This window comes from Devosia sp. Root436, from assembly GCF_001426345.1.
Lineage (GTDB): Bacteria > Pseudomonadota > Alphaproteobacteria > Rhizobiales > Devosiaceae > Devosia.
Genome location: NZ_LMEM01000001.1, coordinates 35,700 through 258,092, shown reverse-complemented (window position 1 = coordinate 258,092; position 222,393 = coordinate 35,700). Strand labels below are relative to the sequence as shown.

The 222,393-nt window shown below is 63.4% G+C and carries 228 protein-coding genes and 5 tRNA genes (1 of these 233 cut by a window edge); 86 read left to right on the top strand and 147 right to left on the bottom strand.

The window, feature by feature from the left end; all coding sequences use genetic code 11:
• On the bottom strand, window positions 1-318 hold the beginning of the coding sequence (gene tpiA / locus ASD04_RS01365; RefSeq protein ID WP_082530962.1) for a triose-phosphate isomerase. The gene continues 438 nt to the left of window position 1, outside the view; only the first 318 of its 756 coding nucleotides appear in the window; its start codon is at window positions 316-318; the stop codon falls past the left edge of the window.
• Between the two features lie 124 nt (window positions 319-442).
• Here tpiA and ASD04_RS01360 point away from each other — a divergent pair, with 124 nt between their 5' ends.
• The 9 genes from ASD04_RS01360 to ASD04_RS01320 all read left to right on the top strand — a co-directional run bounded on the left by ASD04_RS01360 (window position 443) and on the right by ASD04_RS01320 (window position 9,855).
• Window positions 443-2,314, top strand: coding sequence for a peptidylprolyl isomerase (locus tag ASD04_RS01360; RefSeq protein ID WP_056251432.1), 1,872 nt, complete (start codon window positions 443-445; stop codon window positions 2,312-2,314).
• 39 nt (window positions 2,315-2,353) lie between these two features.
• Window positions 2,354-3,862 carry an anthranilate synthase component I gene (gene trpE / locus ASD04_RS01355; RefSeq protein ID WP_056251429.1) on the top strand — a complete coding sequence of 503 codons (1,509 nt, stop codon included), beginning with the start codon at window positions 2,354-2,356 and terminating at the stop codon, window positions 3,860-3,862.
• A 134-nt stretch (window positions 3,863-3,996) separates the two neighbouring features.
• Complete coding sequence (locus tag ASD04_RS01350; RefSeq protein ID WP_056251428.1) at window positions 3,997-4,596, top strand: aminodeoxychorismate/anthranilate synthase component II; 600 nt, start codon at window positions 3,997-3,999, stop codon at window positions 4,594-4,596.
• A complete protein-coding gene (trpD, locus tag ASD04_RS01345) occupies window positions 4,593-5,615 on the top strand; it encodes an anthranilate phosphoribosyltransferase (protein WP_056251425.1) in 1,023 nt (340 codons plus the stop codon). The genes ASD04_RS01350 and trpD overlap by 4 nt, the downstream gene beginning before the upstream one ends.
• On the top strand, window positions 5,612-6,424 hold the full coding sequence (gene trpC / locus ASD04_RS01340) for an indole-3-glycerol phosphate synthase TrpC (RefSeq protein ID WP_056251422.1): 813 nt from the start codon (window positions 5,612-5,614) through the stop codon (window positions 6,422-6,424). Before trpD ends, trpC begins: the two co-directional genes overlap by 4 nt.
• On the top strand, window positions 6,424-6,897 hold the full coding sequence (moaC, locus tag ASD04_RS01335; protein ID WP_056251419.1) for a cyclic pyranopterin monophosphate synthase MoaC: 474 nt from the start codon (window positions 6,424-6,426) through the stop codon (window positions 6,895-6,897). The genes trpC and moaC overlap by 1 nt, the downstream gene beginning before the upstream one ends.
• The gene (glp, locus tag ASD04_RS01330) at window positions 6,894-8,096 is read left to right on the top strand and encodes a gephyrin-like molybdotransferase Glp (RefSeq protein ID WP_056251416.1); all 1,203 of its coding nucleotides are present in this window, start codon (window positions 6,894-6,896) and stop codon (window positions 8,094-8,096) included. Before moaC ends, glp begins: the two co-directional genes overlap by 4 nt.
• Before the next feature lie 107 nt (window positions 8,097-8,203).
• Window positions 8,204-8,917: a transcriptional repressor LexA gene (lexA, locus tag ASD04_RS01325; RefSeq protein ID WP_056251413.1), complete on the top strand. Its 714-nt coding sequence runs from the start codon at window positions 8,204-8,206 to the stop codon at window positions 8,915-8,917.
• Between the two features lie 725 nt (window positions 8,918-9,642).
• On the top strand, window positions 9,643-9,855 hold the full coding sequence (locus ASD04_RS01320; RefSeq protein ID WP_056230464.1) for a cold-shock protein: 213 nt from the start codon (window positions 9,643-9,645) through the stop codon (window positions 9,853-9,855).
• Between the two features lie 244 nt (window positions 9,856-10,099).
• On the opposite strand, the gene ASD04_RS01315 is transcribed toward ASD04_RS01320, so the two are convergent.
• Window positions 10,100-11,911 carry an IlvD/Edd family dehydratase gene (locus tag ASD04_RS01315; protein ID WP_056251410.1) on the bottom strand — a complete coding sequence of 604 codons (1,812 nt, stop codon included), beginning with the start codon at window positions 11,909-11,911 and terminating at the stop codon, window positions 10,100-10,102.
• Window positions 11,912-12,184: 273 nt separating this feature from the next.
• On the opposite strand from ASD04_RS01315, the gene ASD04_RS01310 reads away from it, so the two are divergent.
• From ASD04_RS01310 to ASD04_RS01295, 4 genes are read left to right on the top strand one after another with little or no spacing between them, the layout of a single operon-like run.
• The gene (locus ASD04_RS01310; protein WP_082530903.1) at window positions 12,185-13,111 is read left to right on the top strand and encodes a 2-dehydro-3-deoxygalactonokinase; all 927 of its coding nucleotides are present in this window, start codon (window positions 12,185-12,187) and stop codon (window positions 13,109-13,111) included.
• A 7-nt stretch (window positions 13,112-13,118) separates the two neighbouring features.
• A complete protein-coding gene (locus ASD04_RS01305; protein WP_082530961.1) occupies window positions 13,119-13,730 on the top strand; it encodes a 2-dehydro-3-deoxy-6-phosphogalactonate aldolase in 612 nt (203 codons plus the stop codon).
• Entirely contained in the window at window positions 13,727-14,605 is an 879-nt protein-coding gene (locus ASD04_RS01300) for an SMP-30/gluconolactonase/LRE family protein (RefSeq protein WP_056251402.1), read from the top strand. The genes ASD04_RS01305 and ASD04_RS01300 overlap by 4 nt, the downstream gene beginning before the upstream one ends.
• A 10-nt stretch (window positions 14,606-14,615) precedes the next feature.
• A complete protein-coding gene (locus tag ASD04_RS01295) occupies window positions 14,616-16,577 on the top strand; it encodes a beta-galactosidase (protein ID WP_056251400.1) in 1,962 nt (653 codons plus the stop codon).
• Here ASD04_RS01295 and ASD04_RS01290 read toward each other — a convergent pair.
• The gene (locus tag ASD04_RS01290; RefSeq protein ID WP_056251397.1) at window positions 16,546-18,654 is read right to left on the bottom strand and encodes a ComEC/Rec2 family competence protein; all 2,109 of its coding nucleotides are present in this window, start codon (window positions 18,652-18,654) and stop codon (window positions 16,546-16,548) included. The genes ASD04_RS01295 and ASD04_RS01290 overlap by 32 nt on opposite strands.
• A gap of 35 nt (window positions 18,655-18,689) precedes the next feature.
• Here ASD04_RS01290 and gltX point away from each other — a divergent pair, with 35 nt between their 5' ends.
• Together gltX and gltA are read left to right on the top strand one after the other, a co-directional pair.
• Window positions 18,690-20,150, top strand: coding sequence for a glutamate--tRNA ligase (gene gltX, locus ASD04_RS01285; RefSeq protein ID WP_156461090.1), 1,461 nt, complete (start codon window positions 18,690-18,692; stop codon window positions 20,148-20,150).
• Window positions 20,151-20,297: 147 nt separating this feature from the next.
• Complete coding sequence (gene gltA / locus ASD04_RS01280; RefSeq protein WP_056251393.1) at window positions 20,298-21,587, top strand: citrate synthase; 1,290 nt, start codon at window positions 20,298-20,300, stop codon at window positions 21,585-21,587.
• Here the strand turns inward: gltA and ASD04_RS01275 are convergent.
• The 14 genes from ASD04_RS01275 to dnaE form a co-directional block, all read right to left on the bottom strand.
• Window positions 21,563-22,741: a hypothetical protein gene (locus ASD04_RS01275; protein WP_056251391.1), complete on the bottom strand. Its 1,179-nt coding sequence runs from the start codon at window positions 22,739-22,741 to the stop codon at window positions 21,563-21,565. The genes gltA and ASD04_RS01275 overlap by 25 nt on opposite strands.
• The gene (lpxA, locus tag ASD04_RS01270) at window positions 22,742-23,551 is read right to left on the bottom strand and encodes an acyl-ACP--UDP-N-acetylglucosamine O-acyltransferase (RefSeq protein ID WP_056251389.1); all 810 of its coding nucleotides are present in this window, start codon (window positions 23,549-23,551) and stop codon (window positions 22,742-22,744) included.
• Entirely contained in the window at window positions 23,548-24,024 is a 477-nt protein-coding gene (gene fabZ / locus ASD04_RS01265; protein ID WP_056251386.1) for a 3-hydroxyacyl-ACP dehydratase FabZ, read from the bottom strand. Before fabZ ends, lpxA begins: the two co-directional genes overlap by 4 nt.
• The gene (gene lpxD / locus ASD04_RS01260) at window positions 24,021-25,049 is read right to left on the bottom strand and encodes a UDP-3-O-(3-hydroxymyristoyl)glucosamine N-acyltransferase (RefSeq protein WP_056251384.1); all 1,029 of its coding nucleotides are present in this window, start codon (window positions 25,047-25,049) and stop codon (window positions 24,021-24,023) included. Before lpxD ends, fabZ begins: the two co-directional genes overlap by 4 nt.
• A gap of 72 nt (window positions 25,050-25,121) precedes the next feature.
• Window positions 25,122-27,287 (bottom strand): outer membrane protein assembly factor BamA, encoded by a 2,166-nt coding sequence (bamA, locus tag ASD04_RS01255; RefSeq protein ID WP_056251382.1) that lies wholly within the window; start codon window positions 27,285-27,287, stop codon window positions 25,122-25,124.
• Window positions 27,288-27,426: 139 nt separating this feature from the next.
• The gene (gene rseP, locus ASD04_RS01250) at window positions 27,427-28,563 is read right to left on the bottom strand and encodes an RIP metalloprotease RseP (RefSeq protein ID WP_056251380.1); all 1,137 of its coding nucleotides are present in this window, start codon (window positions 28,561-28,563) and stop codon (window positions 27,427-27,429) included.
• 42 nt (window positions 28,564-28,605) lie between these two features.
• Window positions 28,606-29,466, bottom strand: coding sequence for a phosphatidate cytidylyltransferase (locus ASD04_RS01245; protein ID WP_056251377.1), 861 nt, complete (start codon window positions 29,464-29,466; stop codon window positions 28,606-28,608).
• Window positions 29,463-30,224 (bottom strand): isoprenyl transferase, encoded by a 762-nt coding sequence (locus ASD04_RS01240; protein WP_056251374.1) that lies wholly within the window; start codon window positions 30,222-30,224, stop codon window positions 29,463-29,465. Before ASD04_RS01240 ends, ASD04_RS01245 begins: the two co-directional genes overlap by 4 nt.
• Before the next feature lie 29 nt (window positions 30,225-30,253).
• Window positions 30,254-30,808 carry a ribosome recycling factor gene (frr, locus tag ASD04_RS01235; protein ID WP_056230420.1) on the bottom strand — a complete coding sequence of 185 codons (555 nt, stop codon included), beginning with the start codon at window positions 30,806-30,808 and terminating at the stop codon, window positions 30,254-30,256.
• 19 nt (window positions 30,809-30,827) lie between these two features.
• On the bottom strand, window positions 30,828-31,547 hold the full coding sequence (pyrH, locus tag ASD04_RS01230; protein ID WP_056251371.1) for a UMP kinase: 720 nt from the start codon (window positions 31,545-31,547) through the stop codon (window positions 30,828-30,830).
• 198 nt (window positions 31,548-31,745) lie between these two features.
• Complete coding sequence (gene tsf, locus ASD04_RS01225) at window positions 31,746-32,687, bottom strand: translation elongation factor Ts (protein WP_056251367.1); 942 nt, start codon at window positions 32,685-32,687, stop codon at window positions 31,746-31,748.
• Window positions 32,688-32,759: 72 nt separating this feature from the next.
• Window positions 32,760-33,554 (bottom strand): 30S ribosomal protein S2, encoded by a 795-nt coding sequence (rpsB, locus tag ASD04_RS01220; RefSeq protein WP_056251365.1) that lies wholly within the window; start codon window positions 33,552-33,554, stop codon window positions 32,760-32,762.
• Between the two features lie 191 nt (window positions 33,555-33,745).
• Window positions 33,746-34,258, bottom strand: a complete 513-nt coding sequence (locus tag ASD04_RS01215) for a hypothetical protein (protein WP_156461089.1) — start codon at window positions 34,256-34,258, stop codon at window positions 33,746-33,748.
• A gap of 28 nt (window positions 34,259-34,286) precedes the next feature.
• A complete protein-coding gene (gene dnaE, locus ASD04_RS01210) occupies window positions 34,287-37,745 on the bottom strand; it encodes a DNA polymerase III subunit alpha (RefSeq protein WP_056251362.1) in 3,459 nt (1,152 codons plus the stop codon).
• Window positions 37,746-38,095: 350 nt separating this feature from the next.
• Between dnaE and ASD04_RS01205 the strand changes: the two genes are divergently transcribed.
• Window positions 38,096-38,749, top strand: coding sequence for a DUF1275 family protein (locus tag ASD04_RS01205; protein WP_056251360.1), 654 nt, complete (start codon window positions 38,096-38,098; stop codon window positions 38,747-38,749).
• Window position 38,750: 1 nt separating this feature from the next.
• Here the strand turns inward: ASD04_RS01205 and ASD04_RS01200 are convergent, their stop codons facing one another.
• Window positions 38,751-39,434: a L,D-transpeptidase gene (locus ASD04_RS01200; RefSeq protein ID WP_156461088.1), complete on the bottom strand. Its 684-nt coding sequence runs from the start codon at window positions 39,432-39,434 to the stop codon at window positions 38,751-38,753.
• Between the two features lie 149 nt (window positions 39,435-39,583).
• Here ASD04_RS01200 and ASD04_RS01195 point away from each other — a divergent pair, with 149 nt between their 5' ends.
• Both ASD04_RS01195 and ASD04_RS01190 read left to right on the top strand, forming a co-directional pair.
• Entirely contained in the window at window positions 39,584-39,937 is a 354-nt protein-coding gene (locus tag ASD04_RS01195) for a metalloregulator ArsR/SmtB family transcription factor (RefSeq protein WP_056251354.1), read from the top strand.
• A complete protein-coding gene (locus ASD04_RS01190) occupies window positions 39,927-40,424 on the top strand; it encodes an SRPBCC family protein (protein WP_056251352.1) in 498 nt (165 codons plus the stop codon). Before ASD04_RS01195 ends, ASD04_RS01190 begins: the two co-directional genes overlap by 11 nt.
• Window positions 40,425-40,480: 56 nt before the next feature.
• On the opposite strand, the gene clpA is transcribed toward ASD04_RS01190, so the two are convergent.
• A complete protein-coding gene (gene clpA / locus ASD04_RS01185) occupies window positions 40,481-42,820 on the bottom strand; it encodes an ATP-dependent Clp protease ATP-binding subunit ClpA (RefSeq protein ID WP_056251342.1) in 2,340 nt (779 codons plus the stop codon).
• A 9-nt stretch (window positions 42,821-42,829) separates the two neighbouring features.
• On the bottom strand, window positions 42,830-43,246 hold the full coding sequence (gene clpS / locus ASD04_RS01180; RefSeq protein ID WP_082530900.1) for an ATP-dependent Clp protease adapter ClpS: 417 nt from the start codon (window positions 43,244-43,246) through the stop codon (window positions 42,830-42,832).
• Between the two features lie 445 nt (window positions 43,247-43,691).
• Between clpS and ASD04_RS01175 the strand changes: the two genes are divergently transcribed.
• Entirely contained in the window at window positions 43,692-45,296 is a 1,605-nt protein-coding gene (locus ASD04_RS01175) for a serine hydrolase (protein ID WP_056251339.1), read from the top strand.
• An 83-nt stretch (window positions 45,297-45,379) separates the two neighbouring features.
• Window positions 45,380-45,655 (top strand): hypothetical protein, encoded by a 276-nt coding sequence (locus ASD04_RS01170; protein WP_056251336.1) that lies wholly within the window; start codon window positions 45,380-45,382, stop codon window positions 45,653-45,655.
• Here the strand turns inward: ASD04_RS01170 and ASD04_RS01165 are convergent.
• The 7 genes from ASD04_RS01165 to mgtE form a co-directional block, all read right to left on the bottom strand.
• Window positions 45,652-46,551, bottom strand: coding sequence for a division plane positioning ATPase MipZ (locus ASD04_RS01165; RefSeq protein WP_056251332.1), 900 nt, complete (start codon window positions 46,549-46,551; stop codon window positions 45,652-45,654). The two genes, ASD04_RS01170 and ASD04_RS01165, sit on opposite strands and share 4 nt — an antisense overlap.
• Window positions 46,552-46,667: 116 nt before the next feature.
• Window positions 46,668-47,507: a division plane positioning ATPase MipZ gene (locus tag ASD04_RS01160; RefSeq protein ID WP_056251329.1), complete on the bottom strand. Its 840-nt coding sequence runs from the start codon at window positions 47,505-47,507 to the stop codon at window positions 46,668-46,670.
• A 108-nt stretch (window positions 47,508-47,615) separates the two neighbouring features.
• On the bottom strand, window positions 47,616-48,314 hold the full coding sequence (locus ASD04_RS01155) for a DnaJ domain-containing protein (protein ID WP_056251327.1): 699 nt from the start codon (window positions 48,312-48,314) through the stop codon (window positions 47,616-47,618).
• Window positions 48,311-49,030 (bottom strand): hypothetical protein, encoded by a 720-nt coding sequence (locus tag ASD04_RS01150; protein ID WP_056251324.1) that lies wholly within the window; start codon window positions 49,028-49,030, stop codon window positions 48,311-48,313. Before ASD04_RS01150 ends, ASD04_RS01155 begins: the two co-directional genes overlap by 4 nt.
• Window positions 49,031-49,107: 77 nt before the next feature.
• Window positions 49,108-49,533, bottom strand: a complete 426-nt coding sequence (locus tag ASD04_RS01145; RefSeq protein ID WP_244488218.1) for a DUF1489 domain-containing protein — start codon at window positions 49,531-49,533, stop codon at window positions 49,108-49,110.
• Window positions 49,530-50,207: a glutathione S-transferase family protein gene (locus tag ASD04_RS01140; RefSeq protein ID WP_056251321.1), complete on the bottom strand. Its 678-nt coding sequence runs from the start codon at window positions 50,205-50,207 to the stop codon at window positions 49,530-49,532. Before ASD04_RS01140 ends, ASD04_RS01145 begins: the two co-directional genes overlap by 4 nt.
• Window positions 50,208-50,652: 445 nt before the next feature.
• Window positions 50,653-52,068, bottom strand: coding sequence for a magnesium transporter (mgtE, locus tag ASD04_RS01135; protein ID WP_056251318.1), 1,416 nt, complete (start codon window positions 52,066-52,068; stop codon window positions 50,653-50,655).
• A 106-nt stretch (window positions 52,069-52,174) separates the two neighbouring features.
• On the opposite strand from mgtE, the gene ASD04_RS01130 reads away from it, so the two are divergent.
• Window positions 52,175-52,546: an MmcQ/YjbR family DNA-binding protein gene (locus ASD04_RS01130; RefSeq protein ID WP_056251314.1), complete on the top strand. Its 372-nt coding sequence runs from the start codon at window positions 52,175-52,177 to the stop codon at window positions 52,544-52,546.
• A gap of 85 nt (window positions 52,547-52,631) precedes the next feature.
• On the top strand, window positions 52,632-52,787 hold the full coding sequence (locus ASD04_RS19290; protein ID WP_156461087.1) for a hypothetical protein: 156 nt from the start codon (window positions 52,632-52,634) through the stop codon (window positions 52,785-52,787).
• 58 nt (window positions 52,788-52,845) lie between these two features.
• Here the strand turns inward: ASD04_RS19290 and ASD04_RS01125 are convergent.
• Both ASD04_RS01125 and ASD04_RS01120 read right to left on the bottom strand, forming a co-directional pair.
• Window positions 52,846-52,930, bottom strand: a tRNA-Leu gene (locus ASD04_RS01125).
• Window positions 52,931-53,039: 109 nt separating this feature from the next.
• The gene (locus ASD04_RS01120) at window positions 53,040-53,273 is read right to left on the bottom strand and encodes a FliM/FliN family flagellar motor switch protein (RefSeq protein WP_056232721.1); all 234 of its coding nucleotides are present in this window, start codon (window positions 53,271-53,273) and stop codon (window positions 53,040-53,042) included.
• A gap of 80 nt (window positions 53,274-53,353) precedes the next feature.
• On the opposite strand from ASD04_RS01120, the gene lipB reads away from it, so the two are divergent.
• The gene (gene lipB / locus ASD04_RS01115; protein WP_056251311.1) at window positions 53,354-54,112 is read left to right on the top strand and encodes a lipoyl(octanoyl) transferase LipB; all 759 of its coding nucleotides are present in this window, start codon (window positions 53,354-53,356) and stop codon (window positions 54,110-54,112) included.
• A gap of 27 nt (window positions 54,113-54,139) precedes the next feature.
• Window positions 54,140-54,676 carry a DUF4282 domain-containing protein gene (locus ASD04_RS01110; protein WP_056251308.1) on the top strand — a complete coding sequence of 179 codons (537 nt, stop codon included), beginning with the start codon at window positions 54,140-54,142 and terminating at the stop codon, window positions 54,674-54,676.
• Window positions 54,677-54,687: 11 nt separating this feature from the next.
• Here the strand turns inward: ASD04_RS01110 and ASD04_RS01105 are convergent, their stop codons facing one another.
• A complete protein-coding gene (locus ASD04_RS01105) occupies window positions 54,688-55,065 on the bottom strand; it encodes a DoxX family protein (protein WP_056251306.1) in 378 nt (125 codons plus the stop codon).
• Between the two features lie 253 nt (window positions 55,066-55,318).
• Here ASD04_RS01105 and rimO point away from each other — a divergent pair, with 253 nt between their 5' ends.
• From rimO to cysW, 5 genes are all read left to right on the top strand, one after another.
• Window positions 55,319-56,650, top strand: coding sequence for a 30S ribosomal protein S12 methylthiotransferase RimO (gene rimO / locus ASD04_RS01100; protein WP_056251304.1), 1,332 nt, complete (start codon window positions 55,319-55,321; stop codon window positions 56,648-56,650).
• A 204-nt stretch (window positions 56,651-56,854) separates the two neighbouring features.
• Complete coding sequence (locus ASD04_RS01095; RefSeq protein ID WP_056251301.1) at window positions 56,855-57,106, top strand: GlsB/YeaQ/YmgE family stress response membrane protein; 252 nt, start codon at window positions 56,855-56,857, stop codon at window positions 57,104-57,106.
• Between the two features lie 204 nt (window positions 57,107-57,310).
• Window positions 57,311-58,294: a sulfate ABC transporter substrate-binding protein gene (locus tag ASD04_RS01090; protein ID WP_056251298.1), complete on the top strand. Its 984-nt coding sequence runs from the start codon at window positions 57,311-57,313 to the stop codon at window positions 58,292-58,294.
• Window positions 58,295-58,452: 158 nt separating this feature from the next.
• The gene (gene cysT / locus ASD04_RS01085) at window positions 58,453-59,289 is read left to right on the top strand and encodes a sulfate ABC transporter permease subunit CysT (protein ID WP_056251294.1); all 837 of its coding nucleotides are present in this window, start codon (window positions 58,453-58,455) and stop codon (window positions 59,287-59,289) included.
• 166 nt (window positions 59,290-59,455) lie between these two features.
• Window positions 59,456-60,274 carry a sulfate ABC transporter permease subunit CysW gene (gene cysW, locus ASD04_RS01080; RefSeq protein ID WP_082530897.1) on the top strand — a complete coding sequence of 273 codons (819 nt, stop codon included), beginning with the start codon at window positions 59,456-59,458 and terminating at the stop codon, window positions 60,272-60,274.
• Here cysW and ASD04_RS01075 read toward each other — a convergent pair.
• Window positions 60,271-61,185, bottom strand: coding sequence for an esterase (locus tag ASD04_RS01075; protein ID WP_056251292.1), 915 nt, complete (start codon window positions 61,183-61,185; stop codon window positions 60,271-60,273). The two genes, cysW and ASD04_RS01075, sit on opposite strands and share 4 nt — an antisense overlap.
• Window positions 61,186-61,304: 119 nt before the next feature.
• Between ASD04_RS01075 and ASD04_RS01070 the strand changes: the two genes are divergently transcribed.
• Genes ASD04_RS01070 through folK form a run of 4 tightly spaced genes read left to right on the top strand, consistent with a single transcriptional unit; the run spans window position 61,305 to window position 64,747 of the window.
• Window positions 61,305-63,074 (top strand): SLC13 family permease, encoded by a 1,770-nt coding sequence (locus ASD04_RS01070; RefSeq protein WP_056251289.1) that lies wholly within the window; start codon window positions 61,305-61,307, stop codon window positions 63,072-63,074.
• The gene (gene folP / locus ASD04_RS01065; RefSeq protein WP_056251287.1) at window positions 63,075-63,926 is read left to right on the top strand and encodes a dihydropteroate synthase; all 852 of its coding nucleotides are present in this window, start codon (window positions 63,075-63,077) and stop codon (window positions 63,924-63,926) included.
• A gap of 3 nt (window positions 63,927-63,929) precedes the next feature.
• Window positions 63,930-64,310 (top strand): dihydroneopterin aldolase, encoded by a 381-nt coding sequence (gene folB / locus ASD04_RS01060; RefSeq protein WP_056251285.1) that lies wholly within the window; start codon window positions 63,930-63,932, stop codon window positions 64,308-64,310.
• Window positions 64,307-64,747: a 2-amino-4-hydroxy-6-hydroxymethyldihydropteridine diphosphokinase gene (folK, locus tag ASD04_RS01055; protein WP_056251281.1), complete on the top strand. Its 441-nt coding sequence runs from the start codon at window positions 64,307-64,309 to the stop codon at window positions 64,745-64,747. The genes folB and folK overlap by 4 nt, the downstream gene beginning before the upstream one ends.
• Before the next feature lie 9 nt (window positions 64,748-64,756).
• Here folK and ASD04_RS01050 read toward each other — a convergent pair whose 3' ends face one another.
• From ASD04_RS01050 to ASD04_RS01025, 6 genes are all read right to left on the bottom strand, one after another.
• Window positions 64,757-65,536: an ATP12 family protein gene (locus ASD04_RS01050; RefSeq protein WP_056251278.1), complete on the bottom strand. Its 780-nt coding sequence runs from the start codon at window positions 65,534-65,536 to the stop codon at window positions 64,757-64,759.
• Window positions 65,537-65,540: 4 nt separating this feature from the next.
• Window positions 65,541-66,203: an HAD-IA family hydrolase gene (locus ASD04_RS01045; RefSeq protein WP_056251276.1), complete on the bottom strand. Its 663-nt coding sequence runs from the start codon at window positions 66,201-66,203 to the stop codon at window positions 65,541-65,543.
• Complete coding sequence (locus tag ASD04_RS01040) at window positions 66,200-67,186, bottom strand: RluA family pseudouridine synthase (protein WP_056251274.1); 987 nt, start codon at window positions 67,184-67,186, stop codon at window positions 66,200-66,202. The genes ASD04_RS01045 and ASD04_RS01040 overlap by 4 nt, the downstream gene beginning before the upstream one ends.
• Entirely contained in the window at window positions 67,183-67,563 is a 381-nt protein-coding gene (gene crcB / locus ASD04_RS01035; RefSeq protein ID WP_056251271.1) for a fluoride efflux transporter CrcB, read from the bottom strand. The genes ASD04_RS01040 and crcB overlap by 4 nt, the downstream gene beginning before the upstream one ends.
• A gap of 171 nt (window positions 67,564-67,734) precedes the next feature.
• Window positions 67,735-69,048: a replication-associated recombination protein A gene (locus ASD04_RS01030; protein WP_056251269.1), complete on the bottom strand. Its 1,314-nt coding sequence runs from the start codon at window positions 69,046-69,048 to the stop codon at window positions 67,735-67,737.
• A 163-nt stretch (window positions 69,049-69,211) separates the two neighbouring features.
• On the bottom strand, window positions 69,212-70,666 hold the full coding sequence (locus ASD04_RS01025; RefSeq protein ID WP_244488217.1) for a Do family serine endopeptidase: 1,455 nt from the start codon (window positions 70,664-70,666) through the stop codon (window positions 69,212-69,214).
• 177 nt (window positions 70,667-70,843) lie between these two features.
• Here ASD04_RS01025 and ASD04_RS01020 point away from each other — a divergent pair, with 177 nt between their 5' ends.
• Both ASD04_RS01020 and ASD04_RS01015 read left to right on the top strand, forming a co-directional pair.
• Window positions 70,844-72,025 carry a hypothetical protein gene (locus tag ASD04_RS01020; protein WP_056251266.1) on the top strand — a complete coding sequence of 394 codons (1,182 nt, stop codon included), beginning with the start codon at window positions 70,844-70,846 and terminating at the stop codon, window positions 72,023-72,025.
• Between the two features lie 225 nt (window positions 72,026-72,250).
• Window positions 72,251-72,814 carry an AAA family ATPase gene (locus ASD04_RS01015; RefSeq protein ID WP_244488216.1) on the top strand — a complete coding sequence of 188 codons (564 nt, stop codon included), beginning with the start codon at window positions 72,251-72,253 and terminating at the stop codon, window positions 72,812-72,814.
• Window positions 72,815-72,843: 29 nt separating this feature from the next.
• Here the strand turns inward: ASD04_RS01015 and ASD04_RS19000 are convergent, their stop codons facing one another.
• The 32 genes from ASD04_RS19000 to rpsL all read right to left on the bottom strand — a co-directional run bounded on the left by ASD04_RS19000 (window position 72,844) and on the right by rpsL (window position 91,921).
• Window positions 72,844-73,377, bottom strand: coding sequence for a hypothetical protein (locus tag ASD04_RS19000; protein ID WP_156461086.1), 534 nt, complete (start codon window positions 73,375-73,377; stop codon window positions 72,844-72,846).
• A gap of 124 nt (window positions 73,378-73,501) precedes the next feature.
• Window positions 73,502-73,927, bottom strand: coding sequence for a 50S ribosomal protein L17 (gene rplQ / locus ASD04_RS01010; RefSeq protein ID WP_056232674.1), 426 nt, complete (start codon window positions 73,925-73,927; stop codon window positions 73,502-73,504).
• A 30-nt stretch (window positions 73,928-73,957) separates the two neighbouring features.
• A complete protein-coding gene (locus tag ASD04_RS01005; protein ID WP_244488239.1) occupies window positions 73,958-74,983 on the bottom strand; it encodes a DNA-directed RNA polymerase subunit alpha in 1,026 nt (341 codons plus the stop codon).
• Between the two features lie 102 nt (window positions 74,984-75,085).
• On the bottom strand, window positions 75,086-75,478 hold the full coding sequence (gene rpsK, locus ASD04_RS01000) for a 30S ribosomal protein S11 (RefSeq protein WP_035102656.1): 393 nt from the start codon (window positions 75,476-75,478) through the stop codon (window positions 75,086-75,088).
• A gap of 79 nt (window positions 75,479-75,557) precedes the next feature.
• Window positions 75,558-75,926 (bottom strand): 30S ribosomal protein S13, encoded by a 369-nt coding sequence (gene rpsM, locus ASD04_RS00995; protein WP_056232669.1) that lies wholly within the window; start codon window positions 75,924-75,926, stop codon window positions 75,558-75,560.
• 177 nt (window positions 75,927-76,103) lie between these two features.
• Window positions 76,104-76,673, bottom strand: coding sequence for an adenylate kinase (locus ASD04_RS00990; protein WP_056251260.1), 570 nt, complete (start codon window positions 76,671-76,673; stop codon window positions 76,104-76,106).
• Window positions 76,670-78,010 carry a preprotein translocase subunit SecY gene (secY, locus tag ASD04_RS00985; protein WP_056251257.1) on the bottom strand — a complete coding sequence of 447 codons (1,341 nt, stop codon included), beginning with the start codon at window positions 78,008-78,010 and terminating at the stop codon, window positions 76,670-76,672. Before secY ends, ASD04_RS00990 begins: the two co-directional genes overlap by 4 nt.
• Before the next feature lie 126 nt (window positions 78,011-78,136).
• Window positions 78,137-78,637: a 50S ribosomal protein L15 gene (gene rplO / locus ASD04_RS00980; protein ID WP_056251254.1), complete on the bottom strand. Its 501-nt coding sequence runs from the start codon at window positions 78,635-78,637 to the stop codon at window positions 78,137-78,139.
• A gap of 16 nt (window positions 78,638-78,653) precedes the next feature.
• Entirely contained in the window at window positions 78,654-78,845 is a 192-nt protein-coding gene (gene rpmD, locus ASD04_RS00975) for a 50S ribosomal protein L30 (protein ID WP_056251250.1), read from the bottom strand.
• 24 nt (window positions 78,846-78,869) lie between these two features.
• Complete coding sequence (rpsE, locus tag ASD04_RS00970; RefSeq protein ID WP_056232660.1) at window positions 78,870-79,403, bottom strand: 30S ribosomal protein S5; 534 nt, start codon at window positions 79,401-79,403, stop codon at window positions 78,870-78,872.
• A gap of 23 nt (window positions 79,404-79,426) precedes the next feature.
• Complete coding sequence (rplR, locus tag ASD04_RS00965) at window positions 79,427-79,789, bottom strand: 50S ribosomal protein L18 (protein WP_056251248.1); 363 nt, start codon at window positions 79,787-79,789, stop codon at window positions 79,427-79,429.
• 12 nt (window positions 79,790-79,801) lie between these two features.
• On the bottom strand, window positions 79,802-80,335 hold the full coding sequence (rplF, locus tag ASD04_RS00960; RefSeq protein ID WP_056251245.1) for a 50S ribosomal protein L6: 534 nt from the start codon (window positions 80,333-80,335) through the stop codon (window positions 79,802-79,804).
• 54 nt (window positions 80,336-80,389) lie between these two features.
• Window positions 80,390-80,788 (bottom strand): 30S ribosomal protein S8, encoded by a 399-nt coding sequence (gene rpsH / locus ASD04_RS00955; RefSeq protein WP_056232655.1) that lies wholly within the window; start codon window positions 80,786-80,788, stop codon window positions 80,390-80,392.
• A gap of 12 nt (window positions 80,789-80,800) precedes the next feature.
• Entirely contained in the window at window positions 80,801-81,106 is a 306-nt protein-coding gene (gene rpsN, locus ASD04_RS00950) for a 30S ribosomal protein S14 (RefSeq protein WP_056251241.1), read from the bottom strand.
• Window positions 81,107-81,136: 30 nt separating this feature from the next.
• Complete coding sequence (gene rplE, locus ASD04_RS00945; protein ID WP_056251238.1) at window positions 81,137-81,694, bottom strand: 50S ribosomal protein L5; 558 nt, start codon at window positions 81,692-81,694, stop codon at window positions 81,137-81,139.
• Window positions 81,687-81,998: a 50S ribosomal protein L24 gene (gene rplX, locus ASD04_RS00940; protein ID WP_035102637.1), complete on the bottom strand. Its 312-nt coding sequence runs from the start codon at window positions 81,996-81,998 to the stop codon at window positions 81,687-81,689. Before rplX ends, rplE begins: the two co-directional genes overlap by 8 nt.
• On the bottom strand, window positions 81,998-82,366 hold the full coding sequence (gene rplN / locus ASD04_RS00935) for a 50S ribosomal protein L14 (RefSeq protein ID WP_056251235.1): 369 nt from the start codon (window positions 82,364-82,366) through the stop codon (window positions 81,998-82,000). The genes rplX and rplN overlap by 1 nt, the downstream gene beginning before the upstream one ends.
• A gap of 67 nt (window positions 82,367-82,433) precedes the next feature.
• The gene (rpsQ, locus tag ASD04_RS00930) at window positions 82,434-82,682 is read right to left on the bottom strand and encodes a 30S ribosomal protein S17 (RefSeq protein ID WP_056251234.1); all 249 of its coding nucleotides are present in this window, start codon (window positions 82,680-82,682) and stop codon (window positions 82,434-82,436) included.
• A 12-nt stretch (window positions 82,683-82,694) separates the two neighbouring features.
• Window positions 82,695-82,889, bottom strand: coding sequence for a 50S ribosomal protein L29 (rpmC, locus tag ASD04_RS00925; protein WP_046172875.1), 195 nt, complete (start codon window positions 82,887-82,889; stop codon window positions 82,695-82,697).
• 11 nt (window positions 82,890-82,900) lie between these two features.
• Window positions 82,901-83,314: a 50S ribosomal protein L16 gene (rplP, locus tag ASD04_RS00920; protein ID WP_056251231.1), complete on the bottom strand. Its 414-nt coding sequence runs from the start codon at window positions 83,312-83,314 to the stop codon at window positions 82,901-82,903.
• Window positions 83,315-83,329: 15 nt separating this feature from the next.
• Window positions 83,330-84,070, bottom strand: a complete 741-nt coding sequence (gene rpsC, locus ASD04_RS00915) for a 30S ribosomal protein S3 (RefSeq protein ID WP_056251227.1) — start codon at window positions 84,068-84,070, stop codon at window positions 83,330-83,332.
• Window positions 84,070-84,450 (bottom strand): 50S ribosomal protein L22, encoded by a 381-nt coding sequence (rplV, locus tag ASD04_RS00910; RefSeq protein WP_056232639.1) that lies wholly within the window; start codon window positions 84,448-84,450, stop codon window positions 84,070-84,072. Before rplV ends, rpsC begins: the two co-directional genes overlap by 1 nt.
• A gap of 1 nt (window position 84,451) precedes the next feature.
• Window positions 84,452-84,730 carry a 30S ribosomal protein S19 gene (rpsS, locus tag ASD04_RS00905; protein WP_056232637.1) on the bottom strand — a complete coding sequence of 93 codons (279 nt, stop codon included), beginning with the start codon at window positions 84,728-84,730 and terminating at the stop codon, window positions 84,452-84,454.
• 3 nt (window positions 84,731-84,733) lie between these two features.
• Window positions 84,734-85,573, bottom strand: a complete 840-nt coding sequence (rplB, locus tag ASD04_RS00900) for a 50S ribosomal protein L2 (RefSeq protein ID WP_056251224.1) — start codon at window positions 85,571-85,573, stop codon at window positions 84,734-84,736.
• Between the two features lie 18 nt (window positions 85,574-85,591).
• A complete protein-coding gene (locus ASD04_RS00895; protein WP_056232633.1) occupies window positions 85,592-85,885 on the bottom strand; it encodes a 50S ribosomal protein L23 in 294 nt (97 codons plus the stop codon).
• On the bottom strand, window positions 85,882-86,502 hold the full coding sequence (rplD, locus tag ASD04_RS00890; RefSeq protein ID WP_056251221.1) for a 50S ribosomal protein L4: 621 nt from the start codon (window positions 86,500-86,502) through the stop codon (window positions 85,882-85,884). Before rplD ends, ASD04_RS00895 begins: the two co-directional genes overlap by 4 nt.
• Entirely contained in the window at window positions 86,503-87,204 is a 702-nt protein-coding gene (gene rplC / locus ASD04_RS00885; protein ID WP_056232629.1) for a 50S ribosomal protein L3, read from the bottom strand.
• Window positions 87,205-87,340: 136 nt separating this feature from the next.
• Complete coding sequence (rpsJ, locus tag ASD04_RS00880; RefSeq protein WP_035102617.1) at window positions 87,341-87,649, bottom strand: 30S ribosomal protein S10; 309 nt, start codon at window positions 87,647-87,649, stop codon at window positions 87,341-87,343.
• A gap of 69 nt (window positions 87,650-87,718) precedes the next feature.
• Complete coding sequence (gene tuf, locus ASD04_RS00875; RefSeq protein ID WP_056251217.1) at window positions 87,719-88,909, bottom strand: elongation factor Tu; 1,191 nt, start codon at window positions 88,907-88,909, stop codon at window positions 87,719-87,721.
• A 54-nt stretch (window positions 88,910-88,963) separates the two neighbouring features.
• Entirely contained in the window at window positions 88,964-91,054 is a 2,091-nt protein-coding gene (gene fusA / locus ASD04_RS00870) for an elongation factor G (RefSeq protein ID WP_056251214.1), read from the bottom strand.
• 12 nt (window positions 91,055-91,066) lie between these two features.
• Window positions 91,067-91,537, bottom strand: coding sequence for a 30S ribosomal protein S7 (gene rpsG, locus ASD04_RS00865; protein ID WP_056232623.1), 471 nt, complete (start codon window positions 91,535-91,537; stop codon window positions 91,067-91,069).
• A gap of 12 nt (window positions 91,538-91,549) precedes the next feature.
• Window positions 91,550-91,921, bottom strand: a complete 372-nt coding sequence (rpsL, locus tag ASD04_RS00860; RefSeq protein ID WP_046136734.1) for a 30S ribosomal protein S12 — start codon at window positions 91,919-91,921, stop codon at window positions 91,550-91,552.
• A 448-nt stretch (window positions 91,922-92,369) separates the two neighbouring features.
• On the opposite strand from rpsL, the gene ASD04_RS00855 reads away from it, so the two are divergent.
• Complete coding sequence (locus ASD04_RS00855; RefSeq protein ID WP_056251211.1) at window positions 92,370-92,837, top strand: YbjN domain-containing protein; 468 nt, start codon at window positions 92,370-92,372, stop codon at window positions 92,835-92,837.
• Window positions 92,838-92,957: 120 nt separating this feature from the next.
• Here ASD04_RS00855 and ASD04_RS00850 read toward each other — a convergent pair whose 3' ends face one another.
• The 9 genes from ASD04_RS00850 to secE form a co-directional block, all read right to left on the bottom strand.
• Window positions 92,958-93,401: a YdeI/OmpD-associated family protein gene (locus ASD04_RS00850; protein ID WP_056251208.1), complete on the bottom strand. Its 444-nt coding sequence runs from the start codon at window positions 93,399-93,401 to the stop codon at window positions 92,958-92,960.
• Between the two features lie 115 nt (window positions 93,402-93,516).
• Window positions 93,517-97,701, bottom strand: coding sequence for a DNA-directed RNA polymerase subunit beta' (gene rpoC, locus ASD04_RS00845; RefSeq protein WP_056251205.1), 4,185 nt, complete (start codon window positions 97,699-97,701; stop codon window positions 93,517-93,519).
• Between the two features lie 78 nt (window positions 97,702-97,779).
• Complete coding sequence (gene rpoB, locus ASD04_RS00840) at window positions 97,780-101,922, bottom strand: DNA-directed RNA polymerase subunit beta (protein ID WP_056251201.1); 4,143 nt, start codon at window positions 101,920-101,922, stop codon at window positions 97,780-97,782.
• Between the two features lie 416 nt (window positions 101,923-102,338).
• Complete coding sequence (gene rplL, locus ASD04_RS00835) at window positions 102,339-102,716, bottom strand: 50S ribosomal protein L7/L12 (RefSeq protein ID WP_056251199.1); 378 nt, start codon at window positions 102,714-102,716, stop codon at window positions 102,339-102,341.
• Between the two features lie 58 nt (window positions 102,717-102,774).
• Window positions 102,775-103,296: a 50S ribosomal protein L10 gene (rplJ, locus tag ASD04_RS00830; protein WP_056251195.1), complete on the bottom strand. Its 522-nt coding sequence runs from the start codon at window positions 103,294-103,296 to the stop codon at window positions 102,775-102,777.
• A gap of 307 nt (window positions 103,297-103,603) precedes the next feature.
• Window positions 103,604-104,296, bottom strand: a complete 693-nt coding sequence (gene rplA / locus ASD04_RS00825; protein WP_056251194.1) for a 50S ribosomal protein L1 — start codon at window positions 104,294-104,296, stop codon at window positions 103,604-103,606.
• Window positions 104,297-104,300: 4 nt separating this feature from the next.
• Entirely contained in the window at window positions 104,301-104,729 is a 429-nt protein-coding gene (rplK, locus tag ASD04_RS00820) for a 50S ribosomal protein L11 (RefSeq protein WP_056232601.1), read from the bottom strand.
• Between the two features lie 139 nt (window positions 104,730-104,868).
• On the bottom strand, window positions 104,869-105,399 hold the full coding sequence (nusG, locus tag ASD04_RS00815) for a transcription termination/antitermination protein NusG (protein WP_056251191.1): 531 nt from the start codon (window positions 105,397-105,399) through the stop codon (window positions 104,869-104,871).
• Window positions 105,400-105,439: 40 nt separating this feature from the next.
• Window positions 105,440-105,637 (bottom strand): preprotein translocase subunit SecE, encoded by a 198-nt coding sequence (secE, locus tag ASD04_RS00810; RefSeq protein ID WP_056232597.1) that lies wholly within the window; start codon window positions 105,635-105,637, stop codon window positions 105,440-105,442.
• A gap of 259 nt (window positions 105,638-105,896) precedes the next feature.
• On the opposite strand from secE, the gene ASD04_RS00805 reads away from it, so the two are divergent.
• Both ASD04_RS00805 and ASD04_RS00800 read left to right on the top strand, forming a co-directional pair.
• Window positions 105,897-106,178 carry a hypothetical protein gene (locus ASD04_RS00805; protein WP_056251188.1) on the top strand — a complete coding sequence of 94 codons (282 nt, stop codon included), beginning with the start codon at window positions 105,897-105,899 and terminating at the stop codon, window positions 106,176-106,178.
• Between the two features lie 50 nt (window positions 106,179-106,228).
• Window positions 106,229-107,083: an NAD(P)-dependent oxidoreductase gene (locus ASD04_RS00800; protein ID WP_056251184.1), complete on the top strand. Its 855-nt coding sequence runs from the start codon at window positions 106,229-106,231 to the stop codon at window positions 107,081-107,083.
• 59 nt (window positions 107,084-107,142) lie between these two features.
• Here the strand turns inward: ASD04_RS00800 and ASD04_RS00795 are convergent.
• Window positions 107,143-107,218: transfer RNA gene (locus ASD04_RS00795), tRNA-Trp, on the bottom strand.
• Window positions 107,219-107,367: 149 nt separating this feature from the next.
• Window positions 107,368-107,760 carry an MAPEG family protein gene (locus ASD04_RS00790; protein WP_056251182.1) on the bottom strand — a complete coding sequence of 131 codons (393 nt, stop codon included), beginning with the start codon at window positions 107,758-107,760 and terminating at the stop codon, window positions 107,368-107,370.
• Between the two features lie 182 nt (window positions 107,761-107,942).
• Between ASD04_RS00790 and ASD04_RS00785 the strand changes: the two genes are divergently transcribed.
• Window positions 107,943-108,530, top strand: a complete 588-nt coding sequence (locus tag ASD04_RS00785) for a HupE/UreJ family protein (RefSeq protein ID WP_156461085.1) — start codon at window positions 107,943-107,945, stop codon at window positions 108,528-108,530.
• A 118-nt stretch (window positions 108,531-108,648) separates the two neighbouring features.
• On the opposite strand, the gene ASD04_RS00780 is transcribed toward ASD04_RS00785, so the two are convergent.
• Window positions 108,649-109,353, bottom strand: a complete 705-nt coding sequence (locus tag ASD04_RS00780) for a GntR family transcriptional regulator (protein WP_056251175.1) — start codon at window positions 109,351-109,353, stop codon at window positions 108,649-108,651.
• A gap of 93 nt (window positions 109,354-109,446) precedes the next feature.
• Here ASD04_RS00780 and ASD04_RS00775 point away from each other — a divergent pair, with 93 nt between their 5' ends.
• From ASD04_RS00775 to ASD04_RS00750, 6 genes are all read left to right on the top strand, one after another.
• Window positions 109,447-110,427 (top strand): C4-dicarboxylate TRAP transporter substrate-binding protein, encoded by a 981-nt coding sequence (locus ASD04_RS00775; RefSeq protein WP_056251172.1) that lies wholly within the window; start codon window positions 109,447-109,449, stop codon window positions 110,425-110,427.
• A 57-nt stretch (window positions 110,428-110,484) separates the two neighbouring features.
• Window positions 110,485-111,006, top strand: a complete 522-nt coding sequence (locus ASD04_RS00770) for a TRAP transporter small permease (protein WP_056251170.1) — start codon at window positions 110,485-110,487, stop codon at window positions 111,004-111,006.
• Window positions 111,007-111,008: 2 nt separating this feature from the next.
• Window positions 111,009-112,292, top strand: coding sequence for a TRAP transporter large permease (locus ASD04_RS00765; protein WP_056251168.1), 1,284 nt, complete (start codon window positions 111,009-111,011; stop codon window positions 112,290-112,292).
• 61 nt (window positions 112,293-112,353) lie between these two features.
• Window positions 112,354-113,574: a mannonate dehydratase gene (uxuA, locus tag ASD04_RS00760; RefSeq protein WP_056251165.1), complete on the top strand. Its 1,221-nt coding sequence runs from the start codon at window positions 112,354-112,356 to the stop codon at window positions 113,572-113,574.
• A gap of 84 nt (window positions 113,575-113,658) precedes the next feature.
• A tRNA-Gly gene (locus ASD04_RS00755) sits at window positions 113,659-113,732 on the top strand.
• 193 nt (window positions 113,733-113,925) lie between these two features.
• Window positions 113,926-114,010 (top strand) — tRNA-Tyr (locus ASD04_RS00750).
• Window positions 114,011-114,163: 153 nt separating this feature from the next.
• Here the strand turns inward: ASD04_RS00750 and ASD04_RS00745 are convergent.
• From ASD04_RS00745 to ASD04_RS00710, 8 genes are read right to left on the bottom strand one after another with little or no spacing between them, the layout of a single operon-like run.
• A complete protein-coding gene (locus tag ASD04_RS00745; protein WP_056251162.1) occupies window positions 114,164-115,624 on the bottom strand; it encodes an aldehyde dehydrogenase family protein in 1,461 nt (486 codons plus the stop codon).
• A gap of 37 nt (window positions 115,625-115,661) precedes the next feature.
• Window positions 115,662-116,390: a GntR family transcriptional regulator gene (locus tag ASD04_RS00740; RefSeq protein WP_056251159.1), complete on the bottom strand. Its 729-nt coding sequence runs from the start codon at window positions 116,388-116,390 to the stop codon at window positions 115,662-115,664.
• Window positions 116,387-118,330, bottom strand: coding sequence for a TRAP transporter fused permease subunit (locus ASD04_RS00735; RefSeq protein WP_056251155.1), 1,944 nt, complete (start codon window positions 118,328-118,330; stop codon window positions 116,387-116,389). The genes ASD04_RS00740 and ASD04_RS00735 overlap by 4 nt, the downstream gene beginning before the upstream one ends.
• Before the next feature lie 3 nt (window positions 118,331-118,333).
• Window positions 118,334-119,353: a TAXI family TRAP transporter solute-binding subunit gene (locus ASD04_RS00730; protein ID WP_162245089.1), complete on the bottom strand. Its 1,020-nt coding sequence runs from the start codon at window positions 119,351-119,353 to the stop codon at window positions 118,334-118,336.
• 55 nt (window positions 119,354-119,408) lie between these two features.
• Window positions 119,409-120,341 carry an NAD(P)-dependent oxidoreductase gene (locus ASD04_RS00725; protein ID WP_056251149.1) on the bottom strand — a complete coding sequence of 311 codons (933 nt, stop codon included), beginning with the start codon at window positions 120,339-120,341 and terminating at the stop codon, window positions 119,409-119,411.
• Complete coding sequence (locus ASD04_RS00720; protein WP_056251146.1) at window positions 120,338-120,676, bottom strand: carboxymuconolactone decarboxylase family protein; 339 nt, start codon at window positions 120,674-120,676, stop codon at window positions 120,338-120,340. The genes ASD04_RS00725 and ASD04_RS00720 overlap by 4 nt, the downstream gene beginning before the upstream one ends.
• A gap of 7 nt (window positions 120,677-120,683) precedes the next feature.
• A complete protein-coding gene (locus ASD04_RS00715) occupies window positions 120,684-122,399 on the bottom strand; it encodes a hydantoinase B/oxoprolinase family protein (protein ID WP_056251143.1) in 1,716 nt (571 codons plus the stop codon).
• Window positions 122,396-124,414 carry a hydantoinase/oxoprolinase family protein gene (locus ASD04_RS00710; protein ID WP_056251139.1) on the bottom strand — a complete coding sequence of 673 codons (2,019 nt, stop codon included), beginning with the start codon at window positions 124,412-124,414 and terminating at the stop codon, window positions 122,396-122,398. The genes ASD04_RS00715 and ASD04_RS00710 overlap by 4 nt, the downstream gene beginning before the upstream one ends.
• Before the next feature lie 126 nt (window positions 124,415-124,540).
• Between ASD04_RS00710 and ASD04_RS00705 the strand changes: the two genes are divergently transcribed.
• The 7 genes from ASD04_RS00705 to ASD04_RS00675 all read left to right on the top strand — a co-directional run bounded on the left by ASD04_RS00705 (window position 124,541) and on the right by ASD04_RS00675 (window position 134,473).
• Entirely contained in the window at window positions 124,541-125,755 is a 1,215-nt protein-coding gene (locus ASD04_RS00705) for a MaoC family dehydratase N-terminal domain-containing protein (protein ID WP_056251135.1), read from the top strand.
• An 11-nt stretch (window positions 125,756-125,766) separates the two neighbouring features.
• Window positions 125,767-126,972 (top strand): CoA transferase, encoded by a 1,206-nt coding sequence (locus ASD04_RS00700; RefSeq protein ID WP_056251133.1) that lies wholly within the window; start codon window positions 125,767-125,769, stop codon window positions 126,970-126,972.
• Window positions 126,972-129,089 (top strand): acetate--CoA ligase family protein, encoded by a 2,118-nt coding sequence (locus tag ASD04_RS00695; protein ID WP_056251126.1) that lies wholly within the window; start codon window positions 126,972-126,974, stop codon window positions 129,087-129,089. The genes ASD04_RS00700 and ASD04_RS00695 overlap by 1 nt, the downstream gene beginning before the upstream one ends.
• 68 nt (window positions 129,090-129,157) lie before the next feature.
• Window positions 129,158-130,765, top strand: coding sequence for a carboxyl transferase domain-containing protein (locus ASD04_RS00690; RefSeq protein WP_056251123.1), 1,608 nt, complete (start codon window positions 129,158-129,160; stop codon window positions 130,763-130,765).
• Between the two features lie 14 nt (window positions 130,766-130,779).
• Window positions 130,780-131,565 (top strand): enoyl-CoA hydratase-related protein, encoded by a 786-nt coding sequence (locus ASD04_RS00685; RefSeq protein ID WP_244488215.1) that lies wholly within the window; start codon window positions 130,780-130,782, stop codon window positions 131,563-131,565.
• Window positions 131,562-133,574: an acetyl-CoA carboxylase biotin carboxylase subunit gene (locus ASD04_RS00680; protein ID WP_056251119.1), complete on the top strand. Its 2,013-nt coding sequence runs from the start codon at window positions 131,562-131,564 to the stop codon at window positions 133,572-133,574. Before ASD04_RS00685 ends, ASD04_RS00680 begins: the two co-directional genes overlap by 4 nt.
• The gene (locus tag ASD04_RS00675; protein ID WP_056251118.1) at window positions 133,571-134,473 is read left to right on the top strand and encodes a hydroxymethylglutaryl-CoA lyase; all 903 of its coding nucleotides are present in this window, start codon (window positions 133,571-133,573) and stop codon (window positions 134,471-134,473) included. The genes ASD04_RS00680 and ASD04_RS00675 overlap by 4 nt, the downstream gene beginning before the upstream one ends.
• 139 nt (window positions 134,474-134,612) lie before the next feature.
• On the opposite strand, the gene ASD04_RS00670 is transcribed toward ASD04_RS00675, so the two are convergent.
• From ASD04_RS00670 to ASD04_RS00630, 9 genes are all read right to left on the bottom strand, one after another.
• Window positions 134,613-135,443, bottom strand: a complete 831-nt coding sequence (locus tag ASD04_RS00670; RefSeq protein ID WP_056251115.1) for an aldolase/citrate lyase family protein — start codon at window positions 135,441-135,443, stop codon at window positions 134,613-134,615.
• Window positions 135,440-136,645: a CoA transferase gene (locus ASD04_RS00665; RefSeq protein WP_056252768.1), complete on the bottom strand. Its 1,206-nt coding sequence runs from the start codon at window positions 136,643-136,645 to the stop codon at window positions 135,440-135,442. The genes ASD04_RS00670 and ASD04_RS00665 overlap by 4 nt, the downstream gene beginning before the upstream one ends.
• Before the next feature lie 151 nt (window positions 136,646-136,796).
• The gene (ugpC, locus tag ASD04_RS00660; protein WP_056251110.1) at window positions 136,797-137,855 is read right to left on the bottom strand and encodes a sn-glycerol-3-phosphate ABC transporter ATP-binding protein UgpC; all 1,059 of its coding nucleotides are present in this window, start codon (window positions 137,853-137,855) and stop codon (window positions 136,797-136,799) included.
• A gap of 18 nt (window positions 137,856-137,873) precedes the next feature.
• Window positions 137,874-139,973 (bottom strand): ADP-ribosylglycohydrolase family protein, encoded by a 2,100-nt coding sequence (locus ASD04_RS00655; protein WP_056251107.1) that lies wholly within the window; start codon window positions 139,971-139,973, stop codon window positions 137,874-137,876.
• A 24-nt stretch (window positions 139,974-139,997) separates the two neighbouring features.
• On the bottom strand, window positions 139,998-141,167 hold the full coding sequence (locus ASD04_RS00650) for an ADP-ribosylglycohydrolase family protein (protein ID WP_056251104.1): 1,170 nt from the start codon (window positions 141,165-141,167) through the stop codon (window positions 139,998-140,000).
• Between the two features lie 183 nt (window positions 141,168-141,350).
• Window positions 141,351-142,775, bottom strand: a complete 1,425-nt coding sequence (locus tag ASD04_RS00645; RefSeq protein WP_056251101.1) for an extracellular solute-binding protein — start codon at window positions 142,773-142,775, stop codon at window positions 141,351-141,353.
• Between the two features lie 256 nt (window positions 142,776-143,031).
• A complete protein-coding gene (locus tag ASD04_RS00640) occupies window positions 143,032-143,931 on the bottom strand; it encodes a carbohydrate ABC transporter permease (protein WP_056252765.1) in 900 nt (299 codons plus the stop codon).
• On the bottom strand, window positions 143,931-144,818 hold the full coding sequence (locus ASD04_RS00635; RefSeq protein WP_056251098.1) for an ABC transporter permease subunit: 888 nt from the start codon (window positions 144,816-144,818) through the stop codon (window positions 143,931-143,933). The genes ASD04_RS00640 and ASD04_RS00635 overlap by 1 nt, the downstream gene beginning before the upstream one ends.
• 146 nt (window positions 144,819-144,964) lie before the next feature.
• The gene (locus ASD04_RS00630) at window positions 144,965-146,020 is read right to left on the bottom strand and encodes a LacI family DNA-binding transcriptional regulator (RefSeq protein WP_056251095.1); all 1,056 of its coding nucleotides are present in this window, start codon (window positions 146,018-146,020) and stop codon (window positions 144,965-144,967) included.
• A 153-nt stretch (window positions 146,021-146,173) separates the two neighbouring features.
• Here ASD04_RS00630 and rlmB point away from each other — a divergent pair, with 153 nt between their 5' ends.
• Both rlmB and ASD04_RS00620 read left to right on the top strand, forming a co-directional pair.
• On the top strand, window positions 146,174-146,971 hold the full coding sequence (gene rlmB, locus ASD04_RS00625) for a 23S rRNA (guanosine(2251)-2'-O)-methyltransferase RlmB (RefSeq protein ID WP_244488214.1): 798 nt from the start codon (window positions 146,174-146,176) through the stop codon (window positions 146,969-146,971).
• Entirely contained in the window at window positions 146,971-147,363 is a 393-nt protein-coding gene (locus ASD04_RS00620; protein WP_056251091.1) for a hypothetical protein, read from the top strand. Before rlmB ends, ASD04_RS00620 begins: the two co-directional genes overlap by 1 nt.
• A 13-nt stretch (window positions 147,364-147,376) precedes the next feature.
• Here ASD04_RS00620 and ASD04_RS00615 read toward each other — a convergent pair whose 3' ends face one another.
• The 3 genes from ASD04_RS00615 to ASD04_RS00605 all read right to left on the bottom strand — a co-directional run bounded on the left by ASD04_RS00615 (window position 147,377) and on the right by ASD04_RS00605 (window position 149,342).
• On the bottom strand, window positions 147,377-148,234 hold the full coding sequence (locus ASD04_RS00615; RefSeq protein WP_082530890.1) for a polysaccharide deacetylase family protein: 858 nt from the start codon (window positions 148,232-148,234) through the stop codon (window positions 147,377-147,379).
• Between the two features lie 99 nt (window positions 148,235-148,333).
• A complete protein-coding gene (locus ASD04_RS00610) occupies window positions 148,334-148,798 on the bottom strand; it encodes a YaiI/YqxD family protein (protein ID WP_056251088.1) in 465 nt (154 codons plus the stop codon).
• The gene (locus tag ASD04_RS00605; protein ID WP_056251085.1) at window positions 148,791-149,342 is read right to left on the bottom strand and encodes an AAA family ATPase; all 552 of its coding nucleotides are present in this window, start codon (window positions 149,340-149,342) and stop codon (window positions 148,791-148,793) included. Before ASD04_RS00605 ends, ASD04_RS00610 begins: the two co-directional genes overlap by 8 nt.
• Before the next feature lie 44 nt (window positions 149,343-149,386).
• Between ASD04_RS00605 and ASD04_RS00600 the strand changes: the two genes are divergently transcribed.
• On the top strand, window positions 149,387-149,731 hold the full coding sequence (locus ASD04_RS00600; RefSeq protein WP_244488213.1) for a cupin domain-containing protein: 345 nt from the start codon (window positions 149,387-149,389) through the stop codon (window positions 149,729-149,731).
• Between the two features lie 8 nt (window positions 149,732-149,739).
• Here ASD04_RS00600 and ASD04_RS00595 read toward each other — a convergent pair whose 3' ends face one another.
• The 7 genes from ASD04_RS00595 to xylF all read right to left on the bottom strand — a co-directional run bounded on the left by ASD04_RS00595 (window position 149,740) and on the right by xylF (window position 156,038).
• The gene (locus tag ASD04_RS00595; protein ID WP_056251079.1) at window positions 149,740-150,249 is read right to left on the bottom strand and encodes an RES domain-containing protein; all 510 of its coding nucleotides are present in this window, start codon (window positions 150,247-150,249) and stop codon (window positions 149,740-149,742) included.
• The gene (locus ASD04_RS00590) at window positions 150,246-150,698 is read right to left on the bottom strand and encodes an antitoxin Xre/MbcA/ParS toxin-binding domain-containing protein (RefSeq protein WP_244488212.1); all 453 of its coding nucleotides are present in this window, start codon (window positions 150,696-150,698) and stop codon (window positions 150,246-150,248) included. Before ASD04_RS00590 ends, ASD04_RS00595 begins: the two co-directional genes overlap by 4 nt.
• A gap of 80 nt (window positions 150,699-150,778) precedes the next feature.
• Window positions 150,779-151,906, bottom strand: coding sequence for an S-(hydroxymethyl)glutathione dehydrogenase/class III alcohol dehydrogenase (locus tag ASD04_RS00585; protein WP_056251072.1), 1,128 nt, complete (start codon window positions 151,904-151,906; stop codon window positions 150,779-150,781).
• A 64-nt stretch (window positions 151,907-151,970) separates the two neighbouring features.
• Window positions 151,971-152,714, bottom strand: coding sequence for a DUF1345 domain-containing protein (locus ASD04_RS00580; RefSeq protein WP_056251069.1), 744 nt, complete (start codon window positions 152,712-152,714; stop codon window positions 151,971-151,973).
• 49 nt (window positions 152,715-152,763) lie between these two features.
• On the bottom strand, window positions 152,764-153,546 hold the full coding sequence (locus tag ASD04_RS00575) for an ATP-binding cassette domain-containing protein (RefSeq protein WP_056251066.1): 783 nt from the start codon (window positions 153,544-153,546) through the stop codon (window positions 152,764-152,766).
• 12 nt (window positions 153,547-153,558) lie between these two features.
• On the bottom strand, window positions 153,559-154,860 hold the full coding sequence (locus tag ASD04_RS00570; RefSeq protein ID WP_244488238.1) for a sugar ABC transporter permease: 1,302 nt from the start codon (window positions 154,858-154,860) through the stop codon (window positions 153,559-153,561).
• Between the two features lie 131 nt (window positions 154,861-154,991).
• Window positions 154,992-156,038 carry a D-xylose ABC transporter substrate-binding protein gene (gene xylF / locus ASD04_RS00565; RefSeq protein WP_056251061.1) on the bottom strand — a complete coding sequence of 349 codons (1,047 nt, stop codon included), beginning with the start codon at window positions 156,036-156,038 and terminating at the stop codon, window positions 154,992-154,994.
• A 223-nt stretch (window positions 156,039-156,261) separates the two neighbouring features.
• Between xylF and ASD04_RS00560 the strand changes: the two genes are divergently transcribed.
• Window positions 156,262-157,479, top strand: a complete 1,218-nt coding sequence (locus ASD04_RS00560; protein WP_056251059.1) for an ROK family protein — start codon at window positions 156,262-156,264, stop codon at window positions 157,477-157,479.
• Between the two features lie 185 nt (window positions 157,480-157,664).
• On the top strand, window positions 157,665-159,092 hold the full coding sequence (locus ASD04_RS00555; RefSeq protein WP_056251055.1) for a mannose-1-phosphate guanylyltransferase/mannose-6-phosphate isomerase: 1,428 nt from the start codon (window positions 157,665-157,667) through the stop codon (window positions 159,090-159,092).
• 39 nt (window positions 159,093-159,131) lie between these two features.
• Here ASD04_RS00555 and cysN read toward each other — a convergent pair whose 3' ends face one another.
• Window positions 159,132-161,018 carry a sulfate adenylyltransferase subunit CysN gene (gene cysN / locus ASD04_RS00550; RefSeq protein ID WP_056251052.1) on the bottom strand — a complete coding sequence of 629 codons (1,887 nt, stop codon included), beginning with the start codon at window positions 161,016-161,018 and terminating at the stop codon, window positions 159,132-159,134.
• Entirely contained in the window at window positions 161,018-161,926 is a 909-nt protein-coding gene (gene cysD, locus ASD04_RS00545) for a sulfate adenylyltransferase subunit CysD (protein ID WP_244488211.1), read from the bottom strand. Before cysD ends, cysN begins: the two co-directional genes overlap by 1 nt.
• Window positions 161,927-162,263: 337 nt before the next feature.
• Here cysD and ASD04_RS00540 point away from each other — a divergent pair.
• The 5 genes from ASD04_RS00540 (at window position 162,264) to ASD04_RS00520 (ending at window position 167,689) form a co-directional block, all read left to right on the top strand.
• Window positions 162,264-162,339, top strand: a tRNA-Thr gene (locus ASD04_RS00540).
• A gap of 259 nt (window positions 162,340-162,598) precedes the next feature.
• Entirely contained in the window at window positions 162,599-163,294 is a 696-nt protein-coding gene (locus tag ASD04_RS00535; RefSeq protein WP_056251047.1) for a hypothetical protein, read from the top strand.
• The gene (locus tag ASD04_RS00530; protein WP_056251044.1) at window positions 163,291-164,712 is read left to right on the top strand and encodes an O-antigen ligase family protein; all 1,422 of its coding nucleotides are present in this window, start codon (window positions 163,291-163,293) and stop codon (window positions 164,710-164,712) included. Before ASD04_RS00535 ends, ASD04_RS00530 begins: the two co-directional genes overlap by 4 nt.
• A complete protein-coding gene (locus tag ASD04_RS00525; protein ID WP_156461083.1) occupies window positions 164,712-165,476 on the top strand; it encodes a metallophosphoesterase family protein in 765 nt (254 codons plus the stop codon). The genes ASD04_RS00530 and ASD04_RS00525 overlap by 1 nt, the downstream gene beginning before the upstream one ends.
• A gap of 80 nt (window positions 165,477-165,556) precedes the next feature.
• The gene (locus tag ASD04_RS00520; protein WP_056251040.1) at window positions 165,557-167,689 is read left to right on the top strand and encodes a Wzz/FepE/Etk N-terminal domain-containing protein; all 2,133 of its coding nucleotides are present in this window, start codon (window positions 165,557-165,559) and stop codon (window positions 167,687-167,689) included.
• 7 nt (window positions 167,690-167,696) lie between these two features.
• Here ASD04_RS00520 and ASD04_RS00515 read toward each other — a convergent pair whose 3' ends face one another.
• On the bottom strand, window positions 167,697-168,083 hold the full coding sequence (locus tag ASD04_RS00515) for a hypothetical protein (protein WP_156461082.1): 387 nt from the start codon (window positions 168,081-168,083) through the stop codon (window positions 167,697-167,699).
• 164 nt (window positions 168,084-168,247) lie between these two features.
• On the opposite strand from ASD04_RS00515, the gene ASD04_RS00510 reads away from it, so the two are divergent.
• The 3 genes from ASD04_RS00510 (at window position 168,248) to ASD04_RS00500 (ending at window position 170,148) form a co-directional block, all read left to right on the top strand.
• Window positions 168,248-169,057 (top strand): hypothetical protein, encoded by an 810-nt coding sequence (locus ASD04_RS00510; RefSeq protein WP_056251035.1) that lies wholly within the window; start codon window positions 168,248-168,250, stop codon window positions 169,055-169,057.
• A 63-nt stretch (window positions 169,058-169,120) separates the two neighbouring features.
• On the top strand, window positions 169,121-169,381 hold the full coding sequence (locus ASD04_RS00505) for a hypothetical protein (RefSeq protein WP_056251032.1): 261 nt from the start codon (window positions 169,121-169,123) through the stop codon (window positions 169,379-169,381).
• Window positions 169,381-170,148 carry a hypothetical protein gene (locus ASD04_RS00500; protein ID WP_056251029.1) on the top strand — a complete coding sequence of 256 codons (768 nt, stop codon included), beginning with the start codon at window positions 169,381-169,383 and terminating at the stop codon, window positions 170,146-170,148. Before ASD04_RS00505 ends, ASD04_RS00500 begins: the two co-directional genes overlap by 1 nt.
• Here ASD04_RS00500 and ASD04_RS00495 read toward each other — a convergent pair.
• From ASD04_RS00495 to ASD04_RS00440, 12 genes are all read right to left on the bottom strand, one after another.
• Window positions 170,145-170,729 carry a putative colanic acid biosynthesis acetyltransferase gene (locus ASD04_RS00495; RefSeq protein ID WP_082530889.1) on the bottom strand — a complete coding sequence of 195 codons (585 nt, stop codon included), beginning with the start codon at window positions 170,727-170,729 and terminating at the stop codon, window positions 170,145-170,147. The two genes, ASD04_RS00500 and ASD04_RS00495, sit on opposite strands and share 4 nt — an antisense overlap.
• Before the next feature lies 1 nt (window position 170,730).
• The gene (locus tag ASD04_RS00490) at window positions 170,731-171,885 is read right to left on the bottom strand and encodes a glycosyltransferase (RefSeq protein ID WP_156461081.1); all 1,155 of its coding nucleotides are present in this window, start codon (window positions 171,883-171,885) and stop codon (window positions 170,731-170,733) included.
• Window positions 171,882-173,138, bottom strand: a complete 1,257-nt coding sequence (locus tag ASD04_RS00485; RefSeq protein WP_056251024.1) for a polysaccharide pyruvyl transferase family protein — start codon at window positions 173,136-173,138, stop codon at window positions 171,882-171,884. Before ASD04_RS00485 ends, ASD04_RS00490 begins: the two co-directional genes overlap by 4 nt.
• 8 nt (window positions 173,139-173,146) lie before the next feature.
• Window positions 173,147-174,442 (bottom strand): O-antigen polymerase, encoded by a 1,296-nt coding sequence (locus tag ASD04_RS00480; protein WP_056251021.1) that lies wholly within the window; start codon window positions 174,440-174,442, stop codon window positions 173,147-173,149.
• The gene (locus ASD04_RS00475) at window positions 174,439-175,689 is read right to left on the bottom strand and encodes an oligosaccharide flippase family protein (protein WP_056251017.1); all 1,251 of its coding nucleotides are present in this window, start codon (window positions 175,687-175,689) and stop codon (window positions 174,439-174,441) included. The genes ASD04_RS00480 and ASD04_RS00475 overlap by 4 nt, the downstream gene beginning before the upstream one ends.
• 4 nt (window positions 175,690-175,693) lie before the next feature.
• Window positions 175,694-176,959 (bottom strand): glycosyltransferase family 4 protein, encoded by a 1,266-nt coding sequence (locus tag ASD04_RS00470; RefSeq protein WP_056251014.1) that lies wholly within the window; start codon window positions 176,957-176,959, stop codon window positions 175,694-175,696.
• Window positions 176,956-177,918 carry an NAD-dependent epimerase/dehydratase family protein gene (locus ASD04_RS00465; RefSeq protein WP_056251012.1) on the bottom strand — a complete coding sequence of 321 codons (963 nt, stop codon included), beginning with the start codon at window positions 177,916-177,918 and terminating at the stop codon, window positions 176,956-176,958. The genes ASD04_RS00470 and ASD04_RS00465 overlap by 4 nt, the downstream gene beginning before the upstream one ends.
• Window positions 177,915-178,856: a GDP-L-fucose synthase gene (locus ASD04_RS00460; RefSeq protein WP_056251009.1), complete on the bottom strand. Its 942-nt coding sequence runs from the start codon at window positions 178,854-178,856 to the stop codon at window positions 177,915-177,917. The genes ASD04_RS00465 and ASD04_RS00460 overlap by 4 nt, the downstream gene beginning before the upstream one ends.
• Window positions 178,856-179,917 (bottom strand): GDP-mannose 4,6-dehydratase, encoded by a 1,062-nt coding sequence (gmd, locus tag ASD04_RS00455; RefSeq protein WP_056251006.1) that lies wholly within the window; start codon window positions 179,915-179,917, stop codon window positions 178,856-178,858. Before gmd ends, ASD04_RS00460 begins: the two co-directional genes overlap by 1 nt.
• 303 nt (window positions 179,918-180,220) lie before the next feature.
• Window positions 180,221-180,964, bottom strand: coding sequence for a sugar transferase (locus ASD04_RS00450; RefSeq protein ID WP_082530886.1), 744 nt, complete (start codon window positions 180,962-180,964; stop codon window positions 180,221-180,223).
• Window positions 180,965-181,378: 414 nt separating this feature from the next.
• A complete protein-coding gene (locus ASD04_RS00445; RefSeq protein ID WP_056250998.1) occupies window positions 181,379-181,771 on the bottom strand; it encodes a hypothetical protein in 393 nt (130 codons plus the stop codon).
• A 318-nt stretch (window positions 181,772-182,089) separates the two neighbouring features.
• Window positions 182,090-182,656, bottom strand: coding sequence for a transglutaminase-like cysteine peptidase (locus tag ASD04_RS00440; RefSeq protein ID WP_056250995.1), 567 nt, complete (start codon window positions 182,654-182,656; stop codon window positions 182,090-182,092).
• 288 nt (window positions 182,657-182,944) lie between these two features.
• On the opposite strand from ASD04_RS00440, the gene ASD04_RS00435 reads away from it, so the two are divergent.
• Window positions 182,945-183,721: an NAD kinase gene (locus ASD04_RS00435; RefSeq protein ID WP_056250992.1), complete on the top strand. Its 777-nt coding sequence runs from the start codon at window positions 182,945-182,947 to the stop codon at window positions 183,719-183,721.
• A gap of 132 nt (window positions 183,722-183,853) precedes the next feature.
• Here the strand turns inward: ASD04_RS00435 and ASD04_RS00430 are convergent, their stop codons facing one another.
• The 4 genes from ASD04_RS00430 to ASD04_RS00420 form a co-directional block, all read right to left on the bottom strand.
• A complete protein-coding gene (locus tag ASD04_RS00430; RefSeq protein ID WP_056250987.1) occupies window positions 183,854-185,053 on the bottom strand; it encodes a DUF2336 domain-containing protein in 1,200 nt (399 codons plus the stop codon).
• Between the two features lie 98 nt (window positions 185,054-185,151).
• The gene (locus ASD04_RS19285) at window positions 185,152-185,304 is read right to left on the bottom strand and encodes a hypothetical protein (protein WP_156461080.1); all 153 of its coding nucleotides are present in this window, start codon (window positions 185,302-185,304) and stop codon (window positions 185,152-185,154) included.
• A 174-nt stretch (window positions 185,305-185,478) separates the two neighbouring features.
• Window positions 185,479-186,282 carry a transglycosylase SLT domain-containing protein gene (locus ASD04_RS00425; protein ID WP_056250986.1) on the bottom strand — a complete coding sequence of 268 codons (804 nt, stop codon included), beginning with the start codon at window positions 186,280-186,282 and terminating at the stop codon, window positions 185,479-185,481.
• A gap of 97 nt (window positions 186,283-186,379) precedes the next feature.
• Window positions 186,380-186,952 (bottom strand): nitroreductase, encoded by a 573-nt coding sequence (locus ASD04_RS00420; RefSeq protein WP_056250982.1) that lies wholly within the window; start codon window positions 186,950-186,952, stop codon window positions 186,380-186,382.
• A gap of 192 nt (window positions 186,953-187,144) precedes the next feature.
• Here ASD04_RS00420 and ASD04_RS00415 point away from each other — a divergent pair, with 192 nt between their 5' ends.
• On the top strand, window positions 187,145-188,128 hold the full coding sequence (locus ASD04_RS00415; RefSeq protein ID WP_056250981.1) for a hypothetical protein: 984 nt from the start codon (window positions 187,145-187,147) through the stop codon (window positions 188,126-188,128).
• Between the two features lie 80 nt (window positions 188,129-188,208).
• Here ASD04_RS00415 and ASD04_RS00410 read toward each other — a convergent pair whose 3' ends face one another.
• Window positions 188,209-189,018, bottom strand: a complete 810-nt coding sequence (locus ASD04_RS00410) for an LCCL domain-containing protein (RefSeq protein ID WP_056250978.1) — start codon at window positions 189,016-189,018, stop codon at window positions 188,209-188,211.
• A 93-nt stretch (window positions 189,019-189,111) separates the two neighbouring features.
• Between ASD04_RS00410 and ASD04_RS00405 the strand changes: the two genes are divergently transcribed.
• Window positions 189,112-190,914 (top strand): hypothetical protein, encoded by a 1,803-nt coding sequence (locus tag ASD04_RS00405; RefSeq protein ID WP_056250975.1) that lies wholly within the window; start codon window positions 189,112-189,114, stop codon window positions 190,912-190,914.
• 288 nt (window positions 190,915-191,202) lie between these two features.
• On the opposite strand, the gene ASD04_RS00400 is transcribed toward ASD04_RS00405, so the two are convergent.
• From ASD04_RS00400 to ASD04_RS00365, 8 genes are all read right to left on the bottom strand, one after another.
• Window positions 191,203-192,606, bottom strand: coding sequence for a hypothetical protein (locus ASD04_RS00400; RefSeq protein WP_056250972.1), 1,404 nt, complete (start codon window positions 192,604-192,606; stop codon window positions 191,203-191,205).
• A gap of 19 nt (window positions 192,607-192,625) precedes the next feature.
• Entirely contained in the window at window positions 192,626-193,627 is a 1,002-nt protein-coding gene (locus ASD04_RS00395; RefSeq protein ID WP_056250970.1) for an NAD-dependent epimerase/dehydratase family protein, read from the bottom strand.
• Between the two features lie 63 nt (window positions 193,628-193,690).
• Window positions 193,691-195,034, bottom strand: coding sequence for a UDP-glucose/GDP-mannose dehydrogenase family protein (locus tag ASD04_RS00390; protein ID WP_056250967.1), 1,344 nt, complete (start codon window positions 195,032-195,034; stop codon window positions 193,691-193,693).
• 137 nt (window positions 195,035-195,171) lie between these two features.
• Window positions 195,172-195,603 (bottom strand): alternative ribosome rescue aminoacyl-tRNA hydrolase ArfB, encoded by a 432-nt coding sequence (arfB, locus tag ASD04_RS00385; protein WP_056250964.1) that lies wholly within the window; start codon window positions 195,601-195,603, stop codon window positions 195,172-195,174.
• 34 nt (window positions 195,604-195,637) lie between these two features.
• The gene (locus ASD04_RS00380; protein WP_056232468.1) at window positions 195,638-195,868 is read right to left on the bottom strand and encodes a hypothetical protein; all 231 of its coding nucleotides are present in this window, start codon (window positions 195,866-195,868) and stop codon (window positions 195,638-195,640) included.
• A complete protein-coding gene (gene thrS, locus ASD04_RS00375) occupies window positions 195,868-197,847 on the bottom strand; it encodes a threonine--tRNA ligase (protein WP_056250962.1) in 1,980 nt (659 codons plus the stop codon). Before thrS ends, ASD04_RS00380 begins: the two co-directional genes overlap by 1 nt.
• 158 nt (window positions 197,848-198,005) lie before the next feature.
• Window positions 198,006-198,317 carry a membrane protein insertion efficiency factor YidD gene (gene yidD / locus ASD04_RS00370; RefSeq protein WP_056250961.1) on the bottom strand — a complete coding sequence of 104 codons (312 nt, stop codon included), beginning with the start codon at window positions 198,315-198,317 and terminating at the stop codon, window positions 198,006-198,008.
• Entirely contained in the window at window positions 198,317-198,769 is a 453-nt protein-coding gene (locus ASD04_RS00365) for an iron-sulfur cluster assembly scaffold protein (protein WP_056250957.1), read from the bottom strand. Before ASD04_RS00365 ends, yidD begins: the two co-directional genes overlap by 1 nt.
• A 146-nt stretch (window positions 198,770-198,915) precedes the next feature.
• Between ASD04_RS00365 and folE the strand changes: the two genes are divergently transcribed.
• From folE to hisI, 3 genes are all read left to right on the top strand, one after another.
• Window positions 198,916-199,536 (top strand): GTP cyclohydrolase I FolE, encoded by a 621-nt coding sequence (gene folE / locus ASD04_RS00360; RefSeq protein ID WP_056250954.1) that lies wholly within the window; start codon window positions 198,916-198,918, stop codon window positions 199,534-199,536.
• 149 nt (window positions 199,537-199,685) lie between these two features.
• Window positions 199,686-200,519 carry an AraC family transcriptional regulator gene (locus ASD04_RS00355; protein WP_056250951.1) on the top strand — a complete coding sequence of 278 codons (834 nt, stop codon included), beginning with the start codon at window positions 199,686-199,688 and terminating at the stop codon, window positions 200,517-200,519.
• Between the two features lie 54 nt (window positions 200,520-200,573).
• Window positions 200,574-201,026, top strand: coding sequence for a phosphoribosyl-AMP cyclohydrolase (gene hisI, locus ASD04_RS00350; protein ID WP_056250949.1), 453 nt, complete (start codon window positions 200,574-200,576; stop codon window positions 201,024-201,026).
• Between the two features lie 209 nt (window positions 201,027-201,235).
• Here hisI and ASD04_RS00345 read toward each other — a convergent pair whose 3' ends face one another.
• On the bottom strand, window positions 201,236-201,973 hold the full coding sequence (locus tag ASD04_RS00345; protein WP_056250946.1) for a rhomboid family intramembrane serine protease: 738 nt from the start codon (window positions 201,971-201,973) through the stop codon (window positions 201,236-201,238).
• 184 nt (window positions 201,974-202,157) lie between these two features.
• On the opposite strand from ASD04_RS00345, the gene ASD04_RS00340 reads away from it, so the two are divergent.
• From ASD04_RS00340 to ASD04_RS00325, 4 genes are all read left to right on the top strand, one after another.
• Window positions 202,158-202,811 carry a PAS domain-containing protein gene (locus ASD04_RS00340; RefSeq protein ID WP_056250943.1) on the top strand — a complete coding sequence of 218 codons (654 nt, stop codon included), beginning with the start codon at window positions 202,158-202,160 and terminating at the stop codon, window positions 202,809-202,811.
• A gap of 129 nt (window positions 202,812-202,940) precedes the next feature.
• A complete protein-coding gene (locus ASD04_RS00335) occupies window positions 202,941-203,573 on the top strand; it encodes a PilZ domain-containing protein (RefSeq protein WP_056250940.1) in 633 nt (210 codons plus the stop codon).
• Between the two features lie 66 nt (window positions 203,574-203,639).
• Window positions 203,640-204,164: a hypothetical protein gene (locus tag ASD04_RS00330; RefSeq protein ID WP_156461079.1), complete on the top strand. Its 525-nt coding sequence runs from the start codon at window positions 203,640-203,642 to the stop codon at window positions 204,162-204,164.
• 189 nt (window positions 204,165-204,353) lie between these two features.
• Window positions 204,354-204,935, top strand: a complete 582-nt coding sequence (locus tag ASD04_RS00325; protein ID WP_200940210.1) for a transglutaminase-like cysteine peptidase — start codon at window positions 204,354-204,356, stop codon at window positions 204,933-204,935.
• A 144-nt stretch (window positions 204,936-205,079) separates the two neighbouring features.
• Here ASD04_RS00325 and ASD04_RS00320 read toward each other — a convergent pair whose 3' ends face one another.
• Window positions 205,080-205,400: a hypothetical protein gene (locus ASD04_RS00320; RefSeq protein ID WP_056250925.1), complete on the bottom strand. Its 321-nt coding sequence runs from the start codon at window positions 205,398-205,400 to the stop codon at window positions 205,080-205,082.
• 92 nt (window positions 205,401-205,492) lie between these two features.
• Here ASD04_RS00320 and ASD04_RS00315 point away from each other — a divergent pair, with 92 nt between their 5' ends.
• Window positions 205,493-206,179 carry a hypothetical protein gene (locus ASD04_RS00315; RefSeq protein ID WP_056250922.1) on the top strand — a complete coding sequence of 229 codons (687 nt, stop codon included), beginning with the start codon at window positions 205,493-205,495 and terminating at the stop codon, window positions 206,177-206,179.
• A 208-nt stretch (window positions 206,180-206,387) separates the two neighbouring features.
• On the opposite strand, the gene ASD04_RS00310 is transcribed toward ASD04_RS00315, so the two are convergent.
• From ASD04_RS00310 to ASD04_RS00300, 3 genes are all read right to left on the bottom strand, one after another.
• Window positions 206,388-206,606 carry a DUF3126 family protein gene (locus ASD04_RS00310; RefSeq protein ID WP_156461078.1) on the bottom strand — a complete coding sequence of 73 codons (219 nt, stop codon included), beginning with the start codon at window positions 206,604-206,606 and terminating at the stop codon, window positions 206,388-206,390.
• Window positions 206,607-206,840: 234 nt separating this feature from the next.
• Entirely contained in the window at window positions 206,841-207,677 is an 837-nt protein-coding gene (cysE, locus tag ASD04_RS00305) for a serine O-acetyltransferase (protein WP_056250916.1), read from the bottom strand.
• 95 nt (window positions 207,678-207,772) lie between these two features.
• Window positions 207,773-208,528, bottom strand: coding sequence for an alpha/beta hydrolase (locus tag ASD04_RS00300; protein WP_056250914.1), 756 nt, complete (start codon window positions 208,526-208,528; stop codon window positions 207,773-207,775).
• On the opposite strand from ASD04_RS00300, the gene ASD04_RS20025 reads away from it, so the two are divergent.
• The 3 genes from ASD04_RS20025 (at window position 208,519) to ASD04_RS00290 (ending at window position 210,884) form a co-directional block, all read left to right on the top strand.
• Window positions 208,519-208,746: a DUF6471 domain-containing protein gene (locus ASD04_RS20025; RefSeq protein WP_348271011.1), complete on the top strand. Its 228-nt coding sequence runs from the start codon at window positions 208,519-208,521 to the stop codon at window positions 208,744-208,746. The genes ASD04_RS00300 and ASD04_RS20025 overlap by 10 nt on opposite strands.
• Before the next feature lie 713 nt (window positions 208,747-209,459).
• A complete protein-coding gene (locus tag ASD04_RS00295) occupies window positions 209,460-209,705 on the top strand; it encodes a zinc-finger domain-containing protein (RefSeq protein WP_056250911.1) in 246 nt (81 codons plus the stop codon).
• A 9-nt stretch (window positions 209,706-209,714) separates the two neighbouring features.
• Entirely contained in the window at window positions 209,715-210,884 is a 1,170-nt protein-coding gene (locus ASD04_RS00290) for an FAD-dependent monooxygenase (RefSeq protein WP_056250908.1), read from the top strand.
• Here the strand turns inward: ASD04_RS00290 and ASD04_RS00285 are convergent.
• Entirely contained in the window at window positions 210,872-211,510 is a 639-nt protein-coding gene (locus ASD04_RS00285; protein ID WP_056250905.1) for a TetR/AcrR family transcriptional regulator, read from the bottom strand. The genes ASD04_RS00290 and ASD04_RS00285 overlap by 13 nt on opposite strands.
• A gap of 98 nt (window positions 211,511-211,608) precedes the next feature.
• Between ASD04_RS00285 and ASD04_RS00280 the strand changes: the two genes are divergently transcribed.
• Window positions 211,609-211,926: a hypothetical protein gene (locus tag ASD04_RS00280; RefSeq protein WP_056250902.1), complete on the top strand. Its 318-nt coding sequence runs from the start codon at window positions 211,609-211,611 to the stop codon at window positions 211,924-211,926.
• 10 nt (window positions 211,927-211,936) lie between these two features.
• Here the strand turns inward: ASD04_RS00280 and ASD04_RS00275 are convergent, their stop codons facing one another.
• On the bottom strand, window positions 211,937-212,500 hold the full coding sequence (locus tag ASD04_RS00275) for an LOG family protein (RefSeq protein ID WP_056250899.1): 564 nt from the start codon (window positions 212,498-212,500) through the stop codon (window positions 211,937-211,939).
• Window positions 212,497-213,984, bottom strand: a complete 1,488-nt coding sequence (locus ASD04_RS00270) for a helicase HerA-like domain-containing protein (RefSeq protein ID WP_056250897.1) — start codon at window positions 213,982-213,984, stop codon at window positions 212,497-212,499. Before ASD04_RS00270 ends, ASD04_RS00275 begins: the two co-directional genes overlap by 4 nt.
• 130 nt (window positions 213,985-214,114) lie before the next feature.
• Between ASD04_RS00270 and ASD04_RS00265 the strand changes: the two genes are divergently transcribed.
• On the top strand, window positions 214,115-215,395 hold the full coding sequence (locus ASD04_RS00265) for a TIGR03808 family TAT-translocated repetitive protein (protein WP_162245088.1): 1,281 nt from the start codon (window positions 214,115-214,117) through the stop codon (window positions 215,393-215,395).
• 3 nt (window positions 215,396-215,398) lie between these two features.
• Here the strand turns inward: ASD04_RS00265 and ASD04_RS00260 are convergent, their stop codons facing one another.
• The 3 genes from ASD04_RS00260 to ASD04_RS19560 form a co-directional block, all read right to left on the bottom strand.
• Window positions 215,399-216,397: an asparaginase gene (locus tag ASD04_RS00260; RefSeq protein WP_056250891.1), complete on the bottom strand. Its 999-nt coding sequence runs from the start codon at window positions 216,395-216,397 to the stop codon at window positions 215,399-215,401.
• 218 nt (window positions 216,398-216,615) lie between these two features.
• On the bottom strand, window positions 216,616-216,954 hold the full coding sequence (locus ASD04_RS19565) for an SH3 domain-containing protein (RefSeq protein WP_056250889.1): 339 nt from the start codon (window positions 216,952-216,954) through the stop codon (window positions 216,616-216,618).
• Window positions 216,955-217,070: 116 nt separating this feature from the next.
• Window positions 217,071-217,490, bottom strand: coding sequence for a hypothetical protein (locus ASD04_RS19560; RefSeq protein WP_056250886.1), 420 nt, complete (start codon window positions 217,488-217,490; stop codon window positions 217,071-217,073).
• Between the two features lie 214 nt (window positions 217,491-217,704).
• On the opposite strand from ASD04_RS19560, the gene ASD04_RS00245 reads away from it, so the two are divergent.
• From ASD04_RS00245 to ASD04_RS00225, 5 genes are all read left to right on the top strand, one after another.
• Window positions 217,705-218,574 (top strand): NAD(P)-dependent oxidoreductase, encoded by an 870-nt coding sequence (locus ASD04_RS00245; RefSeq protein ID WP_056250885.1) that lies wholly within the window; start codon window positions 217,705-217,707, stop codon window positions 218,572-218,574.
• 74 nt (window positions 218,575-218,648) lie between these two features.
• Window positions 218,649-219,239, top strand: coding sequence for an ANTAR domain-containing protein (locus ASD04_RS00240; protein ID WP_056252753.1), 591 nt, complete (start codon window positions 218,649-218,651; stop codon window positions 219,237-219,239).
• A 10-nt stretch (window positions 219,240-219,249) separates the two neighbouring features.
• A complete protein-coding gene (locus tag ASD04_RS00235; protein ID WP_056250882.1) occupies window positions 219,250-220,464 on the top strand; it encodes a CmpA/NrtA family ABC transporter substrate-binding protein in 1,215 nt (404 codons plus the stop codon).
• A gap of 114 nt (window positions 220,465-220,578) precedes the next feature.
• Window positions 220,579-221,922: a TCR/Tet family MFS transporter gene (locus ASD04_RS00230; RefSeq protein ID WP_056250879.1), complete on the top strand. Its 1,344-nt coding sequence runs from the start codon at window positions 220,579-220,581 to the stop codon at window positions 221,920-221,922.
• Window positions 221,900-222,382: an N-acetyltransferase gene (locus tag ASD04_RS00225; RefSeq protein ID WP_056250876.1), complete on the top strand. Its 483-nt coding sequence runs from the start codon at window positions 221,900-221,902 to the stop codon at window positions 222,380-222,382. The genes ASD04_RS00230 and ASD04_RS00225 overlap by 23 nt, the downstream gene beginning before the upstream one ends.
• Window positions 222,383-222,393 lie beyond the last annotated feature (11 nt).

Below are 222,393 nucleotides of genomic sequence, written 5' to 3'. Positions count from 1 at the left end.
ATAGCTCGCCCGCCGCTCGGAGTGGCCGACGATCACATATTGGGCACCGGCATCGGCCAGCATGCCGGCAGCAATATCGCCGGTATGGGCGCCAGAGGCGGCCGGGTGGCAATCCTGCCCGCCGGCCAGGATGCCCGATGTGGCGCCCTGCCGGGCAACGGCAGCCAGGATGGTCGCCGGCGGGCAGATCACGACCATGGCACGCGGCGCGTCGCCCGTCGTCATCATGCCGGCAAGGGCCGTCAGCTCGTCCAGCGACGCCCGCAGGCCGTTCATTTTCCAGTTCCCTGCGATCAGCGGCGTTATTGTCGTTGTCACTCTTTGCTCCTGCTGCCTCTTGCACCGGGGCAAGGTTTGCCCTAACCCCGGCTGTCAAAATGGATTACTAGTGCCCTCCCGCTGCTGCGGTAAAGCCTGGTGTTGCCCAACTGGAACGTCTCAGATGCTCGATAGTTTGCGTGTTTTTGCAAAATCCTGGCCCGGCAAGGTCATGGGGGGGCTGCTGCTGGTCGGCCTGGCCGGCTTCGGCATCAACAATGTCATCGCCGACCTGGGCAGCAATACTGTGGCCAAGGTGGGCGGCGAGGACATTACGTCGCGCCAGTTCCTGCGTGCCTACCAGAACCAGGTCAACCAGGTCGCCCAGCAGCTCGGCTCGGTCCCGACGGCGCAGGATGCCATCAATCTGGGCATTCCCTCCATGGTGTTGCAGAACCTGGCCCAGGACGCAGCGCTCGACCAGATGGCGGAAGGCTTCGGGCTTGGCGTGTCGCAGAGCAAGCTGAGCCAGATGCTGCGCGAGGATCCGTCGTTCCAGAATGCGCTGGGCGCCTTCAATCCGCAGAGCTTCAGCCAGGTGCTGCAGATGAGCGGGTTGACCGAGGCCGAATATTTCGAGGACCAGAGCGATGCGGCACGCCGCCAGCAGCTCATCCTGAGCCTGTTTGGCGACACCAAACTGCCCGAGACGGCGTCGAACCTGGTCAACCGCTATGCGGCGGACCAGCGCACGATCGAATATTTCGCACTGGCCGAAACCAATGTCGAAACCCCGGCCGCGCCGACGGAAGAAGAGCTCGCCGCCTATCTGAGCGAGCACCAGGCCGAGTTCCGCACGGTCGAAACCCGCAATGTGCAGATGCTGCGCCTGTCGACGGCGGACCTGGCGGCTACCAAGACCATTTCGGATGACGCGATCGCCGCAGAATACGAGCGCACCAAGGCAACGCTGAGCAAGGCGGAGCGGCGCACGCTCCAGCAGGTGGTGCTCAATGCCGACCAGGTTGCCGCTTTCGAGGCCGGCAAGGTTGCCGGTACGCCGTTCGAGACGCTGGTGAGCGAAGCCGGCCTGACCCCGACCGAGTTGGGCACGCTGGCGCAGGCCGATATTCTCGATGCGGGCCTCGCCTCGGCAGCCTTCGGGCTGGCGGATGGCGGTTTTGCGGTGATCGACGGCGTTGCCGGCAAGCGCGCCGTGCATGTTTCGGCCATCGAGGCCGGTGGCGTGCCTGAGCTGGCCGAAGTGCGCGACCAGGTCGCCAACAATCTGGCGCTGGCCGAGGCCCGCAACGAAGTTGCCGACGTGCAGGACCAGATCGAGGAACTGCGTGCCGCGTTCCGGCCGCTGCCTGAGATCGCCGAGCGCTTCGGGCTCGACCTCTACGAGGCCGACGTAACCTCGGGCGGTGCGGAACTGAACGTGATCTCCGATCGCGCCGCCGAGGACGTGCCGCGCGTCAGCCAGGCCATCTTCAAGGCCGAACAGGGCGCGCTGACCGCAGGCATCCCGCTGGCCGGCAATGGCACGCTGTGGTTCGACCTCAATGCAGTCGAACCGGCCCGCGACCAGACGCTGGACGAAGTGCGCGATCAACTGACCGAGACCATGACCACCGAGCGCGTCAACAACGCGCTCATGGCCGCCCAGAAGGATGCCGTGACCCGCCTCGACAATGGCGAGGCGCTGGCCGACGTGGCGGCGTCCTACAGCGTCTTCCCGCAGATCAGCGCGCCCTTCACCCGCTTCGGCTCGGAGGACGGCACCATCGATGCGACGGTCGCTTCGGCTGCCTTTGCCGGCGACGCAAGCCATCATGGCTCGGCGGTAAGCCAGTCGGGCGAATTCATCGTCTTCCAGGTGACCGACCTCACCCCGGCCGAAGGCCCGCTGGAAGAGGCCGCCAATGCCAGCCTCGAAAACGAGGCCCGCATCGGCGTCTATGGCGACTTCGTAACCGCCATCCGCGATGACGCCCGCATGGTCATCAACCAGCAGGCCCTGCAGCAGGTGCTGGAACTCAATACCGGCCTGTAACCGGCAGGCCGGGCCTTACCCCAACTGGACACGACAACGATGGGCGACGACTTCTATCAGCGCTTCTCCGAGCAATACGATGCTGGAAAGTCGCAGATCGTCTGGCGTCGCATTGTGGCGGATCTGGAAACGCCTGTCGGCACCTATCTCAAGCTCGCGCAGGGCCGGAAGAATACCTTCCTGCTTGAATCGGTGCAGGATGGGACGACGCGGGGCCGCTATTCCATCATCGGCAGCCAGCCCGACGTGATGCTCAAGGTCGAAGCCGGCACGGCGAGGATCAACCTGAAGGCGCAGATCGACGAGACGGCGTTCGAGCCCCTGCCCGACCTGCCGCTCGATGCGCTGCGCAACCTGGTGGCGGACAGCAAGATCGAGGTGCCCGAGGGGCTGCCGCCGCAATCGGCCGGCATCTACGGGTTCCTGGGCTATGAAATGGTCCGCTATATGGAAAAGCTGCCCGACAGCAACCCGGACCATCTGCAGACGCCTGAAGCCATGCTGATGCGGCCCTCGCTGCTGGCGATTTTCGATACGCTCAAGGACGAACTCTATTTCACCGCGCCGGTCTATGTTCGGGCGGGCGTATCGGCAAGACAGGCCTATGAGGCAGCCGAAGCCCGGATCGACGACGCCATTGCGCGGCTGACGCAAGCCATGCCGACTGCCCCTGCCCTGCCCGATCTCGAATCCATGGCCGTCACCAGCAACACCTCGAAAGACGAATATTTCGGCATGGTGGCCAAGGCCAAGGACTACATCACCGCCGGGGACATTTTCCAGGTGGTGCTGAGCCAGCGCTTCGAGGCCGACTTCACTCTGCCCCCGACCGCGCTCTATCGGGCTTTGCGGCGGACCAATCCCAGCCCCTATATGTATTTCCTCGACTTCGGCGACTTCGCCGTGGCCGGATCGAGCCCGGAAATCCTGGTGCGGGTGCAGGATGGGGAAGTGACCATCCGCCCCATCGCCGGCACGCGCAAGCGCGGCGCCACGCCGACGCGGGACCACGAGCTGGCGGCAGAACTGCTGGCCGATCCGAAGGAACTGGCCGAGCACCTGATGCTGCTCGACCTGGGCCGCAACGATGTGGGTCGCGTGGCCAAGACCGGCACGGTCAAGGTCACCGACAAGTTCTTCCTCGAATATTATTCCCACGTCATGCACATCGTCTCCAACGTCGTGGGCGTGCTGGACCCGAAATATGACTTCGTCGATGCACTGTCCGCGGGGTTTCCGGCGGGCACTGTTTCGGGCGCGCCAAAAGTGCGGGCGATGGAGATCATCGACGAGCTGGAAAAGTCGCGGCGCGGCATCTATGGCGGCTGCGTGGGCTATTTCGGCGCCGATGGCACCATGGACACCTGTATCGTGCTGCGCACGGCTATCCTCAAGGACGGCAAGCTCTATGTGCAGTCGGGCGCCGGCATCGTCGCCGACAGCAAGCCGGAACTCGAACAGCTCGAATGCGAAAACAAGGCCCGCGCCCTTTTCAGCGCCGCCGAGGAAGCGCTACGCTATGCCGGCGAGGCGAGGATCGGGCAATGATGGGTTTTGTTCACAACGTCAGTCCCGCGAAAGCGGGAATCTTCCTGTTGCGATGGCGGAGCTGGTTCTGACGGGAGATTCCCGCTTTCGCGGGAATGACCTCGTGGTTAGAAACAGCCTGCTGAGGAACAGAAATGACCAAAACCCTCGTCATCGATAACTACGACAGTTTTACCTACAACCTCGTCCATTTCCTGGGCGAGCTGGGTGCCGATATTACCGTCGTGCGCAACGACAAGATCACGCTGGATGAAATCGCCGCCATGGCGCCCGAGGCCATCGTGCTGTCGCCCGGTCCGTGCACGCCCAATGAGGCCGGCATCTGCCTCGCGCTGATCGACCGCTTCAAGGCCGACATGCCTATCCTGGGCGTCTGCCTGGGGCACCAGGCCATCGGCCAGGCCATGGGCGGCGACGTGATCCGCGCGCCGCACCTGGTGCATGGCAAGACATCCAAGATCCACCACAATGGCAAGGGCCTGTTCCGTGGGCTCAACAACGACTTCGAGGCGACGCGCTATCATTCGCTGATCGTCAAGCAGGACACCCTGCCGGACGTGCTTGAAGTGACCGCGACGACCGATGATGGGCTGATCATGGGGATGCAGCACAAAAGCCTGCCGGTGCATGGCGTGCAGTTTCACCCCGAAAGCATTGCCAGCGAGAATGGCCACGCGCTGCTGCAGAATTTTTTGAACCTCGCCCGCGACTTCAACCAGAAGCGAGCCGCGTGATGGATATCAAGGCAGCCCTCCACAAGATCGCCGACCGCAAGGACCTGACCGGCGAGGAAATGCGCGGCGTGATGCGCATCATCATGGCCGGCGAAGCCACGCCGAGCCAGATCGGCGCCTTCCTGATGGGCATGCGCATCAAGGGAGAGACGGTGGGCGAAATTGCCGCTGCGGTCTCCATTCTGCGCGAGCAGATGATCCCGGTGGAAGCGCCCGAAAATGCCATCGACATCGTCGGCACCGGCGGGGACGGCGGCGGCACGCTCAATATTTCCACGGCCAGCGCCATCGTCGTGGCGGCCGCGGGGATTCCGGTCGCCAAGCACGGCAATCGGGCTTTGTCGTCCAAATCGGGCTCGTCGCAGGCGCTCGAGGCGCTGGGGGTGAAGCTGGACCTGACGCCGGCGGAAATCGCGCACACCATCAGGCAGACCGGCATCGGCTTCATGTTCGCGCCGAGCCACCACCCGGCCATGCGCCATGTCGGGCCGTCGCGCGCCGAAATGGGCGTGCGCACCATGTTCAACCTGCTGGGGCCGCAATCCAACCCGGCCGGGGTGCGCCGCTATATGCTGGGCGTCTATGCGCAGGAATGGGTGGAGCCGGTGGCCGCCGCCCTGCTCGCCAATCGGGCCATCAAGGCCTGGGTGGTGCATGGCAGCGACGGGCTGGACGAAATCACCGTGACCGGCCCGAGCTTCGTGGCGCAGATCGCCAATGGCGACCTGCGGAGCTTTGAAGTGTCGCCCGAAGATGCGGGGCTCAAGACCCACGATGCCAAAGACCTGGCTGGCGCCGATCCGGACTATAATGCGGCCGCCATCCATGCGCTGTTCGATGGCGCGCCGGGGGCTTATCGCGATGTGGTGCTGCTCAATTCAGCAGCCGCGCTCATCGTGGCCGACAAGGTGGCCGACCTGCGCGAAGGCGCCGAAGCGGCAGCCGGCATCATCGACAGCGGCAAGGCCAAGGAAAAACTCGCCCGCCTCGTGGCGGTTTCGAACGGACGAGAGCGATGAGCGATATTCTCCAGCAGATCGAGGCCTATAAGCGCGAGGAAATCGCAGCCGCCAAAAGCATGCGGCCCTGGGCCGAAGTGGTGGCGCAGGCGCATGACCAGCCCCCGCCGCGGGGCTTTATCAGGGCCATCAAGGCCAAGCGGGCGGCGGGGCATTATGCACTGATCGCCGAGGTGAAGAAGGCCAGCCCGTCCAAGGGGCTGATCCGCGCCGATTTCAACCCAGCCGAGATCGCCCGCTCCTATGAAATGGCGGGGGCGGCGTGCCTGTCGGTGCTGACCGACCGGCCGAGCTTCCAGGGCTCGCCGAGCTACCTGATCGAGGCGCGGGCGGCGACCAACCTGCCGGTCCTGCGCAAGGACTTTTTGTTCGAGACCTATCAGGTGGCCGAAGCCCGTGCCTGGGGCGCCGACTGCATCCTCATCATTCTCGCCGCCGTGGGCGACGACGTGGCGCGCTACCTGCTGGACGCGGCCGAGGAGTGGAAGATGGATGCGCTGGTGGAGGTGCATGACCAGCTCGAGCTGGACCGCGCGCTGGCTTTGGGCGCCGAATTCATCGGCATCAACAACCGCAACCTGCGCACCTTCGAGACCACGCTCGACACCTCGGTCAACCTGGCTGCGGGCGTGCCCAAGGGGACGCTGCTGGTCAGCGAAAGCGGCATCGTCAACCACGAGCATATCGTCAAGCTCGACCACGAAGCCGGCATCGGCACCTTCCTCGTCGGCGAAAGCCTGATGCGGCAGGAGGACGTGGCGGCCGCCACAAGAGCCCTCCTGATGGGCGCGCCGCAGGCCGTGCGCTGATGGCCGGGGGCCTGACCCACCTCAACGAAAAGGGCGAGGCCCATATCGTCGATATCGGCGACAAGGCGGTGACGCGCCGTCGCGCCGTGGCGCAGGCGCGGCTATTGGCCCAGCCGGAGACGATTGCGGCCATCATGGGCGGGGGGCTCAAAAAGGGCGACGCGCTGGCAGTGGCGCGTGTCGCCGGCATCATGGCGGCCAAGAAAACATCCGATCTCATCCCGCTCTGCCATCCGATTCCGCTGACCAAGGTCGAGGTTGAGATTGAGGCGGATGGCGAGGGGGCAATCCTTATCCACGCCACGGCGGAGACTACCGGGCAGACCGGGGTGGAAATGGAAGCGCTGCTGGCGGCGTCCACAGCGGCGCTGACGCTTTACGACATGGCCAAGGCCATCGACCGCGCCATGGTCATCAGCGAACTGTGTCTGCTGGAAAAATCCGGCGGCAAATCGGGCGATTTTACCCGGTGAGCCTGCTTCCGGTCGACGACGCCATTGCCGCCATTCTCAAACGGGTGCCCGAACCGGTGGTCGAAAGCGTGAGCCTGGGCGACGCTGCGGGGCGGGTGCTGCTGGCGCCCGTGGTTGCCACGCACGACCAGCCGCCATTCCATGCCAGCGCCATGGACGGCTATGCCATGCGCGCCGCCGACGTGGTGGCGGGCCATAGGCTGGCTATCGTCGGCACGTCGCAGGCCGGGGCCGGCTTTGCCGGGACGCTAGGGGCAGGCGAAGCGGTGCGGATATTCACCGGCGCGCCGGTGCCCGCCGGAGCGGACACCGTGATCATGCAGGAACAGGCCGTGGCGGATGGCGGCTTCGTCTCCTTCACCGCCCCTGCCCGGCCAAGCCACAGCGTGCGGGCGCTAGGCAATGACTTTGCGCGCGGGCAGACACTGGTCGAGGCCGGGACGCGGCTGGCGGCGATGCAACTGGCGGTTGCTGCAGCGGCCAATGCGGCAACGCTGACGGTGGCGAAACGCCCCCGCATCGCCCTGCTGGCCACCGGCGATGAACTGGCATTGCCCGGCGCGGCTCTGGGGCCGGACCAGATCGTTGCCTCCAACAGCTTCGGCCTCCAGCCGCTGCTGGCGCCCTATGCCGCCGAGGTGACCGACCACGGCATCGCCCGCGACGACCGCGACGCACTGCGCGGCAAGCTGGAAGCGGTGTTTGCCGGCGAGCCAGATGTGGTGGTCACCACCGGCGGGGCCAGCGTGGGCGACCACGATATCGTCCAGGACATCCTCGTCGAACTGGGGGTGACGCTGGATTTCTGGCGCATCAATATGCGGCCGGGCAAGCCGCTGATGTTCGGCACGCGCGGCAAGACGCTGATTTTCGGGCTGCCGGGCAATCCGGTCTCCGCCATGGTGACCGCACTGGTCTTCATACGGCCGGCTTTGCGGCAGTGGCTGGGCTATGCACAACCGCCGAGCTGGCGGCTGCCCCTGCTGGCAGCGACCCCGCCCAACACAGCCCGCCGCCACTTCATGCGGGCACAGTTGCTCCACACGGCGGGCGGACCGGCCCTGCTGCCGATCGCCCAGACCGACAGCGGGCATACATCCTCGCTTGCCGCCGCCGACATGCTGATCGTGCAGCCGGAAAACGATCCGGGCCAGCCAGCCGGCTCAATTGTCGAAGCCTTGCCCATCGACGTCTTCTGACAGTCGAGCGCAGGCCAAGACTACTTCGCGCAGAGAGATATTGCAGAACATAAATGGAACACGTATAGTCGTTCTGTCTATGTTCCGATTCTTTCCCCGAGGGGCCCATGCTCACGCGCAAACAACACGAGCTGCTGATGTTCATCCACGAACGGATGAAGGAAAGCGGCATCCCCCCATCATTCGATGAGATGAAGGATGCGCTCGATCTGGCGTCCAAATCGGGCATTCACCGCCTGATCACGGCGCTGGAGGAACGCGGCTTCATCCGCCGGCTGCCCAACCGGGCGCGGGCGCTGGAAGTGGTGAAGCTGCCGGATTCGATGAACCCGTCGCTTGGCGGCCGCAAGGTGCGCTTCGAGCCGTCAGTCATCGAGGGCAATCTGGGCAAGGTGGCCTCGCCGCCTTCGCGTATCTCGGCCGCCGAGGATTATGTGCGCCCCATCGCCATCCCGGTCATGGGCCGCATCGCTGCCGGTACGCCCATCGAAGCGATCCAGACCCATTCCCATACCATCATGGTGCCTCCCGAAATGCTGGGCGCCGGCGAACATTATGCGCTCGAAGTGCGCGGCGACTCGATGATCGATGCGGGCATCTTCGATGGCGATACCGTGCTCATCAAGAAGCAGGAAGCCGCCAGCACCGGCGAGATCATCGTGGCTCTCGTGGATGATGAAGAAGCTACCCTCAAGCGCCTGCGTCGCAAGGGAAACACCGTGGCACTCGAAGCCGCCAACCCAGCTTACGAGACCCGCATCTTCCCGCCCGACCGGGTGAAGGTCCAGGGGCGCCTGGTCGGCCTGTTGCGGAAATACTGATGCGCCCCGCCCTGCTTCTGGCATCGGGACTGGTTGCTTTTCCGTGCGGCCCGACATTTGCCCGGGAGGCGAGCGTGAAGGAAACCCGAGGCTGAGTCGGGGATGTCACCTTCTCGGCGGGCGCGGGCATCAATGCCGGCAATTCGACCGCGGTCTGCGAAGCCGGCCGTGGCTGGAAGAGAAGCTGGGGCCGGAGCGGCGGTCATTGATTGCCTGCTCGAAGGCGAATTGTCCTCAGTCGGCGCCGTGGTCGGTATCCGCAACAATGACAGCCTGATGCTGCGGTGCCAGCGGCCGCTGGACGATATTGGCGGCCAAAAGCGAGGGCTGATCGAGAGCGTTGGCTTTCGGCGGCCGACGAGATCGGTTGCATGGTCGGGTGGTGGTCCGCTGGTCCGCCGCTTGTCATTTCTCACCCTTTCGAGCGGATGATGGCACGCACGGGCAGAAGCGAGGCGGGCCGACTCCGGCAAGTTGTCGTGACCTTGACAGTACTTGCGGGTACGGCTGTAACGGCAAAATCGAAGTATCGGCAAACTCTTACGGGCACACATCTTGCGGAATGACCGTTTCCGTGCCACATAGAGCTCATACGTTTTCAGCCTAAGTCGGCTGCCTGACGCCGGTGCGCCGGTCCGTGGCTTCCTTCTCGATCATGCGAACGTTATGTCCCCTTGGCATGTTGCCATCGGATAACCGCTCGGTACGAGCAAAAGGAAACTATCATGGCCCTTATCACCGGCACCGTGAAATTCTTCAACACCACCAAGGGCTTCGGCTTCATTTCGCCTGAAAATGGCGGTAAGGATGCCTTCGTCCACATCTCCGCCGTTCAGCGTTCGGGCCTGCAGGGCCTCTACGAGAATGACAAGGTGACCTATGAGCTCGAGACCGGCCGTGACGGCAAGGAATCGGCGACCAACCTGACCCTGCTCTAGGTTCAGCGATATCTGGCGAGCGCGCTTCGGCGCCGCTCGCATCAGGGCCACCGCGTTGAAAAACGTGGTGGTCTTTTTTTGGCCGGTCGCTGGCACCACGCGTCTAATGGGAGACGGTCGGCGCCACATTGGCGGCAATGAGCGGCGCTCATGGACATGCTGACCTGAGTGGCCAAGCCGGTTGGAGCCGCCCGGGTCCCGGCATGAAGGCACAAGGCCCGCACAGTGCGGGCCTTGTGGTCGGTCAGTGGTTATCGCGCGGAACGCCGTTGGTCTGGGCGATGCGCTGGTATTTCTCGGCCGGCTTGAGGATGGCGCCCTCGCCGAGCTGGCCGACGATGCCGCGCTGGATTTCCTGCCACGGCGTCTGGTGCCCGGGATATTTATAGCCGCCCGCCGCTTCGAGATCGGCACGCCGCTGGGCGATTTCCTCGCCCGGGATCAGGATATCGGCCTCGCCCTTGTTGAGGTCGATGCGCACGCGATCCCCGGTCTTGAGGATGGCGAGATTGCCGCCGGCTGCCGCCTCAGGCGAGGCATTGAGTATCGAGGGCGAACCCGAAGTGCCCGACTGGCGGCCGTCGCCGATACAGGCCAGCGAATGGATGCCCTTCTTGATGAGATAGGCCGGCGGCCGCATGTTGACCACTTCGGCCGCGCCCGGATAGCCGATGGGGCCGGCGCCGCGCATGAACAGCAGCGTGTTCTCGTCGATATCGAGCGCCGGATCGTCGATGCGGTGGTGGTAATCCTCCGGCCCGTCGAACACCACCGCCTTGCCCTCGAACATGCCAGGATGGTCAGGATTGTTGAGGTAGCGATCACGAAATTCGGACGAGATCACGCTGGTCTTCATGATGGCGTTGTCGAAGAGATTGCCACGCAAAACCAGGAACCCGGCCTCCGCCTTGAGCGGGTTGTCGAAATGACGGATGACCTTGTCGTCCTGGATGGGCGTGGCGCGGCAATTCTCGCCGATGGCCTTGCCGTTGACGGTGGGCGCGCCCTCGCGGATCAGCCCCTGCCCCATCAGTTCGTTGACCACGGCGGGCACGCCGCCGGCATGGTAGAAATCCTCGCCCAGATATTCGCCGGCCGGCTGCAGATTGACCAGCAGCGGCACCTTGTGGCCATGCTTCTGCCAGTCGTCGATATCGAGCGGCACGCCGATATGCTTGGCAATGGCATTGATGTGGATCGGTGCATTGGTCGAGCCGCCGATGGCCGAATTGACCACGATGGCGTTGAGGAAATTGTCCTTGGTCAGGATGTCGGAGGGCTTGAGGTCCTCATGCACCATGTCGACGATACGCTTGCCGGTGCGATAGGCCATTTCCTGGCGGTCGCGATAGGGCGCGGGAATGGCGGCCGAGCCGGGTAGCTGCATGCCCAGCGCTTCGGCCAGCGAATTCATGGTCGAGGCGGTGCCCATCGTGTTGCAGAAGCCGGTCGAGGGGGCGGACGAGGCCACCAGCTCGATGAATTGCGGATAGTCGATTTCGCCGGCCGCCATCATCTGGCGGGCCTTCCAGACGATGGTGCCCGAGCCGGTGCGTTCGCCCTTGTGCCAGCCATTGAGCATGGGGCCGACCGACAGCGCGATGGCCGGGATATTGACCGTGGCCGCACCCATCAGCATGGCGGGCGTGGTCTTGTCGCAGCCGATGGTGAGCACGACGCCATCAAGCGGATAGCCATAAAGCACTTCGACGAGGCCGAGATAGGCCAGGTTGCGGTCGAGACCGGCGGTGGGGCGCTTGCCGGTTTCCTGGATCGGATGCACCGGGAATTCAATTGCGATGCCGCCGGCTTCGCGAATGCCTTCGCGCACGCGTTCGGCCAGCACGATGTGATGGCGGTTGCAGGGGCTGAGGTCCGAGCCGGTCTGGGCGATGCCGATAATCGGCTTGTCCGACTGCAGTTCCTCGCGCGACACGCCGAAATTCATGTAGCGCTCGAGATAGAGCGCCGTCATGTCGGGATTGTCCGGATTGTCGAACCAGGCACGCGAACGCAATTTCTTGGGCGCATCGCCGTGGCCATTGCCTGCAGTCATGTCATTTTCCTCTTGGACCCGAGGGGCGCGAAATGCCCGCCGTTTGGAGCCGTTCTAGCACGGCTTACGCCAGAGTGAACGCGATTCCGAGGAAAAAATCATACAAATGAGAAGCGGCCTTGCCGATATTTCCCAACGCTCTGAAAATCTTACCAAACGAGGGGACCAGGCCAGGTAATCCGGGCTGTTGTTCCGCTCAGAATCGGGCTGGCTGAAACAGGACACAGCCGCTAGGGTCGCGCCGCGCCGGGCGAGCCGCGATGAGGGATATGAGTGACTGAAATTGTAGACTGGGTTGCCGTGGATTGGGGCACCTCCAACCTCCGCGCCTGGGGCATCGACCCCAACGGCGCGGTGACGTTCGAGAAGACCTCGCCCAAGGGCATGGGCAAGCTCGCACGCGAGGAATTCCCCGACGCATTGGCCCAATTGCTGGACGGGGTGGCCCCTGCCCGCCCCGGTCCGCTCGACGTGCTGATCTGCGGCATGGCCGGCGCGCGCCAGGGATGGCTCGAAGCCCCCTATCTCGAAGCCCCCACCGACCTGCGCGGCCTGCTCGACGGCGCCGTGCGCCCGACAATGCCCGACGGGCGGATCGCCCCGGCCATCCTGCCCGGCGTGTGCCAGAAGGCCGGCGCCGACAATGTGATGCGCGGCGAGGAAACCCAATTGCTGGGGCTGGCGGCACTGACACCCGGATTTTCCGGTATCGTCTGTATGCCCGGCACGCATTCGAAATGGGCGCAGCTATCGGGCACGCGCATCGAGCACTTTTCGACGGCGATGACCGGCGAACTGTTCGAGGTGCTGCGCACCCATTCGGTGCTGCGCCACTCGCTCAACGGCGATCTCGACGGCCCCGAGCGCGCCGATGGCTTTGCGGCGGGCGCCGAGGCCGGATTGGAGCATCCCGAACGGCTGCTGGGCATGCTGTTCCAGGTGCGGGCGGGCTCGCTGCTCTCGGGCCGCCAGCCTGATTGGTGCGCCGGCTACCTCTCGGGCCTGCTGATTGGTACCGAAATCGGCAGCAACCGTCATCTGATCGGCCAGCAGGCCGTGCCATTGATCGGCTCGCCCATCCTCTGCGCGCTCTATGCGCAGGTGCTGGGCATGACCGGCGCCCGCGGCGAAACCCGCGACGCCACCGAAATCGTGCTCGCCGGCCTCAAGGCCGCGCGCAGCTTCGTCGCCTGGGAGTAAAATGAGCATGGACCATCGCCACATCATCGCCATCCTGCGCGGCATCACGCCGGGCGAGACGGTGGACGTCTGCCAGGCGCTAATTGCGGCCGGCATCACCATGATCGAAGTGCCGCTCAATTCGCCCGAGGCGCTGACATCGATCGCGCTGGCCTCCAACGCGCTGGGCGAACAGGCGGCCATCGGCGCTGGAACCGTGCTGAGCAAGAAACAGGTCTGGGCGGTTTCGGACGCCGGAGGCACCTTCATCGTTTCGCCCGACACCAACAAGCAGGTGATCGAGGAGACCGTGCGGCTGCAGATGCTGTCCTACCCCGGCGTGTTCACCCCTACCGATGCGTTCCGCGCCATCAAGGCCGGTGCCACCGGGCTCAAATTCTTCCCCGCCGAAGTGCTGGGCCCCAAGGGCATCAAGGCCATGAAGGCGGTGCTACCGCCCGAATTGCCGGTCTATGCGGTGGGCGGAGCCAATCCCGATAATTTCGGCGAATATTTCGCCGCCGGCTGCACCGGCTTCGGGCTGGGCACCTATATCTACAAGCCCGGCATGGACGCCGCCCAGGTGGCCGAGCGCGCCGCTGCGGCCGTCGCCGCCTACGATGCGGGGAAAGCCCGATGAACGCCACCGCAAGCCTGTTGTTCGACAGCCAGTGCCAACTGGGCGAAGGCCCGATCTGGCATGCCGGCCGCCAGCAATTGTTCTTCTTCGATATCAACGAGCAGACACTGTTCGCGGTAACGATGGATGGCGAAGTGGCCGATAGCTGGCTGTTCAATGAAACGGTGGCTGCAGCGGCGATCGTGGATGACCACATGCTGGTACTCGCGACGGAAACCGGGCTCAAGGAATTCGACCTGGCGACGGGCGGCATGAACCGGATCAACGAGATCGAAGCCGACAATCCCCTCACCCGCACCAATGACAGCCGCATCCATCCCTCCGGGGCGTTCTGGATCGGCACCATGACCAAGAGCGAGGCGGAGGCGCCGATCGGCTCTGTCTACCATTATCGCGCGGGTGTGCTGACCACGCTCAAATCGGGCATAAGCATCCCCAACGCCACCTGCTTCTCGCCCGATGGCCGCATCGCCTATTGGACCGACACCCCGACCAAGAAGATCCTGCAATGCGCCACCGACCCGGCCACTGGCCTGCCGGTGGGCGAATGGACGCTGTTTGCCGACGTGGCCGGGCATCGTGGCTGGCCCGATGGCGCCGTGGTGGATAGCGAGGGCTATCTGTGGAACGCCCGCTGGGGCGGCTCCTGCGTGGTGCGCCACGCCCCGGATGGCTCGGTGGACCGGATCGTGGAAGTGCCGGTGAGCCAGGTCACCTGCCCCGCCTTTGGCGGGCCGGACCTCAAGACCATGTTCATCACCACGGCCGCCAAGAATCTGAGTGCCGAGCAGCTTGCCGCCGAAAAGCATGCCGGGAGCCTCTTTGCCATCGCGGTCGACGTCGCCGGCCAGCCCGAAGCCCCTATCGTTCTCTGAGACTTTTGCCATGACCGCTCCCGCCCTCGGCGTCTGCTACTATCCCGAACACTGGCCCGAGGATGTTTGGGAAAGCGACGCCGCGGGCATGGCCGAGGCCGGCATCGCCTGGGTGCGTATCGGCGAATTCGCCTGGTCCAAACTGGAACCCGAACCGGGCAAGCTGACCTTCGACTGGATCATTCGCGCCATGGACGTGCTGGGGCGGCATGGGCTCAGGATCGTGTTCGGCACGCCCACGGCCACACCGCCGCGCTGGATGGTGGACAAGCATCCCGACATGCTGGCGGTCGATGCGCAGGGCCGCCGCAAGGGTTTCGGCTCGCGCCGGCACTATGATTTCAGCCATCTCGGCTATCGCGAGGAAGCCGGCCGCATCACGCGCCTGCTGGCCGATGCAGTTGGCGATCATCCGGCGCTGGGGGCCTGGCAGACCGATAACGAATATGGCTGCCACGGCACCACCTATTCCTATTCGCCCGCCGCGCGGGAAGGCTTCCAGCGCTGGCTGGCCGAAAAGTACGGCACGGTCGATGCCCTGAACGAGGCCTGGGGCAATGTGTTCTGGTCGATGGAATATAACCGCTTCGACCAGGTGGACCTGCCCAACCTGCTGGTCTGCGAAGCGGCACCGGCGCATGACCTCGATTTCCGCCGCTACTCATCCGACCAGGTTGCCGCCTTCAACAAAGTGCAGTTCGACATTCTCAAGGCCCGGCGCCCGGACCTGCCTGTCATCCACAATTTCATGTCGCGCTATACCGAGTTCGACCACTACGACCTGGCCGAAACGCTCGATATCGCCAGTTGGGACAGCTATCCCATCGGCCATCTTGCCGTCAGCGACGAGCCGGAGGAGATCAAGCGCCTCTATATGCGCCAGGGCGATCCTGATAATGCGGCGTTCCACCACGATCTCTATCGCGCCGTGGGGCATGGCCGCTGGTGGGTCATGGAACAGCAGCCCGGCCCGGTGAACTGGGCCCAGTTCAATCCCGACCCGCTGTCCGGCATGGCCCGCCTCTGGGCCTGGGAGGCCTTCTCCCACGGTGCCGAAGTGGTGACCTATTTCCGCTGGCGGCAGGCGCCGTTCGCGCAGGAGCAGATGCATGCCGGCCTGCTGCGGCCCGACAGCGAGCCGGCGCCGGCCTATCACGAGGCCATCCAGGTCGCCCAGGAGCTGAAGACGGTCGGCATCAGCGGCAATGCCGCCAAGGGGCGCGTGGCCATCGTCTTCGACTACCAGAGCGAATGGGCCTGGGAAATCCAGCCGCAGGCCAAGGGCTTTTCGCATGGCGCGCATGTGCGGGCGCTCTATGCCGCCTTCCGCAAGCACGGCATCGACATCGACATCCTGCCGCCGAGCACCAGGAGCTTTGCCGGCTATGACATCGTCGCCATTCCGGCGCTGTTCGCCTGGAACGACGCGCTGCGGCACGCCATCACCGAATTCGACGGCCGCCTGCTGATCGGGCCGCGCTCGGGCTCCAAGACCGAAAATTTCGCCATCCCGGCCGCGCTCGCGCCGCACCTGCCGACCAACCTGCTCGACGTGAAAGTGGCGCGGATCGACAGCATCGATCCGGCAGTGGAAGTCGAGGTCAGGGGCGGCGGCGGGGCGGTGCGCCACTGGCGCGAGCGCATCGAAACCGGGGCCGACGTGGTTATCGAGGACAATGAAGGCTGGCCGGTGCTGGTATCGCAAGGCAAGCTGTTTTATCTCGGCGCCAGCGGCACCAAGGCACTGGTGCAGCGCGTGGCGGACTACCTGATCGCCGAAGCCGATGTGCCCACGCTGGCTTTGCCCGCGGGCGTGCGCTGCCGCACCCGCGACGGCTTCCGCGTCTATGTGAACTACGGTTCGCGCCCCGCGACGCTCAGCACGAGCAAGGACGAAGCCGGCTATGTGCTCGGATCGGCCGACATGCCGGCGGCCGGTGTCACCGTGGCACGACTCGCCACGGCCGGGTGAGATTGGGAATGGCGGTGCGGATATCGAACCGCCCCGCCGCCGCGTTCCAGCGCAGCCAGTGGACGCCGCCCGCGGCCAGCGCGTCGGCATCGATCACCTGACTGCCGGTGCAATTCGCCGGCGCCCGGATGCGGGCGATGACGAGTTGATTGAGGCCGCAATCCTCGGCGAAGGCCGCCGCATTGCGCACCACCGCGACCGAGAAACGGTCTGATGTCGCGATACAGCCCAGGCTGTCGCAGCGTACCCCTTCCGCCATGGCCGCGATGGACTCCTGATAGTGTTCGCTCCAGACATCGGTGGCAAAGCTGCCGGTGCGGCCGGTGATGAGCCCCAGGCCGGCTTCCGTGCGCAAGGCCACCGCCTGCGTGGTATCGGCGACAAGCAGGTCCGGTCGCTGATCGACACCCACCAGCAGGATCAGCGGCAGCGCCAGCGCCGGCCCGAGCAGCCGCCACCAGCTGTTGAGGAAGGCGAACCAGGCCAAGGCCACGAGGCCGATGATCAAGGCAAGACCGGTCAGCAATGGGTTACCGGTCAGCCCCGCGCTCCAGCCGGCCACCAGAACGGCGCCGTCGATCATGCGGTCTATGCCCCAGCCCATCGCCATGATGAACGGCGCCTCGACCCCGAACGGCATGGCGAGGACCGACAGCACGGCAAAGGGCATGATGACCAGGCTGACCACCGGCAGCACCAGCACATTGCCCACCACGCCCAGCGGCGCCGTCTGCTGGAAGTGGTAGGCCGAAAACAGCAATGTCGCGGTGCCGGCGATAAGGCTGGTAATCGCGGTGGCCCAGATGGTGGCCCACAGGCGCTGGCCCCAGTTGCGCTCCCCAGCCGGTGGCGGACGCGGCATCTCGTAGATGCCGATCAGCGCCACCACGGCGGCAAAGGAAAGCTGGAAGCTGGCGCGGAAGACGCTGGCCGGATCGATGACGATGATGGCCAAAGCCGCGATGGCGACGTTGCGCATGGTCAAGGCCCGCCGTCCGGCCAGCACCGCGCCGAAGATCAGGCCCAGCATGATGGTGGAGCGCAGGGCCGGCACATTGGCCAGCCCGCCCGCCAGCAGCAGGTAGCCGGCCGCCGCGACAATGCCGCCGACAGCCGCGATCTTCTTGACCGGCCAGCGCGTGGCCGTTGCCGGAATCGCGGCCAGCAGCAACCGCAGCAGGAAGAACATGCCGCCCGCCACGATGGACAGATGCAGGCCCGATATCGAATAGACATGGGCCAGCCCCGCGGCGGCCATGACCTTGCGAGTTGCGTCATCGATGGCGCTCTGGTCGCCCACCACCATTGCCCGGCCAATCGCGGCCGACGGGCCCGTCAGCACCGCGTCGATGCGGCTGCCGATAGCCATGCGCAGGCCTTCCACGGCGCGCGTCGGATCAGGCCCGCCGGTGCTCACCAGGGCGAAATCGCTGGTGACGTTGCCATAGGCGCCGATACCGGCGAAATAGGCGTGGAACTGGCCGTCGAACGCGCCCGGCAGGATCGGACCGGGCACCGGCGCCAGCCGCATGTTGGCGCGGATGATATCGCCCGGCGCCAGCGGCGGCTGCGGCGGCACCACCAGCCGCGCGCGGGCAATATCGACAGGCCGGTCATCGGACAGGGGGACGAGGCCCGAAACGATGATGCGTCGGCTTTCATCGGTGGCCGACACGATCTCGTCCACCCGGCCCTGATAGAGCCCGTAGGCGGGGCGCGTCAGCATGGTGGTGCCGAACCACAGCCCATGCAGCGGCAGCAGGCAGAACCCGGCCCAGGCCGCCAGCAGCAGGCCGGCAAGTGGCAGGCCGGGCGAACGCCACAGCAGCACGGCCGGCAGCAGCGCAGCAGCAGCCAGCATGGCCAGCGCCTGCGGCGCCGGCTCGAAGGGCAGCGCCGCATAGGCAATAAGTCCGGCGATCATGGCGAAGGGCAGCAGCACGAAAAGACGCCGCGCCACCGCAGCATCGGCAAGGCCCTTGTCCACCGCCGACGCGGGGCGCAGGCGCCGCAATGGCGCGCGCACCGGCACAGGCGCGGTGCCGGTTTCGCGCTCGCGTGTTTCGGCCTCCAGCACCCGCTTCGCCCCCGCCCTTGCGCTCGTGCCGCTCTATGCTACACACGGCCCACAAATCCTCCAAGCATTCCGGTCTCATGTCCCAGGTCGTCACCCGCTTCGCCCCTTCGCCCACCGGCTACCTGCATATCGGTGGCGCCCGCACGGCCCTGTTCAGTTGGGCCTATGCCCAGAACAAGGGCGGCAAGATGCTGCTGCGCATCGAGGATACCGACCGCGAACGCTCGACCGAAGCGGCGGTGGTGGCGCTGGTCGACGGGCTCAAATGGCTGGGTCTCGACTGGGAGGGCGAGCCGATCAGCCAGTTCGGCCGGGCGGCCCGCCATGCCGAGATCGCTCATGAACTCGTGAAAATGGGTCACGCCTATTACTGCTATTGCTCGCCGGCCGAGCTGGACCAGATGCGTGAGGAGGCCCGCGCCGCCGGCAAGCCCCCCCGCTACAACGGCTATTGGCGCGACCGCGACCAGGGCGAGGCGCCTGCCGGGGTCGCGCCGGTGATCCGTATCAAGGCGCCGCTGTCGGGGGATATCGTGGTCGACGACCATGTGCAGGGCAAGGTGGTGTTCAAGACCGAGAACCTCGATGACTTCATCATCCTGCGCTCGGATGGCACCCCGACCTACATGCACGCCGTGGTGGTCGACGACCACGACATGGGCGTGACCCACATTATCCGCGGCGACGACCACCTGACCAATGCCGCCCGCCAGATCGTCATCTACAATGCCATGGGCTGGACCGTGCCCGAGATGGCCCATATCCCGCTGATCCACGGCCCGGACGGCGCCAAGCTCTCCAAGCGCCACGGTGCGCTGGGCGTGGAGGCCTATCGGCAGATGGGCTATCTGCCCGAAGCCCTGCGCAACTATCTCGCCCGCCTCGGCTGGAGCCATGGTGACGACGAGATTTTCTCGACCCAGCAGATGGTGGAATGGTTCAGCCTCGAAGGGCTCAACAAGGGCGCGGCGCGCTTCGATTTCGTCAAGCTGGAGAATATCAACGGCCACTATATCCGCGAAGCGGCACCGGCCTATCTCTATGACGTGATGCTGGCCACGGCCGCCGAGCTGGGCCGGCAGGTGGACGTGGATGGTCTTTCGGCCAATAGGGACACGGTGTTGACCGCCTTGCCCGAGCTGCAGCCGCGCGCCAAGACGGTGCTGGAGCTGATCGACCTGGCGCAGTTCATCTACGCGTCACGCCCACTTGCTATCGATGCGGCGGCGGCGGCCCTGCTGACCACGGACACGCGGACGGTGCTCAAGGACATGGCGGAGACGCTGCGCGGCCTCAACGACTGGTCGGTGCCGGCTATCGACGCAGCGATGCGGGCGCTGGCCGAGGCCAAGGGATTGAAGCTCGGCAAGCTGGCCCAGCCACTGCGCGCGGCGCTGACCGGGCGCACTGTTTCGCCGGGTATTTTCGAAGTCATGGTGCTGATCGGACGAGCCGAAAGTATGGCTCGCCTTGAGGATCAAATCGGCGCTGTCTAGTGCTAATCGGAGGGTAAGCCTTGCTTACCCATCGGTTGCGTCCGAAGGGGTAAAACTGATACCCCTGCGAAGCAGCCATGACTGCCCAGTTTACGGCTTCGAGCGACCGGAACAATTGCGGACGCGGAGGCCTTCGAGGAGAGCTCAATGACCGAAAAAGTCGCCAAACTCGTCATCGGGGACCAGACCCACGAATTTCCGGTTCTGTCCGGCTCGGTGGGTCCGGATGTGATCGACATAAGATCGCTTTACGCCAAGACCGGGATGTTTACTTACGACCCTGGTTTTACCTCGACGGCAGCCTGCGACAGCGCCATCACCTATATCGACGGCGACAAGGGCCAACTGCTCTATCGCGGCTACCCGATCGAACAGCTCTCCGACAAGAGCAACTATCTCGAAGTCTGCTACCTGCTGCTTTATGGCGAGTTGCCCAGCAAGGCCCAGATGGTCGAATTCGACGAACTGGTGACCCGCCATACGATGGTGCATGAGCAGATGCACTACTTCTTCCGCGGCTTCCGCCGTGATGCCCATCCGATGGCTGTCATGACCGGCGTGGTCGGCGCCATGGCCGCCTTCTACCACGACTCCACCGATATCGCCGATCCGCGCCAGCGTGAGATCGCCTCGATCCGCATGATCGCCAAGATGCCGACGATCGCGGCGATGGCCTATAAATATTCGGTAGGCCAGCCCTTCGTTTACCCGCGCAACGACCTCGATTACGCGTCGAACTTCCTGCATATGTGCTTCTCGGTGCCGGCCGAGGAATACAAGGTCAATCCCACCATCGCCAAGGCGATGGACCTGATCTTCACCCTGCATGCCGATCACGAGCAGAATGCCTCGACCTCGACCGTGCGCCTGGCCGGCTCGTCCGACGCCAATCCGTTTGCCTGCATCGCGGCCGGCGTAGCCTGCCTCTGGGGCCCGGCCCATGGCGGCGCCAACGAAGCGGCGCTCAACATGCTCAAGGAAATCGGCACCGTCGACCGCATTCCCGAATTCATCGAACGCGCCAAGGACAAGTCGGACAGCTTCAAGCTGATGGGCTTCGGCCACCGGGTCTACAAGAACTTCGACCCGCGCGCGACCGTGATGCAGAAGACCGCCAAGGAAGTGCTCGACCTGCTGGGCGTGCACAATAACCCGACGCTGCAGGTGGCCCAGGCGCTTGAAAAGATCGCGCTCGAAGACCCCTACTTCATCGACCGCAAGCTCTATCCCAATGTCGATTTCTATTCGGGCATCATCCTGGAAGCCATCGGCTTCCCGACCTCGATGTTCACCGTGCTGTTCTCGGTGGCCCGCACCGTGGGCTGGATCAGCCAGTGGAAGGAAATGATCGCCGATCCGCAGAAGAAGATCGGCCGTCCGCGCCAGCTCTACAACGGCGCCCCGGCACGCGATTATTCCGCGCTCAACGCCCGCTGATGCCAGTGGGCCAGGATCCGGTCCGCCGGATCCTGCCGCGGGAATTCGGCTTCGCCGGTTTCCATGAGATTTGAAAGCTCGCCAAAGGCCTCGATCTGGTCCTGGCGGGCTTTTTTGTCGTCCAGCAAGGTGCGGACTTCCCTCGCCATCGCGGCGGCGTCCCCCGCCGCCTGCACCAGTTCGGGCACGGCGGGCCGGCCCAGCACGATATTGGGCAACGATACGGGCGGGCGGCCATGTTGCTCGTAAATCCGCGCCTGATGCGGATCGAGCACATAGGTCACGACCATTGGCACTCGCGCCAAAGCCAGTTCCAGCGTCACCGTGCCCGACACCGCCAGGGCCAGCACCGCCTGGCGGTAGATTTCGGCGCGTGCCGCCCGTTCGGAAACGATCCGCACCGGCACGGGCCAATCGGCCACCTCGCGTACCAGCCGATCATGCAGCGATGGCAGCGTGGGAACGACGATGCCATCCACGGCGGGATGGGTGCCGGCCTGCTCGGCAACCTGCCGGAACAGGGCCAGGTGGCGCCGCAGCTCGCCATCGCGGCTGCCCGGCAGCAGCACCAGCGGGCCGCGCCCGACAGCATCGCGCGCCAGCCGTTCGCCCAGCGCCGGATGGCCGACATAGCTGGTGGGCGGACCATCGAGCCGCTGCATGACGGCGGGCTCGAACGGCAGCACGGCCAGCACTTCCTCGAATAAAGGCCTGAGCTTGGCAGCGCGCTGCGGCGCCCGCGCCCACACCGATGGCGCCACATAGAGGACGAGCTTGCCGCCATAGCCAAGCTGCTTCAGCCGGCGCGCCAGGAGCCTCGAAAAGTCCTGGGAATCGACCAGCACGACGATATCGGGCTTCGCCCTCCGTATCGCGCGGGCGGTCTGTTCGATGCGCCACAGCAGGAGTGGCAGGCGCAGCACCACGTCGCTGACGCCCATCACCGCCAGGTCGCTCATGGGAAACAGCGGGCGCAGGCCCAGCGCTTCCAGTTCCTGCCCGCCGACGCCGCTGAAAGCCAGCTTCACGCGCTGCTGCAGACGCGCCACGAGGTCCGCGGCGATGCGGTCGCCCGAAGGCTCGCCGGCAAGAATGAACAGCCTGAGCCATTCGGCCCCGCCTGCTGGATCGGCAGCACGCGCCGGCCCGCTCATCTAGTCTGGATCATGGCCGTTGCGCGGCATCAGGATCGGCCGATCCGACGCGGCGGCGATGAAGGCGACGACGTCCTGCACCAGCGGGTCGTTCTTGAACAGTTCGGCAGCATCCTCGACGCGCTCGCGCAACGTGCCTTCGCTGGCAAAGATCATCCGATAGGCGGCGCGCAGCTGGTGGATGACTTCGCGGTCGAACTTGCGGCGCTTGAGCCCGATCAGGTTCAGCCCGGTGAGCGCGGCGCGATTGCCCACCGCCATGCCATAGGGGATCACGTCGCCATCGACCATCGAGGAGGCACCGATGAAGGCATGCGCCCCTATACGGGTGAATTGATGGATGACGCAGGTGCCGCCGAAGATCACATTGTCGCCGATCTGGCAGTGTCCGGCGATGCCGACATAATTGGCCATGATGACATTGTTGCCGACGATCGCGTCATGCGCCACATGGGCGCTGGCCATGATCAGGCAATCATTGCCGATCCGGGTCAGCATGCCACCGCCTTCCGTACCCGGATTGATGGTCACGGATTCGCGGATGGTGCAGCGCTCGCCGATGACCAGCCGCGACGCCTCGCCATGATATTTGAGATCCTGCGGCTTGTGGCCGATGGAGGCGAACGGATAAATCTGCGTGGCCGCGCCGATTTCGGTATGGCCGTCTATCGAGACGTGGGAAATCAGTTCCACATCGTCATGCAGCACGACATTATCACCGACAATGCAATAGGGCCCGATCTTCACGCCCTTGCCCAGCCGGGCCCCCGAACCGACGATTGCCGTCGGGTGAACGACAGGCTCGCTCACGAAGCCGCCTCGACGATCATCGCCGTGATCTCCGCTTCCGCGATGATTGTCCCGTCCACCATGGCCTTGGCCTCGTAGCGGCCGACATTGCGTCGGCGCTGGATCTTGGCGATGTGGAACTCGATCGTGTCGCCCGGCCCCGCCGGCTTGCGGAACTTGGCCTTGTCCACGCCCAGCATGAGCACGATGTTCTTCTTGCCGCTGCCTGAATCGTGCTTGATGACGATAGCGCCGGCCGTCTGTGCCATGCCCTCGATGATCAGCACGCCCGGAAAGATCGGGTTCTCCGGGAAGTGCCCCTGGAAGATCGGCTCGTTGAAGGTCACGTTCTTGATGCCGACAGCCGTCTCGTCACGGTCGATGCGGACAATCCGATCGATCATCAGGAACGGATAGCGATGGGGCAGGCTCTTCAAAATCTCGGCAATATGCATTGCGCCGAGTTCCGTGCTCGCTGGTGCGCTGTCGATCATCCCCGCTTGTCCCCCTTGGAAAGTTTCCGCATCGTGGCGATCTCCCGCCAGAAATCTCTTATATCCTGCGCCGGCGCACCGGCAAGTTTGCTGCCCGCGGGCCAGTTCTTGGTGACCGCGGCGCGACCGTGAACCACGCTGCCCGCCCCGATGGTGAGGTGGCCCGAAGTGCCGACGCCCCCACCCATCAGCACGCCATCCTCAACGACTGTCGAGCCCGAAAGCCCGCTCATCGCGGCGATGAGGCAGGCCCGGCCGATCTTGCAGTTATGGCCGATCTGCACGAGGTTATCGATCTTGGTGCCTTCCCCGATCATCGTGTCGCCGAGCGCGCCGCGATCGATGGTGGAATTGGCCCCGATCTCCACCCGGTCCTGGATAAGCACCCGCCCCAGTTGCGGCACCTTGCGATTGGACTGCCCGAAATCGAGCCAGCCGAAGCCTTCGGTGCCAACGCGCACGCCGGAATGGATCACCACGTCATTGCCGATATGGGCGCAATCGATGGTGCAATTGGCGGCAATGGTGCAGTTGCGGCCGATGGTGACGCCGGCACCGATGACCGTATTGGCGCCGATGATGGTGCCCCGCCCGATCTCGACGCCCGGGCCGACCACGACGTTGGAGCCGATGAATACATCCCGCTCGAAGACCGGGGCACCCAGATCGTCCCGCCCCGCCGCGATGACCGCGCGGGTGTTGGATGGATAGAGGTGGTCGAGGATATCGGCGAACAACTGGTGCGGCTTGTCGACCGCGATGGCCAGGCTATGCGCCGGCACCGTGTCGCGCAGGGCCGGCAGCACCACGACGACGCCCGCCGCGGTGGCCCGCAATTCCTCGATGTAATTGGTGTGGGCGGCCAGTGCCACATCGCCCGGACCGGCAAGGTCGAGCTCGGCCACCCCCAGGACGGAGAGCCCCCCATTGCCAAGCCCGGAAAGCAGGTGGGCGCGGCCAAGCGCGGTCAGGATATCGCCAATCGTGGACGGGCCGGCAAAGCGATGAAAACGGGTGTCGACCATGATGTCACTTAAAAGAATTGAGCCGCGGTGCTTGCCGCCCGCGGCTCAATGAACTGTCTCATGCCACAACGGCTAGAACAAGGTGGACATCGTCAGCTGGAAGACCTGGGTACGATCCGAGGTCGACTTGTTCAGCACGTGAGCGAAGTCGCCACGCAGCGGGCCGAACGGGCTGTCCCAGATCAGCGACGCACCAACCGAGGTGCGCCACGGCACGTCGATGCTGCCATTGTCAACCGTGTTGCCATTGAGGAACGGCGTATTCACACCATCAATCCAGGCCGCGTCGGCCCAGAGAGCCGCAGAAAGGCCGTAGCTCTCCGGCACACCGGGGATCGGGAACTGCACTTCGGCAGAAAGCCCAGCATAGGCGACGGCACCGAGATATTCACCAGTGGTCAGACGCGGACCAAGACCACGGCCCTCGAAGCCGCGGATCAGCTGGGCACCGGGCATAAAGGCCTCGACCGCGTGAACGCCATTGCCGCTCAGGTCATTGATGATACCGGCCTGGCCACGCACGCTGGCGATGATGCCACTATCCTCGACCACGGGGATGAAGTAGCGCGCCTTTGCTTCCGAGCGCACCAGGCTGTGATCCCAGCCGATATACTGCTGGGTGAACGTCGCCAGCAGACCTTCGGTCGGCTTCTTGGTATCGTCGAGGTTGTTCCAGGTGAGGGTATAGCCCACGAAGCCCTTGTAGAACTCGTCGCCGTCATTGACGAGCAACGAAGCAGGAGCGTCGGCGTCGGTGATGATCTTGCGTTCCATGCCCGCAAACACGGTGCCCGACAGATCGCCGGTCAGCGGAATACCGACGCGGAACTGTCCGCCGGTCGCCTGCGAGCCATAGAAGCCGGCAGTCGTTTCCTCATTGATGCGATGGTAGACATCGACACCGGCCGAGACCTTGAGGCCCATGAAACGCGGCTCGGTGAACGAGAAGTCGAAGGTACGGCCGGCCTGCGAGGCGCCGATGGCTGCCCGCAGATACTGGCCACGACCCAGGAAGTTGCGTTCGGTCAGCGACACTTCGCCCAGCACGCCATCGGTGGTGGAATAGCCGGCAGTGGCACCGTATTCGCCCGTCGAGGTTTCAGTCACGGCGATGTTTATCACCACCTTGTCGGGCGCCGAGCCCGGACCTGTAGTGACATTGACGGCCGAGAAAAAGCCCAGCGCGTCGATATGCTGACGGCCACGAAGCACCAGAGAACGGTTGAAGGGGTCGCCTTCGGCAAACTCCAGTTCGCGACGGATGACGAAGTCACGCGTCTTGGTATTGCCGGTGATGTTGATGCGCTCGACATAGAGCCGCGCACCCTCATCCACCAGATATGTCACCTTGAACGTGCCGGTCGCCACATCGCGGTCGAGACGCGCCCGGACATCGGCAAAGGAATAGCCCTGGACAGCGGCTTCATAAGCCATGTCCTCGATGCTCTTCTGCAGGTCGCCAGCGGAATACGTGCTGCCCTGCCCCGTCTGCACCGTGCCCTTGAGGGCATCGGTGTTGAGGCCGGCAATGCTGGTCTCGATGCCGACATTGGAGAACTCGTACTTCTGGCCTTCATTGATGGTGAAGTTGATGAAGTAGGCGTTCTTGCTGGCGTCGTACTCGCCGACCGAGGTCACCTGGACGTCGGGATAGCCGCGGTTGGCATAATACAGCCGGATGCGCTCACGATCGACGGCGAGCTTCTGCTCGTCATAGCCGTCATCCTTGAACAGCCAGCTCAGGATGCTGGTTTCCTTGGTGAGCATGGCGCTCTTGAGGCTGTTGCCGCCAAAGGCGTTGTTGCCGGTGAAGTTGATCGCCGCGATTCCCGCGCGATTGCCTTCGTTGATGGTGAACAGCACTCGAACGCGGCCATCGGTGGTCGCCTCGGTGCGCGCCGTCACGGAAACGGAAAGGAACCCGTCACGATCATAGGCCTGGCGGATGCTTTCGACATCGGCGGCAAGACGCTGCTGGGTAAAAATGCCGGAGGCCGACACGTCGACCATGGCCAGAAGCTGGCTGTCGGAGAAGCGCCGGTTGCCGTCGAACAGCACCGCGCCGACCAGTTGTTCCTGAGCCTGAACAGTCGCATAGCCAAGAAGCGGAATACTGGGCCCGGCGAGCGGTGCTGCACCCAGTATCGCAAGCGCCAGAAGAGCGCCGCGCATCAGCTTGGTGGGATGGATCATATTGTTATTGCCTTCTGCGACCACGCCCGGAGAATCGCCATGCATAGCGCTCCCCCAAGCTAACTCCATTGCACCGTTTTACCGTCTTTTTAACCAAGGACAAGGCGGAAGCCTCGACGCGGTTAGCAAATGATTGGTGCTCTTGTATTCCTGCAACACCTCACAAACCTAGGTTAACCGGGTGTTAACGCAAGATTCCGAAATAGGCGAACAGTGTGTCGTTGAACAGCGTGAACACCATGAGTGCGAGGACCAGGGCAAATCCGAACCGGAAGCCCATTTCCTGCACCCTCATGCTCAGCGGACGCCCCCTGACAGCTTCAACCAGATAGTACAGAAGGTGGCCGCCGTCGAGCATGGGAACCGGTAAAAGATTGAAAATACCGATATTTAGCGACAGCAAAGCGGTGAGGTTGATCAGCGCCACGATGCCCAGCGTCGCCACTTCCCCGGAAACCTTGGCCACCTTGACCGGCCCGCCCAACTGCTCGACATCGCCGCGCCCGACGAAGAAATCGCCGAGGAACGCGGCGGTCCGCTGGACGATGAAGCGAATTTCCTCGACGGTCATGCCGATCGCCTCGACCGGTCCCGGCCGGTAGAGCGTCACATCGGTCTCCGCCACGTCGCGGCTCGCCCCGATTCGACCGATGCGCTGGCTGTTGCCGAAACGGTCTTCCACATCGACCGCCTCGGGCACGAGGACCAGAGTCTTGCTGACGCTGCCACGATCCAGTTCCACGGTCACGGGCCGTTCCGGGCTGGTCGCCACCAGGCGTTGAAAATCTTCGAAGCCGCGCACGGCATAGCCATCGACCGATATGATGATGTCGCCCGGCTCGATGCCGGCCGCCTCGGCCACCGAACCGGCGATGACGTCGCCGACAACAGGCGGAATCGTGTAGCGGCCATAGCCCAGCAGCAGGGCATAGAGAATGAGGAAGGTCAGGATGACATTGGCCAGCGGCCCGGCCGCGACGACGGCAATGCGCTGCCACACATTTTTGTTGGCGAACAGGCGCGGCGCCAGTTCGGGATCGACATTGGCCAGGGCCTCGGGGTCGGGAACGCTGGCGGCGTTCATGTCGCCGGTAAAGCGCACATAGCCGCCCAGCGGAATCGCCGAGATACGCCAGCGCGTGCCGTGCTTGTCGTTCCAGCCGATCAGCTCGCGGCCGAAGCCGACCGAAAAGGCATCGATCGCCACGCCATTCCACCTGGCCACCAGATAGTGCCCCATTTCGTGCACGAACACGATCACCGTCAGTACCGCCAGGAACGGCACGACATAGGACAAGAGCCAATAGAGAAATTCGAACATGGGTATCCTTGCGTCAGCGAATGCAGTGCCCGCGCACCGCCGCTACCAGTAGAGCAGGCCTTCGGCGACCGCGCCGTAGCCGGCATGCAGCGCCCCCACCAGCAATACCAGCAAGACGCCAAATGTGAGGCTGTCCAGCCGGTCCATCAACCCGCCATGGCCGGGAATGATGTCGCCGCTGTCCTTGATGCGGAAATGCCGCTTGATCGCACTTTCGCTGAGATCGCCCAACTGGCCAAGCACGCTGATCGCCGCAGACAGCACAAACCCGATCCACCAGGGGGAATCGGTTGCCACGATCCAGACCAGCAGCCCTGCCCCGGTGCCCAGTGCCAATCCGCCAAGCGCCCCCGACCAGGTCTTGGAGGGCGAAATCTCGGGCGCCAGCTTCTCGCCGCCAATCTGCCTGCCGGTAAAGAAGGCCGCCGAATCCGTCATCCAGACCACGGTGCCGAGATAGACCCCGGCCCAGACCCCGGTCAGCGTATCGCCCCGCATGGCCAGCGCCGCCACGATGATGGCGCCGTAGATCACGAGGCCCAGGATGCGCCACAGCACGCCCTCGCCCCGCATGGCCACGGCGACCAGGCAGGCCAGGGCGATCACGGCGATCGTGCCCAGCGGCCCGAACAGCGGATAGACCAGCCCCGATACGGCCACCAGGCCAATCAGCGCCATGCCTGCCGGCGTCAGCGGGGCACGGGACACCATGGTTTCCCATTCGCGATAGGCCCCGGCAAAGACGGCACCAACCACGGCAGCGAACACATAGGTTCCGATATAGAGCGCTGTCGCCGTCAGCGCGATCAGCACCAGGGCCGAGACGAGGCGAGGCCCCAGATCGGACCAGGTACGGCGGCGACTGACGACAGGATCTGACGCGGGATCGCCTGGATTGCTCAAGATCGCTCCGCCTCGATACCGCCAAAACGCCGGTCGCGCCGCGCGAAGGTTTCGAGCACGCGAATGAAGCTGGCTTCCCCGAAATCGGGCCAGTTTTCATCGACGAAAACGAACTCGGCATAGGCGGCCTGCCACAGCAGGAAATTGGAAATGCGCTGTTCGCCGCTGGTGCGGATGATGAGGTCCGGATCGGGCAGCCCGGCCGTGTACAGCGCCGCCGCGATCGTGGCCTCGGTAATGGCCTCGGGCACCAGGCGGCCGGCGGCCACCTCGGCGGCAATCCGGCGCGTCGCATCGGCGATTTCGGCCTTGCCGCCATAGTTGAAGGCGACGATGAGCACGAGGCCCGTATTGGACGCGGTCTTGGCTTCGACATCGTCGATCAGGCGGACCAGGCTGGGCTCCAGCCCGGTGCGGCTACCGATGATGCGGACCTGCACGTTGTTGCGGATCAACCTTTGCAGGTCCGATGCAACAAAGCGGCGCAGCAGATTGAATATGAACGATATCTCGTCCTTTGGCCGCGTCCAGTTTTCGGATGAGAAGCTGAATACGGTGAGGTGCCCGACGCCGTAATTGATGCAGAGCTCGACGAGGTTCCGCAGCGCCTTGACGCCCTCGATATGACCCTCGGTGCGGCGCTTGCCGCGCGCCTCGGCCCAGCGGCCATTGCCATCCATGATCACGCCAAGATGCGTGGGAATGCGCAGGCGGGGGCGCTCCGCAATATCATTGGCTATGGCTGGATCGATGGACATCTACGCCCTCCCGGCGCAGTTCAGCCGACTTAGACCTGCATGATTTCCGCTTCTTTGGCCGCGACCACCTGGTCGATTTCGGCCACGGCAGCGTCGGTTGCCTTCTGCACGAGATCGGACTGGACGCGGCTGTCGTCCTGGCTCAGGTCGCCATCCTTCTCGGCCTTCTTGAGCGCATCCATGCCATCGCGGCGAATATGGCGCACTGCAACGCGGGCGGCCTCGGCATAATTGTGCGCGACCTTGGCCAGTTCCTTGCGGCGCTGCTCATTGAGCTCGGGCAGCGGCACGCGGATGATCTGTCCTTCGCCCATGGGATTGAGGCCGAGGCCGCTGTCGCGGATGGCCTTTTCGACCGCATTGGCCATCTGCCGGTCCCACACCTGCACGCTCAGCATGCGCGGCTCCGGCACGGTCACGGTGGCCACCTGGTTCAGCGGCATGCGCGTACCATAGGCGTCCACGGTCACCGGCTCGAGCAGGCTGGCGCTGGCACGCCCGGTCCTGAGACCCGTCAACTCGTCGCGCAGCGAAGAAATCGACTTCTGCATGCGGTTCTTCAGGTCAGGGAGGTCATAGGCCATTATTGTCGTCCTTCAGATTCTAGAGCGGCGTGCCCACGCGGGTCGAGCGGGTGGTCCCCGCCAATACACCCGCCAGGCCCGCCGTGTCGTCGAGAGCATATACGATTATCGGCATGGCGTTGTCGCGGGCAAGAGCGAAGGCCGCAGTATCCATAACACGCAGATTCTTGCCGATAACTTCATCATAGCTGACGGTTTCGTAGCGCGTCGCATTCGGATTCTTCATCGGGTCCTCCGAATAGACCCCATCGACCTTGGTGCCCTTGAGCACCACGTCGCAATCGAGCTCGATGGCGCGCAGGGTGGAAGCCGTATCGGTAGTGAAAAATGGATTGCCGATGCCGCCGCCCATCACGACCACGAACCCGTCCTCGAGCGACAGCTTCGCGTCGCGCGCGGTGAACGTATCGGCTACCGAGGGCATGGACACGGCGCTATAGGGCTTGGACTTTGCCCCCTGGCGCGAAATGGCGTTGCTCAGGGCCAGGGCGTTGATCATGGTGCCCAGCATGCCCATCATGTCGGCGGTAACGCGGTCCGTGCCGTCGGCCGCGCCGGCCATACCGCGGAAGATATTGCCGCCGCCGACCACGATGGCGATCTCGACACCGCTATTGGCGACATCGGCGATCTGCTTGGCCACGGCCTGCAGGAATGGCGGTTCGATCCCGAAGGAGTTGTCCCCTGCCAGCGCCTCGCCCGAAACCTTGAGGAGAATGCGTTTATAGGCAGGCGCCATCGGCAAACCCCTTTGACTTGGAACATGAATGGGGCACCGAATCCGGCAGCACCCGGCAGACCCTATGGCAAAATCGCCTTCAAAAGAAGGCGTGCTACCATGGAACTGGAATAACGGCTGGGTATTTGCGCTCGATCCCGGCCAAATCATGACTGCCGGGAGAGCAATGGGCAGGCCCGCGGGCCCGCCCATCAACTATCAGTTGGAATTGGCAGGCTTGGTGCCTGCCGTAGCGGCGACTTCGGCGGCGAAGTCGGTCTCGGCCTTCTCAATGCCCTCGCCCAGCGCATAGCGCACGAACCTGGTCAGCTTGATCGGGGCGCCCACGTCCTTCTCGGCATTCTTGATCGCATCGCGGACCTTGGTTTCGCCGTCGATCACGAAAGTCTGCGCCAGGAGCGTGACTTCCTCGAAATACTTGCGCATGCGGCCATCGACCATCTTTTCGGCGATCTCGGCCGACTTGCCCGATTCCTTGACCTGCTCGAGGATGATGGCGCGCTCGCGGGCGACAACGTCCTGATCCAGTTCCTCGGGCGAAATCGCCTGCGGCTGGGCGGCAGCGATATGCATGGCAAGCTGCTTGCCGAGGGTGCCGAGCGCAGCCTTGTCGCCGGTCGATTCGAGCGCCACCAGAATGCCGATACGGCCGAGGCCGCCCTTGACGGCATTGTGGATATAGCTCTCGACCACGCCATCGCTGACCGAAACAACCTCGGTGCGGCGCAGGTTCATGTTCTCGCCGATCTTGGCGATAGCCTCGGTCAGCTCGGCCGAAACCGAGTGGCCCGAACCGGGGAACGGCATTTCGCCGAGCTTGACCACGTCGCCATCGGCGTCGAGCGCCAGCTTGGCGACATTGCCGACGATGCCCTGGAACTGCTCGTTGCGGGCAACGAAGTCGGTTTCCGAGTTCACTTCGACGACGGCAGCCTTGGTGCCTGCTGTGGCAACACCGACCAGGCCTTCGGCGGCCACGCGGTCAGCCTTCTTGGCCGCCTTGGCCAGGCCGCGGGTGCGCAGCCAATCGACCGCGGCTTCCATGTCGCCATTGGTTTCGGCGAGGGCCTTCTTGCAGTCCATCATCCCGACGCCCGTCGAGTCGCGGAGCTGCTTGACCATTCCTGCAGTGATTTCCATGGGTTCACCTCTTGGCGACCCCATTCAAGGGGCCGCATGGTTCAAATCAGTACGAAAATACGCGATGCGTGCTTAGTTGGCGGCAGCCGGAGCTTCGGCAGCGGCCGGAGCGTCTTCGCCCGGCAGATCTTCGGCCGGTGCGCGGTCCGAAGCGCCCAGATCGGCACCCAGGCCCGAAGCCGAACGGCCGATGCCGTCGATGGCAGCCTTGGAGATCAGCGAGACATAGAGCTCAAGCGCGCGCGAGGCGTCGTCATTGCCCGGAATGGCGTAATCGACCGTATCGGGATCGCAGTTGGTATCGACGATGGCGACGACCGGAATACCCAGGCGACGGGCTTCCTTGATCGCGTTGGCTTCCTTGTTGGTGTCGATGACGAACAGCAGGCTGGGCAGGTTGCCCATGTCCTTGATGCCGCCCAGGTCACGCTCAAGGCGTTCCTGCTCGCGGCTCATCATCAGGCGCTCCTTCTTGGTGCGCAAAGCGAGCGTGTCTTCGCTCATCGATTCGAGTTCGCGCAGGCGCGCGATCGAGTTCGAGATGGTCTGCCAGTTGGTCAGCGTGCCGCCGAGCCAGCGGGAATTGACATAATACTGCGCCGACTGCTTGGCGGCGTCAGCCACCAACGGAGCCGCCTGGCGCTTGGTGCCGACGAACAGCACACGGCCACCATCGGCAACGGTGTCGGAGACAAGCTGCAGGGCGCGGCTGAGGGCCGGCACGGTCTGGCTCAGGTCGAGAATGTGGATGTCGTTGCGAACGCCAAAAATGTAGCGCTCCATCTTGGGGTTCCAGCGGTGCTTCTGGTGACCGAAGTGGACGCCTGCTTCGAGCAGTTGACGCATAGAAAAATCGGGCAGTGCCATGATGGCTGCTCCTTGTTTACCGGTTGATGCCTCCACGAAGCCTTGCGACGGTTGCCCGCCACCGGATGGATTCTCGGTTGCCCGATAGCCCTGCCTCGTGTGTGAAATCGCGCTGACACGCAGTCAAACGCAGGGGCGATATAGGGGAAGCGCGGGGAAAGCGCAAGGGCGTACGGGGGTGTCGGGCGGGATCAGAGCCAGAGCAGCAGGACCGGTGCGGCGATCGCCAGCAGGCCGGCAACGATCCACCGGGCTCGTCCGCCCATGGCCTGTACGTCACCCACCAACCAGCGCTTCACGGCAAAATAGCCGGCCGCGACGAGCAGGCTGTAGATGATGGCCCACATCAACACGTACCAGTTGCTGCCGAAGATACCGATGGCAAGGCCAAAGCCGGTCAGCGCTCCGAGCACGCCGTAACCGATGTCAAACAGCAGCGCCGTAGCGATCCAGAGCAAGCCCCAGAGCCTCGGGGCGACGATGGCGAGCGCCGCCGTAAACAGCCAGATGGCCATGATGGCCTGCAGCGTCGAGGAACTGCTGAGCGAGGTGATGATCGCCGTCAGCCGCTCCTGGGTCGACAGTCCCACGACCGAGGCCAGATAGTTCAGGACGGCTGCAAGCACGAAGAGAAAGAACGCGCAGGCCGCCATGACGGCGAAGCTGCCGGCAATGCGCTTCCACTGAATCTGCTGCTCGGGCAATTGGCCCTCCTGTTCCACGGAACCAGCCTCAGTGTAGCCTTACATCCGTCACGCCATCCAGCGCCTTGATGCCGCCGGCGACCTCGGCCGTGATGCGGTACGCGCCCGGGAGCTCGATCTCGTATTCGCGCGCGCCGCCGTCGCGGATGACGACGAAGTTCACCCTGCCCTCCCCGCCCCGCTTGAGCTGGGCGTTGATGGGGCCGAGCGCCCTGGCGTCGGCGGCAAAGACCGTGAGGCGGCGCTCGATCGTGTCTTCGATGCCGTCGATGGCCTGGGCCGAGAGCAGACGCAGACTGATGCCTTCGGCGCGTTCATCGGCGCCCACCTGCAGGATCACCGACTTGCCCGGCTGCAGGAGCGCGCCGAACTCGTTGATCTGCTCGGAAAAGGCGATGACTTCGTAGCTGCCGGTCTGGTCCGACAGTGTCAGGATCATCATCGGCGTGCCCTTGCGGGTGCGCCGGTCCTGCCTGCCGCTGATCGTGCCGGCCAGCCGCCCGGCCGAGGCGCCATCCTTGACGGCGCGCTCGAAATCGCCCCAGCGCTGCACGCGGAGCTTCTCGAACAGGTCGGCATAGGCATCGAGCGGATGGGCCGAAAGGTGGAAGCCGATGGCCGAGAGTTCCCGGTCAGCCCGCTCGGTGGTGCTCCAGTCAGGAACGCCCATAGGCAACCGAACCGTCTCGGGTTCGCCAAGGTCGAACATGTTCCCCTGCCCGACACTGCGCTCGTCGGTCAGCGATTGCGCCATGCCCATCACCGCCTCGATGGCGGCGAAGGCCACTTCGCGCCGCGGCACGATGGCGTCGAAGGCGCCCGCATTGGCCAGCGTTTCCAGCGTCCGCTTGGAGAGGATGCGCGGGTCGACCCGGCGGGCGAAATCGCCCAGATCCTTGAAGGGGGTATTGCCACGGGCTTCGACAATATGCTCGGCAACCTGGCGGCCGACGCCCTTGACGGCGCAGAGGCCATAGAGAATGCGCTTGTCCTTGACCGAAAACACCACCTGGGAGGTGTTCACGCAGGGCGCCACCAGCTCGATATTGTGGCGCTTGGCCTCGCTGCGGAATTCCGCCAGCTTGTCGGTATTGCCCATGTCGAGCGTCATCGATGCCGCGAGGAATTCGTGCGGGTGATGCGCCTTGAGCCAGGCGGTCTGGTACGAAACCAGCGCATAGGTCGCTGCGTGGCTCTTGTTGAAGCCGTAATTGGCGAACTTGGCCAGGAGGTCGAAAATCGTATCGGCCTGACCCTGTTTGAGGCCATGCTTGATCGCGCCATCGCGGAAGCGCTCGCGCTGCGCATCCATCTCGGACTTGATCTTCTTGCCCATGGCGCGGCGCAGCATGTCGGCTTCGCCCAGCGAATAGCCACTCAGCAGTTGGGCGATCTGCATCACCTGCTCCTGGTAGACGATGATGCCATAGGTTTCGTCGAGCACCTGCGACAGGTCGGGGTGGGGATATTCCACCTCTTCGCGGCCATGCTTGCGATCGTTGAACAGCGGGATATTGTCCATCGGACCGGGCCGATAGAGCGCCACCAGCGCGATGATATCCTCGAAGCGGTCGGGCTTCATGTCGACCAGCGCCCGGCGCATGCCCTGGCCTTCCACCTGGAACACGCCGAACGTGTCGCCCCTGGCGTAAAGGTCATAGGTCGGCTTGTCGTCGATCGGGATATCCTCGATGCGTAGGCTCCCCCCATCGAGGTTCACCATCTCGACCGCATATTCCACCGTGGTCAGCGTCTTGAGGCCGAGGAAGTCGAACTTGACCAGCCCTGCAGCCTCGCTCCACTTCATGTTGTACTGGCAGACCGGCATATCCGAGCGCGGGTCGCGGTAAAGCGGCGCCAGGTCCTGCAGCGGCCGGTCACCGATGATGATGCCGGCGGCATGGGTCGAGGCGTGGCGGAACAGGCCTTCCAGGTTGCGGGCAATGGCGATCAGGTCGGCCACCGTCTCGTCTTCGTCGGCCATGGCCTTGAAGGCCGGAACCTCGTTGAGCGTCCGCTCGATGGACCATGGGTCGGCGGGGTTGGCCGGCACCAGCTTGCAGATGCGGTCCACCTGCCCATAGGGCATCTGCAGCACGCGGCCCACGTCGCGCAAAACGGCGCGCGCCTGCAGCGTTCCGAAAGTGATGATCTGCGCCACCTGGTCCGTGCCGTATTTCTGCTGGACGTAGCGGATCACCTCTTCCCGGCGATCCTGGCAGAAGTCGATATCGAAGTCCGGCATCGACACGCGTTCCGGATTGAGGAAGCGCTCGAACAGCAGGTTATAGGCCAGCGGGTCGAGATCGGTAATGGTCGTGGCATAGGCCACCAGCGAGCCCGCGCCCGAGCCACGGCCCGGCCCCACCGGAATGCCCTGCGATTTCGACCAGCGGATAAAATCAGCCACGATAAGGAAATAGCCGGGGAACTTCATCGACTGGATGATACCCAGCTCGAATTCCAGCCGTTCCCAATAGTCCTGCTCGGTCTTGCCCGGCGCCGGGCCGGGGCTGGCGAGGCGGGCCCGCAGCCCCTCCTCCGCCATGGCGCGCAAGGCCGCGGCCTCTGCAGCCACGGCATCGGCTTCGCTGAGATCGGGCGCGGCGGCGAATTTGGGCAGGATCGGATTGCGGGTGCGCGGCCGGTAGGAGACGCGGCGGGCGATTTCCACCGTCGAGTCCAGCGCCTCGGGGATATCCGAGAACAGCTCGGCCATCTCGGCGCGGGTCTTGAAATAATACTGGTCGTTGAGCTTGCGCCGCTCGGTCTGGGCCAACACGGTGCCGCCGGCAATGGCCAAGAGCGCATCATGCGCCTCGAATTCCTTGGCGGACTTGAAGAACGGCTCGTTGGTAGCAACCAGCGGCACGCCCTTGCGATAGGCATAGTCGATAAGGCGCGGCTCGACGGCAGCCTCCTGAACCCGGCCGTGGCGCTGCAATTCGATATAGAAGCGGTCGCCGAACAGCTCGGCAAGGCGATCGAGCCGGCGGACGGCATTGGCGTCCTGCCCATGGGCAAAGGGCATGTCGATGGCCCCTTCCGGCCCGCCGCTGAGGCAGACGAGACCGTCGAGCCGATCGCGCGTCAGCCAGTCGAGCTTTGCCCGCGCCGTGCCGGAGCCATCGCCTTCAAGATAGGATTGCGACACCAGCCGCGACAGATTGGCAAAGCCCGCCTCGGTCTGTGCCAGCAGCACCACGCTGGATTTGCCGGCCCAGGCGACATGGCCGCGCTCGCTGATGCGCTCCTCGGCCGCGGCGAAGTCGATTGCCAGTTCCACCCCGACCAGCGGCTGGATGCCCTTCTTGCTGGCCTTTTCGGAAAATTCCAGCGCCCCGAACAGATTGCCGGTATCGGCAATGCCCAGAGCCGGCTGGCTGTCATCCTTGGCGAGCTTGAGGATCGTCTCGAGCTGGAGGGCACCCTCCAGCAGAGAATAGGCAGAATGGACGTGAAGATGGATAAAGCCGGGACCGCTCATGACAAGCCTTTATGACCGGCCCGGCGCGGTTCTGATACCGCCACCCGGCCGCAATCCACAAGGGAGTGTCATCACACGAGTCGGGCCAGCACATCCATCCAGGTGAGCGAGCCGATGGTGAAGGCGCCGAGCGTGACGAATGCGGCGAAGTCCTTGATGAAAGTGAGCATCTGCATCTCCCGTGTTGCTATAATGTTCTTATACGTTCGTCTTTTGTTCATGTCTACTGTGACAAGCGGGAACAGCGGGGATTGGGCGGAACTGGTTAGCAAAGCGTTAGGAAACGTTCACGGACTGTTAGCATCGACGCGGCGCTTGCGAGAATCCGGGCGACTCGCCAAACTCGCCTCATGACCCCCACGCCCCAGCTCAGCCTCGGCCTGCTCCTCACCGCCGCGGCGGGCTTTGCCGACGTCATCGGCTTCATCGAGCTGAACGGACATTTCACCTCGTTCATGAGTGGCAACACCACCCAGCTCGGCGATGCGCTGGCGACCGGCGCCTGGCCGGTGACGCTGCTCGCAGCATCGCTGGTGGCCCTGTTCTTCCTGGGCAGCGTCGCCGGTTCGCTGCTGGCCATCATGGCCGGCCCGCGTTGGGGCGCCAGCGCGGTGACCGGGCTGGTGCTGGTCTGCTTCGCCGCCACGATGGTTCTGGCCTTCGCAGGATTTGTGCCGAGCCAGTTCATGCTGATCCTCGCCGCCGGCGCCGGCGCGCAAAACGCCATCCTGCCTTCGACCGGCTCGGTGCGGCTGGGCACGACCTTCGTCACCGGCACGCTGTTCATGGCTGGGCATGACCTGGCGCGCGCCCTGCGCGGCCTTGCCCCGCCCTGGCGCTGGGCCCAGCATGCCCTTGTCTGGGCATCATTGCTGCTGGGCGGATTGCTGGGGGCGTGGGGCTATGGCCTGGCGGGCGTCAATGCGCTGCTGGTGCCGGGTGCGGTGTATCTGGGGTTCCTGGTGGCCTTTGTCCTGCGGCGGCCGGCGCGCATCATTCCCTGAACTATGCCGGCAGGACGATGACCTTGGTATCGACCGGCGTCTTTTCGTAGAGGTCGAGCATATCCTGGGTGAGCAGGCCGACGCAGCCGCTGGAAACGCCCCGGCCGATCGTCTCGGGCTTGATCGTGCTGTAGATGGTGTAGAGCGTGTATTTGCCGTTCTGATAGAGATAGAGCGTGCGCGCGCCGAGCGGGTTGTCGAGCCCCGGCGCCATGCCACCGGCATAGGGCGCTGCCTCGGGCTGGCGCAGGATCATTTCCCTGGGCGGCGTCCAGATCGGCCATTCGGCCTTGCGGCCGATATAGGCATCGCCGCTCCACAGGAACCCGGCGCGGCCGACATTGGCGCCATAGCGCGTAGCCTGCCCGCCCCCTTCGATACGGTAGACATAATAGTGGCGCGGATCGATGATGATCGTGCCGACGGCTTCGTCGGAGGCGTAGCGCACCGTCCGCCGCAGATATTTCGGATCGACCTTGTTGAGATTGACCGCGGGAATGGCGAAACGCTCGTCAGGAACCGGCCCATAGACCCGCTCCGCCTCGGCAAAGCTCATGCCCCCGGTGGAGCAACCGGCAAGCCCGACCGCGCCGGCAATGGCGGCGGTGCCGGCGAGGAACGTACGGCGGTTCATGGCGCTCGCATTGGTCCCGGCGGCCATCGTGGTCTCTCTGTCTTTGGACATATCCCGCCCGAGCCCCAAATGTCTGATCATGGCAGATTGGCCTGACAGGGCGCGATTGGCAAGTTTGCTGAACGACGATCCTAGTTGTGAAAGCCCAGAGCTGGCGCCCACCCCTTGCCTATTGCTGTTCATCCTCTATACTGAACTATATGGTTCAGTTTCAGCAAACCCACTTCGATACCTCGTTTGCCGCGCTTTCGGATGCCACGAGGCGTGGTGTGCTCGAGCAGCTCGGGCGCTCCGACGCCTCGATCACCCACCTTGCCGAGACGTTCCGCATGACCCTCACGGGCATGAAGAAGCATATCAGCGTCCTGGAACAGGCGGGGCTGGTCACCACCGAGAAGGTCGGGCGCGTGCGCACCTGCCGGCTGGGCGTCAGCCGCCTCGAGCAGGAAATGGAATGGATCGAGCGGTACCGCCAGTTGTGGGATGCCCGGTTCAACGAGCTGGACAAGATTGTCGAAGAACTCAAACACAGGGAGAAAAGTGATGGACAATAGGCAAGACAAGGGGCCGGCCCCGGCAGCCGGCAACACCACGGTAAAGCGGGTATCCGAACTCGAACTGGCGGTGACGCGCATCTTCGATGCTCCGGCCCGGATCGTGTTCGAGGCGTGGACCAATCCCGAACTGTTCATCCGCTGGTGGGCGCCCAAATCCATGGGCGTACCGCTCCGCTCCTGCCAGATGGATGTGCGCCCCGGCGGCACCTATCGCCTCGAATTCGGCACGGACGCTGCAAGCACCTTTGCCTTTTTCGGCAAATATATCGAAGTGGTGCCGCCGACGCGGCTGGCCTGGACCAATGATGAAGGCGAGGACGGCGGCATCTCCACGGTGACTTTCGTGGAAGACGGCGGCAAGACGCTGCTGACCTTCAGCGAAGTCTACCCCACCAAAGAGGCGCTGGAAGCATCGCAGGGCGGGCTCGACGGGACGCCCGAACAGTTCGCACAGCTGGACGAACTGCTCGCCACCCTCACCTAAGTCAGCAAAAAGGCCCGGATCGCTCCGGGCCTTTTTCATTTCGGATCGACTGATCCTCAGTTTTTGTCCGCCGTTGCCTTGGGCTTTTTCGGCTTGGGCAGGGCCTTGGGCTTGGCCGGCCGTGGCGGCACCGCCACCAGTTCCAGCTTGGCTTCGGAGCCTTCGCCGACCACGGCCACGGTGACCGTGCCGCCATTGACCAGTTCGCCGAACAGCACCTGGTCGGCCAGGGGCTTCTTGATGTGCTCCTGGATCACGCGGCCCAGCGGGCGGGCGCCCATGCGCTCGTCATAACCACGCTCGGCCAGCCAGTCGGCGGCTTCGGGCAGCAAGTTGATCGTAACGCCACGCTCGGCCAGTTGGCCTTCAAGCTGCAGCACGAATTTTTCCACCACGCGACGGACAACCTCGCGCGGCAGCGGCGCGAAAGAGATGATCGCGTCGAGACGGTTGCGGAATTCCGGGGTGAACAGGCGGTTGATCGCCTCCTCGTCGTCGCCCTGCTCGCGCTTGCGCCCGAAGCCGATCGGGCTCCTGGCCAGCTCCATGGCGCCCACATTGGACGTCATGATGAGGATGACATTGCGGAAATCCACCGACTTGCCGTTGTGGTCGGTCAGCTTGCCGTGGTCCATCACCTGCAACAGGATGTTGTAGAGGTCCGGATGGGCCTTCTCGATTTCGTCGAGCAGCACGACGCAATGGGGATGCTGGTCGACGCCATCGGTGAGCAGCCCCCCCTGGTCGAAGCCGACATAGCCCGGCGGGGCACCGATCAGGCGGCTGACCGTGTGGCGCTCCATATATTCGGACATGTCGAAGCGCAAAAGCTCGACGCCGAGCGTGTCGGCGAGCTGCTTGGCCACTTCGGTCTTGCCGACACCGGTCGGGCCGGTGAACAGATAGGAGCCGATCGGCTTTTCCGGTTCCCGCAGCCCGGCACGGGCCAGCTTGATGGCCGACGTCAGCGCCACGATGGCCGCATCCTGGCCGAACACCACCGATTTGAGGCTGCGGTCGAGGCCGGAAAGCAGTTCGGCATCAGACTTGGAGACCGACTTTGGCGGAATACGCGCGATGGTGGCGATGGTCGCCTCGATGTCTTCCACATCGATGATCTTCTTGCGCTTGTCCTCGGTCAGCAGCATCTGGCTGGCGCCGGTCTCGTCGATCACGTCGATCGCCTTGTCGGGGAGCTTCCTGTCGCTGATATAGCGCGCGCTCAGTTCCACGGCGGCCTTGAGGGCATCGTCGGTGAACTTGATCTTGTGGAACTCTTCGTAATAGGGGCGCAGGCCCTTGATGATCTCGATGGCGTCCGGAATGGACGGCTCATTGACGTCGATCTTCTGGAACCGGCGCACCAGTGCCCGGTCCTTCTCGAAGAACTGGCGATATTCCTTGTAGGTGGTCGAGCCGATGCAGCGGATCGCCCCGCTCGCGAGAGCGGGCTTCAGCAGGTTGGACGCATCGAGCGCGCCGCCCGAGGTGGCGCCCGCGCCGATCATGGTGTGGATCTCGTCGATGAACAGCACCGAATTGGGGAGCTTTTCCAGCTCCTTCATCACCGCCTTGAGGCGTTCCTCGAAATCCCCGCGATAGCGGGTGCCGGCCAGCAGCGAACCCATGTCGAGCGCATAGATCACCGCTTCCTTGAGCACTTCGGGCACTTCGCCCTCGACGATCTTGCGGGCCAGGCCCTCGGCAATGGCGGTCTTGCCCACGCCGGCATCGCCGACATAGATCGGATTGTTCTTGGAGCGGCGGCACAGCACCTGGATGGTGCGGCGCAATTCGGCGTCACGGCCGATCAGCGGATCGATCTTGCCGGCGCGGGCCTTGTCGTTGAGGTTGACGCAGAAGTCGGCCAGGGCCGAGCTCTTCTTGGCCTCGGCGCCGCCTTCGCCATGGTTCTCGCCGTCCTCGGCACCACGCACCTTGCGCTCCTCGCTGGGACCGGACTTGGTGATCCCGTGGCTGATGAAATTGACCGCGTCCAGCCGGCTCATATCCTGCTGTTCGAGGAAATAGGCGGCATGGCTCTCGCGCTCGGCAAAGATGGCGACGAGCACATTGGCGCCGGTCACTTCCTCGCGGCCCGATGACTGGACATGGATCACGGCGCGCTGGATCACGCGCTGGAAGGCGGCGGTCGGCCGCGCATCCTGGCCGGAAGCCACGATCAGGCTGTCCAGTTCTTCATTGATGAAATCTTCGAGGTCGCTCTTGAGCGCGTCGATATCGACGTCGCAGCCGGTGAGCACGGCGATCGTTTCACGGTCGTCGGTCAAAGCCAGCAGCAGGTGCTCGAGCGTAGCGAACTCATGGTTGCGCTCGCGCGCCAGGTTCATCGCCTGATGCAGAGCCTTTTCAAGTCCGCGGGAAAATGAGGGCATATGATGTTCCTATTGCTTTTCCATCACGCATTGCAGCGGATGCTGGTTCTTGCGTGCCGTATCCATGACGCGCGTGACCTTGGTCTCGGCCACTTCGTATGGATAGACGCCACATTCACCCACCCCCTTTTGGTGAACGTGCCACATGACCTGCTCGGCGTCTTCGCGCGATTTGTTGAACACGTCCTGGAGCACCAGGATGACGAATTCCATCGGCGTATAGTCGTCGTTGAGCAGGAGCACCCGATAGAGGTTCGGGCGCTTGGTCTTGGAACGGGTCTTGGTGATCGTCCCGGTTTCGGTGCCGCCCTTGCCGCCGCCGGTGTCGGAATCGTCCTCCTTGGGCCCCGCAAGGGCGGGTACGGGCACCAGACGCAGGGCGCCCGGAGCCTCGTCGGTGAAAGCGAGGAGGTCATTGATATTCATGGCAGGACATCTGTCGTGAGGAAACGAAGCAGCATGGTGAGGACTATTATGTAGGCAAAAGATGGCCGGTGTTAAGGGGCATGATGTCTCGATTTTGTGAAGGTCGGAAACGGTGCCACGCCCTCGTGGTTCGAGGGTCGTTTCGCTCCCGCCTCACCATGAGGGCTACTGATATACTGCGCTCAAAGCAGCCCTCATGGTGAGGTGCGCGTTCTTCAGCGCCTCGAACCACGAGGGCGTGGCACCTTTTAGCCCCCTTCACCTATCCGTGACCCGCTTTCCACACCGCCGCCAGATTCGTTCGCATTTTACGGAATGGTAACGGCAGGGAGCTATCTTCCTCCAATAATGGACTTTTCGGGCGCGTGGGGCTCACCCGGGATCATCCAGCCAGTTGTGTTGCGTACGGGCGCAGAAGCGTCCGAGAGTAAAGTTGGAGTACCGGGTGGCTTCCCAGGCGAAAACCCCATGGCGCGTCGTGTTCGTTCGCGCCTTTGCCGCAGTCCTTGTCGCCCTGGTGGTCAGCGCCCATACGGTGGCGCCGGCCCAGGCCATTGAAAACCTTCGCAAATATGCCGGCATCGTGGTCGACGCCAAGTCGGGCCAGGTGCTCTATGAGGAAGCCGCCGACAGCAAGCGCTATCCGGCCTCCGTCTCCAAGGTGATGACGCTCTATATTCTGTTCCAGGAGTTGAGCGCGGGCAATCTCAAGCTCTCCACCAAGATGACCGTATCGGCCCATGCCGCGGCCGCCGTGCCCACCAAGCTGGGCCTGCGCGCCGGCGCCACCATTACGGTGGAGGACGCGATCAAGTCGATCGTGACCCTGTCGGCCAACGACATGGCCCGCGTCATCGCCGAGCATATCTCGGGCACCGAGTCCAAGTTCGCCGAGCGCATGACCGCCACGGCCCGGGCCCTGGGCATGCGCAACACCACCTATCGCAACGCCTCGGGCCTGCCCGATGGCGCCCAGGTGACCACGGTGCGCGACCAGGCCATCCTGGGCATCGCCATCTACCAGCATTATCCCAGCTATTACGAATTCTTCCAGACCCGCAGCTTCAGCTATGGCAAATCCACCTATGGCAACCACAACCGGCTGCTTGGCTATATGGGCGCCGTCGATGGTATCAAGACCGGCTATATCAACGCCGCCGGCTCCAACCTGCTGACCGCTGCCCGCAAGGACGGCCGCCACATAGTCGTCGTCGCCTTCGGCTTCAACACTGCCGGCGCGCGTGACGAGAAGGTCCGCCAGCTCGTCGCCACCTACCTGCCCAAGGGCCGCCGCGGCGACTATCTGCAGACCGCGCTGATCCCGATGCCGGGCCGCCAGGGCAATGGTAACGTGCAGGTTGCGGTTGCCCAGCCCAGCCAGCCGGTCTTCGTCATGCCCATGCCCCTGCCCGGCTTCCGCCTGGCGCAGCTTGTCGCCGCCAATGGCGCCCAGCCGCAGGCGCCGGCGATGCAGCCCATGCCCGACGTGGTGGTTGCCAGTGTGGCGCCGGTGCCCGCTCCCATGCCGGCCGATCTCGGCCTGCAGCCGGCTGTGCAGGCCGCCAATACGCTGGCCGCGCCGTCGCAGGCGCCGCAGCCCGCCTATCCGAGCCAGGACATTATCGGCGCCTGGCTCAGCGAAAGCTACAATCTGGGCGCGCCACCGGCAGCCCTTGGCCAGACCGTACCTTCCGCCCCGCTCGGCTTCCAGCCGCCGCCGGCCAATGTCGGCACGCAGCAGAGTGGCCAGCCGGTCGACCTCCTGACCTCCGGCTCGGTAACCACGGCCGATACCGGCACCGCCCCCGGCGGCTGGGTGGTGCAGATCGGCGCCGGCCCGTCCGAGGACAGCGCCCGCTCCATGCTCGCCGACGCTGCCGGCAAGGTCGGCACGCTGGGCGATTTCCGCTCCTATGTGGAGCGCTTCGAAAAGAACGGCCAGATCTTCTTCCGCGCCCGCTTCATCGGCTTTGGCGGACGCGACGATGCCACGGCCATGTGCAACCAGCTCAAGCAGCAGGATATGAGCTGCCTGGCGATGCAGAGCTAGACAACCGACAACAAACGAGCCGGCGCCAGTGAGTGCCGGCCACCCTGGGGAAGCAAATTGGTGCCTGTGTTTGGAGTAGCCCAATGAGCGAAAATACTGCCCTTACCGAGCTGGCCAATTTCGTCGGCCGCTCCAGCCTTGCCTCGGAAGACATGGCGGTGCGCAACCGCGCGCTGTCAGGCATCACCCAGCGCATGCTGCCCCGCAAGCGCGGCGTCGGCGATCTGCTGGGCGTGGTGCTGGCGCTGTCTGCCCGCACCCGGCGCATGGTGCAGGAGCCGGTGAACATCGACCTCGACGTCTTCGCCCCCGGCGGCGCCCGCGCCGTGGACCTGATCTTCGGACAGCGTGACGCCTAGTTGTCCGTCTGCATCATGTGAATGAACTTGTGGACGGGATCGCTGTCCGCCGGCGCCTGCGCTTTGTGCGCCGCCGTTATTTCTGCCGTCGGCAGGTGCAGCGCCGATACCAGGTTCCGGTATTCCTGCCGCGCGCTCATATGCGACATCGAGGGCAGGCCACCCAGCAAATCCTCGTCCAGCGGATCGAACACCGTCATGCCGGTGGGAAACAGCGAGCGGAAGATCACCCGCTCGGCAATGCCGTCGGCCACCCGGCAGCCCAGCCGCAGCGCGATCCGCTCCAGCATGGTCTGCACCTGCCGCATATTGCGCGACGACAGCATGGAGATGCGGTTGCGAACCAGCACCCAGTCGATGGTCTTGCCATCGATAGCGAGCCGCTCCGAGCGGGCGCGCTGCACCAGCCGGGAATAGTGGCTCATCTCGCGCGGCTCGCCGGTGACCGGATCGATCTGCGCCATGACGTTGAGATCGATCAGGCTATCATTGACCGGCGTCACCAGCGTATCGGCCAGCGAATGGGCCAGCCGCGTCAGGTTGGTATCGAAGCCGGGCGTGTCGATGACCAGGAAATCGGCATCGTGCTCCACCTCCGCCACCGCCTGGCGGAACAGGTCGAAATCGGCGCGGTGGTTTTCCCGTACGGAATCGCCACGCGCCAGCGGCAGGTGGAAATGGGTGGTGTGTGGAATACGCAAGCCGCGGTTGCGCGCCCAGTCACGGCGGTTGCGGACATACCAGGTCAGTGTCTGCTGCCGGCTGTCCACGTCGATGGAGGCAACCTTGAAGCCTTCGTAGAGCAGGTAAATGGCCAGATGGAAGGCCGTGGTCGATTTGCCCGACCCGCCCTTCTCATTGCCGACCACAATGACATGCACGCCCCGCCGAGCCATCGCCCCACCCGTTTACGCCTGCGCGGGACTGTCGTGGCTGCGAGCCGCACTGGCAAGAGTGCAGAGGGTGAATAATTCGTTAAAGGCTTAACGCGAAATACTGCCTTCCGTCCCGCCTAGGCCGAGAGGCGCACCGGCTCGGCGGCACCGCGCAACGGCAGGTTCAGCGCGGCGACCAGGTTGCGATACTCCTGGCGGGCGCTGACATGGGACACGGTCGAGGCTTCGCCATCCTCGTCCAGCGGATCGAAAACGGTGGTGCCGCTGGGAAACAGCGAGCGGAAGATGACGCGCTCGGCAATGCCATCGGCCACGCGGCAGCCGAAGCGGGTGGCTATGCCCTCGAGCGTGGACTGCACCTGCCTTGCATTGCGCGACGCCAGCATGGAGATGCGGTTGCGCACCAGTACCCAGTCGATCGAGGCGCCATCGACGGCCATGCGCTCGGAGCGGGCGCGCTGCACCAGCCGGGCATAATGGCTGGTCTCGACCGGCAGCCCGGTTTCCGGGTCGACCCGCGCCAGCACATTGAGATCGATCAGGCTGTCATTGACCGGCGTGAGCAGCGTATCGGCCAGCGAATGAGCCAGCCGCGTCAGGTTGGTATCGAAGCCGGGCGTATCGATGACCAGGAAATCGACGCTGTCCTCGACCTCGCCCACGGCGCGGGTGAACACATCGAACTCGGCCTGCTGGTTTTCCTTGACGGAATCGCCCCAGGCCGCCGGCAGGTGGAAATGCAGCGGATTTGGCAGGCGGCGCCCGGTTTCCTGGCTATGCGCGCGCCGGTTGCGCAGGTAGTGCGTCAACGTCTGCTGGCGGCTGTCCACATCGATGGTGGCGACGCGGTGGCCGGCATAAAGCAGGTACACCGCCAGGTGAAAGGCCGTGGTGGACTTGCCCGACCCGCCCTTCTCGTTGCCCACCACAATGACATGCGCCCCATCACGCGCCATCGCCGCCCCCAAATCAGTGCACCATCAGGCTGCTAACAAGGGCCGCTATGGTTAACGGGTGGTTAATATCAAATCCGAGGGCGGTCCCCATATGCGGGTGTGACCCTGCTATTGCTTCAGCAACAAGTCTCGTGCCGCGTTGATCTTGGAGGCGAGGTAGCTCGAGCCGCCGTGATCGGGGTGAACGCCCTTCATCAGCTCGCGATGGGCGGAGCGGATATCCTCGTCGCTGGCGCCGGGCTTCAACCCCAGCACGGCATAGGCTTCGGCCAGGGGATCGCCCGCCGGCGCGGCCGGTGGCGCTTCGCCTGCATCCTGGGCCGCGAAATATTCGCGCCAGCCGGATCTGTTGGCATCGAGCCAGCTTTCGAGCAGGCTCATGCTGTCGGCATCGCCCTCCACCTCGGCCAGCAGCAGCCGCGTCTCGACCTCCCCCAGATCCATCAGATCGGCGCCGGCATATTGCCCTGCCACCACATTGCCGGTGACCGCGCCGGTATCGTGGTCGAGCTCCATGGAGAAATAATAGCTGCGCACCGCCGAGACATTGCCCTTGTCGGCCGCAGCCGCATCGAAGGAAAACGGCCCCAGCCGCCCCATGCGAAAGACCTGGGCGGCGCCGGCCGCGGCAAACAGGGCGATGTCGAAGCGCCGCACCAGCAGCAGCAAAACAGCGACCAGCGCCAGCCCGCCTCCGACCAGCCAGCGCAAGCCGCGCATCAGCCGGCGGCGATCCATCTTGCCGAGATATTGGTAGAGCGCCAGCGCACCGAGCAGCACGAAGCCGCCGAGAAAGACCCAGCTCATCGCGGCAGCTGCGCCAGCAGGGCCTGTGCCTGCCCGCTGCCCTGGAGCTTCAATAGGTCGCGCCCGCCGCTGGCATAGGCCGCCACCGCCTTGAGCAAGGCCGCCAGCTCCTGCGGCGCAGAGGCATCGAAGCGGGCATAGGCGCCCTTGGTGAGGCGCGCAAATTCGCGGAAACCCGCTTCGACCCTGCTATCCTGTCCTTCCTGGAACACGAATATCGGACAGTTCAGCAGGCCCAGTTGCCCGGCTTTCTCGCAGAGATCGTCGACATTCTCCTCGATGGCATCGCCGACATAGACCACCGCATTGATCCGCCGCTTGGCGTGCTCGGTCCTGCCATGGGCAAATACCTTGCCGATCTGCGTATTGCCGCCGCGGCAATCAATGCCGGTCATCAGCCGCGCCAGCGCAGAGGCGTCGAGCACCCATTTGGAGGCCCGACATTCGCCAAAGCCGCGGAAATACAGCAGTTGCACCTGCAAGGCGCTGTCTTTCGGAATGGATTTGAACATCTCGGCCTGCAGCGAACAGGCCAGGTCCCAGGTGGGCTGCCGGCTCATCGTGGCATCGAGCGCGAACAGCAGGCGCCCATCCTGCGCCGCATTGGGCCGCGCCATGGCGCCAACCTTGCTGACGAAAGCGGCAATGTCGCCGCTGACCTTGCCCTGTCCGGGCAGGCCTGTCGGTCTTCGGGCAATCGGGTCCTTGTCCACCATGGATGCAATATGTGGGCGGGCGGGCCGTTGGGCAAGGGCGTCTCTTACCTCTCCCTTCGGGGGAGAGGTAAGAGATCTCAGATCAGCCCCAGCTTGGCCAGGTCGGCCGCCAAAGCCAGCGATTCGGCATTCTCGTTGGCGCCGAGATCGGGCGGGGCGTCCTCGGGGCGCAGGTAGCGCCAGCCCTGGAAGGGGCGCTTTGGATAGGGAATGGTGCGGACCATGTCCGGCGCCATGATGATATCGCAATAGTCGATGCCCTCGGCATTGGTGAAGCGCGCCAGCCGCAGAATCGGCTGCCGGCACACCACCTGCCCCGCTATCACCCAGTAGATCGAGGCCTGGCCCTCCATCTCGGCAGCGCGCTTGGGCATCATGCGGGTGCGGTGCACATGCACATCCTCGCCATAGTCGGCATCCCACCAATGGGCCCGCTCATTGCGATAGGATTCGAGTTCCGCCAGGCTGGAGACGCCGACGCAGAGCTTGATCATGTGGATCATGCCAGTGTCCCCGGCTTGACGCGGCCCTGGATGACGTCGATCTCATCCTCATCGACGATCCAGGGTTCATGCAATGCCAGAGCCAGCCATTCCTGGAAGGCCGGCAGGCCGTAGATGGCTTCCACATAGGCGGCGGCAATGTCGGAAACCGGCAGGGCATAGGTGCGGATGCGCGTGGCGACGGGCGCGAACATGGCGTCGGCCGCGGTGAAGGCGCCGAACAGGAATGGCCCGCCCGAGCGCGCCAGCAGCCCGCCCCACAGCGTTTCGAGCCGGTGCAGGTCGCGCGCCACGACATCGGTGCTGACCTTGCCCGGATGCGAGGCGCGCAGGTTCATCGGCGCATGGCTGCGCAGAGCGGTGAAGGCCGAGTGCATTTCGGCAGCAGCAGCCCGCGCCAGCGCCCGATCGCCGATATCGGCGGGCCAGATGGCCCGGTCGGGAAAGCGGTCGGCCAGATATTCGATGATGGCGATGGTTTCCACCACGGCGAGGTCGCCGTCCTGCAAAACCGGCACCTTGCCGGTGGGCGAACGCTGCGCCAGCACATCGCGAAACCCTTCGCCCTGCAATTGCAGCACTTCATCCTCGAACGGAATGTCGAAATGCTTGAGCACGAGCCAGGGGCGCAGCGACCAGGTCGAATAGTTACGATTGCCGATCAGCAGCTTCATCGGATGCCTCCAGGAAGAACGAAGGGCGCCCCAGTGGCCCGGGCGCCCTTCCGAATTGCTGTTAGTGAAGAACTCTAGCGTTTCAAACTAAACGCCAGCAACGACGGAGAAAACCAGTCCCATTGAGAGCAGGCAGACCAGGGTCCAGGTCGCTGCTCGCCACATCGTGGCGGTGGTCTTCGGTTGACTTCGCATGATCGCTCCTTGTCAGCCGTTCACTCCGGGGCTTGAGCGTTGCACGCAGGCAGCACCCGGTAGCAAATCGTTAACTGCGTCATAAATGCTTTGCAAGCGGCGAAGTTGCCACAGTCCACAGGCGCGCGGATGGGCTGGCTGGTTAAGGGGGGCGGAATGGTGAGTGGGGGTATTTTAGGCTTGTTGCCGCGCCCTCGTGGTTCGAGGCTCACAAGAGCTCGCACCTCACCCTGAGGGCGTGCCCCTGAAGCTAAAACAGCCCGAACCACAGCCCCGCTATCCCGAGAAACGCGAAAAACCCCACCATGTCGGTGATCGTGGTCACGAAGACTGCCGAGGCTATGGCCGGGTCGGCCTTGAATTTGTCCAGCATGACCGGGATCAGGATGCCCGCCGTGCCGGCGACGATCAGGTTGATGATCATGGCGAGCGAAATGACGATTCCGAGCTGCAAATCGTTGAACCGCGCCCAGGTGACCAGTCCGATCAGGATGGCGAAGATCACGCCATTGGCCAGGCCCACCACCATTTCGCGGCCGACCAGCCGGCGCAGGCGCCGCCCGTCCAGCTCACGCATGGCCAGCGCCCGCACGGTCACCGTCATGGTCTGCGTGCCCGCATTGCCGCCCATCGAGGCGACGATGGGCATCAGCACCGCCAGCGCCACCATCTGGTCGATGGTCGCGCCGAACAGGCCGATGACGAAGGATACCGCCACCGCGGTCACCAGGTTGATCACCAGCCAGGGCACACGGCTGCGCACCGTGTCGACGGTGGAATCGGAAATATCCTCGTCGCCCACGCCGGCCAGCAGCTTGATATCCTCGTCGGCTTCCTCGTGGATCACGTCCACGATGTCGTCGATGGTCAGCACACCGACCAGCCGCCCGCTTTCGTCGATGACGCCGACTTCGACAAGGTCATAGCGCTCGAAGTCGCGGGCGGCCTCTTCCTGGTCCTCGTTGGCATCGACCAGCACCAGGTTGGTGTTCATCAGCGCCTCGATGGAGGTCACGCGCGGCGCCCGCAGGAACTTGTCGAGCGGCAGAGTGCCGAGCACCTGATAGGACGCATCGACCACGTAGATCTGGTAGAATTCATCGGGCAGGTCGGGCTCGCTGCGCAGGTAGTCGATGGTCTGGCCCACCGTCCAGAAGGGCGGAATGGCGATGAAATCGGTCTGCATCCGCCGGCCGGCGGAATCTTCGGGAAAATCGAGGCTGCGCTTGAGGCTCAGCCGCTCGAAGGTCGGCAGCTTGGCCAGCACCTCTTCGCGGTCTTCGTGGTCCAGGTCCTCGAGGATGGCCACCGCGTCATCGCTGTCGAGACCGCTGACGCCGCGGGCGATTTCCGCATTGGGCAGCTCTTCCATCAGCTCGACGCGAACGCTCTCGTCGACCTCTGTCAGCGCCGAATAGTCGAAGCGGTCGCCCAGCAGCCGCACCAGGTGCAGGCGTTCCTCGGCATCGAGCGATTCGAGCACGTCGCCCAGGTCGGCGGCATGCAGCGGCTCCACCACCGTCGCAACATCGCCATCCCGGCCGGCAGCCAAATAGGCGCGCAGGCGTTCAAGCCACAGCGGACTGATACGGTCCTCGGCGTCGCGGAACACGCTGGCAGCAATCCCGGCCTCGGGGCCGGGCACGATTTCGGGATCTGTGCTCATAGGGAGCCCTTTGTGTGTCCGCAGTTTCGGGGGCAGGCCAAGCTGTAGCCAATCAGGCTGCGATGCGCCAGACTAAGAAGAGGGATTTGAGATGGTTAGGCACAAAATGACCAATGATCTCGACCAGATTTTCACCCGTATCGAGCAACTGGCCGGCGCCCGCGGCCTGCCGGGCGTGGCGCGATCCACCAGCTATGGCACGCCGGCGCTCAAGGTGCGCGACAAGAGCTTCGTGCGGCTCAAGGATTCGGCCACGCTGGTTCTGCTCTGCCCGTCCGAGCAGAAGACGCTGCTGATGGAAATCTCGCCCGACATCTATTTCGAGACCGACCATTATGTCGGCTATCCGGCGGTGCTGATCCGGCTCGACGCCATCGCCGACGAGGAGCTGTCGCTGCGCCTGGAAGATGCATGGCGCTTCAAGGCGCCGAAGAAACTGGCATCGGCGCGGCCGACCACCGCGCCGATGGGCGGCTAGTCAGCCCCATCTTTGCCCCAATGGGGCAATTAGCTCACGGGTGTTTGAAGACCAAGATCAATCAAGGTTCACCCAAGGAGATCCCATGTCCCGAAAACTGCTCGCGCCGCTGGCCGTCGTGCTGGCGCTCGCTCTGGCTGCCTGTGGCGACGCCCCGGACAACAGCACGGCTCCTCCCGCCGATGCCGCCCCGACCGACACCATGGCGCCCGCCGATCCGGCAGCTCCGCCCGCCACCTAAGACAAAAGGCCGTCCCGAAGGACGGCCTTTTTTGTTTCTCATCCCCGGAGGGGATGATTGGTGCGGTCGAGAAGACTCGAACTTCCACGTCTTGCGACACAGCGACCTCAACGCTGCGCGTCTACCAATTCCGCCACGACCGCACGCTTTGGTAGAGCCTCGCCCAGGGGGCGAAGCGAGTGGGGATGTAGCAAAGGTCTCTGCCAACCTCAAGCGCTTAAATCGCGATTTGCCGAAGGCTGTGGAGAGCGGTCAGCCCCGGCGGAAAATCTTCTCGGAGATCAGCACGCGCAGGTGGCCGTCCTCGACGCTCACTTCGCCATGGGCAATGAGCGTGCTGTTGGCGTAGATATTGAGCGGATCGTTCTCGGTGGCATCCAGTTCGATCACCGCGCCACGGCCCATGCGCAGCAGATGGTGAATCGGCATCACCGTCGCGCCAAGCTCGACCGTGATGTCCACTTCAATATTGTCTAATGTGCTCATAGATAGATAGCGAACCCCGACCCGGCCGGCATGATGCGGCCGCTGAATCTCTTACAGGTAACTCTCTGGCAAGCATGGTTATGGAAGCGTTAACGAGCGATACCGATGCGTGCGAAATCAGTAGCAAACTGGCACGCAGCGACGCGCGGCCGGTAGAATGGATCATTTCGGCCGCCCCCGTGCCCTATCCCCTGGCGCTCAAGACCATGCGCGCCCGCGCCGTTGCCATAGCCGCGGGCGAGGCCGAGGAAGCCATCTGGCTGCTGGAGCATCCCCCGCTCTATACCGCGGGCACCTCCGCCCTGCCCGAAGACCTGCTGAGCGACCGCTTTCCGGTCTATGACGCCGGGCGCGGCGGGCAATATACCTATCACGGCCCCGGCCAGCGCGTGGCCTATGTCATGCTCGACCTGACCCGGCGCGGCCGCGATATCCGCTGCCTGGTCAAGGGTCTGGAAGGCTGGGTGATCGATACGCTGGCCGCCCACAATATCGTGGGCGAGCGCCGCGAGGGCCGCATCGGCGTCTGGGTGCAGCGGCCGGACAAGGGCCCGCGCAAGGAAGACAAGATCGCCGCCATCGGCGTGCGCGTCTCCAAATGGGTGACCTTCCACGGCATTTCGCTCAACATCATGCCCGATCTGGGCCATTATGACGGCATCGTGCCCTGCGGCATCACCGACCAGGGCGTCACCAGCTTCGAGGATCTCGGCCAGCTCGTTTCCATGCCAGAGGTCGATTCCGTGCTGCGCGCCGCCTTCGAGAGCCGCTTCGGCCCAACCATAGCCATGCCCGAGGAAAGCCTTGTCAGCGCGGGCCAGCCTAGCCAAGTTGCATAATTATCGAATCGGGCCCTGGAGGACGCGATGACCTTGGACGACCTGAAACGCCTGTTCACCCGCCAGACCCTGTTCCGGCTCGACGCCATCCTGTCGCCGCGGCTGGTGCCCATCCTCTACGCGCTGGGCCTTGCCGGCATCCTGCTCTGGGCGGTCGGCCACCTGTTCTGGACCTTCGGCTTCGGTTTCGGCAACGGACTCTGGGGCCTGCTGGAAATCGCCGTATTCGGCCTGCTGGCGCTGGTGGGCCTGCGCATCGGCTGCGAGGCGCTGCTGGTGTGGTTCAAGGCGCATGAATCGAGCGGCGACACCGTCAACCGCTCGCGCTATTCGGCCAGCCTGCTCGATGAAGTGCGCGACGCCATCCGCGACCTTGCCGAGGAAGGTGCGGATATCGACTACGCCGAGGCGGACGAATACATCACCCCGGCCACCGAACCGGCGCCCTATGTGCCGCCGGCAACGCCGGAAGCACCGCGCGGCCCGGCCACCACTTCAGGCGAGACGCACAAGGCGCCCCGCCGCACGGCCAAGCGCACGCCGCCGCCCCAGAATGTGAGCTGATCGCTCCGGCCTTAGTGCTTGTTGATACTCCAGGCGCCGGGGCCGGAGAAAACCAGATAGAGGAAGACGAAGCAGAACAGGATTGCCGCATCGCCCCCATTCATGGCCGGGAACAGGTTGGCCGGGGCATGGGCCATCCAATAGGCGACGGCCATTTCGCCGGCGGCGATGAAAGCAGCCGGACGGGTGAAGAAGCCGACCAGCACCAGGATGCCGGCCACGATTTCGATAATGCCGGCCGCACCGAACAGGCTGAACAGCGGCGGCGTCATGTCGGAGGCCGGAAAGCCGATGACTTTCTGCGTGCCATGCAGAATGAACAGCAGGGCGGTGACGATGCGCAGCACGGCGAGGGCCTGCGGCGCATAGGCGGAGAGACGGTCGAACATGTTGTGGCTCCTTTGAGCATCGGAATGCTGCGCCACTCCGGCGCATCTAGCAAAAGCCGGTTAGAGCAATCGGCTGCATCGCAGAACCGGCCCCGTCGCGGACGCACTGTTCGCTAAAACGCGCGTTCAAGGTCATGTGACCGCCATAATGGGAAGCCCTGCCCCGCGTGGCGCGGGAGACAGTCACATTGCGTAACCGTCAAACTTTCTGTATGACGCGCGCAACAATTCCCACACCGGACATTCCGCTCACATGAGCCAAGCGCCAAAAATTGGCCTCGTCAGCCTCGGCTGCCCCAAAGCCCTCGTCGATAGCGAACGCATCATGTCGACGCTTCGTTCGCAGGGCTATTCGTTCAGCCGCGACTATGCCGGGGCCGATATCGTGCTGGTCAACACCTGCGGGTTCCTCGATTCCGCCAAGCAGGAATCGCTCGAAGCCATCGGGGAAGCCCTCAACGAGAACGGCCGTGTCATCGTCACCGGGTGCCTGGGCGTCGAGGAAGAGCTGATCCGCAAGACCCACCCGTCGGTGCTGGCCATTTCCGGCCCGCATCAATACGAGAATGTCGTCTCGGCCGTGCATGAACATCTGCCGCCGGTGCCCAACAAGTTCGTCGACCTGGTGCCCGAACAGGGCCTCAAGCTGACGCCGCGCCATTACGCCTATCTCAAGATTTCCGAAGGCTGCAACAACCGCTGCTCCTTCTGCATCATCCCCCAGATTCGTGGCGACCTGGCCTCGCGCCCGGCTGCCGGCATTCTCGGCGAGGCCGAGGGGCTGATCCGCTCGGGCGTCAAGGAACTGCTGGTGATCAGCCAGGATACCAGCGCCTATGGCGTCGATATCAAATATGCCGAAAGCAATTATCGCGGCCGGCCGGTCAAGGCGAAGTTCTATGATCTCGCCAAGGAACTGGGCCAGCTCGGCGCCTGGGTGCGGCTGCACTATGTCTACCCCTACCCCCATGTCGATGCTGTGATGGAGCTGATGGCCGAAGGCCTGGTGCTGCCCTATCTCGACATTCCCTTCCAGCACGCTTCCCCCAAGGTGCTCAAGGCCATGCGCCGCCCGGCGCATCAGGAAAAGACGCTCAACCGCATTCTCGACTGGAAGCGCCAGGTGCCCGACCTGACCGTGCGTTCCAACTTCATCGTCGGCTTCCCCGGCGAGACCGAGGACGATTTCGAGATGATGCTCGACTTCATCGAGGAAGCCGAAATCGACCGCGCCGGCTGCTTCAAATATGAGCCCGTCACCGGCGCCCCGGCCAATGAGCTGGACGGCATCGTGCCCGACGAAGTGATGCAGGACCGTTTCGAGCGCCTGATGGAAGTGGCGCAGAACGTCTCTACGGGGCAACTCGCCAAGAAGGTCGGCCGCACCATCGAGGTGCTGGTGGACGACGTACAGCCCGAAGCCAACAAGGCCATCGCCCGTTCCAAGTGGGACGCGCCCGAGATCGACGGCAATGTCATCATCGCCAATGCCGATGGCATCAAGCCGGGCGACATGGTCGAGGTGCTGGTCACCGACAGCGACGAATACGACCTGTTCGCCGAGCCGGTGAAGGCGCTGAACTAGAGCTGGCTGCGCCCGCCTTCCGCCCACCGCTTGTCACCCTCGGGCTTGCCCGAGGGTGACAAGCGGTGAGTATTCAAACACTTGCGAGCAATACCGGACTCTTCTTGCCAAGGTGCCTTTTGTCTGCCGGCTTCGCCATTTTGCATTCTCACAGACCTGTGACAGGCTTGTCATGTTGCGAGTCCATTTTCAGGAGAGAGGCGAATGGCTTTTGACGGCGTAGGTTGGCTGGCAGCCATCATCATCGGCGGCTTAGCCGGGTGGTTGGCCAGCATGTTCATGAATGCCGGCGGCGGCGTGCTCAAGAATGTCATTCTGGGTATCGTCGGCGCCATTCTGGCGAGTCTGGTCTTCGGTCTGCTGGGCATTTCGTTCGGTGGCTGGATCGGCTACCTGGTCGCCGGATTCATCGGCGCCTGTATCATCATTTTGATCGGACGCGCCGTAGCACGATGAATTGCCGGGCGGCTGCCGCAGGGTCGCCGCCCGTCTCCAGAAACGAAATCGCGCCGAGGCGTCACTTTCGGCAACGGCGTTTCGGCAATCCCACCTGCCCGTAAATTAGTCATCCGAAACAGTGCTTTACCGCTGGACCTCTGGAGCAGCGCCATTGCATCTGGCCACCAACGAATTCTCTCAATCGTTGGAAAATCGCGCCAGATGAACAAGCTTCTCGCCACCGCCGCCGCAATCGTCGCCATCGGCAGCACCCCGGCTTTCGCCCAGCCCACCGATATCCTCAACGCCTCCTATGACATCGGCCGCGAGCTGTTCGAGGCCGAGAATGCGGCCTATGCCGCTTCGGGAGCGACGCTGACGATCAACCAGTCCCATGCCGGTTCCTCGACCCAGGCTCGCGCCGTACTCGAGGGCCTGCCCGCCGACGTCGTCACCCTCAACCAGGTCACCGACATCGCCAAGCTGGTGGAAGGCGGTTTCGTCGCCGCGGACTGGGCCACCCAGTTCCCCAACAATGCCTCGCCCTTCTATTCCTTCCCCTCGTTCCTGGTGCGCGCAGGCAATCCCAAGGACATCAATGACTGGGGCGACCTGGCCGAAGACGGCGTGCAGGTGATCTTCCCCAACCCCAAGACCTCGGGCAATGGCCGCTATACCTACCTGGCCGCCCGCGCCTGGGCGGTGGAAGAATATGCCGGCGACGACGCGAAAATCGAGGAATTCCTCACCAAGCTCTTCAACAATGTGCCGGTGTTCGAGACCGGTGGCCGCGCCGCCACCACCGCCTTCACCGAGCGCCAGCTGGGCGACGTGCTCATCACCTTCGAGGCCGAAACGCTGGCCGTTGCCAACCAGCTGGGCACCGACAAGTACCTGCCGGTCACCCCTTCGGTGAGCTTCCTCTCCGAATTCCCGGTCGCCATCATCGATAAGGTCGTGGACAATCGCGGCAGCCGCGACGCGGCCAAGGCCTATCTCGACTTCCTCTACTCGCCCGAAGGCCAGGAAGTGGCAGCCGCCAACTTCCACCGCCCCAATGACGAGGCCGTCGCCGCCGCCCATGCCGCAACCTTCCCCGAAATCCGTCTGGTGACGGCCGAGGAAGCCTTCGGTGGCTGGGATGCCATCGCCGCCGAGCACTTCGCCGATGGCGGCCTGCTCGACACGGTGTTCCTCAATCAGTGATCGATCCGCTCATGGTCTCCCCACGACTGGGGAGACCCAACCTTCAGTGCGTCATTCCCGCGAAAGCAGGAATCTCCCTTCGTCCAGCAGGGGGATTCCCGCTTTTGCGGGAATGACGTCGCGGTAAGGACCACAGGATCAAGGGACGGCACGTATCGATGGCCAAGAAACGCAGCAAGCACCTGTTGCCCGGTTTCGGGCTGACGCTTGGCGTCTCCATGCTCTATCTCACCGTGATCGTCGTGCTGCCGCTGCTGGCCATGCTGCTCAAGGTGGGGGGCATGGGCTGGGCGGATTTCTGGCGCATCGTGGCGTCCAACCGCTCGCTGGCCGCTTATCGCATCACCTTCAGCTCGGCGCTGGTTGCCACCCTGTTCAATGGCGTCTTCGGCCTGCTGCTGGCCTGGGTGCTGACCCGCTACAGCTTTCCCGGCAAGCGCATGCTCGACGCGCTGGTCGACCTGCCCTTCGCTTTGCCCACCGCCGTCGCCGGCCTCGTGCTGGTAACTTTGTTCGCCGATACCGGGTGGTACGGCCAGTTCCTCGAGCCCAACGGCTTCAAGGTCAACTACACACAGGCCGGCATTATCGTCGCCATGACCTTCACCTCGATCCCCTTCGTAGTGCGCACGGTGCAGCCGGTGCTGGAGGAGTTGCAGACCGATCTCGAAGAGGTGGCCCGCACGCTCGGCGCCACCCGCTGGCAAATCTTTGCCCGCGTCATCTGGCCCACCATCCTGCCCGCCTTCATGGCCGGGTGCGTCCTGTCCTTCGCCCGCTCGCTCGGCGAATTCGGCGCCGTGGTGTTCATTGCCGGCAACCTGCCGGGCCTCACCGAAATCGTCTCGCTGCTGATCTTCATCCGGCTCGACGAGTACAATTATGAGGGCGCCGCGGCTCTGGCCTTCGTGCTGCTGCTGGCCGCCTTCCTGACGCTGCTGCTGACCAATGCCCTGCAGGCCTGGCAGGTGCGCTATGCGGAGCGGAGCCGGTGATGGCGTGGCTGAGAAGGGCATTGCCCGAAACAAACTCGGTGTCATCCCGGCGCAGGCCGGGATCCATCCTGAGGTCCATCCACGGTCACCTCTGGTTCAGTCATCTCAAGATGGATTCCGGCCTCCGCCGGAATGACATCGTGGTTGTGATTGGTTCGTGCCCATCATGACCACCAAAGCCACCACCCGCTCTCCGGCCGAAATCGCGCTGATCGCCTTCGCCTTCCTGTTTGCGGCGGCATTGCTGCTGGTTCCGCTGACCCTCATCTTCAGCTTTGCGCTGCGCGAGGGGCTGGGCGTCTATCTCGCCAATATCGCCGAGCCGACGACGCTGCATTCCATCGGCCTGACGGTGCTGACGGCTGTCGTCGTGGTGCCGGTCAATATCGTTATCGGCGTCTGCGTCGCCTGGCTGGTGAGCCGCTTCAACTTCCGCGGAAGGCAATTGCTGATCACCATTGTCGAACTGCCCGCCGCCGTCAGCCCCATCGTGGCCGGCACGGTGTATCTGTTCCTCTATGGCGGCCAGGGGCTGCTTGGCCCGGCTTTGCAGGGCGCCGGCATCCAGTTGATGTTCACCGTCACCGCCATAATCCTGGTGAGCCTTTTCGTCACCGCGCCCTTTGTCGCTCGGGAACTCATTCCGCTGATGCAGCAGCAGGGTTCCGAGGACGAGGAAGCCGCGCTCTCGCTCGGTGCCAGCGGCTGGCAGATGTTCTGGTTCGTCACGCTGCCCAATATCCGCTGGGCCATCCTCTATGGCGCCATCCTCACCAATGCCCGCGTCATGGGCGAGTTCGGGGCGGTGTCGGTGGTCTCGGGCTCGATCCGCGGCCAGACCAATACCCTGCCGCTGCAGATCAGCCAATTGTTCAACGACTTCAACGTCACAGGCGCCTTCGCCGCGTCCTCGACGCTGGCTTTCATGGCCGTGCTGACCCTGGTGCTGAAATCGGCGCTCGAAGCCAAAGGCGGCTGGCGCTAACGCGCAAATGCCTCGAAAGGATTGATCTCGGTCAGTTGGACGATCGTGGCCTCATCCACCCCGGCTGCCTGCAGCTTGGGCAGCACGCTGTCGACGAGATGCGTATAGGGCCGCGGAACGCCGCCGCCGGGCTGTGCGGGATCGAACCAGCCCATATCGTGGCTGAGCAGGAGCTGGCCAGCCAGGCCGGCCTCCAGCGCCCGCAGGATGCGGGCAACCGTCTCCTCGTCCGGCACATACCCGATATTGTCGTATTCGATCCAGGCGCCACGCGCCGCCACCGCCTTGTGCATGGCGAAATCCGGCTCGGCCTGGGTGTGGATGGAAATGAAGCGCCTGGCCGTATAGCCCTCGGCCTCGATGATATCGAGTTGATCCATCACCACGCGTCCCTTGATCGTATGGGAGCCGATGACCGCGTTGGCCGCCCGCGCCGCGCGAGCGGCCGCCCGCAGGATGCGCGCTTCGAGCGGGGTGATGCCGTCGTCGCCGGCGCTGAGCTTGATCCAGCCGGCCCGGACGCCGGTATCGTCGATCCCCTCGGTCAGTTCCTTCAGCATCCAGGCTTCGAGCTCGGCCTCGCTCGCCCGGGCGACCCAGGCGGGTATCCACGGCTCGCGATAATTGCCCGTGGGCACGACGATGGGGAAATCGGTCGCCCGCGACACGGCCAGGTCCAAATCGGCCCGCCGGCCGACGCCGCCGGTGGAACATTCGACCAGCGCGGTGACACCCTGCGCCTTGATGGCCTCGATCTGCGGCGCCATCAGCGCCACCACCTCGCGCGCATCGGCCTGGGCATAGCCCGGCTGGTCGGGCGTCCGCAGGTCGACGAAGACATGCTCATGCGGCAGGATAAGACCAAGCTGATCCTTGCACAGCGGCCCCAGCGTCGTGATCAGGTGTTTCATCGCGTCTCCCCTCGCTGCAAAGTTCCCTCGTTATACACGGCCGCGTGACGATTTTGTCTCTTGTCTCATGGCGCCGCATCGGTTGAGTTGGGATCGATGCTGGTGACCATGGAACCGCGATGACTCTTCCCCAGGCTCTTGCCTTCCTCATCATCGGCGGCATGGTGGCGGCTTTCGTCTGGGGCCGCTGGCGCTATGACGTGGTGGCCGTCGGCGCCCTGCTCATCGCCATGGCTTTCGGGGTCGTGTCGCCTGCCGCCGCCTTCAGCGGCTTTTCCGACGATATCGTCATCATCGTGGGCAGCGCGCTGGTGGTGAGTGCGGCGGTGTCGCGCTCCGGCATCATGGAAATCGCGGTGCGGCGGTTCGCGCCCAATATCAGCACCCCGCGCGCGCAACTGGTGCTGCTGGTGCTGATCGTCACAGTACTCAGCGCCTTCATCAAGAATATCGGCGCCCTGGCCATCATGATGCCCATCGCCTTCCAGATGGCACGGCGCTCCGGGGTCTCGCCCTCGATGTTCCTGATGCCGATGTCGTTCGGTGCCCTGCTGGGCGGGCTGATGACCCAGATCGGCACCTCACCCAACATCATCGTCTCCCGCGTCCGCATGGACATGACCGGCCAGGCGTTCGGCATGTTCGACTATACCCCGGTCGGGCTGGCGCTGGCCGTGGCCGGAGTTATCTACCTGGCCTTCTGCTATCGCCTGCTGCCCGAGCGCCAGCGCGAGCGCGGCGGGCTGGACAGCGCCATCGACATCAAGAACTACACCACCGAAGCTCGCGTTACCGACGAGTCCACTGCCATCGGGCTCACTGTTTCCGAATTGCAGGCTTTGGGCGATCGCCGCGCCATGGTGACGCGCATCGTCGGCGCCAATGGCCATCCGCGCACGCCCCTGCCCGATGCCAAGCTGCGGGCCGGCGACATCCTGCTGGTTTCCGGAGAGCCGGTGGCGCTCGACCAGATGGTGTCGCAGGCCGGGCTGGTCTTTTCCGAGCGCCGTGGCCCCGCCACGCGGGACGCCGCTGATTTCGGCATTATCGAAGCCGTGATCGGGGAAACCTCCGGCCTCATCGGCGCCACCGCGCAGGAGCTGACCCTGTTCGACCGTACCGGGCTCAACCTGCTGGCCGTCAGCCGCCGCGACCAGCGCTTCACCGAACGGCTCGGACAAATCCGTTTCCAGAACGGCGACGTGATCCTGTTGCAGGGCCATATCCAGCGCCTGCCCGAACTGCTGCGCGAATGGGACTGCCTGCCCCTGGTCGAGCGCGGTTTGCGGCTGGGTAGCGTCCGCAATTCCATCCTGCCGCTGGTCATCCTGCTGATCGCCATGGCGGCCACCGCGATCGGCCTCGTGCCGGTAGCTCCGGCCTTCTTTGCCGCGGCCGTCGCCATGGTCGTCAGCCGCTCCGTGCCGATCCGCGAGGTCTATGGGCATCTCGACGCGCCCATCCTGGTCATGCTGGCCTGCCTGATCCCGGTATCGGATTCTTTGCGCACCACCGGCGGCACCGACCTGATCGCCGGCTTCCTGTCGATGACGGCCGCCACCTTGCCCGGCTGGGGCGCGCTGGCGCTCATCATGGTCGTGGCCATGGCGGTGACGCCCTTCCTCAACAATGCCGCCACCGTGCTGGTCATGGCGCCCATCGCCGCCACCTTCGCCACCGAGCTGGGCTACGCGCCCGAAGCCTTCCTGCTGGCAGTGGCCATCGGGGCCGGCTGCGATTTCCTGACGCCGATCGGGCATCAATGCAACACGCTGGTCATGGGTCCGGGCGGCTACAAATTCGGCGATTACTGGCGATTGGGCGCGCCGCTTTCGATCCTGGTCGTCCTCGTCGCCGTCCCCATGCTCATGCTTGTCTGGCCATTCTAGATGCACGCGACCCACACCATCTCCCTGCCCGGCCGCCCGCCGCTGCTTCTCGGCCAGAGGCCGCTGGTTATGGGTATTCTCAATGTCACGCCGGACAGTTTTTCCGATGGCGGCCAGCATAACCGCGTCGCTGGCGCCCTCGCCCATGTCCGCCAGATGCTGGCCGAGGGTGCCGATATCATCGATATCGGCGGCGAAAGCACCCGGCCCGGCGCCGCGCCGGTGGGCGTGCAGGAGGAACTGGACCGCGTCATGCCTGTTATCGATGCGCTGATCGCCGAAGGCATCACCGCGCCCATTTCCATCGACACCTACAAGCCCCTGGTCGCCGACCAGGCCATCCAGGCAGGCGCCAGCATCATCAACGACGTGCATGGCCTGCAAGGTGCGCCGGAAATGGCCGAGGTCGCGGCCCTGCATGGCGCCCCGGTCATCGTCATGCACTGGGACAATGCGCGCGACCCGGCCGCGCCGTTTATCGGCGCGGTGATGGACTACCTGGCGCGCAGCATCGCCATCGCCGAACGCGCGGGGCTGCATCGCGACCGCCTCATCCTCGATCCCGGCTTCGGCTTCGGCAAGTCCCTGGCCGAGAACTACCAGCTGCTCGACAGGCTGGCGGAACTGCAAGCGCTGGGCTTGCCCCTGCTGGTGGGCACCTCGCGCAAATCGATGATCGGCAAGCTGCTCGACAACCAGCCGGAGGAGCGCCTGGCCGGCACCATCGCCACCACGGTCCTGGGCTATATCAAGGGCGGCCACATTTTCCGGGTCCACGACGTCCGCGCCGCCAGCGATGCTCTTCGCGTGGCGCAGGCAACACTGTATGGTCCGCCCGAAAACCGGGGGTAGCAGATGACCGAATCCTTTTCAGGCGACCGTATCATCTTGAGAGACCTGGGCTTTTACGGCTATCACGGCGTCTTTGCCGAGGAAGCCCGGCTCGGCCAGCGATTCTTCATCGACCTTGAAATCGGGCTCGACCTCTCCGCGCCGGCCAAGACCGACCGGCTCAGCACCGGCACCTCCTATGGCGATGTCTACGATGTGGTGAAGACCGCTTTCGAGGGCAAGCGCACCAAGCTGCTGGAAGCACTCGGCCAGAACATCATCGACGCGATCTTCGCGGCGTTCCAGAGCGTCGACTGGGTCATCATCCGCATCCGCAAGCCCGAGGCGCCGATTGCCATGGTGCGCGGCGAGGCGGCGGTGGAGCTGCACCGGCGGCGGCAATGAAGGCCTGGCTGAGCCTCGGCGCCAATATCGGCGATCCCCCGGCCCAGCTCGCCGAGGCGATCCGGCGCATCGGGGCGCATGAAGCCATCAGCGTCACCAGGCAGTCCGCGGTGCTGGCCACCAAGCCCTGGGGCAAGACCGACCAACCCGATTTCGCCAACCAGGCGTTGGAGGTGGAGACCCGCCTCGAACCCATTGCGCTGCTCGATGTCATTCTGGGCATCGAGCTGGATATGGGGCGGGTGCGCGAGGAGGTCTGGGGCCCGCGGATCATCGATATCGACATGATCGCCTATGACCGCGTCGAAATGCAGACACCCCGCCTGACCCTGCCCCATCCCTATGCGCATGAACGCGACTTCGTGCTGGTGCCACTGCGGGAGATCGATGCGGATGTGGCGAACTGGATCGTGGGGCGGAAGCCACCTCTCCCCTGAGGGAACAGATCACGCCCGAAACGCGTCCAGCACGGCCACCGCAATATCGAACTCGACCCGGCGGCGGGAACGCCGTTCGGCGGCTTCCTCGTCCTCGCCCCATTGCGCGATCTGGTAATCCTCGTCGACATGGGCGGCCTTCCACACCTGGTCGGGCGAAAAAAGCTTGTTCCACAATCCAATAGCGAGAAGTCCTGAACCGGTGAGACCGGTAATGGACACCAGCGCCGTCATGGTCAGCAGGTTTTCGCCAACCAGCGAATCCGCCAGCCTGTCGAGCGTGGCCTTGGGCTGGGATTGGTGGAGGATACCCATGGTCGGCTGGAAGCTGACGCCGAAATGGCGGGCCAGGGCGGTGAGCGCATTGTCCCAGGCCAGTTCCTGCTCGGACACCAGTTCCTGCGGGCTTTCGGCGCGATAGAGCATCAGGTCAGTGCCGGCGAACTTGATGACCTCCTCGCGGAAGGCCGGGATCATGTCTTCGCCGCTTTCGATGGCCGAATTGACCAGGCGCACCATTGGCATGGTGGCCGGATCGATGAATTCGCCCTGCCCCGTCCATTCCGCCGCCATGGCCGTGGCAATCGAGGCAGCCGGCACCACGACCGGCAGCTTCCGGCCCGGCGTGCGCACCGGGCGGCCATCCAGCGTAACGACGAAGCCACCATCGACCGGGCCAGCCGCGACATCCTTATAGAACCGCTTGGGCAGCTCGACCCTGTTGAGATGCTGGGCCCGGCCATAGCCGTCATCAAGGTGTTTCTGGATATCGTCGAGCTGGTCGCGCATGGCTTCAGTCCAGGAGTTGTCGCACCGCGCCGGCAAGCTGGTCGTAGCGGTCGATCATGGTGGTGGCGCCGGCGGCGATGAGTTCGCGCGGCTCGTGATAGCCCCAGGTGACGCCGACGGTCTTGCAGCCGGCCGCGACGCCCATCTCGATATCGAATGTGGTGTCGCCGATCATCACCGTCTCGGCCGGCGTGGCGCCGGTTTCCCGCATGGCGGTTTCCAGCATGCCCGGATGGGGCTTGGAGGGATTGTGGTCGGGCGTCTGCAGGGTGACGAAATGACCGGACAGGTCATGGTGCATCAGAATGCGATGAACGCCGGTCAGGGGCTTGCCGGTGGCAATCCCCAGCACCGTATCGGGCCGCGCATGCAGGGCATGGAGAGCCTCAAGCGCGCCCGGAAACAGCCCTTCGCGATTACCGTGGGTAAGCAGCGAGGCGCGGTAATGCACGCGATACCCCTCGACAAGCTGGTCGATCAGCACCTGATCGTCCGTATGCGCCAGCCTGGCCATGGCCAGCGGCAGCGAAAGGCCGATGACACGGCGCGACTGGGCGGGACTGGGCGCATCCAGCCCGCGGCCGGCGAAAGTGGCCGCCATATGCTCGGAAATCAGCGCCTGGGTGTCGATCAGCGTGCCGTCCATGTCGAAGACGACCAGCTTCATGCCCCATCCTCCGGGTCGCCGCTGACATCGTAGCGGTCGGGGTCGAAACCCAGGGCCTCGAAGCTGGCGCGCATATGCGGCGGCAGCGGCGCGGAAATATCGAGCTTCTTGCCGCTGCGCAGCGGGATGGCGATGCGCCGGGCATGGAGGTGCAGCCCCTCGCTGAGGCCCGGCGCGCCCTGCCAGTTCTCGATGTTGAAATAGCGCGGATCGCCGATAATGGGCGTACCGAGCTGGGCCATGTGCACGCGGAGCTGGTGCGTGCGGCCGGTGACCGGCTTCAGGGTGACCCAGGCGAAACGCCGGCTGGCCGTGTCGGTGGTCGAATAATAGCTCATCGAATGCTGCGCGCCGGGCGTGCCGTTCTTGACCACCACCATCTGCTCGCCATCGGCCGTGCTCTGGCGGGCGAGGAAGCACGAGATTTCGCCCTGTTGCGGATGCGGATTGCCGGCGACGATGGCCCAATAGATCTTGCGGGCCGAGCGCGAGCGGAAGACCGTGCCGAAATGGCTGGCGGCAGCCTTGGTCTTGGCGACGACCAAGCACCCGGACGTGTCGCGGTCGAGCCGATGCACCAGGCGCGGCGGCTCGCCCTTCTTGTTGGGCAGGCTCTTGAGCAGGCCATCCATGTGCCGCTTGGTGCCGCTGCCGCCCTGCACGGCCAGTCCATGCGGCTTGTTGAACACGTAGATATCGTCGTCCTCATAGAGGATCAGGTCGCGCAGGAACTGCGCGTCGGCCTCGTTGAGCTTGACCGGCTTGACCGCGTCGGCATCGTCGATGGGCGGAATACGCACCGTCTGCCCGGCGGAAACGCGCGTGCTGGTGGTCACCTTGGCCTTGTCGACCTTGACCTCGCCATTGCGGATCAGCTTCTGCAGGCGGCCGAAGCCGAGCTGGGGGAAGTGATGGGCAAACCAGCGATCGAGACGCATCCCGTCTTCATCGCCATCCACCTGCCGCTGTTGAACGCCACTCATGCCACGCCTCGGGTCACCAAAAGCCCGAGATAAAGCCCAATGAGGCAGAGCACAACCGACAACAGCACATAGCCGGCAGCCTGCCACAGCTCACCGCGCTCGATCAGCACGATCGCATCGAGCGAAAAGGAAGAAAACGTCGTGAAGCCACCGAGAATGCCTACGGCAACGAAGAGACGGGCATCGGCCTGCCAGGCAGGCAGCAGGCGGGCCATGAGGCCGACGAACAGGCCCATGGCGAGCGAGCCCAGGATGTTGATGAGCAGCGTGGCCAACGGAAAGCTCATGGGCCAGAGACGGCCGATGACGAGGGAGAAGCCATAGCGCGACATGGCGCCCAGGGCGCCGCCGGCGCCGACGAGGAGGAAGGGGTACATGGGTGACACTATAGCTGATCTGATTTGGGCATTGAAGCAGGGGCCTTTCTCCTTCTCCCCTTGAGGGAGAAGGGCCCCGAAGGGCGGATGAGGGTCCTGCGCCATCCCCGGACATTGAAGCATGGGGCGGCGCAGCACCCCTCACCCTGGCCTTCCGCTGAACGCGCCAGGCTATCCCTCGCCACGCTTGGCCGCTCGCAATCGCTCGAAATAGTCCACGCGCTTCTTCAAATCGCGCTCGAAACCCCGTTCCACCGGCTCGTAGAATTTCTGCCGGCCGATCTTTTCCGGGAAATATTCCTGCCCGGAAAACGCCTCGGGCGTGTCGTGGTCGTAGATATAACCCTCGCCATAGCCGCTCCCCTTCATCAGCTTGGTGGGTGCGTTGAGGATGACCATCGGCGGCATGGGTGAGCCAGTGGATTTGGCGAGGCTCACGGCACCCTTGTAGGCGGTGTAGACGGCGTTCGACTTGGGGGCGAGCGCCAGGTAGACCACCACCTGCGCCAGCGACAGCTCGCCCTCGGGGGAGCCCAGCATCTGGTAGGCGTCGCGTGCCGCGACCGCCATCTGCAAAGCCTGCGGATCGGCGAGGCCGATATCCTCGGAGGCCATGCGGATGAGGCGCCGGGCGAGGAAAAGCGGGTCCTCGCCCGCATCGAGCATGCGGGCGAAATAGTAGAGCGCGGCATCGGGGTCGGAGCCGCGGATGGTCTTGTGCAGGGCCGAAATGAGATTGTAGTGGCCGTCCTGCGCCTTGTCGTAAATGGGGGCCCTGCGCTGCACTACGGTTAGCAGACTGTTAGCATCGAGTGTCTCATCTGACCGCGCCGAGGCGAGAATTTCCTCCACCAGGCCAAGCAAAGCCCGGCCGTCGCCATCGGCGAGGCCCAGCAAAGTATCGCGTGCTTCCGGCGTGAGCGGGAGGTTTGAACCGACCAGGGTCTCGGCGCGCTGCAGCAGCAATTCGAGATCTTCGCGCTTCAGCGACTCGAACCGCAGCACCTGGCTGCGCGACAGCAGCGCCGCATTGAGCTCGAAGGAGGGATTCTCCGTGGTCGCGCCGACCAGGATGATAGTCCCGTCTTCCATGACGGGGAGAAAACTATCCTGCTGGGCCCGGTTGAAGCGGTGGATTTCATCGACGAAGAGCAGCGTGCGATGCCCGGACAGGCGCTCGAAGCGCGCCTTCTCGAACACCTTCTTGAGATCGGCAACACCCGAGAAGATGGCCGATATCTGCTCGAACCGCACATCGATCTGCTCGGCCAGCAGCCGCGCCACCGTGGTCTTGCCGGTGCCGGGCGGCCCCCACAGGATCAGCGAGCCAAGCCGGCCCGACGCAATCATGCGGCGCAGCGTGCCGTCAGGGCCGAGCAGGTGGCCCTGGCCGATGACCTCATCGAGCGAGCGCGGCCGCAACTGGTCGGCCAGCGGGCGGGCGCGGTCGGTTTCGGATGAATCGGCGGGGAAGAGATCGGACATGGGTGGGTTTTAGCCCATTGGGGGCGGCCGTGCCACGCCCTCGTGGTTCGAGGCTCGCGAAGGGCTCGCACCTCACCATGAGGGCTGCTATGAGCCCGGTGTATCAGCCCCTCATGGTGAGGCGGGAGCGCAGCCACCCTCGAACCACGAGGGCGTGGCACCGTCACCCGCTCACAATGCTCCGGCTCACCCGTCCATCCCGCTGCAGGATGATCTGCCAGGTGCGCACGCTCTTGCTGGCCGTGTCGGCAAAGGCACCGGCGGTGTCCATCGGAATGTCGTTGAGGGCGAGGATGATGTCATCGACGCGCAGACCCATGGCCTCGGCGGGCGAGCCGGGCTCGATGGCGGTGACGATGACCCCCTTGGCGTCATAGGGCAGGTCCTTGGCCTCGGCGAGGGCCGCATCGAGCTGGCGAACGCTGGCGCCGGCGAAGCGTGACCTGCCGGTAATGGTGGCCAGCATGTCGTCCCCCGCCACCGGAGCCGGCTCCACGGTGAAGGAAATCACCTCCGTCGCGCCGCTGCGCAGCCGCTCCAGGTTGGTGGACTGGCCAATGGGCTTGGTGGCGAGGCGGAAGTTGAAGGCGCTGGGGTCGTCCACCGCCACGCCATCGACGCTGAGGATCACGTCGCCTGCCGCAAAGCCGGCGCGGGCGGCCGGACCGTCGGGGGCCACTTCGGCGATGAGCGCGCCATGCGGCGCAACCATGCCGAGACTGGCGGCGATATCGGAATTGACCGCCTGCATCTTGGCGCCGAACCACGGGCGGACGATTTCGCCGCCACTGACGCCCGCATCTGCCACCAGCCGCGCCATGTTGGCGGGAATGGCAAAGCCGATGCCGACAGAGCCGCCGCTCTGCGAATAGATGGCGGTATTGATGCCGACCAGGTGCCCGTCGAGATCGACCAGCGCGCCCCCCGAATTGCCTGGATTGATCGCCGCGTCGGTCTGGATGAAGAATTCGTAGTCGCTGCTTTCGACGCCGGTACGGGCCAGGGCCGAGACGATGCCCGACGTCACCGTCTGCCCGACGCCGAAGGGATTGCCGATGGCCAGCACCAGGTCGCCCACCAGCAGCGCATCGGAATCGGCGAAGGTGATGGCAGGGAAGTTCACATCGCCCGGCTGGCGCACACGCAGCACGGCCAGGTCGGTCTGCGCATCCTCGATGACCACATCGACGGCAAATTCCCGGCCATCGGACAGGGCAATGCGAACGTCGGTGGCGCCTTCGATGACGTGGCGGTTCGTGAGGATCACCCCGCCGGCATCGACGATGACGCCCGAGCCCAGCGCATGGGATTCCTGCGGCCGGCTCTGGAACTGGCCTTCTCCGAAAAAGCGCGAAAAGAACGGGTCGCTGGCAAAAGGCGACACCGCCTGCTGCTCGATGCGGGTGGCATAGACATTGACCACCGAGGGCGCTACGGCGCGCACCACCGGCGCGAAGCTGAGCTTGATCTGGGCATCGCTCTCGGGGATCTGGCGGGGCTCGGCGGGCGCGGCCACCTGGGCCACGCTGGGGGCATTGAAGGGAGAGAATGCCAGCGTGCCGCCGATGGCCAGAACCATCACCGCACCACTCGCCAGCCAAAGTGTACGCATCGTCATCGAACCAACCTCGCCCCAGCTTCGTTCAGGTCAGCCAAACGCCCGGATTCTGTCATGAAAATGGCATGGAGGGGCCGCAACAAATTGAGACCAAATTATCGTTTGCGCCTGAGGGTGCATGGTCCTATATGCAGCGCTCATTTTCCTGAATTTCCAGCCCCGAAAGGCCAGTCGTCGATGACCACCGAGCCGAAACACGTTTACCCGAACACCTCTGCGCTGATCGCGGCGGAAGCCCCAGATTTTCCGGCTTTCCTGTTCTCCGAACGTGAGTTCCACAGGGCGGTCAAGGTGTTCAAGAAGGGCTTCGACGGGCTGCTGACCTATGCAGTCAAGTGCAACCCCTCCCCGCACATCATCGCGCAGCTGCATCAAGAAGGTTTGAAGGCCTTCGACGTGGCCTCCAATACCGAAATGGAACTGGTGCGCGACCATGCGCCCGGCGCGGTGATGCACTACAACAACCCGATCAAGAACAAGCGCGAGATCGAGCGGGCCTATGAGGAATTCGGCGTCCGCAGCTTCACCATCGACCACCCCCAGCAGCTCGACCAGCTCGCCGCTGTCGTGTCGCCCAGCCGCGACGTGGAAGTGACCACCCGCTTCAAGGCCGGCAAGGCGCTCAAATCCTATGATTTCGGCATCAAATTCGGCGTGATGGAACAGGGCGCGGCCGAGATCGTCACCATGGTCGACCAGATGGGCTATACGCCCAGCCTGTGCTTCCATGTCGGCAGCCAGTGCGAAGACGCCTATGCCTATGAGCGCCATATCGCGGCCGCCGCGCGCATCGTCGAAGAAAGCAATATCGAGTTGAAGCGCCTCAATATCGGTGGCGGCTACCCGGCCCCCTACCCGACTAGCGAAGCGCCGCCGATGGACTATTATTTCGAGACCATCGCGACAGCCGTCAACGACCACTTCGGCGAAAAGCGCAAGCCCGAGCTGATCATCGAGCCCGGCCGCGCCCTCGTCACCTCCTCGACCTCGCTGCTGCTGCGCGTCAAACACCAGCGCGGCGGCCAGTCGGTCTATGTCAATGACGGCGCCTATGGCAGCCTGATGGAAGTGAAATTCATGCACTTCACCCCGCCGGTTCGGGTGTGGCGCGGCGCGCGCGTGCATGACAACGATGCCCAATTCTCCGAATTCACCATCTGGGGCCCCACCTGCGACAGCTATGACGTGCTGCCCCAGGTGTTCACCCTGCCCTCCGATATCGACGAGGACGACTGGATCGAGTTCGGCCTGATGGGCGCCTATACCCAGGCCTCGCTGACCCCGTTCAACGGCTTCGACCGCCGCGACCAGTTCTGGGTCGAGGAAGTCTATACCGGCAAGGACCAGCAGCCGGAATAAGGCAGTGTTGGCCCCCTCTCCCCTTGTGGGAGAGGGGGGAAATCCGCGTTCAGCGGATTTCCGGGTGAGGGGGCTGCGCTCTCCTATGCTTCAATGCTGGTGGATGGCTCCAGCCCCCTCATCCGCCCTTCGGGCACCTTCTCCCACGAGGGGAGAAGGGGAAGAAGCCGCGGCCATCAAGAATGCAAAATGAACACCCTTGATAGGGGAGCCCGGGGGGTAGCCATGACCGACATTCCGCCGCTGGCTGCGCTGGGCCGACGCATTATGGTCCTTGGTCTGACCAATTCCGGAAAATCGACCCTGGCCGTGGCCCTGTCGGGCAAGCTGGGCATTCCTGCTGTTCACCTCGACCAGTTGCAACACCGGCCCAACACCAATTGGGAGCAGCGCCCCGAGGCCGAATTTGCCGCCCTGCACGACGCCGCTATCCTCGAGCCAGAATGGATCATCGATGGGGCCTATTCGCGGGTCATGCCACAGCGTCTGGCGCTGGCAACCGGCATCATCGTGGTGACCGACAGCCTGGCCACGCGCTATCGGCGTTATGTCGCCAGGACGCTGTTCCAGAAGGTGCGGGCCGGTGCGCTCGAGGGCGGGCAGGATCACCTCAACTGGAAGATGCTGAACTGGCTCTGGAAGACGCGCAACTCGATCGGGAAATACCAGGAACTGGCGCTCAGCTCCGGATTGCCGCATGTCTTCGCCAGCAGCAAGCAGGAGCTCGATGCGCTCTATTCCGAATGGGGCCTCACGCGGCCTTCTGCGTCGGCAGCCCGGACCGGATAACCTTAAGCCATATAAAGCGGCGACAGGCCTTAGTCGCCAGTAGCTATAGGATCGTTCTGCGCGAGCCCCAACAAATTCCATGCACCCAGATATCGATCCAGCCAACCTTTTGGATACGGTGTAGGATTGGGACGGTAAACATTGCTGTAATCAGGCACGAGGCGACGAACGTTGCTGTCCTTTCGCTGGCGACCTGATTTGCCGGGAGTAGACAGCCAAGACGCATGCGAGGTACGCAGCACCTCGGCCACAACCGCGCTAGGAACGACGTGTACGGACGGCCAAGCCTCAGGCGATTTGCCGAAATCGACAAAACAATAAAACAATCGGTCGCCAACTAACGTCTCGTGCTTTGGCCCCATATGCCAGCCACCATCCGAGCCCACTTCTCTGCGCGATTTAACCTGAATGGTGCAGAGCCTGGCGCCCGTTAAATCCGTGACGACAATATCCGTATTGGGAACCCCCTGCGGAGCCAACGCTGCGATGTACCCCCGCCGCAATAACTCGCACATGATAAAGTGCTCCCCGGCCGCACCGAGTAAACTGGTATCTGACGCCACCTTGCTCCCCCAATCTGACTGAATGTAGAAAGTCGATCCAATCCTAGGCGGGCCCTGCGCGCAAACGAAAAGGGCGGTTGCGAAGCTCGCAACCGCCCTCGAAATCATCTTGCGAAACCTTCGCTTACGCGGCTTCGAACTCGTCTTCGTCGCGGGCCTGCACCGGGCCGCTGTCGAGGCCCTTGGCGTTGACGTCGCGGTCGACGAACTCGATCACGGCCATCGGGGCATTGTCGCCATAGCGGAAGCCGGCCTTGAGGATGCGGATGTAACCGCCCTGGCGTTCCTTGTAGCGCGGGCCAAGCACGGCGAAGAGCTTGGCAACCTGGCCTTCGTCGCGGATCTGGGCGATGGCCTGGCGGCGGGCATGCAGATCCCCGCGCTTGCCCAGCGTGATCAGCTTCTCGACGATCGGACGCAGGTCCTTCGCCTTGGGCAGGGTGGTGACGATCTGCTCGTGCTTGATCAGCGCGGCGGACATGTTGGCGAACATAGCCTTGCGGTGGCTGGCGGTTCGGCTGAGCTTGCGGCCGGAATTACCGTGGCGCATGGTTATCTCCTAAAGTGCTTGGCAGCGCGATCAGTAGTGATCTTCGTAGCGCTTGGCGAGGTCATCGATATTCTCGGGTGGCCAGTTGGCAACGTCCATTCCGAGATGAAGCCCCATCTGTGCCAGGACTTCCTTGATTTCATTGAGCGACTTGCGGCCGAAGTTCGGCGTCCGCAGCATCTCGGCTTCCGTCTTCTGGATGAGGTCGCCGATATAGACGATGTTGTCGTTCTTGAGGCAGTTGGCCGAGCGGACCGAAAGTTCGAGCTCGTCGACCTTCTTGAGCAGGGCCGGATTGAAGGCCAGCTCGGGCACGGCATCCTGTGCCTTTTCCTTGCTGGGCTCCTCGAAGTTCACGAACACCGACAGCTGGTCCTGGAGGATGCGCGCGGCATAGGCCACGGCATCTTCCGGCGACACGGCGCCGTTGGTCTCGACCTGCAGGGTCAGCTTGTCCTTGTCGAGGCTTTCGCCCGCACGTGTCGCATCGACCTTGTAGCTGACGCGACGAACCGGGGAGAACAGCGCATCGACCGGGATATAGCCGATCGGGGCATCTTCGGGACGGTTCTTGTCGGCAGCGACATAGCCCTTGCCGGTATCGACGGTGAATTCGATGTTGATCTCGGCGCCGTCATCGAGATGGCAGATGACCAGCTCGGGATTCAGCACTTCGATATCGCCGGTGACCTTGATGTCGCCGGCAGTCACGGCACCCGGACCCTGGCGGCTGAGGGCGAGGCGCTTGGGGCCTTCGCCACCCATCTTCAACGCGATTTCCTTCACGTTGAGGACCAGGTCGGTGATGTCTTCCCGCACGCCCGGAAGCGAGGAGAATTCATGCAGGATGCCGTCAATCTGGATTGCGGTAACTGCCGCGCCCTGGAGCGACGACAGCAGCACGCGACGCAGGGCGTTACCCAGGGTAAGCCCGTAACCGCGCTCAAGCGGCTCGGCAACCACCGAGGCCACGCGCGCGTTGTCGCTGCCCGAAACAATCTCCAGCTTGGTCGGCTTGATCAGTTCTTGCCAGTTCCTCTGGATCGTCACGGTTATGTCCTTTCAAAATCGCGGCCCCAGCCCCGGAGCCGCACCGCCGCAAACGCAATAAGACTCCCGGCCCATTCTATCGGCCGGGAGCTCTTCAATCGGTCTAGATTAGACGCGGCGCCGCTTGCGCGGGCGGCAGCCATTGTGCGGGATCGAGGTCACGTCGCGGATCGAGGTGACGTTGAAACCGGCAGCCTGCAGCGCGCGAAGCGCCGATTCACGGCCCGAACCGGGACCACGAACCTCGACTTCGAGGGTCTTCATGCCGTGTTCCTGCGCCTTCTTGGCAGCATCTTCGGCAGCAACCTGGGCCGCATAGGGGGTCGACTTGCGCGAGCCCTTGAAGCCCATCACGCCCGAGGAGGACCACGAAATCGTGTTGCCCTGCATGTCGGCGATGGTGATCATGGTGTTGTTGAACGAGGCGTTCACGTGGGCAACGCCCGAAGTAATATTCTTGCGTTCCTTGCGCTTGACGCGCGTGGTTTCAGTCTTAGCCATCTAATTCCTCTGATCGATATCAGCGCTGCCGTTAGCGAAAGTGCCCCGGCAGCTACATCGAAGAACCCGAAGCGGGTTCTTACTTCTTCTTGCCGGCGATCGGCTTGGCCGGACCCTTGCGGGTGCGGGCGTTGGTGTGGGTGCGCTGGCCGCGAACCGGCAGGCCGCGACGGTGGCGCAGGCCACGATAGTTGCCCAGGTCCATCAGGCGCTTGATGTTCATCGCCACATTGCGGCGAAGGTCACCCTCCACGACATAGTCGCGGTCGATAGCTTCACGGATCTGGATGACTTCGGCGTCGGTGAGCTCGTTCACACGGCGCTCCGCCGGAATGCCAACCTTGGTGCAGATATCCTCGGCGAACTTGTCGCCGATCCCGTGGATATACTGCAGCGCGATGACAACGCGCTTATTCGTCGGGATATTGACGCCAGCAATACGAGCCACGTCTGCTCTCCTTCATTCAGCGCGAACCATCACGGCTGGCGCCCATATAACAACAAGGGACCGGACTTCGACCCCCAACGATGTGGAGAACCGAATCCAGCCCAATAATCCATGAGACTGACGCGGTTCTTTAAGGGCTCGATTCCGCAGAGTCAACTGCCAAACCCAGCCCGGTAATCAGTGGGCGATCGCAGCCTTGATGGCTGCAGTCACCTGGTCGACCGGCTCCATGCCATTGACGGTCTTGAGCAGACCCCCTTCGGCATAATAGGCCACCAGCGGAGCAGTCTGCTCCTGGTAGACGCCGAGGCGCTTGCGCAGCACCTCCTCGTTATCGTCGGCACGCGCGCCGCCCGATTCCTTGGCGCGCTGGATCACCCGGCGCACCAGTTCATCGGCATCGGCCTTGATTTCGATGACCGCATCGAGCTTGACGCCCTTGTCGACGAGCATCTGGTCGAGCGCTTCGGCCTGCGCGATGGTGCGCGGGAAGCCGTCGAGGATGAAGCCCGGCTTGCAGTCCTCGGCGTCGAGGCGCTCGGAGACGATGCCGTTGACGATGGCGTCGGAGACGAGGTCGCCGCGATCCACGATGGCCTTGGCTTCGAGCCCCAGCGGGGTCTTGGCGGCGATTGCAGAGCGCAGGATGTCACCCGTCGAGAGCTGGGGGATGCCGTAGGTATCGACGAGAATCTTGGCCTGCGTCCCCTTCCCCGCTCCCGGCGGTCCGAGCAGTATCAACCTCATCGACGCTTGCCTCCTCCAAGACGGGACTTCTTGACCAGCCCCTCATATTGCTGGGCGATCAGATGGCTCTGGATCTGGCTGATCGTATCCAGGGTCACCGTCACCATGATCAGCAGCGAGGTGCCGCCGATGAACTGGCTGATGGCCATCTGGCTGAACAGCACTTCGGGGATCAGCGCCACGACGGTCAGGTAGAGAGCGCCAATCACCGTGATGCGCGTCAGCACGTAGTCGATATGGGCCGCGGTGCGTTCGCCCGGACGGATGCCCGGAATAAAGCCGCCGGAGCGCTTGAGGTTATCGGCCGTCTCGGACGGGTTGAACACGATCGCCGTATAGAAGAAGGCGAAGAAGATGGTCAGGCCGCCATAGACGAAGAGGTAGAGCGGCTGGCCGCGCCCCAGCAGCGCCGTGATCGTCTGCAACCAGCCAATGCCGGTGCCCTGGGCGGTGAACGAGGCCACCGTCGCCGGCAGCAACAGCAGCGACGAGGCAAAGATCACCGGGATGACGCCCGAGGTGTTGAGCTTGAGCGGCAGATGCGAGCTGTCGCCCTGGAACATCTTGTTGCCGACCTGGCGCTTCGGATACTGGATCAGCAGCCGCCGCTGGGCCCGCTCGAAGAACACGATGCCGGCGATGACCACCAGGGCCAGAACCAGCATGCCGGCCGCTGCGATGCCCGGAATGGCGCCGGTGCGGCTCAGTTCCAGGGTCTGCGCGATGGTCGTGGGCAGGTTGGCCACGATACCGGCAAAGATGATCAGCGAAATGCCGTTGCCGACGCCGCGCGAGGTGATCTGTTCGCCCAGCCACATCAGCAGCATAGTGCCGCCGACCAGGGTGACCACGGTCGAGATGCGGAAGAACCAGCCCGGATTGAGCACGACGCCCTGGCTCGCTTCGAGGCCCACGGCGATGCCATAGGCCTGCACGGCGCAGAACACCACGGCCAGGTAGCGGGTATACTGGTTCATCTTGCGACGGCCGGCCTCGCCACCTTCCTTCTTCATCGCCTCGAGGCGCGGAGAAGCGGTCGCCACCACCTGCACCACGATGGAGGCGGTGATGTACGGAATGAGGTTGAGGGCAAAGATCGCCATGCGCTCGACGGCACCGCCGGCGAACATGTTGAACATGCCGATAATGCCCTGCTGGCTCTGTTCGAACGTCGCACGGAAGGCATCCGGATCGATGCCCGGAACCGGAATGAACGTTCCCAGACGATAGACGAGCAGCGCGCCCAGTGTGAACCAGATGCGCTGCTGCAGAGCCTTCGCCTTGGAAAAGGTCGAGAAATTGAGATTACGTGCCAGCTGTTCGGCTGCGGACGCCATATATCGCTCCTATGGCTTCAAGGCCAGGTGCGCTCGGAGCGCTTCGGGAGCATATGGATCTACGTCCCTAACGCAACAAACCAAAACAGCGCACCCGGCCGGAGCCGGATGCGCGATGCTGACAGATCAGCCAGCGTAAGGGGTCTTCTTCCACGGCGCCTTGGCCGGGATGAGCTCGACCTTGCCACCGGCCGCCTCGATGGCAGCGGCAGCGCCGGCAGTCGCGTAGTTGACCTTGAAGGTGACCTTCTTGGCCGTGAAGCCGGCGGCGCCGATCAGGCGGACACCGTCCTTGGCGCGGCGGATCACGCGGGCGGCGATCAGCGCTTCAGCGTCGATCACACCCTTGATGTCCAGCTTGCCGGAGTCGATATAGGCCTGGATGCGGTCGATGCGGACTTCGTTCCAATCCTTGGGATTGAGCGCGTTGAAGCCACGCTTCGGCATACGCATGTGAAGGGGCATCTGGCCGCCTTCGAAGCCGTTGATCGCAACACCCGAGCGTGCGGTCTGGCCCTTGCCGCCGCGGCCGCCGGTCTTGCCCTTGCCGGAACCGATACCGCGACCGACGCGGATGCGGAGCTTGTTGGCGCCGGGATTGTCACGAAGTTCGTTCAAACGGGTCATGGAAACGTGCTCCCTCTTACTCGCCGACGACGCGGACGAGGTGCGGAAGCTTGTTGATCATGCCGCGAACTTCGGGCGTATCGATCAGCTCGCGCTGCTTGTTCATCTTGTTGAGCCCGAGACCGATCAGGGTCGCGCGCTGCACCTTGTCGCGGCGGATCGGCGAGCCGATCTGCTGCACGGTGATCATCTTCTTTTTCTCAGCCATGATTTATCTCCTGACCTCGGGCAATCAAGCTTCGACTGCAGTCTCGCCGCGGCGAGCCTGGAGTTCCGAAACCTTGAGGCCGCGGCGGGAAGCAACCGAGCGAGGGCTGTCGACGCGCTTCAGCGCATCGAAGGTGGCCCGCACCATGTTGTAGGGGTTGGCAGTGCCCTGCGACTTGGCAACGATATCGTTGATGCCAAGCGTCTCGAACACGGCGCGCATCGGACCGCCGGCGATGATGCCGGTACCCGGAACGGCGGCACGCAGAATGACCTTGCCGGCGCCGTGGCGGCCCTGCACGTCATGGTGCAGCGTACGCGCATCGCGCAGCGGAACGCGGATCATCTGGCGCTTGGCCTGCTCGGTGGCCTTGCGGATCGCTTCCGGCACTTCACGGGCCTTGCCGTGACCGAAGCCGACGCGGCCCTTCTGGTCGCCGACAACGACGAGTGCGGCGAAGCCGAAGCGACGGCCGCCCTTGACCACCTTGGCCACGCGGTTGATGTGGACCAGGCGATCGACGAATTCGCTTTCGCGTTCTTGAACGTCTCTGCTCATAATGTTTCTTTCCTTGTCCGTGCCTAGAACTGCAGGCCGCCCTCACGGGCAGCGTCTGCAAGGGCCTTTACACGGCCATGATAGATATATGCCCCGCGATCGAAGATCACTTCGGCGACGCCGGCCTTGGTGCCGCGCTCCGCGATCAGCTTGCCGATCGTTGCAGCGGCTTCCGAAGTTGCGCCATTCTTGACCTTGGACTTGATGTCCTTGTCGAGCGTCGAAGCAGCAGCCAGCGTACGGCCGGTCGCGTCGTCGATGATCTGGGCGTAGATATTCTTGTCCGAACGGAAAACTGACAGACGCGGACGACCGAAGGCACGAGCCTTGAGCGCCTTGCGGACACGAGCCTTGCGGCGGTCCGCACCTTTTGCACTGATAGCCATTGCAGGCGCTCCTTACTTCTTCTTGCCTTCTTTGCGGAAGACCTGTTCGCCCAGGTACCGCACACCCTTGCCCTTGTAGGGCTCAGGCTTGCGCCATGCACGAATGTTCGCCGCAACCTGGCCAACCTGCTGCTTGTCGATACCAGTGATGACGATTTCCGTCGGCGCCGGCACGGCAAGCGTAATGCCCTTGGGGGCCTCATAGATCACTTCGTGGCTGAAACCAAGCGACAGCTTGATATCCTTGCCCTGCATGGCGGCGCGATAGCCAACGCCCTGGATCGCCAGCTTCTTTTCGAAGCCGGTGGAAACACCGGTGACCATGTTCTGGATCAGTGCACGGGTCGTGCCCCAGGCGGCACGGGCAAACTTGGTGTCGTTTGCCGGAGAAATGGAAACGCCGTCGTCCCCCTGCTCCGCATTCACGACATCCATCAGCTCGATGCTCAGTTCACCCTTCGGGCCCTTGGCGGTGACGGTACGACCATTGATCGTGACCGTGACGCCGCTTACCGGTGCGACCGGTTTCTTGCCAGTACGTGACATTCTAGTTCAATCCTTGAGTAATCGTCTTACCCCGGATTCCAAGGCTCGAAAGCCTTAGAATACGCGGCAGAGTACCTCGCCACCAACGTTGGCAGCCTTGGCTTCGTGGTCGGCCATCACACCCTTGGGGGTGGAGAGGATCGAAACACCGAGGCCATTGGCAACCTGCGGAATATTCTTGACGGAGGCATAGACCCGGCGGCCGGGACGCGAAACGCGCTCGATCGTGCGGATGACGCCTTCGTTATCCGAGTACTTGAGTTCGATTTCGTACTCGGAAGCGCCGTTCTCGAACTTGGTCTCCGAGTAGCCGCGGATGAAACCCTCGGACTGGAGAACATCCAGCACGCGACCACGCAGGGTCGATGCCGGAGTCGAAACGGAATTCTTGCGACGCTCCTGGGCGTTGCGGATGCGGGTCAGCATATCGCCGATTGGATCGGAAAAGCTCATCTTCGGTTCTCCTTACCAGCTCGACTTCACGAGACCCGGGATCTGTCCCAGGTTGCCCAGCTGACGCAGAGCGATACGGCTCAGCTTCAGCTTGCGATAGTAGCCGCGGGGACGACCCGAGACTTCGCAGCGGTTGCGCACGCGGACCTTGGCGGAATTGCGCGGCAGCTCGGCCAGCTTGAGCTGGGCGGCAAAGCGCTCGTCCATCGGAATGGACGGATCCTTGGTCTGCTTCTTGAGAGCGGCGCGCTTGGCAGCATACTGCTTGGCCAGCGCAGCGCGCTTGTTGTTCTTAATGATGGAGCTGGTCTTTGCCATGTCCTGATCCTTTTTCCCTTCCCTGTCCGCTTACTGGCGGAAGGGGAAGTTGAATGCCTTGAGCAGCGCGCGAGCTTCATCATCGGACTTCGCGGTCGTGGTGATCACGATGTCCATGCCCCAAACCTGATCGATCTGATCATAGTTGATTTCGGGGAAAATGATGTGTTCCTTGATACCCATGGCGTAATTGCCACGGCCATCGAAAGAGTTCGGGTTCAGCCCGCGGAAGTCGCGAACGCGCGGCAGCGCGACATTCACCAGGCGGTCAAGAAACTCGTACATGCGGGTGGAGCGAAGGGTGACCTTCACGCCGAGCGGCATGTTCTCGCGCACCTTGAAGCCGGCGATCGACTTGCGAGCGTAAGTGATGACCGGCTTCTGGCCGGCAATCTTCTCGAGCTCGGCCGCAGCGGACTTCACCTTCTTGGTGTCGTTCACCGCTTCGCCAACGCCGATGTTCAGCACGATCTTCTCGAGCTTGGGCAACTGCATGACGTTCTTGTAGGAGAACTGCTCCTGCAAGGCCTTGCGAATATTGCCTTCGTACTCGGTACGAAGACGCGGAACGTAAGCTGTCTCAGCCATCGATCGAATCTCCGGTCGACTTGGCGACGCGCGTCTTCACGCCGTCCTTGATCTGGAAACCGACGCGGCTGGGCTTGCCATCCTTGTCGGCGATCGCGAGGTTCGACAGGTGGATCGGCGCTTCCTTGGTGAAGATGCCGGCATCGGTCGACGCGGTCTGCTTGGTGTGGCGACGGACCAGGTTGATACCCTGGACGAGTGCCTTGGTTTCGGTCGGGATGACCGACAGGACCTGGCCGGTTTTGCCTTTGTCCTTGCCAGCCAGGACGACGACCTTATCGCCCTTTTTGATCTTGGCAGCCATTACAGCACCTCGGGTGCGAGCGAAATGATCTTCATGTGGTTCTTGGCGCGGAGCTCGCGCGGAACCGGCCCGAAGATACGAGTGCCGATCGGCTCTTTCTGATTGTTGATCAGAACCGCGGCGTTCTTGTCGAAACGGATGACGGTGCCATCGGGGCGGCGAATGTCGTAGGCGGTGCGAACCACCACGGCCTTCATAACCTGTCCCTTCTTAACGCGGCCACGCGGAATAGCGTCCTTGACCGAGACGACGATGATGTCGCCGATCGAAGCGTATTTACGATGCGAACCGCCCAGCACCTTGATGCACATGACGCGACGCGCGCCGGAATTATCCGCGACGTCGAGATTGGACTGCATCTGGATCATGACTGGATGCCTTCTTGTTGAACCGGCTTGACCGTCATCCGGTTCGCCGACCTAAAACTAAATTCTCTTACGCGGACGGAGCCGAAGCATCCTGAACGAGCGTCCAGCGCTTGTTCTTGGAGATCGGCGCGCACTCTTCGATCCAGACCACCTGGCCCACCTTGGCCACATTGGCCTCGTCGTGAGCATGGTACTTCTTGGACCGGCGCACGGTCTTCTTCATCACCGGATGCGTGAAGCGGCGCTCGACGCGCACCACGACCGTCTTATCATTGGCGTCGGAGACCACAGTCCCCTGCAAAACGCGCTTTGGCATGGTCGCGGCTCCTTACTTCGCTGCGTTCTTTTCGCCGAGGATCGTCTTGATCCGCGCGATATCGCGGCGGACAGACTTCACCTGGGCGGGCTTTTCCAACTGCTGGGTAGCGCGCTGGAAACGCAGGTTGAACTGTTCTTTCTTGAGGTCGACGAGCTGGTCCTTCAGTTCGTCTGCGGTCTTGCTCCGCACATCACTGGCTTTCATGCTCGCGGTCCTTAGTCGGCAATGCGGGTGACAACCCGCGTCATGATCGGAAGCTTCATGGCGCCGAGGCGCAGGGCTTCCTTGGCAACGTCCTCGGGGACGCCGTCGATTTCGAATACGATGCGGCCGGGCTTCACGCGGGCCGCCCAGTATTCCACCGAGCCCTTACCCTTACCCATACGCACTTCGGTCGGCTTCTTGGAAACCGGCACGTCCGGGAACACACGGATCCACACACGGCCCTGGCGCTTCATCTCGCGGGTGATCGCGCGGCGGGCCGCTTCGATCTGGCGGGCGGTGACGCGCTCGGGTTCGGTTGCCTTGAGGGCATACTGGCCGAAAGCGAGGTCCGTGCCACCCTTGGCAACGCCATGGATGCGGCCCTTGTGCGCCTTGCGGAACTTGGTCTTCTTAGGTTGCAGCATAATGAACTAACCTTCTTATGCGCGTTCGCGGTCACGGTCGCCGCGCTCACGGCGCGGTTCGCGTTCAGCGCGCTGGCCACCCTGATCGGCGCCTTCGGTGGCGCGACGCTCATGGGCAGTGGGATCGTGCTCGAGGACTTCACCCTTGAAGACCCAGACCTTGATGCCGATGATGCCATACGTGGTCTTGGCTTCGGCAGTGCCGTAGTCGATATCGGCACGCAGCGTATGCAGCGGCACGCGACCTTCGCGGTACCATTCGGTACGGGCGATGTCGGCGCCACCGAGGCGGCCACCAACGTTGACGCGGATACCACCGGCGCCCATGCGGATCGCCGTCTGCACGGCGCGCTTCATGGCGCGACGGAAAGCCACGCGGCGTTCCAGCTGCTGGGCAATGCCCTGGGCAACCAGCGTCGCATCGGTTTCGGGCTTGCGCACTTCAACGATGTTGATGTGCACTTCGCTGTCGGTGAACTTCTTCACCTTGGCGCGGATCTTGTCGATGTCAGCGCCCTTCTTGCCGATCACGATGCCCGGACGGGCAGTGTGGATCGACACGCGGCACTTGCGGTGCGGACGCTCGATGACGATCTTCGACACTGCGGCGGCCTTGAGGTCTTCCAGCAGCATGGTGCGGATCTTCAGGTCTTCCTGCAGCAGCGTGCCGTATTCGCCCTTGTTGGCGAACCAGCGGCTGTCCCACGTACGGTTGATGCCGAGGCGGAAGCCGATTGGATTGATCTTCTGGCCCATTATGCGGCCTCCTCAACTTGCCGGACGATGATCGTCAGATGCGCAAACGGCTTTTCGATGCGCGACGAGCGGCCACGGCCACGAGCGGTGAAGCGCTTCATTACAAGCGAATTACCAACAAAGGCTTCCGCAACGACGAGAGCGTCGGTGTCGAGGCCATGGTTGTTCTCGGCATTGGCAATGGCGCTCTCGAGCACCTTCTTGACCTGGCCGGAAATGCGCTTGTGGCTGAATTCGAGTTCGGCCAGAGCCTTCTCGACCTTCTTTCCGCGGATCAGCTGGGCCAGAAGGTTGAGCTTCTGCGGGCTGATGCGCAGCATGCGCAGCACAGCCTTGGCCTCGTTGTCCTTGAGCGCGCGCTGGGTTTTTGGCTTGCCCATCTTACTTCCTCTTGGCCTTCTTGTCGGCCGCGTGACCGTAATAGGTACGGGTCGGGGCGAACTCGCCGAACTTGTGGCCGATCATGTCTTCGGTGACGTTGACCGGAACGTGCTTCTGGCCGTTGTGAACACCGAAGGTGATACCGACGAACTGCGGCAGGATGGTCGAACGGCGGCTCCAGATCTTGACCACGTCGCTGCGGCCGGATGCGAGGGCCTTCTCGGCCTTCTTGAGCATGTAGCCGTCGACGAACGGCCCCTTCCAGATTGAACGGGTCATGGCTTACCTGCCCTTCTTCACGTGACGGCTGCGAACGATGAACTTGTCCGTCGCCTTGTTGCTGCGGGTCTTCTTACCCTTGGTCGGCTTGCCCCACGGGGTCACCGGATGACGGCCACCCGAGGTACGGCCTTCACCACCACCATGCGGGTGGTCGATCGGGTTCATGGTCACGCCGCGGTTGACGGGCTTGCGGCCCAGCCAACGGCTACGACCGGCCTTGCCAAGCGAGGTATTGGAGTGATCCTGGTTCGACACGGCACCAACGGTAGCCAGGCACGAACCATGCACGCGGCGCTGCTCCCCCGAGTTGAGGCGAAGGATCGCCCAGCCCTGGTCACGACCGACATACTGGGCATAGGCACCAGCCGAACGGGCGACCTGGCCGCCCTTGCGGGGCTTCAGCTCGATATTGTGGACGATCGTACCGACCGGCATGCGCTCCAGCGGCATCGCATTGCCGGGCTTCACGTCGACGGCGTTCGTCGAGGAGATGACCTTGTCGCCGGCACTGAGACGCTGGGGAGCCACGATATAGGCGAGTTCGCCGTCTTCGTACTTCACCAGGGCGATCCAGGCCGTGCGGTTCGGATCATATTCCAGGCGCTCGACCGTGCCGACGACGTCGAACTTGACGCGCTTGAAGTCGATCAGGCGATAGGTGCGCTTGTGACCGCCACCACGATGGAACGTGGTGATGCGACCGCGATTGTTGCGCCCACCGGACTTGCTGAGGCCTTCGGTCAGGGTCTTGACCGGCTTGCCCTTCCACAGTTCCGAACGATCGGTCGTCACGAGCTGACGGCGGCCTTCGGAGGTGGGATTGTAATATTTCAGAGCCATTTTGTTCTGTCTCTTCCCTTAGAGGCCGGTCGAAATATCGATCGACTGGCCGTCGACGAGGGTCACGATCGCCTTCTTGACGTCGTTGCGCGTGCCAATCTTGCCACGGAAGCGCTTCACCTTGCCCTTGCGGACCAGGGTGTTCACTGCCTTGACCTTGACCGAGAAGAGCTGCTCGACGGCAGTCTTGATATCGGTCTTGTTGGCATCGATCGCCACGTCGAAAACGACCTGGTTTGCTTCCGACGCCATCGTCGACTTTTCAGTCACGACGGGGTTGCGGATGATGTCGTAAGCGCTGAGCTTGTTCATGCGAACCTCGCTTCCAGCGCTTCGAGCGCTGCCTTGGTCAGGACGAGCTTGTCGCGCTTGAGGATCGACACAACGTTGATCCCCTGCACCGGCAGCACGTCGATATGCGGGATGTTGCGCGCGGACAGAGCAAAGTTCTGGTCCACGGCATTGCCGTCGATGATCAGCGCGTTGGTCCAGCTGAGCTTGCCGAAGGTAGCCAGCAGACCGGCGGTCTTGGCTTCCTTCTGCGACACGCTGTCGACAACGATCAGCGAGCCCGACTTGGCCTTGGACGACAAAGCATGCTTCAGCGCCAGGGCGCGGACCTTCTTGGGAAGGTCGATGGCATGGCTGCGCGGGGTCGGGCCGAATGCACGACCGCCACCACGGAACTGCGGAGCCTTGCGATCGCCATGGCGAGCGCCGCCCGAGCCCTTCTGCTTCACGAACTTCTTGCCCGTGCGCGTGCCTTCCGAACGATGCTTCACATCGTGCGTGCCGGCCATTGCCTTGAGCTGCTGGTAGCGAACCATGCGGTGCAGGATGTCCTGGCGGACTTCCAGACCGAAGACGTCGTCAGCGAGCTGGATCGAACCAGCGGCCTTGCCGTCGAGGGTTGTGACCTTGAGTTCCATTTAGTTACCTTCCCCCGCGACTTCGGCGGCGGCCTTGAACGAGCCCGGGAAGGCAGCGCCCTTGGGGGCCGGCTTCTTCACCGCGTCCTTGATCATGATCCAGGCGCCCTTGGCGCCGGGAACCGAACCCTGGATCATGATCAGGCCACGTTCCACGTCGGTCTTGACGACCTTGACGTTCTGCGTGGTGATGCGACGATCGCCCATATGGCCCGGCATCTTCTTGTTCTTGAAGGTCTTGCCGGGGTCCTGACGACCACCGGTAGAACCGATCGAGCGGTGCGACACCGACACGCCGTGCGTTGCACGCAGGCCGCCGAAGTTCCAGCGCTTCATGCCGCCGGCAAAGCCCTTGCCGATCGAAGTGCCGGTGACGTCCACCAGCTGGCCTTCGAGGAAATGGTCAGCCTGAAGCTGCGCGCCGACCTCGATGAGGTTGGCTTCATCGACGCGGAATTCCGCGACGTGGCGCTTCGGCTCGACCTTGGCCACGGCGAACTGGCCGCGCTCGGCCTTGGTCGTGTTCTTCGCCTTGGCCTGGCCAGCGCCAAGCTGCAGGGCGACGTAGCCATCCTTGTCAGCGGTCCGCTGGCCCACCACCTGGCAGTTCTGCAGGCCCAGCACCGTCACCGGGACGTGCGAGCCGTCCTCAGCGAAAATGCGGGTCATGCCCAGCTTCTGTGCGATCAATCCAGAACGCATCGGTTATTACCTTCTCTCTTGGCGCAGTACCGGGTCATGGTTTCAGAGGACCCTCTTGTCTGGTACGCGCGGAAAACTCGTTGTCTAGGCCGCGAGATCTATCCGAAAACCGCGTGGCACTTTTCGGATCTCGCCTTTAGAGCTTGATTTCGACGTCGACGCCGGCGGCGAGATCGAGCTTCATCAGTGCGTCGACCGTCTGGGGAGTCGGGTCCACAATGTCGAGGAGACGCTTGTGGGTCCGGATCTCGAACTGCTCACGCGCCTTCTTGTCGATATGGGGCGAGCGGTTGACGGTAAACTTGTCGATTCGCGTCGGCAGCGGGATGGGCCCACGAACCTGCGCGCCCGTACGCTTGGCCGTCGACACGATCTCGCGCGTCGAAGCGTCGAGAACGCGATGGTCAAACGCCTTGAGGCGGATGCGAATATTCTGACCGTTCATCTTTGTAAATCCTGACGAAAATGGATCGCGGCGCGCGTCTATCCGCGCGCCGCGAATGTCTCTTGAGGCTTACTTCAGGATCGTCGCGACGACGCCCGAACCGACGGTACGGCCGCCTTCACGGATAGCGAAGCGGAGCTTCTCTTCCATGGCGATCGGCACGATCAGCTGAACGTTGATGTTCAGGTTGTCGCCCGGCATGACCATTTCGGTGCCTTCCGGCAGCGTCACGATGCCCGTCACGTCCGTCGTGCGGAAGTAGAACTGGGGACGATAGTTGCCGAAGAACGGAGTGTGGCGGCCGCCTTCTTCCTTGGTCAGGATATAGACTTCAGCGGTGAAGTCGGTGTGCGGGGTCACGGAGCCGGGCTTGCAGAGAACCTGGCCGCGCTCAACCTGCGTGCGGTCGATACCACGGATCAGCGCGCCGATATTGTCGCCGGCCTGGCCCGAGTCGAGCAGCTTGCGGAACATTTCGACACCGGTAACGGTAGTCTTCTGGGTTGCCTTGATGCCGACGATTTCGACTTCTTCGCCAACCTTGACGATACCGCGCTCGACGCGGCCGGTGACCACGGTGCCGCGGCCCGAGATCGAGAACACGTCTTCGATCGGGAGCAGGAACGGCTGGTCAACCGGGCGTTCCGGCTGCGGGATGTAGGCGTCGACGGCAGCCATCAGCTCGAGAACGGCGTCGTGGCCGAGCTTCTTGTCGCTGTCTTCGAGGGCGGCCAGAGCCGAGCCCTTGATGATCGGAACGTCGTCGCCCGGGAATTCGTAGGACGAGAGCAGTTCGCGGACTTCGAGCTCGACGAGTTCGAGCAGTTCCGGATCGTCGACCATGTCGCACTTGTTCAGGAACACGACCAGGGCGGGCACGCCAACCTGGCGGGCGAGCAGGATGTGCTCGCGGGTCTGGGGCATCGGGCCGTCGGCAGCCGACACGACCAGGATCGCGCCGTCCATCTGGGCGGCACCGGTGATCATGTTCTTCACATAGTCGGCGTGGCCGGGGCAATCAACGTGCGCGTAGTGACGGTTGGCCGTCTCGTACTCGACATGCGAGGTGTTGATGGTGATCCCGCGAGCCTTTTCTTCCGGCGCGCTGTCGATCGACGCATAATCCTTGAACTGTGCGCCGCCGGCTTCAGCCAGGACCTTGGTGATCGCTGCAGTCAGCGAGGTCTTACCATGGTCAACGTGACCGATGGTGCCGATGTTGCAGTGAGGCTTAGAGCGGGAAAACTTTTCCTTAGCCATCGCTTTTCTCCGTATTCGTTAGCCTGGAGGCCAACCTTGCGTTGCAGTTTATAGTTAGGCGTACTTGGCCTGGACTTCGTCGGCGACGGCCTGCGGCACCTGCTCGTAATGATCGAACGTCATCGAATACTGTGCACGACCCTGGCTCATCGAGCGCAGGGAGTTCACGTAGCCGAACATGTTCGCGAGCGGCACATAGGCATTCACGACCTGGAGGACACCACGACCTTCGGTGCCGTGGATCTGACCACGACGGGAGTTCAGGTCGCCGATGACGTCGCCCATGTAATCTTCGGGCGTGACAACTTCAACCTTCATGATCGGCTCGAGGATCTTCGGAGCCGCCTTGCGCAGGGCTTCGTTGAAGCCCGCACGACCGGCGATTTCGAAGGCCAGAACCGAGGAGTCCACGTCATGGTAGGCGCCTTCGGTCAGCGTCACCTTGACGTCCACGATCGGGAACCCGATCAGCGGACCGGCCGACATGACCGACTTCACGCCCTTTTCGACACCGGGGATATATTCCTTCGGCACCGAGCCGCCAACGACGGCATTGACGAATTCGAGACCCTTGCCGACTTCCGACGGCTCCACGGTCAGCTTGACGCGGGCGAACTGGCCCGAACCGCCCGACTGCTTCTTGTGGGTATAGTCCACATCGGCCTTGCGGGTGATGGTTTCGCGATAGGCCACCTGCGGCTGGCCGATATTGGCTTCCACCTTGAACTCGCGACGCATGCGGTCGACGAGAATGTCGAGGTGAAGCTCGCCCATGCCCGAAATGATGGTCTGGCCGGATTCTTCGTCGGTCTTGACGCGGAAGGACGGGTCTTCGGCAGCAAGGCGATTGAGCGCGAGGCCCATCTTTTCCTGGTCGGCCTTGGACTTGGGTTCCACCGAGATATCGATGACCGGCTCGGGGAAGATCATGCGTTCAAGGATGACCTGGGCATTCTGCACGCAGAGCGTGTCACCCGTGGTGGTGTCCTTGAGGCCCACGATGGCGACGATGTCGCCGGCATAGGCTTCCGTGATCTGCTCGCGGCTATTGGCATGCATCTGGAACAGACGACCAACGCGCTCGCGCTTTTCCTTGACGGTATTCTCGAGCATCATGCCCTGCTCGAGCTTGCCCGAGTAGATGCGGCAGAACGTCAGCGTACCCATATGCGGGTCGTTGGCGATCTTGAAAGCCAGCATGGCCAGCGGCTCGTTGTCATCCGCATGACGCTCGATCGGCGCTTCAGTGCGGGCATCGATGCCCTGGATGGCCGGAACGTCGCCCGGAGCCGGCAGGAAGTCGATCACGCCGTCCAGCAGCGGCTGCACGCCCTTGTTCTTGAAGGCCGAGCCGGCGAACACCAGGAAAAACTTGGCGTCGATGACGCCGCGGCGCAGCAGGCGACGGATGGTGTCGTTGTTCGGCAGGTCGCCGTTCAGATACGCTTCCATCGCATCGTCGTCGAGCTCGACGGCGGCTTCGATCATCTGCTCGCGGTACTTCGCGGCCGAGGCCTTGAGGTCTTCCGGAATCTCGACGACGTCCCACTGGGCGCCCAGCTCTTCGTTGCGCCAGACCAGAGCGTTCATCTCGATCAGGTCGACGACGCCCTTGAACTCGGTCTCGGCGCCGATCGGCAGCTGCACCGGAACGGCCTTGGCGCCAAGGCGCGAGCCGATCATTTCGACGCAGCGATAGAAGTCGGCACCGATCTTGTCCATCTTGTTGACGAAGATCAGGCGCGGCACGTGGTACTTGTCGGCCTGGCGCCAGACGGTCTCGGTCTGCGGCTCGACGCCGGCATTGGCATCGAGCAGCGCCACGGCACCGTCGAGCACGCGCAGCGAACGTTCGACTTCAATGGTGAAGTCCACGTGGCCGGGGGTGTCGATGATGTTGAAGCGGTGCATCACGCCTTCGCGTGACTTCCAGAACGTGGTCGTGGCAGCCGAGGTGATCGTGATGCCGCGTTCCTGCTCCTGCTCCATCCAGTCCATGGTCGCGGCGCCGTCGTGGACTTCGCCGATCTTGTGGGACTTGCCGGTGTAGTAGAGGATGCGTTCGGTCGTGGTCGTCTTGCCAGCATCGATGTGAGCCATGATGCCGAAGTTACGATAGAGATTGATCGGATATTCGCGTGCCATTGGGCGCTCCTACTACCAGCGGTAGTGCGAGAAGGCACGGTTGGCGTCAGCCATACGGTGCGTGTCTTCGCGTTTCTTGACGGCCTGGCCACGGCCATTGAGCGCATCCATGAGCTCGCCGGAAAGGCGCTCGCGCATGGTGTTCTCGCCGCGCTTGCGGGCGGATTCGATCAGCCAGCGAATGGCCAGGGCCTGCTGACGATCGGCACGGACTTCAACCGGAACCTGGTACGTGGCACCGCCAACGCGGCGCGAACGCACTTCAACCGACGGGCGGATGTTTTCCAGGGCCGTGTGGAACACCTCGACGGGGTTCTGCTTGACCTTGGCCTCGACGATATCGAAGGCACCATAGACGATGCTTTCGGCGGCCGACTTCTTGCCGTCCTTCATCAGGGAGTTCATGAACTTGGTAAGGACGAGATCGCCGAACTTTGCGTCCGGGATAACGTCACGCTTCTCTGCGCGGTGGCGACGGGACATGACTCTATCTCCTTACTTCGGACGCTTCGCGCCGTACTTCGAACGGCGCTGCTTGCGGTCCTTGACGCTCTGCGTGTCGAGAACGCCGCGGAGCACGTGGTAGCGAACGCCCGGAAGGTCGCGAACGCGGCCGCCACGGATCAGGACCACGGAGTGCTCCTGCAGGTTGTGGCCTTCACCCGGAATATACGAGATGACTTCGCGCGAGTTCGTCAGGCGAACCTTGGCAACCTTGCGAAGGGCCGAGTTCGGCTTCTTCGGGGTCGTCGTATAAACGCGGGAGCAAACACCGCGCTTCTGCGGATTTGCTTCCATGGCCGGAACCTTGTTCCGCTTTGGCTTGCTGGCGCGTGGTTTGCGGATCAGCTGATTAATGGTGGGCATTGCGCTCTTTCCATCGTCCAAAATTCGTTGCGGTCTAGAAAAACCAAACCAAAACGGCGCTCGCCCGACCCAGCTAAGGGGAACGGCGGCGCCTTAATTGCAGCGGACCACCCGTAAAATGGGCAGTCATGCGCACAAGGATTTGCTTCGTCTAGTTACCCGACAGTGTGTTTGAGTGTCCTGGATGCCCGCACAAGATGGCAGGAACCCGGTGTGACATTCACGACCGACCGCTTAGGTAGGCGCTGTTTAGAGCCGACTCTCCCGCGCGTCAAGGATTCTTTCGTGAAAAAACCGCGATGGAGCCATGCGTGGCCTTGCAATGCTTTTGCAGCGGCGAACAGGAAAACGGCGCCCTGGCCCACCAACGGCCAATCCCCGAACTAGCCGCTTCTCGCCGGCAGCGAATTGTGTAGGATCGGCGCTTCATATCCAAGAGGAGAATGCGATGAAGCTTAGTTCCATATTTGCCGGCGGCGCCATCGCGCTCCTGCTGACCTCGTCCGCCTTTGCCCAGACCCTGCTGACCGGCGCCGACACCAGCGAAATCCTCAATGCGGCGCGGGGCTATGGGGCCGCGACGCTGACCACCCAGAGCAATGGCGATCCCCAGATAACCGGCAAGATCGGGGGCATCGCCTACCAGGTCTATTTCCGCAACTGCACCAACAATGCCGATTGCGAGGATCTCAACTTCTATCTCGGCTTCCTCGATCTCAAGCCGACGCTCGAAGTGATCAACGACTGGAACTACAATAAGCGTTTCAGCCGCGCCTATATCGACCAGGACAATGACGCCTGCATCGAGATGGACCTCGACATGGTCAAGGGAGTGACGGCCGAATACCTCGATTCCCAGTTTGGCCTCTGGGCCATGGTGGTCGGCCAGTTCGCCGAGCATGTCGGCTATAATTGACGTTGATTCAATGACCTGATGCTAGCCCTCATGGCGAGCCCGGCGAACCACGAGGGCGTGGCACCCAAGCCTCCACGCGCTCTAAGTCATGGTTCGACAAGCTCACCATGAGGGAAAGTTTTACTTCTTTCCCGCCCGCAGCATGTCCATAGCCTTGTCGATCCGCTTCTGCCGCGTTTCCGGCGTCTTGGCGTCGGTGATCGACAGCACGTGGCGCAGCTTGTTGCTGTAGGACAGCGTCTCGAAGAACGCCCTGGCCGCGGCGTCCCGCGCCATTGCGGCATCAAGTTCCGCCGGCACCACGACTTCGCGCGGCACCGTATCGAGCACCAGTTCCACCTCGACCGCATCGCCGCCCTTGATCCCGGATGCGGCGCGGCGCTCGGCGCTGAGCGGGATCAGGAATTTGCCACCCATCATCGCAATCGATGAGCGGTAGCTGTAGCTGCCGACGGTCACCGCCACGGCCGGCTTCTTGCCGCCACCCAGCCCCTCGACCACTTCGGCCGGCACCTCGATACCGGTGTTGTTGCCCGTCTGCAAGATTGTCGTATTGAACTTCATGGCCGGTCTCCTCGTGTCTTTCTAGGAGAACGACGAGCAGGGCCGCAAGCGTTCGACGCCAGACAAAAGAAAAGGGGCCCGAAGGCCCCTTCCCCATTCACATGTCTGACGGCGCTTATTCGGCAGCCGGCGCCGGGATCTGCACGGTCGACGCCTGGCGGCGGCGTTCGTCCAGGATCAGGTCGTCGCGCTTGGACGCGATCAGCTTGGCCGAGGAAATGCCGGCGCCGGTACCAGCCGGGATCAGGCGGCCGACGATGACGTTTTCCTTGAGGCCTTCGAGCAGGTCGGCCTTGCCGGAAACAGCCGCCTCGGTGAGGACGCGGGTGGTTTCCTGGAAGGACGCAGCCGAGATGAACGAGCGCGTCTGCAGCGATGCCTTGGTGATGCCGAGCAGCACCGGATTGGCGGTCGCCGGCTTCTTGCCGTCGGCAACCAGGCTGTCATTGAGCTCGTCGAAGTCCAGCTTGTCGAGCTGCTCGTCCTTGAGCAGGCCGGTATCGCCTGGATCGACGATCTCGACCTTCTGCAGCATCTGGCGAACGATCACCTCGATATGCTTGTCATTGATCAGCACGCCCTGCAGGCGATAGACCTCCTGGATTTCATTGACGAGGTAGCGAGCAAGCTCCTCCACGCCCTTGATGGCCAGGATGTCATGCGGCGCCGGGTTGCCGTCGAGGATGTATTCGCCCTTCTCGATGGCATCGCCTTCCTGCAGATGGAACGGCTTGCCCTTCGGGATCAGGTACTCGACCGGATCGGCACCCTCTTCGCTCGGCTCGATGATGACGCGACGCTTGTTCTTGTAGTCGCGGCCGAAGCGGATGGTGCCATCGATCTCGGCGATGATGGCGTGATCCTTCGGACGACGGGCTTCGAACAGCTCGGCCACACGCGGCAGACCGCCGGTGATGTCCTTGGTCTTGGCGCTTTCCAGCGGAATACGCGCCAGCACGTCACCCGGCGAGACCTTCTCGCCCGGCTCGATCGCGATGACCGCATCGACCGAGAGCAGGTAACGGGCGTCGCCGCCACGATCCACCTTCTGCACCACGCCGCCACGAGCGATGGCCAGGGCCGGCTTGAGGCCCTCGCCACGCTGGTTGCCGCGCCAGTCGATCACCACGCGCTTGGTGAAGCCGGTCGCTTCGTCGGTGTTCTCGGCAACCGAAGCGCCATCGACCATGTCCTCGAATACGACCTCGCCCTCGACTTCGGCGAGAACCGGACGGGTGTAGGGGTCCCATTCGGCCAGGCGCTGGCCACGACGGACAGCATCGCCTTCCTTGACCAGCAGCTTGGAACCATAGGTCACCTTGTGGGTGGCGCGTTCCTTGCCGTCGGCATCGAGAATGGCGAGCGACACGTTACGGGCCATGACGACCAGCTTGCCGCCCTCGACCTTGACCACGTTCGGATTGCGGATGGCAATCTTGCCTTCCGCGCCGGCTTCCAGGAACGAGCTGTCGACCACCTGTGCCGTGCCACCGATATGGAACGTGCGCATGGTGAGCTGAGTGCCCGGTTCACCGATCGACTGTGCGGCGATGACGCCCACGGCTTCACCCATGTTCACGGGCGTACCGCGCGCTAGGTCACGGCCATAGCAGGCCGCGCAGGTGCCCTGGCGCATGTCGCAGGTCAGCGGCGAACGGATGCGGATCGACTGGATCCGGGCGTCCTCGATGACATCGACATGCTTTTCTTCCAGCAGCGTTCCCTTGGCGGCGATCAGGTCGCCGGTCAGCGGATGGAAGATGTCGTCGGCAGCCGTACGGCCCAGCACGCGCTGGCCGATGGAGGCCACGATCTGGCCGGCATCGACGATCGGCTCCATGGTCAGGCCACGATCGGTCCCGCAATCGGTCGAGACGATGATCGCATCCTGCGCCACGTCGACGAGACGACGGGTCAGGTAGCCCGAGTTCGCGGTCTTCAACGCCGTATCCGCCAGACCCTTGCGGGCGCCGTGGGTGGAGTTGAAGTATTCGAGAACGTTGAGGCCTTCCTTGAAGTTGGCCGTGATCGGGGTCTCGATGATCGAGCCGTCAGGACGGGCCATCAGGCCGCGCATGCCGGCAAGCTGCTTCATCTGGGCCGGCGAACCGCGGGCGCCGGAATGGCTCATCATGTAGACGGAGTTGATCGGCTTTTGACGGCCGGTCTCCTTGTCGATCTGCACCTTGCGGATCGCGTCCATCATCTCTTCGGCGACCTTGTCGCCGCACTTGGCCCAGGCGTCGACCACCTTGTTGTACTTTTCGCCCTGGGTGATCAGGCCGTCATTGTACTGCTGCTCGAACTCTTCGACCTGCTTACGCGCAGCTTCCACGATCGTATACTTGGAAGCCGGGATAACCATGTCGTCCTTGCCGAACGAAATGCCGGCGTCGCACGCATTCTTGAAGCCGAGCTGCATGACACGGTCACAGAAAATGACCGTCTCCTTCTGGCCGCAACCGCGATACACGGTGTCGATCATCTTGGAGATCATCTTCTTGGTCATCAGCTGGTTCGCCGTCGCATACGGCACGGCCGGATGCTTGGGCAGGATCTGGCCGATAAGCATGCGGCCCGGCGTGGTCTCCACGATTTCCGTGGTTTCCTTGCCGTTTTCGTCCCAGGAGACGACACGGCCTTTGATCTTGGTGTGGAGCGTGACGATCTTGTTGTCGAGCGCGTGTTCCAGTTCCGCATAGGAACCAAACGCCATGCCCTCGCCGGGCTCCTTCTCGTTCATGAGCGAGAGGTAGTAGAGGCCCAGCACGATGTCCTGGCTCGGCACGATGATCGGCTGGCCGTTGGCGGGGTGCAGGATGTTGTTGGTCGACATCATCAGCACGCGCGCTTCCAGCTGCGCTTCGAGCGACAGCGGAACGTGCACGGCCATCTGGTCGCCGTCGAAGTCGGCGTTGAAGGCCGAGCAGACGAGCGGGTGCAGACGGATGGCCTTGCCTTCGATCAGGATCGGCTCGAAGGCCTGGATGCCCAGGCGGTGCAGCGTCGGCGCGCGGTTCAGCAGCACCGGATGCTCGCGGATCACCTCGTCCAGGATATCCCAGACTTCGGGCTTTTCCTTTTCCACCAGCTTCTTGGCCTGCTTGACGGTCGAAGAGAAACCCTTCGCCTCAAGACGGCTGTAGATGAACGGCTTGAACAGCTCGAGCGCCATCTTCTTGGGCAGGCCGCACTGGTGCAGCTTGAGGTTCGGACCCACGGTAATGACCGAACGGCCCGAATAGTCGACGCGCTTGCCGAGCAGGTTCTGGCGGAACCGGCCCTGCTTGCCCTTGAGCATGTCGCTGAGCGACTTCAGCGGACGCTTGTTGGCACCGGTAATGGTGCGGCCGCGGCGGCCGTTGTCGAACAGCGCGTCCACGGCTTCCTGCAGCATGCGCTTTTCGTTGCGGATGATGATGTCCGGGGCACGCAGCTCGATCAGGCGCTTCAACCGGTTGTTGCGGTTGATGACGCGGCGATAGAGATCGTTGAGATCGGACGTGGCGAAGCGGCCGCCATCCAGCGGCACCAGCGGGCGCAACTCGGGCGGAATGACCGGGATGACGGTCATGATCATCCATTCGGGCTTGTTGCCCGAGACGATGAACTGCTCGACGATCTTCAAGCGCTTGGCGAGCTTCTTGGGCTTCAGCTCGGTGGTCGACTCGGCGATTTCCACGCGCAGGTCGGCCGCGATCTTTTCCAGATCGAGCGCCAGCAGGATGTCACGGATGGCCTCAGCGCCGATCTTGGCGGTGAAGGTGTCGGCACCATATTCGTCCTGGGCGTCGAGATACTGCTCTTCGGTCAGCAGTTCATGCGTGGTGAACGGGGTCAGGCCCGCGTCGAGCACGACATAGTTCTCGAAATAGAGGATCCGCTCGATGTCCTTGAGCGTCATATCGAGCAGCAGCGCGATACGGGACGGCAGGGACTTGAGGAACCAGATGTGGGCGACCGGCGCGGCCAGCTCGATATGGCCCATGCGCTCGCGGCGAACGCGGCTCAGGGTAACTTCCACACCGCACTTTTCGCAGATGACGCCCTTGAACTTCATGCGCTTGTACTTGCCGCACAGGCACTCATAGTCCTTCACGGGGCCAAAGATGCGCGCGCAGAACAGACCGTCACGCTCGGGCTTGAACGTGCGGTAGTTGATGGTTTCGGGCTTCTTGATCTCGCCGTAGGACCAGGAAAGGATCTTTTCCGGGCTCGCAATGGAGATCTTCATCTGGTCGAAGGTCTGCACCGGAACGGCCGGGTTGAACGGGTCCATGACGTGGGAATGATGATTCATCAATTCTCTCCTCTTTCCGTCGGGAGGGGCCACGAGGCCCGCTCCTTCAGGAAGTGAATGGGGGTAGGAAGTGCCGGATTATTCCGCCGCTTCCTGAGGAGGTGCGAGCTCCGCTTCGGCCTTTTCGGAGCCGTCCTCGATGTCCCGCATGTCGAGTTCGACATTGAGACCGAGCGAACGGATTTCCTTGACCAGAACGTTGAAGCTCTCGGGGATGCCCGCTTCGAACGTGTCGTCGCCGCGCACGATGGCTTCGTAGACCTTGGTACGGCCGGCCACGTCGTCCGACTTGATGGTGAGCATTTCCTGGAGCGTATAGGCCGCGCCATAGGCTTCGAGAGCCCACACTTCCATCTCGCCGAAGCGCTGACCGCCGAACTGGGCCTTGCCGCCCAGCGGCTGCTGGGTGACCAGCGAGTACGGGCCGATCGAACGGGCGTGGATCTTGTTGTCCACGAGGTGATCGAGCTTGAGCATATAGATATACCCAACCGTCACCTGGCGATCGAACTGCTCGCCCGAACGCCCGTCATAGACGGTCGACTGGCCAGAGCCCTTGAGACCCGCGCGTTCCAGCATCTCGACGATATCGGCTTCCTTGGCGCCGTCGAACACCGGGGTCGCGATCGACACGCCCTTGGACAGGTGCTCGCCGAGGCGGACAAGGCCGTCATCGTCGAGATCGGTAACCGTGTCGTCACCCTCGAACAGCTCGCCGATCTCCTTGCGGAGCGGCTTGAGGTCGCCCTTCTGCTGGTAGATGCGGACCATCTCGTCGATCTTCTTGCCCATGCCGGCACAAGCCCAGCCCAGGTGCGTCTCGAGAATCTGGCCCACATTCATGCGCGAAGGCACGCCCAGCGGGTTCAGCACGATATCGACCGACGTACCATCTTCCAGATACGGCATGTCTTCGACGGGCACGATACGCGACACCACGCCCTTGTTGCCGTGACGCCCGGCCATCTTGTCGCCCGGCTGGATCTTGCGCTTGGTGGCGATGAAGACCTTGACCATCTTCATCACGCCCGGCGGAAGTTCGTCACCGCGCTGCAGCTTGTCGACCTTGTCAATGAACCTCTGTTCAAGGAGTCGGCGGCTTTCCTCGTATTGGGCGTGGAGGGCTTCCATCTCGGTCATGACCTTGTCGTCATCGACCGCAAACTGCCACCACTTGGAACGGGGCTGGGCCTCGAACATCTGGTCGTTGAGCTTGGTGCCCACGACATAGCCCTTGGGGCCAGCCGTAGCGGCCTTGCCGAACAGCATTTCCTTGAGGCGGGCATAGACGTTACGGTCCAGGATCGACTGTTCGTCGTCACGGTCCTTGGCGAGACGCTCGATTTCCTCGCGCTCGATGGCCATGGCGCGCTCGTCCTTGTCGATGCCGTGGCGATTGAACACGCGCACTTCAACAACAGTACCGGCATCGCCCGGCGGCACGCGCAGGGAGGTGTCGCGAACGTCCGAAGCCTTCTCGCCGAAGATGGCGCGGAGGAGCTTTTCTTCCGGCGTCATCGGCGATTCACCCTTGGGGGTGATCTTGCCGACCAGGATATCGCCCGGAGCCACTTCGGCGCCGATATGCACGATGCCGGCTTCGTCGAGGTTCTTCAGCGCTTCTTCCGAAACGTTCGGAATATCGCGGGTGATTTCCTCGGGACCGAGCTTGGTATCGCGGGCCATCACTTCATATTCCTCGATATGGATCGAGGTGAAGACGTCCTGCATGGCGATCTTCTCGCTGAGCAGGATGGAGTCTTCGAAGTTGTAGCCATTCCATGGCATGAACGCGACGAGCACGTTGCGGCCGAGAGCCAGGTCGCCCAGCTCGGTCGACGGACCGTCGGCGATGATATCGCCCTGGTTCACATGGTCGCCGACAACGACCAGCGGACGCTGGTTGATGCAGGTCGACTGGTTCGAACGCTGGAACTTCATCAGGTTGTAGATGTCCACGCCCGACTTCGACGCATCGGTTTCTTCCGTTGCGCGAATGACGATACGGGTGGCGTCCACCTGGTCAACGATGCCCTTGCGCTTGGCGACGATGGCGGCGCCGGAGTCACGGGCCACCACGGCTTCCATGCCGGTGCCGACAAACGGGGCATGCGCACGCAGCAGCGGCACGGCCTGCTTCTGCATGTTGGAACCCATCAGCGCGCGGTTGGCGTCGTCGTTCTCGAGGAACGGGATCAGCGAAGCGGCAACCGACACCATCTGCTTGGGCGAAACGTCCATCAGGTCGACGTTTTCCTTGGGCGTCAGGCCGTTGTCGCCGGCATGGCGGGCCACGACCAGATCGTCCTTGAGGGTGCCGTCCTTGTTGAACTGCGCATCGGCCTGGGCGACGTAGTGCTTGGCCTCTTCCATGGCGGAGAGGTAGACCACTTCATTGGTCAGCACGCCGTCCACGATCTTGCGGTACGGGGTCTCGATGAAACCGTACTTGTTGACGCGGGCATAGGTGGCCAGGTTGTTGATCAGACCGATATTGGGGCCTTCCGGCGTCTCGATCGGGCAGATGCGGCCATAATGGGTCGGATGCACGTCGCGGACTTCGAAGCCGGCGCGCTCACGGGTGAGACCACCCGGCCCAAGCGCCGACAGGCGACGCTTGTGGGTGATTTCCGAGAGCGGATTGGTCTGGTCCATGAACTGGCTGAGCTGGCTGGACCCAAAGAACTCGCGCACGGCGGCAGCCGCCGGCTTGGCGTTGATCAGGTCCTGCGGCATGACCGTGTCGATTTCGACCGAGCTCATGCGTTCCTTGATGGCGCGTTCCATGCGGAGCAGGCCAAGCCGATAGGAATTCTCCATCAGCTCGCCCACCGAGCGAACGCGACGGTTGCCGAGATTGTCGATGTCGTCGATCTCGCCGCGGCCATCGCGCAGGTCGACCAGCGTGCGTACGACTTCCACGATATCTTCCTTGCGCAGGGTGCGCATCGTGTCGGGCGCATCGAGCTCGAGGCGCATGTTCATCTTGACGCGGCCGACCGCGCTGAGGTCATAGCGCTCGCTATCGAAGAACAGCGACTGGAACATGGCTTCGGCGGTATCGACGGTCGGCGGCTCGCCGGGGCGCATGACGCGGTAGATGTCGAACAGTGCGTCTTCACGCGACTCGTTCTTGTCCACGGCCAGCGTGTTGCGCAGATAGGCGCCGATGGTGATGTGGTCGATATCGAGGATCGGCAGCTCGTCGAAACCGAGATCGAGCATCTTGGTCAGGGTCTTCTCGTCGATCTCGTCGCCTGCCTCCATGTAGACCTCGCCGGTCTTCATGTTGATCAGGTCCTCGGCGACATACATGCCGTAGAGGTCTTCGTTGACCGCCAGCAGATGCGTCAGGCCGTTTTCAGCCAGCTTCTTGGCCTGGCGGGCCGACAGCTTCTTGCCGCCCTCATGCATGACGTCGCCGGTCTTGGCGTCGATCAGGTCGTGGCTCGGCTTGGCGCCCTTCCACTTCTCGGCGTCATAGGGAACGCGCCAGCCCTTGTCGGTCTTTTCGTACTGCAGGGTGTTGTAATAGGTACGCAGGATTTCCTCGGCATCCATGCCGAGCGCCTTGAGCAGGCTCGTTACCGGAATCTTGCGGCGACGGTCGATACGGGCAAACACCACGTCCTTGGCGTCGAACTCGATATCGAGCCACGAACCGCGGTAGGGAATGATGCGGCCGGCAAACAGCAGCTTGCCCGACGAATGGGTCTTGCCCTTGTCGTGATCGAAGAACACGCCGGGCGACCGGTGCATCTGCGAAACGATGACGCGCTCGGTGCCGTTGACGATGAAGGTGCCGTTCGACGTCATGAAGGGCATGTCGCCCATATAGACGTCCTGCTCCTTGATGTCCTTGACCGAACGGGCGCCGGTTTCCTCGTCCACCTCGAACACGATCAGCCGCAGCGTCACCTTGAGCGGGGCAGCGAAGGTAATGTCGCGCGCACGGCACTCATCGATGTCATACTTGGGCTGCTCGAACTCGTACTTCACGAATTCGAGAGAAGCGGTATTGGAGAAGTCGGTGATCGGGAAGACCGAACGGAAGACGGATTGAAGCCCTTCGTCGGGACGGCCACCCTTGGGCTCGTCCACGAGGAGGAACTGATCATAGGAGGCCTTCTGGACCTCGATCAGATTGGGCAATTCCGTGACTTCGCGAATGGAACCGAAGGACTTGCGAACCTTGCGGCGGCCGTTGAACGTGGTAGCCATGAAAGCTCCTGTTTGTGCGCTTTTTGGCGGTCGCGCTTTCGAACCGAAAAAGTGACGAACACTTTTTCTGAAAGCGCTCCGGTGCGATTTGTCTCGGTGGCAGATATCCAAAGATCCGACCATCAGCCGTCGGGTCTCGGGATATATGCCCTTGATAGGCAGTCGTTTCGGGCTCAGCGACGCCTGGAAACCTTTCCGAGCCAAGAAAAGGACGGCAGAAAACGCCAAACACCCCATGGTCGAAGAACCATAGGGCAACGTGGACGTCAGCGTGCCTCAGACATCGAAATCGTCATATATTCCGCAAATTGGCGCCAGGGACCCATCCAATCGGTCCGGCGAATCATCCCGTGAAAACGAGAATGCGAAATGGCACATAGAGCGCCATTTCGCAGATTTCAAGGCAAAAGTCGAAATTACTTGAATTCGACCTTGGCGCCGGCGTCTTCCAGCTTCTTCTTGATGTCTTCGGCTTCAGCCTTGTTGACACCTTCCTTGACGGCCTTCGGAGCGGCCTCGACCAGGGCCTTGGCTTCGCCGAGACCCAGGCCGGTGATGGCGCGGACTTCCTTGATGACGTTGATCTTGTTCTCGCCGAACGAGGCAAGGATCACGTCGAATTCGGTCTTTTCTTCAGCGGCAGCAGCCGGGGCGCCAGCGCCGCCAGCGGCAGCAACGGCAACCGGAGCGGCGGCGGAAACGCCCCACTTTTCTTCGAGGAGCTTCGACAGTTCGGAAGCTTCCAGAACGGTCAGGGCAGACAGGTCGTCAACGAGTTTGGCGAGATCGGCCATTTGATAAATCTCTCTTTTTCAGGTGTTCAGTTCAAACCGGCCCATAGGGGCCATGGGGTTACGCTGCTTTGTTGCTCTGTTCCGCATGAGCGGCCAACACGCGCGCGATACCACCAGCCGGCGCCACGATGACCGACGCGATACGGGTCGCGGGCTGCTTGAGCATCCCGGCGAGCGTGGCGCGCAGTTCGTTGAGCGACGGCATGGTCGCCAGCGCCTTGACGTTATTCGCGTCAAGAGCGGTCTTGCCCATCACGCCACCAAGAACGACGTATTTCGCGTTCTTGTCAGCAAACTTCGCCGCAATCTTCGGCGCAGTCATGGGGTCTTCCGCATAAGCGATGACGATCGGGCCGCTAAACAGGCCCGAAATGTCGGCGTGGTCGGTGTCTTTCAGAGCAAGCTTGGCAAGACGGTTCTTCGCGACCTTCACATGGCCACCGGCACCCTTCACCTCACGGCGAAGCGATTCCAGATTGGCCACGGTCAGACCGGTGTTCTGCGCGAGGACGATCGACCCAGCGCCCGCGAGGGCTGACTGAAGCGATGCGACAAGCTCACGCTTTTCCGCTCTTTCCACTGCTAGTCTCCACATTGAGCCCGGCGATAGTCGGCCGGGCCATTGCCAATTGCTGCCCCCTACCCTCCACAGAAAGGAGAGGAGCAACGGTTACATGCCTGTCAACCGTGCTGCCCGAGGGCAACTGGCCTGGTTCGAACCGCTCTTCACCTGCCCTCGCGGGCAGGAAAATTTCGGTCTTCACCCCATCTATGCTGGCGTCGGTGGACATTAAGCTGACCCAGATCGATCAGCACCGGCAGTCTCGGACAGGACTTTACCCTCCTTGCGGAAGGCAAACCGGGCGACCGAAGCCGCCCGGAATTTCTTACAGAGCCGAAGCCGGCTCCACATGCACGCCCGGGCCCATGGTGGACGACACGGCGACCTTCTTGACGTAGGTGCCCTTGGCGCCGGCCGGCTTGGACTTCTGCACGGCGTCGGTGAACGCCTTGATATTCTGCAGCAGAGCTTCTTCCGAGAAGGAGACCTTGCCGACGCCGGCATGCAGGATACCCGCCTTTTCGACGCGGTATTCCACGGCGCCGCCTTTGGCAGCCTTGACGGCGCCGGCAACGTCGGGGGTAACCGTGCCGACCTTGGGGTTCGGCATCAGGTTGCGCGGGCCGAGGATTTTACCCAGGCGGCCGACCAGTGGCATCATGTCCGGAGTGGCGATGCAACGATCGAAATCGATCTTGCCGCCCTGGATGGCTTCCATCAGGTCTTCGGCGCCGACGATATCGGCACCAGCCTTGCGGGCCTCGTCAGCCTTGGCATCCTTGGCGAACACCGCCACGCGCACGGTCTTGCCGGTGCCGTTGGGCAGGTTCACCACGCCACGGACCATCTGGTCGGCGTGACGCGGATCGACGCCGAGATTGATGGCGATTTCGATGGTTTCGTCGAACTTGGCCGACGCGCGCGACTTCACCATCTTGATGGCTTCATCGAGCTTGTAGAGCTTGTTGCGGTCAATGCCCTCGCGGGCCTTGGCGATTTTCTTACCGACATGTGCCATCTGATCAGCCCTCGACCTGAATGCCCATGGAACGGGCAGAGCCGGCGATCATCGACACGGCAGCGTCGATATTGTCGGCGTTGAGATCCTTCATCTTCTTGGCGGCGATATCACGGAGCTGGGCAACCGTGATCGTGCCGGCCGATTCCTTGCCCGGCAGCTTGCTGCCCGACTTGAGGTTGACGGCCTTCTTGATGAAGTAGGTGACCGGCGGCTGCTTCATCTCGAAGGTGAAGCTCTTGTCGGCATAGGCGGTGATCACGACCGGAATGGGCGAACCCTTTTCCATTTCCTGCGTGGCGGCGTTGAAGGCCTTGCAGAATTCCATGATGTTCAGGCCGCGCTGGCCGAGAGCCGGCCCGATCGGCGGGGACGGCGTTGCGGAGCCCGCGGGCACCTGCAGCTTTACGTAGCCAACGATTTTCTTTGCCAATTTTGTCTCCTTGGCCACGATCGGCCGGTTAGGCGCCAGCTAGTTAAAGCTGGCTAGACACCGTGGTCTGAGGTGTAGCTGGCGCTGGCAGTGCGCCATCCTCTTCCACAGTCCTTCACCCGGTTCCCCGGATGTTTGGTCAGACCTTTTCGACCTGACCGTATTCGAGCTCGACCGGAGTCGGCCGCCCGAAAATCGAAACTTCCACCTTGAGGCGGGCGCGTTCCTCGTCGACCTCTTCCACCACGCCGTTGAAGCTGGCGAAGGGACCGTCCGACACGCGCACATTCTCGCCCACTTCGAACGAGACGGAAGGCTTGGGATGCTCCACGCCTTCCTGCACCTGCTGCAGGATGGCCTGGGCTTCCTTCTCGGAAATCGGCATCGGCTTGTTGTCCGAGCCGAGGAAGCCGGTAACCTTGGGCGTGTTCTTGATCAGATGGAACGCCTCGTCGGTCATGTCCATCTTCACCAGCACATAGCCCGGGAAGAACTTGCGTTCGGCGTCGACCTTGCGCCCGCGGCGGACTTCCACGACCTTCTCGGTCGGCACGATCACGTCCTCAAACAGGTGCTCGAGCTTCTTCTGCGCAACCTTCTGGCGGATATCCTCCGCCACCTTGCGCTCGAAATTGCTGTAAGCCTGAACGATGTACCAGCGCTTGGCCATAAAGCGTCGCCGCTCCTAGAATATAGTGTTCGTTACCCGCTTATGCGCGGATCGAAAGCATCAGCCCGACAGCCCAGGAAATGACCTGGTCGGCCAGCAGGAAGAACAGGCTCGCCAGAATAACCAGCACGAGGACCATGACCGTCGAGATCAGGACTTCGTTACGGCCCGGCCAGGTGACCTTGGCGGTTTCCTGCCGGACTTGCTGCAGGAACTGGATCGGGTTCGGGCGGGCCATAGGCGAATCTACTCTTTGGGTTTTTGGTGCAAAACCAAAGGCCGCGCAGGAATCCCGCACGGCTGGAATGTGGCTATCTAGAGAAACTCGCCGCCAATTGCAACAGGCCGTCGCCAACAATGATCGAAGCCGCCGGCGACTCGGCCGCCGATCACATTATTAACGATTAGTGAAGAAGGCTCTGAATCCGGCTTGCACGCCCGCCTGCAATGGCATTTGATCCAATTGCGACGGAAAAGCGGCGGCGGGAGGCTGTAGCATGTCTTCTGATAGTTCTAGTTTCGAGGTCACGGGCTGCGAAGTCCGCTATTTCGGACCGCACAAGACCATTTCCGGCCGTGTCACCGGCGTCGTGCGCGTGCTGATCGAAGAACGCTTCATGGGCAACGTGTCGCGCTACCCCCTCGATCTCAAGGTCAAGGCCGATGTCGGCAGCGTCTCGGCCGACGAGGTGCGCACCGCCCTGCTCACCCACGCCGCCCACCAGGTCAACCGCCTCAAGGCCCGCCACGGCGACAAGCTGCCGGTCGCCGCCGAGTAGCCTTTTCGCCGCGCGCCGCGTTTGCTAGCCTCCTCCCCGAGGAGAGCCGCATGAAGATCGTGATCACGGGAGCCGGGGGCAATCTCGGCGGCAAGCTCACCCGCCACCTGCAGGCCGCGCCCTGGTGCTCCGCCATCATAGGTATCGACCCCAAGCCCATGGCCGACAACGGCAAGTTCCGCGCCGTGGCGGGCGACCTGCGCGATCCGCATGACCGGCTCTGGATCGAGCCGGTGGAGCAGGCCGATGCGGTGGTCCATTTCGCCGCGCAGAACGCCCAGCCCGATTCCGGCTGGCAGGAGGCAGCGCAAAGCGTCGACATGACCTTCAACCTGCTCCAGCATGTCGGTCACGCACCCTGCCGCTTCGTCTTCGCCTCCTCCAACCATGTCATGGGCGGCTACAAGGACGATCCCCTGCCGCCAGGCGACACCCTGCGCGCCGCCACCCCACCCAGCCCCGGCACCCGTTTCTTTGACGGCAATGCCTTTCACCGGCCCACCGCCTATGGCAGTTCCAAGCTGCTGAGCGAACGGGCGGTCATGGCGCGCGCCGCCAATTCGCTGCTGACCGGGGTCAATGTCCGCATCGGCTGGGTGCAGCCGGGCGACAACAGGCCCGAAACGGTCAACCCGCATGGTGGCGGCCGCCGCATTGGCCCCGGCGAGGCCGACGCTGCCGAACTGGCCCGCGCCACCGCCTGGTATCGCGGCATGTGGCTGTCCAACCGCGATTTCCTTCAGATCATGGAAAAGGCCCTGACCGCACCATCCGAGCCCTGGCCCCATAACGCCATCGTGGTCAGCGGCGTCAGCAACAATGCCAATACCCCCTGGAACCTCGACGAAGCCCGCCACTGGCTCGGCTATCAGCCCGTCGACAACCTCTGGGCCGAGCTGGGTTGATCGGCGCTCGCTGCGCTGCATCGACCGACGGCAGAACCAGCAATGTCAATGATTGTGCCTGGCAGGGGCTGGGGGACTCGAACCCACGACCCTCGGTTTTGGAGACCGATGCTCTACCAACTGAGCTAAACCCCTTCAGGCGAGGGTGTGTCTAATGGCAATGGGCGCGTTTCGCAAGACCCTTTGGTGCCTTGGGACCAGTCGAAATTCAGCCGATTTGCCCTTTCATCACCGGGTCATTCCCGCGAAAGCGGGAATCTCCTTTTCGCTTACGGCATGGCTGCCTAGCCCCAGAGATGGGGCAGCAGCGGCAGCGCCAGCAGCACATTGCCGGCCAGGCTGGCGAGGAAGCTCAGCGAGCGCCACGGGGTAAGGCCCTTCATGTAGCAATAGGCATGCAGCGCCCGCGCCACGAAATAGATGCCGCCGCCGACCAGCGACAGCCAGCCTTGCTCGCCGAAGACGATGGAGAGAATGGCCAGCGTCAGGAAGATCGGCAGCGTCTCCTGCAGGTTTGCCAGCGCCCGGCGCGAGCGGGCCAGTTCGCGAGTGGGCTCCGGCAGGTCGTCGCGGGGGCCCATCTGGCCCTCGGTTCCCACCTGCGCCGTGAGGTAGCGGCCCGGCAGCCCGACCTGCACCAGCAGCAGGAGGAGCACGAGAAAGACGATCAACAGCATAATGAAAATTCCTTTGTCCACCAGCGGACGTAAACGACGCTTCCTGCGCTAACGCGCGGAGGCGGCAACAGGATCACCATTTACAACAGCCGGGCGCATGGTCGATAAATGCCGTGCGAGTTTTACGGAAGTTTTTCGGCGGCGCCCGATCACCAGGGGTGAAACATCCCGGAAGGATGACGATGCGTCTTTTGCTGGCTCTGGCCATTCTGGCCCTCTCCCCCACAATCGCCTTTGCCCATGCCGGCATCGGCGATACGGCCGGATTCCTGCACGGTTTCGAACACCCGGTCGGCGGCATCGATCATGTGCTGGCCATGGTCGCCGTGGGCGTATTTGCCTTTGTGCTCGGCGGCCGAGCGCTGTGGCTGGTGCCGCTCAGCTTCGTCGGCATGATGGTGGTCGGCTTCGCGCTGGGCATTGCCCGGTTCGACCCGCCCTTCGTCGAACTCGGCATTGCCCTGTCCAGCATCGTCATCGGCGCCGCCGCCGCCCTTGGCCGGCCGATGCCGGTCGCATTGGCCATGGGCCTGGTCGGCATCTTCGCCGTGTTCCATGGCTATGCCCATGGCGCCGAAATGCCGGAAACCGCCGCCGGCCTGACCTACGCACTCGGCTTCGCCGCCGCCACCGCCCTGCTCCACCTCGCCGGCATTGCCGCGGCCCTTGGTGTCGCAAAGCTGGTCAGTCGCCATGGCAAGATCGCCGCTCAACTCGCCGGCGGTGTGTTTGCCCTCGGCGGCCTCGGCGTGCTGGCAGGCTGGCTGTAGGCCGCGCAAGCCAGGCAATGCGTGCGCGCTGTTTTCCACCGCGTGCACGCTATTTTCCACCGCGTCATTCCGCTTTCGCGGGAATGGCCCCAAGCAAATCGGCCAAACGGGCCCAGCCTTATGCCGTGAACCAGTCCGAATGCGCCGCCGCGACCTTGGGCAGCGAGGTCAGTATTTCGCTCAGGTGCTGGCGGATGCCCATCTCGGCGGCATCCGCGTCGCGCCGGCGAATACTGTCGGCAATAACGGCATGTTGCTCGATCAGCGTTTCGAGCGGCGTGGCGTCCGCCAGCGACAGGTAGCGCACCCGGTCCATCTGCGCCTTGAGGTTTTCCAGCAATCGCCAGGCCCGTTCGCAGTCGGCCGCCTGGGCGATGGCCTGGTGGAAGGCTTCGTCGAGCCGCAGGAACTCGGCGAGGTCCCCCGCCCGGTTGGCCAGGCGTTGCCGCTCGATCAGTGCATCGAGAATGCCGTGATGGCTCGAATCGGCCTCCGCCGCCGCCTTGCGCGCCACCGCGACCTCGATGGCCTCGCGGATGAAGCGGGCATTTTCCACCTCGCGCCGGGAAATCATCACCACCGAGGTTCCCCGCTGTGGCCGGATTTCCACCAGCCCCACTTCCGCCAGCTTGATGAAGGCTTCGCGCACCGGTTGGCGCGATACGCCGAACTGGCGTGCCATCTCGGCTTCCGACAGCGGATCGCCCGGCCGCAACTGCAACTGGATGATCGCCTGGCGCATGGCCTCGAACACCTTGTTACCCACGGTAGCGGGCCGCGCGAGCGGACTGATGCTGTCAGACAGTGGCGAAATCATCGTCATATTGACTCCCGTATACTACCATACTACCATTTCTTCATAGCCGTTGCATAGATGCCCGGCTCGTAGCGGCCCCGGCCGCAAGGGAGGAACCACATGAAATTCACACCGCTCGCCGTGGCTTTTGCTGCTGGCCTGATCATCTCTTATGCCGCCCCGGCTCTGTCGGCTGACTATACCCTGAGCGTCAATACCGCGCTTGCCACCTCTGACCCGCTCTACAAGGGCCTCGAAGCCTTCCGCGACAATGTCGCCACGGCATCCAACGGCGCCATCGAAGTCAAGCTGTTCCCCAATTCCCAGCTCGGCCCCGATGAGGACGTGCTGGAACAGGCCCGCGCCGGTGCACCGGTTGCCGTGGTGGTCGATGGCGGACGTCTCGCTGCCTTTGTCAACGAGTTCGGCGTGCTGGGCGCACCCTATCTGGCTTCGGGCTATGACGGCATCCGCAAGGTCGTGGTGTCCGACAAGTTCGAGGAATGGGTGAAGAAGCTGCACGACACGTCGGGCCACCAGGTCCTGTCGTTCAACTGGTGGCAGGGTGAACGTCACCTCTGGACCAAGATGCCGGTCAACACCCCCGCCGATCTCGCCGGCTCGCGCATGCGTACCCCCGGCGCTCCGGTCTGGACCGAAACGGTGTCCGCCATGGGCGCGGTGCCGACCCCGATGCCCTTCGCCGAAGTCTATTCGGCTCTGGAACAGAACGTCATCGACTCGGTGGAAGCCCAGCTTCCCGCCGGCCTCGGCGCCAATCTCCAGGAAGTGACCTCGGTGCTGACCAAGACCGGCCATATCAACCTGATCACCGGCCTCGTCACCTCCGGCCCCTGGTTCGACAGCCTGCCTGCCGAGCTGCAGAAAGTGCTGCGCGACGAAGCGCTCAAGGCGGGCGATATCGCCTCCTACGGCACCCAGGATGCCCTGGCCCAGATCGAGGCCGACCTGGTCGCCGCCGGCATGACCGTCAACGAAATCGACGTCACGCCCTTCAAGGAGGCCACGGCCGGCGTCTACGCCAAGCTCGGCTACGGCGCGCTGCGCGATGAGCTCCAGGCGATTGCCAACGCTCCGTAATGCATCTCCAGCGGGCTCCCACGGGAGCCCGCAACCTCTTACCTATCGGAACGCATCATGCTCAAGCGCTTGGCTCAACTCGAGCTGGCGATCTGCTTCGCCCTGCTCGCCGGCATTACCGGCCTGGTTTTCACCGCCGCGGTTCTGCGGTTTTTCGGTCATCCGCTGATCTGGTCGGTGGACATGGCGCAACTGCTCTTCATCTGGCTGTGCTTCTTCGGTTCCAACAAGGCCATGCGCGAAAAATCGCATCTGGGCATGGAAGTGCTGGTGTCCCGCCTCGGCTACCAGCGCCGCTTCTGGCTCGAAGTCGTCTGCTCGATCGTCATTCTCGCCTTCCTGGCGGTGCTGGCCGTCGAAGGCTGGAAGCTGACCCTGCTCAACCACGAGCGCACATTCGGCGACAGCAGCATCTCCTATTCCTGGGTCACGGTGGCCGTGCCCGTCGGCTGCGTGCTGCTGGGCGCCACACTGGTCTACAACATGGTCCGCGCCTTCCGCGGCCGCCAGCAGGAACTGCTCATCTATAACCGCACGCAGGCCGAGATCGACGCCAGCGCACCCACGCTGGAGCTCTAACCATGGCCTTGATCGGTATCGCCTTCGTTGTTCTGATGATCCTCGGCATGCCCGTCGCCTTTGCGACCGGCATTTCCGGCTTCATCTTCTTCATGACCACCCAGGGCATGCCCATGTCCATCGGCGTGCAGAAGATCGCCTCGATGAGCCAGAGCTTCCCGCTCCTGGCCGTGCCCTTCTTCGTGCTCGCCGGCCACCTGATGAATGAAAGCGGCATCACCGCGCGCCTGCTCAAGGTGGCGCTGATTTCGGTGGGCTGGATGTCGGGCGGGCTGGCACAGGTCGCCATCGTGCTGTCCACCCTCATGGGCGGCGTCTCCGGCTCCGCCGTGGCCGACGCTGCCATGGAAGCCCGCATCCTCGGGCCGACAATGGTGGCCAAGGGCTACGGCAAGGGCTTTTCGGCCGCCGCCATCGCCGTGGGCTCGCTCATCACCGCCACCATCCCGCCCTCCATCGGGCTGATCCTCTACGGCTTTGTCGGCAATGTCTCGATCGGCCGGCTGTTCCTGGCCGGCATCATCCCCGGCGTCCTGATGATGCTGGTGCTGATGCTGACCACCTACATCATCGCCAAGCGCCGCAAATATGTGGTCGCCGACAGCGAGCGCCCCACCTTCAAGGCGTTTGCGGCGGCCTGCTGGGATGCCAAATGGGCCCTGCTCTTTCCGGTGGCGCTGGTGCTGGCCATCCGCGGCGGCCTGTTCACCCCCTCCGAAGTCGGCGCGGCCGCCGTGGTCTACGCGCTGGTAATCGGCTTTTTCGCCCATCGCGAACTGACCCTGGAAAAGGTGTGGCAGAGCTTCGGCCAGGCCACCTCCGACGTCGGCCTCATAATGCTCATCATCCTGATGAGCGGCATGGTGGGCTATGCCACCATCTATATGCAGGTGCCCCAGGAACTGGCCGGCTGGATGCTGGCAGGCATTACCGATCCCAACATGATCGTGCTGGTCATCCTGTTCTTCCTGCTGGTGGCGGGCCTGGCGCTCGATAGTACCGTCATGGTGCTGCTGCTCACGCCCATCTTCGTGCCGATCATCACCCAGATCGGCATGGATCCGGTGCATTTCGGCATCCTGATGATGTCGATCGTCACCCTGGGCGGCATGACCTGGCCCAGCGGCTCGGCCATGTTCGCGGTCTGCTCGCTGATGAATGTGTCGATCGAGGAATATTCCATCGAATCGATCCCCTTCATCACCGCCGTCGTCGCACTGATCGCCGTGCTGCTGTTTGTGCCCGATCTGGTGCTGTGGCTGCCGCGTCTGGCGTTCGGAAGCTGATCTCCCACTGCGGGTCGCGTTCTTCCCGGCGCGACCCGTTTTTTTCTTTCCGGAGTCTACCATGAGACAGACCTGGCGCTGGTTCGGCCCGCAGGATCTCACCAGCATCGACGACATCATCCAGAGCGGCGCCGAAGGCGTGGTCTCGGCGCTGCATCACGTCCCCAATGGCGCGGTCTGGACGCCCGATGAAATCGTCCGCCGCCAGCATCAGGTCGCCACCCGCAAGGATGGCTCACCGTCTGGCCTGGGCTGGGACGTGGTCGAGAGCCTGCCCATCTCCGAGGACATCAAGAAGCAGACCGGCGACTGGCGCGCCCACATCGCCAACTATCGCACCAGCATGGAGCATGTCGCCGCCGCCGGCATCGAGGTGATCTGCTACAATTTCATGCCGGTGCTCGACTGGACCCGCACCGCCTTGCGTTGGCGCCTGCCCCATGGCGGCACCTGCATGCGCTTCGATATCAACGACTTCGCCGCCTTCGACATCCACATCCTGGCCCGCTCGGGCGCCGCTGCCGACTATACCCCCGCCATCGTCGAGGCGGCCGCCGGGCGCTTCGCCCTGCTCGACGACGCCGGCAGGGCCACCCTGGCGCGCAGCGTCACCATGGGCCTGCCCGGCTCGACCGATTCCATGTCGCTCGACGACATGCGCGCCCATCTCGACCAGTATGGTGCCATCTCCGCCGATCGCCTGCGCCGCCATTTCATCGCCTTCCTCGAACAGGTGGTGCCGCTGGCCGAAGACCTCGGCCTGCGTCTCTGCTGCCACCCCGACGATCCGCCGTTCCCCCTGCTCGGCCTGCCCCGCATCATGTCGACCCGTGCCGATTTCCGGACCATCCTCGACGCCGTCGACAGCCCCGCCAATGGCATGACCCTGTGCTCGGGCTCACTCGGCGCCCGCCCCGACAACGACCTGCCGTCGATCATGGCAGAGCTCGGCCATCGCGTGCACTTCCTGCACCTGCGCAACGTCAAGCGCGAGAGCGCTGCCCTCAAGGGCTCGTTCCACGAAGCCGAGCATCTGGAGGGCGATACCGACATGGTGTCGCTGATCGCGGCCATCCTCGCCGAAGAACGCCGCCGCAAGGCCACCGGCCGCGCCGATTGGCAGATTCCCATGCGCCCCGATCACGGCCAGGACATCCTCGACGATCTCGGCCGCACCACCGCCCAGCCCGGCTATCCCACAATCGGCCGCATGAAGGGCCTCGCCGAACTGCGCGGCATCACCCGCACGCTCGATCATGCGGAGGTGCGGTACGGCGCGTAGGCACCCACGCATTTCAATCCTCGCTTAGGACTTGTCAGCCGCTGCCATGCCGGGCTATTGGCTAGCGCGTCGGTCACCGACCTTGCGGGTATAGCTCAGTGGTAGAGCAGCAGCCTTCCAAGCTGAATATGCGGGTTCGATTCCCGCTACCCGCTCCAAAACCCCCAATCGCTGGCCATTTTGTCCCGCAGGGAACGCGGTTTCACCCGCCCATTCACCACAACCGCGCTGCCTCGCCGGTTTTTTGCTGGGCTTTGCCGAAGGGGTGTTGACACACTGTCATCGGACCACCATAAACCGCCCGACGGCGCGCCCCGGCGCTTCGTTTTCCTACCCAGGCGACGTTGTTGTGGAGGGGTGGGAGAGTGGTTAAATCCATCAGACTGTAAATCTGACCGCTTAGCGTACACTGGTTCGAATCCAGTCCCCTCCACCATCGCCCCGTCCGCATACGCCCAAGGGCCAGCGTTTTCCGGCTATTCCCCAAATCTGACGTTACTCAGCTTGTTACTCAGCTTCCGGCGTTGGTTCGCGCTCAGGATATGGATAACTTAACTGGAAGGAAGCTCGTCCACAGCAGCCGCCGCGGTCACCCCTGGGCGATGATTGTTTTGGTCTGGAGATAAGAGCGCAGCCCTTCCAGGCCCTTTTCTCGTCCGAGGCCGCTGTGCTTATACCCCCCGAACGGAGCTTCGAGACCCACGCCGCGATAATTGTTGATGAATACCTGGCCACATTCCAGCGCGTTGGCGAAGCGCCGGGCTCGTGGGAAGTCACGAGTCCAGATTCCGGCTACGAGGCCAAATTCACTGTCATTCGCCATGTGCAGGGCCTCGGCGTCGTCGTCGAATGGAATGATGACGCCGACCGGTCCGAAAATCTCTTCGCGCGCGATTTTCATGTCGTTTCGCGCGTTGGTAAACAGGGTCGGTTCCATGAAGTAACCACCCGATAGCTCACCCCCAAGCCGCGCGCCGCCCATTGCCAGCGTCGCCCCTTCGCTGCGGCCGGCTTCTACATAATGCAACGCCATGGCGAGTTGCTGTTCGGAGGCCAGTGGCCCCATCATCCGATCCTCCTTGCCCGGACCAACCGTTACCGTGGCGCGCGTTTCCGCGATGAATCGCGCCGTGAACTCTTCCACTATGCTGCGCTGGACGAGAAACCGCGTACCCGCAGAACAGGTTTGTCCAGATAGGGTGAACAGCGCCGGCACGGCTGCCTTGGCCGCAACGGCCAGGTCGGCATCATCGCAAACGATGAAAGGCGACTTGCCGCCCAATTCAGTGGTAACGGGGATAATCCTGCGGGCAGCGATGGCCATGATCGCCCTGCCTGTTTCCACCGAGCCGGTGAAGGTTATCTGGCGCACCGCATCATGTTCGCAAAGTGGCTGGCCGACCTCCGCGCCAAATCCGGTAACGACGTTCAGCAGTCCGGGCGGCATGCCCGCATCGATAATGAGCCTGGCCAGTTCGAGCGCCGTGCCCGATGTCAGTTCGGATGGCTTGGCGACGACCGCATTGCCGGCGGCCAGGCTGGGCGCGACACCCCGGGCCAATTGATGCAGCGGGGCGTTCCAGGGTACAATCTGAGCCGTTACGCCGAAGGGTTCACGCTGCGTATAGGTCAGGTAATCAAGATCGGCCGGGATAACCTCGCCGTGTATCTTGTCGGCGATACCTGCATAGAATTCGAAATAGCGGGCCGATGTTTCGATGTCCCGCCTTGAGCGCGTGATCGGATGGCCCGTATCCAGCGTTTCGATCTGCGCCAGTCGTTCGGCATGCTCCCGCAGCAAGAACGCCACCCGGGTCAGGGCCTGTCCGCGCCGGTAGGGCTTTACTGCTTGCCAAGCCTTGAAGCCTTCCGCGGCCGACGCGACCGCATGCTCCACGTCGAGCGATCCGCCACGCGCGATGCGCATGACCACCTGGCCGTTTGCGGGGTCCAGGCAGTCGATATATGCGCCCGACGCCGGCGTCACGAAGCGGCCATCAATGAAATGGCCGGCACCGGGCGATGGCGCCCAACTGTAGAGTTCATTCATCGCTAGATTCCATAGAAGCCCGGCAGCAGGCTCGCGCTCAGTCCAGATCATCGGGATCGTGATCGGCCAACACCTGAAGGTGTTCGTGCAACCTGCCCCATGCGCTGCGGATATGGCCGCGCAATATGGCTTCGCTGCTGGCCGCATCGTGGTCGGCCAGTGCCTCGATCAGCGCGATATGTTCCTTATAGGCCTCCGGACCACGGGTCGGCAGGTAGCCCTCGACCCGGCGCTTGAGGATGACCCGGTCGAAAATGCTGGCCAGCGTGTCCACGACCCGGCCATTGCCCGCAAGACGGGCCAGCCCCAGGTGGAAGTCGCGGTCGGTGAGCATGCGGTCCCGCGTACCGAGACTGTCGATCGCAACGCGATACTGCCCGTTCAGAGCCCGAATATGCTCCATGGGCCATGTCTCGGTGGTCTCAAACACCTTGCGGAGGGCGAATACTTCGAGCGCTTCGCGCAATTCGTAGAGTTCGCGGGCCTCCGTCTCGTCAATTTCCGCCACGAAGAAGCCGCGCCGGAGAATGTGGACGATATAGCCCTCGGAATAGAGGCGCTCCAGGGCCTCCCGCACGGGTGTACGGGAGACGCGCAGTTCGTTTGCCAGTTGTTCGTGCACCAGCTTGGTGCCGGGGCGCAGCCGATTGGAAAGGATGCGCTGCTTGATGGCGTTGTAGATCTTTGTGTTGAGGCTGCCGGACTTGAGCTCTTCCGGCGCACTGATCGCCGCGCCTTCAACCGGGACTTTCGTCGCTGACGTCATGCCGCTGACACTCCACCGCCTGGGCGCGTACGCCATTGCAGAATAGCTATTGCCATGATTGCAACCAGTGCTGCCACCCCGATGGAACGCTCGGGAAGCAACATTGCAAGGCCGGCCACCAAAAGCACGATACGCTGCCACCCGGCCAGGGTGCCGATAAAGAAGCCGGCATTGGCCGCGGCGAAACTCGAAATGCCTATCGTCGCGAATGCTGCGGAAATGATGATCTCCATCGGCGAGCCCATCAGCAATAGTGCCGGATTGTACACGAAAGCAAACGGGATGATGAAGATCGGCAATCCGATACGCATGGTGACGAGGCATGTCTTCCAGAAATTGCCCCCCGCAATAGCCGACGCGGTCAGCGGCGCCAATGCGGTGGGCGGCGTCAGGTCGGAAGTGACGCCATAGAAGAAGACGAAGAAATGCGCGACCACGAGCGGCAGGCCCAGGCTGACCAGCGTGGGCGCGACCATGATGACCAGCAGCAGATAGGCGGCGATGGTGGGCAGGGCCGTGCCAAGGACGATCGAGGCCAGCGTGGTCACGATCAGTGCCAGCAGCAGGGAGCTTTGCGACAGGCCGATCACCATGCCGCTGATCAGGTTTGCGACGCCGGTCAATCCTACGGCCGCGACGATCATGCCGATCACCGCGGTGGCGGTCCACAGTGGGATAGAGTTGATGCTGCCGATGCGGATGATCTCGACCAGTTTTGCCGGGCCGATCCGAGTCTTGGGAGAGAATGCGCTGAGCACGAGAAGCGCGGCGATGGCCCACATCGCCGCCCGTGCCGGGCTGGACCCGGTTACCAGCAAGACGATCAGCAAGCCCAGCGGGGCCAGGGCCAGGGCGGCATTGAACCAGGATACGCGCGCATCGGGATTATCATTTCCGGCGCTGAGGCCCAATCGACCGGCCTGGAAATGAACGGCCGCCGCGACGGAAACGAAATAGAGCAGCGCTGGGATGATCGCCATGAGCGCAATTTGTGCATAGGGCGTGCCGGTAAGCTCGGCAATGATGAAGGCGGATGATCCCATGACCGGCGGCAGGACCTGCGCCCCTATTGACGACAACGCCTGGACGCTGGCGGCAAAGTCGGGCTTGTAGCCGGCCCGCTTCATCGCCGGGATATTGGCCGGTCCGATAGCGGCGACATCGGCCACGCCGCTGCCCGAGGCAGTGCCGAACAATGCCGACCCGACCACCGTGGTCAGGCCCGGGCCCGAGCGGGCGCCGCCCGTGATGACACGAGCCAGTTGCAGCAACGCCTGCCCTGCCCCGGTATGCTCCATCAGCGCGGCAAGTTGCATATAGACGAAGACCACGCTGACCATGACGCCAAAGGCAATGCCGAATACGCCATCACTACCAATCCAGCCGGCCAGTGCGACACGACCGGCCGAAAAGCCACGGTGGTTGAATGGCGCGGGGAAATAGGCGCCGAATATGGCGTAGAGGGCCAGCGCCAGTGCTATGCTGGGCAGTAGAATGCCTATGGTTCGGCGCGCGATCTCGAACAACACCAGCAGGCCGATACTGCAGGCTATGACGTCCGGAAGCAGAAGCCGACCGATCCGCGAGGCCATGTCCCCGCCAAAGACGGCAACATACCCGATGGCATAGATCGCGCCGGCAGCCACGACCAGATCGATCAGGCGAAGCCAGGTGGCACCGGGCACGATCGGCTTGCGAGCCAGAATGAGCAGCGCAACCAGCGCAAACGGAATACCACGCTGAATATCGGCGGATAGCTGGCCGAACAGGGTGGTGTACAGCAGGAACGCCACCAATGCGATGGAGAGTACCGTGGTCGCCACCTCGACCCAGCTCGGGTGTTTGAGGATGATCTCGGAGGCCGCGGCATCGGGCGAAGCTGCATAGAGGGCGGCTTCTTCATCGGATAGCGTCGTGTTGTGCTGGCTTGCGCTGCTCATTGGTCAGTTTCCTGCGGGTGGAAGCAGGTTTTCAGGGATTTCCACGCCCTTTGCCTGGAAGTATTTCACAGCGCCGGGGTGAAGTGGAATGGAAATGCCGTTGAGCGCCGTTTCGAGGCTCAGCAACTTGGCTCCTGGATGCACCGCCCCGAACTCGGCGATATTTTCCATCACCGCGTAGGTCATGGCATAGGCCGTCTCCTCGTCCATATCCGCCGTGGTGGCGGCGATCATGGTCTGCTGCACCGTCGGCAGGTCGCCCTCAGTCGCTTCCATGTTGGAATAAATGTCCTGCGGTACGGTGGCCGACTGCCAGCTCGGCAGCGAAGCAGAAATATCGCTCAGGACATCGGCGGGGATCGGTATCAGACGGAACGGCGTCGTCGCACCGAATTCGGCGATGACGGGCGCAGGGGCATTGCCGGTCGCCCAGACGGCGTCGACGGTGCCTTCCTTGAGGGCCTGCATGGCTTCCGATGGCCCGAGCGGTTCCTGCGAGTAGCCGTTGGGATCGATGCCCACGGCGCCCAGCACGTCGGTCACATAGTCCCAGCCACCCGAACCACGGCCAAAGCCGGAGATCTTCTTGCCGGCGAGGTCGGAAAGCTGATGGATGGACGAGGTTTGCGGCACGACGATGTGGTTGGCTCCGGCGGGGAGCGAGAACAGGGCGCGGAACTTGGGCAGCTCGTCCTGGGTAAGGATTTTGTCGTCACCCAGCGCAGTCTGGTCGAACGTCCGGCCGGCGACCCAGCCGAATTCTATCGAACCCTGGGCCAGCAGCTGGGCATTCTCGACGAAGCCCGAAGTAGCGACGGGCGTGGCCTGATAGCCGGGCACATGCGCAACGGCATTGGCCCAACCCGTCGCGGTGAAGTAACCGAACTGGCCGACACCGGCGCCACCGATCTGCACCGATACCGGATTGGCAGGCGCCGGCGGCGCTTCCTGTGCAAAAGCACCGGTTGCGACGAGGCACAGCCCTAGGGCCAGGGCAGACCGTCTGTTGAATGTAAGTGTCATCTTCGTCTCCTCCTTGTAAAGCATTGCGCCACTCCTCCGTCGGCGGCGTTAGTGCTCAGTCGTCGGCCCGTTGCAACTCCCTTGCGATCAGGTCGGCACCGAGTGCGATGCGGACGCCTGCCTGTTCGAGCAGCAGGGCCATGGGTGCGCGGGAGTCCCGGTCGCCCCAGCCTCGCGCGATGGCGTCGTCCATATTTTCGAGAACAAGATCAGCGATCTTCATGGTGACCCCCGCGTCGCGTCCCATGTCCCGGGCCAGGGCAATATCCTTTCGGGCCAGGGCCAGCGAAAATGCGGGGGGAACGTAATTGGCTGAAAGGAAATGATCGCCCAGCGCGTCGAAGGTTCGGCGGCGTCCGACCGCGCCGCGGCGCAGGGCGTGCCAGAGCATCGACGGCTCGGCACCCGCCTTGATGCTGGCGGAGAAGATTTCGGCGACGAGGCGGTTAATGCCATAGGCGCAATAATTGTGCGCCAGCTTGGCGATCGTGGCCTGGCCGACCTCACCCAGATGCATCAGCTGGTCGGCAATGGTATCCAGCAGAGGGCGGGCGGGTTCCAGTGCAGCCTCGTCGCCGCTGACCCAGATGGTGAGCTTGCCACTCGCTGCGCCCCCGGGGCCCCCGCTGACCGGCGCGTCCAGCATGGTCACCCCGCGTGCTGCCGCGAGGGCATGCACCTGACGCACCATGGCCGGCGAACTGGTGGTGAAATCGAACCAGGCGCTGCCGGGGCGCAAGGTCGAGAGAATGCCATCTGGCGCTACTGCAAGAGCATTGCTCTCCGTCGGGCCGGGCAGTGAACTGAAAACGATATCGGCCCCGGCGGCGGCGAGAGCGGGCGTATCGGCCCAACTGGCGCCTGCCGAAAGCAGGGGGGTGGCGCGCGCCGCATCGAGGTCATTGACGACCAGGCTGCACGCCCCGCTCAGCCGTGTGGCCATCGGCGCGCCCATACGGCCCAGTCCGATGAAGGCCACACGCATCATTGGGCCGGTCCGCCTTGTTCGGGGGGAAGCACGCCGGCCGCGACCTGCGCCGCCGAGGTGGCTGAGGGCCAACCGGCATAGAAGGCGAGGTGGGTGATCAATTCACTGATTTCCACACGCGTCACGCCGTTGTCGAGCCCGCGCGCCAGATGCACGCCGAACTGGTCCCAACGTCCCGTGGACATCAGACAGGCCAGCGTGATCAGGCTGCGATCGCGCTTGCTCAGTCCCGGCCGCTCCCAGACTTGCCCGAACAGCACCGTTTCGGTGATGCGGGCCAGCTCGGGGGCGACGGACTGCACCGTTCTGCGTCGTTCAAGGCCCGGATCGCTCATTGTAATGTCATCCTCGATCCGAGTGGCTCTTGCCGTAGTGCTTTTCGGCGAATTCGGGAGTGATCCGTCCAAGACTCAGATCGCGTGCCACCAGGTCCGGGTCGCGGGTGGCCGGGTCGCCGATACCACCACCCCCGCCGGTTTCGACACGCAGGCGATCGCCACGATTGAGCGAGGCGGAGCCGCCATTCGCCGGCAGTTGCAGGGTCTTGCCTTTGCTGATGACCTTGACCGAGCCGATTGTGCCCGGCGCACCGCCCATGATGCCCCAGGGCTTGTTGTTGGCGCGGTCGGACGAGAACACGACCTGGACTCCGTCACGAACGATCTCGAATTCCCGAACGCAGCCAAGGCCGCCCTGGAATTCGCCGGCCCCGCCGCTATCGGGCCGCAGCTCGTAGCGTACGATGCGGAAATAGTCGTAGTCGGACTCGGCCGATTCCACCGGTGTATTCGCCGAATTGCTCAGCAGTTGGCTGATGGCGTCGGCTCCGTCGCGCCCATGCGCCCCGCCCAGGCCGCCCCGCAGGGGCTCCATGTAGATGCGATAGCCTGCCTCAGTGAGAATGCCGAGATTCACGCAGGTTGTCGTATCGAAGCCCGATGCCGCGGCCCGGCTGGGGACGGCCTTGCCGAGGGCCTGCAATACGGCACCATAGGCTCGCCCAGACGAGTTCATGCGCAGCCGCACAGGGGCGGGATAGTTTGGATTGAGCAGCGTGCCCTTGGGGGCATTGATAGTGATCGGGCGGAACGTTCCGCCATTGGTCTGCATTTCAGGCTCACCCAGCACGGCCCGAATTGCGGTAAGGGTAGCCGAGATCGTTGAGGCCATGGGCGAATTCACATAGCCGCGCGCCTGGGCATCAGTGCCGGTGAAATCGACATCGATGGTCGAGCTGCTGACTGTCACCGTGACGGCGATGCGCATGGGAACCGTATCGAAGCCGTCGCCGTCGAGAAAATCCTCGCCGGTATATATGCCAGCGGGCACCTGCTCGATGGCCTGCCGCATCTTTTGCTCGCCCAGGTCCTGGGCCATTGCCATGCAGGCCAGTACGGTTTCCAGGCCATACTTGTCCATCAATTCGACCAGCCGTTCCTGGCCGGTGCGATTGGCCGCAACCTGGGCATTGAGATCACCAATCAGGTTTGCCGGCAGGCGGCTATTAGCGCTGAGCAGTCCGTGCACCGGACCACCGAGCAGGTCGTCGGGAACGCGAATCTTGATCGGCGGTATGCGCAGGCCTTCCTGGAACACGTCCGTCGCAGTGGGATTCAGGGAACCGAGTCCGCCGCTGATATCGGTGTGATGCGCGAGGTTGCCGAGATAGGCCACGAGCTTGCCGCGATAGAATACCGGCGCGAAGACCTGGATGTCGGGCAGGTGCTGTCCCCCGTGATAGGGGTCGTTGACCAGCATCATGTCGTCGGCCGCCAGCGAATCCGCCGGTATGGCGCTCAGGCAATGGCCGAGTGCATAGCCCAGGGAGTTGAGATGCAGTGGAATGGCTTCCGACTGTGCTGCCAGGTTGCCCTGGGTATCGAGAATCGCCGTCGAGAAATCCTGTGTCTCGCGGATCATCGTCGAATAGGCCGAGCGGCGCAGGATCAACGCCATGGCCCGGGTCGCGGCGATCAGCGCGCCATTGACGATCTGGAAGGTCACCGGGTCGACGGCGTGCCCGTTCTGCTGTCCGGCATTCATGGAAACGGCGCTCATGCTGCGACCTGCCTTTCGATATTCATCCCGCCATGTTCGTCAATGCGCAGGCGCCAGCCTGCAGGGACGAAGGTCGAGGCGGAATCCTCTTCGACCACCACGGGCCCCGCGGCCGTGACGCCCGCGGCCAGTGTTTCGCGCAACAGGAATGTGCAGGGCTGCTTGGTGCCATCGATCCAGATATCGCCCTGCTGGTCCTGGCGATCAGGGCGATTGCGGGCGACACGAAGGGCATCCGTCGGCAGGGGCCGCGCGACCACCAGCCGCAGGCGGTAGTTGACCAGGCGCACCCGGGCATTTGGGTAGGAATGGCCGAACCGGAGCTGGTGCAATTCGTGGAACGCATCGACCATCGTGCGCGCCGGGTCTTCGTCGCTGAGCCGGATCGGCACCGACAATTCATAGCCCTGGCCCGCATAGCGGAGGTCGGCAGAGAAATGGAAACGAGCGTCACCCTCCGGACGCATCCGTTCAATATCGGTGCGCGCTTCCGCCTCGAGCCCGGCCAACGCCGCCCTGATCGCCCCGGCACTCAGCATGGCGGCATCGGACATACCCGTCGCCACATAGTCGCGCCGGAAATCCGAGAGCAGCAGGCCCAGCGCAGACATGACACCGGGATTGGAAGGCACGAAGACCGTGTTCGCCCCCAATTCATCGGCGAGCACCGTGGCCGCCAGCGGGCCGGCGCCACCAAAGGCGGCAACCACGTAGTCGCGCGGATCATATCCGCGCTCGATGGACACTTCGCGCGTCGCATGCAGCATGTTCGCTACCGCCACCCGGAGAATGCTCGCGGCGGCGCGCTGCAACCCCAGGCCAAGCCGGGCGCCCAAGCTGCCAACCGCACGCTCTGCCGCCGCCACATCCAGCGCCATGCGCCCGCCCAGGAAGCGATTGGGGCGAAGGATTCCCATGACCACGAACGCATCGGTTAAAGTGGGCTCGGTCCCGCCGCGTCCATAGCAAGCCGGGCCTGGCTGCGCGCCTGCGCTGCGCGGGCCGACATTGAGCATGCCGGTATCATCGATCCAGGCGATGCTGCCGCCTCCTGCCCCGATGGTGGCAATGTCCAGCATGGGCGTCAGGATGGGCAACCTGTCGATCAGCTTGCTGGTCGTGTCGGTTGGCGTGGCATCGTCGATCAGGCTGATGTCGGTGCTGGTGCCGCCCATGTCGAGCGTGATGATGCTGTTGTGGCCCGAGAGCGCAGCCATGCGAACCGCCCCCATGACCCCGGCCGCAGGCCCGGACAAGACGGTGCGGACGGCATGGCTGCCGCTGCGCTCGGCCGGCAACATGCCGCCATTGGACTGCATGATGTAGAAACGGCCACCAAAAGCGCGACGGCGCAGGTGTTCGTCCAGCCGGTTGAGATAGCCCTCCACCACGGGCGCCAGATAGGCATTCATCGTCGTGGTGCTGGCGCGCTCATACTCGCGGAATTCCGGCATCACGTCCGATGAAAGCGACACCAGCAGGTCCGGCCGCAGGTCGAGCGCAATATCGCGCACCCAGCGTTCATGGGTGGCATTTCGGTAGGAATGCAGCAGGCAGACGGCCAGCGTTGCCTCGGGATTCTGGTTCAGCATCGCTTCGAGCGACTCACGCACGGCGGCCTTGTCGAATGGCTCGACCTCCACCCCTTCGGCATCGATCCGGCCGCCGATTTCGACCACACGGTTGCGCGGGACGAGCGGTTCAGTGCGCCGATAGCGAAGATCGTAGTTGCGCGTCTTTACCTCGCGCTGCAGCTCCAGCAGATCGCGGAAGCCCTCGGTCACGACGAGGATAGTCGGCGCTCCGCGGCGCTCCAGTAGCGCATTGGTTGCCACCGTCGAGCCATGGACGATCGTGTCGGCCCCGGCTTCGCCACCACCAAGCGCATCCAGCGCATCCAGCACGCCCTGCTCGGGCATTGCCGGGGTCGAGCTGACCTTGAGGGAACGCAATCCCTCCGGGGACAAGGCCACCAGGTCGGTGAACGTACCGCCCACCTCTACTCCGATCCGCATCAATTTCCTCCTCATCGACGCCAGGCGTTGACATGAGTGAAACTTTGCATGCTATTCTGCATGCTGTCAATCGCGACCGGCATATTGGTCCCGGTTCGATCACCAAGCGCGCTGATGGGAGGAATCATGGCTCACAAATCTGGAACTGAACCTGAGGGGCCGGAGAGCCAACTTCCCAAACCGCGCCTGCTGGACCGTTCGGCCCAGGCTCCGGGACTGTCCGATGAGCAGGTCGCCGAGGCCCGCAAGCTCATTGGCGTGTGGATGCGCCGCGACGTGCACACGCCGGCAATCTACGAACCGGCCAGCCTGCATGACATCCGCCGTTGGGCGCAGTACAGCGTCGGCGACGACAACCCCCTGTGGTCCTCGCAGGACTACGGCAAGTCCAGCATCTGGGGTTCGGTGATCGCCCCACCGACATTTCTCTACACCGTCGACAGCGGCATCGTGGCTCCCGGCCTGCGGGGCGTGCAGTGGATATTTGCGGGCGGGCGCTGGGAGCACTTCCAGCCGGTACGCCCCGGAGACACCATTTCGGCCCGCGCCCGTTTGATCGCGGTCGAGGAAAAGTCGGGGCGGAGCGTCGAGCGATTCGTAAGCCAGACCGGCGAGGTCCTCTATACCAACCAGAATGGCACGCTGGTAACCCGTTACGAGGGCGACATCTTCCGCATCCCTCGCGCGCGCAGTGGCCAGGGCTTGCGCTACAAGGACGAAGGCAAGGCAAACGGTCCACAGTTTTATACGGACGAGCAGATCGAGGAAATCGCTGAGGCCTACCGCACGGAAGTACGGCGCGGCAACAATGCGATGTACTACGAAGATGTATCGATCGGCGACGCGTTGCCCGTTCTTTTCAAGGGTCCGCTGACACTGGTCGACATCGTCGGGTTCTATTCTGGGCGCCGCACGGTCTACAACGTATTGAAGCTCGCCTTCCTCGAACGCGACCGGCATCCTCACAACGTCTACTATTCACCCAGCTCCAACATTCCCTCCCATCCCGCGGCCGGACATTTCGATGTCGAGATCGCCCGGGAGGTCGGCATGCCCGCGGCCTATGACCAAGGCTGGCAACGCATCGGCTGGGCCGGGCATCTGCTGACCAACTGGGCGGGTGACATGGGATTTGTTCGCAAGCTCGATGGCCGCGTCACCCGCCCCAATCTCGTCGGCGACCTCACCAAGCTGACGGGCAAGGTCACGGGCAAGTCAATCGAAGGCGGCGAAGCGCTCATTGACATTGAATGGTGGGGCACCAATCAGCGCGATCAGCGCAATTGCAATGGCACGGCACGCGTAAGGCTGCCGTCGCGCGATGTTTCCGTGAAAGTCTGAGGGAATTCTAGATGGGCCCGCTTGAGGGATTGAAGGTGCTGGATTTCACGCATGGCGTGGCTGGTCCGTATTGCACGATGGTACTTGCCGACCTCGGTTGCGAGGTCATCAAGATCGAAAAACCCGATCGGGGCGACCCGACCCGCTACATGAATGTCAGCGACCGGTTCAACTCCGAAATTCCGCGCGTGGGCGGCGACTACTTCCTTTCGATCAACCGCAACAAGAAAAGCCTCGGCGTCGATATGAAGACACCGGAGGGAGTGGAAATCTGCCGAGACCTGGCAAAATGGGCCGATATCGCCATTCAGAACTTCCGCCCCGGCGTCATGCCGAGGCTCGGCCTGGGCTATGCGGAACTGAGCGCAATCAATCCGACGCTGCTGTATGCAAACATTTCGGCCTATAGCCCTGGTCCCCTCGAGGACAAGCCCGGCATGGATGTCGCGGTTCAGGCGCGCTCCGGCGTCATGCGCATCACCGGCGCGCCCGGTTCAACTGATCCCCTGCGTCCGGGCGCCTCGCTGGCCGATTTCGGCGGTGGTATCTACCTCGCCACGGCAATCATGGCAGGCCTTTTCGAGCGCGAACGGTCCGGCAAGGGCCAGGAAATCTCCGTGTCCCTGCTCGACGCCACCATGAGCATGCTCATCAACTACAGCGTGGCGGTCAAGGACGGTGGCGCAGAGCTCGGACCGATGGGCTCCGGCCATCCGCAACTCGTCCCCTATCAGGCATTTCCCTCGAGAGATGGCCACATCGTCATCAGTGCCGGCACCAACAAAATCTATCGCGACCTCTGCGCCGTGCTTGGCAGGCCCGAACTCGGAACGGACGAGCGCTTTCGCACCAATCAGAATCGCGTCAAGAACCGCGACATCCTCGTGGCGGCGATCTCCGAGCTGACGGCAAGCAAGACGACTGCCGAATGGCTCGACATTCTTGAGGCCCACGAAGTGCCCTGTGCGCCGGTGAACAACCTGGTCGAAGCCTATGACCAGCTTGAGCAGACCACGCCCGGCATGGTTCGCCGTATGATGCATCCCGCCGTGGGCGAACTGACCCAGTTCGGCATTCCATTCCGGTTTAGCAGGACGCCCGGCGATCTGGTGCTCCCGCCACCCATGCTGGGTGAACACACTGAAGAGGTGCTGGGCGGGATTCTAGGCCGCAGCAGCGAACAGGTTGCCGCCTTGCGCGCGGCGGGAGCGATCTGATGTCCCCTGCCCCGAATCTGGCCGCAGCGTCCCAAGGCGACATGGTCGCGGACCCTCTGGATGCCTTGTTTTTCGCTCGCTCGGTGGCTCTCGTAGGGGTGTCGGCGGATCCGAAGAAACTCAATGGCATTCCGCTTCGCCACCTGCAGCGCGGCGGGTTCAAGGGCGCCATCTATCCGGTCAATGCCAAATACGACGAGATCGACGGGCTGCGATGCTATCCCTCACTTACCAGCCTGCCAGAGGCGCCCGACGTCGTGCTGGTGATGGTTCAGGCATCGGATACGGCCGCCGTCGTCGATGAGGCGGGGCGCCGAGGTGCGCGGGCGATCGTGGTCATGAGCTCCGGCTTCGAAGAGACCGAAGGCGGCAAGGCGTTTGCCGCCGAGACCCGGCGCGTTGCCGCCCAATACAATATGCCGCTGCTGGGGCCGAATTGCGAAGGCCTCTGGTCGGTCCGTTCGGGACTGGTGTTGACCTTCGGCTCGGCCGCGAACCGCGATGTGTTCCATCACGCCCCCATCTCGATCGTTTCCCAATCCGGCGCGGTCGCCGGCGCCCTGGCCCGCCAGTTGCAAAATTCCGGTCATGGTTGCGCCTATGTGGCCAGCATGGGCAACGAAACCTGCCTGGACGCTCTCGACGTACTGGCCTGGATGATCCGGCAGGACGATGTTCGCGTCGTCCTGCTGTTCATAGAAGGTCTGCGTGACGGGGCCCGCCTGCTGGAGCTTGCACAGGAAGCCCGCCGCAATGGCATCAGCATCGTTGCGCTGAAATCGGGAAACTCTGCTCTGGGCAAGGAGGCCGCCAGCTCGCATACAGGCAAGATTGCCAGCGCCTATGCCGTCTACAACGACGTCTTTGAGCAATGCGGTATCATTCAGGTTGGCAGTATCGCCGAACTGGTCGAGGCCGGGGAAATTCTGGCGACCATGCCACGCCCCCGCCGCCGGCCGAACGGGGGCATCGCCATCTTCAGCATCTCCGGCGGCACCCGCGCCCTGACGGCCGACCTATGCGACACCTACGGACTGCACATGTCGCAATTCGAGCCCGAAACGGTTGCGGCGCTGGAGGCAATCCTGCCGGCCTTCGCACATGCCCAGAATCCGACAGATCTGACTGGCCAGGTCCTGTCACGCCCCGAACTGTTCGAACAGGCGCTCGAAATCGTCGCTCGCGAGCCCAATACCGAAGCCCTTGTCCTGCAGTTCGCCAATCGCGGACCCAGCGATATCCGCAGCCGCGCCGACATGGTGGCGAACCTGGCGCAGACGCTGGACATCCCCATCATCGTCTCATTCCTCGCCGACATCCTGCCGGCCCAGGAAAGGCGGGAAATGGCTCGGCGTGGTATGGTTGCCGCCCGCGATCCGGCCGACGCCGTGCGATATCTGAGCTGGCTCTATCGCGCCGCTATGGACCCTGTCCCCGACGCTGCCGCGCCGCCCGCAAGCCGCCCGGTCGCGCCGCCCGCAAGCACGGGCTGGCTGGATTCCGCCCGATATCTCGATCGCCTCTCCATCGACAGCGTTGCCAGCGTCGTCGTCGGGCACGGGCAGTCGCTGCCCGAGTTGCTCTCCGGCATGGCCGGCCCCTTCGTGGTCAAGGCACTTCCCGAACAGGTCGAACACAAGACCGAACTTGGTCTGGTCGAAGTCGGGCTGCGCGATCTGGCGGCCGTCGGCGAAGCGGTGGAGCGCATCCGCGCGAAGCTGGGCGACGCCCATGCCGGCGTCCTGGTGCAACAGATGATTTTCGGCGTCGAAACCGTGCTGTCGGTGATACGCGATCCCGATTTCGGGCCGGTGCTGGTCATCGGCACGGGCGGGCGGGCCGTCGAGCTCTGGAACGATGTGGGCTATCTGGCATTGCCGACCAATGAAGACCAGGTTCGGGGTCTCATCGGCCGCCTCAAGCTGTCCAGGCTGCTGGCAGGGTTTCGCGGCGCGCCAAGGGCCAGCGAAGATGCCTTCGTCAAGGCGGCCCTCGCCCTGGCGAACGCGGCCGGTGCGGAAACATCCATCCGCGAGATCGAGCTCAATCCCTTCATCGTGCTGCCCGAAGGTCAGGGTGCCGCGGCCGTCGATATACTCATCCAGCTCAACGCGTAGCGGCGGCCGGGAAGCAACGGCGCCGGACGCGCCGCCCGGCCCGGATTCTCGACTTTCCTGGAGATGACATGCCTGTCCTGCCTAGTGAAATAGACAATCGATCCGCCGAATTTGCCGCCAACGTCGCGGCCATGCGGACTTTGGTGGATGACCTGCGGGAAAAGCTCGCCGTGGCGGCTGTTGGCGGATCGCCCGAGGCTCGCGCACGGCATATGGCCCGGAACAAGCTCCTGGCGCGCGAGCGGATTGACCTGCTCCTCGATCCAGGTACGGCGTTCCTGGAAATCGCACCGCTGGCCGCTCACGGCCTCTATGGCGGCGACGTCCATTCGGCCGGCGTCGTCGCCGGAGTCGGGAGGATCAGCGGCAGGGATTGCATGGTTGTTGCAAATGACGCCACCATCAAGGGCGGCACCTACCACCCAATGACCGTCAAGAAGCATCTGCGGGCCCAGGACATCGCCCGCGAGAACAATCTGCCCTGCATATACATGGTGGATTCCGGCGGCGCCTTCCTGCCCCAGCAGGACGAAATCTTCCCCGATGAACGCAACTTCGGCCGCATCTTCTACAATCAGGCGCGAATGTCCGCTGCTGGCATTCCGCAGATCGCCATCGTCATGGGTTCTTGCACGGCGGGCGGCGCCTACGTCCCTGCCATGTCGGACGAGAGCATCATCGTGCGCAACCAGGGCACGATCTTTCTTGGTGGCCCTCCCCTGGTCAAGGCGGCGACCGGAGAAGTGGTGACCGCCGAGGACCTGGGCGGCGCCGAGGTCCATAGCCGGCAATCGGGCGTCGTCGACCACTACGCCAATGACGACCACCACGCCATCGGCATTGCCCGCAGCATCGTGGCCTCGACCAACCTGCCGGCGCCATCGCCGCGCAACGTGATTGCGCCCCGCGATCCGCTCTACCCTGCCGAGGATCTTTACGGCATCGTCCCGAGCGACCTGCGCAAGCCCTATGACGTGCACGAGGTGATCGCGCGGATCGTCGATGGATCGGAATTCGACGAGTTCAAGCAGCTTTTTGGCAAGACGCTGGTCTGCGGCACCGCCCATATCTGGGGCCACCCGGTGGGGATCATCGCCAATAATGGCGTGCTGTTCAGCGAAAGCGCCCAGAAAGGCGCACACTTCATCGAATTGTGCAGCCAGCGCCAGACTCCCCTGGTGTTCCTGCAGAACATCACCGGCTTCATGGTTGGTCAGAAATACGAAGCCGGCGGCATCGCAAAGGACGGTGCGAAACTGGTGACCGCCGTCGCGACAACCAGCGTACCGAAATACACGGTGGTAATTGGCGGCAGCTACGGGGCTGGCAATTACGGCATGTGCGGGCGCGCCTATTCCCCCCGCTTCATGTGGATGTGGCCCAATGCCCGTATCGCCGTGATGGGCGGGGAGAGCGCGGCCACCGTGCTCGGCATCATCAAGCGCGAGGGCATCGAAAAGGCGGGAGGCACCTGGTCGGAGGACGAGGAGGAGAGCTTCAAGGCCCCGATCCGCGCGCAGTACGAGGTGCAGGGCAACCCCTATTACGCGACGGCCCGGTTGTGGGACGACGGCATCATCGATCCGGCAGACACGCGCCGCGTCCTCGGGCTGGCGCTCTCCGCAGGCACCAATGCGCCCATCGAGCCAACGCGCTTCGGCGTATTCAGGATGTGACGATGACAGATCTCTTGTTGCAATATCGCGCGCCAGGGGTGGCATGGATCGTGCTCAACCGCCCCGACCGGCATAACGCATTCGATGATCACCTTATTGCCGACCTGACCGCGATGATCGAGACGGTTGAGGCCGACAAGACCATCCACACGATCATACTGACCGGCAATGGCCCCAGTTTCAGTGCGGGCGCGGACCTGGGCTGGATGAAGCGCGCGGCACAGGCGAGCCTTGAAGCCAACATGGCAGACGCAGAGGCCCTGGCCAGATTGTTGCACACGCTGAATGCGGCCACCAAGACCACCATTGCCCTGGTCCAGGGCGCGGCCTTTGGCGGCGGCGTGGGCCTCATCGCCTGTTGTGATATCGCCATAGGTTCGGCCGACACCAAGTTCGCACTCTCGGAAGTCAGGCTGGGCCTCATCCCAGCGGCCATCAGCCCTTTCGTCATAGCGGCGATAGGGTCGCGGGCCGCCCGCCGCTATTTCCAGACGGCCGAGACCTTCGGCTCGGACGAGGCTTTGCGCATCGGGTTGCTGCACGAAGTGGTGCCCGCGGGTGAGCTGGAAAATCGAGCCGACGCGTTGCTTGCCGCGCTCGACAAGACGGCACCCATGGCCCGCAAAGACGCCAAGCAGTTGATCCACGACGTCGCGGGCAAGCCCATCGACGGTGAACTCGCCGCATTCACGGCGGGTCGTATTGCCAGCATTCGGGCCGGAGACGAAGCCAGGGAGGGCCTCGCGGCTTTCTTCGCGAAGCGTCCCGCAAACTGGATCTCCGGGGGGAGCAAGAAATGACGCCGTCTCACAAGACCGCCCCCTACCGATTTGACAGTGTGCTCATCGCCAACCGCGGCGAGATCGCCTGCCGCATCATTCGCACCGCGCGTTCGATGGGCCTGCGGACCCTCGCCGTTTATTCCGAGGCGGATCAGCACGCCCAACACGTCTCGCTGGCCGACGAAGCGCTGATGATCGGCCCGGCGGCGGCGCGGGACAGTTACCTTCGGATCGACCGCGTGATAGCGGCCGCGATCGAAAGCGGCGCACAAGCCATCCATCCCGGCTACGGATTCCTGTCGGAAAACGTCGCCTTTGCCCAGGCCTGCGACGAAGCGGGCATCGTCTTCATCGGGCCGCCCGTCGCCGCGATCGAGGCCATGGGGTCCAAATCCGCCGCCAAGGCGCTGATGGCATCGTCCGGTGTACCGCTGGTTCCCGGATATCATGGCGCCGGCCAGGACATCGAGACTCTCGGTCGGGCGGCCGAGGAATGCCAATACCCCGTCCTGATAAAGGCGTCTGCGGGCGGCGGCGGCAAGGGAATGCGCATCGCCAACAGCGCCGAAGACCTGCCCGAGGCGGTTGCGGCGGCCAGGCGCGAGGCCAAGGCCAGCTTCGGCAATGACCATGTCCTGGTTGAAAAGTTTATCCAGCGTCCGCGCCACATCGAGGTGCAGATTTTCGGCGATCATCATGGCAACGTCGTTTCGTTGTTCGATCGGGAATGCACGTTGCAGCGGCGACACCAGAAGGTGCTCGAGGAGGCCCCCTCCTCCAGCCTCGATGAAAGCCAGCGCGACGCCATCTGCGAGGCGGCGCGTTCGGCAGGCCGGGCCGTGGGCTATACCGGTGCGGGAACGGTGGAATTCGTGGCCAATGATGATGGCTTCTATTTCATCGAGATGAACACCCGGCTGCAGGTCGAGCATCCCGTTACCGAGATGATCACCGGGCTGGACCTGGTGGAGTGGCAATTGCGCGTCGCCTTCGGCGAGCCCTTGCCGCTAGCCCAGGACCAGATCAGCCGCAGGGGCCACAGCTTCGAAGCCCGCATTTATGCCGAAGACCCGGAAAGCGGGTTCCTGCCCGCAACCGGCACCATTGCCGAATGGCGGCAACCAGAACCGGCGGAGTGGCTGCGGATCGACAGCGGTTTCCGCACCGGCGACGCGATCACGGCCAATTACGATCCGATGATCGCCAAGCTCATCGTCCACGGTGACGACAGGCGGCAGGCGCTGCACCGGCTCAACCGGGCCCTGGACGGATTCAGGATCACCGGCGTCAAGACGAATGTCGCCTTTCTGAAAACCCTGGCGTCTCGTCCCGAAGTTGCCGCCGGCGACATGGACACGGGATTTATCGAGCGAGAACTGACCACGCTGGTAACGCCCCAGTTGGACATCAGCCCTGCCGATCTGGCTGCCGCCGTCGCCGCCGTTCTGATGCGGGAACGGGCCACGCTCACGCCCGGCCAGGCCTCGCCGTGGACCATGGGAGACGGCTGGATGCTGGCCGGTTCACGCCGCCGCCGCTTCGATTTCGAGAATGCCGGCGGGCTTCATCGGGCCTTTCTGCATTACCGCCGGTCGGGGACGGAACTCGAAGTCGAGAGCGTCGTCCATCCCCTCGATTTCGCCCGGCGCGATGATGACCGGATCGACGTATTCTTCCGCGGGCGCAAGGAAGTTGTCGATGCACTCTGGTCGGGACGAACACTGGACTTCGTCACCCCGCGAGGGCGGCGCCGCGTGCACCATGTCGATATTCTGAGCAAGGCATTCGAGGCCGCAGGGCCGGATCCGAGCTTCCGGGCACCGATGCCCGGTGTCATCCAGCAGATACTGGCCGAACCGGGTGCGCATCTGCTGCGTGGAACGCCTGTGCTTGTCATGGAGGCCATGAAGATGGAGCACACTATCCGCGCCCCGGTCGACGGCCGTCTCGTCACGTTGAACTGTCGGGTGGGCGACCTGGTTGAAGAGGGGGAAAACCTCGCGGCATTCGAGGCGGACGCACCATGAACAATTCGGTTCGCATCGTCGAAGTCGGCCCGCGCGACGGCCTGCAGAACGAGGCTGCGCATTTGCCTGCGGCGACGCGGGTTGCCTTCGTCGAGCGCCTGATAGACGCCGGGCTAAGCACGATTGAAGTCGGCAGTTTCGTGTCGCCACGGTGGGTGCCGCAGATGGCCGGCACCGACACCGTTTTGCGCAGCCTGGGCAGCCGGCCAGGCAAGGCCTTTCCGGTGCTGGTTGCCAATGAAAAGGGCCTGGACGCCGCGATCGCTGCAGGAGCCGAAGAAGTGGCCATCTTTGCCGCCGCGACCGAGGCCTTTTCCAAGAAGAATATCAACTGCTCCATCGCGGAGTCGATCGAACGCTTTCGTCCGGTCGCAGAAAAGACGCTGGCATCGGGCCTGCGCTTGCGCGGCTATGTCTCCTGTGTGCTTGGTTGCCCCTATGAAGGCGAGGTTCACCCCGATCAGGTGGTCTGGGTGGCTATCGCACTCAGGGAGTTGGGCTGCTACGAGGTCTCGCTTGGCGACACGATTGGCGTTGGGACGCCGACCAGGGCCGTGGCGCTGATCGACCAAGTCGCGGATGCCATTGGCGTGGAGCGTATCGCCGTCCATTTCCACGACACCTATGGCCAGTCGCTCGCGAACATATTTGCCTCGTTACAGCGCGGCGTACGCGTCGTGGATGCTGCGGTCGGAGGGCTCGGAGGGTGCCCCTATGCTGTCGGCGCAAGCGGCAATGTCGCTACCGAAGACGTTGCCTACATGCTTGGCGGCATGGGTATCGAGACCGGAATTAATATGCAAAAACTGCTGAACGCTGCGGAATATATTACATCTGCTCTCGGAAGAGTTCCAACATCGCGCGTTTACAGCGCTATTCGGCCCCTTTCACGCCTTTAGTCAACTGCCTTGCGGTCCAGCGGGCCAGCGTCTGCTATGGAAGGTCCGGGACCAAAAACCGATAGTCCGCTCACGGCCCCAAAGCCGATATGCTCGGTGCGGTGTAACACCATGCTTTAGGTTCGAGCGGGTCAAGTAATTATCTGGGACCTGCCGCAAGGATCGCTCTGGCCCGTGCGATGACCGGCGCGTCGACCATGGCGCCATCCACCGAGAATGCCCCCTCCCCGCCGGCGGCAGCCGCCACCACCCGCTCCGCCCAGGCGCGTTCTTCGGCGCTCGGGGCAAAGCCGGCATTGAGCAGCGGCACCAGTGAGGGGTGCACGCAACTGGCGCCATCGAAGCCATGCTCCCGCGCCTCGCGGGCCGCGGCGGCCACCGCGTCGGCATCGCCATAGTCCGCGGTCGAGCGCAGCAGTCCGTACGATTGCAGCCCCTCGGCCTTGGCCGCGTAGTGGACCATGAGCTTGGGCACGCGCAATGCCTCCGGCGTGGGCCGGCCGCCCAGCGCCAGGGCCAGGTCCTCGCCGCCGGTGCTGAGCGCCACCACGCGCGGCGCGCGGGCGATGCTCCTGGCATCCAGCACCGCACCGGGGTCCTCGATCAGCGCCACGAAATCCAGCGCCTGCCGCCCCAGTTCAGCCTCCACGCCGACCAGCAGCGCCGCCAGCGCTGCCAGCGCCGCCGGGTCGCGCGCCTTGGGAATGAACAGCCCCTGCGCGCCGGCCCGGCAGGCGGCCAGTGCATCCTGCTGCTGGCTTTCCCAGTCGGCATTGACGCGGACAAGGACCCTGGCGCCGCGCTGGCCCACCGAGGCGACGCTCTGCCTCAGCCCATCGCGCGCCGCTGCCTTGTGCGAGGCCGGCACCGCGTCTTCGAGGTCGAGAATGATGGCGTCGGCCCCGCGCTCATGCGCCTTGGCGATGAACCGCGCCGAATGCGCCGGCACATAGAGCAGCGAGCGGATCATGGCGCCACCGCCGCGGCAATCTCCGCCGCGCTCAGTCCGGCTTCCCGCAACACATCCCTGCTATGCTGTCCCAGCTCCGGCGCCGGCAATCGCCACACGCCCGGCGTGGCCGACATTTTCGGCACGATGTCATGCATCGGCAACTGGCCGAATGTGTCATCCTCCGCCGCGACGATAATCTCGCGCTCGGCGAAATGCGGATCGCCCATGGCATCGGCAATATTATAGATCGGCCCCACCGTCGCCCCGGCCCGCCGCATCGTCTCCAGCGCTTCATGGCTGTCGCGCGTGGCAAACCACGCCCCGATCGCCTCATCCACCAGCGCCCGATGCTTCACCCGGTCCGAATTGCTGGCAAAGCGCGGATCGTTATTCATCTCGGCCCGCCCAATAGTCTCGAAAATCCGCCGCGCCACCGCCGGGGTCGAGCCCGATAGCGCCAGGTATTTCCCATCCCGGCACTTATAGACATTGCGCGGCGAGGCCGTGTTGGACGCGCTGCCCATCCGCTGCTTGACCTTGCCGGTCACCGCATGGATCGCGGCTTCCGGCCCCAGCACCGAGAACATCGGCTCCAGCAGGCTCAGGTCGATCACCTGCCCCCGCGCCGTGCCAGCCTGCCGCGCATAGAGCGCCATCATGGTGGAAGAAGCGCCATAGATGCCGGCCACCATGTCGGCCAGCGCCAGCGGCGGCAGCACTGGTTCGCGGTCGGGAAAGCCCGTGCGGTCGGCAAAGCCGCTCATCGCCTCGATCAGGGTGCCGAAGCCGGGATATTGCGCATAGGGCCCGGTCTGGCCGAAGCCGGAAATGCGCACCACGATCAGGTCGGGATTGCGCGCCAGCAATGCCTCGGGCGCCAACCCCATCTTTTCCAGCGTCCCCGGCCGGTAATTCTCGATGAACACGTCGGCACTCTCGATCAGCTTCCACAAAGCCGCCATGGCCGGCGCCTGTCGCAGGTTCAGCATCACCGAGCGCTTGTTGCGCCCATAGGTCTTCCAGAACAGGCTATGCCCATCATCCTTCCACGCCCGTAACGGGTCGCCTTCCGGCGGTTCCACCTTGACCACATCGGCGCCAAAATCTGCCAGCTGCAGGCTGAGCATGTTCCCCGCCATCAGCCGGGAAAGGTCGAGTACGCGAATGCCCCGGAGCGGGCCGGTGGCGGTGGGATCGAAATGCTTGCTGGTGAAGGTCATGGCCAACCACCCAAGCCGGAGAGCCCCAATCGGATTCCTCCCCCTTGACGGGGGAGGTTGGGTGGGGGTGTTGACAGCCCGGATATCGTGGCTCTCGCCCCCCACCCCGGCCCTCCCCGCGAGGGGGAGGGAGTTGCATCGTGGCTCGCCATCACCGCAGCCTGAGCCCCGTTGCCTTGTCGAAGACGAACAGCTTGGCCGGGTCGATCACCAGATGGATGGTCTCATCCGGGCTCAGCAAGCCATGGTCGCGCACCACGACCGAGATGTCCTCCTCGCCCACCCGCGCCAGTACTTCCTGCGCGTCGCCGGTCGGCTCGACTACCAGCACCCTGGCCTTCACGCCTGTCTCGCCCAGCACGATATGCTGCGGCCGCACGCCGTAGACGATCTCGGTACCCTCGGGCACCTCCAGCGCCGTGCCCAGCGGCAGCACGGCGCCCCCCTTGAGCGCGATGTCCGTGCCGCCCCCATAACGCGCCTCGAACAGGTTGATCTCCGGCGAGCCGATGAAGCCGGCAACAAACAGGTTGGCCGGATTGTTATAGAGCTCCAGCGGTGCCCCCGCCTGCTCGATCCGCCCGCCATTCAGCACCACGATCTTGTCGGCCATGGTCATGGCCTCGGTCTGGTCGTGGGTCACATAGACCATGGTCTTGCCCAGCCGCTGATGCAGCCGCTTGATCTCGCCGCGCATCTTGACGCGCAGCTTGGCATCGAGGTTGCTCAGCGGCTCATCGAACAAAAACGCCCGCGGATTGCGCACGATGGCCCGGCCCATGGCCACGCGCTGCCGCTGCCCGCCCGAGAGTTCGCGCGGCAGCCGGTCGAGCAGGTTTTCGAGCCCCAGGATTTCCGCCGCCTCGGCCACCCGCTGCCGGATTTCGGCCTTGGAGGTCCCCGCCAGCCGCAGCGAAAAGCTCATATTGTCGGCGACCTTCATATGCGGATAGAGCGCGTAGCTCTGGAACACCATGGCGATGTCCCGCTCCTTGGCCGGCATGTTGTTGACGATCCTGCCGCCGATGGTGATCTGCCCGGCGGTAATATCCTCCAGCCCCGCGATCATTCGCAGCAGGGTCGATTTCCCACAGCCGGAAGGCCCGACCAGCACGACGAATTCGCCATCGGCCATTTCAAGCGAAATGTCGCTGAGCACGGTGACGTCGCCGTAGCGCTTGCCGACATGCTTGAGTTCGATTTCCGACATGCTGGTCCTCCTTGCGGCTTACGCCGTCTCGACGATCTCGATCCGTCCCACGCTCATCCGCCCCGCCGAAGCCAGCCGGATGCCCGCCATGCCATAGTCATAGGCGCCATCCGTGGCGGCGATCAGTTCCTTGCCATCGACGGCAAAGCTCAATTTGTCGTCCCGAACGCTGAACGCGAACTGGTAGCTCCTGCCCGTCTCCGCCTTGAACGGCGCGCGGGCCAATATGGTGGTGCCGAAATCCTCCTTGAGGATCACCACCTCGTCGCCCTCGAACCCGGCTGCATAGAACCGCCCGGTGCCCTGCACCCGCGCCGTCACCAGTTGCGACACACCCGATAGCCGCTGGATATCGGCCTTCACCACCACGTCCCGCGCATAATAATGCCCGGTCCACATATCGGCATCGCCCGAGGTATGGCCATGGATGCGGCCATCCTGTTTCGTCCAGTGCCCGCGATTATAGGTGAACCGCGTGATGGCGCCCCATTCCTGCGTCTCGGTCGCCGGCTCGATCACCGTATGTCCGGCGCCTTCAACCCGGAAATCGGCCAGGAACAGCCGCCCCAGGAATTTGAGCCGCCCGAAATATTCGATGGAAATGCCGATCTCATCGATGGCCTCAGCCCCCTCGGGCACCACGAAACAATAGTCCTGCCACCCCTCGGCCGACGGCACATCCCACGCCCCCGTCTCCTCGATGGCCCCGCTCATCGTCCTGCGCAGATAAGGCGCCACGCGCAGGTTGCCGTCGCCATTCCACGGATCGAGCCACAGCTTGAAGCTGACCACCTGCCCGCCATCCACCACCGGGGTAAACATCGGCCGATAGCGCTCGTCGTCGAAATCCGTCCGCCGATAGAACGGCTTCCAGAACACCCGTCCGCCCTGCCCGCGCTCCAGCCGGTCGAGCTGGATTTCCAGCGACCCGCGCGAACCCTCCACATGCCGCTCATCCGAGTGCCGCAGCGAAATCTGGTTGAACCCCTCGGTGCGGAAACCATGCGTCGAACCCGGCAGGTCGAAATCGAACCGCAACCCGCGTCGGGTGAAATCCTCCAGCCACAGCTTGGGCACGTCCCGCCCAGCCAGCTGCAACGCCAGCACCGTCAGCTCCCGCGCAAAGCTCGGAATGTCGACGATATTGATCGACCCCACGATGCCCGAGGCGACCAGGAAATCGTTGATCGGCTTGCGATACTTGTCCCACCCCTCACTGAGCCCCTGGAACGTCGCGACAATCGCCGCCGCATTGCCCGCATTGCAGTCGGTATCCCAGCCCGCCATGGTGGCGATTTCCGCCGTGCGCGGCAGGTCGCCCTTGCCATAGAGAATGGCCATGATGGTCACCCCGGCATTGGGGATGATGTGGCAGACGCCCGGATAGCGGTCATAGCCCCAGTCCGCGGTGAGCATGTCGCGGCAGGCCCGCCAGTCGTCGGGATTGGCCTTGAAGAAATCGATCACCGCCCGGCAGACCTTCGCATAGGTCGAATTGGCATCCACCGTCGCCAGAGCCGTCTCGACGATCTCGTCGATCGACTTGGCCTCGAAGGCCGCGGCAATCGCCGCCGCACAGAAGCGTGCGCCATTGAGCCCGTCGCCATCATGCGCCACCGATGCCGCCATGGCCGACATCTCCGCCGCCCGCTGCGGATTGCCCGGATTGACCCAGCCCCAGCTGTCGATGAAGATTTGCCCGCCGATCTGCTCGGCCACCGTGGTTCCGTTCTGCGCAATCGAGCCCGATTGCGGCGCCTCGATCCCGGCCCGCAGGTTGCGATAGGCCGTGTGCTCGGTCGACACGCCGAACCCGCCCCACCAATACATGCCATGCTCCTCGGCGGCATAATTGAGCCACGTCCTGCCCACATCCGCCGCCGTCGCCTTCAGCCCGTAATCGCGCAAGGCGCGGATGAAATAGACCGGCCCGTTGGTGTCGTCATCGGCGGCGAAATTCTTGAAATCGCGCAGATATTGCGTCACCTCGCCATAGGTCTTCTGGATGCGCTCATAGCTCCAGATGGTCGGCTCCACCGGGGCGCCCAGGCGCACGCCGATAGCCTTGCCGATAAAGCCGGCATAGATTTTTTCGAGGATTTGGATTTCCGAGAGCATCAAAGGTCTTTCGTTCTAGTCGTTTCAGGCAATGCCGAGGGCGTCGAGCGCAGTCCGGCGCGCATCGGCCGCCGCGCGGTCGGCGGCAAGAATCCCGGTGATGGTAGCGGTAAAGGCATCGGCCGACCCCACCAGATCGAGCCGGTTGGCGCTGTCGAGCAAAGCGCGATCCTCCGCCGCTATGACAGCCTCGCCATGCAGCGCCCCCAGGATTGCCCCGGCCATCACCCCGATGGAATCGGTGTCGCGCCCCGAATTGATCCCGTCCTCGATGGAGCGGCGGAAATCGCCCCCGTTGAAGACGCAGAAGCCCAAAGCCAGCGGCAATTCCTCGATGGCCTGCAACCGGCTCGGCCGGTAGGCATCGGTCAGCCGTCCGACCTTGTCATTGCTGTGATTGACGTCGTCACCCATCACCGAATAGCGGGCAATGGCCTGGTGGAACGCCTCGCACACCTGGGCATGGTCCGTCTCCGTGCCGCGCAGCTGCCTTGCGATCCCGGCAATATCGGCAATGGCCGCCCGCGTGCCGTCCTTGGCCAGACCAAGCACCACCTCGACAACACTGTCGATGCTGGCGCCCGGCACAAAGGCAGCGGCCACCGCGGCGGCCATCACGCCTGCCGCTTCCAGCCCATAGCTTTCCTGATGGCCCGAGGCGAAGGCAATCGCCTCGTCATAGGCGGCCTTGGGGTTAGCGGCATTCACCGCGCCGATGGGCGCGATATACATGGCCGCGCCACAGTTCACCATATTGCCGATGCCGCCCTGCCGCGGGTCGCAATTGGCCAGCTGGTGGCGCTGGAAAATCCACTTTTCCGGATAGAACAGCCGGTCGATCAGCATGGCCTCCCGCTGCAATTCCGGCACCCAGCGCGCCTTCCAGGCGATTTCGCGCACCATGCCATCGGCCATGTCCCAGGCGTCGAGATGACGCTTGGTGTCGCCATAGATATCCATCAGCGCCAGCGTCATCAGCGTATCGTCGGTCACGATGCCATTGCCCCGCACCCGCCCGTTCCGCGCCCCCGCATCGAGGCTCATCTTGTGCCATTCCGTATTGAGCGAAGTTACCCGCCCATAGCGCTGGCGAATTTCGGCCGCCGAGAGCTTCTCCACCGGCGCGCCCAGCGCATCGCCCAGGGCAATGCCATGCAACATGGCGCGGACACGGGATCGCAGGGATTGGGTCATTTCACTCTCATATTCGTCTGAATTCTCAGTCGTCTCCCTCCCTTGCGGGGAGGGATCAAGGGTGGGGGGTGTTTGGCCCGAATATCGGGGCAAACACCCCCTCCCAACCTCCCCCGTCGAGGGGGAGGAGCCGCCCGGTGGGCGCGGCCAGATGGTGCTCCACCCGACCACGTATCAAATGTCTTACTTCAGCACCGTCGCCGCATATTCGGCCATGCGCGAACCGCCGGCAGCGTTGTACTCGCTGACGAACTGGTCCCACTGGTCGAAGCTGGCTTCGCCGGTGATGAACTTGGCCACCCACGAGCGATAAACCTGCTCGGTGGCGTCCACATCAGCGGCATAATCGGCCGGCCAGACGAAGGCATTGTCGGGCGTGAAGTCGCTCTTGAGGTTGTCCAGCGCCTGCTGCGCGGTGGGCGACAGCAGCGGGGTCGGTGAAGTCCAATTGGCGGCGTTGAAGAAGCGGGCATACCAGGTCGAGATCTGGTCGGTATAGGTCACCGCCCCGCTGGCATCGGTGGTGTGATGCACGCCCTCAAAGCCCATGCGGTCGATATCCTGGCCTTCCTTGGAGGCCATGAAGTCGAGCACGGCAAAGGCCGCTTCCTTGTTTTCCGACAGCGAGGAGATGGCCCAGCCGCGCGATTCCTTGGAAACGTCGACCGCCGCCAATCCCTGTCCGCCCGGGCCCGAAGGCGCCGGCAGCAAGGCCAGGTCGATCTCCTCGCCCGGATGGGCCTGGCGCATCTTGCCGGTATAGATGTCGATCACCTCAGGCGACGACCCGAAGATCACCCCGGCCTTGCCGGTATAGAACTTGTCTTCCTTGACGTCCCAGGTGTTGGTCACGAATTCCTTGTCGAACAGGTCCTTGGCGGCCAGTTCTGCATAGAATTCGAGCTTGGCCTTTTCCGCGTCGGTGACGCGCGAACTGACCCAGGCGCCATCGGCATTCTTCATCCACGTGCCGGTCACCCCGAATGCCTGGTTGAACACCGAGTCGAGCTCGGCCGTGGTGCCATAGCCGGTCAGGCCCAGCGTATTGCCCGTGGTGCCGTCGCCGTCCAGATCGGCGTCGTGAATTGCCTGGAACAGGGCTTCATACTCTTCCACCGTCTGGGGCGGCTCGAGGCCAAGCTGGTCCAGCCAGTCCTTCCGCATCACCGGCTGCGGCGCGCGTGGCGGGTAGACGTAGAGCAGGTAGGGATAGTTGGCGAGGCGGTCCACATTGTGCGGCCACAGCGCATCCTTGATATGGGCCGATTTCTCGATCCACGGAGTGAGGTCTTCCAGGATCCCCTGTTCGGCCATCTTCTGGTCGCCGCCCTGGAAATACATGATGTCTGGAATGTCGCCCGACAGCAGCATCACCCCCAGCGCATCGGCATAGCCCGAGCCGGGCAGGTCGACGATCTGGATATCGACATCGGTGCCCTGTGCCTTGAGTGCGGCCTCGATGGCCTCGATTTCCTTGACGTCATCGGGGTTGGTGGTCAGCAGGTCTTTGCTGACCAGCCGCAACGTGGTCTGGGCCATGGCCGGCATGGCCATGGCGCCCAGCGCGGCAATGGCGGTCGTCGCCAGCAGCAGTTTCTTCAAAGTCATTGGTCGTTCCTCCTTGGTTTTTGGTTGTGCTTCGCACCGCTTGCGCGGAATTGGTTGAATCTGTGCAGCCCCCTCATCCGCCCTTCGGGCACCTTCTCCCACAAGGGGAGAAGGGGATGGAGCCGAGAGCTCTCAGTCGGTTCCCTTCTCCCCTCGTGGGAGAAGGTGGATCGGCCGCAGGCCGAGACGGATGAGGGGGTCTTGGCCAGGCCTGCGATTGCCGGGCCACTGCCCACGGAATGTTCGACCTTCGTCATCATCCCTTCAGCGCTCCCGACATCGTCCCCTTGGTGAAGAACTTCAGGATCAGCGGATAGATCGCCAGGATCGGCAGGATGGTGATGAGGATCATGCCGGCCTTGAGTGCGCGGATGTTGATCTGCGCCAGGCCCAGATTGTTGTTGACGTTGTTGGCGCCCACGATGGCGATCTTGTCGCCCTCGATGACGAATTGCCGGAGCACCACCTGCAAGGGCCACTTGCTCTGGTCGTTGAGGTAGATCATCGCCCGGAAGAACTCGTTCCAGTGCAGCACCAGGTAGAACAGCGCGATAGTGGCCAGTGCCGGCCTGGCCAGCGGCAGCACCACCATGAAGAAGGTCTGGAATGGGTTGGCGCCGTCTAGCTCGGCCGCCTCCAGCAGCTCCTTGGGAATTTCCTCGAAGAAGCGGATCAGGATGATCAGGTACCAGGCGCTGATCGCCTTATACATGATGACCGACCAGGGCGTGTTGAGCAGGCCCATGCGCTTCATCAGGAAATAGTCGGGAATGATGCCCGGTTCGAAGACGATGGTCACCAGCACCAGGATGAAGATCAGCCGTCGCCCCGGCAGGCCCGGCCGCGACATGCCCCAGGCCATCAGCGCCGTGCCGAATACGCCGATGCAGACGCTGGTCGCCGTCATCCACACCGAATTGAAGATGCCGCGCTGCACATTGGGATGCTGCAGCAGCAGCAACCAGACATCGGGCGAAAACCCGTCGGGAAAGATCGACAACCCCGAAAAGCCGGCGACCTTGCTGGCATCGGACAGCGACAAAGCCAGCAGGTTCAGCAGCGGCTGCAGCGTGAACACCACCAGCAGCAGGAGCGTCGAGACGATCAGCACATATTCGACCCGCTCCAGCGGGGTCCGGCGCGATTGGCTGGCCATCACCACACCCCCTTGCCGGTCAGCCGTTTGCTGACGAAGTGGGACACCAGCACCAAAGCCATGCCGATCACCGCCTTGAACAGGCCGGCCGCCGTGGCCAGCGCATATTCCCCGGTCGAAAGGCCCATGCGGTAGACATAGGTGTCGATGATATCGATGGTCGACGCATTGACCGCGTTCTGCATGTTGATGATCTGGTTGAGGTCGGCGCTGAGGAACATCCCCATATTGAGGATGAACAACGTCGCGATGGTCGGCACGATGCCCGGAATGGTGACGTGCCGGATTTTCTGCCAGCGATTGGCGCCATCCATTTCGGCGGCCTCGTAGAGCTCGGGGGCGATGGCGAAGATGGCGGCCAGATAGAGCAGGCTGTCCCAGCCGGCCGAGCGCCAGATTTCCGACACCACCAGCACCCAGCGGATGGTGCCGGTATTGGTCATGTAGTTGACCGGCTCGAACCCCATCGCCGTCTGGACTTGGTTCACCGCCCCATCGGTCGGCGACAGCAGCGCGATGAACACGCCCGCGATCACCACCCAGGAGAGGAAATGCGGCAGGTAGATCGCCGACTGCACCGCCCCGCGCAGCTTGCCGCTGCGCACCTCGTTCAGCAGCAAGGCCACGATGATCGGCACCGGGAACACGAAGAGGATTTTCATGCCCGAAATGATCAGCGTATTGGCCAGCACCTGGTAGAAGATCGGCGAGGAGAACAGCACCTCGAAATTCTTCCACCCCACCCAGATATTGGGCGGGATGATGCGCACATTCTCGAAGGCCATCTTGGCCTCCCAGATCGGCACATAGTGCCAGATGAAGAAGAACAGCAGCCCCGGCGCCATCATCGCGTAATAGGGCCACCACTGCCGCACCTTTTCACGCATGCCCGTTCTCGATGCTAACAGTGTGCTAGCCAACTCGCTCTCTGTGCTAGTCGGTTCCGAACCCATACCGGACCCCGAGCCGTGTGCGGGAACGTTCCCATGCTTAAGGGCAATGGCGATCCGTTGCTTGTCCTTGGCAACCATGGTCAGACACCCCCTCCCCTGGCAACGCGCCTGGGATTTTGTGCCGACAGGTCGGCGAGTGAGCCTCGCTCTATCAGGCGGCATGGCAAGTAAATTCGCCGATGTTCCGGCTTGTGTTCGATCTCGCTGAACAGGCCCTCGACGGCGCGGGCGCCCATGTCGCGCCCCGGCTTGGCCACCGTCGTCAGCCCCGGCCAGGCGAATTCGCCAGACGGAATGCCGTCGAACCCGATGACCGAAACGTCCTCGGGGCAGCGCAAACCCGCCTCGCGCACCGCCATGATGGCGCCGATCGCCATCATGTCATTGGCCGCGAAGACGCAGACATGCCCCACATGGTCGCGCGCCAGCAACCGCCGCATCGCCTGCTTGCCGCCCTCGACCGTATACTCGCCCTCCTCCATCGCCAGGATGGCCGGGTCGATATCCCGCTCGATGCAGTGCTGGTGCACCGCGCGCAGGAAACGCACCCGCGCCAGCCGGTTTTTGGGGCCGACGATCAGGCTGGGGGCGCCATGCCCCTTGGAAACCAGGTGATCCATGCCCAACCGCACGCCCTGCGTGATGTCGGAACCCACGCTGGACGTCTCGACGAAGCGTTCGGCGCTGGAGCCGATCAGCACGAAGGGCAGCCCAAACCGGTCGAGGTCGTCGAAATTGTCGGCCACCGGATTGATGATCGCGCCATCGACCCGCGCCCGGCGCAAGGCCCGCAGATGCGCGGCTTCCTTTTCCACATCCCAGTCCGACGAGAAGACCAGCAGCGAAGCGCCGGCTTCGGCCGCCTGGTCCTGCGCGCCCCGCGCCACCTCGGCCCAGAACGGATTGGTGATATCGGGAATGACCAGCCCCAGCATGCCCGAACGCCCCGAGCGCATGCCGACCGCCAGGTGATTGCGCTCATAGCCCACGGCCGCCGCCGCCAGGACCACCCGCTCCCGCGTCTCTTCGGTGATGTTGGACGAGCCCGTCAGCGCCCGCGCCGCAGTGCTCTTGGACACTCCCGCGCGTTCAGCGACATCGATGATCGTCGGCCGACGACCGCGGCTCTTGCTCATGACTCATCCCTTCGACGCAGCCTCTTGCCGGGCTCGCATCGTCATGGGAACGTTACCGCGCCTAACTCAATTGTCAATCGCCAATCGCTGACACCGGGGATAATCCGTCCAAGCCCTTGAACGCGCGGGCGGTTTTGCGGGCATAACTATATCATGCTGCTGCTTGCTGCACCGGCACAAAGGCGCTACGCCTCCGCCATGAGCTTCAACAAATTCCCGCCCAAGCCGAAATACGACCCCGATACCGGGCCGGTCTATCTCTATGGCCTGCATACCGTGCGCGCCGCATTGGACAACCGGAACCGCATCAAGAAGGTGCTGCTGGCCACGCCTAACGCCCTGATGCGGCTCAAGGAAACCGGCGAGATCGGCAAGGTTGCCGTCAAGGAAACCACCCCCAGGGAGCTCGACAAGCTGCTCGGCGACGATGCCGTACACCAGGGCGCCGCGCTCGAAGTCGATCCGGTGAGCCGCTTCGGCCTCGACGACATAAAGCCGCTCAGGCTCGTCGTGGTGCTCGACCAGATCACCGACCCGCACAATGTCGGCGCCATCCTGCGCACCGCCTGCGCCTTTGGCGCCGATGCGGTCATCACTACCGCCCGCCACTCGCCGCGCGAGACCGGCGTCATGGCCAAATCCGCCTCGGGCGCGCTCGACCTGGTGCCGATGATCGAGGTCCGCAATTTGGGCGACGCGCTGGAAAAACTCAAGGCGCGCGGCATGTTAGTGCTCGGCTTTGATTCTGAATCGGAACATCAGCTCAAGCCCCGCACCGGCGATCAGGCCCTGGCCATCGTCATGGGCGCCGAGGGCAAGGGTTTGCGCCAGCGCACCCGAGAGCTCTGCGACGAAATGGTCAAGCTCGACATGCCCGGCCCGATCAAGTCGCTCAACGTCTCCAACGCCGCCGCCATCGCCCTGTTCGCGGCCACCGCCGGGCGGTCCTGATGAGCCAGTTCGCGCCCTTTGCCGTGGCCCTGCGCCTCTCGGGCGTCACCATCGACCAATACGCGCTCGACGCGAGCCTGAAGCAGCTCACCAGCCGCTACGAGCCAGAAGACGCCGAGGCGAGCTTCTATGCCCAGGTGGATGTACCCACAAACAATCCGGTGCGGGCCCTTCTGGAACTGGCCGAACGCTCCGGACCGGCGATAGCGGCCATGCTGGAAGACCGCCGTATCGGCAAGGCGGTGCTCGATCTGGCCTTCGACTATCCCGAGCATGGCGAGGCCATGTCGGCCCGCCTCCCCGCCCATGTGGCCGCGGCCATTGCCGGGCATGGCATCGATATCGAGATTTCGGTCTACCTGACCGATGTTGAGGAAGACGAAGAGGGCTGAGAGTCCTCTCCTTCTAGAGCGTTCCCCGCAGCAGCGGCGCATCGGCCGTGATCAGGTCACGACCGAAGATGGAACTGTCCTTGGGCACCAGCCGCACCACCGAATAGCCACGCTCCTCGAGTTGCGCCAGGAACAATGGCAGCGTCTCCACCGTGCGCTGGTGGATATCGTGGAACAGGATGATGCCGCTGCCGCGCGCTTCGAGCCGCTCCATCGTGCGTGCAGCGACCACTTCGGGCGTGTCCTTGTAATAGTCCTTGCTGTCGATATTGACGTCGAGGATGACCATGCTGCCCTGCATCAGGTTGGTGCGGAGGAACCCCGTCTGCGACAGATAAGGGAAGCGAAAGAACGGCGACAGATTCTGCCCGCCCCCGGCCAAAGCCAGTTGCACCGCCCGCTCGCCCCTCGCAATCTCATCCAGTGCCGCCTGCCGGCTGAGCTTACTCAAATCGACATGATCGAAGGTGTGGCTGCCCACCGTGTGCCCGCTGGCAGCCACCTGCTGCGCCAGCCCCGGATGGACCTGCGCCGCCGCGCCCAGCATCAGGAATGTCGCCTTGACGCCGAAATCGTTCAGCGTGGCGAGAATTTGGGGGGTCTTGCCCGGTCGCGGGCCATCATCGAATGTCAGGATGACTTCGCCGGGGCGCAGGACGATGTCGGCGGTGGACGCCACGGCAAGCGTGCGTCCACCGAGATTGCCGCTGGCAAAGATGCGCTCGGGCATCGGCTGCTGCGTGATGGGTTGCGAGGCCGGCAGGATGCTGTTGGTAATCAGCGCCGCATTCGTCGCTCGCGCCGATATCGCATGCGGGTTAGGCGGCTTGGCGCAGCCTGCAAGCGCCAGGCCCGCGATCACAAGACCCATAACAAAACGCGAAAGCGACACGGCCTGAACTCAGCACGATCAAAACTGAGCTCACCTTTCGCGATTATGGTTAACATTCCCCTCGCGAAATCTTAAGGACTACTTACCCGCCAATGATTTAGCCCTGCGCCCGAGCGTATCCAGCGCGCTAAGAAAGGCCGATCGGTCGGCGGGGCGGAAACCGGCATTGTAACCCTTGCTCTCACCGGTCTCGCGCAGATGCTGCTTGAGATCGCGCATGGCCAGCGCCATGCCGATGGAGGCCGGGGTGAATGGCCTGCCGGTAAAGCCCAATACGTGGCAGCCCTTGTCGATGGCGCGGCTGGCCAGCGGAATATCGGCGGTGAGCACGATGTCATTGGCCTGCGCGGCGTCCACGATCCAGTCATCGGCCGCGTCGGTGCCGGCCGGCACCACCACCACGCGGATCATCGGATCGCGCGACGGCCGCACCCCGCCATTGCTGACCAGCGTGACGACCAGCCCCAGCCGCTCGGCCACGCGTATGGCCTCATCCTTGACCGGACAGGCATCGGCATCGACGAATATTGTCGGCTCAGCCATGGGCGATGACGCCTTTCACGAAAGCCAGCCGCTCGGCAACCGGCGCCTTAGGAAGTTCCACCACGCGATAGCCCAGTTCCGCATAGACGTCACGCATCGGCTCGTAGATGCGCTGGGCATGCTGCCATCCTTCGGTGCGCTCCGCGTCATTGACAAATATCTCGGCCCAGGGTGGCGCGAAGAATACGATGGGGTTGTAGCGGTAGAGCATGGCGGCGCGGTGGAAATGCCCCGTATCGGGCAGCGCCAGCATGCGGCCAAAGGCAACAAGGTCCGGAATACCGCGATCACACAGTGCCGGCCTAGCATTGTCCCGCAGGGCCTGCCAGCTCTGAACGTCCCGGTCGAGCATCAGTTCGGCGAACATGGCAGGGTTGCGCCATTGCACGGCGGGACCGTCGATGGCCGCCTGCGACTGGATGACAGCGCGGGCAGCCTCCCAGCCAACCCTGAATCCGTCTTCGCTGGCTGCGTTCAACAGCGTTGTCTTTCCGGCGCCGGGCGCGCCGGTAACGATGAAGAGATTGTCGGCAGAATGAGTCATGATGGGTCCTCGTGACAGAGGGGAGACCGGAAATGGCGGGAAAGGTGATCGACAAGGCCGCGTGGGCGGATGCCACGGCGGGTATCGGCAACTGGCGGGGAGAATTCGAAGGCGGCGCCCATGGCGCCGGCATCAGCGTGATCTTCGTCTTCACCGAAAAGATCGGCGGAGGGCCGCACCTGCACCAACATCCCTATCCCGAAACCTTCATTATCCGCAACGGCCACGTACGGTTCACCGTGGGGAACGAGACAATCGAAGCCTCGGGTGGACAGATCGTCGTCTGCCCGCCCAATGTGCCGCATAAATTCGAAAACCTGGGGCCTGGACCATTGGAACAGATTGATATTCACGAAGCCGGGGCCTTCGAAACCCTATGGCTGGAATAGGCCGGACTCTATTCGGCCGGCGGGTGCAGCCTGGTATCCAGCGCAAAGCCTTCCTGCGACCGCAAGGCATAGCGACCTTCGGCCATGGCCGCGACAAAGACCAAGTTCCAGCTATTGGGCGAGACGACACTGGGCACCAGCACGAATTTGTGCACACGCAACAGCGCATCCCCAAACGCCTGCTGCCCCGCGCTCGGCAGGCCGGAGCGCAACCAGTTCGGATTGGGCAGGGACGACGCCGCCACGATATGCACATCCGAAGGGTCGGCAATATGCAGCGACGTCAGGATGTGGGGGATCGTATCCATGCGCTTGAAACCGCGATGCACGGCGACTTCGAGGATGGTCGTCGAGGCATCGAGCGCACAATAGACCGCGCGAACGCCGGCGCTGCTCCACCGGCCACCAAACCGGTAGGCGCCCTCCCCGCTATCCCAGGTCGCAGCAAATTGCCTGGCATCCAGGCGCCAGGCGACGAGTTCGGTTCCACCCAGGGCGCTGGGCAGAGGTGCGGTCACACATAGACCCCATACTCGATCTGGCCGAGAAAGGTCTCGACCAGTTCCGCGCCCGCCGACGTGGTCAGCAGGTCGAGAGGCTTGTGGCCATTGAGCCCGATTGCCGGCTCATTGAGCCATTCCTCGGCATCGCGCTGGCTGCCCATGATTTCCGTGGCCTTGGCCAGTATTTCAGCAAACTTCCACACCCGCCCGCTCTGCTCGACGCTGAGGGGCTGGCCCGGATCGGCGCGGCGGCGTTGCAACGTACGCAAGCTCATGCCGATGGCCTTCTCAAAGGCAATGGCATCGAGCACGGTCAACTGCCCCTCAAGATAGCTCAACGCCTCACCGGGCAGCCCGGCCGCGATAAGCCGATGAGCATCGAGCCCGTCATGCACCGCTTGCTTGAGCAGCCGCTTGCCGCCCAGCAGGCTGGACGCGCGCACCGGCTCTTTCACAAAGGGCATTTGGGCAGCTTCGGCCAGACCATGCATGGCAACCTCCGTCATATGTCGCAATATTTACGCCACATGTCGCAAATTGTCAATCAGTACACCACCACACTTCTGATGCTCTCGCCGGAATGCATCATCTCGAATCCCTTGTTGATGTCTTCGAGCCGCAGCGTATGGGTGATCATCGGATCGATCTCGATCTTGCCGTCGAGATACCAGTCGACGATCTTGGGCACGTCGGTACGGCCCTTGGCGCCGCCAAAGGCAGTCCCCATCCATGTCCGGCCGGTGACGAGCTGGAACGGGCGGGTGGAGATTTCCTTGCCGGCACCGGCCACGCCGATCACCACCGACTTGCCCCAGCCACGATGGCTGCATTCCAGGGCCTGACGCATAACCGTGGTGTTACCGGTGCAGTCGAACGTATAGTCGGCCCCGCCGATCAGGTCGCCCCGGCGTTTAGTGAGATTGACCAGATAGGGCACCACATCGCCTTCGATTTCCTTCGGATTGACGAAATGCGTCATGCCGAAGCGCTCGCCCCAGGCTTTCTTGTCATTGTTGATATCGACGCCGATGATCATGTCGGCCCCGGCCAGCCGCAGCCCCTGGATGACGTTGAGCCCGATGCCACCCAACCCGAAGACGACAGCCGTCGCGCCGATTTCCACCTTGGCCGTGTTGATCACCGCACCAATGCCGGTGGTGACGCCGCAGCCGACATAACAGACCTTGTCGAAAGCCGCCGAAGCATCGATTTTCGCCACCGCGATGTCGGGCAGCACGGTGAAGTTCGAAAAGGTGGAGCAGCCCATATAGTGGTGGATCGGCTTGCCTTCGAACGAGAAGCGCGACGTGCCGTCCGGCATCAGCCCCTGCCCCTGCGTGGCGCGGATAGCCGTGCAGAGATTGGTCCTGCCCGAACGGCAGGAATAGCATTCGCGGCATTCAGGCGTGTAGAGCGGAATGACGTGGTCGCCCTTTTTCAGGCTGCTCACGCCCGGCCCGACGTCAACCACCACGCCGGCGCCCTCATGCCCCAGAATGGCCGGAAATAGCCCCTCGGGATCCGCGCCCGACAGGGTAAAATCGTCGGTGTGGCAGATGCCGGTCGCCTTGATCTCGATCATCACCTCACCCGCCTTGGGCCCGTCGAGATCAACCTCCACGATTTCAAGCGGCTTGCCGGATTGGAAGGCAACGGCGGCGCGGGTCTTCATGGCGGATTCTCCTTGGCATGGTCTTTCCCCAAGGTGTGGCATGCGTTCCAGCCCGCAGCAACCGTCAGATGCCGCCCACCGCCACCGCGACATTGACCGTCGCCGCAACGATCAATGTGTTGAAGAAATACGAGAAGGTGGAGTGCAGCAGCACGATCTTGCGCATCTTGTTGGAGGTGATGCGGATATCGGACACGGCGAAGGCCGTACCGATGACATAGGCGAAATAGAGGAAGGCCACGCCATCCGGATTGTCGCCCTCGGGAAAGTCGAGCCCGCCAATCAGCTCGCCGCCCTTGCCGCTTTCCGGATTGGCCGAGGGGGATTCGTAATATTCATAGGCATAGTGCAAGGCGGCCATGGTGTGGATGGTGAACCAGCCCAGCAGCACCGAGGCGACGCTGAGCAGCACCTCCTCGAGCAAGGGGCCATCTTCGTTGCCATTGAGTGCCATGAACAGCGTGGCACAGCATACGCCGACCACCCCGATCACCGCCGCGAAGATGAAACCCGTCGGCGTATCCGCTTCGTCGGCACGAGAGCGGAGGAAATCCGAGGTCAGCACCGGTAGCATCGCCCCGACCAGCGCGAGATAGATGGCGAACATGGCAATGGCGCCGATCGGCACCGCAAAAGCCGGCCACAGCCAGAGCGTGACGAAGAACACCGCCAGCCCGCTGGCCAGGGCGATAAAGAAAGCCCCGTGGCGCGGCAGCCGCATCGAGGCGATACGCAGCCCGAACGCCGCCCGCCTACCGGTCGGCTTCGCCACCGTGTTCTTCACTGTCTGCTTGCGCCGCGTCGCCATGTTGCCCCCAATGCCAGCCTAGTTGCTGGCCGCAAGGCGCACAACGCGGTCAGCCGGCAATGGCTCCCGGCCCGGGCGTCGCACCATCAGGCACCTTACCCAGGATGATCATGCCCAGCACCTCGTCCTTGGTCACATCCTCGGTGCGGGCGCTGCCCACCACCTGCCCATTCTTCATCACCACCAACCGGTCCGCCAGGTCGAAGACATCGTGGATGTCGTGGCTGATGAGGAAGATACCGATGCCGTCGGACTTGAGCTGCTTGATCAGATCTCCCACCTGCGCCGTTTCCTGCGGCCCAAGCGCCGCCGTCGGCTCATCCATGATCAGGATGCGCGCATTGAACAGGATGGCGCGGGCAATCGCCACGGACTGGCGCTGGCCACCCGAAAGCGCCTTCACCGGCTCCTTGAAGCGGCGGAAATTCGGATTGAGCCGCCCCATCACTTCGCGCGCCTTGGATTCCATCGCCGCATCGTCGAGCGTACCAATCGGCGTCGTGATCTCGCGCCCCAGGAACAGGTTGGCGGCGGCATCGACATTGTCGGCGACGGCAAGCTGCTGGTAAATGGTCTCGATGCCATAGGCCTTGGCGTCGCGCGGATTGTTAATCGACACATCCTCGCCATTGATGCGGATCGAGCCGGCATCGCGCTTGTAGGCGCCCGAGAGGATCTTGATCAGCGTCGACTTGCCCGCGCCATTGTGGCCGAGCAGGCCGACGACCTCTCCCGGAAACAGGTCGATCGAAGCGCGATCCACGGCGCGGATGCCGCCGAAGGATATCGAGATGTCATTCATCTCGACGAGGGGTGTTCTGGCGTCCAGCATGACAAGGACTCCCTAGTGTTTATTGCGGCGGTAGAGCGTGTCGAGCCACACCGCGAAGACGAGAACTGCACCGACGACGATGGATTGCAGCGGGCTGTCGAGCCCCATCAGCACCATGCCCGATTGCAGCGATTGCATGACCAGCGCGCCCAGCAGCGCCCCGGCAATAGTGCCGACGCCGCCGGCCAGCGACGTGCCACCGATCACCGCCGCGGCGATGACATAGAGCTCGTCCAGCGTGCCCAGTGCATTGGTCGCGGCATTGAGGCGGGCCGTCGAAATAGCCGCCGCTATGGCGCAGAGCGCGCCCATCAGCATGAATATCTTGACCGTGACCCAGCGCGTATTGATGCCGGCCAGTTCCGCCGCCTCGGGATTGCCGCCCATGGCGAACACATAGCGGCCGAAACGGGTGCGCGTGGCGACAAAGGTCATCACGACGCCGACGCCGAGGGCGATCAGCACCGGAATGGCGATGCCGTGCGAGATGAACAGCCCGGTTTCGGGCACCGCAATGCCGTTGGCCTCGGCGTATCTCTCGGCAATGCGCACTGGCCAGGGATAGGCATTGGCGACCATTACAGCGGCAATGGTCACGCCACAGCCGATGACGGCCAGCGCGGCCTCGGCCCAGATCGGCCGCAGCGGGAAATTGAAGCGCAAGCGCTGCCGCCGGCCCCAGTAGAGGCCGATGAGAATGGCGGCGCAGGCGATAACGGCGACGATCCAGCTCCACAACGCGCCCACCGAACCGGCCGGGCCACCGCCCATGAGCTGGAAGGTGGGGTCCATCGGCGCCACAGTGCGGCCCATGGTGACCCACCAGGCCGCGCCGCGCCACACCAGGTAACCACCCAGCGTAACGATGAAGGCCGGCACGCGCAGATAGGCGATGATCGTGCCCTGCAGCGCCCCGATCCCGACGCCGACGACGAGACCCGCTGCCAGCGACAGCACCCAGATCATCGGATGCCCGAGCCCCAGGCCGAGTTGCGTCGGCAGGATATCGGTCTGCATCACGCCCATGACCATGCCGACCACGCCCAGGATCGAGCCGACCGACAGGTCGATATTGCGCGTGACGATAACCAGCACCATCCCGGTGACCATGACCGCCACAGAGGCCGTCTGCACCGACAGGTTCCACAGGTTGCGCGGCGTCAGGAACAGGCCGCCCGAAAAGATGTTGAAACCGATCCAGATGATCGCGAGAGCCCCGATCATGCCCAAGAGGCGCGTATCGAGTTCGGTCGCCATCAGGAAGCGCTGCAGTGGATTCTGCACGAACCGGCTCGGATGAATATTGGTTGGAATGGCGTGCTGTTCTGCCAAGGTGCGTCTCCCCCGCTGGGCTGCCCCGCCATCCGGCGGTGCTGTCCTGTCACGACGATGCCGCAGCGCGAACGCCGCGGCACCGTACTTCGTCAGGATATTACGTTTGTGCCTTAGTTACACGCGGCAACCGAACCGGCGGCCACGCCGGCGCAGACTACGTCCTTGGAAACCCAGCCAGCGTCGATGACGACGTTCAGGTTGTCCTTGGTGATGGCGACGGGGGCGATGAAGAACGCATTCATGGCAACGCCCTTCGGCCCGCCATTGAAGGGCACGACGCCGGTGACGGCGTCGAGTGCCGTGCCGCCGGCCAGTTCGAGAGCCACTTCAGCGGCCTTCTTGCCGAGTTCGCGAGCGTCCTTCCAGACCGAGACAGTCTGGGTGCCGAGCGCGATGCGGTTGAGGGCGGCATGGTCGCCGTCCTGGCCGGAAACCGGCACCGAACCGGCGAGGCCCTGCGCAGCCAGGGCAGCGATGGCGCCGCCGGCCGTGCCGTCGTTCGAAGCGACAACGGCGTCGACTTCGTTGTTATTGGCGGTCAGGAACTGTTCCATGTTCGCCTGGGCGACTTCCGGGTTCCAGTTGTCGGTATAGGCTTCGCCGACATTCTTGATCGCGCCGGAATCGATGCCGGCCTGCAGCACTTCCATCTGGCCTTCGAACAGGAAGTCCGCGTTGGGATCGGCCGAGTTGCCCTTGATGAAGACATAGTTGCCTTCCGGCTGGACGGCGGCGACGCCGGCAGCCTGCAGACGCCCGACTTCCTTGTTGTCGAAGGTCAGGTAGAAGGCGTCGGGGTTCTCGATCAGGCGGTCATAGCCGACCACCGGGATGCCTTCGGCCACGGCCGCGGCAACGGCGGGACCGACAGCTTCGCTGTCCTGGGCCAGCACGATGATCGCGTCAGCGCCCTGGGCGATCAGGCTTTCGATATCCGTGAGCTGCTTGGAAGCCGACGACTGCGCGTCAGCCGAGATATAGGTTGCGCCGGCGGCATCGAGCACCGCCTTGATGGCCGCTTCGTCGGTCTTCCAGCGTTCTTCCTGAAAGTTGTTCCAGCTCACGCCGACAACAACGTCGTCCTGCGCATAGCTGGCGACATTGGCCACACCGGAAATGACGGTCGTGCACAGCAAGACCGTGAGAAACTTGTTCATGTCTGTCCTCCCTCGCGGGCAGTCCTCTGCCCGCATACGTGCCGGTGGCTTCGCCCCAGCGGGCACTCTCCACCAGCGCCCTGAGCATTAATTTCACTGCTCGAAAAAACATGTGGCATACTGGATTAAGGTGAGTCAACTTCAATTTCGAAACCCGAAATAAATAGAGATTGCGATATCGGCGGAGGAATGGTGTGTTGCGTCCGTGTGAGGAGTAAAGTGGTTGGCGCGGAACGTCAGCGATAGCGACAGCGTCCGGCGTCAGAACCGGGGCCTGGTGCTCGGCGCCCTGCGCATACAGGGAGCCATGTCGCGCACCGCGCTGGCGGCGAGCACGGGACTCAGCCACGCCAGTATCACCGCCATCACCCACGATCTCGTCGAGCAACAGGTCATCGCCGAGCTGGAGCCCGAGGAAAAATCCGACAGCCGCGGCCGCGGCCGCCCGGCCACCCTGGTCGGCTTCAACCGCCATATCGGCGCCGCTGCCCTGTTCGAGGTCGACGTCAACCGGGCCCGCCTCTCGCTGGTCGATTATGGCGGCGTACTGGTCGACCGCATCGAGTCCCCGGTCACCCCCAACACCTTCGCCAATTCGCCGCCCGCCGTTTTCTTCGCCGAGCGGCTGCGCCAGCTCCAGGCCCGCAACCCCGTCGAGGCGGCCGGACTGCGGCGCGTGGCGATCTCGGTGCAGGGCATCCTCGATCGGGACGGCGACGGGCTCAAATGGTCGCCGATCGCCCACCTGGCCAATCGGCCCTTCGCCCACGAACTGGCCGCGGCCTTTGCCGTACCGGTGGCGCTGCACAAGCGCGGACGGCTGCTGGCCGAGGGCGCGCGCTGGCTCGACCCTGCCCTGCACGACGCCAGCGTCGCCACTGTCTTCGTCGGTTCGACAGTCGCCATGGGGATGACCTTTCGCGGCCAGATCATGGGCCGCGGCGACGAAGGCGCCACCGAATTCGGCCACATGAACCACCTGCCTAACGGCGCGCTCTGCCGCTGCGGCATGCGGGGCTGCATCGAGGCCTATGCCTCAGACTATGGCGTGCTGCGCACCGCCTATTCGGTGCCTGAAACCGCCGCCCCTGCTCCTGCCGTACCGAGCCAGGAATATGACGGGCTGATCGCCCGCGCCGAATCCGGCGACCGCGCCGCCACCCATGCCTTCAATATTGCCGGACGTGCCGTTGGCTTCGGCCTTAGCCGCATGATGGCAGTCTTCGACCCCTCCCATGTGCTCATCGTCGGTCCCGGCGCCCGCGCCTTTGGCTTGATGCAGGCCGAGATCAACGCCGCACTCGCCAGCGCGTTGGTCTGCCGGGTCAACGGCCCACCCCAGGTCGTTGCCCATCGCGACGAGAAGGAGCCCGTGTTCAAGGGCCTGCTGATGAAAACCTTGAACGAGATCGACCAGTCCGACATCGCCGCGCTTGCCTGATGCATGGCAGCCAGACGGAATGTCGATCTGTTGTATTGTCGCATAAATTCTATTGTATTGCCGTATCAATCGGTCCGCGGCGCGGTTAACCACCGATGGACATTCGGCCAACAAATTCTGCCGGGTATAGTATCGAATGGCTTCGCGCCTGCAGTCGTCTCTCAACCAGCTAGGGCAAAGCCGCTATGACTAACTTAATCGTCCCCGTGATCCTTGCTGGCGGCCAGGGAACTCGGCTATGGCCAATATCGCGGGCTGCCCGACCCAAGCAATTCCTGCCGCTCACGGGTCCCCGGAGCCTGTTCCAGAATGCCCTGGAACGCGTCGGCGACAGCGCCCTCTATGCGCCAGCCGTGGTCATCACCAATTCCGACTATCGTTTCATCGTCGCCGAACAAGCAGCCGAACTCGGCATGTCGCTGGCCGGCATTCTGCTTGAGCCCGTGGCGCGGAACACGGCGGTCGCCATCGCCGCAGCCGCTGCCTTCGCCAGCGACCGTTTTGGCGCCGATACCGTATTGCATATCCTGCCCTCCGACCATGACGTTGCCGTGGACGACGGCTACCGAATGGCCGTCGCCGAAGCTGCCAGGGCAGCCGCTACCGGCCAGTTGGTGACGTTCGGAATCATGCCGACCCACCCCGAAACCGGCTTCGGCTATATCAAGGCCGGCGCCACGGTCGGCGGCGGGGCCCACCCTGTCGAACGGTTTGTCGAAAAGCCAAATGCCGAACGGGCCGGGCAGTTGCTGGCCGAAGGCGGCTATTTCTGGAATTCGGGCATGTTCATGATCGGCGCCGGCAGCTTCCTGCAGGAATGCGAAGCGCTGGCCCATGACACACTGACCGCGGCGCGCGGCGCGGTATCCAACGCCCGGACCGACCTCGATTTCATTCGCCTGGACGAAGCCGCCTTTGCCGCCGCGCCCAACATCTCGGTGGACTATGCCATCTTCGAAAAGACCGGCAAGGCGGCCGTCGTCGCCGTCGATTTCGGCTGGTCGGATCTCGGCAGCTGGGACGCGGTCTGGAAGAACGCCCGACGGGATGCGGCACAGAACCTGACCCAGGGGGCGGTGACGCTCGATGGCGTCAGCAATTCCCTCGTGGTCAGCGACCACCCCCATGTCGCCGTCAGCGGTCTCGACGATATCGCCGTCATCGCCACCAACGATGCCGTCTATGTCGGCCGCCTCTCCGAGGCGCAGAAGGTCGGCGGCATGGTCAAGACGCTCCGGGCCGGCAAGGATACGGTTGGCCTGACCGAAATCCACAAGACGGCCTATCGCCCCTGGGGCGGCTATTCCTCGATCCTCAATGGCGAGCGTTTCCAGGTGAAGCGCCTGTTCGTCAAGCCGGGCAAGAAACTCAGCCTGCAGAAGCACCACCACCGCGCCGAACACTGGATCGTGGTCCGCGGCACGGCCGAAGTCACCATCGACGGCACCGTCACCGTGCTCAGCGAGAACGAGTCCATCTACCTGCCGCTGGGCTGCGTCCACCGGCTCGCCAACCCCGGCAAGATCGAGCTGGAACTGATCGAAGTCCAGACCGGCTCCTATCTCGGCGAAGACGACATTATCCGTATCGAAGACGAATTCGGCCGCACCTAGCCCTGGTCAGGACCATTCCCGCCAAAGCGGGAATGGTCTTCAGAGCTTGAGCCAGCCGTGCAATTCGTCGGCCAGCGCCGCCGGTTCCTGTTCGCCGCCATGCAGCACCAGTTCCGGCGCTTGGGGCGCCTCGAACGGCGAGTCGATGCCGGTGAAATTCTTGATCTCGCCGGCCCGTGCCCGCTTGTAGAGCCCCTTGGGGTCGCGCGCCTCGCAGACTTCGAGCGGCGTATCCACATAGATTTCCGCAAAGTCGATATCGCCGGCGATCTCGCGCGCCAGCCGCCGTTCCTTCTCGAAGGGCGAGATGAACGACACCAGCACGATCAGCCCCGCATCGGCCATCAGTCGCGCCACTTCGGCAACGCGGCGGATATTCTCGACGCGCGCCGCCTCGGTGAAGCCGAGATCCTTGTTGAGGCCGTGCCGCACATTGTCGCCATCGAGAATATAGGCATGGCGGCCTTCGGCGGTGAGGCGCTTTTCGAGCAGGTTGGCGATGGACGACTTGCCCGACCCGGAAAGGCCCGTGAACCAGACGATCCGGGCAGCCTGCCCCTTCATCTGGGCCCGGACGCCCCGGTTCACGTCGAAGGATTGATAGGTCAGGTTCTGCGCCCGGCGCAGCCCGAATTCGATGGTTCCGGCCCCCAGCGTCGCATTGGACAGCCGGTCGACCAGGATGAAACCGCCGGTCAGCGCATTGGCCGTGTAGGGATCGAAGGCAATCGGCTTGTCGGTGGCGATGGTGACCGTGGCGACCTCGTTGAGATCGATCTTGGTGGCAGCCGTCTGCTCCAGCGTGTTCACGTTGGTCCGGAACTTGAGATCGGTGATCGTTGCCGGCACCAGTTGCGAGCCGACCTTGAGCAGATAGGAGCGCCCCGGAAACGCCGATTCTTCATTCATCCAGATCAGCCGTGCCTGGAACTGGTTGGAAAATTCCGGCGTCTCGCCCGGCCGTGACAGCACGTCGCCACGCGAGATATCGACCTCACGATCGACCACCAGCGTTACCGCCTGCCCCGCCACGGCGCGGTCGAGGTCGCCATCCATGGTGACGATGCGCCTGACTGCTGCCGGCTTGCGCGACGAGGCGATCAACACCTCGTCACCCACCGCAATGCTGCCCGAGGCAACCGTACCGGAGAAGCCGCGGAAATCGAGGTCGGGCCGGTTGACCCACTGCACCGGGAAGCGGAACTTTTCCGCCGTGCGGTCCTCGCTGACGTCGATGCTCTCGAGATACGGCACCAGCGCCACCCCCTCATACCAGGGGGTGTTGGCGCTCGGCGCCAGGATATTGTCGCCGCGCAGAGCCGACACCGGAACAGCGGCCAGCGTCTTGAAGCCAAGCGGCTCGGCAAAGGCGCGGTATTCGGCAACGATGCGATCGAATACCGCCTGGTCGTAATCCACCAGGTCGATCTTGTTGACCACCAGCACCACATGTTTCACCCCGATCAGCGACAGGATGAAGCTATGGCGGCGCGTCTGGGTGAGAACGCCCTTGCGCGCGTCGATCAGCACCAGCGCCAGGTCGGCATTGGAGGCGCCGGTCGCCATGTTGCGGGTATATTGCTCGTGGCCCGGCGTGTCGGCGACGATGAATTTGCGCTTGTCGGTGGAAAAGAACCGGTAGGCCACGTCAATGGTGATGCCCTGCTCGCGCTCGGCGGCGAGCCCATCCACCAGCAGCGAAAAGTCGATCCCCTCGTCGCCCGTGATCCGATTGTGGCTTTCCTTGCGCAGGCTGGCCAGTTGGTCGTCGAGGATCAACTGGCTGTCATAGAGGAGCCGGCCGATCAGCGTGGACTTGCCGTCGTCCACGCTGCCACAGGTGAGAAACCGCAGCAGCGACTTGTCGGTCTGCTGGTTGAGCCAGAGGTCGATGTCGGTATCGGGGGTGGCCATCGGCAGGCTCATCAGAAATACCCTTCCTGCTTCTTCTTCTCCATGGAACCGACGCTGTCGCTGTCGATCAGCCGGCCTTCCCGCTCCGAGGTGCGGCTGGCCTGCATTTCCATGATGATTTCGGGCAGGGTCGCCGCCGTCGAACGGATCGCCCCGGTAAGCGGATAGTCGCCCAGCGTGCGGAAGCGCACGACTTCCTGGCGCGGCGCCTCGCCCGGCTCGAAGCGGAAGCGGTCATCGTCGACCATGATCAGCGTGCCCGAGCGATCGACCACCGGGCGCGACTTGGCATAGTATAGCGAGGGCAGCTCGATGCCTTCGGAATAGATGTAGGTCCACACATCGAGCTCGGTCCAGTTCGAGATGGGGAACACCCGCATGCTCTCGCCCGGATTGAGCCGTGTATTGAACACGCGCCACAGCTCGGGCCGCTGGTTCTTGGGGTCCCAGGCATGATTGGCATTGCGATGGGAGAAGATACGCTCCTTGGCGCGCGACTTTTCCTCGTCGCGACGTGCGCCGCCGATGGCCGCGTCATAACGGCCGGCATTGAGTGCCTGCCGCAGGGCTTGGGTCTTCATGATATCGGTGAAGCGCGACGAGCCCTGGTCGAACGGATTGATGTTGTCGCGAATGCCATCGGGATTGGTATGGCTGATCAGGTCAAACCCGTACTTCTCCGCCATGCTGTCGCGGAAGGCGATCATCTCGCGGAACTTCCAGGTCGTATTCACATGCAGCAGCGGGAACGGAATCCGGCTCGGAAAGAACGCCTTGCGCGCCAGATGCAGCAGGACGCTGGAATCCTTGCCGATGGAATACATCATCACCGGCCGCTCGAAACTTGCCGCCACCTCGCGCAGGATTTCTATGCTCTCGGCTTCAAGGCTTTGCAAATGCGTCAGGGCGCCGGTAGTCACTGTGTTCCATGCTCCAGGCGAGTACAAATTCAGGCCCGTTGGTAGGGCCGGAGCCCTCCCCGCATCAAGTCCAAAACCGCCAGAGGCCGCACTGCCGAAGGGCCTTTGGCATAAATATCTGCCAATCTTGCCGACGCGAACATGTCTCACCCGACACCGCGCCGGGCAGCGGCGTAAAGTGCGCGACGCCGGTCCACCGAAGAAAAAAAGTTCCGCAGCCACGTCGTCGCGCCCGCCCGGCACTGCCAAAGCCGCGCCGCCGCCAATATTGCCCCGCCTGGGAAGCGCCGCAATGCGCCTTGTCGAGCCCGATATGCGATGCTACAGGCAGGCCAACGCCGGTATAGCTCAGTTGGTAGAGCACCTGATTTGTAATCAGGGGGTCGCGGGTTCGAACCCTGCTGCCGGCACCAGGCCCCCAGACGCTCGGCCTTGCACGCTCCATCCCGCATAGTGCAACCACTGGGCCGAGTCGACCATTTCCATCTTTGACCCCATTGTGAAGTGACGGGACCCTTTCCGACAGCGATTGGGGCAAAATCCTTCGCTGCGGCCTTCGGTTAGTCATATTTGCAGTAATGTGCTCACCGGGCCCCGCCCTGACTCGAAGCAAGCAAACTTTAATGGCACTAAGTCACAATCATCGCGCCACACGAGGAAAAAAGCCGGACCATGGCTAGCCAGATAAACCGTTCCGGGATTTTTATTCTCAGCCTGGGTCTGGCCATGCTCGGCGGATGGGCTGCCTACCAGGAAGCCTCGGTCTATTTTACGTCGGGCACGACCAGCATCAGCCGCCTGCTGGCGCTTCCGGCAACCAGCAATGCGCCCGGCCTTGCACCATCCACGCAATCGAGCACCCTGGCCGACTGTCACCGTGCCATGCAGCAGCCCAATGCCTACGAGATGCGCGCCCTGCCGCCTGAAGGCAAGGCGGCGCTGCAACAACATTGCCACGATATCGCCGCCGCGGCCGTGGCGGAGCGCCCCACCGATGCCTTTGCCTGGGTTACCGGCGCCGCCGTCGCCGCGGCCGAGCAGAATTGGCAAGATTTCAACACCTTCCTGCGTACCGCTCAGGCCGTGGCGCCCAGCGAACAGTGGATCGCCGAACACCGCGTCGATCTGGCCGAAACCCATTACGACAAGCTGGAGCCGGCCACGCGTAGCGGCAATGATGCCGACCTCGCCATGCTGGTGCTGAGCGATCGCGGCATCTTCTCGATCGCCCAGCGCTATCTCGACCAGGAGAGCTTCCGCGAACGCGTGACGGCGATCCTGGAACAGATGCCCGCCGACCGGCAGCGAAGGTTCATCAATTCGCTCAATCGCCGGATCACTCTCAGACAAGGTCTATCCGCCTCATGACCCAGATCGAGATTTCCAGGGCCACTACCAGCGATACCCAGGGGTCGACCGTGGGCACTGGCCAGGCCGGCGTCAATACCGCCATGTTCTGGTACCTGTTGACCATCCTGGCAGTGGCGCCGCTCCCCCTTGGCAGCAACAGGCCGTTCTTCTGGGGACTGTGGGCCGTGGCGATCGGCCTGGGCGGCGTCGCCTATACGCTGATCCTGCGCCGCAAGCGCGAACAGTTCCGCGTGCGCTTGTCGGCCTTGGGGCTGCCGATGGTCCTGTTTGTGGTCGTCTGCGCCTATCTCTTCGCGCAGACGCTCCCCATCGCGCAGTTCCTTGGCCTGGGCGAGATCACGATCAATGGCGTGACGGTGCCCTCGAGGACCATCAGCCTGGCGCCCACCGCCACCATCCTGATGCTGATCCGCCAGTTGACCTTTGGCCTGCTGTTCTTTCTGGTGATGCAGGTCAGCGTCAATGACCAGCGCCGCTCCCTGCTGGTCAAGGGCCTGCTGATCATCGCCCTGGTCTATGCAGCCTATGGCCTCTACAACCTGACGACCGGCGACACCATTCTGGGCATGCCCAAATGGGGCTACCAGCATGTGGCGACGGGCACATTCGTCAACCGCAACAGCTTTGCCACCTATCTGGGCCTGGGCGCCGTCATCGCCCTGACGCAGATCGGCCGCATCCTGGTGCGGCAGGCCGAGCGCCACGAGGATGATGGCCGCATTCAGGGCAACGGCTCCTGGATCGTGCTCTATCTCATCGCCTATATCATCCTCGTTGCCACGTTGATGACCACGGGATCCCGCATGGGTCTGGCGGCCACGGTGGCGGGATCCGCGGTGGTCGTCCTGCTCACGGCCTGGGGCATGCGGCGGATCAAGGCCGTGCTCTACGCCGTGCCTGCCATCGTGCTGTTGCTGGCTGCCGGATTCGTTGCCTATGGCAGCCGTTTGCTCGATCGCCTCGGCTCGGTCGACTCCGACGTCGAGGTTCGCGGCGCCCTCTATGCCCAGGTCATCGACCTGATCAGCCTGCGGCCGCTGACCGGCTTCGGTGGGGGGGCCTTCGAGCAGGCCTTCCCGCTGGTCCACCAGGCTCCGGTCAGCTTTGATCTCGTCTGGCAGAAAGCCCACAGCACCTACCTTTCGCTCTGGGCGGAACTGGGCCTGATCGTCGGCTCGCTCCCGCTTCTGGCCGTGGCGCTGCTGGCCTGGCGCATGCTGGCGTCGCTCCGCGCCGGACGCGGCTCCTGGTCCGGCCAGACCGTCGCTCTGGCGGCCATCACCGTCTGCGGCGTTCACTCCCTCCTCGACTTCAGTCTCGAGATCGAAGCTGTCGCCTTTACCTTCGTGGCGCTGCTGGCCGCCGGCGCGGCAACGGTCCGGCCGAAAGGTCCGAGGGAGGCCGGCACCGTCTGATGCTGTTCAATCCTTTCCGGCGCCCTGCCCCCAGAAGCGCCCGCACCCATCTCAGCGCCGCCGATTGGCCCGATGTGGTCTACGCGATCGGTGACGTGCATGGCTGCCTTGACGAATTGCGCAGCCTGGAACGCAATATCGCCGCCGACGCCGCCGGCATCGCCGGAGAGAAGTGGATCGTCATGCTGGGGGACTATGTCGACCGCGGCAACCACTCCGCCGGTGTGCTCGACCACCTCAGCGCTGCTCCGCCCCCCGGATTCCGGCGCATTTGCCTTGCCGGCAACCACGAAACCATGATGTTGCGCTTTCTCGAAACGCCCGGTCCCAATGATGACTGGCTGAAGTTCGGGGGCATGGAGACACTTTCGTCCTATGGCATTTCCATGTCGGCAGTTACGCGCGCCGGACGCAAGGAACTCAAAGCAATCATCGATAGCCACATCCCGCAGGAGCACGTTGCTTTTTTGCGGGATTTGCCGCTAACACTGTCATTGCCTGGTGTGGTGTTTGTTCATGCGGGCCTGCGGCCCGGCATAGATTCGGTTGAACGCCAAAGTGAGGATGACCTGCTCTGGATACGAGACGAATTCTTCAACGCGCCACCGATCCAGGATCGCATGGTTGTCCATGGCCACACGCCCGCAGCGGAGGCAGTCTGTCTGCCTGGACGCATCTGCGTCGATACGGGCGCCTTTGCCACCGGCAGGCTGACGGCCGCCCGGCTTCGAGCGGAAGAGCCCGTCCGGCTTCTCACCAATTGACGCGCCGTCCGACGGCGTCCTCACCCTGCCGGCCGCCACAGCCGGCCTGTTACCTGCACGTCTAGCCTAGGATTCGCCACATGGACGAGAACGAACTTAATCTCCGGGCCATCTTCGGGCTGCTGCGACGCCAGTTCCGGCTGATCGCTGTGACCGTGGTCGCGGTCGTCGCGCTCGCCACGCTGGTCGCCTTCACGCTGACGCCGACCTTCACCTCCTCGGCGCTGATTCTGGTCGATCCAAGCAACAAGAACCTGCTCGCTCCCGAAGCGCAGATGAACAGTTCCGCCGCCGACAGTGCCCGCATCGACAGCGAAGTCGAGCTTGCCCGCTCGGACAATGTGCTGCTGCGCGCCATTCGCGACGAGAACCTGGTCACCGATCCGGAATTCGGCGTGTCGATCGGCCTCTGGCCGCGTATCCTGACCTTCCTGCGCCTGAGCACCCCCGCGCTGCCTACGGGCGAGCAGGCGGTGAACCAGGCGCTGTCCGAACTTCGCTCCGCCGTCAGCGTGCAGCGCCGCGGGCTGACCTATCTAATCTCCGTGCAGGTGCGATCCGAGCAGGCCGAAAAGGCCGCCAGGATCACCAATGCCATTGCCGAATCCTATATCGCCGACCAGTTGGCCTCCAAGGTGGATAGCGTCCTGGCCTCCTATAACGTCCTGCAGGCGCGGATCGGCCAGGCCCGCGAAGCGATCGTCAGTTCGGAAGGCCAGTTCGATACCTTCGTCTCCGACAACATGCAGCGCATCATCGAGGACAGCGGCCGCACCGACCTGGCGCAGATGCAGCAGCAGATGGCCCAGCTTCAGGCGGCACGCGATCAGTCGCAGCGCTCGGCGGAGGCGGTAACGACCTATCTGGCGAACGAGGATTGGAGTTCCATCGTCTCTACCCTTCAATCCTCCGCACTCGACGAGCTGGCCCAGCAACGCCAGGATCTGGCCGACCAGTTGAGCCAGGCCGGCGCCGACACGCCAACGGCGGTGAACCTGCGCGACGAGCTGGCGGCCATCGAGAACCGGCTGCGCGAGACGGCCAGCAGCGAGGTCAGCGACCTGCGCGCCTCGGTCACCCAGAACCAGACCCAGGAAGACACGCTGCGCCAGCGCCTGCGCCAGGAAGTGCTGGGCAGCTCGCTGTCGGCCGATGTCCTCACCCGCCTCTATGAATTGCAGCAGGGCGCGGAACTGGCCCGCACCCAGTACCAGACGCTGCTGGCGCGCTCCCAGGACCTCGAGGCCCAGGCCGACCTGCAGCTTGCCGACAGCCGCATCGTCTCCCCGGCCCTGCCGCCCGAGCGCCCGTCCTTCCCCAACAAGCCGCTCATCATCATTCTGGCTGCCCTGGCCGGCCTGGGCCTCGGCGCCGGGCTGGCCTTCCTCCGCGAAAACCTGATCGGTGGCTTCACCACCGAAGAACAGGTGGAATCGGTTCTGCGTCAGCAGGTGGCGGCGTCGGTCCCGCGCGAACGGGCCAAATCGGAACGCGAAAGCCTCGCCAATTTGATGGTGACCTCGCCGCTGTCGCTCTTTGCCGAGTCGATCCGGCGTATCCGCGCCGTGCTGGACCAGGATTTGCGCTCGCCCGACGAGGAAAGCCTCGGCAGCCGCGTCATCCTGGTGACCTCCACCGCGCCCAACGAGGGCAAGACCACCACGGCCCTGGCGCTGGCGCGGTCCTATTCGCTCGCCGGCTACAGCACCTTGCTGATCGACTGCGACCTGCGTAAGCCGAGCATCCACCGCCATCTCAATCTCGATCCCTCCCAGGGCCTGCTCGATTTCCTTACCGACGAGGCCATGCGCGATGTCGGTGTGCAGAACATCGTCAGCAAGGACAACCTGACCGAGATGACGCTCATCATCGGCTCCCGTCGTAGCGATTTGCCCACCGACCAGTTGCTGGCGGGCCCGGCATTTGGCCGGCTGATCGCGGCGGCCCGCAATTCCTTCGCCGTCATCGTGCTCGATAGCCCGCCGCTCGCCCCGGTGGTCGATGGGCGCTATATCGCGCGTTTCGCCGATGCGATCGTGTTCGTGCTGCGCTGGGCCACCACCGCGCAGACCGATGCGCGCCGCGCCCTCGCCAATCTCGACGAGGCTAAGCGCAAGGACGCCAAGACGGTGGTCGTGCTCAACCAGCTCGACATTTCGCGCAGCGGCTACGAGCGCAAATATGGTGGCTACTACGCCGCCTATGACAACTAAAGCCGAACTAGGCCTCGCCGTCCGGCCCCGGCGAAGCGGTGGCATCTGCCTGTTGCCCGCTGGCGTGCTCGGCTTCATCGAGCTGGATGAGGATGCCGTCGAACACCGCGATGGAGCGGGCGATTTCGCGCACGCGCAGCTCCGCTGACGCTGCTTCCTTGGATGCGGCGCTGATCTCGCTCTCATCCTCGGGGGAACGCGCGCCGTATTCCCCCGATGTGTCCATGATGGCCACGGCCCGGTCATACCATTCGGCAATGCGCAGGCGCAGCCCCTCGCGCTCCCGTTCCGCGGAGCTCCGCGCCGCCATGACCGCATCGCGGACGCTTTGCATGCGCGCCCGGTCACCCTGCTGGTCCCGCTGCTGCGCGCGCGTCCGAAACCTGATTCCCAAGACCATGACGGCTCCATCGGCTGATTCCCGCCAAATATCGGCCATGCGACCCCGGCGAGCAACCGGCAATCGCGTGCCGATACGTCCAGAGACAGGGCGCCCCGTTGACTGTTTTCACGTTTAGTCCGACCTTCTCCCCGTAAGGCTCCAGGAGGAAGGCAACCATGCGCGCATTGTTACTTACCCTTGCCGGTATTGTTTGCTGTGCAAGTCCGGCACTGGCGCAATCGCCTGCCGAGGATGTCCTGGCTGCCGCGGAGCCGGAGGAACGCGCCACCCTGCTGGCCGAAATCTTCGCGGATGACCCCAACAGCTTCGTTCACGTGCTCCAAAGCGAGCTGCGCGAGCGCGGCTTCCGCTCCACCCCACCCAATGGCCAATTCACCATCGGCACCATTCGCGAGCTGAACGCCTTCTGCGCCGAAGCCGGCATTGCCAGGGTCTGCGCGCTCGGGCCGTTGACGCCCACCGGTGTCGCAGCCCTTGCCGATGCCCTCTATGCGAGCATGCCAGCAGTCGCCGTGCCCACGCCGCCGCCCCCTGCCTCGCAGCCCGAACCGCCCGTCGAGCAGGACGACGGCAGCGATCCCGGCTTCGCCTTCGGCCCCGTCGCCGTCGAAGCCGACCGTTCGATATGGACATGGCACGGCATGGACCTCGCCGGTTCGCCCGCCATTGCCACCAGCCCGGTCGACCTGCGCCGCACCGGCATCTACGATCCGGTCGCCTTGCAGTGGCTGCTGGGCCCGGCCAACTACGAGCCCGCCGCCGATGGCACCTACAGTCTCGATTTCACCACGCCGGCAACCGCTGGCCCGGTCCGCCTTTATCCCCTCCGCGGCAGGGACAACCAGCGCTGGCTCTATACCATCGTGGACGGCCTCGAGGCGGGCGCCGACTACACCGTCCATTGGCATGTCGCCATCGACGGCGACGCCTATACGGTAACCGACCTCACCGTCACCGCGCGCTGACCGGCCACTTATCCCCCCTCGTTCCCCCGATGCTACGCTGATGCGTGAACAAAGGGGACACCAATGACTGACAGATACGAAGGCCACGCAACCAGCATCCAGGGACCGGCCACCCATGGCTTCGCCATCGTGCCGAGCGACGCAAGCGATCTGGTGGAAGTGACGCGGGCGATCTATGTGGGCGGCGCCGGCGACGTGACGGCACGATTGCTGAGCGGCGCCGACGTGACTTTCACCGCCGTCCCGGCCGGCAGCGTCCTGCCGATCCGCGCCATCCGCATTGGCACCGCCAGCACCGCCACCAACCTGGTGGGGCTGAGCTGATGCCGATGACCGGATCGGGCCTCGGCCTCGACATCACCCTGGGCTCCCGCCCGGCTTACGAGCCGGAAGCGCTGGCCCTTTTCGCCCGCATGACCACCCCGCCCGACGCCCGTCGCAAGGGCCTGATCAACACGCTGATCGCCGGCCTCAAACATGCCGGCGTGTGGTCGCGGCTCGACGCCTTCTACATGCTGGCCGCCCACACCGCCCAGGCGGCATGCCTCAACTGGGTGGCCGACGCCTATAACCTGGCGCCGGTCAACAATCCCGCCTTCGAAGTGGATCGCGGCTATACCGGCAACGGCATCAACGCCTATCTCGATACCGGCTTCAATCCGGTCACAGCCGGCGGCAAGTTCTCGCTCAACGACGCCCATCTGGGCGTCTGGTGCCTCACCGACACCGCCGAAGACAGGAACGACATCGGCAATTTCAATGCCCGCATCTTCGCCCGCAACAGCGGCGGCGCCATTTCGGGACGGATGAATGACAATTCCGTCCCGCTAGCCGCGCCGGCGGTCTCGACCTCCGTTGGCCACACGGTCCTTTCACGCGGGGACAGTCAGGGGTACCGCATAGATAAGGACGGAATTTCCCGCGTAACTGTCACACACCCCGCGATTGGCATGTCCTCACAGACATTCTGGCTGTTGGCCGCGAACGGGTCCAGCTATGGAACCAGGCAGTATGCCTACGGGCATCTGGGTAGAGCACTCAGCGCGACCCAAAATTCCGACCTTTATCGCCTACTGCTCGCGGCTATCTAAAACCTCTTGCGCTCGCGGAGCGGCCGGGCCGGATTGCCAACATATATGGTCCAATCGGAAAGGTTCTTGGCTGCAACGCCGCGCGCGCCAAGCACAGCCCCCTGCCCGATGGTAACACCCGGTCCGACGAACGCCTCGGCGGCAACCCATGCATTGCTCCCGATGGAGATTGGTTCCGCGAACAGTTGAAAGTGCTCATCGTCAACGTGGTGAGAACCAGCACAAAGATGCGCCCGCTGCGAAACGATTGCCCGCTCCCCTATGGAAATCTTTGCCATGCAATAGCAGATGACGCCGGGTCCTAAGACGCTCTGTGCCGCCATTGAAAGGTTTTTTGGGTACCAAATTCTTGCGCTGCCATATACCCGCGCTGTCGGACTGACGCGAGCACCAAAGAGATTGAGCAGAAATACGCGCCACCTATGCATTGGCGGCGGCGTCCACCGAGCCAAAATAAACCAGACTACGCCAAATAAGGCTCTCACCACGCGGTGACGCAGGGTGAAGCTCGGCGCACCTGCAAATGTGTTGTGGACACGCGAGTCCAGGATGCCATCGTCGCGAGGGAGTACCGGAGCCATATTAAGTGACACTCTTGTACAGTTTCGTCATTTTTTGGGCCACCGCCTCCTCCGAAAAGTATTCCCCCACAACCGCGCGAGCGGCCTCGCCCATGGTTTTTAAATCGTCCGGCGACAGGCCATCTGCCGTCAGGAGAGCCGCCATAATTTCGTCAACGCTGTCTCCCGTTTGAATAGCGGCTCCTGCCGCAAAACCTACGGGTAAGTTGCACTCTGGCGTCATAATGACGGGTTTGGACGCGGCCCAAGCCTCAAGGATCACCATCGGCAACCCCTCACTTTTGGAGGGAAGCAAAACGAAATCGGCGGCGTGAATAGTCATGTATTTGGCCAAGCCAAACTGCGGCCCGACATAATATACATTTTGGCTCTTGAGGAACGCCTTACCCACGAGATCCTCCAGGTCATAGGAGCCGTCTAGCCATCCGGCGTAAATCAGGCACGAATATCTTGAAAAATTCTCGTCGGCGGCAGACAGCGCCTCCCACGCTTCCAGAAGTTCCCGCCAGCCCTTTTTCTCGTGAATTCGGCCCAGAAAGAGGTAGATTTTTCGACCATCCATTGTGGGGCGCCACCAGCGAGGCTTTCTCCCATCGCTTTTCGGAACACTTGCATAGTTCGGGATGATCTCGCACCGCGCGTCCGGTATCTGAAGTTTGATGTCGTGGACTTCCTTATTCGTCAGGGCGTGGAACCCAGCCGCCCGACGCAGGAAAAGGCCTTGGTAAAGACTCGAAACGATCGCTTTTAGACGTGGCGACCTGCGCAAAATCCATTCTTCGAGCATTCCGTGAGGAGAGACGACATACGGTTTTCCTCTAAACGACCATGCCAACACCGCCAAGCAATGGAACATCCAAAGGCCGTGAACATGGACGATTTTCGCTTTGGAAAACAGCATGTGCCAAAGCATGCCAGGAGAAAAGCGGTAGTTGGCCGGCCCGAAATACGGAAAGGCATGCACCCTTATGCCATCGGGAAGCGCTTTGCGATCCTCCTCAAAATGAGCATCACGCGTCGTCACGATTGTAATGCGATAGTAGCCTGGGCCCGCCATGGCTGTTGCCAACAGGCGAACCGACTCTGAAACCCCGCCACCGTCGCGAGAAATCCAAGGGGTGACAATCGTCAACTCCTTGGGCAATGGATCGTTCAACACGGCGTCACCGCGCCCGATCGCAGTTGATTGAGGTCCGGAATAGTTGACAATACGTCAGAAAAATTTCCGAATTTCTTCCGATATTGGACCACGGCATCAGAAATTCTATCCTGGCTCTCCACCAAATTTGAAACGTCAAACGAAATTTGCTCGACTATCCTTTCAACCTCCACCGCCTCAATATGACAGTATCTGTCAGCGAGTCCGAGGTCTGCCATAATCGAGCTTGTCTTCGGGAGGTACGCAATAGAGAAAACCGGCCTCCCCGCCATAATTGCAAATATGCACGAATGAAATCTCGTACCAAGGAATACCGTTGATCTGCCAATCATCCCCCTAAGAACACCAGGCTCATGTTCCATTTGATCCACGGCGATATGTACTTTTGCCAAACGCTGAACTTCCAGCGCCAACGGCAAATCCTCGCTAACTTGGTTGAAGATGACCGGCTGCAGGCCAAACTGCCCCGAGACCGCTTCCACGATCTCGGTCAATGCCTTCACGTAGCTGGATTTTAGGCGTTCGGCAGGGCTAAGTCCTGGAAAGTGCCAGTTGACGACCGTAAGGCCAAGGATCGGTGCGGCAGTCGATATGCCCAGCCGGAGGAACTGTGCATCGACCTCATCTTTCTTGGTCGTGGCCTCCATGTTCCAAAACGCACTGTCTCCCGTACGCGCGATGATGTCACTATCGAGACGCAACGTGCTACTTAGAAAGTCAAAACTATACTGCTCTCTCGCGCAGATTTTAACGGCCTTTTGTAGTATATGCCTCGTCCAGGCGCGGGCCAAAAATCCGTTCACAGGTCCATAGCTTTGGGGCGCCAGAACCACCGGCTTCCCCAGAAGATCACCGAGATGGATATGATGAAGAGCGACGATATAGGCAAAATTGCTGTCGTGCAGGTAGCCGCCCGGCGCACTTATGACAACGTCTGCCGCCAGCAGTTCGGCGAGCGTTTCTTGTTGGTCCACCGGCAGCAGGCGGCTGAATACCGGCCACCGAGTGATGCAGAATAGCCAACTCAGGATCAGGTACCACAGCGTCCTTGGCTTGCCTGGCGCATTGCCGATCCGCCCAGACCATTTGATCTCCGGGTATAGATTGCGCGCCTCGGCCGCACCTTCATAGACCGCGACAGCGATGACAGCCGCGCTGTCAAATTGACGAATGTCACGAATGCATTCGTCCAACAGGACGGAGTCTCCCCTGTTGGAGCGCCCAAATGCGTTTACAATCAGAAATTTCATTGTTTCTCCTAGCGAGCGGTCTCGCCATGCGAATGGCGCGCCAGTTTTGGCGCCCTGCTTCTGGAAATCAGCAGCCAGGCCACGAAACACCATGCCAGAGGCGCGCCAACTCTGGTGGCGCCCACGTCTACCCCTCCTCGGATAAGGGCAAAGCCTACTAGCGGAACCACTATCCCTGCCAGGGCAGTCTGATAGGGGCTGTCGGTGCTTCGCGCCAAGCGAACCAATCGATCGACCTTCCCCAAGACAAAACCCAGTAGCGGGACCACCAGCGCGATCCCCCAATAGCCGAACGCAATGTACGCCTCACCGAAAAGCCCAGGCGGCGTGCCCCCCGTTACGTCTCCATAGCGATACTGCCGAACGAGACTACTTATGAGCAGCGGCTTGCCGGGCCACAGATCCCGTGGAATTGGGAAGGTCAGGACATTGAAGTAGAGCTGCCCGAGATCATGCCCGTGGGCATTCGCATACTCGTGCGCCAAGACCATATGATCAAGATACGCCAGTCCGGTGACACCCCGAACAAAAACGGAGTCTTCCTCCGAATCTTGTAAAATTGCCGCATCTTGAGCCTCATATCTTGCTGTAATGAGAAGCGACGAAACAAACAAAGTCGCAACTACCATCAGGAAGCCGAACAATATAAACTTGGTAGATGACAGCCTGATAATGTATCTAAAAGCGATCGAAACAATGTACAATAACAGCACAGAGCGGCCGCCGCTGGAAAGCGCCACGAGCGCCGAAAGAAACACCGAAATAAAAACCAGCGCTGTAGTCGCGTTGGGTCGAACACGCGGAAGAAAATTAAAAGCAAACGCCGAAAGTACGATTGAACCCCAATTTAGCAGCAGGGTAAAATTGGCCACGGAATTAAAGAGTTGAACCCGGGCGAACATCCTGAAAACAAATTCACTAACGCCGCCATATATTCGCGACATTATCAGAACAAACAATACAGACAGGATGATAGAAGCTACGGCAAGAGATCGGGCAGCGCGCGCATTCCTCGGAGGAGAGGATTCCTTAATTTTTCCACCCGCGCGTGAGGAAACGTTGGCAATAATTACAATAATGAATATCGCCACGCACATTACGGCGAAAAGAACATCCGCCAGATCGGAGGTAATGTCCATCACCAGACTACTTGAAGCCGCGCCAAAATAGTTGGCCGCCGCATGCGTCACACCGATCGACGCAGTCATGTAGGTCAGGAAAACTGACGTGGCATCCAGCGATGGCCGCCGCATCCAGAATGCAATAGCCAGCGCCAGGCTAATATATCCAATCGCCGCAATCACTCTTTGGACTCCCGGCCTGTGGTCGAAGAGCGAGCTATCATGATGGATGAGACAATACCACTCGCCACATTGCCAACCAGGTCCGCCAGCACAAAACCCACAATTCCAAGCCACGCGACGGTAGCAAGACTTAGTCCTACTCCAGCGACGCTGGCGATGGCGCTGGCCAACGCGGCGGCACCGAAGCGCGCGGTCGCCAGCAAGCCTTGCACCGTGGCGCTTGAGACTGCGCCCGAAAATATGAGAATGCTGAACAAGGACAAATATCGCGCAGCCTCTGTCAAAGGCCCTGAGAGCACCTGATTTGCGACCAGACTGGCCATCAGCACACCGACAAAACCAAATAAGCCAAAGAGCGTGCCGCCAAGCTGCATCCGGTAAACGACGCGCAGAGGCGCGGCGGTTGCACCTGCCAGCGCTTGAGCAAGATCTGGAAACTCCACGCGTCGCAGGAACGAGGCCATAAGCAAAAACGCGGTGACGATCTGCTTGCAGTAGATTAGCAATGCCACCGCGTTGTCGCCTAAAAGCCAGGCACAAATGGCCAACTGCGCCCGGAAATACACTTGGCCCGGCAGCGTTGTCAGGAGAGCCTTGACCGCTGATGGTGCGAGGTCCGCTATTTCGCGGAAAGTGGGCGACGAAAAGACCAGGTAGCGCTTATGGCGGCGCAGCAACACGCACACCTGAAGCACGAGCCCCCCAAAGTATCCCAGTGAAAGAGCAGCGCCAAGTAGGGCCCCCGCTATCGTGGGGTCCACATCACCGGCGACAATCAAGGCAGCCGCTGACAGCAGAAACGGCATCGCCGCGGCGATTCCGTTGACGCCGCTCAACCGGAGCCCGTCCAGAATACCAGTCAGGTTGAACGACCAGGCTACGACACCGGGAAGAGCAAATAGGGCATACGAACGTGAGAACGGCGAACTGCCCGGCCAACAAATCCAGGCTACGGCGGCAAAGACCGTAGCCAGAACTGGCAGCATCCGCGTGGCAACCGCCACCCAGTAGATCGAGTGCGGGGTTTCACCACTCACCGCGACGTGTCGTGCCAGCACCGTTATAAAACCGAAGTCGACCAATATGGCAAACAGGCCGGCAACAGAAAAGCAGAGACCGAAAGCCGCCAGCAAGCTGACTTGCTCATTGGCCAGAAGCCAGCTTTGGCTGAGAAACAGACCACCTTGACCAGCTAGATATCCGCCGACCAGCAAAGCAAGATTATTGATCTTCTGCGACAGTTGCATCCTGCTATACGGCTGAATGGGTGCTGAGCGCCGACGGCTGACGGGCTTGTTGCGACAATGGCCGCGCGCCGGCCTCTTCGATGATGGTGACGAACCGGTCGCCGATGGCCGTTATGTCGAATTCGGCTTCCGCGTAGCGCCGGCCATTGGCCCCCATGCGCTGGCGCAACTGTCCATCGGCCAGCAGCGTACGGGCATCGGCCAGCAGCGCCTCGACATCGTCGGGCGAGGACACCAGGCCCGCCTCAGCTCCGGCAATCTTGCGGCTGGACAGGTTCTCCGCCGGAATGGATGCCAGGATCGGCCGCCCCGCCGCCAGATAGGACAGCACCTTGGACGGCACCGAGAATACCCCGGCCTCGCGCTCGATCACGGCATAGAGGATATCGGCACCCGCCAGCATGCTGGGCAGGTCATCCACCGGCACCCAGCCCTGGACGAAAACATTGTCGAGCCCCTGCTCAGCCGCACTCCGCCGCACATAGTCGGCATTGGCACCCTCGGAGAACAGATGGACGTCCACGTCTAGGTTCCGCGCCAGATGCAGCAGCATGTCCGGATTGTGCTTGCGGGCCATGGTGCCCGAATAAACGATGCGCGTGCGATCCGGCCGCATGTGGCGCAAGGCCCAGTCATTATCGCGTGGCAATACCGGTATGTCTTCCAGCGGCGCCCAGTTCTCGACCACCGTCATGCTTGCGGCGTCCAGCCCCCAGCCGCCCAGCATATCCCTGAACGCGTCGGAGATGACGATCACGGCGTCGCTCTGCTGCAGCAGACGGCGCTCGAGCATCCGGTAATAGGAGCCGGCCAGCCGGCCCAGCAGTGCATTCTTGCGCCCGATGATCTGGCCGATAGCCTCGCTATGGATGTCCTGCACCCAGAACACGAACTTGGCGCCTATGGCGCGGCAGGCCCGCATCAGGTGCTGTTGCACTTCGAGCGGCGAATTCGATGAGAACACGATATCCGGCTTTTGCTCGAGCACCTTGGCCGCCGCAATGCGGGCATATTCGATCTGCTGCCGCCGCCGGCGGATCAGGTTTTCCTTGTCGAAAGGGGCCGAAATGCTCAGCTGTTCGGCGCTGAACTGTTTGGGATCGCCGCCTCTTCCGTCCACCTTGCCCTTGGGCGTGGCGAAGCTGCCGAACGACATGTAATGCGTCCGCACGCCGCGTCGCGCCATTTCCCGTGCGATATGGGCAGTAAAGGCATGCCCGCCATAGTCGTGGAAGACGATCTTGAAAGTGGCGTCGAAAGTCTGTGTCATCGGAAACCGTTCGTTTCGTTCCAGCGCCGCAGCGCCTCGGTCAGCGGCAACTCGAAGCGCCATCCGCGCTCGACCAGCTCCTTGGGGTAGATATTGGTGGACTGAACCAGCTTGCGGACGCGAGCCCGGTTGATCGACGTGCGCAGTCCCAGCTTGCCCAAAATCTCGAAGCCGAACGCTGCCGTATAGATGAGCCATCCAGGAACCACGACGCCGGGCAAAGCATAGCCTGCGGCGGCGTGAAACGCCTTGTTGATATCCTCGGTCGTCGTCCGTTCCGGATAGGCGAAGATGAACCGGATAACCGGTTCGTCGAAGCTGGCCATATAGGCCAGGCATCGCGGCATTTCCTCGACAGGCGCGCATGCCTTGATGGTGTCCTTGCGAACCGGATAGACGAAGCGCCCCTTGCGCAGCAGGCCGGCCAGACGCTGGAAATTTCCGCGCTCGCCTTCCCCGAAGGTCACCGCGGGACGCATCACCACTAGCCGCCGCTGCGGGTCGCGTCCCTGCCAGTCCTCGTGAATCTTCTCGGCCAGCAGCTTGGATTTGCCATAGGCCGTCACCGCCAGCGGTGGCGTATCCTCGTCGACACGCACTTCCTGCGGCCCATAGATGCCCATAGTCGAGGTGAAGAACAGTCGCTTGGTCCCAACACGGTCGGCAAAACGGCAGACCTCGATCGCGCCACGCACATTGGTCCAGTAATATTCCCAGTCTTCATGGCCTGGCGTCGTGTGGACCGCGGCAAAATTGTAGATGACCACCTCGCCGCTGACCGCGATGTCGATCGGTTCGCGCACGTCGCAATGCACAAAATCGACCTTGGCATGGGCAAATCGCGGCTCCCGCAGATCGGCCAGCACGATGCGTTCCACCGCCGGGTCTTCGGCCAGTTGCCGCGCGAGATGGGTGCCGAAGAAGCCGGACCCCCCAAAAATAACCGCGGTATGGCTCATTGCCCGGCCCCCTGGTTGGCGAGAAACCAGTTATAGGTCTCCACAATTCCGTCCCGAAGGGAAATCCGGGGCTCCCACCCCATCTCGCGCAGCCGGACATTGCTCATCAGCTTGCGCGGCGTCCCGTCCTTCTTGCTGAGATCATGCACGATCTCACCTTCGAAACCGACGGCCTCGCAGACTAGCCTGGTAAGGTCCAGGATGCTGATGTCGTCGCCAAATCCCACATTGACGTGTTCGGCCCCCGAATACTGCTGCAACAGGAAGACCAGGGCATCAGCGCAATCGTCCGCATGCAGGAATTCCCGCCGCGGCGTGCCGGTACCCCACACCGTGATCGCGCTGGCGCCGGTCTGCTTGGCCTCATGCGCCTTGCGGATAAGCGCCGGCATGACATGGCTGGATTGCAGGTCGAAATTGTCGCCCGGACCATAGAGATTGGTCGGCATTGCCGAAATATAGTCACGCCCATATTGGGCGCGATAGGCCTGGCACAGCTTGATGCCGGCAATCTTTGCCACCGCATACCACTCGTTGGTGGGTTCCAGCGGCCCCGTCAGCAGGGCATCCTCGGTCAGGGGTTGCGGCGCGAATTTGGGGTAGATGCACGACGATCCGAGAAACAGCAGCCGATCAATGCCGGCCCGATGGCTCGCTTCGATGATATTGGCTTCGATCATCAGGTTGTCGTAGAGGAATTCCGCCGGCTGGGTCTCGTTGGCGAGGATTCCGCCAACCTTGGCTGCCGCCACGACGACGGCATCAATCCCCTTGTCGCCGACAAAGGCCTCGACATCGGCCTGGCGCTTGAGGTCGACTATGCGGCGATCCGCCGACACGATCTCACAGCCTTCCGAAGCCAGTCGCCGCGCCACCGCGCTGCCGACCATGCCCCGGTGCCCGGCCACCCAGACCTTTCGCCCTTCGAGCCGATACATCAGGCTTCCTTCATGACCGGCGAGGTCTGCATGACCTTGAGGTCTTCCCGCACCATTTCGGCCGCCAGCTCGCGGACGGAAGTCTTGTGCTCCCATCCCAGTTTCTGGCGCGCCTTGCTCGGATCGCCCAGCAGGAGCTCGACTTCGGTGGGGCGGAAATAGCGGGCATCGACCTCGACAAGGCACCTGCCGCTGGCGCGGTCATAGCCTTTTTCGTCCACGCCTTCGCCGCGCCATTCGATATCGATTCCGACATCCTCGAATGCCCAGCCGACGAAATCGCGCACCCGTGTCGTGACGCCGGTCGCCAGCACATAATCGTCCGGCTTGTCCTGCTGCAGCATCAGCCACATGCCGCGAACATATTCGCGCGCATGGCCCCAGTCCCGCTGCGCATCCAGATTGCCCAGATAGAGGCGCTCCTGCCGATTCAGCTTGATGGCCGCGACCGCCCTGGTGATCTTGCGCGTCACGAAGGTTTCGCCGCGAAGCGGGCTTTCATGGTTGAACAGAATGCCGTTGCTGGCATGCATTCCATAGGCTTCGCGGTAGTTCACCACGATCCAGTAGGCGTAGAGCTTGGCCGCCGCATAGGGCGAGCGCGGATAGAACGGCGTGGTTTCGCTCTGCGGCACGGCCTGCACCAGGCCATAAAGCTCGGAGGTGGAGGCCTGGTAGAAGCGGGTCTTGTTCTGCAGGCCCAGTATTCGGATGGCCTCCAGCAGGCGCAGCGTACCGATACCGTCGGAATTGGCAGTATATTCCGGCGTTTCGAACGAAACCTGCACGTGACTTTGCGCCGCCAGATTGTAGATTTCGTCCGGCTGGCATTCCTGCACGATGCGAATGAGATTGGTCGCGTCCGTCAGATCTCCGTAATGCAGGATGAGCCGCGGGTCGGGATCATGCGGATCCTGGTAGATATGCTCTATGCGCCCGGTATTGAACGACGACGACCGGCGCTTGACCCCGTGCACCACATATCCTTCGTCAAGCAGAAGCTGGGCGAGATAGGCCCCGTCCTGCCCGGTAATACCCGTTACCAACGCAACTTTACGCATAAACTACTCCAATACCCGTGCTGCTTCGCAGCCACGCCGCTAATGTCGGATGCCATTCAGCAGGCATCCCATGACGTTTTCCTGACACTATCGAGGCAAAGTTCCTATTTAGTGTCCGGCCCCCTTTGGTCTTCATCCACACGCCCAGGACTATTCCTGATGGACTTCCAGGCGCGCACCCTATCGAAACAAATGTCGATATTTCCTCAACACTATACTGGCCACGGTGCGAGGGGGCGATCGCCCCTCCGCCTGGCCCAGTGTCACTGGGAATATTGAGATAGTTTCAGGTGCCCGATCGACCTACTCGCCCGACCCGCCGATGAACTCGTGGCGAACCGTGTCGATCAGGGTCCTCACGTCGAGCCAAAGCGAAAAATTCTGGATATAGGCGATGTCGTGATCGATGCGGCTGATGGCGAGCCGCGCATCGGCGGTCGAGCCGCGCAGCCCGTTCGCCTGGGCCCAGCCGGTAATGCCGGGACGCATGGCCAGCCTGGCGTCGTAATATGGCACCAGTTCGCGATAGGGCCGGCCGCCGGCTTCCATGCCGCGCACATGCGGGCGCGGTCCGACCAGCGACATGTCGCCCACGATGACATTGAGCAATTGCGGCAGCTCGTCGATACTGGTCCGCCGCAGGAACCGGCCGATCGGGCTGATCCGCGGATCATCCTTCTGCGTCTGCATGACGCCCGTATCGTCGCAGTCTTCAAGTTTCATCGAGCGGAATTTCAGCGTCGTGAACAACACGCCGTCCCGGCCTTCCCGCAACTGGCGGAAAAACACCGGGCCGCGGCTGGTCGCCTTGATGGCAATGCTGACGACGATGAAGAGCGGCAGCAGCACAAGCAGCGCCAGCGAGGCGCCAACGATATCGAACAGGCGCTTGCCCGCCAATTGCGCATTGCGCATCGGCGAAACCCGCGCCGCTTCCGGCGCGCCGCGCGACCAGGACAAAGTCAGGCCACTCTGAGTAGACCGCAATGGGCGCTGCGACGCCCAGTTGAAATCAAGCTCGCCGAGCGATGTGCCATTAGTGATCACGGCTTCACCGAGTGCAGCGGAGGGAGTTTGACTTTCGGAGCGCGCAAAACTGTTCACTGCTATACTCACAATTTGTGACAGCCACTTACTGTCTAAAGTTCAAACGCCGCAAAAGTAGGTTACCAAACTTTAAACTTTTTCCAAGCCCCGCCCCAGCGACTTCACTTGTCATCATTAATGGCGCCAAGACCATCATTAACGGCACTCAGAAAATACTTCTAGAATCACGACAAAACGGTGGCACTCAGAGCGAAAGGTCGCAATTTCTCAAAAAAATATTGCCAACCCGGAGCTATGCACCTGTCTCATGGCAGACACCCGGCGGCGGCCGGGAAACAAACTGGAACGGCCGGAACCCGCACAAATAAAAAAGGCGCGACTTGCATCGCGCCTTCTTTGAAAAGAGTATTCTAATCAGGTCGGGCTGGCAGGAGTGCCGCTGCCGTCATTGGCCGGAGGCGTGTCGCCCGGAGGCGGCGTAACCGAACCGGATTCGGGCAGCAGTTCTTCGAACAGCGCCTCAATGGCATCACCACCGCCGGCGGCAGTGACTTCTGCGCGCAGTTCGGTGAAGGAGGCCAAGGCTACCGTAGGAGTCACGCCAGCGGCGATGAGCGCTGCTGAGTAGGCATTGATGGCAGCTTCGCAAGCAGCCGGATTGGCTGCCGCGCCGCCGGTAGGCGTGCAGGCCGCAAAGGCAGCTTGGTAGAGAGCTTCAAAACCCGGCACGGGGGCCGCGTTCGTAGCCGACAAGGCTGTCATGCTAAGCACACCAGCTGTCGCGAAAGTCATGATCAGCTTACGCATGTTAATCTTCCTCAAATCCCTGGCCGCAAAGCCATTTTTAGCTTGTCGCTATGCCAGTAGTCAACGACTGTTTATGCTTCGTTTACCGGCCCGGCAACAGCAGAACACCATCAAGGTAAATAGCGGCTCTGCGACCGGTCGTTAACCCAACCATTTGACGCTAAACAATTTTCTTGGGAAAACACATCCGGAAAAGAGCTTCGGGGCATGCTTGCCGCGCATGGAAAGGTTAGCTGTCATGCGTTTCTTGCAAGCCATTGGGGCCGAAATAAGATCGCCCCCGGAAGTAATCCGGGGGCGATCTCGAGGAAGGGATGATTAGCCGGCAGTCCAGCGGGTCGGGTTCGGCGAGGACATCGTGCGAATATTGTAGCCCGAGGCGCGCAATGTCTTGATCGAGTTCGTCAGGTTGTCGAGCACATAGTCGCCCTGGCTGGTCCGCACCACCAATACGGCATGGGGTTCGCCTCGGCGGGTATGGGTATAGGCGATGCGCAGGGCGCCGGCCGATACGCCCTGGCGGATCAGCGCGCTGCGCTTGGACAGCACATAATCCTCGCAATCGCCGCTGGTCGGGTTCAGTTCCCAGATATCGGCAGTGTCGCGTTCCGGGGTGATGGTGCGGTTCACATGGCCGTTGATCTGCTTCAGCACCGCCATGAGGTTGGGCGACATGGTGACCTGGCCGCGGCCGCCGCCGGCGCATTCACTCTTGTTCTGCGCGCAGAAGAACTGCAGCGACAGCGGCGTGATGGCGGCGGTCTGGGTGACCAGGTCGAAGCTGGAGATCTTGCTGTTGGCGGTGTAGGCGGCGGCGTCGGCGATGGAAAACAGGCTGACTGCCATTGTAATGCCAGTCACGACTGCCGTGAGTTTGATGTTCATTTTAGGCCATCCCTGATGAGTTGATGTCAGCAGGATGCGCGCGCCAAATTGCTGTCGAATTCGAAAATTCGATACAATTTTATTCAATTGCCGGGATTCCGGTCCCGGCTGGTTTCTGCTGATAGGCCAGGCGATCGGCCAGCCGGTTGAAACCGGCGTCGCAATTCGGCTCAAGCTCGTGTCAAACTTGAATCAAATGCCGCGCTCCCCGGCAGCCGGGCCGCTGGCGGCTGGCCCCGTTGCGCGCCGCATGGTAGGCAGGCGCGATCCCTCGAGCGGAGCGCATCCTTGTCCAGCCAGCCTACCGATCGAATCTGTTTCGTGACCAACGGCACCCCCGATGCCGATGCAGCTGCCGCCCGCCTCAGGTCGCGCTATGGCGATCATCCCATCGATGCGACCGATGTCGTGGTGGCGCTGGGCGGCGACGGCCTGATGCTGCAGACGCTGCATCGCCTCATGCGCTCGGATATCCCGGTCTACGGTATGAATTTCGGCTCGGTCGGCTTCATGATGAATACCTTTTCCGAGGATGGGCTCGATAGGCGCCTGGCCGCCGTGCAGCGCACGCGCATCTATCCGCTGTCCATGCAGGTGCTCGATGCCTCGGGGCACACCCAGCAGGCGCTGGCCCTCAACGAAGTCTCACTCTTCCGCTCGACCTATCAGGCGGCCAAGATCCAGATCATCGTCGACGGCGAGACCCGGCTCGACGAGTTGATCTGCGATGGTGTGCTGATATCGACCCCTGCCGGCTCCACCGCCTACAACCTATCGGCCCACGGCCCCATCCTGCCGATCGAGGCGCAACTGCTGGCGCTGACCCCCATATCGCCGTTCCGCCCCCGCCGCTGGCGCGGCGCCATCCTCTCCAACCGGGCCGAGGTCAAGTTCATCACCCGCGAGGCCGCCAAGCGCCCGGTCAGCGCCGTGGCCGACAATGTCGAGTTCCAGAACGTGCTCGAAGTCACCGTCCGGGAAGACCGCAGCCATGCCGTCACCCTGCTCTTCGACCCCGGCACCAGCCTCGAAGAGCGCGTCCTCAGCGAACAGTTCAGGTTCTAGCAGAAGCGCGGGCGGCGCCCACGGATTGCCCGGACAAGCCGGGCTGCTTCACCGCGTCATTCCCGCGAAAGCGGGAATCTCCCTTCGCGATGCAGCAAAGTGAAATGATAATCGCCCGAATGTCGGTCGGAGCTACGCCGCCGGAAGCGCCAGCCTCGGCTCCACCCCCGGCAGCGCCATCGCTCCCCCGGCTTCCCCGGCAAACGCCGTCATCACCCCCCGCGCCGCCTTGCGCGCCAGCAGGATGTTCTGTTCGCTGAGATAGGCAAACGCCTCTTCCAGCTCCTCGGGGATCACCCCGTCATGTTCGGCGATCAGTTCCTCGGTCAGTGCGGTCACCACATAGTGGCGCGCCGCGGCGTCGTCGGCCAGGTCGCTGGCCCGCGCATGCAGCACCAGCCGGGCGAGCAGGTTGCGCACCCCCTCCCCCAGACCGCAGCGAACCAGCAGGGCGTTGAGCGCTGCCCGGCTGCCATGCTCCAGCAGGCCGAAAACCTTTTCGCGCGGCGTCTGCGCCAGCTCGGCCAGGCAGGCGGCGAAGAACATCACATGCCCCGTCACCACCGCATGCAGCAATATCCTTGTATTGACCCTGTCGGATGCGACCAGCTCGGATATGTACCCGCCGTCTTCCCGCAGCGCCTCGCGCTCGCCGATAGCCGACAGCGCCGTGTCGCCGCAATCGCGCAGGATGCGGTTCAGCCTTTCCTCCGCCACCGCGCCCTTGACGATTCGTGCGCCGCGCAGCACCTCGCCGACCTTGTGAACCAGCACCAGCCGCGCCGCCGCCGGCAGGTCGGCACGCGCCAGCAGCGCGCCGCGCATTTCGGCATGGTCGACCCGCTTGGTGGCGAGTTCGCTCAGCAGCGCGTCGCCCAGGGCGATGTCCCGCCGCCGGAGCAGGCGCAGCGTCACCGCGTCATGCCCGCGCGCCATGATGGCCGCCGCCAGCCGCGGGCTCATCGTCGTGCGCTGGGCCACCGCCACCAGCATCGGCAGGTCGAGCGTCCTGATGAGGCCGATCAGGTCGGCATCGATCAGCACGGGAGAATATTGCAGTATGGCGCGGGCGATCACCGCGCTGTCATGCAGCAGCGCCAGCATGATCGGGCGCGGCGCTTCGCTCGAATGCAGCAGGCCATAGGCCAGCGCCGCGCGAACTTTGACCGACGGGTCGTCGAGAAACCCGATCAGCGCCGCATAGAGCGCGGCCTGCTCGTCCGCCGGTCCCACATGGTTGAGATAGGCAATTGCCGAAAGATGAGCCGCGCTGCCCCGTTCCTCGCTGTCCAGCGATTGGGACAGTGATACGAACTCCTGATACGCAACCATTCCGCTCTCCGCACATCGGCGAAGTTCACCCTAAGGATGAAGGCTTAAGGAACGGTTCACCATAACCGGGGGCAGACGGCCGGCATTGGCCGGCGGGGTCAGACGCCGGTGAGAAGCACCAGGAAGAGCTGGTTCAGGCCCGCTGCCATGGCAACGAACAGCGCCCAGCTCGATAGCGCCATGCCCAGAACGATCCACCCACGCGGCAGCGGCAGATGCTCAGCGCTCACAACGGCAACGGTCCGGTTCATCTCCGCCTCCTTGGCGTCGGTTACGGGGTTTCTACCCCACGCCCCCAGTTACACGATCTCTTTGTTAAGGTTCTCTCTATGCGCATACATTGCTTTGTATCGACTTGCCTTTTACTCCGTCCCTTCATTCGGAATGGCTACAAATAGGTAAACGTCTGCACCCCGCCTTCGTTGCTAGCGCGCATAGAGTTGCGTGAAGAACGCGCCCCCCTCGCCACCCGTGCCGGTGGCCGAAAAATCCTCGATTTCGGTCTTGAACAGCCCGGTAAACGACATGTTTTCCGGTGAGAACCGCGAAGGCACCAGCGGCGCCTCGGGCACCGAGGGCTGGCCGGCCATCTGCTGGGCCACGAAGGGCGCGCTGGCCTCCCCGCCTTCATGCTTGGACACCAGGGCGCGATACACCTCGCGGATCGTCCTGGCATGGCCATCGGCATAAAAGATCGACCGGTTGGCCGCGGCCTGCTTGGGAAACAGATCGGCGGCAACCTGGTCCGGGTCCTGCAGCCCGGCGGTGAACATCCGCTCGGCGCCCTGCGCCCCCAGGAAATGGGCGATATAGAGCTCGCCCGCGCTGGGCATTCGCCCAAAACGCTGGCTCAGATAGTCGCCATTGCTCTTGGTGAAGGCCGCCGCCAGGTCCGAGGCGATCTGCGGGTCTTCCCGCAGCTTGAGGATTTCCGCCCTGGTGGCGGGATCGCGCACGAAATAGTCCCCGTCCGACGAGCGCTCGATATTATTGGCGATATCGCCATAGCCCAGGCGCGGCCCTTCCTCCTTCATCACCTGCATCCAGGTGCTTTCGAGGAACTGGAACAGCCCCACCGCCGACGAGGTCTGTGCCTTGGCCTGCGGATTGAGGCTGCTCTCGCGCATCGCCGTCTGCAGCAGATAGTCGAAATCCACACCGTTCCGGTCGCCGGCCGCCGTCAGCACATAGGCCAGGCTCTGGGGAACGGAAATTGGCTGGACGCCCATGACGTGGTGGCTCGACTCGCAATTGGCAGCCAGGCGATTAGAGCGCGTTAAACGCTAACAGTCTGTTAACCAATGCGAGCAGAGCGTTAATACCTGTTCACAACCGGCTGACGATATCGGCCAGTGCCGGCCGCGGCCGGTCCTCGATGGTGGCCGTGGGCGTGCCGATATGCACGAATCCCACGAAACGCTCGCCGTCCCGCGCCCCCAGCATCGCGGCGGCTTCCGCGTCGAACGCATACCACCGCGTCACCCAGGACGCGGCAAAACCCAGCGCATGGGCCGCATGAACCAGGTTGAACGCCACATTCCCGGCCGACAGCAGTTGCTCGAATTCGGGCACTTTGGGGTGCTCCTTGGGCGACGAGATCACCCCGATGGTCAGCGGCGACGGCAAAAAGCGCTGCCGCTCGATTTCCAGTCCGGCCGCATCCAGCTCCGGATTATGGCGCGCCGCGATCTCGGCCAGTCTCTCGCCCGCCCGTTGCCTGGCCTCGCCTTCGATGACGATCAGCCGCCACGGCGTGATCTTGCCGTGGTCGGGCACCCGCATCCCTATGGTCAGGATTTGCTCGAGCTCCGCCGGTGTCGGTCCCGGCTCTTTCAGAAAGGCAATGCCGACCGAGCGGCGGGTCAGCAGGTAATCACGCAGGGCGGCATTGGCAGGCATGGTCAGACTCCGTATCGACCCGGACCACTATCGCGAAGCGCCCCCCAGCGCCAGAAGCTGGGACAAAATCCACGCCATCGCCATTGCGGTGTTTTCATCGCGCGAGGTCTGTGACACAGCTTTTCCCCAATCGCGTCCTAAGAGGGCGCAACTGATTCAGCCAGCTTGGCGCCAGCGGCCAAGGGAGACCCGATGCGTTTGCGACCACTGCTTGCCCTCCTGCTTGTACTGGCCGTCGCGGCGCCTGCCTCTCAATCGGTCGCCATTGCCGCTTACGCGCAGGACGCGACGGCCGAAATGCCGCCAATGCCGCGCCCGCGGCCCGACCCCGACAGCCTGCCGCCCGCCCAGCCATCCGCAACCCAGCCCGGCGCCGTCACACCGGCCACCGACGCCATCGCGGCTCTGACCTCAGTCCCGCAGCCGGTCACCCTCAACGCCCGCATCACCCCCGACGGCGCGCCCATTCCCGACGGGCTGGTCTGGCGCATCTTCGATACCAAGCCCGATGCCAGCGGCGAACTGGCGCTTGTCGCCAAGTCCGACCTCGGCGCTCCCACAGTCGAGCTGCCGCCCGGCGAATATGTCGTCCATGTCGCCTATGGCCGGGCCCAGACCAGTGAGGCTTTGTCGGTAGCCCCCGGCGCCAACGAGAAGACCTTCGTGCTCGACGCCGGTGCGCTGCGGCTCAATTCCGCCGTCACCGGCGATATCGCCATTCCCGTCGGCCTGCTGAAATTCGACGTCTTCACCGCCGGCGAGGAGACCGATCGCGCGCTGGTCGCCGAAGGCCTCAAGCCCAACGACATTGTCACACTCAATGCCGGCACCTACCACATCGTGTCCTATTTCGGCTCGACCAATGCCGTGGTCCGCGCCGATCTGCGGGTCGAGGCCGGCCAGTTGACCGATGCCACGCTCTACCACCATGCCAGCCAGATCGGCTTCAAGCTGGTCTCCGAGCCGGGCGGCGAAGCCATCGCCGACGTCGAATGGACGGTCAAGACCGCCGATGGCGCCACCGTCTTCTCCGAACTCGGCGCCTTCCCCTCCACCGTCCTGGCCGAAGGGGAATATCTCGTCCTGGCCAAGCAGGGCGCCCAGGTCTTCAACCGCGAATTCCAGGTCCAGGCCGGCTCCGCCCGCGAAATCGAAGTGCTGACCACGGTCTATTAGCGTCCTGCCATCCTGGCGCTGTTCCAATCCACCGCGTCATTCCCACGAAAGCGGGAATCCACCTTCCTTTGCCCGGCCACTCAGTTGCTCAGCTTGCTCGACGCCTTGCTGCTCAACGGCGCCACCCGGTAACTGCCCGGCCAGCTCCCGTAACTCCCCGAGGACACCCCGTTGCGCTCGGCTCCTTCATAGGCCGCCTGCCCCGGCAGGATTTCCACCCCGACCAGCCCGGTCTCTCCTGCCTGCAACACCCCGGAATGCACCGCCGCCGCCGCCAGCCGGGAGTCATCGGTATAGACCCCGTCGCCCCACACCGAGCCGGATGCCTCGCCCGTCACCTCGAATGTCAGCACGATCCCGTTCTGCCCGCGAAATCCCGACAGGTCGCCCGGATCGGGCAGCGCCACCCTGCCCTCGATGGCCGCCACGCCGATGAGCCGATACGCCACATTCCAGCGACCATAGGACAGGCTGGTCACCCCATTGCGTTCCACGCCTTCATAGGCGTCCAGCCCGTCGACCATCTCGACCGATACGACGCCGCTTTCGCCCGGCGCCAGCAGCCCGGCATGCACCGCCGCCGCGGCCAGCACGGAATCGCTGGTATAGACGCCGTCGCCCCACACGCTGCCCGTCCTGCTGCCCACCACCGAAAACTGCAGCACCTGCCCGATGGCATTGGAATAGGCGAACATCGTTCCCGGATCGGGCTGTGGGCGGGCGGGCGCCGCGACGGCCGGTGCGCCCAGCTTCGCCGAACTCTGCCCGTCGCCCTGAGCCAGGGCGGCCTGCCCCGAAAGCAGTACCATGAACACGACCGGCAGCAGCCTGGCAACGGAAGCAAACCACACGGCGTCATGCTCATGGCTGGAAATGATGAAGCGCATCATTGCCCGGCGCGCGCACGCTGACAAGCGCGTTTGCCTATTGAAGCGGCGGCGCCAATACCTCAGATTGCAGCCACGTCACAGCGGGAGAACACGATGACACCGTTCAGCACCAAATCCGGACAGCGCCTGGCCATCCTTGCCACTGCGTGCCTCTTGAGCGTCACCTTGCCGACGGGCGGCGCCTGGGCCCAGAAGGTCAAGAACAAGGGCACGCCGGCCACGCAAACCGCTGCCACTTCCTCAGAAATCAGCGTCGACATTCCGACCATCGATGCCGTCGGTTCCAATGTGGACGAGGCAACCTTGCGCGCCATCTTCAGTGGCGACCTGGTCGACAATGCCGACGCGCTTGCCGGCCTCACTGCCGACAACATCACCATTCCCGAAATCACCCTCTCCGCCACCACCACCATCGACGGTGAGGCCAGCGAGGCCACGGTGACCCTCTCCGATCTGGTCCTGTCCGATATCACCGATGGCACGGCCGCCTCGGTCAGCCTTTCCGGCATGAGCATCCGGGCCGGCGACAATGGCAGCGCCGAATTCGGCACTCTCGCCGCCTCCAGCTTCAATATCGCCGGCGTGCTTGGCATATACGGCCTGGTCGATCCCGCGAGCCAGACAGACCTCGAAACCATCTATACCGATTTCAGCTTCGCGGGCGGCACCCTCGAATCCCCCGAAGCCAGTTGCACCATAGGCGCAATGAGCGCCGCCGAGTTCAAGGCGCGGCCGCTGAACTACTCCTTCGGCGAGATCATAACCCTGGCCGAATCCCTCGAATCCTCCGGCAGCGATCCTTCTCCCGAACAGGTCGGCAAACTCCTGCATCTGTATGCGGACATGTTCACCGCCTTCGAGTCGGCCCCTGCCGAATTTGGCGGCTTCGACTGCTCCGGCATCGACGATGAAGGCAAGGCGATCGACTTCAGCATTGCCGGCATGACCATGGGCGGCATGCGCCCCGGCGTCTATCCCTCCATTTCGCTGGACGGCCTGAATATCGAAGTCCAAGGCGACGGCTCGGTGCAGGTGGGCAACATTACCTTCAAGGAAATGGACCTCTCCTCCCCGATCGCGGCTATCCAGGCCGCGCCCGCCGCGATTGACGAGGACTGGCTCGAAGCCAATGCCCGCGCGCTCATTCCCGCCTTTGCAGGCTTTTCCTTCGGCGACGTGGCTGTCGATGTGCCCGATCCGGAAGCCGATGGCGAGCGCATAAAGGCCACCATCGGCGCCTTCGACCTGTCGCTGGCCGATTACCTCAATGGCATCCCCACCGACATCCTGACCACGGCCAGCAACATCCTGGTCGACCTGCCCGAGGATACAGACGACGAACAGTTGCGCCAATTGATCGACCTGGGCGTCACCAGCATCGATGCCGGCTTCACCATCGACGCCTCCTGGAACGAGGCCGACAATACCATCGCCATCGACGATATTTCCGTCACCGGCGCCAACCTCGCCACCGTCAAGCTGGCCGGCACCATCGCCAACGCCACCGAGGCCCTGTTCGGCCTCGACGAAAACGCGGCCCTGGCCGCCGCCATGGGCGTCGCCATCAGCAACCTCAAGCTCGACGTCACCGATACCGGCCTCTCCGACATCATCCTGGCCCGCGTCGCCGCCGAGCAGGGCTCGGATCCCGCCACAATGCGCCCGGTGTTTGCCGGTCTCGCCGAAGGCACCGTGATTGGCCTGCTGGCCGGCGCAGCGGAAGCCCAGAAGGTCGGCGCTGCCATTAACAGCTTCGTCAGCGGCAATGCCAAATACCTGACCATCGAAATGACCGCCAAGGAACCGCCGGGCCTTGGCCTGATGGATTTCATGGCCGCCGAAGATGACCCCACCGTCCTCATCGGCAAAGTCACCATCGACGCCAGCGCGAAGTAGAAACCGCGACTCCCTCCCCTTTCGCGGGAGGGAGTCGTATGCGAAAGAGCCTGTTCCCGCAGTTCCACCGAGCGTGGGCTCCCTCTCCCCTGAGGGGAGAGGGTGGGGTGAGGGGTTCAGTGCTGATGAGGGGCACCGTTCATCACGCAACGCTGAACCCCTCACCCGACCCTTCGGGTCGACCTCTCCCCTCAGGGGAGAGGTGACTTCGGCTCAAACTCCGTATGCAATAACCCTGCTATCAGGGAGGTCGGGAGGGAGTATCCCGGCAAAGACTCGCCCTCGCCGCTACCCCACCTCCCGCGCCGCCACCGCCATGCCCCAGGCCAGCAGTTCCCGCGCTACCGCATCGCTGCTGCCCTCGACATAGCAGCGCAATTCCGGCGCATTGCCCGACGCCCGGAAATGCACCATGTCGCCCGCATTGGTGCGGAATTGCAGCCCGTCGATATCGGACATTCCTGCTATCCCATGCGGCGCGAACAATCGCGTCGCATAATCCCCATCCTCTGCCAGCCGCGCCAGGAAAGCTGAACTCCGGGCGCTCGGCACGTCCTGCAGCCGGTCGGCCAGCGCATGCTGCAGCGGCAGGTCCGCCACCACCTCGGCCACGTCACGCCCTTTCGCGGCGGCCAGCCCCAGCGCGCAGAGCAGCGGCAGCACCGCGTCGCGCGTCGCCAGCGGCGGCAATGCTGCCCCCGCCGCCTTGACATTGTCGCCCACGAAGGTTCCGCCATTGGCCTCGAAGCCGATCACAGAACCCGGCGCCGCCGCCATGGCCTCGACCACATAGGGCGAGCCGACCCGCGTGCGGACAACCCGCGAAAATGCCCCGGTCCGCTCGATGCCTGAATTGGAGGTCACCGGCGTCACCACGCTCTGCGCGCCCAGATAGCGCGCGGCGATCAGCCCCAGCACGTCGCCGCGCACGAAGTCGCCTCGCCCGTCCATCAACAGCGGCCGGTCGCCATCGCCATCGGCCGAAACGATGGCATCCAGCCTGTGCTCTGCCACCCAGCCCGCCAGCGGCGCGAACACCGCGTCGCCAAAAGCCTCCGTATCGACCGCGACGAAGCCATCGCTCCTGCCGAGACTGACCGTTTCGGCGCCAAAGCCGCGCAATATGCGGGTCAGCAGATCCCGCGCCACCGTCGAATGCTCGAACACCCCGATCCGCAATCCGGCCAGCGCGCCCGCCGGCAGCAAGCCGACAAAGCGCGCCACATAGCGCGCCTCTGCCGCCGCGGCCTCGTCCGTCATGTCCTCCGCCAGGTCCGGGATGGTCTCATCGCGCAACGCTGCGACAATACCCGCCTCGTCCGCCTTGCTGATTTCGCCAGCGGGCAGATAGAATTTGAGCCCGTTGCGATCCGCCGGAATATGGCTGCCGGTGACCATGACCGCCGCGCCACCCGCCGCCATGGCATGCAGCGCCAGCGCCGGCGTCGGGATCGTGCCGCAATCCACCGGCTCCATGCCCGCCGCCGCAATGGCCGCCGCGCAGTCCCGGGCAATATCCGGGCTCGACGCCCGGAAATCCTGCCCGACAAACACCCGCTTTCCCGCGCCTTGCCCGCGCTCAGCCACATGCCGCAGGAACGCCGCCACATAGCGCCGCGTCGCCTGCCCCTCCAGCTCCACCGCCAGCCCGCGCAAACCGCTCGTGCCGAATTTGAGGCTGCTACCCGACATCATGCTCTCCCCCGGCCCGTCAATTGCGGCCGTAGTGATGCTTGTACCAATCGACGAAATGCGCCACGCCAGTCTCGACCGGCGTTTCCGGCAGCTTGCCGATCAACGCCTGCAGCAATGTCGTGTCCGATTCCGTCGCTACCACGTCTCCCGGCTGCATCGGCAGCATGTTCAGTGCCGCCTTGCGCCCGATGACCTGTTCGATCGCCCGGATGAAATCCATGAGCTCAGTGGGATGTCCGCCGGCAATATTGACGACCCGGAACGGCGCCACCGCCGAAAGGCTATCATGCGACACCGGCTTTCCGGCCTCGGGCGGTAGCTCCATCAGCCGCGCTATAGCGTCGACCAGGTCATCCACATAGGTAAAGTCCCGCCGCATTTTGCCTTGGCCATAGACGTCGATGGCTTTGCCATCGAGCATCGCCGCGGTGAACTTGAACAGCGCCATGTCTGGCCTCCCCCACGGTCCATAAACCGTGAAGAACCGCACGCAGGTCGAGGCGATGCCGAATAGATGGGCATAGGAATGCACCATCGCCTCGCCCGACTTCTTGGTCGCTGCATAGAGTGAAACCGGCCCGTCGGCCCGATCCGTCTCGGCGAAGGGAAACTTGGTATTGCCGCCATAGACCGAACTGGTCGAGGCAAAAACGAAATGACGGGGCCTGTGCCGGCGCAACGCCTCCAGCAGGTTGGCTGTGCCGACCACGTTGGATTGTATGTAGCTTTGCGGCGCCTCAAGGCTGTAGCGCACGCCCGCCTGCGCCGCCAGATGCACCACGATTTCCGCCTCGCTGCGCTGCACCGCCTCGCTCAGGCGAGCGGCATCCTCCAGCATGCCTTCGACCTGCACGAAATGCTCGTTCTGCGCCAACAATGCCAGCCGCGCCCGCTTCAGCGCCGGATCGTAGTAGTTGGTAACGCCGTCATAGCCAGTCACCGCATGCCCATCGGCCAGCAACCGCCGCGCCAGATGAAAGCCGATAAAGCCGGCCGTGCCGGTGACGAATATCTTCACGGATGATCCTCTTGCTGCTCAGGCAGGGCCGCGTCAGGGCGCGACCAGCAGCCGTTCAGGTCTTTATTCGGCGGCCTCGGCCACGCCACCGGCTATTCCGCCGGCGGGTCGGCCGATGCTGGTATAGTCAAAGCCATGCTTGGTGACCTCGTCATGCCGGTAGACATTGCGCAGGTCAACCAGCACCGCGGACTTCATCGCGCTCTTGAGCCGCTCCAGATCGAGCGAGCGGAATTCGTTCCATTCGGTGATCAGCACCAGCGCATCGGCATCGACAGCGACATCATAGGCGCTGGCGCCGAATTCGACCTTGTCGATGAGTTCGTGCGCCGCATGCATGCCCTGCGGGTCATAGGCCACGACGCGCGCGCCCCGGTCCAGCAGTCCCTGGATGATATCGATCGACGGCGCCTCGCGCATGTCGTCGGTATTGGGCTTGAAGGTCAGCCCCAGCACGCCGATGGTCTTGCCGCGCACATCGCCGCCGCAGGCCGCGATCACCTTGCGCGACATGGCGCGCTTGCGCTGGTCGTTGATGGCCACGGTGGTCTCCACCAGCCGCATCGGGCTCTCGAAGTCCTGGCCGATCTTGACCAGTGCCAGCGTGTCCTTGGGAAAGCACGAGCCGCCATAGCCCGGCCCTGCATTGAGGAACTTGCCGCCGATCCTGTTATCGAGCCCCATGCCCCGTGCCACCTGCTGCACATCCGCGCCGGCAGCCTCGCACAGGTCCGCGATCTCGTTGATGAAGGTGATCTTCATGGCGAGAAAGGCATTGGCGGCATATTTGATCAGTTCCGCCGTCCGCCGCCCGGTGAACATCAATGGCGCCTGGTTGAGATAGAGCGGCCGATAGACCTCGGTCATGACGGCCCGGGCGCGCTCGTCCTCGAGGCCGATGACGATGCGGTCTGGCCGCTTGAAGTCGTCGATCGCCGCCCCTTCGCGCAGGAATTCGGGGTTGGACACCACGGCCACATCGGCGTCGGGATTGGTCGAAGCAATGATATGCGCCACCTCGTCGCCAGTGCCCACCGGCACCGTCGATTTGGTCACCACCACGGTAAAGCCGTCGACAGCATCGGCCACTTCGCGCGCCACGGCATAGACATAGCTGAGGTCGGCATGGCCATCGCCACGGCGCGATGGCGTACCCACGGCGATGAACACGACCTCGGCAGCGGCCACCGGGTCGCGCAGGTCCTCGGCAAAAGACAGGCGGCCCGCACTCACATTGGTCTTTACCAGTTCGGCCAGTCCCGGCTCGTAAATTGGAATTTCGCCCCGCTGCAGGGCCTCGATCTTGCGCGGATCCTTGTCGATACACACGACATCATGACCGAAATCAGCGAGGCAAACGCCTGTAACCAGGCCAACATAGCCCGCCCCAACAATGGCGATCCTCATGGCGTCAATCTCCCGAAAATATACCGCATAGAATACCGCTGCTATGCGTCAATGTCGCTACTGACCTTGTTTGACCGAGTTATGTCTTGTTTGCACGATGATTTCTGCGCGTGGCGGAAATGACCGCCTGCGCCGCCTCACTGCGCGTCGGATGGGTTGCCCCGCAGTTTCTTGACCTCCGAGCGGATCGATTTGCCTTCCAGCCGTCGCCTTTTGCTCGCTAGCGTCGGCCGCGTCGCCACCCGCGCTTTGGGCACGTGCGATCCCGCCACCAGCAGCCCCACCAGCCGCTCCAGCGCATCCGCCCGGTTCATCGGCTGGTCTCGATGCGAATTGGCCGTAATGACGATCACCCCATCCTTGGTCAGCCGTTTCCCCGCCAGCACGGCCACCCGTCGCTTCATCGCCTCGGGAATGCTGGGCGAATTGGCAAGGTCGAAGCGCAACTGCACCGCGCTCGACACCTTGTTGACATTCTGCCCGCCCGGTCCCGACGCGCGCACGAATGTCTCCTCGATCTCGGAGGGATCGACAGCGATGGAGCGGGTAATGGGGATCGGTTCTGGCATAAGTAGGAGTACCCCACAAAGACTCTTCGGCCGCTTAGTTCCGATACCGTCCAGCGAAAATGATCTCGCCCTCATGCACCGTCAGCCCCTTGATGGTCGCCCGATACTTCCCCGGCAGGCCCTCGGCCTCCACCACCCAGCCCTTCTTCAGCATGCCGGCAAACACCTTCTCGCCAATATCCTTGAAGTCGCCCGGCCCCAACGCATTCTCTTCGCCGAGATGCGTCAGGGCCTTGATCTCCCGATTGGACGGCCGTTGTGGCATCAAGCAGCCTTGGCCTTGAGGTCAGGCGCAGTCGCTTCGGCGATGAGTGCGACCAGCGCATCCATGAACGGTTCGACCTTCTGGCCCTCGGTGCCCAGGCGGCGCACCGACACGGTGCCCTCCTCGGCCTCGCGCTTGCCAACCACGAACAGCAGCGGGGTCTTGCCTACCGAATGTTCGCGCACCTTGTAGTTGATCTTCTCGTTCCGCGTGTCGAGTTCGGCGCGGATGCCCGCCGCCTTGAGCTGGTTCACCAGCTTTTCGGCATACTCATCCGCTTCCGACACGATGGTCGCCACCACCACCTGTGTCGGCGCCAGCCACATCGGCATCCTGCCGGCATAGTTCTCGATCATCATGCCGATGAACCGCTCCAGCGATCCCAGGATCGCCCGATGCAGCATCACCGCATATTGCCGCGAACCGTCCTCGGCCACATAGGTCGCGTCCAGCCGTTCCGGCAGCACATAGTCGAGCTGCAGCGTCCCCACCTGCCACGAGCGCCCGATAGCGTCCTTGAGGTGGAATTCAAGCTTGGGCGCATAAAACGCGCCCTCGCCCTCGGCGATCTCGAAGTCATAGCCGGTGGCACGCAGGGCATCGCCCAGCGCCTTTTCCGCCGCATCCCAACGCTCGATGGTGCCGCCGAACTTCTCCGGCCGCGTGGCGAGTTTGATCACCACATTGTCGAAGCCCATATGACCATAGACCGAATAGAGCAGATGCACGAAATGCTCGGTCTCGCTCTGGATCTGGTCTTCGCGGCAGAAGATATGCGCGTCGTCCTGCGTCATCTGCCGCACGCGCATCAGTCCGTGCAGCGCGCCATGCGCCTCGTTGCGGTGGCAGCAACCGAATTCGGCCATGCGCAGCGGTAGATCGCGGTAGCTCTTGATGCCCTGATTGAAGATCTGGATATGCGCCGGGCAGTTCATCGGCTTGAGCGCCATCAGCTCGCCCGTACCGCTCAAAACCGGCCCTTCCTCTTCCGTGCCGGGCACCTCGTCAGGCACCACGAACATATTCTCGCGATACTTGCCCCAGTGTCCCGAAGCCTCCCAGAACTTCGAACTCATAAGTTGCGGGGTCTTCACCTCCACATAGCCCGACGAATTCAGCCGGCGGCGGATATAGGCCTCCATCTGGTTGTAGAGCACATAGCCCTTGGGGTGCCAGAACACGCTCCCCTGCGCTTCCGGCTGGAAGTGATAGAGGTCCATTTCCTGCCCGATCTTGCGATGGTCGCGCTTCTCGGCCTCCTCCACCATGTGGAGATAGGCATCCAGCTCGTCCTTGGTCGCAAAGGCCGTGCCATAGATGCGGCTCAGCACCGGATTGTTGCTGTCGCCGCGCCAATAGGCGCCCGCCACCTTGGTCAGCTTGAACGACGTGCCGACATCCTTGACCGAGCGCATATGCGGCCCGCGGCAGAGGTCGATCCACTGGCCCTGCTTGTACATCTTGAGCGACTGGTCGGCCGGAATGGCATCCACCAGTTCCACCTTGAACGCCTCGCCCCGCGCCCGGAAGAATTCCTTGGCCTGGTCGCGCGTCCAGATTTCCTTGGTGAAGGCCGCACCCCGATCGATGATCTCGGCCATCTTCTTCTCTATGGCCGGAAAATCTTCTTCCGAGAACGGCTCGTCCCGCTTGAAGTCGTAATAAAAGCCGTTCTCGATCACCGGCCCGATCGTCACCTGCGTTCCCGGCCACATCTCCTGCACCGCTTCGGCAAGCACATGCGCCGCATCGTGCCGGATCAGCTCCAGCGCATCCTTGCTGCCACTGTCCCGCGTCACGAATTCGATGCGCCCGTCTTCCTCCAGCGGGTCCGACAGGTCGCTCAACACGCCGTTCCAGCGCATCGCCACCGTCTTCTTGGCCAGGCTCTTGGAGATACCCTCGACCACGGTGGTCCCGGTCGTGCCACGCGCATAGTCGCGAGCTGCACCGTCGGGGAACGTCACCTTGATCGTCATTTTAGGTCTCCAGAAATTGGGATCAGTCACCGGTTTGGTGACAAGGGCGCCTGTCTAGCACGGTTTCCGTGCAATTCCAGCCGCAGAGCCTTCCAAAAACGCGATGTCATCCCGGCGCAGGCCGGGATCCATCCTGCGATGTTTCGACAATGCGGAGTCTATCGCCACCGCCCATAATCCCAGGGCGCATACCACCTGGCCCCGCCAGGCACCCTCTCCGGCACCGGGTCATAGCCATGCGTCCCGCCCGGCCGGCAGCGCACGAATCGCGCCAGCCCCATCCAGCCCCCCGGCCAGAAGCCGAACTGCCAGATCGCGTCGCGCGTATATTCCGAACAGGTCGGCAAATGCCGGCACGTCCGGCCCACAAACGCCGACAGCGTATAGCGATAGATGCTGATCAGCAGCACGGCCGCGATTTTGAACGGCAGGTCCACCGCCCGCCAGAACAGGTCGATGACGCGATCCATCAGCCTGTCGCCGCAACCGATTCAATCGACTCGGCTTTTTCGATTGCCTCAGCCACCGCATCAAACACCAGCAGCGTCGACATATGCCGCGCCCGATAGTCCCGCACCGGTTCAAGATAGCGCAGGTCCTCCCACTTGCCGGTGGGAGGCTTGCCGTTTTCTTTCAGCATGCCGTGCATTTGCCTGCGGATTTCCCGGAACTCGCCTACCGGCGTCCCGACGATTTCCCGTGCCACCACCGCCGCCGAAGTCTGCCCCAGCGCACAGGCCGAAATCTCGTGCCCGTAACCAGTGATCACGCCGTCCCGCACCACCACGTCGACCTCGATCACCGAGCCGCAGACCCGGCTCACCTTGCGCGCGCTGGCATCGGCATCGGCCAGCCGCCCCGGCTGCGACGCATTGCCCGCCAGATCGAGGATTTTCTGGGAATAGAGATCGCTAAGTTCCATCAAACGGACAATTCTGTTTCTTGTCGCTACCGTCGCCACAACTTATATAGAGGCTCCGAAGCGGGCCGCCACGCAAACTATGCGCCGTTTAGGAACCAATCTACGCTTGATGCATCCAATGCGTCGAAAGCGAAAAGGAACCGCCAATGGACGCCCGCGTCAACCCGCTGCACAATCAGCCCGCCGATAGCAGGCAGTCGCGCCGCCCCAGCCAGGAAGAAGCCGAGGCCGCCGTGCGCACGTTGCTGGCCTGGGCCGGCGACGATCCGACGCGCGAGGGCCTGCTGGAAACACCCGGCCGCGTTGCCCGCGCCTATGGCGAATTCTTCGCCGGCTACGAGCAGGATGCCAAGACCATCCTCTCCAAGACCTTCAAGGAAGTCGGCGGCTACGACGATATCGTGCTGGTCAAGGATATCCCCTTCAGCTCCCATTGCGAGCACCATATGGTGCCCTTTATCGGCAAGGCCCATATCGCCTATCTGCCCCATGATGGCGTAGTCGGCCTCTCCAAGCTGGCGCGTCTGGTGGAAGTCTTCGCCCGGCGCCTGCAGACCCAGGAGAACCTGACGGCGCAGATCATCGACGCCATCAACGAAAACCTGGGGCCCCGCGGTGCCGCCGTCATGCTCGAAGCCGAGCACATGTGCATGTCCATGCGCGGCGTCCACGCCCACGGTGCCTCCACCGTCACCCACCGCTTCACCGGCGTCTTCGCCGAAGACCGCGTCGAACAGGACCGCTTCTTCGCCATGCTTCGCAGGTGATCTGCGCAGCAGATGAAAGGCTCCAGTGGAGCCTTTCAAACCAAGAAGGCCATGAGAGCTATGCTCGAATGGCCGAGCGCTGAGCGCAATCGCGATCAAGTCGATCATGCGCTAAGCTGGCAGGACCGAGCATCACCCCCCGGTTCGCCATGCAATTTATCGAACGCGCCATCTGGTTCATCGAGACCCGCTTCGCCGAGGACATCACCCTTGATGACATCGCCGATGTCGGCGGGGTTTCGCGCTTTCACCTCTCGCGCAGCTTCGGCGCCATTACCGGCCAGCCGGTCATGACCTACGTCCGGGGCCGCCGCCTGACCCTGGCCGCTCAAAAACTCCTCGATGGCGCCCCCGATATCCTCAGCGTGGCGCTCGACGTCGGCTACAATTCCCACGAGGCCTTCACCCGCGCCTTCCGCGATCAGTTCGGACAGACGCCCGAACAGCTCCGCGCCCAGGGCATCGCCGATCCGCAGCGGCTGGTCGAGCCCCTCCGCATCGACGAAACCCTGCTGACCGCATTGCCCGACCCCCGCATCGTCGATGGCGCCCCGTTCCGCATAGCCGGCCTCGGCGAGCGCTACACCTTCGCCACCAATCACGGCATTCCCGCCCTGTGGCAGCGTTTCGCGCCCCATATCGGCCACATGCCCGGACAGCTTGGCGACACCACCTATGGCGTTGCCGCCGATTTCGACGAGGATTGCAGCTTCGGCTATATTGCCGGCGTCGAAGTCTCGCCCAGCGCCGATCTTGAAGCGGGCACCGCCTATATCGACATCCCCGCCCAGCGTTACGCCGTCTTCGCCCATCGCGGCCATATCTCGACCATGCGGCGCACCGCCTATTCCATCTGGGCGCACTATTTCCCCAGCAGCCCCTTCATTCCCACCGGTGGCCCCAATTTCGAGCGTTACGGCGCCGAGCACGATCCCCATAGCGGCGATGGCCTCGTCGAAGTCTGGGTGCCGATCGCCCGATAGGAGCGCCGGACAAGGGGGCCTTTATCAATTCCCGGCACGGGGCTATGAAGCCTCATGACCCTGACCTTCACCGATCCAGCGCCCCTCACGCACGACCAGCTCGAAGAAGGCACCGCCTTCGCCCCACGCTTCGACGCGGCGGGTCTCGTAACCGTCGTCACCATCGAGGCCGGCAGCAATGACGTGCTGATGCTGGCCCACATGAACGCCGAGGCCCTGTCGCTGACGCTCGAAACCGGCATCGCCCACTACTGGTCACGTTCGCGCGCCAGGCTCTGGAAAAAGGGCGAGACCTCCGGTGAACTCCAGCAGGTCGTCGAATTGCGCACCGATTGCGACCAGGATGCCATCGTCCTCGTCGTCAACCAGACCGGCCGCGGCGCCGCCTGCCACACCGGCCGCAAGAGCTGCTTCTATCGCCGGGCCGTGGTGAAAGGTGGCACGGTGACGCTCGAAGATCGCGGGTTGCCCAGGCTGTTCGATCCAAAGGACGTCTACACGGGCTGAGGGCGAAGCTGAATGCTTATCTGGGTGCCGGGGCGTTTCCCTTCTCCCCTTGAGGGAGAAGGTGCCCGAAGGGCGGATGAGGGGTTCCGGACCATCCGCAGAGCATGAAGCATGGGATGGCGCAGCACCCCTCACCCGGTTATTCCGCTGAACGCGGAAGAACCGCCCTCTCCCCTTGAGGGAGAGGGGTAGCAAGCCCCCGCGTACCCCTATTCCACGCGCCGCTCGAACGCCCCCACCAGTAATATCCCGGCAAAGAACCCGCCCAGATGCGCCTGCCAGGCCACCGCCATCTGCATGCCCGTCACCAGCGGCAGCAGCGGCACTGCCGCGTTCAGTACCACCCAGATCAGGATGAACAGCCGTGCCCGGTTGTCGCGCCACAGGTCACCGAAACTGGCCAGCCGCCGACCCACGATCACCCGCTCCCCCGTCTCCGGATGCTGCGCCACGATCACCGGCTGGAAGATGAAGCGGACCGCCGCGCCCGTCAGCCCGGCCACTCCGCCCGATGCCCCGATCAGGTACGAGCCCGAATAGAGCGTCGTCGCCGCGAACAAAGCCGCGCCCGCCGCCGCCGAGACGAAGAAGACCGCCAGCATCGGCCCTGCCCCGTAGCGCCGTGACACCGGCGTTGCAAAAATGGCGAACCACGCGGCATTGACCAGCAGATGCTCCCAGCCCGCATGCATCAGCGCATGGCTGAACGGCGTCCAGATCAGCGGCACCGCCAGCGAAATATCATCCAGTCCCGCAATGATACGCAGCGGCTGGAAGGCGAACCAGAACACCAGTTGCAATTGCCCCGCCTGGTTAAGCACCAGGGTTGACGCCAGGTGAATGGCCACCAATACGCCGATGACAGCCGTAACATCGCCCGGCAGCAGGAAGACCGGCTCGCGTCCCGCCGGACGGGGATTTACCGGCGCCTGACCTTGTTCACTCATCACTTCGCTCCGACTCGCTGGCGCCCCGCGCCTTACGCTGTTCTTTTCCACATTGGCCCGCGCCCGTTAACCTTAACTGTTCTTTAAGAGCGCTTTTGTCCCGCACTTTTGCCAAAGTCGGTTGGTGGCGGCTGCGTTCCGAGGGGGGAGCGCCCCGCCCCACTTGGCGGGTCGAGAAAAAACGATGCAAAAGACGAGCACCAGGACGCTTTACGACTACTGGAATTCCATCCGTGGTGCGCGCAGCGCCCCCGATCGGAAGGATATCGACCCCACGCGCATCCGCGATGCCCTGGCCAATACCTTCATTCTCGAGCTCGATGAGAGCGAGAAGTTCTCCTTCCGCCTTGCCGGTTCGCACCTCTGCACCGCCTATTGCCGCGAGCTCAAGGGGCGCTCCTTCTCGGCATTGTGGCACGAGCGCGATCACGACGCGATGGAAACCCTGATCCGCGCCGTCACCGAAGATCATGCCGTGGCGCTGGTAACCTTCCAGGGCACCACCGCGCTCCACACCAAGGTCACCTTCGAGACCATCCTGATGCCGCTGCGTCACAACGGCTCGACCCATACCCGCCTGCTTGGCGCCATGACGGCGCTCGACGAGCCCTACTGGCTCGGCGTGCAGCCGATCCTGGAGCAGCGCATCACCGGCCTGCGCCTGATCTGGCCGGACGATATGGGGATGGAAGATTCGGTGCGCGAAGTTGCGACCAATGTGGTCAACGACGTGAGCTTCGTCGGCGGCGCCGCCCCCATCGCCATGCCCGCGGTGGTCTATGGCCGCACCGCCCGCCGCTACGCCCATCTGGCGGTTATCGACGGCGGACGTCAGTAAGTATTTCCTCTACCCAATCTGTTCAATTTGCGCGGTGTCCCACTGCGCAAATACCCGCATCGCAATACTTTGCGTTAACCAAGACCCGCTAGCTTGCTGTGGAAACACAATGCGTCAGTGGTCCGGCGAATGCTCAGCGACGACCTCCCCTCCAGCCAGTTCATCGCCCCGGTCCGCACCCGCGCGGAATCGAGCAAGTTCCAGCGCGTCAAAGTCTCCGTGCTTGGCCGCTACATGTTGGCCGACCGCCGCGAATTCCCCTGCCAGATCCTCGAAATGTCCCCCGGCGATGCCGTGGTGATCGCGCCCGTCGCCGGCATAGCCGGTGAAAAGGTCATCGCCTATGTCGATCATGTCGGCCGCATCGAGGGCACTATCCTCAACCAGATGGAAGGCGGGTTCCTGATGGATATCGCCGCCTCGCCGCGCAAGCGCGACAAGATGGCGGCCCAGCTGACCTGGCTGGCCAACAAGGATGTGTTGAACCTGCCCGAGGATCGCCGCCACGAGCGCGTGGTGCCCGATATCCGCCATTCCACCGTCGTCCTCGACGATGGCCGACGCTACAATTGCAAGATCATCGACATTTCCCTCTCCGGCGCCGCCATCGAGCTCGATGTCCGCCCGGCCATGGGCACGCCGGTCACGCTCGGCCGCATGCGCGCCCGCGTCGTCCGCCATTTCCAGAATGGCGTCGCGGTGGAATTCGCCTCGGCCCAGGAAATGCTGACCGTCATCCAGCAGAATCTGCGGATGAACTGAGCGCGGTCACGGCGCTGCGCGCGCTTGTGAATTCTCCCGTCGCGGGGAAGCCTCTATGATGCTTTCATGACAAGCATGCTTCGCGCCTCCAGCCTCGCCACCCTTGCCGCCACCTTCCTCTCCTTCGGGGCCGCCCAGGGCGTATTCGCCGACGGCCGCAGTGACTGGAACGGCTATGCCTGGCAAAAGATCGACATCGCCGATTGCACGCCCAGCGGTTCGCTGCTGCAATGCCCGCTCTACCACCAGAAATGGGACTGGAAGCGCAACCAGTGGGTCGACATCTCGGTCACCCTCGACCTGGATCGCGGCGTCCTCAACCTCACCCAGCGCCTGACCGACAACGACCCGCGCGACGACGACTATGTCTGCGTCACCGCATTGGCGGTCGATGCCGGCGGCGCCAATGTCGTGGCCCATCACCAGAACTGGCACATGGCTTCCGGCCTGGTCGAGGAAAAGGCCTTCAGCTACGCCTCGGGCGGCCTCGACGCGGTCACCACCATCCATATCGGCTCCAAGCAATGCCGCGAGGGCGCCGGCCAGGACGATGCGCTCTACGCCCGCGTCCTTGCCGGACTCCATCCCTGAGCAGTTCCGGCCAAGCCCCTGCCCTGCATGGTTAATTTTGCCGGAATCAGATCGATAAAACACGCTTAAAAACTGCGTTGTAGTTTTCGGACCGGGGCAATCCGGCGCCCCTAACGTGGTCTCCATCAGGGAGATCACACAATGCGTTTCAACAAGAAAGGACTGGGAGCCGCTCTCTTGAGTGCCCTTATGGCGCTCGCTATCGGCAATCCGGCCCAGGCCTTCGACACCACCAATGTCGCCTTCGTGCAGACCGTTGGCGGCACCACCTCCATTCCGGTGGGCCATGCCGAATTCTGCAAGAGCCGCCCCGACGAATGCCGCGCCAATGCCGATCCCGTCGCGGCCGTGCCGCTGACAGAAGCCCTGTGGCAGCAGCTGCTCGCCGTCAATGCCGGCATCAACCAGCATGTCGTTCCGGTCACCGACCAGGAGCTCTACCAGGTCGCCGAATTCTGGACCTATCCCAACGGCTACGGCGATTGTGAAGATTATGCGCTGGCCAAGCGCCGCGAGCTCATCAATGCCGGCTGGCCCGCCTCGACGCTGCTGATGGCCGTCGTCAAGCAGGCCAATGGCGAAGGCCATGCCGTGCTGATGGTCCGCACCGACCGCGGCGACCTCGTGCTCGACAACCAGGTCGGCTCGATCGATCTGTGGAGCCAGACCCCCTACAAATTCATCAAGCGCCAGTCCCAGGCCAATGCCGGCCAGTGGGTCGATATGATCGACACCCGTGAAATCGTCGTTGCCACCGCAGCGATCAACTGAGTTCAACAAGAATAAGCGGGAAGCACAACTCCCGTAGCCTTCCGGACCCCGCCCAAAGCCTATCCCTGATAGGGGTCTGATGAATGAGGCCAGCTTCTCGCGAAGCTGGCCTCATTGCTTTGTATCCTTGGTAGCAACGCGCCCCTAGAACCGCACCGCCACGTAAATCCCCATGAACAGCAGCCCGGTGACGAAGGCCCAGCCGAACGCCACCACTGCCGAGACCAGCGCCGAGGTCATCGAAATGGTGCCGTCCTCCTCATGCTGCCAGCCCATCTGCAGCATGATGTAGGGCCCGCAGACGAAGCTGACCGCCAGGTTGCCCATGGAATTGATGAACGTCTTGCCGTCATAGCGCAGCATGGCCTGCTGCCGGGCCAGCCACTGGTAGAGATGCGTGCCGGCCCCCGCTATGCACAAGCCAACGCCAATCAAGAAGGCTGCGAGCAGCAATTCCTTGGTCATGCCCAATCCGTCCCCGCGCCGGCTCTATTAACCCTTCATTAAGCATATTGCCCGCCTGATGGCCTGTCACCTCTCCTCGACAGAACTGGTTAATGCTGGAAATGCGTGCGCAATCGGCCCCCGCGGGCCGCCATTCCGGCCCTTCGTCGCTGGCCTACAACCTTGCCGGCATTGCCGTATTGGTGCTGCTGCTGGCCGTGGGCATGGCCTATCTCGTCGATGAACTCGGCCGCTCGAGCCGCATCCCCGCCCCATCCCTCGATGACGCGGACCCCGTCTCGCAGACCATTTCGGGACGGGAATTGTCCATTCCCGCCGCCTGGTTCCGCTATGGCGAACAGATCCGCGACGGCTTCACCAGCCAGATCGACCTGCGCATCCTCTACGCGCCCGAGGGCGTGGAAACGCCCATGCCGGTCGATATAACCCTACTTCCCCGCAGCCGCGCCCGCGCCAGCGCCAGCCTGCTCGACCGCGTCTATCTGCATCAATTCGCCGATGAAACCCTGGATGGCGTGCCGGGCCTGGTGGGCAAGCCCATGCTGGCCAGCAACGGCTATGCCGGCGAGAGCGTCTGGTATGACGCGCTGTCGCCCAATCCCTTCGTCGCCAAATGCGAACAGCCCCTCGCCCCAGACGGCGCTGCCCAATGCGTCCGCACCGTCTACCTGCCCAGCGGCATCGCCGCAGTCTACACCTTCGACGCCACCATCCTGCAATCCTGGCGCCAGTTCGACGGAGAAATGCAACGCTGGCTGGAGCCTGTGGGCGCGTGGTGAGGCACGCCGCCGCCCACGCTACCGCCGGGCGAACGCTTGAGCATTCGCTTACGCGATGTCATCCCGGCGAAGGCCGGGATCCATTCTGAGGTCTATCCGCGCCCGGAGGAAGCTGAGCCATCTCAAGATGGATTCCGGCCGGAGCCTGTCCTCAGGCGCGAAGCGACCCGCGGGCCGGAATGACACCGTGATTAAAGCCAGACGCCTCTCAGCTCACCTCGTCCAGGTCGATATCGAGGATCGACATGTTGAAGATATACGACTTGTCGCCATCCTCGTCGTCCAGGTGAATGAGCCCGATCGATTCATCGCCAATGAACACTTCGACGGAATCGTTGAGCTTGGCGCGCGGCCGCACGTCGATGTTCTTGTTGTTGAACTTCAGCTGCAGGAATTTCTGCAGCTTGATGATCTCGGGATGGTTCACTGTGGGTGTCCTACTGATTTGCATTGAGCGGCAATCTAGTCGCCCCTGCACCGCATACAACCCCTGACCACGAGCATTTTAGCGGTAACAAGCTGCTCGGTTGCCTTGTCTTGGCCGGGCCAGCCCGATGTTCCGGGGGCGCTGCTTGCGAAGCCAGCTGGGTCATGGCGAGTCGAAAATGGCTGAGCGCACTCTAACGTGGAAGCGCAGAAGTCGGCCATTTTCAGGCCACCCTTACTCAACTGGCGAAGCAAGATCGTAGACCAGCACCATCTGGTCCATTACCAGCGCCGGCTGGGCGCAGCCGGCCTCGCCGATCACCCGGGCGGGCACGCCGGCGACGGTCACCCGCGGCGGCACTTCCTTGAGCACCACCGAGCCGGCGCCGATGCGCGAGCAGTCGCCGACGATGATATTGCCCAGAACCTTGGCGCCCGCCCCGATCAGCACGCCGTTGCCGATCTTGGGATGGCGGTCCTGGTCGGATTTGCCGGTGCCGCCCAGCGTCACATTCTGCAGCATCGACACATTATCGCCCACCACCGCGGTCTCGCCGATGACGAGGCCCGTACCATGGTCGAGCATGATGCCCTTGCCCATCGGCACCGCTGGATTGATATCGACCTGGAACACCTGGCTGGCCCGGCTCTGCAGGTAGAGCGCAAAGTCCCGCCGCCCCGCCTTGAACATGGCATGGGCAAAGCGATGCGTCTGGATGGCCTGGTAGCCCTTGAAGAACAGCAGTGGCTCGATCGCCCGGTGGCAGGCTGGATCGCGCTCCAGCGTCGCGGCCAGGTCGACCCGCGCCTTGACCGCAATCTCGGGAGAGTCGGCCAGCGTCTCGGCAAAGGCCTGGCGGATCAGGTCGGCCGAAACGTCGTCATGATCGAGCCGCGCCGCCAGGCGATGCGCCAGCGCCTGCTCGAACGTGTCATGATTGAGAATTGCGGAAACCGCCATGTTGGCCAGTGACGGCTCGGCCGCCACGATCTGCTGCGCCCCGGCCCGCACGGCGTCCCATACAGGGTCGATCGCTTTGATCGCTACAGACTTCCGGGCGCTGCTGGACATGGCGCATTCTCCGCTTCATCGAGAAACACCGATATAAGCCATATGATGCTCCAGGACAAAGCCTGGACACGTGGTTTGGTTCACATTTGCCTGTTTCAGGCGAAATTCCTGCCCAGGAAGTCCAGCCCCGCGGCCTTGAATGCCTTGTCGCCCGTCGCCCGCATATGGTCCCGCTTGGGGATGACGAATGCCTCCGCCCGCGGCAGCAGCTCGGCCAATGGTCCGGGCGGCCCCGCCATCTCGTCCGCCTCGCCCACCGCCACCAGCACCGGCACGTTGATTCGCCGCACATCGGCCCGCGCCATCGGCTGGCGCGACGTCTCCATGCAGGCCGCCAGCGCCTCCCGGTCCGATTTGGTGTGGTCGGCAAAGATACGGAACTGCCGCGCCGTCTTGTGGGTCAGCCCGGCCAGGTCGGGCGCCAGCAGGCCGGCAATGATGTCGTTGCCATCGCTGAGCCCGTTGATGAGGTTCATCCCCATGCCGCCGAAAATGGCGCAGGCGACCCGCTCCTCATGGTCGAACGCCATGAACGCACTTATGCGCGCGCCCATCGAATAGCCTAGAATGGCCGATCGTTCGATGCCGAGATGATCGAGCAGCGCCACACCGTCGCGCGCCATGTCGCTGGGATAATATCGTTCGGGATCGTGCGGCTTGTCGGAAGCCCCGTGCCCCCGATTGTCGAGCACGATGGCGCGGTACCCCGCCCCGACAAGCGTCTCGACCCAGCCGGTGTCGATCCAGTTGACCTTCGCGCTTGAGGCAAAGCCATGGATGCAGAGCACCGGAAGCCCCGCGCCAAAGGACTCATAGGCAAGGGTCAGGCCATCGGACTGGTATGTGGGCATGTTTCTCACCGCGTCATTCCCGCGCAAGCGGGAATCTCCATTGGCCGGACCATCCAGAAACGGTGATTCCCGGCCTTATGTATCAAACGCACCAACGAGCGGCGATTGGCGTTGGCGAGAAAGAGGCCAACGTGCGCAATAAGCTCTCTAGGGGCAAATTCGCAGCGGCGCTTTTACTGCAATGCCTGGCGGCAATTGGTCAAGTCAATTGCACCTAGACATATGAGGCTATTACCTTCCATTTCTTGAGCCAAAGGTGCTCCCAATTATGCGGTGGCCATTGCCATCTAATCGTATTCCATTGGGGAAGGTGCCTCCGCGAACTTCACAAGGTTCGCCAGCTCGCCCTATGACTGTCGCTCCGCTCGCCTCGTCAATCCATACCGGGCTATCTTTTGCCATCTCCGTAAGAAGGGCCGCTCTGTCCGCTTCAAGGCCCTCGAGTTTCCTCTTTGTTGCCGCGAGTTCATCCATGGTTTTGCTATGCGCATCGCGTTCTATCCAAAACGGAGACGCTGCAAGGTTCCAAACAAAATTTACAGATAAGCCCGCGACGGTGCCAGTTAGCGCTGCTACGATATAGGGAACTTCATCAAGTGCCACTTGGTCGCCCCCCAAGAACTTGAGTGCGACTAGAGAAACCAGCCCGACAAATGCCGTGGAGACCAGTGTCTTCAAGTGCCCCAATGTATCGCGAGTGGCGCGGACTACTACATTCATGGGCACACCATGCCCGGATTCCGAGCGTTTGAGGAGTCGTCATAATCCGACCCTAAAAACTTAGTGCGTTTGATGCATAATGCCGGAGATTCCCGCTTTCGCGGGAATGACACCGTAAATCAATAGGCGTTTGGGTGTGGTACCCGCCTTCCATTGCCTTCCGCCATCTATTATGTTCCGGCCGAACTATCCCACCATCCGGATTACCCACATGGCCCACGGCAGCACGCCCCATTTCCACAATACCGAAGGCCTTCGCCAGATCGAGGTCGGCTCCAAGGAATTTCAGTGCGTCGGCGCCCTGCCGCCATTCGATCATCCCCATATCTATATCGACATGGGCAAGGACAATGAGGCCGTTTGCTCTTATTGTTCAACGCATTACGTGTTCAATTCGCGCCTGGCTCCCGGCACTGCCAACCCGCTTTCCGCGGTCTTCCAGGCCGACGCCGCTTAAGCGCATCCCATGCCCGGCACGGGCCGTACCTATTACATAGCCGGCGCCGGAATCGCCGGCATGACCCTGGCCCTGGCGCTGGCCAAGTTCGGCGCCGCCGTGGTGATCCTCGAACGCGGCCTCACCGTCTCCGAATTCGGCGCCGGCCTGCAGGTCAGCCCTAACGCCCGGAAAATCCTCAACAATCTCGGCGTTGGCGATGCCATTTCGGCCCGCAGCCTCGAGCCTGATGGCATCGATATCTACCCGCATGGCCGCCCGGTCCCGCTGGTCACGCTGGAGCTCGGCGCCATCATGCAGGCCCGCTTCGGCGCGCCCTACGCCGTCATGCACCGTGCCGACCTCGCCGACGCCCTCTACAAGGCCTGCCGGCGCTTCGCCAATATCGATATCGTCTTCGGCGTCAGGAACTGGGACGTGGTCTCCCACGCCCGCGGCATCACGGTGTCCATCGACGAGGCCAATGGCCAGACCCGCACCGGCCGGGGCCACGCCTTCATCGGCGCCGATGGCGTCCATTCCCGCACCCGCACCGACATAATCGGCGGCCCGCCCGCCCGTTACACCCAGAGCGCCGCCTGGCGCACCCTGCTGCAAGCCCCTGCGGTCAAAGATAAATTGCCGCTCGACCGGGTCTCGGTTTTCCTCGCGCGCGATGTCCACGCCGTCGCTTATCCTCTTCCCCATCGCGGTCAGGTGAACTTGGCCCTGTTCGCCCCGCAGCGTAATCCGTCGGACAAAGGAGAACGCCCCACCCTGCCGAACAGCATCGCTAGCTGGCCGCTGCTGTCCGCGATCCTCGAAACGGCGAGCGACTGGACCTCCTGGCCACTCTACACCGTCGATACGCCGCTTTGGCATGCCGGCAATATCGGCATCGTCGGCGATGCCGCCCACGCCATGGTGCCCTTCCAGGCCCAGGGCGCTGCCATGGGCATCGAGGATGCCGCCGTCCTCGCCCCCCTGCTCATTGCCGAATCCAATGCCGAAACCGCCTTCGAGAAATACCACCAGCGCCGCCGCCGCCGCACCGCCCGCGCCGCCAGTGTCTCGGCCGCCAATGGCCGCATCTTCCATATGCCATGGCCGTTGAGCGTGGCTCGCAACACCGTGATCGCGCTGCAAGGCAGCCGAGGCCACCTGCGACGGCTGGCCTGGCTCTATGGCTACGAGCCGTAGGCCGCCAGGAAAACCCGCACGGCCTCCTTCGCCACCACCCGCAATTGCGCGTCGGACGGCAATTCGCCATCGCCCATCAACATGGCGCGGTTGACCGGCTCGGCCATGACCAGCCAGTTGAAATTGGTCGCCGCGATCTCCGGTTCTGGGCAGGCCAGCAACCCGCGCGCCTCCAGCCGCCCGAAAATCCCCGCCAGCACCTGCACGGCCCGTTGCGGCCCGCGCTCATAGAGCACCCGCGCCAGGTCGGGAAACCGGCTGACCTCGCCGATCACCAACCGCCGCAACTGCATCAGCCGCGGCGTCATCACCACCGAGAGCTGCCGATGGGCGTAGTTGAACAGGAACCGGTCCAGCGCCTCGGCAGTGTCAGGCTCGGCCGGCGCCGTATGCACGCGCAGGTCGGCCGCCCCGGTCATGGAGGTGACAACCTCGATGAACAGCGCTTCCTTGCTGCCGAAATTCTTGTAGACCGTCTGCTTGGACACCCCCGACATCGCGGCGATCTCGTCCATATTGGCCCCGAGATAGCCGGACTTGAGAAAAGTCTCCGTCGCCGCCGCCAGCACCGCCTGCCGCTTGCGCTCGGAGCGCCCTGCCCCCACAACGCCTTCTTCCACAACCATCCACCGTCTCCGTTGACTCCACTTGACAATCATACTGGACAGTCTAGTTTGACGCAATGCCAGAACTGGACTGTCCAGTCCACTCAATGGAGACCTGCATGGCCCGGGATGGAGCCGAAAAATACCTGATGGAAAATGCCGTCTCGCCCGATCACAAGGTGCGGGTCGACAAGGCGCGGTTCATGGCGATGAAGGAGGCGGTGCTCGCCGTGCTACCGCCAGAGGCGCCCGGCATCACTCCGGCCGAACTGCGCGAGGCCATCAGGCCCATCCTGTCGCAGGAGCATTTCCCCGGCGGCGAAAAGGCCGGCTGGTGGATGAAGGGCGTCCAGCTCGACCTGGAATTCAAGGGCATCATCGCCCGCGGCAGCGCCAAGCCGGTCAAGCTCTACAAGGTCCAGGCGGCGACATTCTAGGCGCCAAACCCTAGCGAGCCTCGCTGACCAACCTGCTGAGCCGCGCCCACAAATCCTCGATCGTGTCGGCGAACTGCACGGCCCGCTCATAGCCGGGCAGTCCCGGCGACAGCACGTCCGCGGCGTAGCCGCGCATCACCTCATAGGCCTTGTGGCGGTTGAGCATGACCACGGGCGGCGTCCGCCCCTGCGCCTTGGCGGCGGCCCAGGTGCCGAACAGCGCGGAGGCCGAAGCCAGCGAACCGGGCAAAGCCACATAGGCATCGGCCAGTTGCGCCACCCGCGCCAGCCGCTCGGCCTTGTCGGGCAGGACATCCATCGTCACGCCGGCCAGCGCCTTGGGCAGCGCGATACTGGCATCGGCGACGATCTGCACCACCCCGCCCGCCGTCCGTGCCGCCGTGATCAGCGGTACCGGAATAATGCCGTTTTCCGCGAGGCAAACGATGCGCGCGCCACGCTTGGCCAAATAAGTGCCGGCCTGGCTCATGATCGAGGCGCGCTCGGGATCGCCCGGCCCCTTGTCGGAAGCAAAGACGGCGACAATGGCGGCGGCGGACTCCACCATGCTCATCGGCCGCGCTTCAGGCCGCCGAGAATGCCGCGCACCAGCGCGCTTCCCAGCCGGTTGGCAACCGTGCGCGCCAGCGAATTCATCGCCGCTTCCGCCGGCGTCTGGCGGGTCGAACTGCGGCGCGGCTTGTCGTCCTGATAGGTCCGCTCGGCCTTGCGCAATTCATCATCCTGCTGCTGCCGCTCCTCGGCCAATTGCCGGTCACGCGCCTTCTTCGCCAGCGTTTCAAAGGCCGATTCGCGGTCGACGACCGTGTCATAGAGCCCCGCCACCGGCGAATTGGCGACAATCGACCGGCGTTCCTCGGGCAGCAGCGGCCCCACCTGCGCCGAAGGCGGCCGGATCAGCGTCCGTCCCACCACCGAGGGAATGCCCTTGTCCTCCAGCACCGAGACCAGCGCCTCGCCGATGCCAAGCTGGGTAATGACCTCTTCGGTCGAGAATTCCGGGTTGGGCCGGAATGTCTCGGCCGCCACCCGCACCGCCTTCTGCTCGCGCGGCGTATAGGCCCGCAAGGCGTGCTGCACCCGGTTGGACAGCTGCGCCAGCACGGTTTCGGGAATATCGACCGGGTTCTGCGTCACGAAATAGACGCCGACGCCCTTGGAGCGCACCAGCCGCACCACCTGCTCGACCTTGTCGATCAGCACCTTGGGCGCGTCGTCGAACAGCAGATGCGCTTCGTCGAAGAAAAACACCAGCTTCGGCTTGTCCGGATCGCCCACCTCGGGCAGTTCCTCGAACAGCTCGCTCAGCATCCACAGCAGGAACGTCGCGTAAAGCCTTGGTGCGCGCATCAATTCGTCTGCCGCCAGGATCGAGATGAACCCCCTGCCATCCCGGTCCGTCCGCATCAAGTCGGCAATATCCAGCGCCCGCTCGCCAAAGAAATTCTCCGCGCCCTGCTGTTCCAGCACCAGCAAGGCCCGCTGGATCGAGCCGATCGAGGCGGTGGTGACATTGCCGTAGCGGGTGGAAATTTCCTTGGCCCGCTCCTGAATATCGACCAGCAGCGCCCTGAGATCCTTGAGGTCGAGCAGCAGCAGACCCTCGTCGTCGGCCAGCTTGAAGGCGATGTTGAGCACGCCTTCCTGCGTATCGTTGAGCTCCAGCATGCGGCTGAGCAGCAGCGCGCCCATTTCCGAGATCGTGGCGCGGATGGGATGGCCCTGCCGCCCGAACAGATCCCAGAAGATCACCGGGAATATGTCGTCCTTGAAATCGGTGAAGCCGATATCGGTAGCGCGCTGGGTCTGCCATCCCTGCGCCGCGCCCATCTTGGCCACGCCGCTGAGATCGCCCTTGATGTCGGCCGCAAAAACCGGCACCCCGGCAGCCGAGAATCCCTCGGCCATCACCTGCAATGTCACGGTCTTGCCGGTGCCGGTCGCCCCGGTCACCAGGCCATGCCGATTGCCGTACTTGAGCGCCAGGTATTCGGGATGCGTACTGACCCCGAGAAAGATCTTGTCGTCAATGAGCATCGGCGCCGCCATCCTTTGAATTGGGTTCTTATAGCCGTCCCGGTCGCGGCGGGACAACTCGTAACTCTGTTTTCCATTGCTGATGGCAGGACCGGGCCGGACGCGGCACAATGGCGGCATGAGAAAAGCCATGCTCGCCAACCGCCGCCATGTCCTTGCCGGACTTGCCATTCTGGCCGCCACGCCGGCCGCCCGCGCTCAGTCCATGCTCGATGCAACCACGCTCGGCGTCGTCGGTGATACCGGCCAGGACCAGGGCCCCGCCCTGCAGGCGGCGCTCGATCAGGCCGCCGCGGCCGGACGGGCGCTGCAATTGCCGCCCGGCATCATCCATGTCTCCGGCCTCGATTTTCCGTCCGATCTGGTGGTTCAGGGGGTTCCGGGCAGCACCGAACTGACCTCGCTGCCAGACGGCAATTCCATGTCCATCCATGACCGCGGCACGCTGGTTCTCCGCGATATCGCCTTCGCCTCCGGCGCCGTCGGATTGGGCATCGTGGCCAGCGACGATATCACCCTCGAACGCTGCCGGTTCCGCGCCTCCGCCATCGGCGTGAGCATTGCCGATGCCGGCGTCACCATCATCAATTGCCATTTCAGCGAGCTGGGCGATGCCGCCATCCACGCCATGGATAGCCGGGGCCTGTTCATCTCAGGCAACAGCATCGACACCTGCGGCAATGCCGGCATCCGCATCTGGCGCTCCGAAAGCGGCGCCGACGGCTCCATCGTCACCGCAAACCGCATTTCCAATATCGATTGGCGCGATGGCGGCAATGGTCAGAATGGCAATGGCATCAATGTGTTCAAGGCCGACGAGGTCATCGTCGCCAACAACCACATCGCCGATTGCGCCTTCACCGCTATCCGCCTCAACGCCACCCGCAACACGCAGGTCGGCGGCAATACCTGCCTGCGCTCCGGCGAAGTCGCGATCTTTTCCGAGTTCGAATTCTCCGGCTCGGTCATCGCCAACAACATCATCGATGGCGCCGCCACCGGCATCTCGATCACCAACCTCGATTCGGGCGGGCAACTGGCCGTCTGCGCCGGCAATATCGTGCGCAACATCACCCCGAACTCGCCGGTTAACCCCGACACCATCCCCATCGGCATCTTCGCCGAAGCCGAAACCGCCATCACCGGCAATACAGTGCAGGATGTACCCGGCATCGCCATCGCTGCCGGCTACGGCACTTTCCTGCGCAACGTGCTGATATCGGGCAACGTCATCAGCCAGAGCGATATCGGCATCGGCGTCAGCGTGGTAGACGGCGCCGGCCCGGTCCAGATCGGCAGCAACACCGTCTCCGCCCGCCAGCACGCCATCGTCGGCCTTGCCTGGAGCGACATCGTGGAAGCCGACCTCATGGCCAATGCCGGGCGTCACCCGAACGTCAGTTTCCAATAGACCTCAGACCACCGCGCGCAATTCCCCCACCGCGGCCCCGCGCACGCTCCTGATCGTCTGGTGGGCCAGCGTTTCGAGCAGGGCCCGCTGCTCGGCATCGGGGTCGGACAGCTTCAGCAGCAGGCCGGCCAGCATGGCCTGGCTGGCGGCGATGTTGCCATCGTCGCATTTGAGCGCATAACCCCAGCCCTTGTCGCGGATGGCGCCGCATTGCACGCCCTCGGCGCCGATCTTCTGCATCAACCTTCCCTTGAACGCCGTCATCAGCAGCGTGTCGGCATGACCCGTGCCGGCCACCAGATGCGGATGATTCGTGGCCGCATTGAACAGCCGCTGCGCCGCCGCGCCGAGTTCGGCCGAGATGCCCCGGCCCGTCGCCATGCGCGCGAAGCCATAGGCAAAGGCGCGCAAGGGCGCTGCAAAGGTAGGAATCGAGCAACCGTCAGTGCCGCACTTTCCCTCGGTCAGGCTCTCGCCGATCACCGCTTCCACCGCCCCCCGCACGGCCTGCTGCACCGCGTGCTCGCGACCGACATAGCCTGATGTCGGCACGCCCATGGCCAGGGCCACGCTCAGCATGCCGGAATGCTTGCCCGAACAGTTATTGTGCAGCGGGCTGGGTTCCGCCCCCGCCGCCCGCAGCGCCTCGCGCGCCGCCGCATTGGTCGGCACATGCGCGCCGCATTCGAGGTCGGCGGCGGAAAGCCCGATGCGGGTCAGCAGCCCATTGGCCGTCGCCACATGCACCTCCTCGCCGTGATGGCTGGCGCAGGCCAGCGCCAGCTCTTCCTCGGAATGGTGGAACCTGTCTTCGGCATGGCGCGCGAAAATCGGCAAAGCCTGCATCGACTTGATGGCCGAACGCGGAAACACCGGGCGTTCGATATCCCCCGCCGAGGCGATGATCCGCCCATCGGCATCCATCACGACATAGGCGCCGCGATGACGGTTTTCGACCCAGTTGCCGCGAATGGTCTCGGCAAGAACGGGATTGGCATCCATCAAAAAAAAACCTCCGGTCCAGGCGGTTCTCACGAACAGCGCAGGACCGGAAAAGTCAACAGAGCATGGGAAGGAGGTACGCACGAAACACTGGCTGGCTCGCATCGGCGAGGGTGGAGGCCCGGACAGCCTGTAGTTGCGATCTGCGGCGATGGTTGAACCACAGCCTGCCGGGTCTCCGCCGTCGCCGACGACGGCGAAAATGAAAGACTCCGGGATCAAAGATCCCAGTCGTAGACGACAGTCAGATAACGGGAATTGACCCAGCCCGTCGTGTCCTGCGCGTCGACCAGGCACCAGTCGGCGCCGCTCTTGGTTTCGATGCAGCGTTCCACCCAGACATGGCTGCCCGGGGTGAAGGCGCCGATCTTCTGCGAATAGGATGCCGGCCACTTGCGCACATTGAGTTGGTCCCAATGGGCCACGCCCGTCACCTGCGCCAGTTGGTCCACCTGGTAGCCGGCGGCCATGGTGGGCTGCACGGCGAAGGCGCCGGCGGCGGCAATCACGAGGCCGCACAGCGTGGCGACCAGAACCTTTTCCTGTTGTTTGTTCATCGTGTCCCCCTGGACAGTTCGGTTGTTGAGATCACCCTGCCCGATCCGGCTTGAACTGGTCCTGAGACCCATGTTCAGAAACCGTTCATCTGCGCGGGCAGGGTTGCGGCCTCGGCTCAGCGCAGGTTGCGCTGATGGACGTAGAGGGTGATGCTGTCGCCGCCGCCGAAACGCAGCGAAATGACGTCCTGGCTGTCGTAGCCCTGGGCGGTCAGCGCAGCCATCAGCGTGTCGTTGCGGGCGATGGGCAGACGCAAGGTGTCCACATTGCCGTGGACGAACAGCCAGCCATAATCGTCGTTGCGGCCGATCAACCCGTCCTCGCAGACGGGCACCAGATAGACCGGCTGCCCGTCGATCGACTGGATATGGGCGCGGGTCACGCGCGGCATGTAGTTCAGCGGATAAGCGCAGTCTTCCTCGTAGCCGTTGCTCGGGAAATTGGGAGGGCCGGCGAGGAACTGGGCGGCGCTGGGCAGCGTGGTTGCGGCACTGGCAAGGCCGACGAGAACGGCCAGAACGGTGGTCTTGAGCATGTGTCGTCTCCTGTGTGTTGCCGCCGGGAACGGCGGCGATGTCGATGCCTGTCATCGACCGTGCCGCCAGTTCTGCGCCCTGGCGTTTGAACCCATGCTGAGACGCCCATTCATCCTTTGTTTACCCGCCAGGGGGCGTTGGCAGCCGCCCCGTTCCGGCTTAGGCTGTGCCTGCCGCGATAGCGAAAATCGTGAGAAAATAGAGGAGGTTCGCATGCCCAAGGTTTTGGTGACGGGTGGGAGCGGCAAGCTCGGGCGCGCGGTTCTGCGCGATCTGGTGGCCCATGGCTACGAGGTTCTCAACCTCGACCAGCACGCCTTGCCCGATCCCATCTGCCCCAGCGTGCGGATCGACCTGACCAATTTCGGCGAAGTCGCCGCCGCCATTCTCGGCGGTGTGGACGAACGCAAGGGGCCGTTCGATGCCGTGGTGCATCTGGCCGCAATTCCCGCGCCCGGCCTCGCCGCCAATGCCCGCACCTTCGCCAACAATGTGCCCACGACCTACAATGTGTTCGAGGCCAGCCGCCTCGCCGGCATCAAGAACGTGGTCTTTGCCTCCAGCGAAACGGTGCTCGGCCTGCCCTTCGACACGCCTCCGCCCTATGCCCCGGTCGACGAGGAATACTATCCGCGTCCCGAATCGGCCTATTCGCTCGGCAAGCTCCTGGATGAGACCATGGCCGCCCAGTTCTGCCGCTGGGACCCGGAACTGCGCATTGTCGGCCTGCGCTTCTCAAACGTCATGAATCCGGAAGACTACGCCGCCTTCCCCAAATTCGACGCCGACCCGCGCAGCCGCAAATGGAACCTCTGGGGTTACATCGACGCCCGCGATGGCGCCCAGGCCGTGCGCCGCTCGATCCAGGCCGATTTCCGGGGTTTTGAGGCCTTCATCATCGCCAATGCCGATACCGTCATGAGCCGGTCCAACATGTCGCTGCTGGCCGAGGTTTTCCCCGACGTACAAGCCAGGGGAAATCTCACCGCCAATGGCACGCTGCTCTCCATCGAGAAGGCCAAGCGCATGCTGGGCTACTCCCCGCAATATACCTGGCGCAACGAGATCTCTGCCAAGGGCTAGCACCCGTCGAATTGCATATGAAATGTGCACAATCTGCACTTGTGCTTTTTCTGGGCACCGGCAAACTGCTGGCAATGCCCAGCCCCGACCTGTCCGTTCTGATCATCGACGAGAATCGCATCCGCGCGTCCATCATCGAGGACGGGCTGCGCGAGGCCGGACATATGCGTGTCGCCGTCATCCATGACGTCAACGAGGTCGCCCTCACCATCCAGGCCACCATGCCCGACGTCATTGTCATCGATCTCGAAAACCCCAAGCGCGACACGCTCGAACATTTCTTCTCGCTGTCCCGCGCCATCCAGCGCCCCATCGCCATGTTCGTCGACCGTTCGGACGGCGCGATGATCGAAAAGGCGGTCGAGGCCGGTGTTTCGGCCTATGTGGTCGACGGGCTCAAGAAGGAGCGCGTCAAGCCGATCCTCGACATGGCCATCTCCCGCTTCAATGCCTTTTCCCGCCTGACGCGGGAGCTTGAACAGGCGCGCAGCGAGCTCGAGGACCGCAAGCTCATCGAGCAGGCCAAGGGTATCCTGATGCGAACGCGCGCTCTCAGCGAGGCCGACGCCTATGCCCTGCTCCGCTCCACCGCCATGAACCAGAACCGGCGGATGGTCGACATCGCCCAGAGCCTGGTGACCGCAGCCGCACTCCTGGGCCCATAGGAACGCCGCCATGCCCCTCACCCACCTCACCGCCGGATTCCTGCCCCTGCTCGATAGCGCGCTGCTGGTTCTCGCGCATGAAAAGGGCTTTGCCGCCACCGAAGGGCTGGAGCTGCATCTGGTGCGGGAGACCAGTTGGGCCAATATCCGCGACCGCGCCGCCATCGGCCATTTCGACATTGCCCAGATGCTGGCGCCGATGCCGCTTGCCGCCAGCCTGGGCCTCACCCCGATCGCCACGCCGATGATCGCGCCGATCGTGCTGGGGCTTGGCAACAACGCCATCACCGTCAGCGCCGAACTCTGGCATGCCATGGCCGACCAGGGCGCACCCGGAGACCTCGCCGCCGGTCCGGCCGGCGCCGCGCTCGCCAGGGTGGTCGCGGCATCACCGCGCAAGCTGCGCTTCTGCGTGGTGCATCAGACATCGTCACACAATTACGAGCTGCGCTACTGGCTCGCCGCCAGCGGCATCGTGCCGGATCGCGATATCGAGATCGTCGTCCTGCCCCCGCCCCTCCTGCCCGATGCCCTGGGCACGGGCGGCATTGACGGCTATTGCGTCGGCGAACCGTGGAACAGCATCGGCGTCGCCACCAGGGGCGCCCATATCGCCACGGTCAAGGCCTCGATCTGGCAATCGAGCCCCGACAAGGTGATCGGCATGCGCGCCAGTTGGGCCGACCGGCATCCCGACCTGGTCGCCGCCCTCATCCGCGCCATCTACCGCGCCGGAATATGGTGCGCCGACCCCGCCAACCACCCGGAGGCGGCCCGCATCATGTCTGCCCCGGCCTATCTCGACACCGCCAGCGCCATCGTCGCCCGCGCCCTGACCGGCCGGCTAGACATCGGCGGCGGCGTTACCAGCCAGGTGCGGGACTACTTCATCCCCCATGCCGGCGCCGCCAACTTCCCCTGGAAGAGCCACGCGCTCTGGTACTATTCGCAAATGGTCCGCTGGGGCGAAGTCACCCAAGGCAGCGCCAACGCCACGACGGCTGCCGCCACCTTCCGCCCCGACCTCTACCGCACCGCGCTGGCGCCCCTGGGCATGCCCGTGCCGTCAGCCGACTTCAAGACCGACGGAGCGCATGCAACGCCCTCGATCATCGCCGCCACCACCGGCTCCCTGACCATGGGCCCCGACCTGTTCTTCGATGGTGCCATCTTCGACCCGGACGCGCTGGAAAGCTACATTGCCACCCAGCGCCCCACCGCCTGATTCCCTGCTCGATGGAACCCTTTGCAGCCGTTCGGCCTTGCGTTGAATGGTCCGCCTGTGTCAACTGCGCGACACGACGAGGCCGGTCAGGATTCACAAGGTTAGCGCCCAAGTATGCAAGCAGCGACCCGTTCACGCCTGACCCTGGCCTGCATTCTGGTGACCATCCTGCTGGATATGATCGGCGTCGGCATCATCGTGCCGGTGCTGCCCGAATTGCTCGAGGATTTGACCGGCGGCAGTGTCGCCAATGCCGCTGTCATCGGCGGCTATCTGGTATTCACCTATGCCTTCATGCAGTTCGTTTTCTCCCCGGTTCTGGGCAATCTGTCGGATCGCTTCGGCCGCCGGCCGATCCTGCTGGGCTCCCTGCTCGGGCTGACCTTCGACTACCTGATGATGTCGATCGCCCCTGTCGTCTGGTACCTTTTCATCGGCCGCGTCATTGCCGGCTGCGCCGGCGCCGCGGTGGCGACGGCCACGGCCTACATGGCCGATATCACCCCGCCCCATAAGCGGACCCAGCGCTTCGGCCTCATTGGCGCCGCCTTCGGCCTCGGCTTCATCATCGGCCCGGTGATCGGCGGCGAACTCGGCGAATTCGGGCCCCGCGTCCCCTTCTTCGCCGCCGCCGGGCTGGCCTTCGCCAATTTCCTCTTTGGCCTGCTGGTACTGCCCGAAAGCCTGCCCAGGCATTCCCGCCGCAAATTCGATATCCGCCGCGCCAACCCGTTCGGCGCCCTCCTTGCGCTCCGGCAATATCCGGTCGTGCTGTGGCTGCTGGCCGTGCTGTTCTCCTTCTCGCTGGCGGCGCAGGCCCTGCCGACGGTGTTCAGCTATTTCACCGTGGAAGTCTTCGAATTCACCTCCTCCAATATCGGCCGCGCCCTCGGCGCCTTCGGCATCGGCTTTGCCATCTGCCAGGCCTTCGTCGTCGGCCCCATGGTCAAGCGCGTCGGCGAGCCGCCCGTCGCCCTGCTGGGCCTGCTCGCCGCCATCGTCGCCTTTGCCGGCGTCGCCTTCACCGACCAGGTGTTCTACCTCTACGTCTTCATCATGGTGGGCGCCATCAGCGGCCTGGCCGCCCCCGCCATCAACGGCGTGCTGTCGCGCCAGGTGCCCGACAATGCGCAGGGCGAGCTGCAGGGCGCCGTCAACGCCGCCAATTCGCTGGCCACCATCATCGGCCCGCTCGCGGCGACACAGATCTTTTCCTATTTCACCACGGCTGCGGATTCGCCCGGCTATTTCCCCGGCGCGCCTTTCCTGGCGGCGGCAATCTGCGTGACGGCGGCCCTGGTCATCTTCGCTGTGGCGGCATGGCGGTTCGAGCTGGGCCATCGCCCCTCCATCGCCAACAAGCCTGTCGTTCCCGACATGGCGCCGCCGGGCCAGATCAGGGTTCCGCCAATCGACGACGACGCAGACAATCCCGATGCAAATCCGCCCCGCCACTGAGGCCGACCAGCCCGCCATCCTGGACATCGTCGCGCCCACGCTGGCGGCCGGCGAAACCTACGCCATTTCTCGCGAGCTCGACGCGGCCGGGGTCAAGGCATACTGGTTCGGCCCGACACACGAAGTCTTCGCCGCCGAGGAAAACGGCGCCACCCTCGGCACTTATTACCTCATGGCCAACCAGGCCGGCGGCGGCGCCCATGTCGCCAATTGCGGTTACATGACCGCCCCGGCCGCCCAGGGCAAAGGCGTAGCCCGCGCCATGTGCGAACATTCATTGGTCCGCGCCAAAGAGCGCGGCTTCCGCGCCATGCAGTTCAACCACGTCGTCTCGACTAATACCCGCGCCGTGGCCCTCTGGCAGCAACTGGGCTTCGCCATCGTCGGCACCCTGCCCAAGGCGTTCAACCACCCGGTGCATGGCTATGTGGACAGCTATGTGATGTTCCGGGCGCTCTGAGCCACGCCCAC

What these genes read in the sequence shown, in the direction of transcription:
- ASD04_RS01170 (WP_056251336.1), top strand. Translation starts at nt 45,380, where the DNA reads ATGAGCGAAAATACTGCCCTTACCGAGCTGGCCAATTTCGTCGGCCGC.
- ASD04_RS00260 (WP_056250891.1), bottom strand. Translation starts at nt 216,397, where the DNA reads ATGGATGCCAATCCCGTTCTTGCCGAGACCATTCGCGGCAACTGGGTC.
- ASD04_RS00520 (WP_056251040.1), top strand. Translation starts at nt 165,557, where the DNA reads ATGGACGAGAACGAACTTAATCTCCGGGCCATCTTCGGGCTGCTGCGA.
- rplB (WP_056251224.1), bottom strand. Translation starts at nt 85,573, where the DNA reads ATGGCTCTGAAATATTACAATCCCACCTCCGAAGGCCGCCGTCAGCTC.
- ASD04_RS00555 (WP_056251055.1), top strand. Translation starts at nt 157,665, where the DNA reads ATGACTAACTTAATCGTCCCCGTGATCCTTGCTGGCGGCCAGGGAACT.
- ASD04_RS00635 (WP_056251098.1), bottom strand. Translation starts at nt 144,818, where the DNA reads ATGCGTGAAAAGGTGCGGCAGTGGTGGCCCTATTACGCGATGATGGCG.
- ASD04_RS01160 (WP_056251329.1), bottom strand. Translation starts at nt 47,507, where the DNA reads ATGGCGCGTGATGGGGCGCATGTCATTGTGGTGGGCAACGAGAAGGGC.
- rpmC (WP_046172875.1), bottom strand. Translation starts at nt 82,889, where the DNA reads ATGAAAGCCAGTGATGTGCGGAGCAAGACCGCAGACGAACTGAAGGAC.
- cysE (WP_056250916.1), bottom strand. Translation starts at nt 207,677, where the DNA reads ATGTCCAGCAGCGCCCGGAAGTCTGTAGCGATCAAAGCGATCGACCCT.
- ASD04_RS01120 (WP_056232721.1), bottom strand. Translation starts at nt 53,273, where the DNA reads ATGAGCACATTAGACAATATTGAAGTGGACATCACGGTCGAGCTTGGC.
- ASD04_RS00270 (WP_056250897.1), bottom strand. Translation starts at nt 213,984, where the DNA reads ATGCTCATTGACGACAAGATCTTTCTCGGGGTCAGTACGCATCCCGAA.
- ASD04_RS01360 (WP_056251432.1), top strand. Translation starts at nt 443, where the DNA reads ATGCTCGATAGTTTGCGTGTTTTTGCAAAATCCTGGCCCGGCAAGGTC.
- rpsJ (WP_035102617.1), bottom strand. Translation starts at nt 87,649, where the DNA reads ATGAACGGTCAGAATATTCGCATCCGCCTCAAGGCGTTTGACCATCGC.
- clpA (WP_056251342.1), bottom strand. Translation starts at nt 42,820, where the DNA reads ATGCCCTCATTTTCCCGCGGACTTGAAAAGGCTCTGCATCAGGCGATG.
- ASD04_RS01145 (WP_244488218.1), bottom strand. Translation starts at nt 49,533, where the DNA reads ATGATCCACATGATCAAGCTCTGCGTCGGCGTCTCCAGCCTGGCGGAA.
- ASD04_RS00605 (WP_056251085.1), bottom strand. Translation starts at nt 149,342, where the DNA reads ATGACTCATTCTGCCGACAATCTCTTCATCGTTACCGGCGCGCCCGGC.
- ASD04_RS00485 (WP_056251024.1), bottom strand. Translation starts at nt 173,138, where the DNA reads ATGAAATTTCTGATTGTAAACGCATTTGGGCGCTCCAACAGGGGAGAC.
- ASD04_RS00265 (WP_162245088.1), top strand. Translation starts at nt 214,115, where the DNA reads ATGCTCGCCAACCGCCGCCATGTCCTTGCCGGACTTGCCATTCTGGCC.
- ASD04_RS01090 (WP_056251298.1), top strand. Translation starts at nt 57,311, where the DNA reads ATGAACAAGCTTCTCGCCACCGCCGCCGCAATCGTCGCCATCGGCAGC.
- pyrH (WP_056251371.1), bottom strand. Translation starts at nt 31,547, where the DNA reads ATGGCGCCTGCCTATAAACGCATTCTCCTCAAGGTTTCGGGCGAGGCG.
- ASD04_RS01305 (WP_082530961.1), top strand. Translation starts at nt 13,119, where the DNA reads ATGGACCATCGCCACATCATCGCCATCCTGCGCGGCATCACGCCGGGC.
- gmd (WP_056251006.1), bottom strand. Translation starts at nt 179,917, where the DNA reads ATGCGTAAAGTTGCGTTGGTAACGGGTATTACCGGGCAGGACGGGGCC.
- ASD04_RS00405 (WP_056250975.1), top strand. Translation starts at nt 189,112, where the DNA reads ATGACACCGTTCAGCACCAAATCCGGACAGCGCCTGGCCATCCTTGCC.
- ASD04_RS00990 (WP_056251260.1), bottom strand. Translation starts at nt 76,673, where the DNA reads ATGAGGTTGATACTGCTCGGACCGCCGGGAGCGGGGAAGGGGACGCAG.
- ASD04_RS00295 (WP_056250911.1), top strand. Translation starts at nt 209,460, where the DNA reads ATGGCCCACGGCAGCACGCCCCATTTCCACAATACCGAAGGCCTTCGC.
- ASD04_RS00285 (WP_056250905.1), bottom strand. Translation starts at nt 211,510, where the DNA reads ATGGTTGTGGAAGAAGGCGTTGTGGGGGCAGGGCGCTCCGAGCGCAAG.
- ASD04_RS00235 (WP_056250882.1), top strand. Translation starts at nt 219,250, where the DNA reads ATGCCCCTCACCCACCTCACCGCCGGATTCCTGCCCCTGCTCGATAGC.
- ASD04_RS01200 (WP_156461088.1), bottom strand. Translation starts at nt 39,434, where the DNA reads ATGTCCAAAGACAGAGAGACCACGATGGCCGCCGGGACCAATGCGAGC.
- ASD04_RS00690 (WP_056251123.1), top strand. Translation starts at nt 129,158, where the DNA reads ATGCCTGTCCTGCCTAGTGAAATAGACAATCGATCCGCCGAATTTGCC.
- rplV (WP_056232639.1), bottom strand. Translation starts at nt 84,450, where the DNA reads ATGGGCAAGCCAAAAACCCAGCGCGCGCTCAAGGACAACGAGGCCAAG.
- ASD04_RS00695 (WP_056251126.1), top strand. Translation starts at nt 126,972, where the DNA reads ATGTCCCCTGCCCCGAATCTGGCCGCAGCGTCCCAAGGCGACATGGTC.
- rpmD (WP_056251250.1), bottom strand. Translation starts at nt 78,845, where the DNA reads ATGGCTGAGAAAAAGAAGATGATCACCGTGCAGCAGATCGGCTCGCCG.
- ASD04_RS00640 (WP_056252765.1), bottom strand. Translation starts at nt 143,931, where the DNA reads ATGGCCAGCCAATCGCGCCGGACCCCGCTGGAGCGGGTCGAATATGTG.
- rlmB (WP_244488214.1), top strand. Translation starts at nt 146,174, where the DNA reads ATGCTGCTGCTTGCTGCACCGGCACAAAGGCGCTACGCCTCCGCCATG.
- rpsK (WP_035102656.1), bottom strand. Translation starts at nt 75,478, where the DNA reads ATGGCTAAGACTGAAACCACGCGCGTCAAGCGCAAGGAACGCAAGAAT.
- rplR (WP_056251248.1), bottom strand. Translation starts at nt 79,789, where the DNA reads ATGGCTATCAGTGCAAAAGGTGCGGACCGCCGCAAGGCTCGTGTCCGC.
- dnaE (WP_056251362.1), bottom strand. Translation starts at nt 37,745, where the DNA reads ATGAGCGGTCCCGGCTTTATCCATCTTCACGTCCATTCTGCCTATTCT.
- ASD04_RS00505 (WP_056251032.1), top strand. Translation starts at nt 169,121, where the DNA reads ATGACTGACAGATACGAAGGCCACGCAACCAGCATCCAGGGACCGGCC.
- ASD04_RS01075 (WP_056251292.1), bottom strand. Translation starts at nt 61,185, where the DNA reads ATGAAACACCTGATCACGACGCTGGGGCCGCTGTGCAAGGATCAGCTT.
- ASD04_RS01105 (WP_056251306.1), bottom strand. Translation starts at nt 55,065, where the DNA reads ATGTTCGACCGTCTCTCCGCCTATGCGCCGCAGGCCCTCGCCGTGCTG.
- rplQ (WP_056232674.1), bottom strand. Translation starts at nt 73,927, where the DNA reads ATGCGCCACGGTAATTCCGGCCGCAAGCTCAGCCGAACCGCCAGCCAC.
- moaC (WP_056251419.1), top strand. Translation starts at nt 6,424, where the DNA reads ATGGCCGGGGGCCTGACCCACCTCAACGAAAAGGGCGAGGCCCATATC.
- ASD04_RS00805 (WP_056251188.1), top strand. Translation starts at nt 105,897, where the DNA reads ATGTCTTCTGATAGTTCTAGTTTCGAGGTCACGGGCTGCGAAGTCCGC.
- ASD04_RS00650 (WP_056251104.1), bottom strand. Translation starts at nt 141,167, where the DNA reads ATGACCCAATCCCTGCGATCCCGTGTCCGCGCCATGTTGCATGGCATT.
- ASD04_RS00745 (WP_056251162.1), bottom strand. Translation starts at nt 115,624, where the DNA reads ATGAATGAACTCTACAGTTGGGCGCCATCGCCCGGTGCCGGCCATTTC.
- frr (WP_056230420.1), bottom strand. Translation starts at nt 30,808, where the DNA reads ATGGCCTATGACCTCCCTGACCTGAAGAACCGCATGCAGAAGTCGATT.
- ASD04_RS01045 (WP_056251276.1), bottom strand. Translation starts at nt 66,203, where the DNA reads ATGAAGCTGGTCGTCTTCGACATGGACGGCACGCTGATCGACACCCAG.
- ASD04_RS00430 (WP_056250987.1), bottom strand. Translation starts at nt 185,053, where the DNA reads ATGGTTGCGTATCAGGAGTTCGTATCACTGTCCCAATCGCTGGACAGC.
- tuf (WP_056251217.1), bottom strand. Translation starts at nt 88,909, where the DNA reads ATGGCTAAGGAAAAGTTTTCCCGCTCTAAGCCTCACTGCAACATCGGC.
- ASD04_RS00785 (WP_156461085.1), top strand. Translation starts at nt 107,943, where the DNA reads ATGCGTCTTTTGCTGGCTCTGGCCATTCTGGCCCTCTCCCCCACAATC.
- rplN (WP_056251235.1), bottom strand. Translation starts at nt 82,366, where the DNA reads ATGATCCAGATGCAGTCCAATCTCGACGTCGCGGATAATTCCGGCGCG.
- cysN (WP_056251052.1), bottom strand. Translation starts at nt 161,018, where the DNA reads ATGAGCCTGCCGATGGCCACCCCCGATACCGACATCGACCTCTGGCTC.
- ASD04_RS00330 (WP_156461079.1), top strand. Translation starts at nt 203,640, where the DNA reads ATGACAAGCATGCTTCGCGCCTCCAGCCTCGCCACCCTTGCCGCCACC.
- rpsL (WP_046136734.1), bottom strand. Translation starts at nt 91,921, where the DNA reads ATGCCCACCATTAATCAGCTGATCCGCAAACCACGCGCCAGCAAGCCA.
- ASD04_RS00800 (WP_056251184.1), top strand. Translation starts at nt 106,229, where the DNA reads ATGAAGATCGTGATCACGGGAGCCGGGGGCAATCTCGGCGGCAAGCTC.
- rplL (WP_056251199.1), bottom strand. Translation starts at nt 102,716, where the DNA reads ATGGCCGATCTCGCCAAACTCGTTGACGACCTGTCTGCCCTGACCGTT.
- rpsN (WP_056251241.1), bottom strand. Translation starts at nt 81,106, where the DNA reads ATGGCAAAGACCAGCTCCATCATTAAGAACAACAAGCGCGCTGCGCTG.
- ASD04_RS01110 (WP_056251308.1), top strand. Translation starts at nt 54,140, where the DNA reads ATGACCTTGGACGACCTGAAACGCCTGTTCACCCGCCAGACCCTGTTC.
- ASD04_RS00790 (WP_056251182.1), bottom strand. Translation starts at nt 107,760, where the DNA reads ATGCTGTTGATCGTCTTTCTCGTGCTCCTCCTGCTGCTGGTGCAGGTC.
- ASD04_RS01095 (WP_056251301.1), top strand. Translation starts at nt 56,855, where the DNA reads ATGGCTTTTGACGGCGTAGGTTGGCTGGCAGCCATCATCATCGGCGGC.
- rplF (WP_056251245.1), bottom strand. Translation starts at nt 80,335, where the DNA reads ATGTCACGTACTGGCAAGAAACCGGTCGCACCGGTAAGCGGCGTCACG.
- ASD04_RS01315 (WP_056251410.1), bottom strand. Translation starts at nt 11,911, where the DNA reads ATGACTGCAGGCAATGGCCACGGCGATGCGCCCAAGAAATTGCGTTCG.
- ASD04_RS00240 (WP_056252753.1), top strand. Translation starts at nt 218,649, where the DNA reads ATGCCCAGCCCCGACCTGTCCGTTCTGATCATCGACGAGAATCGCATC.
- ASD04_RS00230 (WP_056250879.1), top strand. Translation starts at nt 220,579, where the DNA reads ATGCAAGCAGCGACCCGTTCACGCCTGACCCTGGCCTGCATTCTGGTG.
- fabZ (WP_056251386.1), bottom strand. Translation starts at nt 24,024, where the DNA reads ATGATCGACAGCGCACCAGCGAGCACGGAACTCGGCGCAATGCATATT.
- ASD04_RS19285 (WP_156461080.1), bottom strand. Translation starts at nt 185,304, where the DNA reads ATGAACCGGACCGTTGCCGTTGTGAGCGCTGAGCATCTGCCGCTGCCG.
- ASD04_RS00290 (WP_056250908.1), top strand. Translation starts at nt 209,715, where the DNA reads ATGCCCGGCACGGGCCGTACCTATTACATAGCCGGCGCCGGAATCGCC.
- ASD04_RS19290 (WP_156461087.1), top strand. Translation starts at nt 52,632, where the DNA reads ATGTCCCGAAAACTGCTCGCGCCGCTGGCCGTCGTGCTGGCGCTCGCT.
- rseP (WP_056251380.1), bottom strand. Translation starts at nt 28,563, where the DNA reads ATGTTCGAATTTCTCTATTGGCTCTTGTCCTATGTCGTGCCGTTCCTG.
- ASD04_RS01040 (WP_056251274.1), bottom strand. Translation starts at nt 67,186, where the DNA reads ATGAGTGGCGTTCAACAGCGGCAGGTGGATGGCGATGAAGACGGGATG.
- rpoB (WP_056251201.1), bottom strand. Translation starts at nt 101,922, where the DNA reads ATGGCTACCACGTTCAACGGCCGCCGCAAGGTTCGCAAGTCCTTCGGT.
- ASD04_RS00675 (WP_056251118.1), top strand. Translation starts at nt 133,571, where the DNA reads ATGAACAATTCGGTTCGCATCGTCGAAGTCGGCCCGCGCGACGGCCTG.
- rpsB (WP_056251365.1), bottom strand. Translation starts at nt 33,554, where the DNA reads ATGGCACTGCCCGATTTTTCTATGCGTCAACTGCTCGAAGCAGGCGTC.
- ASD04_RS00775 (WP_056251172.1), top strand. Translation starts at nt 109,447, where the DNA reads ATGAAATTCACACCGCTCGCCGTGGCTTTTGCTGCTGGCCTGATCATC.
- clpS (WP_082530900.1), bottom strand. Translation starts at nt 43,246, where the DNA reads ATGAATATCAATGACCTCCTCGCTTTCACCGACGAGGCTCCGGGCGCC.
- arfB (WP_056250964.1), bottom strand. Translation starts at nt 195,603, where the DNA reads ATGCCAGAACCGATCCCCATTACCCGCTCCATCGCTGTCGATCCCTCC.
- ASD04_RS00300 (WP_056250914.1), bottom strand. Translation starts at nt 208,528, where the DNA reads ATGCCCACATACCAGTCCGATGGCCTGACCCTTGCCTATGAGTCCTTT.
- uxuA (WP_056251165.1), top strand. Translation starts at nt 112,354, where the DNA reads ATGAGACAGACCTGGCGCTGGTTCGGCCCGCAGGATCTCACCAGCATC.
- ASD04_RS00445 (WP_056250998.1), bottom strand. Translation starts at nt 181,771, where the DNA reads ATGCGTAAGCTGATCATGACTTTCGCGACAGCTGGTGTGCTTAGCATG.
- ASD04_RS01050 (WP_056251278.1), bottom strand. Translation starts at nt 65,536, where the DNA reads ATGCGCGACCAGCTCGACGATATCCAGAAACACCTTGATGACGGCTAT.
- gltX (WP_156461090.1), top strand. Translation starts at nt 18,690, where the DNA reads ATGCTACACACGGCCCACAAATCCTCCAAGCATTCCGGTCTCATGTCC.
- rimO (WP_056251304.1), top strand. Translation starts at nt 55,319, where the DNA reads ATGAGCCAAGCGCCAAAAATTGGCCTCGTCAGCCTCGGCTGCCCCAAA.
- ASD04_RS00345 (WP_056250946.1), bottom strand. Translation starts at nt 201,973, where the DNA reads ATGAGTGAACAAGGTCAGGCGCCGGTAAATCCCCGTCCGGCGGGACGC.
- ASD04_RS00410 (WP_056250978.1), bottom strand. Translation starts at nt 189,018, where the DNA reads ATGATGCGCTTCATCATTTCCAGCCATGAGCATGACGCCGTGTGGTTT.
- ASD04_RS00245 (WP_056250885.1), top strand. Translation starts at nt 217,705, where the DNA reads ATGCCCAAGGTTTTGGTGACGGGTGGGAGCGGCAAGCTCGGGCGCGCG.
- ASD04_RS01020 (WP_056251266.1), top strand. Translation starts at nt 70,844, where the DNA reads ATGACCACCGAGCCGAAACACGTTTACCCGAACACCTCTGCGCTGATC.
- ASD04_RS01015 (WP_244488216.1), top strand. Translation starts at nt 72,251, where the DNA reads ATGACCGACATTCCGCCGCTGGCTGCGCTGGGCCGACGCATTATGGTC.
- ASD04_RS00510 (WP_056251035.1), top strand. Translation starts at nt 168,248, where the DNA reads ATGCGCGCATTGTTACTTACCCTTGCCGGTATTGTTTGCTGTGCAAGT.
- rpsH (WP_056232655.1), bottom strand. Translation starts at nt 80,788, where the DNA reads ATGAGCTTTTCCGATCCAATCGGCGATATGCTGACCCGCATCCGCAAC.
- trpE (WP_056251429.1), top strand. Translation starts at nt 2,354, where the DNA reads ATGGGCGACGACTTCTATCAGCGCTTCTCCGAGCAATACGATGCTGGA.
- ASD04_RS00770 (WP_056251170.1), top strand. Translation starts at nt 110,485, where the DNA reads ATGCTCAAGCGCTTGGCTCAACTCGAGCTGGCGATCTGCTTCGCCCTG.
- ASD04_RS01025 (WP_244488217.1), bottom strand. Translation starts at nt 70,666, where the DNA reads ATGACGATGCGTACACTTTGGCTGGCGAGTGGTGCGGTGATGGTTCTG.
- ASD04_RS00630 (WP_056251095.1), bottom strand. Translation starts at nt 146,020, where the DNA reads ATGAGCAAGAGCCGCGGTCGTCGGCCGACGATCATCGATGTCGCTGAA.
- ASD04_RS19565 (WP_056250889.1), bottom strand. Translation starts at nt 216,954, where the DNA reads ATGAACAAACAACAGGAAAAGGTTCTGGTCGCCACGCTGTGCGGCCTC.
- ASD04_RS00530 (WP_056251044.1), top strand. Translation starts at nt 163,291, where the DNA reads ATGACCCAGATCGAGATTTCCAGGGCCACTACCAGCGATACCCAGGGG.
- ASD04_RS00615 (WP_082530890.1), bottom strand. Translation starts at nt 148,234, where the DNA reads ATGGGTCTTGTGATCGCGGGCCTGGCGCTTGCAGGCTGCGCCAAGCCG.
- folE (WP_056250954.1), top strand. Translation starts at nt 198,916, where the DNA reads ATGGACGCCCGCGTCAACCCGCTGCACAATCAGCCCGCCGATAGCAGG.
- ASD04_RS00425 (WP_056250986.1), bottom strand. Translation starts at nt 186,282, where the DNA reads ATGGGCGTCCAGCCAATTTCCGTTCCCCAGAGCCTGGCCTATGTGCTG.
- lpxD (WP_056251384.1), bottom strand. Translation starts at nt 25,049, where the DNA reads ATGGTCGACACCCGTTTTCATCGCTTTGCCGGCCCGTCCACGATTGGC.
- tsf (WP_056251367.1), bottom strand. Translation starts at nt 32,687, where the DNA reads ATGGAAATCACTGCAGGAATGGTCAAGCAGCTCCGCGACTCGACGGGC.
- folP (WP_056251287.1), top strand. Translation starts at nt 63,075, where the DNA reads ATGCACGCGACCCACACCATCTCCCTGCCCGGCCGCCCGCCGCTGCTT.
- nusG (WP_056251191.1), bottom strand. Translation starts at nt 105,399, where the DNA reads ATGGCCAAGCGCTGGTACATCGTTCAGGCTTACAGCAATTTCGAGCGC.
- xylF (WP_056251061.1), bottom strand. Translation starts at nt 156,038, where the DNA reads ATGAACAAGTTTCTCACGGTCTTGCTGTGCACGACCGTCATTTCCGGT.
- ASD04_RS00575 (WP_056251066.1), bottom strand. Translation starts at nt 153,546, where the DNA reads ATGCTGGACGCCAGAACACCCCTCGTCGAGATGAATGACATCTCGATA.
- ASD04_RS00610 (WP_056251088.1), bottom strand. Translation starts at nt 148,798, where the DNA reads ATGGCTGAGCCGACAATATTCGTCGATGCCGATGCCTGTCCGGTCAAG.
- ASD04_RS00725 (WP_056251149.1), bottom strand. Translation starts at nt 120,341, where the DNA reads ATGATGCGTGTGGCCTTCATCGGACTGGGCCGTATGGGCGCGCCGATG.
- lipB (WP_056251311.1), top strand. Translation starts at nt 53,354, where the DNA reads ATGGAAGCGTTAACGAGCGATACCGATGCGTGCGAAATCAGTAGCAAA.
- rplX (WP_035102637.1), bottom strand. Translation starts at nt 81,998, where the DNA reads ATGGCTGCCAAGATCAAAAAGGGCGATAAGGTCGTCGTCCTGGCTGGC.
- ASD04_RS00590 (WP_244488212.1), bottom strand. Translation starts at nt 150,698, where the DNA reads ATGCCCTTTGTGAAAGAGCCGGTGCGCGCGTCCAGCCTGCTGGGCGGC.
- ASD04_RS00850 (WP_056251208.1), bottom strand. Translation starts at nt 93,401, where the DNA reads ATGAAGTTCAATACGACAATCTTGCAGACGGGCAACAACACCGGTATC.
- ASD04_RS01165 (WP_056251332.1), bottom strand. Translation starts at nt 46,551, where the DNA reads ATGGCTCGGCGGGGCGTGCATGTCATTGTGGTCGGCAATGAGAAGGGC.
- cysT (WP_056251294.1), top strand. Translation starts at nt 58,453, where the DNA reads ATGGCCAAGAAACGCAGCAAGCACCTGTTGCCCGGTTTCGGGCTGACG.
- bamA (WP_056251382.1), bottom strand. Translation starts at nt 27,287, where the DNA reads ATGCATGGCGATTCTCCGGGCGTGGTCGCAGAAGGCAATAACAATATG.
- rpsC (WP_056251227.1), bottom strand. Translation starts at nt 84,070, where the DNA reads ATGGGCCAGAAGATCAATCCAATCGGCTTCCGCCTCGGCATCAACCGT.
- ASD04_RS01240 (WP_056251374.1), bottom strand. Translation starts at nt 30,224, where the DNA reads ATGTCCATCGATCCAGCCATAGCCAATGATATTGCGGAGCGCCCCCGC.
- ASD04_RS00715 (WP_056251143.1), bottom strand. Translation starts at nt 122,399, where the DNA reads ATGAGCGCCGTTTCCATGAATGCCGGACAGCAGAACGGGCACGCCGTC.
- ASD04_RS00730 (WP_162245089.1), bottom strand. Translation starts at nt 119,353, where the DNA reads ATGACACTTACATTCAACAGACGGTCTGCCCTGGCCCTAGGGCTGTGC.
- mgtE (WP_056251318.1), bottom strand. Translation starts at nt 52,068, where the DNA reads ATGAGCACAGATCCCGAAATCGTGCCCGGCCCCGAGGCCGGGATTGCT.
- ASD04_RS00280 (WP_056250902.1), top strand. Translation starts at nt 211,609, where the DNA reads ATGGCCCGGGATGGAGCCGAAAAATACCTGATGGAAAATGCCGTCTCG.
- ASD04_RS01320 (WP_056230464.1), top strand. Translation starts at nt 9,643, where the DNA reads ATGGCCCTTATCACCGGCACCGTGAAATTCTTCAACACCACCAAGGGC.
- rpsE (WP_056232660.1), bottom strand. Translation starts at nt 79,403, where the DNA reads ATGAGCAGAGACGTTCAAGAACGCGAAAGCGAATTCGTCGATCGCCTG.
- ASD04_RS00780 (WP_056251175.1), bottom strand. Translation starts at nt 109,353, where the DNA reads ATGACGATGATTTCGCCACTGTCTGACAGCATCAGTCCGCTCGCGCGG.
- folB (WP_056251285.1), top strand. Translation starts at nt 63,930, where the DNA reads ATGACCGAATCCTTTTCAGGCGACCGTATCATCTTGAGAGACCTGGGC.
- ASD04_RS00315 (WP_056250922.1), top strand. Translation starts at nt 205,493, where the DNA reads ATGCTGGAAATGCGTGCGCAATCGGCCCCCGCGGGCCGCCATTCCGGC.
- gltA (WP_056251393.1), top strand. Translation starts at nt 20,298, where the DNA reads ATGACCGAAAAAGTCGCCAAACTCGTCATCGGGGACCAGACCCACGAA.
- ASD04_RS00535 (WP_056251047.1), top strand. Translation starts at nt 162,599, where the DNA reads ATGGCTAGCCAGATAAACCGTTCCGGGATTTTTATTCTCAGCCTGGGT.
- rpsG (WP_056232623.1), bottom strand. Translation starts at nt 91,537, where the DNA reads ATGTCCCGTCGCCACCGCGCAGAGAAGCGTGACGTTATCCCGGACGCA.
- ASD04_RS00645 (WP_056251101.1), bottom strand. Translation starts at nt 142,775, where the DNA reads ATGACTTTGAAGAAACTGCTGCTGGCGACGACCGCCATTGCCGCGCTG.
- rplE (WP_056251238.1), bottom strand. Translation starts at nt 81,694, where the DNA reads ATGGCTGAGACAGCTTACGTTCCGCGTCTTCGTACCGAGTACGAAGGC.
- ASD04_RS00380 (WP_056232468.1), bottom strand. Translation starts at nt 195,868, where the DNA reads ATGCCACAACGGCCGTCCAATCGGGAGATCAAGGCCCTGACGCATCTC.
- ASD04_RS01300 (WP_056251402.1), top strand. Translation starts at nt 13,727, where the DNA reads ATGAACGCCACCGCAAGCCTGTTGTTCGACAGCCAGTGCCAACTGGGC.
- ASD04_RS00475 (WP_056251017.1), bottom strand. Translation starts at nt 175,689, where the DNA reads ATGCAACTGTCGCAGAAGATCAATAATCTTGCTTTGCTGGTCGGCGGA.
- ASD04_RS00355 (WP_056250951.1), top strand. Translation starts at nt 199,686, where the DNA reads ATGCAATTTATCGAACGCGCCATCTGGTTCATCGAGACCCGCTTCGCC.
- ASD04_RS19560 (WP_056250886.1), bottom strand. Translation starts at nt 217,490, where the DNA reads ATGCTCAAGACCACCGTTCTGGCCGTTCTCGTCGGCCTTGCCAGTGCC.
- rpsS (WP_056232637.1), bottom strand. Translation starts at nt 84,730, where the DNA reads ATGACCCGTTCAATCTGGAAGGGGCCGTTCGTCGACGGCTACATGCTC.
- ASD04_RS01350 (WP_056251428.1), top strand. Translation starts at nt 3,997, where the DNA reads ATGACCAAAACCCTCGTCATCGATAACTACGACAGTTTTACCTACAAC.
- ASD04_RS00440 (WP_056250995.1), bottom strand. Translation starts at nt 182,656, where the DNA reads ATGAACATCAAACTCACGGCAGTCGTGACTGGCATTACAATGGCAGTC.
- ASD04_RS00365 (WP_056250957.1), bottom strand. Translation starts at nt 198,769, where the DNA reads ATGGAACTTAGCGATCTCTATTCCCAGAAAATCCTCGATCTGGCGGGC.
- ASD04_RS00525 (WP_156461083.1), top strand. Translation starts at nt 164,712, where the DNA reads ATGCTGTTCAATCCTTTCCGGCGCCCTGCCCCCAGAAGCGCCCGCACC.
- cysW (WP_082530897.1), top strand. Translation starts at nt 59,456, where the DNA reads ATGACCACCAAAGCCACCACCCGCTCTCCGGCCGAAATCGCGCTGATC.
- hisI (WP_056250949.1), top strand. Translation starts at nt 200,574, where the DNA reads ATGACCCTGACCTTCACCGATCCAGCGCCCCTCACGCACGACCAGCTC.
- ASD04_RS00740 (WP_056251159.1), bottom strand. Translation starts at nt 116,390, where the DNA reads ATGACGTCAGCGACGAAAGTCCCGGTTGAAGGCGCGGCGATCAGTGCG.
- ASD04_RS00655 (WP_056251107.1), bottom strand. Translation starts at nt 139,973, where the DNA reads ATGCTCTCGGAAATCCAAATCCTCGAAAAAATCTATGCCGGCTTTATC.
- ASD04_RS00680 (WP_056251119.1), top strand. Translation starts at nt 131,562, where the DNA reads ATGACGCCGTCTCACAAGACCGCCCCCTACCGATTTGACAGTGTGCTC.
- rpsQ (WP_056251234.1), bottom strand. Translation starts at nt 82,682, where the DNA reads ATGCCAAAGCGCGTTTTGCAGGGGACTGTGGTCTCCGACGCCAATGAT.
- rplC (WP_056232629.1), bottom strand. Translation starts at nt 87,204, where the DNA reads ATGCGTTCTGGATTGATCGCACAGAAGCTGGGCATGACCCGCATTTTC.
- ASD04_RS00500 (WP_056251029.1), top strand. Translation starts at nt 169,381, where the DNA reads ATGCCGATGACCGGATCGGGCCTCGGCCTCGACATCACCCTGGGCTCC.
- ASD04_RS01030 (WP_056251269.1), bottom strand. Translation starts at nt 69,048, where the DNA reads ATGTCCGATCTCTTCCCCGCCGATTCATCCGAAACCGACCGCGCCCGC.
- rpoC (WP_056251205.1), bottom strand. Translation starts at nt 97,701, where the DNA reads ATGAATCATCATTCCCACGTCATGGACCCGTTCAACCCGGCCGTTCCG.
- ASD04_RS00710 (WP_056251139.1), bottom strand. Translation starts at nt 124,414, where the DNA reads ATGCGGATCGGAGTAGAGGTGGGCGGTACGTTCACCGACCTGGTGGCC.
- rplO (WP_056251254.1), bottom strand. Translation starts at nt 78,637, where the DNA reads ATGACCCGTTTGAACGAACTTCGTGACAATCCCGGCGCCAACAAGCTC.
- ASD04_RS00670 (WP_056251115.1), bottom strand. Translation starts at nt 135,443, where the DNA reads ATGATCCGCTCGCTGCTCTATGTGCCGGCGCATTCGGCGCGGTTCATC.
- ASD04_RS00735 (WP_056251155.1), bottom strand. Translation starts at nt 118,330, where the DNA reads ATGAGCAGCGCAAGCCAGCACAACACGACGCTATCCGATGAAGAAGCC.
- ASD04_RS01150 (WP_056251324.1), bottom strand. Translation starts at nt 49,030, where the DNA reads ATGGTGGACAAGGACCCGATTGCCCGAAGACCGACAGGCCTGCCCGGA.
- rplD (WP_056251221.1), bottom strand. Translation starts at nt 86,502, where the DNA reads ATGGAACTCAAGGTCACAACCCTCGACGGCAAGGCCGCTGGTTCGATC.
- ASD04_RS00390 (WP_056250967.1), bottom strand. Translation starts at nt 195,034, where the DNA reads ATGAGGATCGCCATTGTTGGGGCGGGCTATGTTGGCCTGGTTACAGGC.
- ASD04_RS00620 (WP_056251091.1), top strand. Translation starts at nt 146,971, where the DNA reads ATGAGCCAGTTCGCGCCCTTTGCCGTGGCCCTGCGCCTCTCGGGCGTC.
- secE (WP_056232597.1), bottom strand. Translation starts at nt 105,637, where the DNA reads ATGGCCCGCCCGAACCCGATCCAGTTCCTGCAGCAAGTCCGGCAGGAA.
- ASD04_RS00895 (WP_056232633.1), bottom strand. Translation starts at nt 85,885, where the DNA reads ATGAACAAGCTCAGCGCTTACGACATCATCCGCAACCCCGTCGTGACT.
- ASD04_RS00720 (WP_056251146.1), bottom strand. Translation starts at nt 120,676, where the DNA reads ATGAGCGATCCGGGCCTTGAACGACGCAGAACGGTGCAGTCCGTCGCC.
- trpC (WP_056251422.1), top strand. Translation starts at nt 5,612, where the DNA reads ATGAGCGATATTCTCCAGCAGATCGAGGCCTATAAGCGCGAGGAAATC.
- ASD04_RS00855 (WP_056251211.1), top strand. Translation starts at nt 92,370, where the DNA reads ATGAAGCTTAGTTCCATATTTGCCGGCGGCGCCATCGCGCTCCTGCTG.
- ASD04_RS00460 (WP_056251009.1), bottom strand. Translation starts at nt 178,856, where the DNA reads ATGTATCGGCTCGAAGGGCGAAAGGTCTGGGTGGCCGGGCACCGGGGC.
- ASD04_RS01275 (WP_056251391.1), bottom strand. Translation starts at nt 22,741, where the DNA reads ATGAGCGGGCCGGCGCGTGCTGCCGATCCAGCAGGCGGGGCCGAATGG.
- ASD04_RS00665 (WP_056252768.1), bottom strand. Translation starts at nt 136,645, where the DNA reads ATGACCTTCACCAGCAAGCATTTCGATCCCACCGCCACCGGCCCGCTC.
- thrS (WP_056250962.1), bottom strand. Translation starts at nt 197,847, where the DNA reads ATGACGATCAAGGTGACGTTCCCCGACGGTGCAGCTCGCGACTATGCG.
- ASD04_RS00465 (WP_056251012.1), bottom strand. Translation starts at nt 177,918, where the DNA reads ATGAGCCATACCGCGGTTATTTTTGGGGGGTCCGGCTTCTTCGGCACC.
- ASD04_RS00400 (WP_056250972.1), bottom strand. Translation starts at nt 192,606, where the DNA reads ATGTCGGGTAGCAGCCTCAAATTCGGCACGAGCGGTTTGCGCGGGCTG.
- ASD04_RS00335 (WP_056250940.1), top strand. Translation starts at nt 202,941, where the DNA reads ATGCTCAGCGACGACCTCCCCTCCAGCCAGTTCATCGCCCCGGTCCGC.
- ASD04_RS01205 (WP_056251360.1), top strand. Translation starts at nt 38,096, where the DNA reads ATGACCCCCACGCCCCAGCTCAGCCTCGGCCTGCTCCTCACCGCCGCG.
- ASD04_RS00585 (WP_056251072.1), bottom strand. Translation starts at nt 151,906, where the DNA reads ATGAAGACCCGCGCCGCCGTTGCCTTCCAATCCGGCAAGCCGCTTGAA.
- rplP (WP_056251231.1), bottom strand. Translation starts at nt 83,314, where the DNA reads ATGCTGCAACCTAAGAAGACCAAGTTCCGCAAGGCGCACAAGGGCCGC.
- ASD04_RS20025 (WP_348271011.1), top strand. Translation starts at nt 208,519, where the DNA reads ATGTGGGCATGTTTCTCACCGCGTCATTCCCGCGCAAGCGGGAATCTC.
- ASD04_RS01190 (WP_056251352.1), top strand. Translation starts at nt 39,927, where the DNA reads ATGGACAATAGGCAAGACAAGGGGCCGGCCCCGGCAGCCGGCAACACC.
- secY (WP_056251257.1), bottom strand. Translation starts at nt 78,010, where the DNA reads ATGGCGTCCGCAGCCGAACAGCTGGCACGTAATCTCAATTTCTCGACC.
- yidD (WP_056250961.1), bottom strand. Translation starts at nt 198,317, where the DNA reads ATGGATCGCGTCATCGACCTGTTCTGGCGGGCGGTGGACCTGCCGTTC.
- ASD04_RS00340 (WP_056250943.1), top strand. Translation starts at nt 202,158, where the DNA reads ATGCAAAAGACGAGCACCAGGACGCTTTACGACTACTGGAATTCCATC.
- ASD04_RS00225 (WP_056250876.1), top strand. Translation starts at nt 221,900, where the DNA reads ATGCAAATCCGCCCCGCCACTGAGGCCGACCAGCCCGCCATCCTGGAC.
- ASD04_RS01130 (WP_056251314.1), top strand. Translation starts at nt 52,175, where the DNA reads ATGACCAATGATCTCGACCAGATTTTCACCCGTATCGAGCAACTGGCC.
- ASD04_RS00700 (WP_056251133.1), top strand. Translation starts at nt 125,767, where the DNA reads ATGGGCCCGCTTGAGGGATTGAAGGTGCTGGATTTCACGCATGGCGTG.
- ASD04_RS00275 (WP_056250899.1), bottom strand. Translation starts at nt 212,500, where the DNA reads ATGAGCATGGTGGAGTCCGCCGCCGCCATTGTCGCCGTCTTTGCTTCC.
- ASD04_RS01155 (WP_056251327.1), bottom strand. Translation starts at nt 48,314, where the DNA reads ATGAGCTGGGTCTTTCTCGGCGGCTTCGTGCTGCTCGGTGCGCTGGCG.
- ugpC (WP_056251110.1), bottom strand. Translation starts at nt 137,855, where the DNA reads ATGTCGGAAATCGAACTCAAGCATGTCGGCAAGCGCTACGGCGACGTC.
- ASD04_RS00705 (WP_056251135.1), top strand. Translation starts at nt 124,541, where the DNA reads ATGGCTCACAAATCTGGAACTGAACCTGAGGGGCCGGAGAGCCAACTT.
- lexA (WP_056251413.1), top strand. Translation starts at nt 8,204, where the DNA reads ATGCTCACGCGCAAACAACACGAGCTGCTGATGTTCATCCACGAACGG.
- rplA (WP_056251194.1), bottom strand. Translation starts at nt 104,296, where the DNA reads ATGGCACATGTCGGTAAGAAAATCGCCAAGGCCCGCGAGGGCATTGAC.
- ASD04_RS00420 (WP_056250982.1), bottom strand. Translation starts at nt 186,952, where the DNA reads ATGCCTGCCAATGCCGCCCTGCGTGATTACCTGCTGACCCGCCGCTCG.
- ASD04_RS00580 (WP_056251069.1), bottom strand. Translation starts at nt 152,714, where the DNA reads ATGGCGACGCGGCGCAAGCAGACAGTGAAGAACACGGTGGCGAAGCCG.
- ASD04_RS01070 (WP_056251289.1), top strand. Translation starts at nt 61,305, where the DNA reads ATGACTCTTCCCCAGGCTCTTGCCTTCCTCATCATCGGCGGCATGGTG.
- ASD04_RS00495 (WP_082530889.1), bottom strand. Translation starts at nt 170,729, where the DNA reads ATGGCTCCGGTACTCCCTCGCGACGATGGCATCCTGGACTCGCGTGTC.
- ASD04_RS01140 (WP_056251321.1), bottom strand. Translation starts at nt 50,207, where the DNA reads ATGAAGCTGCTGATCGGCAATCGTAACTATTCGACCTGGTCGCTGCGC.
- crcB (WP_056251271.1), bottom strand. Translation starts at nt 67,563, where the DNA reads ATGTACCCCTTCCTCCTCGTCGGCGCCGGCGGCGCCCTGGGCGCCATG.
- ASD04_RS00765 (WP_056251168.1), top strand. Translation starts at nt 111,009, where the DNA reads ATGGCCTTGATCGGTATCGCCTTCGTTGTTCTGATGATCCTCGGCATG.
- fusA (WP_056251214.1), bottom strand. Translation starts at nt 91,054, where the DNA reads ATGGCACGCGAATATCCGATCAATCTCTATCGTAACTTCGGCATCATG.
- ASD04_RS00325 (WP_200940210.1), top strand. Translation starts at nt 204,354, where the DNA reads ATGGCGCTCGCTATCGGCAATCCGGCCCAGGCCTTCGACACCACCAAT.
- ASD04_RS01195 (WP_056251354.1), top strand. Translation starts at nt 39,584, where the DNA reads ATGGTTCAGTTTCAGCAAACCCACTTCGATACCTCGTTTGCCGCGCTT.
- folK (WP_056251281.1), top strand. Translation starts at nt 64,307, where the DNA reads ATGAAGGCCTGGCTGAGCCTCGGCGCCAATATCGGCGATCCCCCGGCC.
- ASD04_RS00320 (WP_056250925.1), bottom strand. Translation starts at nt 205,400, where the DNA reads ATGACCAAGGAATTGCTGCTCGCAGCCTTCTTGATTGGCGTTGGCTTG.
- ASD04_RS01295 (WP_056251400.1), top strand. Translation starts at nt 14,616, where the DNA reads ATGACCGCTCCCGCCCTCGGCGTCTGCTACTATCCCGAACACTGGCCC.
- ASD04_RS00415 (WP_056250981.1), top strand. Translation starts at nt 187,145, where the DNA reads ATGCGTTTGCGACCACTGCTTGCCCTCCTGCTTGTACTGGCCGTCGCG.
- ASD04_RS00470 (WP_056251014.1), bottom strand. Translation starts at nt 176,959, where the DNA reads ATGACACAGACTTTCGACGCCACTTTCAAGATCGTCTTCCACGACTAT.